At 32.8% G+C, this 230,686-nt stretch carries 204 protein-coding genes, 25 pseudogenes, 2 riboswitches and 2 other annotated features (2 of these 233 running past the window's edge); of the genes and pseudogenes, 67 read left to right on the plus strand and 162 right to left on the minus strand.

Annotated features, from left to right (window positions below):
- Positions 1-693 carry the beginning of a MocR-like pyridoxine biosynthesis transcription factor PdxR gene (gene pdxR / locus ACVWY7_RS11520; RefSeq protein ID WP_000706764.1) on the minus strand. Its footprint begins 741 nt before the window's first position, so only the first 693 of its 1,434 coding nucleotides appear in the window; its start codon is at positions 691-693; its stop codon lies off the left edge, out of view.
- Between the two features lie 146 nt (positions 694-839).
- Here pdxR (ACVWY7_RS11520) and ACVWY7_RS11525 point away from each other — a divergent pair.
- Together ACVWY7_RS11525 and ACVWY7_RS11530 are read left to right on the plus strand one after the other, a co-directional pair.
- Positions 840-1,757, plus strand: a pseudogene (locus ACVWY7_RS11525) (DMT family transporter).
- 155 nt (positions 1,758-1,912) lie between these two features.
- Positions 1,913-2,347 (plus strand): annotated as a pseudogene (locus tag ACVWY7_RS11530) (DnaA N-terminal domain-containing protein); the annotation flags it as partial.
- Between the two features lie 18 nt (positions 2,348-2,365).
- Here the strand turns inward: ACVWY7_RS11530 and secY are convergent.
- Positions 2,366-3,670, minus strand: coding sequence for a preprotein translocase subunit SecY (secY, locus tag ACVWY7_RS11535; RefSeq protein ID WP_000490143.1), 1,305 nt, complete (start codon positions 3,668-3,670; stop codon positions 2,366-2,368).
- A gap of 448 nt (positions 3,671-4,118) precedes the next feature.
- On the opposite strand from secY, the gene ACVWY7_RS11540 reads away from it, so the two are divergent.
- The 6 genes from ACVWY7_RS11540 to ACVWY7_RS11565 all read left to right on the plus strand — a co-directional run bounded on the left by ACVWY7_RS11540 (position 4,119) and on the right by ACVWY7_RS11565 (position 12,584).
- The gene (locus ACVWY7_RS11540; RefSeq protein WP_000864419.1) at positions 4,119-4,598 is read left to right on the plus strand and encodes an AraC family transcriptional regulator; all 480 of its coding nucleotides are present in this window, start codon (positions 4,119-4,121) and stop codon (positions 4,596-4,598) included.
- Positions 4,599-4,847: 249 nt separating this feature from the next.
- Positions 4,848-5,378, plus strand: coding sequence for an RNA polymerase sigma factor SigX (locus tag ACVWY7_RS11545; protein ID WP_001193471.1), 531 nt, complete (start codon positions 4,848-4,850; stop codon positions 5,376-5,378).
- Positions 5,379-6,356, plus strand: a complete 978-nt coding sequence (locus ACVWY7_RS11550) for a DUF4179 domain-containing protein (protein ID WP_000564181.1) — start codon at positions 5,379-5,381, stop codon at positions 6,354-6,356.
- A gap of 459 nt (positions 6,357-6,815) precedes the next feature.
- Positions 6,816-8,519 (plus strand): M4 family metallopeptidase, encoded by a 1,704-nt coding sequence (locus tag ACVWY7_RS11555; RefSeq protein ID WP_002080239.1) that lies wholly within the window; start codon positions 6,816-6,818, stop codon positions 8,517-8,519.
- Between the two features lie 483 nt (positions 8,520-9,002).
- The gene (pulA, locus tag ACVWY7_RS11560; RefSeq protein ID WP_456523805.1) at positions 9,003-11,561 is read left to right on the plus strand and encodes a type I pullulanase; all 2,559 of its coding nucleotides are present in this window, start codon (positions 9,003-9,005) and stop codon (positions 11,559-11,561) included.
- A gap of 423 nt (positions 11,562-11,984) precedes the next feature.
- Positions 11,985-12,584 (plus strand): undecaprenyl-diphosphatase, encoded by a 600-nt coding sequence (locus tag ACVWY7_RS11565; protein ID WP_000010599.1) that lies wholly within the window; start codon positions 11,985-11,987, stop codon positions 12,582-12,584.
- 443 nt (positions 12,585-13,027) lie between these two features.
- Here ACVWY7_RS11565 and ACVWY7_RS11570 read toward each other — a convergent pair whose 3' ends face one another.
- Together ACVWY7_RS11570 and ACVWY7_RS11575 are read right to left on the minus strand one after the other, a co-directional pair.
- On the minus strand, positions 13,028-13,360 hold the full coding sequence (locus ACVWY7_RS11570; RefSeq protein WP_001120955.1) for a DUF1904 family protein: 333 nt from the start codon (positions 13,358-13,360) through the stop codon (positions 13,028-13,030).
- Positions 13,361-13,865: 505 nt separating this feature from the next.
- Positions 13,866-14,402: a DinB family protein gene (locus ACVWY7_RS11575; protein WP_001167108.1), complete on the minus strand. Its 537-nt coding sequence runs from the start codon at positions 14,400-14,402 to the stop codon at positions 13,866-13,868.
- Between the two features lie 261 nt (positions 14,403-14,663).
- On the opposite strand from ACVWY7_RS11575, the pseudogene ACVWY7_RS11580 reads away from it, so the two are divergent.
- The 9 genes and pseudogenes from ACVWY7_RS11580 to ACVWY7_RS11620 all read left to right on the plus strand — a co-directional run bounded on the left by ACVWY7_RS11580 (position 14,664) and on the right by ACVWY7_RS11620 (position 21,076).
- A pseudogene (locus ACVWY7_RS11580) lies at positions 14,664-15,397 on the plus strand (HAD family hydrolase).
- Between the two features lie 136 nt (positions 15,398-15,533).
- Complete coding sequence (locus ACVWY7_RS11585) at positions 15,534-15,902, plus strand: DUF4180 domain-containing protein (protein WP_144508129.1); 369 nt, start codon at positions 15,534-15,536, stop codon at positions 15,900-15,902.
- Between the two features lie 109 nt (positions 15,903-16,011).
- Positions 16,012-16,515, plus strand: a complete 504-nt coding sequence (locus ACVWY7_RS11590; protein ID WP_144508131.1) for a MepB family protein — start codon at positions 16,012-16,014, stop codon at positions 16,513-16,515.
- Between the two features lie 139 nt (positions 16,516-16,654).
- Complete coding sequence (locus ACVWY7_RS11595) at positions 16,655-17,422, plus strand: arylamine N-acetyltransferase family protein (RefSeq protein ID WP_456523806.1); 768 nt, start codon at positions 16,655-16,657, stop codon at positions 17,420-17,422.
- Between the two features lie 148 nt (positions 17,423-17,570).
- On the plus strand, positions 17,571-18,224 hold the full coding sequence (locus tag ACVWY7_RS11600; RefSeq protein WP_000022227.1) for a YdeI/OmpD-associated family protein: 654 nt from the start codon (positions 17,571-17,573) through the stop codon (positions 18,222-18,224).
- 125 nt (positions 18,225-18,349) lie between these two features.
- Positions 18,350-19,465, plus strand: a complete 1,116-nt coding sequence (locus tag ACVWY7_RS11605) for an NAD(P)/FAD-dependent oxidoreductase (RefSeq protein WP_431174555.1) — start codon at positions 18,350-18,352, stop codon at positions 19,463-19,465.
- A gap of 202 nt (positions 19,466-19,667) precedes the next feature.
- Positions 19,668-20,105, plus strand: coding sequence for an NUDIX hydrolase (locus ACVWY7_RS11610; RefSeq protein WP_062921314.1), 438 nt, complete (start codon positions 19,668-19,670; stop codon positions 20,103-20,105).
- Positions 20,106-20,255: 150 nt separating this feature from the next.
- Positions 20,256-20,417: a hypothetical protein gene (locus ACVWY7_RS11615; RefSeq protein ID WP_001059004.1), complete on the plus strand. Its 162-nt coding sequence runs from the start codon at positions 20,256-20,258 to the stop codon at positions 20,415-20,417.
- Positions 20,414-21,076 carry a protein kinase family protein gene (locus ACVWY7_RS11620; protein WP_001982402.1) on the plus strand — a complete coding sequence of 221 codons (663 nt, stop codon included), beginning with the start codon at positions 20,414-20,416 and terminating at the stop codon, positions 21,074-21,076. The genes ACVWY7_RS11615 and ACVWY7_RS11620 overlap by 4 nt, the downstream gene beginning before the upstream one ends.
- Before the next feature lie 120 nt (positions 21,077-21,196).
- Here ACVWY7_RS11620 and ACVWY7_RS11625 read toward each other — a convergent pair whose 3' ends face one another.
- Positions 21,197-21,376, minus strand: coding sequence for a hypothetical protein (locus ACVWY7_RS11625; protein ID WP_000026323.1), 180 nt, complete (start codon positions 21,374-21,376; stop codon positions 21,197-21,199).
- 91 nt (positions 21,377-21,467) lie between these two features.
- Complete coding sequence (locus ACVWY7_RS11630) at positions 21,468-21,725, minus strand: hypothetical protein (RefSeq protein ID WP_000173566.1); 258 nt, start codon at positions 21,723-21,725, stop codon at positions 21,468-21,470.
- 136 nt (positions 21,726-21,861) lie between these two features.
- On the opposite strand from ACVWY7_RS11630, the gene ACVWY7_RS11635 reads away from it, so the two are divergent.
- The 4 genes from ACVWY7_RS11635 to ACVWY7_RS11650 all read left to right on the plus strand — a co-directional run bounded on the left by ACVWY7_RS11635 (position 21,862) and on the right by ACVWY7_RS11650 (position 25,094).
- On the plus strand, positions 21,862-23,292 hold the full coding sequence (locus tag ACVWY7_RS11635; protein WP_456523807.1) for a PQQ-dependent sugar dehydrogenase: 1,431 nt from the start codon (positions 21,862-21,864) through the stop codon (positions 23,290-23,292).
- Between the two features lie 180 nt (positions 23,293-23,472).
- Positions 23,473-24,045 carry a hypothetical protein gene (locus ACVWY7_RS11640; protein WP_001079217.1) on the plus strand — a complete coding sequence of 191 codons (573 nt, stop codon included), beginning with the start codon at positions 23,473-23,475 and terminating at the stop codon, positions 24,043-24,045.
- Positions 24,046-24,072: 27 nt separating this feature from the next.
- On the plus strand, positions 24,073-24,636 hold the full coding sequence (locus ACVWY7_RS11645; protein WP_000282934.1) for a GNAT family N-acetyltransferase: 564 nt from the start codon (positions 24,073-24,075) through the stop codon (positions 24,634-24,636).
- 77 nt (positions 24,637-24,713) lie between these two features.
- Complete coding sequence (locus ACVWY7_RS11650) at positions 24,714-25,094, plus strand: nucleotide excision repair endonuclease (protein WP_001048949.1); 381 nt, start codon at positions 24,714-24,716, stop codon at positions 25,092-25,094.
- Positions 25,095-25,145: 51 nt separating this feature from the next.
- On the opposite strand, the gene ACVWY7_RS11655 is transcribed toward ACVWY7_RS11650, so the two are convergent.
- Positions 25,146-25,352 carry a hypothetical protein gene (locus ACVWY7_RS11655; protein WP_000265466.1) on the minus strand — a complete coding sequence of 69 codons (207 nt, stop codon included), beginning with the start codon at positions 25,350-25,352 and terminating at the stop codon, positions 25,146-25,148.
- Between the two features lie 132 nt (positions 25,353-25,484).
- Between ACVWY7_RS11655 and ACVWY7_RS11660 the strand changes: the two genes are divergently transcribed.
- The 5 genes from ACVWY7_RS11660 to ACVWY7_RS11680 all read left to right on the plus strand — a co-directional run bounded on the left by ACVWY7_RS11660 (position 25,485) and on the right by ACVWY7_RS11680 (position 29,273).
- Positions 25,485-26,264, plus strand: coding sequence for an undecaprenyl-diphosphate phosphatase (locus tag ACVWY7_RS11660; protein WP_046199129.1), 780 nt, complete (start codon positions 25,485-25,487; stop codon positions 26,262-26,264).
- An 82-nt stretch (positions 26,265-26,346) separates the two neighbouring features.
- A complete protein-coding gene (locus ACVWY7_RS11665) occupies positions 26,347-27,669 on the plus strand; it encodes an NAD(P)/FAD-dependent oxidoreductase (protein ID WP_456523808.1) in 1,323 nt (440 codons plus the stop codon).
- A 63-nt stretch (positions 27,670-27,732) separates the two neighbouring features.
- Positions 27,733-28,260: a GNAT family N-acetyltransferase gene (locus ACVWY7_RS11670; protein ID WP_000708329.1), complete on the plus strand. Its 528-nt coding sequence runs from the start codon at positions 27,733-27,735 to the stop codon at positions 28,258-28,260.
- Between the two features lie 16 nt (positions 28,261-28,276).
- Positions 28,277-28,798, plus strand: coding sequence for a YfiT family bacillithiol transferase (locus ACVWY7_RS11675; RefSeq protein ID WP_000999072.1), 522 nt, complete (start codon positions 28,277-28,279; stop codon positions 28,796-28,798).
- Between the two features lies 1 nt (position 28,799).
- Entirely contained in the window at positions 28,800-29,273 is a 474-nt protein-coding gene (locus tag ACVWY7_RS11680) for a GNAT family N-acetyltransferase (RefSeq protein WP_000691558.1), read from the plus strand.
- A 121-nt stretch (positions 29,274-29,394) separates the two neighbouring features.
- Here ACVWY7_RS11680 and ACVWY7_RS11685 read toward each other — a convergent pair whose 3' ends face one another.
- Positions 29,395-29,772: a PH domain-containing protein gene (locus ACVWY7_RS11685; RefSeq protein ID WP_000522465.1), complete on the minus strand. Its 378-nt coding sequence runs from the start codon at positions 29,770-29,772 to the stop codon at positions 29,395-29,397.
- 179 nt (positions 29,773-29,951) lie between these two features.
- Here ACVWY7_RS11685 and ACVWY7_RS11690 point away from each other — a divergent pair, with 179 nt between their 5' ends.
- From ACVWY7_RS11690 to ACVWY7_RS11710, 5 genes are all read left to right on the plus strand, one after another.
- Positions 29,952-30,803, plus strand: coding sequence for a patatin-like phospholipase family protein (locus ACVWY7_RS11690; protein WP_000789257.1), 852 nt, complete (start codon positions 29,952-29,954; stop codon positions 30,801-30,803).
- 12 nt (positions 30,804-30,815) lie between these two features.
- Complete coding sequence (locus ACVWY7_RS11695; RefSeq protein ID WP_000765919.1) at positions 30,816-31,187, plus strand: YxiJ-like family protein; 372 nt, start codon at positions 30,816-30,818, stop codon at positions 31,185-31,187.
- 253 nt (positions 31,188-31,440) lie between these two features.
- Positions 31,441-31,806: a hypothetical protein gene (locus ACVWY7_RS11700; protein WP_000432675.1), complete on the plus strand. Its 366-nt coding sequence runs from the start codon at positions 31,441-31,443 to the stop codon at positions 31,804-31,806.
- An 88-nt stretch (positions 31,807-31,894) separates the two neighbouring features.
- Positions 31,895-33,520, plus strand: coding sequence for a DnaJ family domain-containing protein (locus ACVWY7_RS11705; protein ID WP_181188846.1), 1,626 nt, complete (start codon positions 31,895-31,897; stop codon positions 33,518-33,520).
- Between the two features lie 78 nt (positions 33,521-33,598).
- Positions 33,599-34,414: a YwqG family protein gene (locus tag ACVWY7_RS11710; protein WP_105989851.1), complete on the plus strand. Its 816-nt coding sequence runs from the start codon at positions 33,599-33,601 to the stop codon at positions 34,412-34,414.
- 698 nt (positions 34,415-35,112) lie between these two features.
- On the opposite strand, the gene ACVWY7_RS11715 is transcribed toward ACVWY7_RS11710, so the two are convergent.
- From ACVWY7_RS11715 to ACVWY7_RS11730, 4 genes and pseudogenes are all read right to left on the minus strand, one after another.
- A complete protein-coding gene (locus tag ACVWY7_RS11715; RefSeq protein ID WP_001169724.1) occupies positions 35,113-35,508 on the minus strand; it encodes a RidA family protein in 396 nt (131 codons plus the stop codon).
- A gap of 135 nt (positions 35,509-35,643) precedes the next feature.
- Positions 35,644-35,841: pseudogene (locus ACVWY7_RS11720) on the minus strand (hypothetical protein); the annotation flags it as partial.
- Entirely contained in the window at positions 35,813-35,938 is a 126-nt protein-coding gene (locus ACVWY7_RS11725; RefSeq protein ID WP_261723248.1) for a hypothetical protein, read from the minus strand. The gene ACVWY7_RS11725 and the pseudogene ACVWY7_RS11720, both read right to left, overlap by 29 nt.
- Positions 35,939-36,073: 135 nt before the next feature.
- Positions 36,074-37,051: an LAGLIDADG family homing endonuclease gene (locus ACVWY7_RS11730; protein WP_001165404.1), complete on the minus strand. Its 978-nt coding sequence runs from the start codon at positions 37,049-37,051 to the stop codon at positions 36,074-36,076.
- 293 nt (positions 37,052-37,344) lie between these two features.
- Here ACVWY7_RS11730 and ACVWY7_RS11735 point away from each other — a divergent pair, with 293 nt between their 5' ends.
- Positions 37,345-38,307, plus strand: coding sequence for an MBL fold metallo-hydrolase (locus ACVWY7_RS11735; protein ID WP_073523780.1), 963 nt, complete (start codon positions 37,345-37,347; stop codon positions 38,305-38,307).
- Between the two features lie 54 nt (positions 38,308-38,361).
- Here ACVWY7_RS11735 and ACVWY7_RS11740 read toward each other — a convergent pair.
- From ACVWY7_RS11740 to ACVWY7_RS11785, 10 genes and pseudogenes are all read right to left on the minus strand, one after another.
- Positions 38,362-39,196: pseudogene (locus tag ACVWY7_RS11740) on the minus strand (alpha/beta fold hydrolase).
- Between the two features lie 45 nt (positions 39,197-39,241).
- Positions 39,242-39,760: an NUDIX hydrolase gene (locus ACVWY7_RS11745; RefSeq protein ID WP_073523782.1), complete on the minus strand. Its 519-nt coding sequence runs from the start codon at positions 39,758-39,760 to the stop codon at positions 39,242-39,244.
- Between the two features lie 22 nt (positions 39,761-39,782).
- Complete coding sequence (dnaN, locus tag ACVWY7_RS11750) at positions 39,783-40,913, minus strand: DNA polymerase III subunit beta (RefSeq protein WP_073523783.1); 1,131 nt, start codon at positions 40,911-40,913, stop codon at positions 39,783-39,785.
- A gap of 29 nt (positions 40,914-40,942) precedes the next feature.
- Positions 40,943-41,386, minus strand: a complete 444-nt coding sequence (locus tag ACVWY7_RS11755; protein ID WP_000757640.1) for an NUDIX hydrolase — start codon at positions 41,384-41,386, stop codon at positions 40,943-40,945.
- A gap of 177 nt (positions 41,387-41,563) precedes the next feature.
- The gene (locus ACVWY7_RS11760) at positions 41,564-42,772 is read right to left on the minus strand and encodes an L-lactate MFS transporter (RefSeq protein WP_001994379.1); all 1,209 of its coding nucleotides are present in this window, start codon (positions 42,770-42,772) and stop codon (positions 41,564-41,566) included.
- Positions 42,773-43,055: 283 nt separating this feature from the next.
- A complete protein-coding gene (locus tag ACVWY7_RS11765) occupies positions 43,056-43,199 on the minus strand; it encodes a hypothetical protein (RefSeq protein ID WP_000653324.1) in 144 nt (47 codons plus the stop codon).
- 31 nt (positions 43,200-43,230) lie between these two features.
- Positions 43,231-44,248 (minus strand): annotated as a pseudogene (locus ACVWY7_RS11770) (serine hydrolase domain-containing protein).
- Between the two features lie 101 nt (positions 44,249-44,349).
- Complete coding sequence (locus tag ACVWY7_RS11775) at positions 44,350-44,625, minus strand: heterocycloanthracin/sonorensin family bacteriocin (RefSeq protein ID WP_073523785.1); 276 nt, start codon at positions 44,623-44,625, stop codon at positions 44,350-44,352.
- A gap of 203 nt (positions 44,626-44,828) precedes the next feature.
- Complete coding sequence (locus ACVWY7_RS11780) at positions 44,829-45,281, minus strand: NUDIX domain-containing protein (RefSeq protein ID WP_073523787.1); 453 nt, start codon at positions 45,279-45,281, stop codon at positions 44,829-44,831.
- Positions 45,282-46,193: a DMT family transporter gene (locus tag ACVWY7_RS11785; protein ID WP_073523788.1), complete on the minus strand. Its 912-nt coding sequence runs from the start codon at positions 46,191-46,193 to the stop codon at positions 45,282-45,284. It abuts the gene before it with no gap.
- A 145-nt stretch (positions 46,194-46,338) separates the two neighbouring features.
- Here ACVWY7_RS11785 and norG point away from each other — a divergent pair, with 145 nt between their 5' ends.
- Positions 46,339-47,775, plus strand: a complete 1,437-nt coding sequence (norG, locus tag ACVWY7_RS11790; protein ID WP_456523809.1) for an efflux pump transcription regulator NorG — start codon at positions 46,339-46,341, stop codon at positions 47,773-47,775.
- Positions 47,776-47,819: 44 nt separating this feature from the next.
- Here the strand turns inward: norG and ACVWY7_RS11795 are convergent, their stop codons facing one another.
- The gene (locus ACVWY7_RS11795; protein ID WP_000495182.1) at positions 47,820-48,350 is read right to left on the minus strand and encodes a DUF4269 domain-containing protein; all 531 of its coding nucleotides are present in this window, start codon (positions 48,348-48,350) and stop codon (positions 47,820-47,822) included.
- A gap of 102 nt (positions 48,351-48,452) precedes the next feature.
- Here ACVWY7_RS11795 and ACVWY7_RS11800 point away from each other — a divergent pair, with 102 nt between their 5' ends.
- Positions 48,453-48,914, plus strand: a complete 462-nt coding sequence (locus ACVWY7_RS11800; protein WP_000021733.1) for a hypothetical protein — start codon at positions 48,453-48,455, stop codon at positions 48,912-48,914.
- Between the two features lie 185 nt (positions 48,915-49,099).
- On the opposite strand, the gene ACVWY7_RS11805 is transcribed toward ACVWY7_RS11800, so the two are convergent.
- Both ACVWY7_RS11805 and ACVWY7_RS11810 read right to left on the minus strand, forming a co-directional pair.
- Positions 49,100-49,963 carry a glycerophosphodiester phosphodiesterase gene (locus tag ACVWY7_RS11805; protein WP_073523792.1) on the minus strand — a complete coding sequence of 288 codons (864 nt, stop codon included), beginning with the start codon at positions 49,961-49,963 and terminating at the stop codon, positions 49,100-49,102.
- Between the two features lie 45 nt (positions 49,964-50,008).
- Positions 50,009-50,809, minus strand: coding sequence for a GNAT family N-acetyltransferase (locus ACVWY7_RS11810; protein ID WP_073523793.1), 801 nt, complete (start codon positions 50,807-50,809; stop codon positions 50,009-50,011).
- A gap of 495 nt (positions 50,810-51,304) precedes the next feature.
- Here ACVWY7_RS11810 and ACVWY7_RS11815 point away from each other — a divergent pair, with 495 nt between their 5' ends.
- Positions 51,305-52,021, plus strand: coding sequence for a hypothetical protein (locus ACVWY7_RS11815; RefSeq protein ID WP_139242263.1), 717 nt, complete (start codon positions 51,305-51,307; stop codon positions 52,019-52,021).
- Between the two features lie 49 nt (positions 52,022-52,070).
- Here the strand turns inward: ACVWY7_RS11815 and ACVWY7_RS11820 are convergent, their stop codons facing one another.
- The 6 genes and pseudogenes from ACVWY7_RS11820 to ACVWY7_RS11845 form a co-directional block, all read right to left on the minus strand.
- Entirely contained in the window at positions 52,071-52,715 is a 645-nt protein-coding gene (locus tag ACVWY7_RS11820; protein ID WP_000274237.1) for a methyltransferase family protein, read from the minus strand.
- A gap of 22 nt (positions 52,716-52,737) precedes the next feature.
- The gene (locus tag ACVWY7_RS11825) at positions 52,738-53,535 is read right to left on the minus strand and encodes a MerR family transcriptional regulator (RefSeq protein ID WP_000948772.1); all 798 of its coding nucleotides are present in this window, start codon (positions 53,533-53,535) and stop codon (positions 52,738-52,740) included.
- A gap of 258 nt (positions 53,536-53,793) precedes the next feature.
- A complete protein-coding gene (locus tag ACVWY7_RS11830) occupies positions 53,794-55,089 on the minus strand; it encodes an MFS transporter (protein ID WP_000157719.1) in 1,296 nt (431 codons plus the stop codon).
- A 112-nt stretch (positions 55,090-55,201) separates the two neighbouring features.
- A complete protein-coding gene (locus ACVWY7_RS11835; protein ID WP_000690090.1) occupies positions 55,202-56,425 on the minus strand; it encodes a methyltransferase domain-containing protein in 1,224 nt (407 codons plus the stop codon).
- 194 nt (positions 56,426-56,619) lie between these two features.
- Positions 56,620-56,818: pseudogene (locus ACVWY7_RS11840) on the minus strand (IS4 family transposase); the annotation flags it as partial.
- A gap of 300 nt (positions 56,819-57,118) precedes the next feature.
- On the minus strand, positions 57,119-58,285 hold the full coding sequence (locus ACVWY7_RS11845; protein ID WP_000845162.1) for a serine hydrolase domain-containing protein: 1,167 nt from the start codon (positions 58,283-58,285) through the stop codon (positions 57,119-57,121).
- A gap of 789 nt (positions 58,286-59,074) precedes the next feature.
- Here ACVWY7_RS11845 and ACVWY7_RS11850 point away from each other — a divergent pair.
- A complete protein-coding gene (locus tag ACVWY7_RS11850; RefSeq protein ID WP_000836242.1) occupies positions 59,075-59,380 on the plus strand; it encodes a hypothetical protein in 306 nt (101 codons plus the stop codon).
- A 358-nt stretch (positions 59,381-59,738) separates the two neighbouring features.
- Here the strand turns inward: ACVWY7_RS11850 and ACVWY7_RS11855 are convergent, their stop codons facing one another.
- Positions 59,739-60,332: a type 1 glutamine amidotransferase family protein gene (locus ACVWY7_RS11855; protein WP_033682469.1), complete on the minus strand. Its 594-nt coding sequence runs from the start codon at positions 60,330-60,332 to the stop codon at positions 59,739-59,741.
- Here ACVWY7_RS11855 and ACVWY7_RS11860 point away from each other — a divergent pair.
- Positions 60,328-60,462, plus strand: a pseudogene (locus ACVWY7_RS11860) (DJ-1/PfpI family protein); the annotation flags it as partial. The gene ACVWY7_RS11855 and the pseudogene ACVWY7_RS11860 sit on opposite strands and share 5 nt — an antisense overlap.
- A gap of 118 nt (positions 60,463-60,580) precedes the next feature.
- Here ACVWY7_RS11860 and ACVWY7_RS11865 read toward each other — a convergent pair.
- The 9 genes and pseudogenes from ACVWY7_RS11865 to ACVWY7_RS11905 all read right to left on the minus strand — a co-directional run bounded on the left by ACVWY7_RS11865 (position 60,581) and on the right by ACVWY7_RS11905 (position 70,054).
- On the minus strand, positions 60,581-61,387 hold the full coding sequence (locus ACVWY7_RS11865; protein ID WP_073523801.1) for a DegV family protein: 807 nt from the start codon (positions 61,385-61,387) through the stop codon (positions 60,581-60,583).
- A 199-nt stretch (positions 61,388-61,586) separates the two neighbouring features.
- Positions 61,587-62,093, minus strand: coding sequence for a DUF3189 family protein (locus tag ACVWY7_RS11870; protein ID WP_000576327.1), 507 nt, complete (start codon positions 62,091-62,093; stop codon positions 61,587-61,589).
- A gap of 254 nt (positions 62,094-62,347) precedes the next feature.
- Complete coding sequence (locus ACVWY7_RS11875) at positions 62,348-62,941, minus strand: GNAT family N-acetyltransferase (protein WP_033682471.1); 594 nt, start codon at positions 62,939-62,941, stop codon at positions 62,348-62,350.
- A gap of 4 nt (positions 62,942-62,945) precedes the next feature.
- Positions 62,946-63,968 (minus strand): serine hydrolase domain-containing protein, encoded by a 1,023-nt coding sequence (locus ACVWY7_RS11880; RefSeq protein WP_000849932.1) that lies wholly within the window; start codon positions 63,966-63,968, stop codon positions 62,946-62,948.
- Positions 63,969-64,078: 110 nt separating this feature from the next.
- Positions 64,079-65,317: an MFS transporter gene (locus ACVWY7_RS11885; RefSeq protein WP_000793331.1), complete on the minus strand. Its 1,239-nt coding sequence runs from the start codon at positions 65,315-65,317 to the stop codon at positions 64,079-64,081.
- 65 nt (positions 65,318-65,382) lie between these two features.
- Positions 65,383-65,641, minus strand: a binding site (T-box leader).
- A 55-nt stretch (positions 65,642-65,696) separates the two neighbouring features.
- A pseudogene (locus ACVWY7_RS11890) lies at positions 65,697-65,825 on the minus strand (oxidoreductase); the annotation flags it as partial.
- Between the two features lie 132 nt (positions 65,826-65,957).
- Positions 65,958-68,096: a penicillin-binding protein gene (locus ACVWY7_RS11895; protein ID WP_000549349.1), complete on the minus strand. Its 2,139-nt coding sequence runs from the start codon at positions 68,094-68,096 to the stop codon at positions 65,958-65,960.
- A gap of 284 nt (positions 68,097-68,380) precedes the next feature.
- On the minus strand, positions 68,381-69,370 hold the full coding sequence (locus tag ACVWY7_RS11900; protein ID WP_000644545.1) for a zinc-binding dehydrogenase: 990 nt from the start codon (positions 69,368-69,370) through the stop codon (positions 68,381-68,383).
- Between the two features lie 171 nt (positions 69,371-69,541).
- Positions 69,542-70,054 carry a GrpB family protein gene (locus ACVWY7_RS11905; protein ID WP_073523806.1) on the minus strand — a complete coding sequence of 171 codons (513 nt, stop codon included), beginning with the start codon at positions 70,052-70,054 and terminating at the stop codon, positions 69,542-69,544.
- 127 nt (positions 70,055-70,181) lie between these two features.
- Between ACVWY7_RS11905 and ACVWY7_RS11910 the strand changes: the two genes are divergently transcribed.
- Both ACVWY7_RS11910 and ACVWY7_RS11915 read left to right on the plus strand, forming a co-directional pair.
- Entirely contained in the window at positions 70,182-71,063 is an 882-nt protein-coding gene (locus ACVWY7_RS11910; protein ID WP_001990677.1) for a serine/threonine protein kinase, read from the plus strand.
- Positions 71,064-71,150: 87 nt separating this feature from the next.
- The gene (locus ACVWY7_RS11915) at positions 71,151-72,419 is read left to right on the plus strand and encodes a sensor histidine kinase (RefSeq protein ID WP_073523808.1); all 1,269 of its coding nucleotides are present in this window, start codon (positions 71,151-71,153) and stop codon (positions 72,417-72,419) included.
- 92 nt (positions 72,420-72,511) lie between these two features.
- Here ACVWY7_RS11915 and ACVWY7_RS11920 read toward each other — a convergent pair whose 3' ends face one another.
- The 4 genes from ACVWY7_RS11920 to ACVWY7_RS11935 form a co-directional block, all read right to left on the minus strand.
- The gene (locus ACVWY7_RS11920; RefSeq protein WP_000120182.1) at positions 72,512-72,619 is read right to left on the minus strand and encodes a YjcZ family sporulation protein; all 108 of its coding nucleotides are present in this window, start codon (positions 72,617-72,619) and stop codon (positions 72,512-72,514) included.
- Positions 72,620-72,754: 135 nt separating this feature from the next.
- The gene (locus tag ACVWY7_RS11925) at positions 72,755-73,555 is read right to left on the minus strand and encodes an energy-coupling factor transporter transmembrane component T family protein (RefSeq protein ID WP_000282897.1); all 801 of its coding nucleotides are present in this window, start codon (positions 73,553-73,555) and stop codon (positions 72,755-72,757) included.
- A complete protein-coding gene (locus tag ACVWY7_RS11930; protein WP_001182482.1) occupies positions 73,548-75,248 on the minus strand; it encodes an ABC transporter ATP-binding protein in 1,701 nt (566 codons plus the stop codon). The genes ACVWY7_RS11925 and ACVWY7_RS11930 overlap by 8 nt, the downstream gene beginning before the upstream one ends.
- Before the next feature lie 10 nt (positions 75,249-75,258).
- Complete coding sequence (locus ACVWY7_RS11935) at positions 75,259-75,807, minus strand: ECF-type riboflavin transporter substrate-binding protein (protein ID WP_001038222.1); 549 nt, start codon at positions 75,805-75,807, stop codon at positions 75,259-75,261.
- Between the two features lie 139 nt (positions 75,808-75,946).
- A riboswitch (SAM riboswitch) is annotated at positions 75,947-76,061 on the minus strand.
- A gap of 153 nt (positions 76,062-76,214) precedes the next feature.
- Between ACVWY7_RS11935 and ACVWY7_RS11940 the strand changes: the two genes are divergently transcribed.
- Positions 76,215-76,895, plus strand: a complete 681-nt coding sequence (locus ACVWY7_RS11940; protein WP_105989523.1) for an aspartate/glutamate racemase family protein — start codon at positions 76,215-76,217, stop codon at positions 76,893-76,895.
- Between the two features lie 49 nt (positions 76,896-76,944).
- Here ACVWY7_RS11940 and ACVWY7_RS11945 read toward each other — a convergent pair whose 3' ends face one another.
- The 6 genes from ACVWY7_RS11945 to ACVWY7_RS11970 all read right to left on the minus strand — a co-directional run bounded on the left by ACVWY7_RS11945 (position 76,945) and on the right by ACVWY7_RS11970 (position 86,009).
- Positions 76,945-78,123, minus strand: a complete 1,179-nt coding sequence (locus ACVWY7_RS11945) for a macrolide family glycosyltransferase (protein WP_000932136.1) — start codon at positions 78,121-78,123, stop codon at positions 76,945-76,947.
- A gap of 338 nt (positions 78,124-78,461) precedes the next feature.
- On the minus strand, positions 78,462-80,588 hold the full coding sequence (locus ACVWY7_RS11950; RefSeq protein WP_000743757.1) for a peptidoglycan D,D-transpeptidase FtsI family protein: 2,127 nt from the start codon (positions 80,586-80,588) through the stop codon (positions 78,462-78,464).
- Between the two features lie 222 nt (positions 80,589-80,810).
- The gene (locus tag ACVWY7_RS11955) at positions 80,811-82,598 is read right to left on the minus strand and encodes an ATP-binding protein (RefSeq protein ID WP_000994075.1); all 1,788 of its coding nucleotides are present in this window, start codon (positions 82,596-82,598) and stop codon (positions 80,811-80,813) included.
- A 476-nt stretch (positions 82,599-83,074) separates the two neighbouring features.
- Positions 83,075-83,926, minus strand: a complete 852-nt coding sequence (locus ACVWY7_RS11960; RefSeq protein ID WP_073523811.1) for a Cof-type HAD-IIB family hydrolase — start codon at positions 83,924-83,926, stop codon at positions 83,075-83,077.
- Between the two features lie 177 nt (positions 83,927-84,103).
- Positions 84,104-84,682: a cysteine dioxygenase family protein gene (locus ACVWY7_RS11965; protein WP_105989524.1), complete on the minus strand. Its 579-nt coding sequence runs from the start codon at positions 84,680-84,682 to the stop codon at positions 84,104-84,106.
- A gap of 112 nt (positions 84,683-84,794) precedes the next feature.
- The gene (locus ACVWY7_RS11970) at positions 84,795-86,009 is read right to left on the minus strand and encodes a cytochrome P450 (protein WP_105989525.1); all 1,215 of its coding nucleotides are present in this window, start codon (positions 86,007-86,009) and stop codon (positions 84,795-84,797) included.
- A 140-nt stretch (positions 86,010-86,149) separates the two neighbouring features.
- On the opposite strand from ACVWY7_RS11970, the gene ACVWY7_RS11975 reads away from it, so the two are divergent.
- Positions 86,150-86,647, plus strand: coding sequence for a PadR family transcriptional regulator (locus ACVWY7_RS11975; RefSeq protein WP_000289112.1), 498 nt, complete (start codon positions 86,150-86,152; stop codon positions 86,645-86,647).
- 101 nt (positions 86,648-86,748) lie between these two features.
- On the opposite strand, the gene ACVWY7_RS11980 is transcribed toward ACVWY7_RS11975, so the two are convergent.
- The 6 genes from ACVWY7_RS11980 to ACVWY7_RS12005 form a co-directional block, all read right to left on the minus strand.
- Positions 86,749-86,904, minus strand: coding sequence for a DUF1540 domain-containing protein (locus ACVWY7_RS11980; protein WP_000046091.1), 156 nt, complete (start codon positions 86,902-86,904; stop codon positions 86,749-86,751).
- Positions 86,905-86,974: 70 nt separating this feature from the next.
- A complete protein-coding gene (locus ACVWY7_RS11985; RefSeq protein WP_105989526.1) occupies positions 86,975-87,607 on the minus strand; it encodes a Vat family streptogramin A O-acetyltransferase in 633 nt (210 codons plus the stop codon).
- Positions 87,597-88,880 (minus strand): MFS transporter, encoded by a 1,284-nt coding sequence (locus ACVWY7_RS11990; protein WP_000026601.1) that lies wholly within the window; start codon positions 88,878-88,880, stop codon positions 87,597-87,599. Before ACVWY7_RS11990 ends, ACVWY7_RS11985 begins: the two co-directional genes overlap by 11 nt.
- 268 nt (positions 88,881-89,148) lie before the next feature.
- The gene (gene cypA, locus ACVWY7_RS11995; protein WP_001240954.1) at positions 89,149-90,384 is read right to left on the minus strand and encodes a cytochrome P450; all 1,236 of its coding nucleotides are present in this window, start codon (positions 90,382-90,384) and stop codon (positions 89,149-89,151) included.
- A gap of 159 nt (positions 90,385-90,543) precedes the next feature.
- Entirely contained in the window at positions 90,544-90,948 is a 405-nt protein-coding gene (locus ACVWY7_RS12000) for a hypothetical protein (protein ID WP_000282684.1), read from the minus strand.
- A gap of 147 nt (positions 90,949-91,095) precedes the next feature.
- Positions 91,096-92,100, minus strand: a complete 1,005-nt coding sequence (locus ACVWY7_RS12005; protein WP_105989527.1) for a DUF1835 domain-containing protein — start codon at positions 92,098-92,100, stop codon at positions 91,096-91,098.
- Positions 92,101-92,395: 295 nt separating this feature from the next.
- On the opposite strand from ACVWY7_RS12005, the gene ACVWY7_RS12010 reads away from it, so the two are divergent.
- Positions 92,396-92,608, plus strand: coding sequence for a hypothetical protein (locus tag ACVWY7_RS12010; protein ID WP_062921367.1), 213 nt, complete (start codon positions 92,396-92,398; stop codon positions 92,606-92,608).
- Between the two features lie 298 nt (positions 92,609-92,906).
- Here the strand turns inward: ACVWY7_RS12010 and ACVWY7_RS12015 are convergent, their stop codons facing one another.
- From ACVWY7_RS12015 to ACVWY7_RS12030, 4 genes are all read right to left on the minus strand, one after another.
- The gene (locus tag ACVWY7_RS12015) at positions 92,907-93,110 is read right to left on the minus strand and encodes a hypothetical protein (protein ID WP_000878365.1); all 204 of its coding nucleotides are present in this window, start codon (positions 93,108-93,110) and stop codon (positions 92,907-92,909) included.
- Positions 93,111-93,250: 140 nt separating this feature from the next.
- Positions 93,251-93,667, minus strand: coding sequence for a DUF3995 domain-containing protein (locus ACVWY7_RS12020; RefSeq protein ID WP_073523824.1), 417 nt, complete (start codon positions 93,665-93,667; stop codon positions 93,251-93,253).
- A 126-nt stretch (positions 93,668-93,793) separates the two neighbouring features.
- A complete protein-coding gene (locus ACVWY7_RS12025; RefSeq protein ID WP_105989528.1) occupies positions 93,794-94,567 on the minus strand; it encodes a DUF3959 family protein in 774 nt (257 codons plus the stop codon).
- Between the two features lie 208 nt (positions 94,568-94,775).
- Positions 94,776-97,163, minus strand: coding sequence for an RNaseH domain-containing protein (locus ACVWY7_RS12030; RefSeq protein ID WP_142395556.1), 2,388 nt, complete (start codon positions 97,161-97,163; stop codon positions 94,776-94,778).
- Positions 97,164-97,462: 299 nt separating this feature from the next.
- Here ACVWY7_RS12030 and ACVWY7_RS12035 point away from each other — a divergent pair, with 299 nt between their 5' ends.
- The 3 genes from ACVWY7_RS12035 to ACVWY7_RS12045 all read left to right on the plus strand — a co-directional run bounded on the left by ACVWY7_RS12035 (position 97,463) and on the right by ACVWY7_RS12045 (position 99,023).
- Positions 97,463-97,597, plus strand: a complete 135-nt coding sequence (locus ACVWY7_RS12035) for a hypothetical protein (RefSeq protein WP_001051664.1) — start codon at positions 97,463-97,465, stop codon at positions 97,595-97,597.
- A 108-nt stretch (positions 97,598-97,705) separates the two neighbouring features.
- On the plus strand, positions 97,706-98,170 hold the full coding sequence (locus ACVWY7_RS12040; protein ID WP_000796386.1) for a hypothetical protein: 465 nt from the start codon (positions 97,706-97,708) through the stop codon (positions 98,168-98,170).
- A gap of 646 nt (positions 98,171-98,816) precedes the next feature.
- Positions 98,817-99,023 (plus strand): hypothetical protein, encoded by a 207-nt coding sequence (locus ACVWY7_RS12045; protein WP_105989531.1) that lies wholly within the window; start codon positions 98,817-98,819, stop codon positions 99,021-99,023.
- 172 nt (positions 99,024-99,195) lie between these two features.
- Here the strand turns inward: ACVWY7_RS12045 and ACVWY7_RS12050 are convergent, their stop codons facing one another.
- From ACVWY7_RS12050 to ACVWY7_RS12090, 9 genes are all read right to left on the minus strand, one after another.
- Entirely contained in the window at positions 99,196-99,408 is a 213-nt protein-coding gene (locus ACVWY7_RS12050) for a hypothetical protein (protein WP_001148159.1), read from the minus strand.
- Positions 99,409-99,491: 83 nt separating this feature from the next.
- Positions 99,492-99,656 carry a hypothetical protein gene (locus ACVWY7_RS12055; RefSeq protein ID WP_105989532.1) on the minus strand — a complete coding sequence of 55 codons (165 nt, stop codon included), beginning with the start codon at positions 99,654-99,656 and terminating at the stop codon, positions 99,492-99,494.
- A gap of 352 nt (positions 99,657-100,008) precedes the next feature.
- Positions 100,009-100,401 (minus strand): hypothetical protein, encoded by a 393-nt coding sequence (locus ACVWY7_RS12060; RefSeq protein ID WP_258177358.1) that lies wholly within the window; start codon positions 100,399-100,401, stop codon positions 100,009-100,011.
- Positions 100,308-100,670: a hypothetical protein gene (locus tag ACVWY7_RS12065; protein WP_249211568.1), complete on the minus strand. Its 363-nt coding sequence runs from the start codon at positions 100,668-100,670 to the stop codon at positions 100,308-100,310. Before ACVWY7_RS12065 ends, ACVWY7_RS12060 begins: the two co-directional genes overlap by 94 nt.
- Before the next feature lie 274 nt (positions 100,671-100,944).
- A complete protein-coding gene (gene tenA, locus ACVWY7_RS12070) occupies positions 100,945-101,634 on the minus strand; it encodes a thiaminase II (protein ID WP_105989533.1) in 690 nt (229 codons plus the stop codon).
- Between the two features lie 123 nt (positions 101,635-101,757).
- Positions 101,758-101,863, minus strand: a riboswitch (TPP riboswitch).
- 72 nt (positions 101,864-101,935) lie between these two features.
- Positions 101,936-102,850 carry a D-alanine--D-alanine ligase gene (ddlB, locus tag ACVWY7_RS12075; protein ID WP_105989571.1) on the minus strand — a complete coding sequence of 305 codons (915 nt, stop codon included), beginning with the start codon at positions 102,848-102,850 and terminating at the stop codon, positions 101,936-101,938.
- 4 nt (positions 102,851-102,854) lie between these two features.
- Entirely contained in the window at positions 102,855-104,303 is a 1,449-nt protein-coding gene (gene pdxR, locus ACVWY7_RS12080; RefSeq protein ID WP_105989534.1) for a MocR-like pyridoxine biosynthesis transcription factor PdxR, read from the minus strand.
- A 121-nt stretch (positions 104,304-104,424) separates the two neighbouring features.
- Positions 104,425-105,468 carry a homoserine dehydrogenase gene (locus tag ACVWY7_RS12085; protein WP_105989535.1) on the minus strand — a complete coding sequence of 348 codons (1,044 nt, stop codon included), beginning with the start codon at positions 105,466-105,468 and terminating at the stop codon, positions 104,425-104,427.
- Between the two features lie 87 nt (positions 105,469-105,555).
- Positions 105,556-106,797 (minus strand): esterase/lipase family protein, encoded by a 1,242-nt coding sequence (locus ACVWY7_RS12090; protein WP_105989536.1) that lies wholly within the window; start codon positions 106,795-106,797, stop codon positions 105,556-105,558.
- A gap of 253 nt (positions 106,798-107,050) precedes the next feature.
- On the opposite strand from ACVWY7_RS12090, the gene ACVWY7_RS12095 reads away from it, so the two are divergent.
- The gene (locus tag ACVWY7_RS12095; RefSeq protein ID WP_001165506.1) at positions 107,051-107,377 is read left to right on the plus strand and encodes a DUF3914 domain-containing protein; all 327 of its coding nucleotides are present in this window, start codon (positions 107,051-107,053) and stop codon (positions 107,375-107,377) included.
- A gap of 76 nt (positions 107,378-107,453) precedes the next feature.
- Here ACVWY7_RS12095 and ACVWY7_RS12100 read toward each other — a convergent pair whose 3' ends face one another.
- From ACVWY7_RS12100 to abc-f (ACVWY7_RS12120), 5 genes are all read right to left on the minus strand, one after another.
- On the minus strand, positions 107,454-108,137 hold the full coding sequence (locus tag ACVWY7_RS12100; protein ID WP_242262599.1) for a lipoprotein BA_5634 family protein: 684 nt from the start codon (positions 108,135-108,137) through the stop codon (positions 107,454-107,456).
- A 52-nt stretch (positions 108,138-108,189) separates the two neighbouring features.
- Positions 108,190-110,121, minus strand: coding sequence for an ABC transporter permease (locus ACVWY7_RS12105; RefSeq protein ID WP_105989538.1), 1,932 nt, complete (start codon positions 110,119-110,121; stop codon positions 108,190-108,192).
- Complete coding sequence (locus ACVWY7_RS12110) at positions 110,096-110,866, minus strand: ABC transporter ATP-binding protein (RefSeq protein WP_073523852.1); 771 nt, start codon at positions 110,864-110,866, stop codon at positions 110,096-110,098. Before ACVWY7_RS12110 ends, ACVWY7_RS12105 begins: the two co-directional genes overlap by 26 nt.
- 258 nt (positions 110,867-111,124) lie before the next feature.
- The gene (locus ACVWY7_RS12115; protein WP_456523810.1) at positions 111,125-111,709 is read right to left on the minus strand and encodes a GNAT family N-acetyltransferase; all 585 of its coding nucleotides are present in this window, start codon (positions 111,707-111,709) and stop codon (positions 111,125-111,127) included.
- A gap of 9 nt (positions 111,710-111,718) precedes the next feature.
- Positions 111,719-113,347 carry a ribosomal protection-like ABC-F family protein gene (gene abc-f, locus ACVWY7_RS12120; RefSeq protein ID WP_033682511.1) on the minus strand — a complete coding sequence of 543 codons (1,629 nt, stop codon included), beginning with the start codon at positions 113,345-113,347 and terminating at the stop codon, positions 111,719-111,721.
- Between the two features lie 543 nt (positions 113,348-113,890).
- Here abc-f (ACVWY7_RS12120) and ACVWY7_RS12125 point away from each other — a divergent pair.
- Positions 113,891-114,517: a DUF6518 family protein gene (locus ACVWY7_RS12125; protein ID WP_000376274.1), complete on the plus strand. Its 627-nt coding sequence runs from the start codon at positions 113,891-113,893 to the stop codon at positions 114,515-114,517.
- Positions 114,518-114,818: 301 nt separating this feature from the next.
- On the opposite strand, the gene ACVWY7_RS12130 is transcribed toward ACVWY7_RS12125, so the two are convergent.
- The 3 genes from ACVWY7_RS12130 to ACVWY7_RS12140 form a co-directional block, all read right to left on the minus strand.
- Entirely contained in the window at positions 114,819-115,802 is a 984-nt protein-coding gene (locus ACVWY7_RS12130; RefSeq protein ID WP_000620166.1) for a sensor histidine kinase, read from the minus strand.
- Positions 115,799-116,506, minus strand: coding sequence for a response regulator transcription factor (locus tag ACVWY7_RS12135; protein WP_000238980.1), 708 nt, complete (start codon positions 116,504-116,506; stop codon positions 115,799-115,801). Before ACVWY7_RS12135 ends, ACVWY7_RS12130 begins: the two co-directional genes overlap by 4 nt.
- A 125-nt stretch (positions 116,507-116,631) precedes the next feature.
- A complete protein-coding gene (locus ACVWY7_RS12140) occupies positions 116,632-117,546 on the minus strand; it encodes an acetamidase/formamidase family protein (protein ID WP_000285689.1) in 915 nt (304 codons plus the stop codon).
- A gap of 145 nt (positions 117,547-117,691) precedes the next feature.
- Between ACVWY7_RS12140 and ACVWY7_RS12145 the strand changes: the two genes are divergently transcribed.
- A complete protein-coding gene (locus ACVWY7_RS12145; RefSeq protein WP_001128411.1) occupies positions 117,692-118,120 on the plus strand; it encodes a cell wall hydrolase in 429 nt (142 codons plus the stop codon).
- Between the two features lie 59 nt (positions 118,121-118,179).
- Here ACVWY7_RS12145 and lysS read toward each other — a convergent pair.
- Together lysS and ACVWY7_RS12155 are read right to left on the minus strand one after the other, a co-directional pair.
- A pseudogene (gene lysS / locus ACVWY7_RS12150) lies at positions 118,180-119,728 on the minus strand (lysine--tRNA ligase).
- 82 nt (positions 119,729-119,810) lie between these two features.
- Positions 119,811-120,067: a binding site (T-box leader), on the minus strand.
- A 72-nt stretch (positions 120,068-120,139) separates the two neighbouring features.
- Positions 120,140-120,310: a DUF2197 domain-containing protein gene (locus ACVWY7_RS12155; protein WP_000551046.1), complete on the minus strand. Its 171-nt coding sequence runs from the start codon at positions 120,308-120,310 to the stop codon at positions 120,140-120,142.
- Between the two features lie 143 nt (positions 120,311-120,453).
- On the opposite strand from ACVWY7_RS12155, the gene ACVWY7_RS12160 reads away from it, so the two are divergent.
- Positions 120,454-121,356: an SMP-30/gluconolactonase/LRE family protein gene (locus ACVWY7_RS12160; RefSeq protein WP_142395557.1), complete on the plus strand. Its 903-nt coding sequence runs from the start codon at positions 120,454-120,456 to the stop codon at positions 121,354-121,356.
- Complete coding sequence (locus ACVWY7_RS12165; RefSeq protein WP_001079951.1) at positions 121,353-122,054, plus strand: class I SAM-dependent methyltransferase; 702 nt, start codon at positions 121,353-121,355, stop codon at positions 122,052-122,054. The genes ACVWY7_RS12160 and ACVWY7_RS12165 overlap by 4 nt, the downstream gene beginning before the upstream one ends.
- 252 nt (positions 122,055-122,306) lie before the next feature.
- Here the strand turns inward: ACVWY7_RS12165 and ACVWY7_RS12170 are convergent, their stop codons facing one another.
- The 3 genes from ACVWY7_RS12170 to ACVWY7_RS12180 form a co-directional block, all read right to left on the minus strand.
- Positions 122,307-122,936 (minus strand): class I SAM-dependent methyltransferase, encoded by a 630-nt coding sequence (locus ACVWY7_RS12170; protein ID WP_000397588.1) that lies wholly within the window; start codon positions 122,934-122,936, stop codon positions 122,307-122,309.
- Between the two features lie 391 nt (positions 122,937-123,327).
- Positions 123,328-123,495, minus strand: coding sequence for a hypothetical protein (locus ACVWY7_RS12175; RefSeq protein ID WP_000344135.1), 168 nt, complete (start codon positions 123,493-123,495; stop codon positions 123,328-123,330).
- A 224-nt stretch (positions 123,496-123,719) separates the two neighbouring features.
- Positions 123,720-124,646: an alcohol dehydrogenase catalytic domain-containing protein gene (locus ACVWY7_RS12180; RefSeq protein WP_326969570.1), complete on the minus strand. Its 927-nt coding sequence runs from the start codon at positions 124,644-124,646 to the stop codon at positions 123,720-123,722.
- 111 nt (positions 124,647-124,757) lie between these two features.
- On the opposite strand from ACVWY7_RS12180, the gene ACVWY7_RS12185 reads away from it, so the two are divergent.
- Positions 124,758-125,000 carry a hypothetical protein gene (locus tag ACVWY7_RS12185; RefSeq protein WP_000582704.1) on the plus strand — a complete coding sequence of 81 codons (243 nt, stop codon included), beginning with the start codon at positions 124,758-124,760 and terminating at the stop codon, positions 124,998-125,000.
- Positions 125,001-125,027: 27 nt separating this feature from the next.
- On the opposite strand, the gene ACVWY7_RS12190 is transcribed toward ACVWY7_RS12185, so the two are convergent.
- On the minus strand, positions 125,028-125,231 hold the full coding sequence (locus ACVWY7_RS12190; protein WP_000290885.1) for a hypothetical protein: 204 nt from the start codon (positions 125,229-125,231) through the stop codon (positions 125,028-125,030).
- A gap of 703 nt (positions 125,232-125,934) precedes the next feature.
- Between ACVWY7_RS12190 and ACVWY7_RS12195 the strand changes: the two genes are divergently transcribed.
- The gene (locus ACVWY7_RS12195) at positions 125,935-127,614 is read left to right on the plus strand and encodes a DUF6044 family protein (protein ID WP_105989548.1); all 1,680 of its coding nucleotides are present in this window, start codon (positions 125,935-125,937) and stop codon (positions 127,612-127,614) included.
- Between the two features lie 274 nt (positions 127,615-127,888).
- Here ACVWY7_RS12195 and ACVWY7_RS12200 read toward each other — a convergent pair.
- The 4 genes and pseudogenes from ACVWY7_RS12200 to ACVWY7_RS12215 form a co-directional block, all read right to left on the minus strand.
- Positions 127,889-128,041 (minus strand): annotated as a pseudogene (locus ACVWY7_RS12200) (short-chain dehydrogenase); the annotation flags it as partial.
- Position 128,042: 1 nt separating this feature from the next.
- Positions 128,043-128,399 carry a hypothetical protein gene (locus tag ACVWY7_RS12205; protein WP_001253111.1) on the minus strand — a complete coding sequence of 119 codons (357 nt, stop codon included), beginning with the start codon at positions 128,397-128,399 and terminating at the stop codon, positions 128,043-128,045.
- 20 nt (positions 128,400-128,419) lie between these two features.
- Positions 128,420-129,790 (minus strand): aminotransferase-like domain-containing protein, encoded by a 1,371-nt coding sequence (locus ACVWY7_RS12210; protein ID WP_000280104.1) that lies wholly within the window; start codon positions 129,788-129,790, stop codon positions 128,420-128,422.
- A gap of 70 nt (positions 129,791-129,860) precedes the next feature.
- A complete protein-coding gene (locus ACVWY7_RS12215) occupies positions 129,861-130,454 on the minus strand; it encodes a DUF4030 domain-containing protein (protein ID WP_326969569.1) in 594 nt (197 codons plus the stop codon).
- Positions 130,455-130,623: 169 nt separating this feature from the next.
- Between ACVWY7_RS12215 and ACVWY7_RS12220 the strand changes: the two genes are divergently transcribed.
- The gene (locus ACVWY7_RS12220) at positions 130,624-132,315 is read left to right on the plus strand and encodes a M3 family oligoendopeptidase (protein WP_001189368.1); all 1,692 of its coding nucleotides are present in this window, start codon (positions 130,624-130,626) and stop codon (positions 132,313-132,315) included.
- A 14-nt stretch (positions 132,316-132,329) separates the two neighbouring features.
- Here the strand turns inward: ACVWY7_RS12220 and ACVWY7_RS12225 are convergent.
- Positions 132,330-133,143: pseudogene (locus ACVWY7_RS12225) on the minus strand (AraC family transcriptional regulator).
- Between ACVWY7_RS12225 and ACVWY7_RS12230 the strand changes: the two are divergent.
- On the plus strand, positions 133,134-133,460 hold the full coding sequence (locus tag ACVWY7_RS12230; RefSeq protein ID WP_033682508.1) for an aminoglycoside phosphotransferase: 327 nt from the start codon (positions 133,134-133,136) through the stop codon (positions 133,458-133,460). The pseudogene ACVWY7_RS12225 and the gene ACVWY7_RS12230 overlap by 10 nt on opposite strands.
- A gap of 81 nt (positions 133,461-133,541) precedes the next feature.
- On the opposite strand, the pseudogene ACVWY7_RS12235 reads toward ACVWY7_RS12230, so the two are convergent.
- The 3 genes and pseudogenes from ACVWY7_RS12235 to ACVWY7_RS12245 form a co-directional block, all read right to left on the minus strand.
- A pseudogene (locus tag ACVWY7_RS12235) lies at positions 133,542-133,799 on the minus strand (aminoglycoside phosphotransferase); the annotation flags it as partial.
- A gap of 67 nt (positions 133,800-133,866) precedes the next feature.
- Positions 133,867-134,661, minus strand: coding sequence for a VOC family protein (locus ACVWY7_RS12240; RefSeq protein ID WP_000628016.1), 795 nt, complete (start codon positions 134,659-134,661; stop codon positions 133,867-133,869).
- Positions 134,662-134,842: 181 nt separating this feature from the next.
- Entirely contained in the window at positions 134,843-135,418 is a 576-nt protein-coding gene (locus tag ACVWY7_RS12245) for an NUDIX hydrolase (protein ID WP_000612226.1), read from the minus strand.
- Between the two features lie 221 nt (positions 135,419-135,639).
- On the opposite strand from ACVWY7_RS12245, the gene ACVWY7_RS12250 reads away from it, so the two are divergent.
- Positions 135,640-136,866: an MFS transporter gene (locus ACVWY7_RS12250; protein ID WP_456523811.1), complete on the plus strand. Its 1,227-nt coding sequence runs from the start codon at positions 135,640-135,642 to the stop codon at positions 136,864-136,866.
- 96 nt (positions 136,867-136,962) lie between these two features.
- Here the strand turns inward: ACVWY7_RS12250 and ACVWY7_RS12255 are convergent, their stop codons facing one another.
- The 15 genes and pseudogenes from ACVWY7_RS12255 to yqeK all read right to left on the minus strand — a co-directional run bounded on the left by ACVWY7_RS12255 (position 136,963) and on the right by yqeK (position 152,898).
- Complete coding sequence (locus tag ACVWY7_RS12255; RefSeq protein WP_047956959.1) at positions 136,963-137,772, minus strand: MerR family transcriptional regulator; 810 nt, start codon at positions 137,770-137,772, stop codon at positions 136,963-136,965.
- A 121-nt stretch (positions 137,773-137,893) separates the two neighbouring features.
- Positions 137,894-139,339, minus strand: coding sequence for a serine hydrolase domain-containing protein (locus ACVWY7_RS12260; protein WP_105989555.1), 1,446 nt, complete (start codon positions 139,337-139,339; stop codon positions 137,894-137,896).
- Positions 139,320-139,850: a DUF1700 domain-containing protein gene (locus tag ACVWY7_RS12265; RefSeq protein ID WP_105989556.1), complete on the minus strand. Its 531-nt coding sequence runs from the start codon at positions 139,848-139,850 to the stop codon at positions 139,320-139,322. Before ACVWY7_RS12265 ends, ACVWY7_RS12260 begins: the two co-directional genes overlap by 20 nt.
- Positions 139,847-140,188 carry a PadR family transcriptional regulator gene (locus ACVWY7_RS12270; protein WP_016087774.1) on the minus strand — a complete coding sequence of 114 codons (342 nt, stop codon included), beginning with the start codon at positions 140,186-140,188 and terminating at the stop codon, positions 139,847-139,849. Before ACVWY7_RS12270 ends, ACVWY7_RS12265 begins: the two co-directional genes overlap by 4 nt.
- Positions 140,189-140,576: 388 nt before the next feature.
- Positions 140,577-143,747, minus strand: a complete 3,171-nt coding sequence (locus ACVWY7_RS12275; protein WP_105989557.1) for an ATP-binding cassette domain-containing protein — start codon at positions 143,745-143,747, stop codon at positions 140,577-140,579.
- A 76-nt stretch (positions 143,748-143,823) separates the two neighbouring features.
- The gene (locus tag ACVWY7_RS12280) at positions 143,824-144,306 is read right to left on the minus strand and encodes an SRPBCC family protein (protein ID WP_456523812.1); all 483 of its coding nucleotides are present in this window, start codon (positions 144,304-144,306) and stop codon (positions 143,824-143,826) included.
- 89 nt (positions 144,307-144,395) lie between these two features.
- The gene (locus tag ACVWY7_RS12285; RefSeq protein WP_431174526.1) at positions 144,396-145,133 is read right to left on the minus strand and encodes a hypothetical protein; all 738 of its coding nucleotides are present in this window, start codon (positions 145,131-145,133) and stop codon (positions 144,396-144,398) included.
- A gap of 136 nt (positions 145,134-145,269) precedes the next feature.
- Entirely contained in the window at positions 145,270-145,830 is a 561-nt protein-coding gene (locus ACVWY7_RS12290; protein WP_000985667.1) for a class I SAM-dependent methyltransferase, read from the minus strand.
- A 272-nt stretch (positions 145,831-146,102) separates the two neighbouring features.
- A complete protein-coding gene (locus tag ACVWY7_RS12295) occupies positions 146,103-148,775 on the minus strand; it encodes a M4 family metallopeptidase (RefSeq protein WP_456523813.1) in 2,673 nt (890 codons plus the stop codon).
- A gap of 170 nt (positions 148,776-148,945) precedes the next feature.
- Complete coding sequence (locus ACVWY7_RS12300) at positions 148,946-149,320, minus strand: hypothetical protein (protein ID WP_001059018.1); 375 nt, start codon at positions 149,318-149,320, stop codon at positions 148,946-148,948.
- 107 nt (positions 149,321-149,427) lie between these two features.
- The gene (locus tag ACVWY7_RS12305) at positions 149,428-150,276 is read right to left on the minus strand and encodes a GNAT family N-acetyltransferase (protein WP_212114084.1); all 849 of its coding nucleotides are present in this window, start codon (positions 150,274-150,276) and stop codon (positions 149,428-149,430) included.
- Between the two features lie 93 nt (positions 150,277-150,369).
- Positions 150,370-151,005 (minus strand): SDR family oxidoreductase, encoded by a 636-nt coding sequence (locus tag ACVWY7_RS12310; RefSeq protein WP_000446324.1) that lies wholly within the window; start codon positions 151,003-151,005, stop codon positions 150,370-150,372.
- 16 nt (positions 151,006-151,021) lie between these two features.
- The gene (gene mtnN, locus ACVWY7_RS12315) at positions 151,022-151,759 is read right to left on the minus strand and encodes a 5'-methylthioadenosine/S-adenosylhomocysteine nucleosidase (protein WP_000218298.1); all 738 of its coding nucleotides are present in this window, start codon (positions 151,757-151,759) and stop codon (positions 151,022-151,024) included.
- Positions 151,756-152,264 (minus strand): annotated as a pseudogene (locus tag ACVWY7_RS12320) (DUF3885 domain-containing protein); the annotation flags it as partial. The gene mtnN and the pseudogene ACVWY7_RS12320, both read right to left, overlap by 4 nt.
- Positions 152,254-152,898, minus strand: a complete 645-nt coding sequence (gene yqeK / locus ACVWY7_RS12325) for a bis(5'-nucleosyl)-tetraphosphatase (symmetrical) YqeK (protein ID WP_456523814.1) — start codon at positions 152,896-152,898, stop codon at positions 152,254-152,256. The pseudogene ACVWY7_RS12320 and the gene yqeK, both read right to left, overlap by 11 nt.
- A 192-nt stretch (positions 152,899-153,090) precedes the next feature.
- Here yqeK and ACVWY7_RS12330 point away from each other — a divergent pair, with 192 nt between their 5' ends.
- The 3 genes from ACVWY7_RS12330 to ACVWY7_RS12340 all read left to right on the plus strand — a co-directional run bounded on the left by ACVWY7_RS12330 (position 153,091) and on the right by ACVWY7_RS12340 (position 156,131).
- Positions 153,091-153,786 carry a response regulator transcription factor gene (locus ACVWY7_RS12330; RefSeq protein WP_001038814.1) on the plus strand — a complete coding sequence of 232 codons (696 nt, stop codon included), beginning with the start codon at positions 153,091-153,093 and terminating at the stop codon, positions 153,784-153,786.
- Entirely contained in the window at positions 153,776-154,933 is a 1,158-nt protein-coding gene (locus ACVWY7_RS12335) for a sensor histidine kinase (RefSeq protein ID WP_001243303.1), read from the plus strand. Before ACVWY7_RS12330 ends, ACVWY7_RS12335 begins: the two co-directional genes overlap by 11 nt.
- Positions 154,934-155,114: 181 nt before the next feature.
- Positions 155,115-156,131 (plus strand): D-alanyl-D-alanine carboxypeptidase family protein, encoded by a 1,017-nt coding sequence (locus ACVWY7_RS12340; RefSeq protein ID WP_001160088.1) that lies wholly within the window; start codon positions 155,115-155,117, stop codon positions 156,129-156,131.
- Between the two features lie 64 nt (positions 156,132-156,195).
- Here the strand turns inward: ACVWY7_RS12340 and ACVWY7_RS12345 are convergent.
- The 12 genes and pseudogenes from ACVWY7_RS12345 to ACVWY7_RS12400 all read right to left on the minus strand — a co-directional run.
- Positions 156,196-156,306: pseudogene (locus ACVWY7_RS12345) on the minus strand (hydrolase); the annotation flags it as partial.
- Positions 156,299-156,859, minus strand: coding sequence for a nucleoside/nucleotide kinase family protein (locus ACVWY7_RS12350; RefSeq protein ID WP_001060866.1), 561 nt, complete (start codon positions 156,857-156,859; stop codon positions 156,299-156,301). The gene ACVWY7_RS12350 and the pseudogene ACVWY7_RS12345, both read right to left, overlap by 8 nt.
- Positions 156,860-156,910: 51 nt before the next feature.
- Positions 156,911-157,450 carry a GNAT family N-acetyltransferase gene (locus ACVWY7_RS12355; protein ID WP_033682646.1) on the minus strand — a complete coding sequence of 180 codons (540 nt, stop codon included), beginning with the start codon at positions 157,448-157,450 and terminating at the stop codon, positions 156,911-156,913.
- A 120-nt stretch (positions 157,451-157,570) separates the two neighbouring features.
- Positions 157,571-157,900 carry an exosporium protein ExsK gene (gene exsK / locus ACVWY7_RS12360; protein ID WP_000535707.1) on the minus strand — a complete coding sequence of 110 codons (330 nt, stop codon included), beginning with the start codon at positions 157,898-157,900 and terminating at the stop codon, positions 157,571-157,573.
- Between the two features lie 170 nt (positions 157,901-158,070).
- Positions 158,071-160,011, minus strand: a complete 1,941-nt coding sequence (locus tag ACVWY7_RS12365; protein WP_000806495.1) for an AMP-binding protein — start codon at positions 160,009-160,011, stop codon at positions 158,071-158,073.
- 49 nt (positions 160,012-160,060) lie between these two features.
- Entirely contained in the window at positions 160,061-161,602 is a 1,542-nt protein-coding gene (locus ACVWY7_RS12370) for an acyl-CoA carboxylase subunit beta (protein WP_105989564.1), read from the minus strand.
- A 2-nt stretch (positions 161,603-161,604) separates the two neighbouring features.
- Positions 161,605-162,393 carry an enoyl-CoA hydratase gene (locus ACVWY7_RS12375; RefSeq protein WP_000939804.1) on the minus strand — a complete coding sequence of 263 codons (789 nt, stop codon included), beginning with the start codon at positions 162,391-162,393 and terminating at the stop codon, positions 161,605-161,607.
- A gap of 4 nt (positions 162,394-162,397) precedes the next feature.
- On the minus strand, positions 162,398-163,309 hold the full coding sequence (mvaB, locus tag ACVWY7_RS12380) for a hydroxymethylglutaryl-CoA lyase (protein ID WP_000775444.1): 912 nt from the start codon (positions 163,307-163,309) through the stop codon (positions 162,398-162,400).
- Positions 163,310-163,330: 21 nt separating this feature from the next.
- Positions 163,331-163,546, minus strand: coding sequence for an acetyl-CoA carboxylase biotin carboxyl carrier protein subunit (locus ACVWY7_RS12385; protein WP_001985297.1), 216 nt, complete (start codon positions 163,544-163,546; stop codon positions 163,331-163,333).
- Positions 163,547-163,572: 26 nt separating this feature from the next.
- Positions 163,573-164,910: an acetyl-CoA carboxylase biotin carboxylase subunit gene (locus ACVWY7_RS12390; protein ID WP_000486746.1), complete on the minus strand. Its 1,338-nt coding sequence runs from the start codon at positions 164,908-164,910 to the stop codon at positions 163,573-163,575.
- Between the two features lie 15 nt (positions 164,911-164,925).
- A complete protein-coding gene (locus ACVWY7_RS12395; protein WP_000397256.1) occupies positions 164,926-166,071 on the minus strand; it encodes an acyl-CoA dehydrogenase in 1,146 nt (381 codons plus the stop codon).
- Positions 166,072-166,287: 216 nt separating this feature from the next.
- Positions 166,288-167,256: a YbgA family protein gene (locus ACVWY7_RS12400; RefSeq protein WP_001248617.1), complete on the minus strand. Its 969-nt coding sequence runs from the start codon at positions 167,254-167,256 to the stop codon at positions 166,288-166,290.
- Between the two features lie 232 nt (positions 167,257-167,488).
- On the opposite strand from ACVWY7_RS12400, the gene ACVWY7_RS12405 reads away from it, so the two are divergent.
- Entirely contained in the window at positions 167,489-167,788 is a 300-nt protein-coding gene (locus ACVWY7_RS12405) for a WGxxGxxG family protein (protein WP_000728147.1), read from the plus strand.
- Positions 167,789-168,061: 273 nt separating this feature from the next.
- Here the strand turns inward: ACVWY7_RS12405 and ACVWY7_RS12410 are convergent, their stop codons facing one another.
- The 7 genes and pseudogenes from ACVWY7_RS12410 to ACVWY7_RS12440 all read right to left on the minus strand — a co-directional run.
- Positions 168,062-168,313: a hypothetical protein gene (locus ACVWY7_RS12410; protein WP_000548623.1), complete on the minus strand. Its 252-nt coding sequence runs from the start codon at positions 168,311-168,313 to the stop codon at positions 168,062-168,064.
- Between the two features lie 209 nt (positions 168,314-168,522).
- Positions 168,523-168,786 (minus strand): annotated as a pseudogene (locus tag ACVWY7_RS12415) (metallophosphoesterase); the annotation flags it as partial.
- An 83-nt stretch (positions 168,787-168,869) separates the two neighbouring features.
- Entirely contained in the window at positions 168,870-170,306 is a 1,437-nt protein-coding gene (locus tag ACVWY7_RS12420; protein ID WP_073523945.1) for an MBL fold metallo-hydrolase, read from the minus strand.
- A gap of 66 nt (positions 170,307-170,372) precedes the next feature.
- On the minus strand, positions 170,373-171,572 hold the full coding sequence (locus tag ACVWY7_RS12425; protein ID WP_000857336.1) for an FAD/NAD(P)-binding oxidoreductase: 1,200 nt from the start codon (positions 171,570-171,572) through the stop codon (positions 170,373-170,375).
- Positions 171,573-171,820: 248 nt separating this feature from the next.
- Positions 171,821-172,003 (minus strand): helix-turn-helix domain-containing protein, encoded by a 183-nt coding sequence (locus tag ACVWY7_RS12430; protein ID WP_000877664.1) that lies wholly within the window; start codon positions 172,001-172,003, stop codon positions 171,821-171,823.
- Between the two features lie 138 nt (positions 172,004-172,141).
- A pseudogene (locus ACVWY7_RS12435) lies at positions 172,142-172,267 on the minus strand (M4 family metallopeptidase); the annotation flags it as partial.
- 138 nt (positions 172,268-172,405) lie between these two features.
- Positions 172,406-172,588, minus strand: a pseudogene (locus tag ACVWY7_RS12440) (Gfo/Idh/MocA family oxidoreductase); the annotation flags it as partial.
- On the opposite strand from ACVWY7_RS12440, the pseudogene ACVWY7_RS12445 reads away from it, so the two are divergent.
- Together ACVWY7_RS12445 and ACVWY7_RS12450 are read left to right on the plus strand one after the other, a co-directional pair.
- A pseudogene (locus ACVWY7_RS12445) lies at positions 172,588-172,710 on the plus strand (YolD-like family protein); the annotation flags it as partial. The pseudogenes ACVWY7_RS12440 and ACVWY7_RS12445 overlap by 1 nt on opposite strands.
- Positions 172,711-172,753: 43 nt before the next feature.
- Positions 172,754-173,128 (plus strand): hypothetical protein, encoded by a 375-nt coding sequence (locus ACVWY7_RS12450; protein ID WP_001161892.1) that lies wholly within the window; start codon positions 172,754-172,756, stop codon positions 173,126-173,128.
- 95 nt (positions 173,129-173,223) lie between these two features.
- Here the strand turns inward: ACVWY7_RS12450 and ACVWY7_RS12455 are convergent, their stop codons facing one another.
- Positions 173,224-175,206, minus strand: a complete 1,983-nt coding sequence (locus tag ACVWY7_RS12455; RefSeq protein WP_000472749.1) for a methyl-accepting chemotaxis protein — start codon at positions 175,204-175,206, stop codon at positions 173,224-173,226.
- 891 nt (positions 175,207-176,097) lie between these two features.
- Here ACVWY7_RS12455 and ACVWY7_RS12460 point away from each other — a divergent pair.
- Positions 176,098-176,417 (plus strand): annotated as a pseudogene (locus tag ACVWY7_RS12460) (IS4 family transposase); the annotation flags it as partial.
- A 233-nt stretch (positions 176,418-176,650) separates the two neighbouring features.
- Here the strand turns inward: ACVWY7_RS12460 and ACVWY7_RS12465 are convergent.
- The gene (locus tag ACVWY7_RS12465; RefSeq protein ID WP_000469437.1) at positions 176,651-177,157 is read right to left on the minus strand and encodes a GNAT family N-acetyltransferase; all 507 of its coding nucleotides are present in this window, start codon (positions 177,155-177,157) and stop codon (positions 176,651-176,653) included.
- A 284-nt stretch (positions 177,158-177,441) separates the two neighbouring features.
- Positions 177,442-177,641 (minus strand): annotated as a pseudogene (locus ACVWY7_RS12470) (ABC transporter ATP-binding protein); the annotation flags it as partial.
- 229 nt (positions 177,642-177,870) lie between these two features.
- Between ACVWY7_RS12470 and hfq the strand changes: the two are divergent.
- Positions 177,871-178,056: an RNA chaperone Hfq gene (hfq, locus tag ACVWY7_RS12475; RefSeq protein WP_073523950.1), complete on the plus strand. Its 186-nt coding sequence runs from the start codon at positions 177,871-177,873 to the stop codon at positions 178,054-178,056.
- A 481-nt stretch (positions 178,057-178,537) separates the two neighbouring features.
- Here the strand turns inward: hfq and ACVWY7_RS12480 are convergent, their stop codons facing one another.
- The 16 genes from ACVWY7_RS12480 to ACVWY7_RS12555 all read right to left on the minus strand — a co-directional run bounded on the left by ACVWY7_RS12480 (position 178,538) and on the right by ACVWY7_RS12555 (position 211,218).
- Positions 178,538-178,831, minus strand: a complete 294-nt coding sequence (locus tag ACVWY7_RS12480; protein WP_000207874.1) for an ArsR/SmtB family transcription factor — start codon at positions 178,829-178,831, stop codon at positions 178,538-178,540.
- Between the two features lie 84 nt (positions 178,832-178,915).
- On the minus strand, positions 178,916-179,347 hold the full coding sequence (locus ACVWY7_RS12485; protein WP_000022652.1) for a disulfide bond formation protein B: 432 nt from the start codon (positions 179,345-179,347) through the stop codon (positions 178,916-178,918).
- A gap of 43 nt (positions 179,348-179,390) precedes the next feature.
- Positions 179,391-179,678, minus strand: a complete 288-nt coding sequence (locus ACVWY7_RS12490) for a hypothetical protein (protein ID WP_000084568.1) — start codon at positions 179,676-179,678, stop codon at positions 179,391-179,393.
- A 75-nt stretch (positions 179,679-179,753) separates the two neighbouring features.
- Entirely contained in the window at positions 179,754-179,954 is a 201-nt protein-coding gene (locus ACVWY7_RS12495; protein WP_001004895.1) for a hypothetical protein, read from the minus strand.
- 55 nt (positions 179,955-180,009) lie between these two features.
- The gene (locus ACVWY7_RS12500; protein WP_000816029.1) at positions 180,010-180,645 is read right to left on the minus strand and encodes a thermonuclease family protein; all 636 of its coding nucleotides are present in this window, start codon (positions 180,643-180,645) and stop codon (positions 180,010-180,012) included.
- Between the two features lie 454 nt (positions 180,646-181,099).
- Complete coding sequence (locus tag ACVWY7_RS12505) at positions 181,100-181,807, minus strand: 4'-phosphopantetheinyl transferase family protein (protein ID WP_000573883.1); 708 nt, start codon at positions 181,805-181,807, stop codon at positions 181,100-181,102.
- Between the two features lie 166 nt (positions 181,808-181,973).
- Positions 181,974-182,702 carry a thioesterase II family protein gene (locus ACVWY7_RS12510; RefSeq protein WP_000253752.1) on the minus strand — a complete coding sequence of 243 codons (729 nt, stop codon included), beginning with the start codon at positions 182,700-182,702 and terminating at the stop codon, positions 181,974-181,976.
- A 97-nt stretch (positions 182,703-182,799) separates the two neighbouring features.
- A complete protein-coding gene (gene abc-f, locus ACVWY7_RS12515; protein WP_073523951.1) occupies positions 182,800-184,653 on the minus strand; it encodes a ribosomal protection-like ABC-F family protein in 1,854 nt (617 codons plus the stop codon).
- A gap of 67 nt (positions 184,654-184,720) precedes the next feature.
- Complete coding sequence (locus tag ACVWY7_RS12520; protein WP_456523815.1) at positions 184,721-195,175, minus strand: amino acid adenylation domain-containing protein; 10,455 nt, start codon at positions 195,173-195,175, stop codon at positions 184,721-184,723.
- A 43-nt stretch (positions 195,176-195,218) separates the two neighbouring features.
- Complete coding sequence (locus tag ACVWY7_RS12525) at positions 195,219-202,841, minus strand: amino acid adenylation domain-containing protein (protein ID WP_456523816.1); 7,623 nt, start codon at positions 202,839-202,841, stop codon at positions 195,219-195,221.
- A gap of 14 nt (positions 202,842-202,855) precedes the next feature.
- Positions 202,856-204,793, minus strand: a complete 1,938-nt coding sequence (locus ACVWY7_RS12530; RefSeq protein WP_073523957.1) for a cyclic peptide export ABC transporter — start codon at positions 204,791-204,793, stop codon at positions 202,856-202,858.
- A 321-nt stretch (positions 204,794-205,114) separates the two neighbouring features.
- Positions 205,115-206,269, minus strand: coding sequence for a beta-ketoacyl-[acyl-carrier-protein] synthase family protein (locus tag ACVWY7_RS12535; protein WP_073523960.1), 1,155 nt, complete (start codon positions 206,267-206,269; stop codon positions 205,115-205,117).
- 23 nt (positions 206,270-206,292) lie between these two features.
- Entirely contained in the window at positions 206,293-206,997 is a 705-nt protein-coding gene (locus tag ACVWY7_RS12540) for a hypothetical protein (protein WP_000712077.1), read from the minus strand.
- Entirely contained in the window at positions 206,994-208,361 is a 1,368-nt protein-coding gene (locus ACVWY7_RS12545; RefSeq protein WP_073523963.1) for a class I adenylate-forming enzyme family protein, read from the minus strand. Before ACVWY7_RS12545 ends, ACVWY7_RS12540 begins: the two co-directional genes overlap by 4 nt.
- Before the next feature lie 3 nt (positions 208,362-208,364).
- Positions 208,365-210,017 (minus strand): thiamine pyrophosphate-binding protein, encoded by a 1,653-nt coding sequence (locus ACVWY7_RS12550; protein ID WP_000495215.1) that lies wholly within the window; start codon positions 210,015-210,017, stop codon positions 208,365-208,367.
- A gap of 19 nt (positions 210,018-210,036) precedes the next feature.
- Positions 210,037-211,218 carry an aldehyde dehydrogenase family protein gene (locus tag ACVWY7_RS12555; protein WP_073523967.1) on the minus strand — a complete coding sequence of 394 codons (1,182 nt, stop codon included), beginning with the start codon at positions 211,216-211,218 and terminating at the stop codon, positions 210,037-210,039.
- A gap of 712 nt (positions 211,219-211,930) precedes the next feature.
- On the opposite strand from ACVWY7_RS12555, the gene ACVWY7_RS12560 reads away from it, so the two are divergent.
- Entirely contained in the window at positions 211,931-212,104 is a 174-nt protein-coding gene (locus ACVWY7_RS12560; RefSeq protein ID WP_368087196.1) for an IS3 family transposase, read from the plus strand.
- A 1,074-nt stretch (positions 212,105-213,178) separates the two neighbouring features.
- Here ACVWY7_RS12560 and ACVWY7_RS12565 read toward each other — a convergent pair.
- The 4 genes and pseudogenes from ACVWY7_RS12565 to ACVWY7_RS12580 form a co-directional block, all read right to left on the minus strand.
- Positions 213,179-213,613: a MarR family winged helix-turn-helix transcriptional regulator gene (locus ACVWY7_RS12565; protein WP_000061086.1), complete on the minus strand. Its 435-nt coding sequence runs from the start codon at positions 213,611-213,613 to the stop codon at positions 213,179-213,181.
- A gap of 263 nt (positions 213,614-213,876) precedes the next feature.
- On the minus strand, positions 213,877-215,073 hold the full coding sequence (locus ACVWY7_RS12570; protein ID WP_001214683.1) for a serine hydrolase domain-containing protein: 1,197 nt from the start codon (positions 215,071-215,073) through the stop codon (positions 213,877-213,879).
- 54 nt (positions 215,074-215,127) lie between these two features.
- On the minus strand, positions 215,128-215,562 hold the full coding sequence (locus ACVWY7_RS12575; RefSeq protein WP_000061083.1) for a MarR family winged helix-turn-helix transcriptional regulator: 435 nt from the start codon (positions 215,560-215,562) through the stop codon (positions 215,128-215,130).
- Between the two features lie 63 nt (positions 215,563-215,625).
- Positions 215,626-215,781: pseudogene (locus tag ACVWY7_RS12580) on the minus strand (helix-turn-helix domain-containing protein); the annotation flags it as partial.
- A gap of 170 nt (positions 215,782-215,951) precedes the next feature.
- Here ACVWY7_RS12580 and ACVWY7_RS12585 point away from each other — a divergent pair.
- The gene (locus ACVWY7_RS12585) at positions 215,952-216,140 is read left to right on the plus strand and encodes a hypothetical protein (RefSeq protein ID WP_139242268.1); all 189 of its coding nucleotides are present in this window, start codon (positions 215,952-215,954) and stop codon (positions 216,138-216,140) included.
- A 151-nt stretch (positions 216,141-216,291) separates the two neighbouring features.
- Here ACVWY7_RS12585 and ACVWY7_RS12590 read toward each other — a convergent pair whose 3' ends face one another.
- From ACVWY7_RS12590 to ACVWY7_RS12600, 3 genes are all read right to left on the minus strand, one after another.
- Positions 216,292-217,032, minus strand: a complete 741-nt coding sequence (locus tag ACVWY7_RS12590; protein ID WP_073524243.1) for an epoxyqueuosine reductase QueH — start codon at positions 217,030-217,032, stop codon at positions 216,292-216,294.
- A gap of 308 nt (positions 217,033-217,340) precedes the next feature.
- On the minus strand, positions 217,341-217,973 hold the full coding sequence (locus ACVWY7_RS12595; RefSeq protein WP_000866018.1) for a nuclease-related domain-containing protein: 633 nt from the start codon (positions 217,971-217,973) through the stop codon (positions 217,341-217,343).
- Between the two features lie 16 nt (positions 217,974-217,989).
- Positions 217,990-218,373, minus strand: a complete 384-nt coding sequence (locus ACVWY7_RS12600; RefSeq protein WP_000828167.1) for a hypothetical protein — start codon at positions 218,371-218,373, stop codon at positions 217,990-217,992.
- Positions 218,374-218,500: 127 nt separating this feature from the next.
- Here ACVWY7_RS12600 and ACVWY7_RS12605 point away from each other — a divergent pair, with 127 nt between their 5' ends.
- Complete coding sequence (locus ACVWY7_RS12605; protein ID WP_175556156.1) at positions 218,501-218,668, plus strand: hypothetical protein; 168 nt, start codon at positions 218,501-218,503, stop codon at positions 218,666-218,668.
- A gap of 49 nt (positions 218,669-218,717) precedes the next feature.
- On the opposite strand, the gene ACVWY7_RS12610 is transcribed toward ACVWY7_RS12605, so the two are convergent.
- The 3 genes and pseudogenes from ACVWY7_RS12610 to ACVWY7_RS12620 form a co-directional block, all read right to left on the minus strand.
- Positions 218,718-219,353: a hypothetical protein gene (locus tag ACVWY7_RS12610; RefSeq protein WP_000806956.1), complete on the minus strand. Its 636-nt coding sequence runs from the start codon at positions 219,351-219,353 to the stop codon at positions 218,718-218,720.
- Positions 219,353-219,982 carry a hypothetical protein gene (locus ACVWY7_RS12615; RefSeq protein WP_456523817.1) on the minus strand — a complete coding sequence of 210 codons (630 nt, stop codon included), beginning with the start codon at positions 219,980-219,982 and terminating at the stop codon, positions 219,353-219,355. The genes ACVWY7_RS12610 and ACVWY7_RS12615 overlap by 1 nt, the downstream gene beginning before the upstream one ends.
- Positions 219,983-220,299: 317 nt before the next feature.
- A pseudogene (locus tag ACVWY7_RS12620) lies at positions 220,300-221,039 on the minus strand (hypothetical protein).
- A 723-nt stretch (positions 221,040-221,762) separates the two neighbouring features.
- On the opposite strand from ACVWY7_RS12620, the pseudogene ACVWY7_RS12625 reads away from it, so the two are divergent.
- Positions 221,763-221,921 (plus strand): annotated as a pseudogene (locus tag ACVWY7_RS12625) (helix-turn-helix domain-containing protein); the annotation flags it as partial.
- Positions 221,922-222,629: 708 nt separating this feature from the next.
- Here ACVWY7_RS12625 and ACVWY7_RS12630 read toward each other — a convergent pair.
- The 7 genes and pseudogenes from ACVWY7_RS12630 to ACVWY7_RS12660 all read right to left on the minus strand — a co-directional run.
- Positions 222,630-223,088 (minus strand): GNAT family N-acetyltransferase, encoded by a 459-nt coding sequence (locus tag ACVWY7_RS12630; RefSeq protein WP_073523971.1) that lies wholly within the window; start codon positions 223,086-223,088, stop codon positions 222,630-222,632.
- Between the two features lie 224 nt (positions 223,089-223,312).
- On the minus strand, positions 223,313-224,131 hold the full coding sequence (locus tag ACVWY7_RS12635) for a glycosyltransferase (protein ID WP_073524246.1): 819 nt from the start codon (positions 224,129-224,131) through the stop codon (positions 223,313-223,315).
- A gap of 585 nt (positions 224,132-224,716) precedes the next feature.
- On the minus strand, positions 224,717-225,283 hold the full coding sequence (locus ACVWY7_RS12640; protein WP_073523973.1) for an acyltransferase: 567 nt from the start codon (positions 225,281-225,283) through the stop codon (positions 224,717-224,719).
- Positions 225,276-226,406: an aminotransferase class I/II-fold pyridoxal phosphate-dependent enzyme gene (locus ACVWY7_RS12645; protein ID WP_073523975.1), complete on the minus strand. Its 1,131-nt coding sequence runs from the start codon at positions 226,404-226,406 to the stop codon at positions 225,276-225,278. Before ACVWY7_RS12645 ends, ACVWY7_RS12640 begins: the two co-directional genes overlap by 8 nt.
- Before the next feature lie 19 nt (positions 226,407-226,425).
- Positions 226,426-228,981: pseudogene (locus tag ACVWY7_RS12650) on the minus strand (glycosyltransferase).
- Positions 228,982-229,157: 176 nt separating this feature from the next.
- Positions 229,158-229,949, minus strand: a complete 792-nt coding sequence (locus ACVWY7_RS12655; RefSeq protein ID WP_073523977.1) for an enoyl-CoA hydratase — start codon at positions 229,947-229,949, stop codon at positions 229,158-229,160.
- Between the two features lie 502 nt (positions 229,950-230,451).
- Positions 230,452-230,686: the 3' portion of a hypothetical protein gene (locus ACVWY7_RS12660; RefSeq protein ID WP_073523978.1), read on the minus strand. 119 nt of this gene lie beyond the right edge of the window; the window shows 235 of its 354 coding nt (coding positions 120-354); the start codon falls outside the window, past its right edge — the gene reads right to left on this strand; its stop codon occupies positions 230,452-230,454.

Here is a 230,686-nt window from a genome sequence, read left to right on the forward strand (position 1 = left end):
ATGATTATCTAGAGAAACAGGTATAATTTGAGCCCCTTTATTGATGAAAATATCAAGCGCAGCACTGTAACATGGACTTTCCACTAACACAATATCACCAGGTTTTAATAGTGTTTGAGCAATTAAATCAATTCCTTGTTGTGCGCCGCTTGTAATTAATAACTGGGATGGGTCTGTCACTAATTTTTGATGTTCATGTAAGTAATTTGCTATTTCAACTCGTAGTTCATAATCTCCTTGAACTGGCCCATAGGTTGCTAGGATCATCTGGTCTTTATTAAGTATTTTATGCATTTCGTCTGCCAAGAATGGATTTGGCAATAGACGTGGATATAAAATCGCTTGTGAAAAATCGTAATATTTCCGGTGCTGATTCATTGCATATTGAGATCGCATAACATTAATCGTTTTCGTTTGTTGCCATTTATACGGAATTGGTTTGGAATCTTTCTTTACATGTTTATGTATATAAGCACCTTTACCTTGTTCAATGCGTATATATTCTTTCTTTTCTAGCTGTTTATACGCCTTACGAACAGTTAATAGGCTAATCTGTAAATCTTCGGCCATAGAGCGTAAAGATGGAAGTGAGTCACCATGTGAAAGCATGCCACTTTGTACTCTTTCAACGATTTGCATATATATTTGCTTGTAATACGGTATGTTGGATTCTTTACGCAGTACAATCTTCATGGTTTCACCTTTTTCGTTTTTATTTAATTTAAGCGAAAAATATATATAGAATCAACTACTATTTTAGGCAACTGTTATATACATAGATACACTGTTATACACCATACCTTCTATACTCGTGTTAAGAGTAAAAAGGAGGAAGAGTAATGGTTATTTTCAATTATATTTTAGTATGTATTATTTTCGGAACAACATTTTTAACGATAAAAATCGGAATTGAAGCAGGAGCGCCCCCATTATTTTCAGCAGGAATTCGTTTCTTTTTAGCAGGAGTAATCTTAATGATTATATTTAAGCTAAAGCGAAAAGAAATTATGCCACACATATTTTCAAAACGTATTATATATGCTGGTTTTTGCTTAACATTTATGACATTCGCAACATTATATTGGGCAGAACAATATATTTCTTCCGGGTTAGCTGCTGTGCTATCTGCTACAGGGCCTATGATGATTTTATTGTTACAGGCAAAGAGAAATAAGACAAAATTAAAAAAGGAACAACTGCTAGCTTTAATTGTTGCACTAATAGGTGTTGTTTTTGTTTCTTTACCTGGAATTCACCAAGAAATAAGTTTCATATGGAGTATCGCTTGTTTTGTATTAATAATAGGAGAGTTATTTTACGGAATAGGCTCTATTCGCTCAAAAGAAATACTTTCGGATTTACAAAGTGTATCGCCATTTCTCATTAATGGTATTCAAATGTTTTACGGAGGAGTTTTACTACTAATCGTATCCTTCATAGTAGAACAACCGAATGTAACTGTATTAGCTTCATGGAGTGTACAGTGGCCTATTTTATATCTCATATTTATCGGATCAATTGGTGGGCACTGATTATATTACTGGCTCTTATCAAAAACAAATCCTGTATTCCCGTCAACTTGGTTATACGTCTCACCATTAATTGCTATTATAGTTGGATACATCATATTAGGAGAACCTTTAAACCCTACAATGGGAATAGGTGCTTGTTTCATTTTAGTTGGTGTATTTTTAGCTAATCGATCCACACTCCGTACTTATTTCAAACAAGGGAGATTATTTGAGAAGGAAATGTAGTTGTATAAAGAAGCAGCCTTGTATAAAAGAGGGCTGCTTTCATTTTATTCATGATAGGGTTTGACTTTATTTATTGGAAAGGCGTAATATTATTAAGCTATATGAAAGAGATCTGTAAGAAGAGGGGAGTTATTATGAAAATAAATTGGACTGAAGTAAAGGAAAAAATTCGGCCGCAAATTTCAAAACCATCATATGAAACTTGGATCAAAGAAACGACAGCTAGAATAAATGAAGATTCATTGATCATTTATTTTGAAAACGAATTCCAACAAGAGTGGGTTAAAAAGTCTTATAAAGATTTAATTTCGCAAATAGCTAAAAAATTAACTGGAAATACATATGAAATTCAATTTGAATTAAAATCAAATACAACCAGTAATAATGAAAAATCAACAATTGAAGATATCACTTCCGAATTAGGAGAGCAGTTCAAAGTCTCTAATAACAGTTTAAAATATAATGATGTAGATGAGAGCAATAAACGTATTCGAGCGTTAGAAGAAAAAATAATGAACTTGGAAAAGGTCATTGGTACATTAGTAGAAAAATTAGATGCAGTAGAATTAAAAACACAGTTGGAAAAATAACCAACTGTGTTTTTTTACTTAATTCGCTTTTTTTATAAACCCTTTATAATGACGTTTTACAAGCTGACTTTCTAACGTTTTCATTGTTTCAAGTGCCACACCGACAATGATCAGTAAGCTTGTACCACCAATTTGTGCAGAAGGTGGTAATGTAGCAATCTTTGTGAATACAAGCGGTAAAATTGAAATTGCACCTAAGAAAATTGCACCGATAAATGTTAAACGGTATAAAATTTTCGTTACATATTGTTCTGTTGATTTACCAGGACGAATACCAGGTACATATCCATTTTGCTTTTTCAAATTCTCTGCCATTTGTTCAGGATTCACTTGAATAAATGCATAGAAGTATGTAAAAGCAACGATAAGACCTACATATAGTGTCATCCCAATTGGATGTGCGAAATCAAGATTTGCAACTAACCATTTTGATACGCCTGAATCAGGGAAGAGCTGCGCAATTGTACGCGGCGTCATTAAAAATGCGGAAGCAAAGATGACTGGAATTACACCAGCACTATTTACTTTTAGAGGTAAATGAGTGTTTTTTGCTCCTTGATATTGATTGTTTCCTGAAACAGCTTTTGCATATTGAATCGGTATTTTACGCACAGCTTGTTGAATGTAAATAACCCCAACGACGATCGCTAAAATTACGAGACCAATTAAGAGCATTTTTATGATGTGCATGAATAATTGATCGCCTGCATTTTGAAATTGTTGTAAATAAATTTGATTCGCAACATTTGGAATCGCTGCTACAAGTCCTGCGAAGATAAGCATCGAAATACCATTACCTACTCCATTAGCGGTAATTTGTTCACCTAACCAAAGTAAAAATGCAGTACCTGCAGTTAAAACTGTTGCAATAAATAAGTATGTAGTCCAGCTTTGATCTGTTATTAATTGTCCACCTGCTATATTATTAAAGCCATAAGACATCCCAATGGCTTGTATGAATGCGAGAATGATTGTAAAGTATCGAGTAAATTGAGCTGATTTCTTACGGCCCATTTCTCCTTGCTTTGCCCATTCCGAAAATTTTGGTATGACGTCCATTTGTAGTAATTGTACTATGATGGAAGCTGTAATATATGGTGTAATACCTACAGCAAAGATTGAGAAGTGTTGCAATGCTCCTCCGCCAAATACGTTTAGCATACCTAAAACATTAGCTTGATCTTGTACTTTTAATACCTCTGCGTTAGTATGAGGAACTGGAATAAACGTGCCAATTCGAAAAACGATTAACATCGCTAATGTAAAAAGGATTTTCCTTCTTATCTCAGCTACTCTCATGAAATTTGAAATCGTACGAAACATTATGTCGCCTCCTATATTTTTATCAGTTTAAAACTGATTATTATATCCCGATGAAGTAACCACAAACCTCCTTCCGCATTAAATTCATTTGACAAATGGAATTTTATACATTTTGTAGTTTTCACGGATATAAAAATATAAGGTGTTTTTAGCGACCTATAAACTTTTCGTAATCATTCAATACACATAATATATCGAATAAATTAACAAATGTACATACATACGCATGAAAAATGAATAAATAGGGGCATTTTTTACATTTATTTAATGATAATCGAAAGAAGGATGCTTTTAATTATTGTATTTCAAGAAATTTGCTAGGGCGATGAAAGGAATTCTATTATGTTATTTAGTATAAAAGTGGCAGGGTATTTTTTATTTATGAAGGAATATATGAAAATAAAGGCTAAATAATTTGAGTAGAGATTTGTTAAGGGGAGTGATGTATATGAAAGTGATTATAAAAAATTTACCATCATTAGAAGTGGCATATATAAGACGAACGGGCAGTTACTTTGAACCACAAGATCATTGGGGGAAGTTATTGAACTGGTCTATTGAAAATAAGCTTTATCCACCTGAGCAATCATTTATCGGAATTTCATTAGATAACCCTGAACTTGTTGCAAGTCATATGTGCCGACATGATGCTTGCGTTACCATACCTAAAAACTTTGAAAAAGAACAACATGAGGATGTGCAATTTAAAAGTGTAGATGGAGGTCTATACGCTCTATATCAATTCTATGATGAACCTCATAAATTAAGTGAAGTGTATCGATATATGTACGCAGTGTGGTTACCAAATAGTGAATATAGTGCAGATTATGATAGGGATAATTTAGAGTTTTGTATGAACAATGTTGCAGAAGACCTAGAAGGAAAATTAAAGGTTGATTTATTTGTGCCAATAAAAAAGAACAAATAATAAGTAGTATAAATTATAAGCGGTATTAAAAAATTGTTTTTTAATAGTATTAAACCCACTCTTAAAAATAGTTGAGAGTGGGTTTTATGTTGTTATTGAGAAAAAAGTTTACTTTAATTAATATGAATATTTGTTTATATGATGAATGTACGTAATAGTACATAATAAAAATATTATTTTTTGTCACAAAAATGAGCATTCTGGTTTCTCTATAATGCAGGCATCAAAAGAGAGAGAGGTTTTATTCACATGCAAACAATAAAAAGTGAAGAGAGGAATGTTTCACATATAACATTTGAAGCGTTGTTTAAACAAAACTATGCGTATGTTGTTAAACAAATAATATGGATCATTAAAGAACAGACGGTTGCTGAGGAATTAGCGCAAGAGGTGTTTTTGCAACTGTATCATTCAGATTGGAAATCAATAGAAAATTTACGTGCTTGGCTTATAAAGTCTTCTACTTATGTCGCCTATAACTACATTCGTTCTGAAAAGAGACATCAGGCAAGAATCGATAAAGAAACCCAGTATCAAGAAGTTCAAATTGATTCGTCACTAGATGATGAATGGATTAGAAAAGAAGAAATTACAAAAGTACAAATGGTGTTGCGAAAAATGAAAGAACAAGATCGAACAATATTATTAATGAAATTTTCAGGGTTTCGATATAAAGAAATCGCGCAAGTACTTCAGATTGACGATTCGTCTATTGGAACAATGTTGGCAAGAGCTAAACTAAAATTCCGGAAAGTTTTTGAACAAATGGAGGGTAAATAAATGATTTGTTATGAAATGGGATCCATTCAATCATATATTGATGGTGAACTTTCCCGTGAGGAAAGAAAACAATTTATAAAGCACTTAGACAAATGTAAGGAGTGTCAAAATTTATTAATTGAGCTAACAGAATTAAATCAATGGGAACATTCAACACTAGCCGAGGAGAAGCTTCATGAGATTCCGGAAATAAATATTGATGTCGAAAAAGCATGGCAAACATTTAATAGTTATAACCATACTAATAATGTATTTAGTACAAATCAAACGATAGAAAGGAAGCAGGGAGTATTTTCAAATATGAATAAAAAATCAAAACGTTTCATGTATACGGCGGTTGCTGCGATAGGTATTTTTACTATAGCTATGATTCCGCAAGTTCAAGTTGCAGCAACTAATATTGCTTCTTACTTTGCTAATGTGGTGTTAAATGATACGGTTGTGAATGAAGGAAGTAAAGATGAAAACGGTGTACAACAAGAAGGTATATTGAACGGGCAGTTTATACCTATTGATGAAAAGATAACTGATCAAGGGATAACTGTACATTTTAAAGAATTATATGTGGCAGATGCACGTATATCTGTTCATTATAGAGTGGAGAAAGCCGATGGAACTCTAATGCCATTTGAATTTGATACAAATGGATTAGATATAAAAAGCGATGGAAAAGTAAATGGACAACAAGAAGAAAATCCTGAATATAAAACAGGAAAGGGTATGTTTTCACAATTATCATTTATTCAAGGTGAAGACAATTTACCATTCGAATTATTATCAGAAGGGAAAAAGCTAGAGCATGTAGGCATTCGCGATAAAGACAGACCGGAAGGTGTCATTACATTTGTTGAAGGTCCTGAAGGAAAAGATTCCTTTAAACAACCTTTAACATTAGATGTAAATATAAATAAAATAGGAAAAATAGTTGGATCTTGGAAAGGGCAATTTCAAATTAACCCTGGAAAAGTTAATAAGTAAAACAAATTTGTATGAAAAAAAGAATAACACAATACATGTCGAGTGCTATCTTTATCTATTGGTTTGCTTTTATCATGTTTGTTTCTTACATTATCTTAACTATCTCTTTCATTTACTAATCAAATAGTAACGAAGAATTTCAATGTATTAGATAACAGATTTTTAATGGTTAATGTGCAGAAGAATTATCAAGTAAACAATTAAATGAGACGAGCATATACTAATAAATGACACAATGCATATATGATTTATAATCGTATGTATAGAGCGCCTTAGGGGGCTCTTTTTTTATTGAAATTCATGCACTTATATAAGTTGTTCTTAATTTGTATCATGGTCCTTATATTATGTAATTTTGCATAATGTTACATAAATTGTGTATTTTCCCTTTTTTTCGACAGAAACAGCAAGTATACTTTGTACAAGCTTTCTATTTCAAAAATTATACGAGGTGAAAAAATGAAAAACAAAAAGACGTTAACTAAGGTAGCATTAACAACGGGTTTAGCTTTAACAGCAGTAGCACCATACGGAGTAGGTCATGCAGAGGAAACAGATCAACTACAAGTTCAAATTCAGGAGGAATCGTTCCGTTCGGGTGAACTTACACAACCGTCACAAAAGGCACCAGAGAATGTAGTAAAAGATGCTCTGAAGGAGAAAACAGAACAAGCTCTTTCTCCAAAGCAAGTCAATGGAGAAACAGGAGTAGATTATAAAGTTCTTCAAAAACGCGGTTCATATGATGGGACTACACTTGTACGTATTCAGCAAACATACGAAGGGAAAGAAGTATATGGCCATCAATTAACTGCACACGTAGATAATAGCGGTGTTATTAAAAGTGTTTCAGGTGATAGTGCGCAAAATTTAAAACAAGAAGAATTGAAAAAACCTATCAATCTATCAAAAGATGAAGCAACACAATATATTTATACGAAGTACGGGAACGACATCAATTTTATTTCTGAGCCAGAAGTTAAAGAAGTTATTTTTGTTGATGAAAATAACGGACAAGCTAGTAATGCATACCAGGTTACATTTGAAGCTGCAACACCAAACTATGTTTCCGGAACTTATTTAATAAATGCACAAAATGGTGATATGTTAAAAAATATGGTACAAGAATCTAACTTAAAAGCAAGTGAAAAACTAGTTGGAGCCTTAAAGAAAAGTAAAAAAAGCAGTCTTACATCATTAACGGGCACTGGAAAAGATGATTTAGGTATTTCTCGTTCATTTGGTATCTCTAAACAAAGTAATGGCAAATTTGCTCTGGCTGATTATACAAGAGGGCAAGGGATTGAAACATATGATGTGAATTACAGAGATATTACTAAAGAAGAAAGCTATTATCCTGGTACATTAGCAACTAGTACTTCAACAACATTTAACGATCCAAAAGCAGTAAGTGCTCATTACTTAGCAACAAAAGTTTTTGATTTTTATAAAGATAAATACAATCGTAATAGCTTTGATAATCAGGGACAAAAGGTAGTTTCAGTTGTACATGCTTGGGATTCTGGAGATACGAATGATCCGAAAAATTGGCAGAATGCGTTAAGTGCTAATAATGGTAGTATGCTTGTATATGGAGATCCTATCGTCAAAGCATATGACGTAGCTGGGCATGAATTTACACATGCTGTTACTTCTAGTGAATCTAATCTTGAATATTACGGTGAATCTGGTGCGATTAATGAGGCACTATCTGATATTATGGGAACATCTATTGAGAAATACGTAAATAATGGAAGCTTTAACTGGACGATGGGAGAACAAACTGGATCTGTCTTCCGTGATATGGAAAACCCAGCTTCTGTTCCATCTTCACTTGGAGTACCTTATCCAGATGATTACAGTGAATTTAATGATTTTAACGGATGGGATCAAGGTGGCGTTCACTTTAATTCAAGCATTATTAATAAAGTTGCGTATCTCATTGCAAAAGGCGGAACTCATAACGGTGTAACTGTTAAAGGAATTGGTGAAGATAAAATGTTTGATATCTTCTATTACGCCAATACAGATGAGTTAAACATGACTTCTAATTTCAAAGAATTGAGATCAGCATGTATTCGAGTGGCGACTAATAAATATGGTGCGAATTCAGCTGAAGTTCAAGCGGTACAAAAGGCATTTGATGCAGCAAAAATTAAGTAAGTTAGAAATATAGGTATCATTCGTATATTATTACATTATGAAAAACAGCTAATGTCCTTTTAAGGATATTAGCTGTTTTTTTCATACCAATGTATTTGAAAAATAAACTTACTAAGCAATAATTAGGCACTCTACCTTTAAGAAGTTGCGACAAAGATTTAAGGTTTATAGTATATAAAAACAGAAAATTAATAATATATTGACCTCTTGATGGAAAGTGCTATAAAATGAAAGCGATAACAAACGGTTGCTTTAAAATAATTTCCCTGATCTTTTCGTATTTACAAATATATGAAGACATAAATAAACTATTTTTTTAAACATTAATGCAAACGTTTTCGTATCGAAAAGATCATTGAAATACATATGTGAAAATAACCAATACGGGGGTGAAGCAAAAGAGATTTCTAGATTAATTTAAATTGTGTAATGTAGTACAGGCATAATAAATCGTTCGTACTATTTAAAGAAAGGGTGTATGTAGTGCAAATTACAAAAAGATTAATTAACAAAACAGTTTTATTACTTACTTTAATCGTTATGTTATCATCTGTTTTCTCCTTTCAGAATGTGAAGGCAGTTTCAAATTCGAAAACAACTGAAGTTATCATTCATTACAAAGAGCAGTCTGGAAATACAAAAGACTGGAACCTTTGGATATGGGGAGAAAATTCAAATGGAAAATCATATGAATTTACTGGTGAAGATGAATTTGGAAAGTACGTAAAGATTAATATAGATGGTGATTATAACCGTTTAGGATTTATCATTCGTACAAATGAGTGGGAAAAAGATGGTGGGGATCGTTGGATTGAAAATATAAAAGACGGTCGTGCTGAAGTATGGATTCTTTCGGGTGATGAAAAAGTGTATAATTCTAAGCCGTCATCGGATCTCTCAATTCAAAAAGCAACTATTGATAGTTTCCATGAAATTACTGTAACGACGAATGTCCCGTTTCATATTAAGGAAAAGAAAATTGAAATGGAAGGCATTAAAATTAAGAGTATTAGTCCTTATGATATAAACAGTGGAGATATTACGAATAAGGTTAAAATAATTACGGAACAGAAAATTGATTTAAAACAAACATACAAAGTTAAAATAGAAAACTTAGCTGATACGAATACTGAAATCGGTAAAGTAATTCGTACTGAGGAGTTTGATAAATTATTTTATTACGGTGGCGACGATTTAGGTAATATATATACACCACAACATACAAAATTCCGTGTATGGGCCCCTACTGCGAGTGAAGCGAAGTTAGTTACATATAAAAAATGGAACGATAAAATAGGTACTGAAATAAATATGCAACAAGGTGAAAAGGGCACCTGGAAAGCAGAACTTAAAGGAAATCAAAAAGGTCTCTATTATACGTATAAGGTGAAAATTGGTGATAAGTGGACAGAAGCCGTTGATCCGTATGCACGTGCTGCTTCTGTAAATGGAGATAAAGGTGCGGTTGTTGATTTAGAAGAAACAAATCCGAAAAGATGGAACACTAACAAAAAGCCTAAATTAAAAAATCCGGAAGATGCTATTATTTATGAATTGCATGTACGCGATCTTTCCATCCAACCTGAAAGTGGGATTAAGCAGAAAGGGAAATATTTAGGAGTAACAGAAAAAGGAACAAAAGGGCCTGAAGGTGTGAAAACGGGACTTGATCATATGAAAGATCTTGGTGTTACACACGTTCAGCTTTTACCGATATTTGATTATGCTTCAGTAAATGAAGAGAAGGTAAACGAACCACAATATAACTGGGGATATGACCCAAAAAACTTTAACGTTCCAGAGGGGTCCTATTCTACAAATCCATATGAGCCAACTGTTCGAATAACTGAATTAAAACAAATGATTCAAACACTACATGATAATAATCTTCGAGTGGTGATGGATGTAGTATATAACCATATGTATAACGCTGCTGAATCTAATTTCCATAAGTTGGTTTCAGGTTATTATTATCGTTACAATGAAGATGGAACATTTGCAAATGGAACTGGAGTAGGAAATGATACGGCTTCAGAAAGAAAAATGATGAGGAAATTTATGATAGATTCCGTCACATATTGGGCAAAAGAATACAATTTAGATGGATTCCGTTTTGATTTAATGGGTATTCATGATTATGAAACGATGAATGAAATACGTAAAGCTGTTAATCAAATTGATCCTTCTATTATACTGCATGGAGAAGGTTGGGATTTAAATACACCCCTTGCAGCTGAGTTGAAAGCAAATCAAAAAAATGCGGAGAAAATGAAAGGAATTGCCCATTTTAACGATAATATACGTGATGGATTGAAAGGTAGTGTGTTTGAAGAGAAAGAAAATGGATTTGTAAATGGAAAGGAAAACATGGAAGACCGTATTAAAAAAGGCATTACAGCAGGCATTGACTACGATACAAATTCGTCGACTTATCTAGATCCAGAGCAGGTATTAACTTATGTGGAAGCGCATGATAATCATACATTATGGGATAAACTTGAGTTGACTAATCCAGGTGACAGTGAAGAAGTGCGAAAACAAATGCATAAATTATCTTCTTCGATTTTATTAACATCACAAGGTATTCCATTCTTACATGCGGGACAAGAGTTTATGCGCACGAAATATGGTGATCATAACAGTTATAAATCTCCAGATTCAATTAACCAGATGGACTGGTTGCGCCGTGCAGCGTTTAATAATGAAGTAGATTATATGAAGGGATTAATAGAATTACGAAAAAAGTACCCAGCTTTTCGAATGACATCTGCAGAGCAAATAAAAACACATGTATCATTTATTGATGCTCCGAAAAATACTGTAGCTTATACAATAGAGGGGAATAAAAATGAATACTTTACGGTGGCTCACAATGCAAATAAAGAAGCTGTTGAAATAACACTTCCATCGAAAGGTCCTTGGAAAGTACTAGTAGACGGGAAGCAGGCGGGAAGTAAACCACTTTATGTTGTCCATGACAATAAAATTAAAGTTCCTGCATTAAGTTCATTTGTTTTAAAAACAGAGAAACTGATTAAATAAATGCCAAAAGCGAACGAAAGATTGTTTTCACTTCGTTTTTAAAGTTAAAATAATATAATTTCACATACTGTAATTATATTACAATTTAATAAATAAAAAGAGAAGAACTCACCAAGGTTCTTCTCTTTTTTATATGTAATTATCATTTCCGTGGTTGTGAATATAAGAGTTTATGAATATAGCAAAAGGCAAGACGATGAACCTATTTACAAAGTGACGAAAAAATGACAAAACTGTAAGAATGTACGAATGTTTGTAAGAAAGTTCGATGTTTTCCTTTTTCTTTTTTTATTAAAGTGGAAAAGAAGAAAGCGGTGTCATAAAAGGTTGATATTTTAGATGGTGGACAATAACCAACACTATTCATGTAATGCAAGTATATGGCATTCAGTAAAGCACCTTACTAAAAAGGAGAGATTTAAAATGTCTTTTTCTCAATTCAATATTGATATTTTTCGAGTAATTAATGATTTAGGTAAACAATATTCATTCCTAAACCCGGCCATCGTATTTTTGGCAGAATATATGGTATATATTTTTGCTTTAATTATTTTAGCTTATTGGTTTACTGGGTCCAGAAAAAGTAGAATGATGGTTATTCAAGCGATGGTTGCTTTTGTAATTGCTGAGGTAATCGGGAAAATAGCAGGGAAATTCCATCTAAATTATCAACCGTTTGCAGTATTGCCTGATGTTAATAAACTTGTCGACCATGCTGTAGATAATTCATTTCCGAGTGACCATACAATTCTCTTTTTTTCAATTTGTTTTTCGTTTTGGCTTGTTCGTAAAAAAGCTGGATGGCTATGGCTTATACTTGCATTTTGTGTAGCGATTTCTCGTATTTGGGTAGGGGTTCATTATCCTTTTGATATTGCAGTAGGGGCTTTAATAGGATGTATTTCAGCGGTATTTTCGTATTGGTTAGTACCAAAATTATCTTTTATTAGGCAATTACTTACTCAATATGAAAGAGTAGAGAAACATGTTTTATCATCCAAAAACAAATCAAAAGGATTGTGAGTACAATCCTTTATCATCCTCATTACTATTCTTCACAAGCTGAATAGGCCAAGACATTCAATACACTTATTTACATCCATGAAGACGAAAGGGAATGGGTAGTACATCTAGGTAATAAAATAGCTTATTACTTACTATTTAGATAACAATGAAGGCCATATCGCAAAACATTTAGTTAGCACCGAAGTTTATTTTTATCGTTTTTGGGGGTAACTTATTTTCTTAAGTTGATGGACATGTGGCGTGACCCCAATATATAAATTTGGAACGATGTTAATTTTATCATATAGGATACCATCATATTGATATAAAGGCGTTATCCTTTCCTATGATTTCTCAGAAAGAATAACGCCTTTTTCTTTTTAGGGGGGATTTTGTCTTATTACCTTGATAGTGATGTGGTTCTCCCCCTTATAAAGGTTACAAAAATCTTTCGAATTGATCTAACTTGCACAATGCTTCCCGTTAATATAATACGCTGATTCTGTGAAAACCGTAAAAACAACCTCTACTTCTGAAAGTCCAAAATCCATTACATATGTAGTAATGGCCTTGGCAAATCGATCACGAATTTCCTGTCCACGCTCGAACCATTTTACTTCAATAAGAGGAAACGCTTCTATTTCTTCTCCATTAAATACAAACGTAGAACTTGGTAGTTCCAACGTGAAATTATCCGTACCACACTCACAAATTTCTGCGAGCTCTTCTACTAATGGTTTGCTTATGTGTTTTAATTGTTCAGTAGTAATTCCACGAAATACAACATGCGGCATGTGAATCCCTCCGTTAGATAGCTTTATATTTGTTCACATCATAGCACAATTTATTTTGCTGCACTAGAATCTATTGATACATTTCAATGACATTCTTAAGAATGGGGGCCCGTCCCGAAAATGCGGATTAAATTTTGAAATAAGTCATATGAGACATTCAAAAGTGTTATTCCATGTTATATTAGCCTTGTCTCAATAGGCTTTACTCTATTGGAACGAACAAAAAAACATTGATACACAAGACTTTTTATCCTTAACGTTGTAAAAGCGTAAAATCCTGCCGCTACCCGATCACTATCAAGCTAAATTCTTTAGTACCACCAGAACGAAATTTTGTGTTAACTTGTAACAAAAAGTGTATTTTTTCGTTTTGGGGTAATTCTGAATTCTTAAGTTGGTGGACAAGTGACGGTACCCTTATTAGGGCTAGTTTGCATCAGATATGGTAAATTTTATAAATAGTGAAAAAGAGTCCTACATAAATGGGACTCTTTTTCTTCAAGTATTACCTTACTGGATATGCATTAGAACCTAGATAACGTTCTTTTATAATTTGTAGATGATGAAGCTCATGCCCAGCTATGATGTATGCTAATGCACGAACTGTAACTTCAGATTTGTTCGCATTTCCTTTTTGTAACCAAGTGTCTTTATCTAAGCTTTTCAGTAAATTCACAGTAGATTGGCGAACAACTATTAAATTATCAAGAAGATCTTGCATAGATTGTTTATCAAAAGCAGCTTTAAGAACATACATATCATCGTTATAGCCTGGAAGTTCCGCTGTCTCGCCTCGAGCAATAGATAACAAACGATACGCCATAATACGTTCTGTATCCGCTATATGACCAATTACTTCTTTTATACTCCATTTAGTAGGAGCATATCGAAAAAGTCCTTCACTATCAGAAATCTCTTTTAATAAAAGATTCGTTTCCTCTATTTGTTGTTCTAAAATTTGTATGATATTTCCGTCTGATACTAAGTTAATATACGTTGCATAATAGGAGTTATATTCACTTGCCTTTGGTCTAATTTGCATACGAATCATCCTTTATATTTAATCTTTAAGTACAGCTTATCATAAAAGGGGTTCGGATTAATCTGAAAGTTCGAAATTAAAATAAAAAATCATATACTACCTTAGTCGAAATCATATACTTTTACATCATTTAACAAACTGAAAAAGGATTTTTAATTTAACTCTTAGAATATCATTCTATTACGAGTTCTTTGACATGAATTGTGTTTTGATTACTTTTGATGATAACTAGGAAATATAGAAAGGTTGTGAAGTTATTTGATGGGTTATAAAGCTATGCTGTTTGATTTAGATGATACGTTACTTAATAGGGATAAAGCAGTAGATAATCTGTTTTTATTACTTTTTGAAAAGTGTTATGAGGATGTTAGTGATACAATCAAAAACAATATGCTACGGAAATTCAAAGAATATGATAAAAGAGAATACGGCATGAGTGAAAAAACGATAGTTTTAGAATCATTGTTTGATGAATTCCCGCCGAAGTATAGATTGCCACGCAATTATATCCAAGATTTTTGGAATGAAAACTTCCCAAAATGTTTTTCAATAGACCAGAATACTATCCATTTCTTAAATCATATAAAGAAGCACTTTGAAGTTGGAATTATAACAAATGGCTCAACGCAGAGGTAAAAGGCTAAAATAATTAACACAAATTTAAACAATTACTTTGATACGATCATTATTTCTGAAGAAGTGGGATTTAGTAAACCGGATAAACGTATATTTCTGAAGAAGTGGGATTTAGTAAACCGGATAAACGTATATTCGAACTAGCATTAAATAAGCTAAATGTACAGCCGGAAAATACTTTATTTGTTGGGGATGACTTAGAAAAGGATATTGCTGGTCCTCAAAATGCAAATATAAAAGGTGTGTGGTTTAACCCTCAGAAAATCAAGAATACTACCAAAATACAACCATATGCTGAGATTAACACTTTGGATAGCTTGTTAAGTTACGTTACGCCACAATATTTTTTTAACAAGTAAAATTAATTTCATTGACCGTATTAGTAATAAAAAATAGAGGCGATTTTAATAGCTGCGGCTAATTTAATCTATGATTAATACGAAGTTTTGTAAAACAATTTTACTTATACTGTGTAAATTATAAAGGGGTGAGACTATGGAAATAAAGAAAGTAGTAATCGATGGAATCAATATTGCGGTCATTAGAAATGATAAGGTATTAATATCCGATGTTCAATCTGCATTAGATACTATGGCAACTGTTCAATATGAGGTAGATGCGAAGCATATTATTATCCATAAATCTTTAATAAGTGAAGATTTCTTTGATCTAAAAACACAGCTTGCGGGCGATATTCTTCAAAAGTTTATAAACTACAAGGTGAAATTTGCTATTGTTGGAGATTTCTCTATGTATACTAGTAAAAGCTTAAAGGATTTTATTTATGAATGTAATAAAGGGAATGATATTTTTTACTTAGCAACTGAACAACAAGCAATTGATAAACTAAGTACATTAAAGTAATAATTATATCCTGCTAAATTCCCCCCATTTCAATTAGTTCATGATTATATACGATATAGAAGAACTAATGTTTGTGGTAAACTAAGAGATGAATAAAGGGGGAGTTTTTTTGAACAATTTTAATGATACGATCCGACATTTAAACAATATAGTTTACAAACCTAACAATTTAATGATTACGAATCTGAAAGAAGAACAGCAAAACGCAGAATATGCAGGATGTTTATTTCACTTAAATAACAAAACCATTCGTTTTAGAAAATCAAAAATTACTCCTAATAAAATTGGTCAATTTGTTTCTTTTTGGGAGAAAGATGACGATATGCAAAATCAAGCATTCTCTTATGACGCTGCTCCTGACTTATTAGTTATTACTTGTATAGATGATAACAAACTAGGACAATTTATTTTCCCTAAAGATATTCTTCTTAAAGAAAAAATCTTGAGAACACAAAATCAAAAAGGCAAGATGGCTATGAGGATTTATCCGATATGGGATAACCCTGTCAGCAACCAAGCTAAAAAGAGCCAAATGTGGCAACTTCAGTATTTTGTTGATTTAAGCGATCATAATAATTTACCTATAGACAAACTATTACATTTGTATTCGTAGCTTCTTATCTTAAGTAATCTTGTTGGTTAGACTTTTTGTACCGGTACAGTTAAATGAAATGTACGTTGTTACAGTGCCCCTTAAAATTTACAATCAGCATATATTATTTAAACTTATAAATTTTTAAAGGGGGCTAAATATGACAAGTTTACAAGATCAGCTTTTCACAAGATTAAATCTAAAAAAACGTAATAAAGTAACGTTTGAAGAATTACCTACTATACTCTTTGCATTTGCACACACTATACCATTTGAGAATTTAGATGTTATAGCAAGTAACACGAATACAATTACTATGGAAAATTTACAGAATAAAATTTTAAGTAGATCCCGCGGCGGACTTTGTTATGAATTAAATACGCTTTTTTATTACTTTTTAAAAGATTGTGGTTATGATGTACAACTCGCATTAGGTACCGTATATAAAAATGATATAAACGCATGGGCACTTGAGAATGGACATATAACGATTATTCTAAATTATGATAAAGTACGATACGTAATTGATGTAGGTATTGCTTCACTAGTACCTCTAGTCCCTGTACCTTTTACTGGTGAGTCTGTTTCTTCTAAAAATGGTACGTATCGAGTGAGACAAAAAGATACGAGTAAAGGGAATTACGTTCTAGAAAGAAAAGATACGAACGGTGAGTGGAAAGTATGTCATGCTTTTTATAATCGTATCATTGATGAGGCAGTAGTGAATGATGTTCAAAAAAGAGTAGTAGAAGATGAGAAATCTATTTTCAATAAGGGCCCAATTGCAGTCAAATTGACGGACTCTGGCCATGTCTCTTTAACAAATACTAGTCTAACTGAAATAATTCATGGTGAAAAAGCGAAACGTGAAATTACAGAAGATCAATATAAAGAGCTTTTATATACTTTATTTGCTATTGAGTTATGATAAAACAAATAGCTAGCCGGTTCTTATGAAGAATCGGTTATTTTAATTTAAAACAATTATTAAAGTTTGATTTTCTTAATAGATATAATACACTAGAACAGTATAAAAAAGTATAAACAATGAATTTTAAATGTAAAGGAAGATTTTTATGTCAATAATCGATAAATTAAAGCTTAATAAGTATACAAATATGGTCGTAATTAATGAACCAAGTGATTATGACATTTTTACCGGGAAAGAAACTGCATTTTCAAAAGAACACGATGCTATTTTTATTTTTGTAGAAACACTAGATGAAATGGTAAAACAAACAAATTTTATTATTAGTAATGAAGAATTACTAATTGAAAAAGGATACATATTCTTCGCATATCCGAAAAAGGGTAATTCTCGTTACAGTACTTTTATTCACCGTGATGAGATGTTTCCAGCATTAAACGTTGGAGAAGATGGATATGTGGGCGAAAGCGAAATTAAATTTGCTCGAATGGTAAGTATGGATGACATCTTTACCGTTGTAGGTTTAAAGCGTGAGAAGAAAAAGGCGACGAAAACGCCCGCAATGAGCCAATGTGTAGCTGATTATGCAGATCGAATTCAAGATGTCGAAGCATTGCTAGCAAATCATCCAAATGAACTTAAGTTTTATCAAAGTTTAACACCTGGATATCAAAAAGATTGGGCACGTAATTTATTTTCTGTAAAACAAGAAAAAACACGTGAAAAACGTCTTGAGAAAATGATTGAAATTCTTTCACAAGGATATAAAACAATTGAATTATTTCGTAAAAAGAAAAAGTAAAACTAGGTAATTCACAATGATGCAACAATTAATTGAGCTTGGCACATTGTAAAAAGGATTCCTTTCAGTATACTAAAGTATGTTCTTATATTTAAATAATTAGCAAAAGAGAAAAGGTGTTTGAAATGAAATCGTATATTGTAGTTGGAGCTGGAATTTTAGGAGCGTCTACTGCTTATCATCTTGCTAAGGCTGGCGTGAACGTTACTATCGTGGATCGTCAACAAGTAGGTCAAGCAACAGATGCAGCAGCAGGTATTGTCTGTCCATGGCTTTCGCAACGTCGTAATAAAGCATGGTATAAAATCGTTAAAGGCGGTGCACGTTACTATTCTTCGTTAATTCAGCAATTAGAAGAAGACGGTGAAACGGATACAGGTTATAACCGTGTAGGTGCAATTAGTTTACATACTGATGAGAAAAAACTAGATCAAATGGAAGAGCGAGCTTACAAGCGTCGTGAAGATGCACCAGAGATTGGTGAAATTACGCGTTTATCAGCTGAAGAAACGAAAAAATTATTCCCAGCATTATCAGAAGAATATAGTTGTGTTCATATTAGTGGTGCTGCACGAGTAAATGGAAGATTATTACGCAACGCATTAATAAGCGCTGCGAAAAAACATGGTGCAACTTTTATAAAAGGCGATGCAGTATTAGTCCGTGAAGGTAATCATATTACGGGTGTTAAAGTAAACGGTGAAACAATTTTAGCAGAAAAGGTTATTGTAACGACAGGTGCATGGGCGAACGAAATCTTAAACCCATTAGGAATTAATTTTTTAGTTACGTTCCAAAAAGGACAAATTGTTCACCTGCAAATGGAAAATACAGCAACAGAAAATATGCCAGTTGTTATGCCGCCAAATGATCAATACATTTTAACATTTGATAATGGCCATGTCGTAATTGGTGCAACACATGAGAATGATACTGGTTTCGATCATCGTGTAACGGCTGGTGGTTTACATGAAGTATTCCATAAAGCAATAACAGTTGCACCTGGCTTAGAAAATGCTACTATGCTTGAAACGAGAGTTGGATTCAGACCATTCACGCCAGGATTCTTACCTGTTATTGGATCACTTCCTAACTTTGAAGGCATTCTCGTTGCGAACGGATTAGGTGCTTCAGGTTTAACTGCAGGTCCATATTTAGGTTCAGAACTTGCTAAATTAGCGCTGGGACAACCAATTGAGTTAGATTTAAATGATTATGACGTTGCGGGCGCAATTGAATAATATCGGGTATGAAAAAAACACGCTAAGCAAATTCGAAGGAAATAAGCAGTTTTTTCTCCGTTAAGAGTAAGACTGTTTATGAAAAATAAAATTTTTTAAAAATAAAGAGCCGACACCATAAACTTGCATTATTAATGTAGAATTGTGATGTTTGCTCTTTATTTCTATTTATTTAAAGCTTTTTTTGAGAGGAGTTTAAGTAATGAGAGCACCATATCAAGTATTAATATTTCCTTATATAAAAACTGACGATTCTATTCAATATGCGATTTTCAACCGAAGTGATTATGGTTATTGGCAAGGAATAGCTGGTGGTGGGGAAGATGGTGAAATTCCTATTGAATCAGCAAAACGGGAAGCATTTGAAGAAGCTGGTATTTCAAGAGAATGTCCATATATACAATTAGATTCTGTGTCTTCACTACCAGTAGAGGATGTAGTCGGAGGATTCCTTTGGGGAGATGAGGTTTATGTAATAAAAGAATTTTCTTTTGGAGTTAAAGTACCTACCAAAAACATCTCATTATCTAAAGAACACTTACATTATAAATGGTTATGCTTTGAGGAGGCAGTAAAGTTTTTGAAATGGGATAGCAACAAAACAGCATTGTGGGAATTAAACAAAAGACTATTAAAATAGTAAAAGTATTAGCAAAGATGTTAGTGGAATAAGAATTGAACAATTAAAAAAACATGCTGTTCTTCATATGTAGCAAGTTTTTTTCTATACAGTTGCCTCTGGAAAAATGAAAATAGTTAGAAATATTTTTATGTTGCACGGTTGTTGACTATGAATAACGGAATACATATTAAGTATTCAACAGTTCAAATAGAACGAGTCATTTTTTATTTTAAGAAGAAAGATGACCCGTTTTATGCTAAAATTCGCTTAGTGTATATTTTCGTTAAAATGTGGGCAGGCCCACTTTTAGCAAAACCGGAGTGGAAATGATGAGTATAAATTGTTTTGTGGGATTGATAAAGAATGAATTATTAAAAGAGGTAAGCATAAGAAGCGAGGATGAATCCGAGCCTGTAGTAGTTAAAGATATTCCTAGACTTTGGAAGTGTTTAGGGAAAGGTAATTATGCCGCAGTATTCATGCACAAAGAATACAAAGATTGGGTAGTGAAAGTTTATGCACGAGAAGGAGAAGGAATTGAAAAAGAGTCAGAAGTATACCGCAGAATCGGAAATCATCCTTCTTATTCAAAGCTTATTTATAAAGGGGAAAATTTCATAGTATTGAAACGTTTAAAAGAAATTACCTTATACGATGCTGTTCATAAAGGGATTAAAATTCCTAAGCAGGTGATCCTTGATATCAATAAAGCTTTAGAGTATGCAAGAGAACAAGGATTAACCCCCTGTGATGTTCACGGGAAAAATGTGATGATGGAAAAAGGAAGGGGATATGTAGTCGATGTATCTGATTTCTTAAAAACAAAAGAAGATAGTAAGTGGAAAGATTTAGAAAAGGCATATTTTACATTTTATTTGCCTTTCATTTATAACTTTCCTTTCCCTGTTAAAATACCGTATTTTATGTTAAACATTGTTAGACGTTCGTATAGAAAATATAAGAAGCTTAAAAAGAAATTCAAATTGTAAAAGGATTACATACTAATAACTGAACCAATAGCAAACAAAAGGACCGTACATTTTAGATATGTCTAATATGTACGGTCCTAATCTTTTTATGTATACATATTTTTATTAGTTAGATCACTATCAATTCCAAAACGAGATATTTTGAATAAATGAAACTGTTAAAATAAATGTTGATGCACAACCAGTAGTTAATAACATTACTATTTTTCGTCCATTCTGTTCTTTTGAAGGTTTTATCAGTTCTGTAATCAACACAATCCAAATTATTATAGATACTATCGAGATAATATTTATGGACATATGTAACACCTTCCTTTTTGTTTTTACATAAGCATTTCTTATTTTGTAAAATGGAAGCAATTTAACTAGAAAATATGTACAGTATTACAAATCAGGTTTCTCCTGTTAAACCACCTTTTTTAAATAGAAATACGACTGATAAAACGATAATAACTGCCTTTAAACTGCTCCAATATGGATAAATAACATGATCTGTTAGATGAGCATGCTGAAAAATGTTCTCTAATCCATAAATCCCAATAATGACTGCTAAAAGAAAAGCGGCTTTTCCAATAGCTGTATTACGATAGAGGGTAAATAAATATAGTGCAACTATAAGTGGTAAGATGATTTGTAGTAATAGTGTCATAAGTAGCCCCCTAGTTTATTTATAATTATATTATATACAAAATTGTAATAAAAAGGAATGTGACTTATTTGATACTAATAAGATTACTCTAATCATATTCTTCTATTAAAAAGAATATAAAGGGGTGTAAAGTTAATTGACAAAAGTTAAAGTTCGTTTACGACCCATTGTTCATAACATAAATTTACCCACAGTAATAAAAACAGCAATTCTTCCAGGTGAATCGGCTGAAAGGCTATTTATCGCAACGCAATTAGGAGAGGTTTTTTACATAGGAGATGGCGTCATAAAAACATTTTTAAATATTCGTCAACGAATTATAAATTTAGGTGCATCTGAAGAAGGTGTTTCTAGTAGTGGTTATGATGAACGAGGATTGCTTGGACTAGCATTTCATCCACAATTTTATCAAAACGGTTTATTTTATCTTCATTATTCAGTCGCTGGAACCCAAGGACCAGGTGCACTTTCTGAACAATTTAAACCGAATCCTTGTGATCCGAAAACTTTAAACTTAAAATGGCTGAATAGAGATACGCAATATGATCATATCGATACAATTGAAGAATGGATTTTACAATCAAACGGGCACCCTCAAAAACGTAGAACATTACTTAATATAAAACGCCCATTTTTTAATCATAATGGAGTAAATACTTTAAACTTTTCTCCAGAGACGGAGAAACTTGTTTTTACAAATGGAGATGGTGGCTCGGGTTATGATCCGTTCAATTTAAGCCAAGATGATTTAGAAATAGCAGGTAAAATTATTGAAATCGATGTAAGTAAAAATACATTCATAAATAATCCTCCAGTCGTTACACGCTTTAATGAAATTCCTCTATCTATACAAGAAACACTTACAGTAATTGCGAAAGGTGTTCGTAATATAAGCGGTATTTCATTCCAAAGATTTTATAATCAATATATCAAATACGCTGGTAATGTCGGGCAAGATATTGTAGAGTCTATTTTTTCATTTGTTCAATATAAACCAATACCGGTTAACGAACTTGTTCAAATGCATGTAATGAGACTCACCCCCAATCAAGATGGATTTATTAATTTTGGTTGGAGAGGATGGGAAGGAGAATTGCCTACTTCTTTTATAAAACACTGTTCTGAAAATCCTACTTTGGATGAGAGAACAATGGCTTATTATAATGAAACAATAGAAACATCAACGAAGCGAATTCAGCCACTCATTAGTTATTTTCATAAGGACCCTAGACCAGATAAGTTTGGCGGGACTTCTCTAACAGGAGTTCAGCCATATATGGGAACTGCAATCCCGAATTTAAATGGTAGCGTTGTGTTTACCGACCTTGCTAGAAAAGAAAAGTCTCGGCCGCCAGTTAAAGGTGTATTAGCATATACTAGAGCAGATACAGATGGTAAACACACTGATTTTCATGTTATTGAAACTGATTATGATTTTGGTACGCAAGCAGCTTATTATATGAGTTTAGGAACAAATTTGGATCAAACTAGGTTATATTTAGGAGTTTACGGTTCTATGAAAGTAACTGATTTTAACAAAGGTACCATTTTTGAAATTATTCCTTAATACGATATACACTCCCAGTTTTATCATACAAGGAATTCATTTTATTTTAAAACGTACAATTTCTCCCCCTAAAAGTCTTTATTGTATAGTAACTCATTACAAGTAGAAAGCAGCTCATAAACCACTAGTGTATGAATAAGATAGAAAGTGATGAATGAGATATCTTTAGGGGGTATTTTGATGAATCGATTTGTACGTTATTGGTGTCAACTTATGATAGAGAATAATGGGGACTTTGTTCATAATAGAAAATTATCCCTAGCAAATAAAGTAGTCATTACAGCTTTAATGAGTGCTTTGGCCACCATGTTTCAAGCAGCAGGTAACTTAATTCCTGGTATAGGGTTATTTATTAGCCCTTTTGCGACGTTACCAATTTTTTTGGCTATTTGCTACTCTATTCGTGAGGGAATACTTTCTTATCTCCTTACTATCCTCCTATTATTTATTATTGAGCCAAGTGAACTAATTGTTTTTCCCTTTACTACAGGCTTATTAGGTATAGCCTTAGGGCTTTCCTTTATACAATTCAAGAGGAGAATTTGGGTAATTTCCTTTTCTGCGATTTGTCTACTTATAGGAATTACGATTGTTCTAGATATTTTTCGCTTTCCCGTACTTGGTCCTACTATTCATACAACTATGGATATAAAAATTATTTTATCAATATTTATACTGAGCTTTCTATACTGCTGGATCTATGCAGGGCTTTGTAGAATATTGTTGAATAGGTTATATAAAGTATTGTTTTAACATTTGCATAGAATGGAGATTTAAAACATGTATAACGTTGAAATTAGGAGACCAAATTCGGATGATTTAGAGGAACTTCACTCATTTTTTCGTATAGTTATTACGAATACCTTTAAAGACGAAGGTTTATCACAATTATCGGATGACATAGAAAATGAAATTAACACGAAAAAGCAATATTTAAAAAATGATTTTGATAGTAATGGAGAAAAACGTTACTTTTTATTAGCAATAGATACAAATAACGATAAAATTATTGGAACAATTGAAGTTGGTCCAGCAAGTACGTTGATTAATAGTTGTACAGGCGGTGTACTGAAAGGGTTGTATGAAATAGGAACTGTATTTATACTGCCGGAGTATCAAAAAAAGGGTATCGGGAGTTTCCTACTACATGCAATGTTTCTTACGTTACTTAGCAGAGGAATAACAGAATACTGTTTAGATAGTGGCTACAAAAAAGCGCAAAGTATATGGACGAAGAAGTTTGGAGAGCCTAGTTATGTACTGAAGGATTATTGGGGAGAATCAAGTGATCATATGATTTGGAAGAAGAGTTTATATGATACACCTATAATATTTAAATTATAAAATGAAATATGGCTCTGAACGTAGCTTTTCTTACATATGTATGCTATTATTTATCTTTATAATAAAAGAGGACGTGAATGAACTTGATTAAAATTAGTATCCCTGAAGTTGATGTTACAATCACTGAACGTAAACAAGTTATTAGAGGAGACGAGCCAAGAATTACGCCAATCAATGGTTTTATCGACTTCCACTTGTTCCCTAGAGATAAAGGCGGCATTTTTATGTTTTACAATATTAATGACGAACTACTTTTCGTAGGTAAAGCTCGTAAAATTAGACAACGTATTAAGAAGCATTTCGAAGACAATGTTTCACCAATTAAAAATCACCGTGATGAAGTATACCGCATTGATGCATGTATCGTAGAAGATCCAACAGAAAGAGAAATTTACGAAACATATATCATTAACGAATACAAAGCAAAATATAACGTTGATAAAGTATTCTATAAATAAGTAATAAAAAATAATCCTAGTACATATACTGGGATTGTTTTTTATTTAGAATTATCCCTCATATTTTTCTCCTTTTTTTAAATGATTAGCAGCAATAAAACAAACTACACCTATACATATAAGTACAATTCCAATTGTTTTATGTTTTCCAAAAAAGAAAGGAATATCAGAAATAACATTTGTCATACATAACCCTACAAATACAAGGATAGGTCCTATCCACAGTAATACATTGCCGAATTTTGTATGTTTCCACATAGTAAGCCTCCTCACCCCTTTTTACATATATATCCATGAATTGAAAGTAAATTCATAGAGAAATATAGTTTTTTTCATATCGAAAATTTAACTTTCATATATTGGTACAAGCAAACAAGAAAGGGGACCATCATGAATTGGTTAGAAGCTTTTATATTAGGGATCATACAAGGTTTAACAGAGTTTTTACCGATAAGTAGTACAGGTCATCTTTATTTAGGAAGGCATTTGTTTCAATTAGATGAAGCAGGCTTATTTTTAGATACGATGCTACATATTGGGACTTTACTTGCGGTGTTTATTTATTACAAAAAAGAATTTATATATTTAATCAAAAATCCGTTTTCAAAGCTCATGTTATTACTTATCGTTGGGACAGTACCCGCAGTTGTAATTGGTTTATTGTTTAAAGACTTCTTTGAAGATATTTCAAAAACAGGTATTACGATTGGTTGGGAGTTTTTAGTGACAGGATTCTTTCTCTACATGGCAGATAAACAAAAGAATGGTCGTAAAAAAATGGACGACATTACATATAAAGACGCATTTATCATCGGTTCATTTCAAGCGGCAGCTATTTTTCCGGCAATTTCTCGTTCTGGTATGACAATCGTCGCTGCATTATGGAGGAAGTTAGACCGCGAAACTGCGGCTTACTTTTCTTTTTTATTATCAACTCCAGCCATTGTCGGAGCAATCATTTTGCAATTTGCAGACGTTTTTCAAGGGAAAGCAGAATCTATTTCTAGTACATCTTTAATTGTCGGGACTTTATCAGCAGCGTTTTTCGGTTACATAGCTGTTTCGTGGATGATTCAATATTTAAAGCGGCATTCCTTAAAAGTATTCGCGTATTACGTCTGGGGATTAGGTATTTTAATTTTAACGTTGCAATTTACTGATGTATTTTAAGTATAATGATAAAGAAGTTAATTCGTTTAAGATCCTGTTTTATTCATACAAGGCAGGATCTCTTTTTATTAAGGGGGAAAACATGTTTAATAAGGCTATCGTTATTGGTGGAAGTATGGCAGGAAAGTTCGCAGCAAAAGCATTATCAACTTCTTTTAAAGAAGTAATCATTATAGAAGCTGGTGAAAGATGGGATGGAAAGTCTTCGAGAAAAAGAGTTCCACAAAGTAATCATCCTCATGTGTTATTAAAAGGTGGAGAAAACGCAATTGAAGAATTGTTTCCTAATATTACGAATGAATTAATAGAAGCAGGTAGTATCGTAAATAACTTTACTCGTGATTTAAAATGGCATCAATTTGTTTTATGGAAACAGCCATTCATAGGGGAAGTACATATGATTCAACAAAGTCGTCCTTTGCTAGAATGGAATATCCAAAAACGAATACATCAAATTTCAAATATTACTATTAACTATGAAACATTGGTTAAAGGGTTATTGGTAGATGAAAAGCTTAACAAAGTGTGTGGAGTAAAAGTTAAACATTTAGAGACAGACGCACAAGAAGAAGTTTATGCAGATATTGTAGTTGATGCAAGTGGATTTAGTTCAAAAAGTATAGAGTGGTTACGAGAATATGAAATTGAAGTACAAGAAGAGAAAGTGCGTATTAATTTATTTTACGCAACGAAAATGTTCAAACTTAAAGAAAATGAGGAGTTAGACTGCTGTAATATGCTAATGTCTCCGAGTTTCCCTGATAATCCTTATGGCGTTCTTATTCAAACGATAGAAGATAATCGTTATTTTGTTACTTTCAGTGGATACGCAAATGAGAAAGCACCACAAACAGATGAGGATTTTTATCATTTTGCTGAAAATCTATCAATTTCTAATGTTACAGATTTTCTTAACAAAGCTGTGGCAATTTCAGATATCAAAACGTATAAAATTCCTTATCAAGTACGTCGGAGATTTGATCTCACTACAAATATGCCAGAAGGATTATTAGTCGTTGGAGATGCACATTGTCGTTTTGATCCTGTTTTCGGTCAAGGTGTTTCCGTTGCTGCTATGGAAGCTCACCAGTTGCAATTACTTCTGCAAGGTAGAAAACAACTTGATAAAACATTTACACAACAATTTTATAAAAAGGCAGCTACTATAATAGAAACCCCTTGGGATATGACAACAACGGAAATATCACGTCACCCGCAGCTACAGAGAGAATTAACTACAAAACAAAAATTTCAGCTATGGTATACGAAACAAATATATCAACTATCCGCAAGTAATTCTGATGTTTATATTCGGTTAGTACGAGTGATGAATTTAATTCGTAGTCCATTTCACCTATTTCATCCAAAAGTACTACTTGCTGTGTTACTAAAACAAAAGAAATAGCAGGAAATTAATCGATTTAAAAAGAATATATAACAGTTAGTAGATATAGAAGGGGTAATCGAAATGAAAATATACATAGAACAATTAAAGAAACACGATGCTAAAGATTTATTTACGTTTGAACTTACGAATAAATCTTTTTTTGAAACAATGGTGCCAAATCGTGGCTCAAAATATTTTGAATTTGAATATTTTCAAAAACTACTAGACGATTTATTAATAGAACAGGTAGATGGAAATTCTTATTTTTATTTAATTCGTAATGAAGAAAAAGAAATTGTAGGACGAATAAATTTAGTAGATATAGATACAGAAACTCGAATTAGTTCGCTAGGGTATCGGGTCGGAGAAAAATTTACTAAAAAAGGAGTTGCAACAGCAGCCGTAAAATTAATTTTAGGCGTAGCGAAAAATAATAAAATTAATGAGGTTCATGCTAAAACAACTTCTAATAATCTCGCATCACAAATTGTACTAGAAAAAAGCGGATTTTCTTCTTATCAAAACGAAGCAGATACAACATCTGTACAATTAAATGGGGAACATGTGAATTTTGTACATTATATTTGGAGAAATACTTCGCGCTTATAATAAGGGGGACTTATTCATGAATGATTTACGTTATCCAATTGGGCAATTTACATACAAACGTCCTATAACGGAAGAAATGATAGATACATGGATTCAAGAAATTGAAGATTTACCTAATGAATTAACGAAGGCAATTAAAGATTTAGATCAGAAGCAGTTAGACACACCGTATCGCGTTGGTGGATGGACAGTTCGTCAAGTAGTCCATCACGTCGTTGACAGCCATATGAATAGCTACATACGTTTTAAATTAGCACTAACAGAAAAGAATCCAACGATTAAACCCTATAAAGAAGAGAAGTGGGCAGAATTACCTGATTCTAAATTACCAGTAGATGTTTCATTAGTAATGTTAGACTCATTACATAAAAGATGGGTTAACCTTTTATATTCTTTAGAACTTGAAGATCTAGAAAAGACATTTAACCATCCAGATACTGGTGAAACAAAACTTGCTGCTGCAATAGGACTATACGCATGGCACGGACGTCATCATACAGCTCATATAACTTCATTAAGAAAACGACTAAATTGGTGACATGAAAATTATATTAGAGAAGGCAACAGAAAGTGATGTAGCAGTTTTATTTCAAATGCAAATAGACTCATTTCACCCTTTATTAAATAAATATAAAGACTATGAAACAAACCCAGCAAATGAATCTATTGAAAAAACTATATTTAGAATAAATAATCCCAGCAGTAATTTTTATAAAATGATAATAGACTCAAGACTTGTTGGAGCGATATGTATATCTCAAAAAGAACTACCTTATAAATTTTGGATCAGTCCAATGTTTATTCATCCAATCTATCAAGGGATAGGAATTGCTCAGAAGGTACTTATTTTAATTGAAGAGATGTTTCCAGAAGCACAAAGTTTTGAACTTGCTACGATTTTAGAAGAAGAAAGAAATTGTTTTCTATACGAAAAAATGGGGTATAAAAGAACAGAAGTAATAAAGAAATTAAATGATAAAACTACACTTATTCATTACAAAAAAGAAAGGTAAAGCATTTAAAATACACTTTACCTTTTTATGTCATTTTAGATTAAATATACAATTTTAATGTATATTCTTCCAAGATACTCGGATTAGTAATTTTTAAAATGAATAAACATGCAAAAACCAACTATTTCGTCGTATATGTTACCAACGCTTTTTGAATGCTTAAAACACTATCGTCACCTTTAAATTCTTTCGTAATTGGCGTGCTCAAACTAGATACCCAAATTTTAAGTTCAGCGTCTAAATCAAAATGCCCAGCTGTTTCAATGCTGAATTGTGTAATACTTTTATAAGGGATAGAATGGTATTCTGTTTTTTTACCTGATATCCCTTGTTTATCTACTAAAATAAGACGACGATTTGTGAATACAATTAAATCACGAATTAATTTATAAGCATGTTCTACTTTCTCGTCGTCTAACATAATCTTCTCTAAATCACGTTCTACACTTTCTGTACTCGCATTTGATGCATTTCCTAAAATACCGCTAAATAAACCCATAGGAAATTCCTCCTCCATTATTTGTGGAATGTGTTAATTATATTGTACCATGCTATTTACTAAGAAATTATGATATTACTTTAGTAGTTTCTGGTTATTATTGCAATTCATTTATATAACCTTATCTTAATATCTTATGCTAATATGTAAGTAAGAAAAAAGAAGCAGAGGGATATAGCATGAAAAATATCGGTTTAGTATTAGAAGGCGGAGGAATGAAAGGTTTATATACGGCAGGCGTACTCGAATATTTTATGGAAAAGAACTTATTCTTCCCTTATGTAGTTGGCGTATCCGCTGGAGCTTGTATGGGAGCAACTTATTTGTCACGTCAAAAAGGGAGAAATAAAAAAGTAAATACAGAGTTAGTTGCAGATCACCGTTATATATCCTATAGAAATTTAATTCGAAAACGCGAATTATTTGGAATGGACTTTTTATTTGATGAAGTACCTAAGAAAATTGTTCCATTTGATTTTCAAACTTTCTTAAACTCAAATGAACAGTTTGTTATAGGGACAACTGATTGCGAAACAGGTCAAGCTATTTATTATAATAAAGCAGAACACGGAAATGATATTTTAAAAATCATTCGTGCATCTAGCTCAGTGCCGTTTATAGCGCCTGCTGTAGAATATGATAATCGCAAATTACTAGATGGAGGGATTATAGATCCTATACCGGTTTTAAAAGCGCAAACTGATGGTTATGAAAAGAACGTTGTAATTATGACAAAACCAGAAGGATATGAGAAGCAACGAAATAAATTTTCTGGCCTAGCTAAAATTTTATATAGGAAATATCCGAATATCGCACAATCTTTAGTAGAACATTATCGTTTTTATAATGAGACGATATCTTATATGCATCAAATAAAACAAAAAGACAACTTTTATATTATTCAGCCTAGCGTACAGCTTCCAATAAGCGGAATAGAAAGAAGTAAAGAAAAGCTCGTTAATTTATATAATCTTGGTTATACAGATGCTCAATATCATTATGAAAACTTATTAAATTGGATAGAGAAATAAAGGGGTGGAAAGTTGAAGTTAGGAAAACAAATTATTTTTAAGGAATTGCAGAAAATGCATAGTCCACTGTATAAACCGTTTCCGAATTGTGACATTCGAAAAATACGAAAAGATTTTAATAATATGTTTACAGAAGATGATTGTATAAGTGCTGATTTAAATTATTATTGGATGCATACAGCAGGTACTTTAAGTTACGTGCTTAATAATAATGAACAGGAGATTATGTTCAATCAAATAAAGTGGCTAAGGATATCGTTTTTCGAGTGGTTTCCGCAATATCGTTTTCTAGAAACAGAAATTGTTAAGTATCCCATTTTGTATAGAGATTTCTTGAATTATGAAAAGACCCGAAAGCTATTACTTTATTATCTTACTATTTAAAAACGTACAAGTTATGCTGCTTGTACGTTTTTTGTTCATAAAATATACAATATTAACAACTTGTCCATGTAGGTATTTTAACGAGAAAAAAGAAGTACATATAGAGAATGTGTGGGGGAAGAGATAGAAGTTTGTTAGCCGTTTCCCTTTCAATTCATGTCCAACTCAAATATTTCGAGTAAAATTCATTTCTTAATGGTATTATCAAATATCAAGAAAACTAATTTAGAAATGAAGAAGGGACAGGTTTAATATGGAAAACGTATCAAATGTAGATAAACTAGAATCAATTAAATCTTTACAGTCAACAATCCGTAAACTTGAAAATGCCTTATCACAGATGACTCAAAAAGGCTCAAACACTACTTTAGTGAAAAAAAGACTCAAAGCAGCTAGTATCGGCTTAGCTATGTTAGAAAGTATTTGGAATCAAGAAACCCATCATTACACGCAAGAGGATTTAGCAGACGCTCGAAATGTTCTAATTGGTTTGCTTCCATCAATTGAAAAGATTTATGTTAAGTCAAAGCTCGGGAGTCCTCAAAGAACTCTTTTAGATAGAAGAATAAAATCATTGGAACTTTCTATTCAAGCAATCGATCATTTTTCTAATCAATAACTTCTCTAAACACATAACTTACGACTACTTCTATATAGGGATTCTAATGAAAAAATTACATATAGAATACTACAAAGGAGGAGGAGAGGTGACTACAATAATCAGTCCTACGTTAGAGAAGCTTAAAAATCAATTAAAGAATGGAAACGAAAAAGCTCTTTATACTTTTTTGGATGAAATCAAGTCAAATCATACACCACTAGTAGAACAATGTCCTATAGATAATCAGTATAAACTTATAACGTATATATGGTTAGGTGATCAAAATACTGAAAATGTTTATGTAGTCGGTAGTTTTCCTGGTTGGGATCTGTCTGTAAATCAATTACAACGATTGCTACAGACAGATATTTGGCATGTTACGTTTAGGACGAATAAGAGTTTTATTTCAACTTATTATTTTACAGTAAATGATTTTTTTGAAAATGATTGGATAAAGCGTAGTGAACAGTACCAACTAGACCAATTTAATGAAAATGTATTTGGAGAAGGTGCCAATAAAGCGTCTGTGTTAAAAATAGGTATGGACGTGCAGTATAGCAGTCGTTTTCCTTCAAATGATTATCCATCCGGAAAGATTGAAACATATTCTTTTTATAGTTCGATTTTAAATAACACACGCAAAATTCATATTTATACGCCTCATGATTATTCTCACAATTCATATCTTCAAGAACTTCTCATTGTATTTGATGGGAATTCATTCATTAATGACCTTTCAATCACAAAAACACTTAATTATTTAATTTACGAAAAAGAAATCCCATCTTGTATTGCTGTTGCTATAGATCCTGTTGATCGATTAGAAGAGCTAACTTATAACGATAAAATGAATACATTTTTAACGAAGGAATTACTTCCATGGATTCAAACTAAATATCATGTGTATCAAAAAGCAAAACATACAACAATTGCTGGTTTCAGCCTTGGTGGCTTAGCCGCTTTTTATGCAGCGCTTCAAAATCCACATATTTTCGGAAATGTGTTGTCAATGTCTGGATCCGCACATTGGAAAAAGGATGATTATGAAAATACAATTCCTTGGATTGAAAATCAAATTTCATCAATAAATTCTAATATGACTCATCTATATTCTTACATAGCAGTAGGTGAACTTGAAAACAAACCTCTTTTAACGGCTGATAGACGGCTATATAAAGCTTTAGAAGAAAAGAAATACCAAAGCACTTATGAAGAGTTTCAAGGCGGACATGATAGCGTGTGGTGGCGAGAAAAGCTATTCAATGGATTAAGGGCATTAGAACTTACAAAAACGACACTAAAAAATAAAAAGGAGAGAGAATCTATGAATCAAGAAGAACTAGATAAAAAACTAAAAAAGCAAGAGATTTTAGTAAAAGATGAGAAAGCTTGGTCCTATACGTATGAGGATCATATTAGTTCTATCGTTAAAGAGGCAGAAAAGAAAGGGGCTTTCGATCATTTACCTGGTAAAGGGAAACCTCTTAATCTTGATAAAGACCTTTCGTACAATCCTGAAAAGCAACTGTATAGAACTTTGAAAAATAATCATGTTTTACCTAGGTGGATTGAGCTTTCAAAGGAAATTGATGACTTAAAAGAAAAACTAAAAGAAAATACAAATACTGCAGAAGCAGCGGATTTAATTCGAACTATTAATAAAAAGGTTTTAGAACATAACCTACTTTGTCCACCAAGTGCGCAAAAAACGAGGGTGAAAACGGACTTTTAACAATTTTTAATGAAGCTATCTCTTGCTATATAATTAAGTAAGGCATTTTCAATTCATTATTAAAGGGAGGCAAACGTGATGAAAAATACGTATCAACTTCAAATTCCGAAAGAACTAGAACAGTATCGTAGTATTTTAGAAGAAAGTGTGAAACCGTATATTAAAGTGGTTGGAACGAAAGCAGAGACAACTCTTTTTGAGAGTAAGTTTGGTGGTTATCCGTATTTACCTATAGATCAAGAGCATCCTAAAGATTCAAATGGACAACCTATGATGTTACTTGCACAGTTAAACTTTGAAGAAATTCCGCATGTTGAATATATGCCTCAAAAGGGAATGTTACAGTTTTTCGTAAGTGCTAGTGATGAGCTTTATGGAGCAGATTTTGATCATCCAACAATCCAAAAAGATTTTAAAATTATTTATCATTCTACAATTATAGAAGATTTAAATAAGGTAATTACTGATTTTAGTTATTTAAACTCTTTAGAATTAGAAGACTTTATCATACCTGAAGCAGCAAAATTACAATTTGAATTAGATTATCAACCTATAACATCTAGAGATTATCGATTTGAAAAGATGTTTAGTGAGGAGATTGATTGGGAAGAAATTGTTGATGAAGAAAATAATATAGAATTAGGCGAACTGTATGATGATTTATGTAAAGATTTCGGACATAAAATTGGTGGTTATCCATTTTTCACACAGACAGATCCAAGGGAATGGGAAGAAAAATACCAACAACATGATATATTATTACTGCAAATCGATACAGACGACTCATTAAATATTATGTGGGGAGATTCTGGTGTTGCTAATTTCTTTATTAAAAAAGAAGATTTGTTAAATCTAGATTTTTCCAATGTTATTTACAACTGGGATTGCTACTAAAAAGATATAAATGAAATACTAGCAAGCTAAAAAATCTTCCTGAAGGTGAGGGAGATTTTTTTATGTTAAAAATAAACGTTATGTTAACTAGAGTGTAAAATAATAGGAATAATAAAAGTCAAGCGTAAATAACAGAAATAACAAGAAATAATGTAAAGTTGTAAAACGTGTGTAAATAGCAATAAATTTATAAAGTAAAACATAAAATAAAATTATTAATTTATATTTTGTAAAAAAGATTTTTCCGCATAAAAATTATTACTGATCAAAAATATTTTTGATTCGTTAAATCTTAATCAATAATCGATTAAGATTTGCTGTGATAAATTTATAACTAAAAAACGATTAAAAACTGTATAAATGCGTTTAAATAAGATTTTATGTGAATCTCACTAAAAATCTCTGTTTCGTCTCATTAAGTATAGTTTACTTGGGTTTTGATACCTGATATTGCTTTGTTTCTATAACTGCCTATAATATATATTATGTTAACTTACTAAAAATAATAAACTTATTAAACGTTAGCTATAGGTGTTATGCTCCCCTTTTTCACCGAATTAGTAATGTGTGACTGATTGTGTAGTTATTCGCTTTATCCGCTATATAAATTAGATTTTAAATAATAAAAAATACAATTCGTTTAATGTGTTCCATTTTAAACGAATTGTATTGATATGATTGCGAATACGTTTTTAAAATTAGTTTGCTACAGCAATTGCTTCGATTTCAATTAATAAGTTGTCGTTAATTAACTTTCTAACTTCGACAGCTGAACTTGCTGGTGGATTATTAGTGTCAATGTATTGATCTCGAATATCTCTAACAATGGCCATTTGAGAAATGTCTGTTAGGAAAAATGTTAATTTTACTACATCATTAAATCTTAATTCCGAAGTTTCTAATGCACTTTTAATATTTTCGAAAACTTGTCGCGTTTGTGTAGCTAAATCACCAATGCCAACTATTTGACCATCAGTGTTAATCGCTACTTGTCCAGATATGTAAATTGTTCGTTTAGCGTTACTAACTTCCACTACATGTGAGTATCCAAAAGTTGGTGGCATCGTTTCTGGACTGATAAATTTCTTTTGCATGGCTCTTCTCCTCTTTAAATATCTTATTTTCTTTATATTAGATTTTAAATTCAGATTATCCCTTATTTACTAATAATTATTTACCATTCAGCTGCTACATTTGTAAAAATATATTAGCACTTTAATTTAAAGTTATTAATGGATTATGTACGTTTGATTTTTTTGTGTGCTTGTTATAATTACACCTTGTTTTATTAATTCTTCAGTTACTTTTGTATAGAAAAAGTGATACCACCAGATAAAAAACTCTTCATAAGTAATTTCTTTTGAGTATCTGCTGCTGGCAAAGTATTGTTTTAAAGGCTTATCGTTTTCGTTGAACAATAAGACTAAACTTTATTTTTATAGATGGCGAATTATCTCCAGACGAAATCATTTTTGCTTCATAAGCTGTATGTAATATATTCTCCGGACTATTATTAGTGAGCATTTCATATTCCCTCCCTTACTAATAAATTCATTGTAAAATCTATGTATTTATTAAGTTCTATAAACGAAAATGAGTGTCCTCTAATAATCCCAAATTAAAAACCTTAGCATAGAGATACTAAGGTTTCTTGCATTTTTATAATGAATGAATTCTTTCATAGTCTTTTTTAAATTGATTATCATTTTTTAACCAACGTTTAAAAGTGGATTCGCTTATTTTTAAATTAGAGCAAGCTGTAGCACTACATTTATTTTTCATATATTCTTTAAGAAAATTTTGTTTTCTTTGTTTAACGGCAGTTTGAGTTTGTTTTAATTTTCGATCTTGTAATTGGTCTAAACTCAGACTCTCTTTCTGAAACACTTCATATTTTCTATGCAAATAAATATCTTTGTCTTTATAAATCCAATTTGAAAATAGTTGTATTGATTTTCTTCCAGATAAAATAACGCGATAATGTTTGTTTTGATTTAGTAAATCGGCTCGTAAATTGCGATTTTGAAGGATTTGATGTAAAGAATTCATAAAATTATATGATCCACCTACGAAACTAACTGTATAAGTTTCATAATTGACGTAACCATCCCCATCAAAATATCCACGAACAAAGTGATGTAAATATTCTTCAGGCACGAAAGGAAATTCAATGTTAAAAGATTTACATGGCTTAATTCCGTGAATGTTCATAAGATCGTCTTTTATTGTTTTGCTATTAATATTTAGCATATATACACCTGTTTTTTTGTTTTGGTAGAGCGGCTGAGTTGTTTTTAGTTCGTTTTTTATATCTTCTAAAATATAACTTTCTTTTTGTGATACACTAACGCATTGATTTTCTTTTTGTATAACACCATCTGCTGCTATAAACCCTAAAATATAAACCATGTTATTTGACCACGTTTTAAAATAATCTTCTGTTATGTCATACTTTCTCTTCCAGCTCCCTATAGCGCGCCTTGGAACGTTATTGTCTGTTAAAACCATACGAATATACCTAGCAGACACATTGGCAAGCGTAGCTATTTCTGAGGTACTCTTCCCTTCTGTATATAGCTGAGTTATTTCAGATTTTGATAGTTTACATTTTGATTTCTTTTTTCTCTCTATTTGCACTTACATCCTCTCCTTCCTTTTAATAATTAGGGACATATTTTCTTCTATAACATATAACAAAACGTATGTTCTTTGTTGTTTACAAGAAATCATTTACCAAATTAAAACAATTTACATTTACTTTATATTCGTTTTAACTGCTGCATGATTTATTTTTTGTATATAAGAATAATGATTTCGACAAATTTATGAAAGGTACATCATTAAAGATGAAAGGTAAATTAATTTCGTTTACACTACAAATAGCCACAATAACAACATACGTATATTGTTAAACGTAAAAAGGAGAACGAATGAAAAAGAAATATGTAAATCAAATTCATACTGATGTAAATTTTAAACCGAAAGATATTATAGGTTTAATGACTGATTACTTTAAAATGAAAACAAAGTTGCGTCCTATAAAGAATTTACCTATTGTTTTATCAAATAAGGATAATAAATCTTTAGAAAGTGTTACATGGTTTGGCCATTCTGCTTCTCTTTTAAAAATAGAAGGTAAAACATTGTTATTAGACCCGATGTTTGGAGATGCCTCTTCCCCGTTTCCAGTGTTTAATAGTAAACGTTATAGTGGTTCTTTTTCTTTAGAACGTGAAGACCTGCAAGAAATTGATGCAATTATCATTTCTCATAATCACTATGATCATTTAAATTATAAAAGTATTATGCAATTAAAAGATCGTGTAAAGCATTTCTATGTTCCAACTGGAGTTGCGCAATATTTAATGAAATGGGGTGTTTCACCTAGTAAAATTAGTGAGCATAATTGGTGGGATGAAATTATGCTTGATACAATTAAGTTAGTATGTGCCCCTGCAAGGCATTTCTCTGGACGAGGTATGACAGATAGAGATTGTTCGTTATGGTGTTCATGGGCTATCCTTGGTCAAGAAACTAAAGTTTTCTTTAGTGGTGATAGTGGTTATGCGCCTCATTTTAAGGAGATTGGTAATAAATACGGTCCATTCGATCTTACGTTAATGGAATGCGGGCAATATGATCCAAGGTGGTCTGCAATTCATATGTTACCTGAAGAAACAGTACAAGCTCATATTGATGTAAAAGGAGAATTACTTCTTCCGATTCATTGGGGTGCTTTTACATTAGCATTACACGAATGGAGTGACCCGATAGAACGTATTACGAAGGAAGCGAACCGTTTAGGAGTTAAAATTACAACGCCTCAAATTGGCGAATCTATTACGTTAAAATCTACAGACTATCCTAGGTATGCTTGGTGGCAAAAAGTCTAATTATAATAAAAAGCGAATCTGTCTTATATAAAAGATTCGCTTTTTACTTATTGATTATAATGTATCGTTGACAAACTGATTAAACTTGTCTATTTCTTCAACGAATGGATTATGATTACTTTCTTCAAATTTAGTTAGTGTTGCGTTCGGGATTAAATTTGCTATTTCACGAGAAAATATGTAGGGGCATTGTGCATCATGCTTACCACAGTATATAAAACTTGGGATTTTTACGAATTTAAGTTTCTGACGAACATCATAATCTTTATATTCAACTTGTCTAAAATAATTTAGCCGATTGCCAACTGTCTTTCCGCTATTCGGCAGTTTTAACGCTTCTTCAAGCTTTTCTTCAGAATAAAAAGACATAAGTGCCCACTCTCTACTTAATGCTTTTCTTTCTTCTTGTAATGTACTATCATCATTTAATGCATTCATAATTGATAGGATTTTATTAAAATTTTCATTTTCACTACAGTATATACTATCTTTATGAGATGCATATTCCTTACTCGCCGCTGCGCCACCAACAATTATTTTCGTTAAACTTTCTTGTGCTTCAGTCGCATATACAAGAGCTAACATCCCTCCTGTCGAATGACCTGCAAACCCCCATTTATTAATATATAAAGTTTCTCGAATCGCTTCTAAATCTTTAAATCGTTTCGGTCATACTATATTCAGAGTCATTTTTTGCTGAATCTGAATTGCCACATCCCTTTAAGTTAACTAAATATACGCTGTAATGGTCAGTAAATGGGTTTGCAAAAGTATTTCCATTATCATTATACTCACTATACAAATGAGTAACGCAAAGTGGAGGTCCTTCTCCCTTTAGAAAATATTCAAACTTTCCTCTTGGAGTTTTGATAATATTTGTTTTCCACATATCGAATCTCCTATTTAAAATTTTCATTTTCTCTTAGTTTGTTATTTATAAGCGAATAGTATTATATAAAGAAGTAAGTAACCTGTCCTGCACCAATTCCTTATTCCTATAATTTATTAATTTATGATTAGATAAAACAAAATTGTGCTCTAATATTAATTCATTGTGGAGCACTTCAACTAAAAAATTAGGTATCATCTCTCCTACGCCGTAATTATAATCACTTAGAATCCAAGAAATCTCTTTCCAATCTAGAATTCCTTCTGAGACTTTTTTTGGAGTGTGATATGTAAATTCATGAAGTAGCTCTACTAGATAAACATACATTCCGCCAGAATATGAAGAATCCTCCCATTTAATAATGCCTTTAAATTGAATTTGGTCATGCGTAACTCCTATATTAGTCTCTTCTTTTATTTCACGAATTGCATTTTCTAGAGGTGTTTCTCCTTTTTCTATCTTTCCTCCTACACCATTCCACAACCCTTTTACAGGGTCATATTTTCTATTTAGCATAAGTATCTCTTCATTTCTTTTTATAAAACATAAAGTGTGCTTGTACATTATGTGATTCCTTCCTCTGTTTTTAATAAGCTCTTACTGGAGATATAAGATGGATTGCTGCAGATTGTGTCCCTGCTTCAATTAATATTGGTCTCATAGAACCGCTGAAACTTAAAGTAACCGTTTCTTCTTTTATTGCCCTTAAAGCATCCAACATAAATCGTCCATCGAAAGATATATTGAATTGTTTTTCACCTTGAATTGCATCTATCTGTTGTGTCTCAGATATTTTTCCAATCTGAGAAGCATTAGAAGAAACTTTAATTGTAGATTCATTTACAATTTCTAAGTTAACATTGTTATTTGCCCATTCACTTGCTAATAAGCTTGATCGATCTACCCCTTGTAACATTCTTTGTCTATCTATGTTAATGACTGTTTGAAATTCATTTGGAATTAAACTAGATATATTAGGATATTTCCCTTCAATTAATCTTGAATATAATGTAGTTGTGCCGAATGTAAAAATAATGTGGCTTTCTGATAAATAAATAGAAACGAATTCTAAATTGATGTTCATTAATTTTAAAAGTTCATTAATGGTTGCACTTGGTACAATACAATTCGCTTTCACATTAGTAGAAATTAATGTTTCACGTATAGCTAGTCTATGAGAGTCAGTTGCAGCGCATATTAATTTGTTGTGGTCTAACTCGATATGTACGCCGGTAAGAACGGGTCTAGATTCATTTTTCGCTACTGCAAAGACTGTTTGTTTAAACGCATCCATCAATTGTTTTGTTTCTATTTGTATTTCTGCATGATCGTCTATTTGTGGTACGTTAGGAAATTCATTCGCTGGAAAGCCATTTAAGTTTAATGTGATTTCTTCTGATTGTATGGTAATTGTTTGCTCATTCTTACTTTTTATTACTATATCGCTTGGCATTTTCTTTATAATTTCAATGAAGTATTTTGCAGGTACAACAATTGTTCCTGCTTTTAAGGTAGTCGTAATTTGTTCGTCATCCATGGAACTAGGGATGAATTTTTCGATGAAAATATTTGAATTACTTGCGATTAAAGTAATTCCAGATTGATCTGCAGTTATTTTTATACCGGATAGTATAGGAATTATAGCTTTGGTAGATATTGCTTTACTTACTTCTGAAAGTGCTTGAGTGAAATGTTTATGATTAACGATAAACTCCATTTTTTCCCGCCTTACATGAAATGATAGTTTTATGAAGATTGATGAATGATTGTTCCGTTAAAAAAGTAAGGTACTGTTTCTTTCCTTTGTAATATATTTAATAAGTGTTCTGGTATACGTAAATGCGGTTCTGCTCTATGTAATTCCATCCAAGTAATCTCTTCAATTTCTTTTGGCCTTGTTATATTTGTTTCCCCTCCGATTATTTCACCTAAAAAATTAAAGAATATTGCATGGTGTCCTCTCTCTTCGAAAAAAGCTTCGCTAATGTAACAAATACCATTTACAGTTATATGTAGACCGGTTTCTTCTTTCACTTCTCGAATGACTGCCTCCTCTAACGTTTCTCCTAATTTAACTGCACCACCTGGTAGTGTGTAATAAGAACCATTCTTCCCTTTGTTTTTTACCATTAAGATCTTTTCATTTGTTTTATCGTATAAAAGCGCATATGTAACATTTACTTTTTTCATCTAATTCCACCTTCAATAACGAGAATTTTCTGTCTTTGTTACATTCTACCATTTATTCGTTTTAAAATATAAAAAAGTTAATTGAGTATTTCATTTATCTGCTCTTAGCAAAGTTAATAATCGTTAACCTTTCATTACTATATAAAAAAGAGCCCTATATGAGGACTCTTTTTAGTATTAAGCTACTTTCCGGTGTAAATGTTTTAATTCCTTTTTCTTCTCTGTTTTTGGTGGACGAATTACTATCGAAATAATAAAGGAAATAACGCTTAAAACGCCGATTGTAATAAAGGTCGGTTGAAATCCACCAAGTAGTGCTCCAATGAATGATCCTGCAAGCGCACCGAATCCGAAACCTTGGTATACAATCCCGTAATTTGTACTATGATTTTTTAACCCGAAGTAATCTCCAACAATAGCTGGGAATATTGTAATATTACCGCCAAAGCAAAAGGCGACACTTGCTACACAAGCAAAATAAATTCCGTAATTTAGAGGGATGTAACTTAGAGTGAATACTGATAAGCCTATAATTATAAACGTTGCAGAGACAATTTTCATTCGACCAATTTTATCTGATAACGTTCCAAGAACGATTCTACCTACAGTGTTAAAAATCGCAATCATGGCGACGGCATTAGCAGCGGTTGCTGCGCTAAGTCCAACTAGTTGGACCCCAATATCTTTTACCATACCGATTAAATACAAACCGCCCATACACGATGTAAATAACATAAAAAACAAAAGATATACTTGTTTCGTTCGCATCATTTCACGAGGCGTATAATCATTGTGTAATGTTTCAGTTACAGTGTTACTTACTATTGCTTCACGTAAGAAGAACGATCCGATTAATACTAAAAGTAAAACAATGATACCCCAATATAAAAATGCTTGTGATACACCAAGGCTATCGATAAGACTTCCGTTTATATATCTAAAGATTAAGCTACCCATTCCATATGCTGATACAGATATACCTGAAATAAGCCCTTTCCGATTTGGAAACCATTTAATTAAATTAGATAATGATGTAATATAAGCAGTTCCATCTGCATAACCAACTACGACTCCAGCTAATAAATATAGTAATGGTAAGGAAGAAACTTGCGAACTAAGTATTAAACCGAGTCCCAGAACAATCCCTGCAGTAGCGATAAGTTTACGAAGTCCTAATTTTTGCTGTAACTTTCCTGCAAATAAGGTTGAAAATGATAAAGAAAAGCTTGTAATGGAGAAAGTTATAGCAACGGAATTAAGGTTCCATCCAAACTTACTTACAAGGGGCTGATTAAATAAACTCCATGTATAAATTGTTCCAAGCCCAATTTGAACAATGATTGTACCTAGAACAATTAGTAACGGATTTATAGAAGTTTGTTTCATACTAACTGTCCCCTTCTTTTATTTTGACATAGATTTTCACAGTTAGTATATCCATCATAAATTGCAAGATACTGTACTGAAAATGGTAATTAAGTTCATATACACAAAAAGACACTTCATAAAGAAGTGCCTTTTTGCAGGTTATATCAGATATTTCTAAGAAAGCTTGGTTAAGATAAGACATTTTCAAATGCTTATGTATATAGAATACCAAAAGATTTCTGTCATGAGATGGGACTTAAGATGTATTTTTCATTCATCATATAGTCGGATAAATGAAAAATTAATATTCAATTTCATCAAAATCCTTCGGCTGCGGTACCGTTTGCATATTAGCTGCATCTTTTGGATCGCTATAAATTGCATTTTGTTCTGTATTTACATCCTTAATGTTTTGCTTTTTATTTTTATTTATTTTATCTTTCATTTTCTTTCACTCCTTTTCGATATAGGAGTAATTATGCCCTATTACTGTTACGAAATGTATGAGCGACTAAATTACTAAATTCACGTAAATAATATAAATAATTATCACCGCCGTAGTTGTATCTTTTATTATACATTTTTGCAACAACTACATTATATGCAGGTATTACTAATATAGTTGGTCCCGTAATTCCTAATATTTGATACGATCCTTTTGGTACGCGTTCACCTAGTTCACTTAATTGTGCAGGTTCATTTTGAACGAACCAAAACAATCCATTTTGCGGTAGCTCTTTATTTACATATGTTGGACTCTGCAAACTCGTAGCGATTTTTATAACTTCTTTTGGAACAATTTGTTTATCATGTATCATACCTTGATTTAGATGAAGATTGCCCCACTGTGCAAATTCTCTAGCGGAGACAAACAGATTTTTTTCAGTACCGTCATCTACTGTACCAATTTCACGAATTGCGTCTTTATTTGGATCATCAACAACTGCAACTAAATTGTCATCTTGCTGTATTCTCCATCCTGTTTCTTGGAAATTAGCAGGTTTAAACACACGCTCTTTTAACAATTCAGGAAAACTTTTTCTATATAGCTGATAAATAAGATGTGTCATCATTCTTACATTAATATCTCTATAATCCCAAGATTGTCCCGGTTCAAATTCACGAAAAATTTTTCCGTCATTCGTTTCTCCTAAACCGTGCGAATGTGTTACTAAATGCCTTATTGTTGTTTTACCAAGCAATGCATGATCAAAATCTTTAAAATATTTTATCGCTTCATCATCAATAGAGTTTATTTTCCCCTCGTAAAGCGCATACGCTATGCATTAATCCTAAATAACTTTTTCTAGCAGAAGCAACGTTAAATTGTGAAGATGCTGTTACTTTCTTGCTTGTAGATGTATTTGAGTGATAGCCACTATAATGCTCCAGTACAATTTTGTTATCTTTCATTATGCAAAGCGCTGCTGCAGAGCTATGGTTTTGTTCTTTTATATTCTCTACCCAAGAAATCAACTTATCATATGTATACAAATAAATCCCCCTTGATATACACAAAAATTACAGCTCGAAAGAAAAGTGCAAAATAGTATTCACACCTTTCTTTCAAGCAAATTAGCTTTGATGTTCTATACTTAAATGATCCACCAGTTCCAGCAATTAAAGCAACCGAAACATCCTGCGCAGCCTATGCATCCGCCGCAACGACCTGCACAACCACCGCATCTGCCGCCACATCCGCCACAGCGTCCACCACAACCTCCGCATCCGCCGCATCCGCCGCAACGACGTGCATCGTCTTGAATGTAGTAGTATGGATATTGACTTTGTTGTGGATCCCAATACACAACATTACCAGTTTGATACTCATTAAGGTTTAACGATTGTAGTTCTTGTTGAAACTGATTCATTATGAAATCCCTCCATTTATAAATATAAATTCTGTCCAAATATTAAAGTTAATAAATTTTAATAAACAAAGTAGAAACAAATGGCTATATACTTGAATGCGTACATCAACAAAATATGAACTTACACTAGGTGATGTACCTTGTTTTTTAGCCTATTTTCTTAATCTCTTTTTGCTGGACGAATTTACTATCAATAGAGGTTTTTAAAAATTAAGTGATGAACTACTAATCCAACAGTTTAGTAGTTCATCACTTAATTTTCTTTCTAGTAATTCTTTAACGGAAGGTGCTGGCATGATTTTATAAGTATGTAAAGCTTCTTGATTATAATCTATCCAGTGAAACGCCAAATGAGATTCTTTAGATTTTGGTATGAAATCAATATGTAACTCTTCTGAATCTATCTCAAAAACATGATTGATTTCATGATGAAGCATTTCTTTATCTTGCCATTGGTTTTCTATGACTCCTAAAAATTGTTTTATACTACAATTTACTCCAAGTTCTTCTTGTAGTTCTCTTATTAATGCACTCTCAGCTGATTCGCCAACTTCAACATGACCACCTGGTAGAAAATAATGATGGCCAATATATTCAGCTACAATTCCCTGTTTCTTAATTATAAAAAACAAGGAATTATCACTTCTAAATAGAATTTATCCAGTTATATCGTTGTACTTTTCACTTCGAATATCTTTCTTTAATGATACATGCGCTATTAAAACTCCAAGTATAGTAATTACTCCACCAACTACCGAAATAAAAGTAGGTACTTCACCTAACCATACCCAAGCTATAAAACAAGCGATTACTGGCGTTAAATATAGAGAACTTGTTGCCTCAGAAGCACCAGTATGAGATATAATATAGGCCAATGTAATATACGGGAGTACTGTTGGAAATAAACCTAAATATATAACGCTCAAATTCACTTCAAGAGGAGCTACTAGTATTTCTTGATACATTCCGGGTAAGAAAATAAGCATACATATCGTACTAGATAAAATTGTATATATGGTAAATGGCAAGAAGCCGTACTTTTTTAAGTAAGATGTTTGAAAAACGAAAAATAGGCTTTCTGAAACGGCTGCTAATAATATAAATAATCCCCCGCTATTAAATTGAATAGCCCCCCCTTGACTAAATGATATGAAAGCAATTCCTATAAAGCTAATTACACCACCGATCCATCCATTTGCTTTCATTTTTTCATTCAAAAAAACAAAAGCAAGAATTGCCGTTACTATAGGAGTAACTGAAACGATTAAACTTGCCGATCCAGCATTTACTGTTTTTTCACCATAGTTTAATGCAATGTGGTAAAAAGTAAATCTTAAAGCACCAAATAAAAAAATCGCTGGAATATCTTTTAGATCAGGTAATCGTAGTTTGTATATAAACGAAAACAAAAGAAGTATGAATGAAGCGATTAACAAACGAAGTAAAGTAAGATGTTCAGGTGTGTAAGATTCAAGACCCATACGAATTGCCGGAAAGGCCGTTCCCCAAATTAAAATTGTAAAAGAATGAGCACATATAATGCGATAATCCCATTTTTTATAATTCATGTTTTCTCTCCCCCTTCAAACCAACCACTTTATAATTACCAATTATTTCTTTTCATCATATTTAATAGTTGATACAATGTCTTCAACCAGTTTTTTATCGTAAAAACCAACCACTTGGCATTTTTTGAGTGAACGAAGGAGTTTTTTGATGACAACTAGTAAAAAAACGCCTAAGTATCGGCAAATAGTAGACTATATGAAAGAAAAAATTGAAAATGGAGAATGGCCAATTGGAAGTAAGACTCCTAGTCAAAGGCAGTTAGCGAAATTATTTCAAGTAAATCGTAGCACTGTAATAACTGCACTAGATGAACTTATGGCTGATGGATTGATTCAAGGGAAAATTGGAGCAGGAACAATTGTAACGAATAATACATGGTCATTATTAGCGACGAATCCCCCGCCCGATTGGAGTGAATATGTAAAAGCCGGTATTCATAAACCAAGCAAGTTAATGGTACGAGAAATAAATAAAGCAGAAGCAAATAACAAACTTATCCATCTTAGTAAAGGCGAACTTGCTCCTCATCTTTTTCCATTAGAAACGATGCAGTCCATTATGAAAAAAGTAAGTGAGGAATTAGATTATTTTGGATATGAGGAACAAAAAGGGTTTTATCCGTTACGTGAAGCAATAAGTAAATACGTAAAATCATTTGGAATACATGCATCACCAAGTTCCATATTAATCGTCTCGGGTGCATTACAAGCATTGCAATTAATATCAATTGGTCTTTTACATAGAGAGTCTACCGTTTTACTTGAACAACCTTCTTACTTATATTCACTTCATGTATTTCAATCAGCAAATATAAATCTATCTGGTATATCTATGGATCCTCACGGTATATTACCTAACGAGTTATTAAAACGAATTAAATACAGTCAGAAGAAAAACATTTTATATTCAATTCCTTGTTTTCAAAATCCAACAGGCATATTAATGTCTAAAGAGCGGAGAAAAGAAATATTAAAAATATGTGAAAAGGAACAGTTACCTATTATTGAAGATGATATTTACCGCGAGTTATGGATTGATGCACCGCCCCCAGCTCCTTTAAAATCAAGGGATAAACATGGACATATATTATATATCGGTAGTCTCTCTAAGACACTTACCCCAGGACTTAGAATTGGATGGGTTATCGGTCCAGAACCTGTTATTGATAGATTATCAGATATAAAAATGCAAACAGATTATGGATCAAGCTCTTTATCCCAAAGAGTTGCTGCTGAATGGATAAATAAAGGATTTTATGAGGAACATGTAGCGAACGTAAGAATTAAACTAAAAGAACGAAGACAAATAATGATACGAGCTTTACATAAGTATTGTGCAGATATTGCCACCTGGGATATACCTAGTGGTGGATTTTTTATATGGCTAAAGGTAATACCTAGCATTCCGATGAAGAAATTATTTTCAGAGGCACTATCAAAAGGAGTTCTTTTAAACCCAGGACGTATATATGAAGAAGAATCAGACCGGTATATTCGTTTATCATATGGATATGCTTCTTCAGAGCAAATGACTAACGGAATTAAATTGTTGAGTGAATTAATTCGTAAGCTAACGGCATAACAAAAACTCCTCTTTTTCTATAGAGGAGTTTTTATATATCTTATTTACCACAATCTCATTTCCTGCCCTAATAAAATAAGTTCTTCATAAGGATCCCCGTTAATGTTTAATACTTGAGCAAAAGCAGGTTCTGTTTTTAAACCGTTCTCTTTTAAGCGAAGAATTTCTTCCCTTATATGGGGATGCTGCATTAATAACATGTGCTCTACTATCATATGTCTATATGCATTTTGGTTACGAACTGGCTTAGGCTGAGCAAATAATTCAAATTCAAAACCTTCAAATTCAAAATTTACTTTTATCGATTCGGTATTTTTAATTTTTTTCTTTTTTATATTGAATCCTTCATAAGAGCCATATAAAGATCTCATTTCTTGTTCAAAAACATCAAAGTTATGTACTTCCATTACTATATCTAAGTCAGATTGAAGCGTATCAATTCTTATAGGAATTGTCCCGCAAAGAACGGGGCTATACAAAGCTAAATCCTCCATTATGTTTAGTTTATTTAAAACATCATATACTTTTTGTTGCTTGTCATTCCCTGATTGTAAATATGTAATAGATGTAAACATGGAAGTCTCTCCTTCATTTCAACATATTAACGTGAATAAACAATACGTTTCAACTTTTCTCCTATACTGCAATACTATAAAAATAAAAAAGGAGGAATTATTATGAGCATTTTTAACATTCTTTTAACCATCCACATATTATTTGGAACAATATGCTTAATTACCGGTATTTTAGCGATGGTTGCACAAAAGAAGAAAGGAAAACATACGGAATGGGGTGAAATATATCATGCATCCTATGTGGTCATCACCCTTACTGCAATTATATTATCCATTATAAACTGGGATAAAATCGCATATTTATTTTATGTAGCAATTTTCTCTTATGCTTTTGCGATTTATGGCTACCTTGCACGAAAAAAACGTTGGAAAAATTGGCTTCACCACCATATTAGAGGTATGTTAGGCTCTTACATTGGTGCAGTTACAGCACTATTAGTAAACGTAGGTATTCATATTCCCATAATTAATTTATTGCCGGCTATATGGTTTTGGTTTTTACCTACATTAATCGGTATTCCTCTCGTAGCCAGTGTATCAAAAAAATATAAAAAGCGTAGTTAAAATTCATTACATTTTCATTACTTTCTGATGATTATTATAAAAGATTATACTCAATGTAATATTTTATTAATAAATTCAAAATTGTACTGCTTTAAGTTAGTCACTTACAGCTAAATAAAAAGAATCCAATAAAAGTATTGGATTCTTCTTCTATAAACTATTACGTTAAAAATAGTATCTTTTAATTAAGACTTTAATAATGAATATAATCGATCCGGATAATTCGTAAACATCCCGTCCACTCCCCATAAAATTAGCTTTTTCATGTCTGTTTCATTATCTACAGTAAATGGATGAACTTCTAATCCATGTTTCTTTATTTTCTTTACATAAGCTGCATCAATATATTTGTAGTTCATACCAAGGCCTATGCAATATGTACTATACTTCTCTATCCCTGATTCAGTTAATTGAACTGCCTTTTTGTAAGATAATAATTGTACCAGGGGTATATTAACATTTAAACTATGAACCTTTTGCAGACTTTCTTCACTAAAGGATTGAATAATAACTTTATCCTGTATTTCATAGTGATTGATAATTTCTAATAACTTTTCTTCCATTCCTGGATATTCATCAGGTGATTTGGTTTCAATATAATATTTCGCGTCATGCCCAAACATTTCAATTATTTCTTCTAGTGTTGGAACTTTAGCATTCCCATATTCTTTCTTTGCTAAAGTTGGATGTTTTTCATTAAAAAAAGAACCTGCATTTAATTGCTTTAATTCTTCTAATGTATGTTCCTTAACTAGCCCTGTACCGTTTGTAGTACGGTTTACTGTTTCATCATGCATAGCTACTAAATGTCCATCTTTTGTCATTTGAAGATCAATTTCTATATAATCGCCCTTCAATTGTTGTCCTAATTTATATGCTGCTATTGTATGTTCAGGCGCATACGCAGAAGCCCCTCTATGTGCAATGTTTTTTATATGATTCGATTGATTAATAACTTTCGTATACTTAAGTTCATTTACTTTATGAAAAACAAAAGTACCTATTACTATAAATGTGCAAATGATTGTAACGATATATATCTTTTTCATAATGATGTATTAACCCCTACATGAAAGCAATTTGGCTTGGATAATTTATTCAAATAAATGTCGATTTTCAAATACCGTCATTTGTCCAACAGATTGAAAACCAGCCTTTTTATAAATATTAATCCCATCAGGTGAAGCTTGTAATACGCATTGAGCAACGTTTAATTCCTTTGCTTCTTGCAGCAAGTAATTAAACATAGTAGAACCAAATCCTTTTCCTCTCATTTCTTCTTTTGTTGCTATATCATAAATACCAACACTATCTTTTGTATATACTAATGAACCGACTGATACGACTTCATCTTTATAAAGTCCTAAGTATAGTTTCATATTTCCACTATTCCATAAGTCGAAAGAAGCAGTTTGATTGTAGAATGCTTGAACATGTATACCTTCCTCTGATGTACCAAATAGACTAGCTAATGCTTCTCCAAAATTTTTAATTTGTCCTGGTGAAAAGGCTTTTTGTATCTTAAAATCTTTTGGCATATTTATTGTTGGATGTATTGTTTTTAAGTTTGCTACCATCGCGATATTTTGTTCTGCTTCTTTTAAGCCCAGTTTTATTAATTCGTTTTTTATATCTTGCTCTAGCCTATCATCCCAAAACCAAACACTCATTGGAAATTTCTTTTGATTATAGTTGTTTACTTCTTTATATAATTTCTCGATACATTCCGTTACATTATTGTTTAGTAAAGTAATAATATTAAATGTATCTGCCGGTAAACCACAGTCTACAGCAATGTAACCCTTCGTTTCTTTTACATTCATTCCCTGTGCCTGCCGCGCAATATATGAAGTTTTATATGTAAAATTATCTATTAGTAACTTTTTAAAATTCATTCATTTTGCCCCTTTCATAAAAATTCAAATTCGAATCTTTCAGTATTAAATATAACATATAAGAAATGTACCTATTTCTATAAAAATATCTCTATAAATTACTCTTCGTGCCTTAAAAGAATTAAATATGATATAACGTTGTCGGAATGAAAAAAGTGGTATATAATAAATATTAACATTACTAGTAATTATTTTAGGTATTCCTAGAATAAAGGAGCGATACATATGAAAATTACTATTTATTTTGGAAGTCATGAAGATCAAGATGTTCGTACAATGGACTGTCATTTAGATGTAGAAGATACGGAAGAGATTGTTTCTGTATCATAATATAAATAGTTGGGATGAACCCTCTTCCCTACAACGTTTAAGACACCTGTTACAGGTGTCTTTTTTGTTGTTTTTTCGTCAAAAACCCTTTACTTTAGAGCGTTTTAATAGTAAAATATAAATATACGAACAAATGTTCTTTTTATTTTAATTGTACATGAAGGGATGATTTTTACAATGGCTCAAGCAAAGCGCAGAGGAAGAAAAAAGCAAACACCTATTATTTCAAATACAGGCTTTATCGGCTCTGTCTTTATTGATACATTGGAGTTACAAAAGAAATCCTATTATTTCGCTCGTAAAAAACTTCAAATTGTTCATCACGTACTAGATGGCCTCTCTGGAGCAACGAGTTCTCTATTTAAAGAACATAATATTTCAGCATATATGTCATGTGTGTATTTATATAAACAAAAGAAAATCGGCTTTGTTCTTTCAACGAAACCATTTGAACAAAGTGACGGTGTTGCTTATTTTGTAAATTATTTAATCGAAAAGAATTTTTACGGTAATCAAGACGAAGATGTAGAATATCAAGAAGTATTTAATACAGGTTTTATTGGTGTAGTATTCGCCGACTTATGTAGTATAGATCGTTTTAATTTCGAGTTTGAAATGGGTATGTTAACGAAATTAATGAAAGATATGATTATACCGGTTAAAGAACTCTTTTTACGACACAATGTACCAGCATACATTTCCACTTCTCATTTAGAGGAACAAAACAAATTAGGTTTCGTTCTATCTGTAAAACCATATGATGAACGTGCAGAGGCAGATTTATATTTTGAGGCGTATTTAAAAGAACGCGGGTTATTTATTGGTGATGAAGAAGATGATATTGATAAGATTGTTATTAGAAAAACAGCTGAATTACGATAGAAAAGCGCAGGATATGGATTCTGCGCTTTTTATAATTTATGAAACTGATTTACCAAATAAACGGTATTAGTTTTTTTGTTTTCTGTTTATACACTGTAAATTGTTCACCGTACTTGTTCTGTAAATAATTATCAGATTTTGGAATATAGTCAAAAACAAATACAAAGAATAGACCTAGAGGGATAAACAAACTATAAATATTGTTAGAAATTAATGCTAAACCTAGCACCCAAAGGCAATCCCCAAGATAATTAATATGTATCGCATATTTAAATAAACCACCTGTATATAGCTTACCTTGATTTACAGGATTATCTTTAAAAGGTTTTCTAAGTAACTCTGAAACTGTGTTTAACAAACTTCCTACTAGAAACAATATCCAGCCTATTATAAGTAATGTTAAGTTTGGATCCTGACTACTAATAATCATTAAGATTGGAAAACCTAAATAGTATATTCCAAAAGCAATGCTGTTCATGATGGCTTCTTGCCATGCAATCCCTCTAGGCAACCATATAAACATCATAGCTGTTAATCGGAATGCAGTAATAATTAAAGCTATAAATAGCCCTATTGAAATGCCTGGTTTGAAATAAGTTATGAAAAGTAAGTAATATGCAATGATTAAATAGATAATCTCAGCAACTAAAATGAAGATTTTTTCTTTTATCGTTGGTCGGTCTATACCATACATTGTGATACACCCCTTCCTTTATTCATTTTATAGGAAAATATACTTCTATGATATTATTCTCCTTCGCTGTGCTATAAGGATTCGTTTTATAAATTTCAAACGGAGCACCATTCAGTTTATAGTTATTTTCTTTAATCCAAACATGTAGCTTTGTATGAATAGAAGGCAATTCATCGTAAGATCCATTAAGCATAGTCATTGCGCAAAGCCCGGGATGAAACACTTTTGTTTTATTTGTGGCCTTTGCAAGAGGAATCGCAATTTCTATATCATAATTTTCAGGTACATATTCTGAACTATGGAATATAGCAAGTGGTTTTGCTATAGGTAATAAATTTTCAAATGAAATTTTACTAAACAACTCATTAAAGTGTGTTAGGAAATCAGCGGTATTCATTTGTTTTCGCTGAGACAATATATTATAGGTTAAATGATTTACAAGATTAATCTCAATATGGTTTAAGTAACCCATGATACTTTCCTCTTCATCTAATTGTTGAATATCAAGCTTTAATTTTTTTAATAAAGAAGAATAAAATGTTATCTGTTGTGTTAAATTTTCTTGTTTGACTTTCATTTTAGATTTAAGCAACTCCGTATTCTCCCAATTTGCTAATATATCCTTAATTTCTTCCAGCGAAAATAAATAAGTTTTTAATCGTGTAATCAATAAAGCTGTTTCTAATTGGGAAATATTATAGTAGCGATAGCCATTCTTAGCGTCTATGAAAGCAGGCTTTAAAAGCCCAATTTCATCATAGTAGCGCAACGTCTTCATTGTGAGATATGATATTTTTGAAAACTCTCCAATTGAAAGCATAACACTCACCTCCTGTTATTAATTATGTTAAATATACCGCTTTCTGTAAGGGGAAGGTCAATCAATACAGTTAAATTTTTCTTATTGTATTTAGTAACCACATTCATCCCCATCAACATACAATTTTACAGTATCCCAATGTAATCTTTTTAAAATTGTCCATAGGAACTCCGCCCATTTTTTCGTTTTGAAGTACTTGCTTGTTTTATCTTGATGGTATGTGACAATATCCATTCTTATAAATAATCTAAGAATCTACTAAGCACTATAATCTTTCGAATGAACCTCTAATATGAAACGATTTGATGAAACTTTAATTACTATTAAATATAAGAATCCACCTACAATTGGAATGGTGTAGGCTGGGATATAATTTAATAATAGACCGGATAGTGCCATTGCTATAGGAAGCATCATTTTACCTATACTTAATCCAATGCTGAGAACCCTTCCCCTGTATTCATTGGGAACCTCATTTTGCATGAAATGAATTAAAGGAATATCAATTAGCGCTATAATAAGCCCTAAAAAGATCATAACAACACAATACGTAATAACGAATGCAAAATCATTCACTTCAAAACTTTTGAATAAAATTGGAATCCCTAAAATAATCATACAAACTGACAACATAGAACTTAGCTTTTTCAAAAGGTAAGAGTAAGAAAAACGATTAGTTATCTTTTTTACTACAATTGCACCAATTATTATCCCTACTGGAAAAGTCCCTTGAATGATACCAAATTGCTTAGAACCAAGATTGAGAACTGTATTAATGATGTATGGCAATGGAACAGTTACAGAAAATCCTAAGAAGAAATTAAACGACATTAAAATATAAAACGTATTCTTTAAGCTTTCCTTTTCAAGTAAGTAAGAAAATCCTTCTTTTATATCTTTAATAAAATGAATTCCTCTATTTGAACTTTCCTCATTTACATTACACTCGAACAGTTTAAAGTGAATAAAAAGTATCGATGTGCCTGATAAAATAAATGAAATACCGTTAATAATTATAAAAGTTTTCATATCAAAGACTGCAAAAACAATGCCCCCTAACATAGGCCCTAGAATTAAAGATATAGAATCGATAATTTTACTTATAGAGTTAAGACTCATTAGTCTCTCTTTAGAGACAATATTTGGTTTTGCGGCCTCTAATCCTATTCCAAAAAATGTTGTAAATACTGTCATAAGAAAGGTAGTAGTATAAATAATTAATAAGCTTAGTCCATAATAGCTGCTTAATATATAAACAGTTAATAATAAGCATCCACTTAGTAAATCCATACAAACAACCAGTTTCTTTTTATCAACCTTATCAGCAATTACACCGGCAAATGGATTCATAACAATCATTGGAATCGTTCCTAAAATAAGCGTAATCGCGAAATTTAAAGCCGATCCGGTTATTTGTAATACATACAATCCTAAGGCGAAACTATAAATAGAGCTACCAAATATTGATACGGTTTTTGCAATTGAATATAAACAAATATTTCTTAGTTCTTGGTTGCTTTTTTTATTTTCTATATGTAATCGTAAACTTGCCATAACTTTCCCCCCTGCCTAATTTTGTGTTACGTACATTGTAAGTTCTTGGGTCAACCCAATCGCAATATGTACGATTTGAAAAGTTTTAAGGGAAAATAAATAAAAGATGGGGTTAACCCCATCTTTTTCCGAAAAATGAATATGTATAAATTTCTTCTCCTTGAACAAAGAAATCCTCGTACTTTCCGCCTCGTTTCAAATAATTTGAAGTACTTTCATCAATGAATTGAAACTGTAGATTTTGGAGTTCTTTCTTTATTTTTGAAAGTGTAAAATTTGCTCGAAAGTTATTTGTAATTTGGCTATTTAAGCTGAAATTTTTAAATAAAATAAATAAACTTAATAAATAACAATCAGATTTAAAAAGTGGGTTTAATTCGTGAAGTAAAAAATCCTCATGCTCAAAACTATAATTGCTCGTACCAGAGTGATCAATTACAATATCTACTGACCGATTTTGAATAGGGATGTTTAAAAAATCCGCACAGATAAAGAGAATATTTCTTCTCGGATTTTTTCTCGCTAATACGTCTTTTAAAAATAAAAGTTTATTGAAATCTCTATCTACTGCGATGTATAGGCAATCTTCGGGTAGTTCTTCATAAATGCTCCTCAAAAAGAACCCAAGTCCTGATCCTATATCTAGTATTAATTTGTTATTTAAATCTAAATGTATTAGTTTCTTTTTCGCCCATTCCCCTTCTCTATGCATATTTTCCAAATATGCATTATCAGTTTCATGAATATAATCCGAAATAATATTTTCAAGTGACGTTTGCTCATTTGCTTTAAATAATTTACCAGCAGATATAATTCCTGAAGTAATAATGTATTCTTCTCCACAATTACAAATTAACTTTCCTTCAATAATTTGATTGTTATTAATAATTCCATCTTGAAGAATTAATTTTTTGCTACACTTAGAACATGTCAGTAAATGTAGTACACTTAAATCTATCCCTATAATTGAATTAGAAGTTTCATTTGTTAATAATAAATCATGTAACACTCTCTTTAATTTATCCCGTTTCTTCTCCAAAAGTTCTATTTCCTGTTCCATCTTGTCATATTTCAGTTTAAATAAAGATTGGTAAAAAGTATCTTTTTCGTAATTCATAGATTTCGCTAAATTTTTATAAAAAAATAGTTCTTTAATTTCATTCAAGCTAAATCCTAGGTCTTTGTAATGTAAAATAAGTTCTAAATCTGTTTGACAATACTCATCAAAAAAATAGTGTCCCCCCTTTTTTTCAGGAATAATGAGACTGAGATCCATATAATGTCTAATTGTATCAATACTTAAGTTATTTACTTCTCCAAACTTACCGATTTTCATAATATCCCTACCATTTAAATATTTTTTTATATAGATTTCTATTTTTATCTTTAAAAATCCTTTCCCCTTTTTTTATCAACATTATTTACGGAATGAACAAATGGTATTATTTATATTGTTGTGCCTAATAATATAACATGCAACTTTTGGTTTTATGTATGTCAAATTATGAGTATCAAAAATATTAAACCTCAATATTCACTCGGCTCCTGCTTTGTTTTTCAAGCAAAAACTGTCGCATTGAAACATCGTAGAAGAACAGAGGAGAATGCCGATGAGTTGTCCATATAAATGGTACTCTAGGCGTTTTCTTTTAATATTTTTACATTCATCAATTTCAAAAAATGATTTCCACGTTTTAAACAAAATTTCAATCTGGCAACGAAGTGAATAAAGAGGTTCATCTAATTTTCTAAAGAAAATGGAATCGTAACTTTGCCGTAAACAAAAAGAACCATAACCTTGCCAAAATGGCAAAGTTATAGTTCAAATCACAGGGTAGTACCACATGCCCATCCACTTAAGAAATTGGTAGTTCCCCAAAACGAAGAAAATTTTCGTTATGAGGATATTTTAAAATATTAGCTTGATAGCATTTACCACCTTAATTTCAAAAAAATTTTAAAAAGAGGTTATTTTTTTGAACCAAAAAGGTATATTTTTATCTATAAAAAGATTTACTTTCCTTTTTGACTACTTGCTAAATTCAGCAAGTAAAATATTTTTAAAAGGATCAGAAGGACTATAACTAGTTTCATGGCCATTCAAATTGATGGCCAATGTATGCTTGCCTCCAAGTGTGCCTCCAGCAAAAGTAGAAAACCCTGGAGAGGCACCTGCGTGTCCCCATATCGAGACACCGTTTGGAAGTTTAGTTTCATAGATTCCAAGACCATATCTGCCGATTTCAGCAATTCCTGTAGGAACTGTAGTAAGCATTTGTTTTAGTTGCTGTTCCTTCAGTAATTTGCCACTGAGTAAGTAAGAGAAGAATTTGTTTAAGTCGTCAGCAGTAGAAATCATATCTCCATCCGAGCTACCTGGGTAAGAATAAGTAACGTCTTTTAGCTCACTTTCTCCGTCATATCTTTCATATCCACGGGCATGTTTGGTACCTGGAATAACAGTTGAATTACCAGGTAGGAATGTATTCGACAATTCGAGCGGTTCAACAATCCGATTTTCAACCTCTTCCGCATAGCTGTTTCCAGTTACTTTTTCAATAAGGATACCCAGTATTACGTATCCTGTGTTTGAATAAGACCAGCCCTTACCTGGAGCAAAGTCTGGTGGAAGAGAAATTCCCATCTTTACTAATTCTTCAGCCATATACGATTTTTTTGTATCCATAATATCATAGTCTTTTGACTTTAAGTATTCAGCAATCCCACTTGTATGATTCAATATTTGCCGAATCGTAATCTGGTTAGCATCATATCCGTTTCCTTGAATAACGCCAGGCAACCATTTTTCGATGGAGTCATCTAGATTCAAGCGGTTCTCTCCAGCCAATTGAAGTAGAACTGTTGCAATGAATGTCTTCGTCGTACTGCCAATGCGAAAGCGAAAATCTGTTTTCATCGGCTTCTTGGTTCTCAGATCCGCTATCCCGGCGGCATAGCTCCAATTTTTACCACCCTTAGAAATTTGAGCGAGTATTCCAGGGTATCCAAGTTGGAGTGAATCCCGCATTGCTTTCTTAACGGAAGTACGATCTCGTTGGGTACTTGTTTGTAACGAACTAGATACATTTTGAGTGAGCTCTGCTTTTACAATTGAGGCTGGTGTTATGTATAACAGGGAACTTCCAGCTATTAAAAATGATAGACTTGCACATGTAATTTTACTGCATGTTTTCATAAAGCATCCTCTCCTTTATTTAAATTGTAAAGTTAGTTGCTTGCTGTTTCGTATTAATCACACAGCTATCATCTCCAACAATGACAAAAAAATCAGAATTAAATTCGTAATCATATTCATAATTATTATTTTTACAAAGGCTATTCTGTCTTAATAAACGGTAAATCCTTTTTCTTCCACATGTATGTTAACCCCAGAAATTACTTCTTTTCCTTGAAACACTCTTGTTACTGGTTTGTTTTTCATATATAAGTCATATCTGTTCCGCCTTTCACACCTCCTTATATTTTTATCTTACACAATGAAAATCTCTTTTTTCTTACCTATTCCTTACAAATTACTTACGTTCAAAATAGCTTCTATAATAGGACAGAAGGAGCATCTGTACCCGAAAGTTCAAAGTATTTTCCAATAAATATATTTATCAAAAAAGAAAAACAGGGGTTTTTCACTTCTATGTTTCTTTTTTTCGTTTTGGGGAACAATTAATTCTTAAGTTGATAGCGATGGGGTACAGCCACATTGCCATCAAGATAAGAAAAGCAAATACCCCCAAGATGAAAAATTAGTTGTTTTCTGTAAAAAATACACAAAATTTTCATCTTGAGGTTGTAAATTCTTAAGTTGATGGGCACATATGGTGACCCCTAATATGAAAAATAATATAAAGATTTTAATTTGATCCTATATATTCTTTATAAATTTTAAAAGTAGATTCCCTATTTTTGGTATGATAGACAGAGACTATATAATTTCTTATGGATATTCTTGAAAAGGGAGTAATGCTGTATGAAATCAATAAATGTAAATGGCAATATATATTATATTGAATCTGTTCCTTTTGAAGATAAGAGTGAGCAGGATGAAGAGGGATACTACGAATATTTTTACAAAGGAGTCAATTTATCGTTTCACTTGGACAAAGAAATAATTACAGCCCGAATCTATGACAAGGAAAAAATAATATATTTCTTAAAAAATCCATCGCTCGCTTTTGGTAAGGATTTTGAAGCGATAAAGGTATATATAATTAAAGAATTTGATGTAAATACATTCAAGATTCCAGGTGGAGAAAAAGCCTATATAGAATTATAGCCATAATCAATTTCTGTCTTTACTATGATATATTAAAAGCAAAAGGTAGGTAAGTATATGATTGATAAAGCTGAATTAAATACTCATAAATAATTGTAAAGGGATATTCTTTGTTCAGGAGGACTATATAACCGTAGCTTACAAGTGATGTAGTGCTACACCTATTCCATCTAACTTGCAACACGTTTGCGATATCCTAACTCAAATATTTTTCGTTTAGAGGGTACTTCAAAACCTTAGCTTGATGGGCATGGGGTAGCGTCAGGAAAATGCCGATTTACAACAATAAGGGAATTCCAAATTAAAAAGCCCAACTTCTCTGCAAACCAAAATAGAGAAATTGAGCTTTTTAGTTATTTCATTTATTTATTGAATTCATTAACTGGAAGAAGTATTCAGGTTTATGAGTCTTATTTAGGTTATACCATGAATGTAATGCATCTGGTGTAAATACATCTATTTTTTTCAGTACCTCCCTTGCAAATTCCAGAGGAGCTATTCCTGATGCAGTAACTAAATTCGCATCAGATACCGCAGATCCCAACTCATAGAACTTTTCTCCTTTATAGTTAGGACATACCATTTTAGTATATTCTAAGTTATTACTTGTATGCTTTCTAGTATCCAAGTATCCCATATTTGCGAGAGCATCAGTTGCACCACAAATCGCAGCAACAATAGTGCCACGCTTTAAAGCTTGGTCAATTTTTTCCAAGATAGGTTGATGAATTTCTTCACTCCAAGTAGTCCCTCCTGGTAAAATTAAAAGATCTTTACTCTCAAGAATACATTCATCAAGGGAAATATCTGGTTTTATGCTCAGTCCTCCCATAGTAGTTATCATTTCTTTATTAGCTCCTACTGTAATTACTTTTAAAGGTGCTAAATCTTTTTTGAAATATCTTCCTGAGTTTAGTTCAGCAACTAAATATCCATATTCCCAGTCTGACATTTCAACTGCTGCGGGTTGTTTTGCTGCTCAAGAACTCTCAGCTTGGATTATAAGAACTCTAATTAATGAAGAAATGGTTGAAATCGTACTAGAAACTGTTCAGCCAGTAGGCAAAGGTTTATATTTTTAATCAAGTCGAGTGATCGGTTAGTCCTCGAAACGATAAAATGAATTCTTTTGCTTAATGTAGACGTGGTGTGTCCACATTTTCAAATAAAAAACCCGCGAATTATTCACGGGTTTTCTTTTTAATAACTAATTGCTATTGTACCTTCACCTGCATGAACCGCAAATGAAATTGGTAATGGATACAGTTTGAAATCCATTTCAGGGAATGCTTGACTAATATCTGAAATCCATTCTTCAGCTCCATCTTTATCGTTAGCATGGAACATATGAAGTACTTTTGGTAATTCTTTTTCAAGCTCATTTTTAATGTATTCTCGACATTTTTGGATTTTTCGAACTTTCTTTTCAAGTAAAAGTTCTCCACCTTTTACTTCTAAGATTAAGTTAACACTCAATAAACTTCCAAGTAAAAATTGAACGCCTTTTACACGACCACTTGCATATAGACCTTTTAGACTCTTTGGAAACACATGAAAAGGTCTTCTTTTTTCATCTACTAATGTTTTGTGTATATCTTGTAAAGTCATACCATCATTGTATAACGATTTCGCTTTTCTAATTAGTTCATCCATTGGATAACTTGTTGTTTCACTATCTAGTACTGTTAAAGGGAAACCTGCCATTTCTGCAGCTAATTTCATGTTTTGATAGGTTCCACTTACTTTTCCGCTAATAGCAACTGCAAATCCCTCTTCATATTCTTCTTTGCATTTCGAAAATAATTCTACCATTTCCCCTATGTTAGGCTGTGATGTAGTGACAGTTTTACCTTCGTTTAAAGCATTATAAACGCGCTCACGCACACCTTCTTCACAATCTTTGTACGACACACCATCAATAATAACTTCAATTGGGATAACAAAGTTATCTCCTTCTGTTGTAAAACTCGCAGTTGTACTATCAGTAATCCAAGCAACACGCTTCATGTTGTTCCTCCCTTAATTCAATTCCTCTTTTCTAATTTTTCTATATATTTATGTTATGAAAAGAGAATATCCCTGTAATAGTAACAGGACTTTATTGTTTTGGCTATAGTAGATAGATGATAAATGTGAATATTTCTTGTCTTTTTCACAAATAAAAAAGAAAATCAAGAAATTTGCTCGATTTTCTTTTTATCTTACATTATTTAAAAGTTTCATTATCTAAAATCACAACATAATCATTTGTTAATCGCCCGGCTTCTTTCGTATAACTAACAAGTCTTTGTACGTTATCGCAGCTAAGTTTTGCACCCCATATAAGTAGTGGTACACCGATAAAGTCAATATGAAATCTTCTAGAAAACAGACCGCCAAAAGTCATTGGTAAAGGCACTGTTGGTGATGTATTAGAAAAAATAATCTTTTCATGACTTTGATGATGTTTTTGCAGGATCTCTCCTAAATGTTTCATCGCAGGTACAACGACTTTTGATGCGCCACATCCAATCGTATAAACCGGATTACTATTCTCATCTATTCCATGAAAAATAATTTTCCCCATATCTTCGGTTTTCAATTTATTAAAGTAATCTACATTTAATATTTCTTCTTTTGTAAGTTTACGATCTGTTGGTAATTTATTTAAATGATAAGCTGCAGCGAGTGCAGTTGAATGTGTTCCACCGAAATCCGTGTAAATGAATATCATATAATCATCCCTTGTTATAAAAGTTCAATGTTATTTAGTATTACCGTTCACAGCATTGATAAACAAGTAATGAATGTATTTACAGTTTTTGTTAATTCATTATATGTTTTTTGATTATACTATCGTCTTTTTATTACGGCATATCATGTAATAGCCATAAGCTTATTTATAAAAGTAAAAAGACGTACTTTTGACTCGTACGTCTTTTATCATCATTATTCAAAACAAATATATCTTTTAACCCGTATGAACAGTTAGTTAAAATACTTTTCAAAACAAAAACAATCATGAACTCGTTTAAATTGTTTTCTTATCTCTTCTATATTTTCACCTGTATAATGAGCAAATGTTTGAACTGGATATAACTGATCTATATTACTTTTCATTACACCTTTTATCTCGTCTGTATGATCGCTATATACGTGTAAATAGGAATCTACTTTTACAAATCCATTCTTTTCATACCAACCATGAACCCATAAATTGTCCCTAGTCCATGCTTCCAATCGATTTAGTTTACGTTCTTTCGCTAACTTTTCTGCCTCATTTAATAGTTGATTGCCAATTTTCATTCTACGAAAATCTGGATGAACTGCAATATCCCAAATCATGCCGCCAAGACCAGTTCCTCTTGAACAAACTGTACGTTCTTCTAATTCATATTCGATATCTAGTAAACCTACAATTTGATTTCCATATACAGCTACTAGTTCTATAGCCGGATGTTCATATCTTTCCTTTTCTCTAAATACATTATCGTAATAAGCTGTATCTAAAAAAGATAACACACGACAACGTATCCAACCGGTTTCATCCTCTTTTCTATACCCTCTTATTTTTATATCTATATAATCAAAAAGCCCCTTCTATTTCTGTTATTAATTTTTCGGGTCCTGCTCCTTTATTTGATGGAATAACTAATGTAATTCCTAAGTCTGGATATACGGCTGAGCGAAAACTAACGCCTGGATCATATCCCATTACATGATATTTGAATATCTTGTTTTCCCTTGTTTCAATCCATATTCCATAGCCGTAAGACTGTTTATTATTTATTTGAATATGAGGAGTTAAAAGTATTTTTGTATATTCTTGGCTTATGATTTCATAGTTAAATAACGCTTCCCAAAACTTCAGCATGTCTGGCGCAGTAATAAAAGCTCCACCATCAGAACCACCTTTTATCGGAATAGAGTAAGCGTTTGTTCTCCATGTCTGGCTAATTTCATCTTTTATATATCCGAGAGCTGTCTGTCTTGGTAATCTATCTAAAGAAAAATAGCCCGAATGATTCATACCAATTGGATTAAATATGTTTTTTTCTATATACTCCGTAAATTTAAGTCCTGTCTGTTCTTCGATTATTAATCCCAGTATGATAAAACCTGCATTGTTGTAGTGAAACTTACTTCCTGGTGCATACATCATATCTCTGTTTTGAAATAATGGTAAAAAGTCTTTTAAACTTTTTAATAAATACATAGGTGTTTGTTTCCAAAGATCTTCGAAGTTATCCATAATACTTTCATCAAAATAATCTGGAATACCCGAACTATGCGTCAAAAGGTGATGTATTGTAATATCTTCATTAAAGTTTGGAAAGTTAACACTTAAACACTCTTTTAACTTTGTTTGAAAAGTAATTACCCCACTTTCAACAAGTTGACAGATACCGATAGCTGTGAATATTTTACACCCAGAGGCAATGCCAAACCTAGTTTGTAGCGTATTGTTTATACACTCATTTCGATTTGCATAACCAAACGCCTCTTCATAGACTATGCCCTTTTTTTCTTTCACTAAAATTACTCCAGAGAAATCTATATGACGATATGTTTCTTTTACAATGTTATCTATTTGATCTTTAGTTTTCATTACAAAATCACCCTCGTTTATCAATATTGTTTTCCTTTCTTATATTTCCATATATAGGAGGGGTAACCCTCCTATTGAACATCGTAAGATTTAAATCAAAACTAAGAGAATTATTTCGAATGTATTGATTCAGAAGAATGCACTTTAGAATGTGATGGCAATAAAGTAAACACACACAAGATGATAGTAATAAATAACATTACTAAAGAACCTACAATAACCACAAGTTGTATAGAAATAAATTGAGTGGCAACTCCAAATAAAATTGTAATTAAAATGGTGATACCTGCAATAAATAATCCATATATGCTCCCAATCCGTCCCATTATATGGACAGGGACATTATTTTGATAAAAGGTATTAAACCCTGTATTTGCATATGCCATAGAGAAAGATAAAATAAAAAATCCGATAGCAGCTATTAAAAACCCATTTGAAAAAGCATAAATTATATAACCGATTGCGATGAATAATGATCCTATTCCAATTAACAATGAAGGTGTTAGTTTTTTTGATAAAATTGTATTTGTTATTGCCCCTAAAATAAATCCAGCTCCAGCAATACTAACTAAAAAGCCATATTCACTATCTGTTAACAATAAAACTTCTTTCGCAAATGACAATTCAAGTGAATCATTTGCGGCAGCTAACACCATCACCCCTTGGAATAAGAAGTACACGAAAACGATATACAAAGATTTTTTACTAAAATTTAAAACGATGTTCCAATCTTTTTTTAGTACAGCTAAAGATAATGTGTCATTTGATGTATGACTATCAGATTTTTTATCAAGATTAGGTAGCAGCAATGTAATTACTCCTGATAAGAGAAATGCTATAGCATTCATATATATAGCAAACTCTGGTGTACTTGCTATTAACAATGCTCCCGCTATCGATGGACCAATTACAGAAGCACCAGATCCTATTAAACTACGTAATGAGTTGAAACGTTGTCTTTGTTCTACTGGTATTAATTTCGTCATATACGTCATAGCAGTTGGCTCATACATTGCATTAGCCATACTAATAAAGAATACGAATATATAAACTATCCAAAGTGATGGAAGTAAAGGTAAAATAGCGATACATACCGCGCGATATATATCGAGGTGGATCATTAATTTTCGTTTATTTAAACGATCAATCATACTTCCTGACCAAGCGTTTGTAAATAAAACAGCCAATGGTTTAATTACATATAAAGTAGCAACAGCTAAAGCTGAACCGCCCATATGATAGACAAGTACATTCAGTGCTATTAAGTAAATCCATGCCCCTAAATTCGCAATACCAACTCCGGACAGTAGTAATAAAGGATATTTCCAATCTTTAAGTAAGTTTTTCATTTTTGGCCCCCGCTTTCCAAATTGTTTTAAACCAATAAAAAAATCCCACCCCCAAGACTTTTAATCTTAGGGACGAGATTTATCATCGCGGTGCCACCCTAGTTTGTTAATATGTCACCATATTAACCTTATCTGGTACTGCATTTTCATTCATGCTTATACCATAGCTCTATAACGGGAGCTCCCGTCACACCACCCTCTATTAATAGATTCCGATGCGCTGCTCAGAGGCTTGGTTCAATAAAGAATTTTTACTCCTTTTCAGCTAAATGGAGCTCTCTGTGAAAAATTCATCTTATTTACTCTTCTCTTCACTGTATTTGATTTTTTCCATATTATCACATTTTATTTTAACTGTAAATATAAAATAATCAGATATTTATGATTGCGTCATTTTTGCTTTTCGGCCAATTCGGCATACGAAACGCATTAGCTTTTTATGAAAATAAGGAAAAACAATGAAGAATACGTCCATTGTTTTTTTAAACGGCATTGGACATATCACTATTTATGTAAGTTTTTTTGTTTTAGTAACTGTTAAAAATCTTATTTATTATTTTTTCTAAAAATTACGGTGCGTGAAATTACTTAAACCATGAAAAAAAGAGTCTATTATATATAGACCCTTCACATATCCTAATTAATTTGTATTTGCCTCTGCTAATGGTTGTAACGGTGGCTCTAATTCTAGTTCTAATACATCGCCTTCTTGTATAGCTTGTCCTTTTTTGATACTTTGACTTGTTACATATCCCGTACCTGAAGTTTTTAAATCTAATTTTAATAATTTGGAAAAATACATCACATCACGCATGGACCAACCTTGTAAATTGGGCATTGTAGCGTTGTTTCCTAATAAAAATATTCGATCTCCTTCACTCATTACTTCGCCAGACTGCGGATATTGTTTTATTATTTTTCCTTCTCCTAAAGTTATTGGTTGGAGCTTCTCTTTTTTTACATTATTCTCTACCGTACCCATTGATTGATTCACATAGTTTTGTACTTTTAATTGGGATCTTTTCGTTGCATCGGCCATTTGTTTTTCTGTGTATGGTCTCACCTTTAAATATTCAAGGCTATTTTTCACAACTGGTTTAAATATTTCTGCAAGCGGCTGAGCTCCATACTCGTCTCCCTTTAACTTTGGTTGTTTAATTGCCAAGTATACAATTAACTCCGGGTCATCAATCGGGGCCATACCTAAAAATGAAAAAATATAATTTTCTTTTCCTTCCATGTATCGTCCATTTTCAGGATTCGGAATTTGAGCTGTTCCTGTCTTACCTCCTATTGGATAACCATCCACTTTATACATTGTACCAGTACCTTTTGAAGACGTAATAACACGTTCCATTAAGTCTCTTACCTTGTCCGCTGTCTCTTTTTTTATCGGATTCCCAATTTCTTTCGGTTGATTTTCCATAATAACTTGTTTGTTTGTTGGATTTACAACTTTGTCAACGATATATGGTTGCATCATTTTCCCGTCATTTGCTATAGCAGTAGCGGCTTGGATTAATTGAATTGGAGTTACTGTAGAACCTTGTCCGAAAGAAGTTGTTACTTGTTGAATTTGTGTATTTAATAGTAAAGTATTTTTACTTTCACCAGGTAAATCTATTCCAGTTTTTTGATTGAAACCAAATTTGTTCATATATTGCTTAAATTTATTTGGTTTTAATAACTGATCTTCTAAAATAGAAAAAGCTACGTTTGATGATCTTTCAAAACCTTCATCAAATGTAATAGATCCCCATCCAAATCCACCATTATGATCTTTTATATCAGATGAACCAACTGCATATTTTCCGGATTGGAAATATTCTTTTCCGTTATATACCCCTTCATTAATTGCTGCAGCTAACGTAAATACTTTCATCGTTGAACCTGGTTCATATGCATTGGCGATTGGATCATTTAAAAAGTATTCAATATCCCCTTTATTAGGGTTAAAACTAGGTTTACTAGACATAGCTAACACTTTCCCCGTCTTTGGATCCGCTATGATACCTAATAACATAGAAGGATCATAGTGATCTTGCGCCTTATTCATCGCTTCTTCTAAAAAACTATTAATTTGTTTATCAAGCGTAAGATATACGTTATTTCCATGTTTAGCAGGTTCTATTTTTCCTATATCATTTGTAAGCGGGATACCTCCTCGCCCTCCCACATACTCTATATTCCCGTTTGTCGAGCGCAAATATTTATCCAAACTTTTTTCAAGTCCAAATTTCCCTTCTGTATTTCCTTTATCGTCTGGTCTAGCAAAACCAAGTATATAAGATGCAAAATCTTCATTCGGATACACCCTTGCTTTCTCAGGCATAAAAGATACACCCGGGATTTTTAACTTTCTAATTTGTTCTTTCTTTTCTCTCGTTAAATTTCGACCAACTTTTCCGATTTCAACTTGCGTACGCCCTTCATGGAAATTCTTTAACACATCTTCTTTATTAATTTCAAGCGCATCAGCTAATTGCGCTGCGGTTTCATCTTTATTTTTCAATTTGCCATTACCTTTCAAATTCACAACAACACGATACGTTGTGGAATCTTGAACTAACACTTTTCCAGCTTGATCATATATTGTGCCACGATTTGCTTCCAAAATACCATTTTTATTATGTTGTTCAGTTGCAAGATCCTTTACATTCACATTATGCACGACCCCTACTGCTTGAATATAGAAAAAACGCAAAAGCATAATAAGAAACAAAACAATAAAAGCAATCATAAAATAGCGCGCGCCTTTATTCGTTTGAAGTTTATGCATATTTCGCTCCTTTCTTTTTTAATTGATACATGCAAAGATGCGCTTTAAAATATGTAATTTTTACCTTCAATACTATATGTTTCGAAGTTCTCGTATGAATTCCTTTAAAACAATGTGAAACTAGTGATAGTTATTGTCAGTTTATTTAAATACTTAAAATACAGTACGTGAAATTTAAGAATATTCATTCTTTTTTTGCATAACACTCAAATTGTTATTGCAAGTAATTTATTCACTTGTATACAACAAAAAATCCTCCTCTGAATTTCCAAAGGAGGATTTTTTTATTCCATACGTAGAGCGATATTACCGAATTGTTCTCCCTGCTCCATACGGCTCAACGCTTGAATTGCTTCTTCCAACGAATAAACTTTATCTATAATTGGTTTAATCTTATATTTCTCTATAAACCTAATCATTTCATTAAATTCCTCACGGCTACCCATAGATGTTCCCATAATATCAATTTGGTTATAAAATAACGCTCTTAAAGGTAATTCTATTTTATCTCCTGAACTTGCACCAAAATTAACAATTCTCCCATTTGGGTTTAATACATCAAAGTATTTTATGAATGTTGCTGGACCTATACTATCAATTATTAAATCTACTTTTCCTCCGCATAAACTCTCTTCCCAATTTCCAGAACTATTAAAAGAAAAATCTGCGCCATATGTTTCGGCAAATTTTCTTTTGTTCTCTACCCTTGAAGTAACACTTACTTTTGCGCCAATTGCTTTCGCAAATAACATGGCAAATGTCGCTACACCGCCGCCTATCCCCGGAATTAAAACATGTTCTCCACACTTCAATCTACCCTTTGTAAAAAGCGCTCTATATGCAGTCAGTGCCGATAAAGCCAACACGCCAGACTCTTCCCAAGTAAGATATGACGGTTTTCCCACTACATTTTCAGCGGGCACTATTACATATTCAGTAAACGTTCCATCTTTTGGTCCCCCTAACACCTCAGGTAACTCTGGTACTTCGGCAATATTCTCCCATCCAATACTAGGATTAATAATAACCTCGGCTTGTAATAAATCAGCTGAAACACCTTCTCCTATTTCTATAACAATACCTGCACCATCTGACCCTATTACTAACGGTAGTTCCATTTCTTTTCTATTGTTTATAATAAATAAATCCCTATGATTTAATCCTGCTGCTTTTAACTTTACTTTTACTTCACCGGCATTAGGATGTGTTTCAGATAAAAATTTATATTGTAATCCCTCTACCCCTTTTTTATATTGATGTACAATTGCTTTCATTGCTTAATTCCCCCTTAATATTTTCAATGTACTAGAAATATCGAAATAAATAAACTGATCTGTCTCCAATAATTAGAAATAATGTATAACGCTATGATAAAATAAAAACTCCCCTCCTAGAAATAACGTAGAAAGGGAGTTTTTAAATTTTTCAGATAATAATCTGTAATTTTAAATTTTTGGGGTTTTGGTCAATTCTAATATATTTTGAATAAACGGGGCTTTTGCACTTGTATATGAAACTCGATCAAAAGGATATGTAGCTGCAAGTTTCTCTTTTAATTCTCTATATTCATTACGTGCCCACTCATGTTTCGTTAGAAAGTCTCGAAATAAAAGATTGTTTTTCCATTCGTCACTATTATAAATATAAACGTGCAAATGATGGGTACCCGCTCTCCATTTTCCCTTTCTAAAAAAACGCCAATTAGATGTTTCTTTTGGAACATACTCATATCCAATTTTTAATAGATCATCAATCCACTTTTCGATAATTTGCAAATCTGTTACCCCAATCATCATATCAATTAAAGGTTTCGCTCCTAGCCCTTCTACAGATGTGCTCCCTATATGTTCAATAGCAATACAATCTTCCCCGAATAAAGAAATAAATTTCTCTTTTTCTATTAAATACTCTTCGTGCCACTCTTTTTCATATGGTTTAATAACGATTTGTTGTTCCATTTTATCCACCTTCTTATAATTATTTATTACTATATTTACAAAATTTCATGTGATTCACATAGGATTTTTACAAAATGTGTCGAATACTGAAAGATATAACTTAATTATAATAAATGCGAGGTATAATATGAAAGATATTCCAGTTGAAATTCAGTTGAATCAAGTTACATTCCAGTTAAAAGAACATCATAATTTTGATTGGCTATTGAAATTAGGAAACGTATTTGCGGTTTTTGACCAACAAGATTCAGGTAACCTATCTTTCGGTGTAGAAAGAGACGGACATAAGAAATTTATTAAATATGCAGGGGCACGAACAATTGCATATGAAGGAACAATGAAAGACGCTATTGAACGGTTAAAAAGTTCAGTTTCCCTATACGAGGAATTAATGCATGACTCACTTATAAAACTAATCGATCATTTTCCAGTTCAATCTGGATATGTATTAATTTTTGATTGGTTTGATGGTGAATGTCTTCATTCGCATTGGAGTTTCCCGCCTCCTGACAAATATAAAAATCCAAACTCTCCATTTTATAAATTTAAGCATTTACCTGTTATAAAACGGATTCAATCTTTAAATTCCATTTTTTCTTTCCATACATATGTCGAAAAGAAAAACTACGTAGCGATAGATTTTTATGACGGTAGTATTTTATATGATTTTCACACAAATGAGACAAAGATTTGTGATATTGATTTATATTCTAAAAAACCATTTGTGAATAGAATGGGAAGATTATGGGGTTCCTCGCGTTTTATGTCTCCTGAAGAATTTGAGCTAAACGCTATAATTGATTCGAGAACAAATGTATTTAATATGGGAGCAATGGCTTTCGCAATTTTAGGTGGTGGAAAAGAGCGCTCCTTTACAGAATGGGAAGCAAGTAGGGATTTATATGAAATAGCGTATCGCGCAGTAAATGAAAACCGAACCGAACGATATGCATCAGTTAAAGAATTTTATGAAGAGTGGGTAAGCGTGTCAAATACTAAAAAGATATAAACCTATATTATTCAAACAAATATATAGTTTATACTATTATCATGATAATATATATGAAAAGGAAATAAAAATAACGAGGCAGATATTATGAACTTTGTGTATATCAATCAACACGTGTTAAATAACCTTTTATACATTTTAAGTAGTATATTTATTTTTTATTTTATATATGATAGCGGGCACTATTTGAAGAAATATAAAAAACTACTTATTATACTTTGTACGAGTATCCCTCTTATTTTATGTATGCGTTATCCTATCTATATGGATGAAAGTTGTATTCATGATTTAAGACAAATACCGGTTATAATAGGTACGCTTTATGGTGGCTTTCCTGTCGGTATAACATTGTTTGCTATTTTATTAATTACAAGATTTTCATTTTATGGATTTAGTATGTTAACAATAGTAGTTTATGGCACCATGTTTATCATTACAGCATTCGCATCCGCAAAATTTAATACGTATAATAGAAAAATTAAAGTAACTTATGCAATGTTTTTAACATTTTTCTTAGCAATATTTACAACTGTAATTGTATTAACTTTATCAGATTTTGAAGTGAATAATTTGTACATCATTTATTTCATAATATTACCAACTATTTTAATGTTGTTTGTAGTTTATTTTAATGAAGTTTTAAAAGATGCAGTATGTATGCGATCGAAGTTAATTAAAATGGAAAAAATGGAGATTGTTAGCCAACTCGCTGCTAGTATATCGCACGAAGTAAGAAATCCCTTAACTGTCGTAAAAGGATTTACACAACTTTTAAAAACACCAAATTTAACTCCAGAATCAAGAGACGAGTATATTAAGCATATACTGGAAGAATTACATCATGCCCAAGGGATTATTGATGATTATTTAACGTTTGCTAAACCTGCTTCAGAAAAGTTAGATGAGATTTCAGTAGAACAAGAGTTAAATCGAGTTATTAATATGATCTTACCTTTATGTAATATGAATACAATACATATTACAAAAGATTTCTCTACGGCAACAATAGTTGGTAATAAACAGCACTTTCAGCAATGTTTTTTAAACTTATTAAAAAATGGTATTGAAGCAATGCCTAATGGCGGTACTTTAAATATCTCCTCTTCTATTAGTAATAATAAAGTTATCATACGAATTGAAGATAGCGGAATTGGTATGTCACAAGAGCAAATAAATCGATTTGGCGAACCGTATTTTAGTACAAAAACGAAAGGTACAGGTTTAGGTACAATGGTTGCTGTGAAAATCATTGAAACGATGCAAGGTAGTTTAAAAATCCGAAGCGTTATTAATAAAGGAACTACTTTGACAATTACATTCCCGAAATGTAATAAAAACTCATCTAACAACAAATAAAAAAGGAGCATAATTGCTCCTTTTTTATTTGTTTCGATACATAAGTATCTTCTATGTTTTTTTAGTTTACATTTGTGGAGACTAATTAGAAATTAGTACCCTCCGCCCCAGCAGCTGCATCCAACGATAATTAATAAAATAAATAACACAACTAATAAAGCGAAACCTCCACCAAAACCACAAGAACCACCGTAACTCATATTTTCTCCTCCTTTTGGTTTGAAAACTAATAGGTAGTTGATCATTTTAACTGGTTCGTATTATACAGTATGTAAATATCCCTTTTTTGAGCATGTCTATATAAAAATAAGTAAAAGCACTCATTTGAGAGTGCTTTAAAATGGATACCAGAAATTTTGAAATACATGTAACTTTAAATATACTGCAGCAATTAAAATAAAAACACCTATAAATAAAGCAATGAAATCCCCGCTGTTCGCTTTATTTGTATAAAACCACGTACGTGTATTCTTCTTTCCAAATCCTCTTAAATCCATTGCATTTGAAACTGTATCGATTCTCTCTAGAGAATGAATAATTAAAGGCCAAAAAATTAAGATACGGTTTTTCATACGAATCCATAAACTTGCTTCTCCTTTTTCAAAAGCTACTCCTCTCGCCTCTTGGGCATGTTTAATAACTTTATATTCAGATTGAATATCAGGTATATAACGTAATGCAATATTTATTGCATAAATAATCTTATAATGAACTCGAAATTTACTTAAGCTACTCACAAATTCGCTTGGATTAGTCGTATAAATTAAAATAAGTGTAAATGGTAATAACGTAAAATACTTTAACGAAAGTGTAGCTGTATAAAATAATGTTTCGTATGTAATTGTTGCATATCCAATATACATAAATGAAGTATACGATCCGGTTAATTCAGATCCATGGATTGGTGTAATAAATAAAATCATGACAGAATTTAATAAACTAAATGTAAATATAACACTAAAAACAATAAAAATTTTACGAAATGGAATTTTAGCAACTACAAGTCCGATACATCCAATGAAAAATAAAAATAACAATACGCGAAAATCAAAAAATAAAAAAGTAAGCGTCATACAAAAAATAAATAAGAACAATTTCACTGCTCCATCCATGCGATGAAAATATGTATTATACACCTTCCTCCCTCCTAATATCATCAAAATAAAGTTCCATAAATTTTTCAGGGTTTGCAATACCACTAAATTTAACGAGTTTGAATAAAGAGCTCTCCTTTAAGTTCGCTCTTTGTAACGTTTCTGGATGTCCTAATACAATGGACGCGGTATGATTCGCAATAATTCTCCCTTCGTGTAAAACTATTGCCCTGTCTGCATATTCCAATGCGAGATTCATATCGTGTGTGATAAAAATAAACGATATTCCCTTTTTAGCTAATTTTCTAATAAACGACATAAACTGTTTATAATGATAATAATCTTGTCCCGCTGTCGGTTCATCTAATATGATAAGTTTTGGATTTGCTGTTAGTACAGATGCAATCGTTAATCTCTTTTTTTGTCCATAACTTAACGCCTGAATTGGCCAATTTCGAAATGGATACAAACCACAAATTTTTAACGCTTCCTCCGCTCTAAACTTAATTTCTTCCTTTGAAACCTTTTTTAATTTTAATGTGAATGAAACCTCTTCTATAACAGTAGGTTGTGCAATCATATGATTTGGATTTTGCATGACATAAGATATAATCTCACCGCGTTTACGTATAGACCAAGAATTGATATTTACTCCATCAATTAAAATCCTGCTATTTTTTGTTTTGTTTATTCCTATAAGACTATGAGCTAATGTTGATTTTCCAGCTCCGTTATGGCCCAAAAGTGCTACAATTTCTCCTTCATATATGGATAAATTTACATTCTCTAATACTTTTTGTTTATTAGGATATGAAAATGATAAATTCTCTACTTTCAATAATTCTATTTTTGTAGGAGTATCTTTACAAAAAGCTTTTTTCTCCATCCACTCTTTTATTACGCCACTAATACTTTCCTTATGAAGATTTTCAAGTGGATATATTACGTCATTATTACTATCAAAATGTAATCTTTTTAATCCTTCTATGTACATAGGTTCTCTTAATCCGATTGAGGGTAATATATTTGACGCTAAAATTCTTTCTGGTGTGTCGATCGCAACAATTTCCCCTTCATCAATTAAAATGATCTTATCTAAATCCAGATTTAACATTTCTTCTATTCGATGTTCAATAATTACAATTGTTTTATTATATTGCTTATGTATATTTTTAATAAGTTCAATTGTATGTAAGCTGCTAGCTGGATCTAAATTTGCTAACGGTTCATCGAACAATAATATAGGAGCATTTGTTGTTAACAAACCCGCTAAAGAAACAGTTTGTTTTTGCCCTCCAGATAATTCATGCGGACTTTGTTTATGAAAAGTATGCATCCCTACCTTTTTTAATGACTCCGAGACAATCTTTTTCATTTCATCCTGATTTACACATTCATTTTCTAAATAAAAGGCTACATCTTCTTCTACTGTAAGACCAATAAATTGTGCATCTTGATCTTGCAAAATTGTGCCTACATGTTTACTCAGTTCAAAAACACTCTTTTTCCTCGGGTCTTTTCCAGCAATTGAAATATTACCAGTACTAGTCCCTTCATAAGAAAATGGGATTAGCCCATTCATACAATGAGCTAACGTTGATTTCCCTGAACCACTTCGTCCAGCAATTAGCACTTTTTCCCCAGGATATATATGAAATGTAATGTCTTTAACAGTAGGCTGCGCTGCATGCTTATATTGAAAGTTGAATTGTTCAAAAGAAATAATTGGTTGCATTTTAATATCCCTACTTTTCAATTTTTAAATGTGTATGTTTCTTATTCGATTTAGCTAGGCCTATTGTAATTGGCAATCCAAGAACTAAAAATACAATAACGTCAGCAATTGTTGCTCCTAATACTTGTATAACAATTTTGTCAAACGGTTCTCCCATTACAATAATATCGAATGCCCCAGCAAATATAATAGCAATGACAATTCCAATTAAGCCAGTAATGGCTAAATAAGAAATATCTCCCTTATTATATGTCCCGTTTTTCACACTAAAGCCAACTCTTTTTTGAATGAACCCCATCGCAAAGCCAATAATGCCTGAACTAATAACCCATCCCCACCAAATACCCCAGCCGGCGATTGTATCTGTAACGGTATGACCAATAAGTCCTATTAACAGCCCTGCTACTGGACCAAATAAAGCTCCAAAAACAGTTAAAATAGCTAATGCAGGTTTAATAAATGTATTTGGTGCAATAGAAAATCCCCAAAGTCCTAATATCCCGTATAATGCTGATCCAATTCCGATTGCTACTACTAATTTTGTTGATAATTTGTTCATTATAATTCCCCTCTCTTAATAGTCAACTTTTATTACTCTATATTTATTTTGAAAATGAATTATGCATCGACACTCCCTTTCTATACAACAAAAAATGACCTCTTACATAAGAGGTCATTTTCTTTCACGTTCAAGAATCCTCTTATCTTCCAAAAAACACATCGTGTTCTCTGCGGAATTAGCACCTTCCTATAATTTACATAGGGGTTGCTGAGGTTTCATAGGGCCGTTCCCTCCACCTCTCTGGATAAGTATTAATTTGTAATTCGTATTATGGCATTAAGAAGTATAAATTTCAACACTTTTCTAATTATTTTTATTTTTTGTTCAACGGTACATTTAAATCATTGTATTCTTATCGGCATTGTGAAATAATAAATTTAAAATAGTTACGGGAGGCATGTACGATGAAAGTAATTGGTTTAATTGGCGGACTAAGTTGGGAATCTACATCATTATATTATAAACATATTAATACACTTACACTCTCTCAATATGATCAAAATGCAAAGCTTGTTTTATATAGCATGGACTTTGGTGAAGTAACTACTTTATTACAAAATCATCAATATGAAGAAGTGAAAAATGCATTAGTCACAGTTGCAAAAAAAGTTGAAAAATCTGGAGCTGACTGTTTATTAATGTGTTCTAATACTGTCCATTTATTTGCTGAAGAGGTAGAAAGTGCAATATCCATCCCGCTTCTTCATATTGGTGATGTAAGTGCTAAAGAAATGGTAGAACAGAATATTAAGCGTATCGGACTATTGGGTACGAAACAAACGATGGAACAAAACTTCTATAAATCACGACTAGCAAACTATAACATTGAGACAATCATCCCAAATGAAGAGGACAGAAATTTTATTCATCATGTAATTTTAAATGAATTAAGTAAAGGGATTATTTCAGAAACATCAAAAGAAAAGCTATTACAAATTACAAAATCATTAATTCAAAATGGCGCAGAAGGTATACTACTAGGCTGCACCGAAATACCACTGCTTATTTCCAAAAACGATCTTACTGTTCCTGTGTTTGATACTGCTTTTTTACATGCAAATACTGCTGTGCAGTTTGCAGGATAATCATATAAAAGCATAAAGGTTGAGCCTCTATGCTTTTATATGATTTACACTATTTATTTAACAGAGATTTAATAACTGAGATTGCTTCTTTTGCACCACCACATTCTAAAAAGCTATCTTTTAGTTTTCGTATACCATGCCTATACTTTTTATTTGAAAGAACGTCTGTTACCGCTTCTTTTAAAGTTTGTACATTAACATGCTCTTTCAATAACCTATGTGCGGCTTCAAGCTCAGTTAATCTTTGTGCTATCATCGGTTGATCTTTATCATGTGGAATGATGACAAATGGGACATTAAAATAAATAGCGTCGTGTACACTGTTCATGCCGCCATGTGTAATAAAAACATCTGCTTCACTTAATATTTCTGATTGGGGTACGTATGAAGCAATTATAAAATTGTCTGGCGCTTTCTTAATTTTAGAACGATCATTTCTATCACCAATTGCCATTACAACTACCCCTTTAAAATCTGAGAAAGTATCAATACAAGTATTAAAGAATGGTTCAAGTCCTTCAAGCAGTGTCCCCATTGAAATATAAATAACTTTCTTACCTTTAAGCAATTCAAGTGGAAACTCTACATTTGTTTTACGCTTTGAAATACTTGGTCCAATAAAAATGTTATTTTCTCCAAACAAATCGCTATTAGGTTGGAAGTAACGACTTGTGTACACAAGAGTAATATCTCCCTTGTTATGCATAAATTGAAGATTGTTTTTAGGCTTTACTCCAAATTCATGTTCCATTCGATATAGTAACTGTTCAGAAATTTCATCAGGTTGGAATGGTATTTCTGCATTAGGATGAAAAGGTAAAGTCTCCAAAAATTCAGTAGGAATTAAAAATATAGGAGAAGAAACTATGCCTGGAATTTGTAAATACTCCTTTACTAACTCTCCAGCACCAAATATATCATAAATTACGAAATCAAAATTAATGCTTTCACATAATTGTTTCGTAATTTCTAATATATATAAAGAAGTTTGAACATGTACATGAAAGAAAGAGTTCAATCCATATGAAGTTTCAGTATCAATAGAAATATCCTTTAATAAATCTGGATGGGTATATACAGTAGCTCCCAAATCTTCAATTCTGCCTTTAAAGTGTTCTGTTGTAATATAGTGTACGTGATCCCCCCGTTCAGTAAAGGCTTTGACTAAACTTAATGTCGGATTTACATGTCCCTCTGCTGGAAAATTAACCATTAAAATATTTAGCATTTCTTTCTCACTCCTTACATTTCAAAACTCTTATTAATCATACTGTAATGATTACCGTCAATCTTCCCCTAATAGTCCTAATATACTTGCTACTTTAGATTGATAAATAATTATCAGTTATTTAATTAAAAAAGGCATCTACATAAGTAGATGCCTAACCGTGATAAGGAGTGTTCTGTGAGGTTAGAATAAGCTTTTCAGCTTGTCCTATGCTATCAATATATGATTTATTTTATAAAACGTGAATAATTGATAGAATGATTTTATCCCTCTTTATCACCCATATTGAATCCATTCCTAAATAAGACGACTCTAGTTTTTATAACATTTCATATGTTTTAATCTTCTTTAGAGCTATCTATTTTTACAGTCTCTCCAGTCAATCGCTTATTTTTCAATTCAAAATAAGCATCTAAAACTTCTTTTCCAATATCAGAGTTAATACCAGATTTATCATTCATAACCCACGGCACAACTACGGAAAACGCTACTTCTGGATTATCATATGGCGCATACCCTGCTAGCGTTAAGTTATAACATTCTCTTCTCTCACCCTTTTCATTTCTTCCAATATCACTTTCTCCACCGTAAACTGTCTGTGCTGTTCCTGTTTTACCTGCTGGTTTATAAGATGCTTTTTGGAACGCCCTTACTCCTGTTCCATCCCCTTCTTGGAATACCCTTCTAAATCCTTCTTTTACTTGATTTATATATTCCTCTTTCATATCTATTTTATTTAAAACAATTGGTTCTACTGCATGCACAACTTTACCAATCTCATCTTTTTGCGACGTTTGCTCTCTTACCTCTTGTACAATTTGTGGCTTCATTCGATATCCACCATTTGCAATTGTTGAAATATACTGTACAAGCTGAAGTGGTGTATACGTGTCATACTGGCCAATTGAGTAATCTAATAAGAAACCAGGTTGATTGTCTTTTTTACCAATTTGTCCAGCTGTTTCATTCGGTAAATCAATCCCCGTTGGAACACCTAATCCGAATTGTCTGAAATAGTACCTCATTTTATCAAAGTATTCCTGTTTTATATTTAATGAACTATTTTTCACATAATCCACACCTGCAATCTTTAATGCTGTATGAAACATATAAACGTTTGAAGAGACTTGTAACGCTCTTAAATCATCAATATTTCCAAACTCTTTCCAAGACTTCTTCTCCCTAGTACCTTTAAACTTCATAGGTGCATCATAAAAATAAGTACCTGGTGTTATAGCTTTCGTTTCAAATCCAGTTAAAACTGTCGCACCTTTAACTGTTGATCCCAGCTCATATGAACTAGTCATCGTGCCTAATGCATAGTCTTCAACTTCTGTTCTCCCGTCTTTTTCTACAAGTCTTTTCCCAGCCATTGATAATACTTGTCCGTTTTTCGGATTCATCATTACAACGAAAGCACGGTCCAACATGGATTCTGATCCTTTATATGCCTTTAATATTTTTTCTATACTTTCTTCTACTTTTTTCTGTAATTCCATATCTATTGTTAAAGTTAAGTTCTTACCGCTCTTTCCCTCCGAAATTGTTTCCGTTCTAATTGTAGTACCTTGTTTATCTGCAACGCTTCTTACTTCTTTTTTTGTACCATGAAGTACATCTTCATATTGCTGCTCGATATAACTTTTTCCAACCCTATCATTTCGGCTATAATCACGTACTAAGTAATAATCTAATCGTTCACTTGGTAATCCTTCATCAGAATTAGAAACATTTCCAAGAACGGATCGGAATAATCCATCATTCACATACACTCTCTCCCAATCAACCGACACGTCTACACCTGGGAGATTTGCTAAACCTTCACTAATTATAGTAAATTCCTTTTCACTAACGTCTTTTTTAATAATTTGTGGAGCCATTTGATAACCAGAAGTCATTTTACTTTTAATAGCTAACACTTTTATATCTTTATCTGTTAAATCCTGAAGATTTTTATCCGTAACTCGTTTTCTTTTTAACTCTTCAATTTTTTTATCTAAATTTTTCCCGGTAATATCTTTATCTCTGAACTTATTTATTTCTTTTTTAGATACTAATTTTTCGGTTAGTGTCGGATTTAATTGCATCCAAAAATCTTTCTTATCCGTCTCAGTTAGTTTATCTATATCTTCTTGTGGTATTTCAATTATGTCTGCAAGTTGTTTTGCTGTTTTTAATATTTCTTCTGATTTTACACCTTTCATCTTTGTATATGTAATTGTACGTAAAGACTTATTATCAACTACTGGATTCCCTTCTCGATCAAATATTTTTCCACGCGGGACAGAAAGGCTTACCGTTGCATTTTCTCTCTTCTCTACTTCATTTTTATACGTCTCACCATCGATAATTTGTACTTTACCTAATTGTATGATCATGGCAGAAAATAATATAAATACACAAAAAAATAGAATGTTTAACCGCATTGTTACTGCTCTACCACTTTTTTTCTCTTGTTTTTTCACCTTGTCATAATCTCCTCCTCACTGTATTTCTATTAATAATTGAATCTATATATTAAAAGTAATGCACATTTTCTATACATTACCTTGCACAAATACTAATATATTGATAAAAACTTAATAGAAATTAAAGCAAATCTAAAGAAAAGGTAAAGTTTTCTAAATTAAATACAAAAATACCCAATAACGAAAAGCTTAACTTTTCGTTATTGGGTATTTAATAATTTAAGAGTTAATAATTGAACGTATTGATTCTAATCTATCACCATAATTTGATAAAGGCTTTTTACGCTGAATTTTTGGCAAGTAAATCGTTACTGTTGTCCCGACACCAACCTCACTCATAATACTTATATTCCCTTGATGACTTTCAATAATTTTATAACTTAACATCAATCCAATACCGGTACCTTTTTCTTTCGTACTATAGAACGGTTCACCTAATCTTTTAATTCTTTCTTCGGGTATTCCTATTCCTTTATCAATTACACTAATAATGATACCATCTTTACCTATTTCTTTTATGTGAATTGAAATTCTTCCACCATCTGGCATAGCTTCGATCGAATTTTGCAAAATGTTAATAAATACTTGTTTCAGTTGATTTTCTGAGCATTCAATGATTATATCTTTGGAATCTGTATATAATTCAACTTGAATATTTGTCATAATTGCTTTTGTATTTATTAATGAGACGACATTTTTAAATATTTGATAAATATTTTTCTTTTCGGTACTTATTTCGTCTGTTTTAGCAATCGACAAAAACTCTTGAAGAATCGCTTCTATTCTTTCAATTTCAGAAAGCATTAGATCAAAATATTTTTCTTGATCTTCTTTATTAATTTGGAATAACTGTATAAACCCTTTAATGACTGTTAATGGATTCCTAACTTCGTGAGCTACACCAGCTGCTAATTGACCGATTGCTGCAAGTGTATCTGATTTATTTAGCAATTCTTCTGTCTTTTTTCGCTCTGTAATATCCCGTACAATAATCATAATTTTATCATGCAATAAAGGTAAACATCTAGCTTCAAAGAAATCGATACTTTCATTAATTGTAAGTGGATATTCAACAATTACATTTGTTCCTTTTTCTTTTACTTGACAAATTGCTTCTTGAAGTTTTTGTGCTACTGAAGATGGTAATACTTCGTAAAACTTTTTTCCCATAAAAGCTTCTGCGGGTACGTAAAATTTTGTGGGGGATCCTGCTTTATAATCAATAATTGTTCCATCATCTTCTGTTAAGAAACATAAATCTGGTAAAGCTTGAAAAATTAATTCCAATTCAGACGTTTGTTGTTTTAATTTCTCTTCTATTGCTTTTAAATGTGTAATATCTACACCAACAGCCCAATAGCTAAATCCACTTACAGGAAACTGTTCTGATATATTGGACCACATTATCGTTTTAATTTCACCATTTTTACATGTTAAGCGCATTTCCCAATCTCTAAAATTCTTTCCACGAGTCAAAAATTTCTTTTGTATCTCATGACGATAATTATGATCAGGATACAGTAATTGAAGTGCGTCTGGATTTCCAATTACCTCTTCCGCAGTATATCCCGTTACAATTTCACATTCGCGATTCCACAAAACAAAGTCTCCATTATAATCAAGCGCATCAACCATAACAGGCATGTTTTGTAGGATTGTATGTAGTTCCTCCTCTTTTCGAGTAAGTAATGTTGTATTTTTACTTTGAAAGCATTTCATTGCTCCATCTATAATTAGATTTGAAAGCATTTCAAAGTATTTTTGGCAATTGAAAATTTCGCTTTTCTGAGACCATACAACAAAAGATCCTAAATATTGATTGTATAAAAAAATGGGGATTTCAATTTTGGGAAGTTTACATATTTTCTTTTCATTTATTCCAAATGAAAATATACATTCTTTTTCAGCATCAAGAAGTTGATGTGATATGTTGGTTAATTGATAAAATTGTTCTGCCATGGTTTCTATTGTACTCACATCAATAAGTTCCATTAGCCGCGCATTCATTCCTTTTTCACCTCAATATGTAAAATTCATACAAATTTAAAATTCATACTTCTCCATTATACGAAGAATGTGCCTATAGGTATATAGCTGAAGAATAATTATTCGAATAAATTTTATTTTTCAATTAAAATCAGAAAAGAATATCCGTCCAATTTGAAACTCTAATTAGTAAGTTTTATTCATCTCCGATTGACTATTATCCGATCCAATCATGATCTTCTTTGTTGCAAAAACTCTCCTTAACGTCCTTTCATTCGTTAAGTTTTGACATGGATTCATACGCACTAGTAGCAGTATAAAAATACATTAAATATAAAGTTCATAAAATTTTCACAATTAGTATGAAAAATTTAAACATTTATTCCAATATATTCTATATAATAAAATGTAATAAGGCTTCTATGAATCTCATAGAATACCTTACCCCTAATAAAAAGAAAAAAAGAATCTATTTAGATTCTTTTTTTCTTTTTATATTACATTACATATTTATATAAAGCATGTGCGACACCGTGTTCTTCATTAGTCAATGTTTCGTATTGACACATCGCTTTTATTTCTTCAACTGCATTTCCCATTGCAATTGATATATTTGCTTTTTCCATCATAGATACATCGTTCAGCCCATCACCTATTGCTACAGTATTTTTAACTGGAATATTTAGATGTTCTGCTAAAGTATATAATCCATTTCCTTTTTGAGCATCTCGATGATTAATCTCTAAATTATGCCAATATGAAGATGTAATTGCTAAATCCGTATTATGCAGAAACGTTTCTTTTAACTTTTTTAATTTTTCTATGTCATAAGAAAATGGTAAAAGCTTATGCACGTGTATATCAGTTTCTACAATTGGTTTACAACTTTCTGCACTAAGAAATGCTGTATGTTCAAGGTATAATGCTGCAATCGTTTCTAATTCTTTCAAGTCGAAATTTTCTTTTGAATTCTTCACATATTCTATTTCATTACGTACACTCTCTACTCCATAATCTGGTACGTACACACCTTTATCAGTATAAAGCTGATAATATAAACCATTCTCTTCAAGATAATTCACAATCTCAAGTGCTTGCATATTTTGAATTGGATATCGTTTCATCATTTTTTTATCTTTATATATAAGCGCACCATTTTCAGCAATAATTGGACACTCTAAATTCACTTCTAGCAACAATCGTTCAATGTCGACTATAGAACGTCCTGTACAAATTGCCACAACATGGCCCGCTTCCTGGCATTTTCGAATCGCTTCTGCATTCTCTTTACTAATCATTTTATTCCCCGAAAGAAGGGTTCCATCTAAATCAATTGCGATTAATTTCATTATTTCTTCACCACTTTCTATATATACACGAATTTATATTAAACGAAAGGTATCGTTTTCATACTGATTTCGTGAAGTACTCCTTATTTATAATTTATGAAAAGCGTTTCAGGTCAAGAAATAATTAAAAATAAAATCAGAAGCTTTTCTTTTTAAAGAAAAGCTTCTGATTTTAAACTATGAACTATAACTAATATATTTCGTCTCACACATGTACACATTCTTTTCTTCAGTTGGGGCATATATTTTAAACTTTTCTAAACGTTTTCCATAAATATGAATAGTGACAACGCTTTCATTTTCTGCTATTTCAAGAATATGACAATCAGCTGGTGGAATGACTTTATCTGTTTCTCCTTCTCCCAAATAAAGATTTCCTGTATGAGTTAAATAAACAAGTGAATTTTCAAGCTGCTTCGTTTGTATAAAGTTCTGCACCATTATTCTTCCTGTAAATACGCCTTCTACTCCCCATGTGCCATCATGATCATGTAAAGGAGTCGATTGTCCATCTTTCCATACAAGAGCTAATACTTCAAAACGATTTAAAGGATCTTCATATAGCAAGTGTCGTGCATATTGAGCTGAATTCGCCTTCTGTTTTTCTAACGGAAGCCATGTTTTCTTTTCTAAAAGTTTTTCTAATAATTTTTCAATCCTACAAACAATTTGACCTTCTAATAAATTGCTATTTACTAAATCCGTTACATCTTTAATAAACGTTTGGAACGTCTTACTTCCATTACATGTTAACATAAGCATCCTCCTCTACTCCTATTCACACACTTCCATACTAAATAACTAACTAAAATTTTACAATTGAGAAATAAAAAACAAGGTACAGTAAATTTGCACCTTGCTGAACAGTTTATTGAGCTTTTAAGCGGATAGGTAAGAATTTTAAAGTTTGTTCATTTTCCAATATACATTGTTCTATATTGAATGATGGAGATAATGCTATCTTTTCAAAAGCATTTATAAAGGTAGTTAATGCAATCTCAGCTTCTAAACGCGCAAGTGGTGCCCCTAAGCAAAAGTGAGGGCCCTTACCAAAGGTTAAATGCTTTTCGTTTCCTATTCGGTGTATATTAAACTTAGATGCTTGTGAAAACTTTTTCTCATCTAAATTTGCTGCACTAACCCACGCAACAACCATCTGATCCTTTTTCATTAAAGGTCCAAATATATTGGTGTCCTTTGTAATTCTCCTAGCTAATGTAATCGGAAAGCGATAGCGTAATACTTCCTCAACCGCTTTCGAAATTAATTTAGGTTTTTCTCTTACTTCTTTATATGTTGCAGGTGAGTCCACTAAAAAGCAGTAAAAACTATTAATGATTAAATTTGTAGTTGTTTCATTACCCGCGGCTAATAAGCCTAAAGAAAAAGTCACAATTTCTTCATCAGTTAATCTTTCACCTTCATATTCAGCTCGTATTAAATCAGAGATAATATCATCGGTTAAATGATATCTCTTTTCCTGAACGATCGGTAGAAGATATGCTTTAAATTCATTTAGTGCTATCCCCTTTTCTGCATCCAGATCATTAAACTTTTCTTTACTATACGGCATAAATAGAATATCAGACCATGCTTTAATCTTTTTACGGTCAGTTGTTGGCACTCCTAATAAATCGGATATGACGGTAACAGGTAAAGGAGCAGCAAACTGTTCAACGATATCAACTTCACTACACTTTTCAATATCTTTTACAAGTTCATTTGCGATAGACTGTATTCGGGGTTTCCATTGTTCTAAACTTCTTGGAGTAAATGCTTTAGAAACGATAGAACGTACGTTGCGATGTTCTGGTGGATCAGTAGAGTTAATATTTATCCTAGTTTCTAAAGGTGGGATTGCAAATTGTCTTCGTTCCCTTCTACTTGAAAATAAGCTATAATCCGATAAGACTCGATTTACATCATCATATAAAAAAACATTCCAAACATCTTGCTCATCATCATAATGTACTGGGTGATTATCCCTCATAAATTGATACCACTCATACGGATTCCACAATTCTTCTTTCGTTTTCAGCTTTGAAATTTCATGAACTAAAATCACATTTTCAGGCGAAGCCATAGTCCTTTCCTCCCTTTTCTTTTACAATAAAAGTGATAGGTCGGTAGTTCAAAGTTGTATAATCTAACATATGTTATTTTAACATATACTAAAGGGGATTTTTCGTAGGAGAACTTGAGAAATAAATAAGGGGGATTTTTATGTATGTTGATATTTTATTGCTCGCAGAATTGACGTCAGGGCCAAAATATGGGTATGAAATAAAGAAAAATATTCAAAATCGGTTAGGAGAGAATTTTGAATTAAATCATAATATGCTTTATCCTTCTCTTCGACGTTTTGAGAATATGGGGGCTATAACGAAAAAAGTACATACACAAGTCGGTAAGCCAAATCGAAATATGTACGACATAACTGAAACAGGAGAAGAAATCTTTTCTGAAATGTTGCGCGAGTTTCCCGAAAAACTCGCGACAAACAATATAGAATTTCTTGTTCGTATCGCGCTTTTTGAAAAGCTTGATTATGAAGCTAGAAAAGAAGTTTTAACAATACGCCAAGACATACTACATAAACAACTTACCGCTATTCAATCTCTAGATACTAACTCACCTTTTATTACAGAAGTCATTGAATTTAGTAAATCACGTATCGAACATGAATTGCTCTGGATTACATCACTTATGAAGAAAGTATGAAAAAATAAAAGAAAAGTTAAAAACAATGAATGAAAATGAGATTTATTATCAATACTATAATTAATAAAAGGGCAACCACGATTTGGTTACCCTTCAAAAATTTATACTTCTGGATCAAAAGTTTTGCAATCTGTTTCTTCTGTAGTCGATGCTTGTTTTCCTTTATGACTTACTACATAAATTGCGTCTGCGCTACATTTATTGCCGTTAGCCCAAAATTTACAGTTGTTTACTTCACATAAAACGTCTTGTGCCATAGTATCACACCTCCTTGTTCTATTATCATTAACAAAATTCGGAGGTATGATACTCTTTGTTATGCATTTTTTATTCCCTTTTTAGCTTTCTTAATGGCTCTATATCTCCTTGTACAATAGCACCTATATTTTCAGTTATTTTTTCAATATGAAAATGCCACCATTGAATTTGCAATAATTCTTCTATTATCGCATTTGAAAATCTCTCCCTTATTTTATGTGCAGGGTTTCCGCCAACAATTGTATATGGTGCGACGTCTCTCGTCACAACAGATTTAGCTGCTATTATTGCACCATCCCCTATTTTTATTCCAGGCATAATCGTTGCATCCATACCGATCCAAACGTCATTTCCTATAACTGTATCACCTTTGTAAGGTAAATCAGACAAATTAGGTGTATACTTCTCCCACCCATTTCCAAATATGTTAAATGGATATGCCGAAAATCCATCCATCCGATGATTCGCTCCGTTCATTATAAAGGTAACTCCATTTGCAATACAACAAAACTTTCCAATAAAAAGGCGATCTCCAAGAAATTCATAATGATGTAATACGCGATCCTCAAATGTTTCTCCATCTTTCGCATCATAATATGAATAGTCTCCAACGAGTATATTAGCTTTTGTTATTGTATTTTTTATAAATTGGACATTTTCATTTCCTTCAATAGGATACTTAACATTGGGATTAGGATTCATTTTGTATAGCACTTCCTTTACCACTTATTTCACTTTCTATTGCTATCGTTGGCTTTAAATTGTATATAGGTAAAATAAACAATAAACCAATTATAAATAGGAAAGCCGTTCCTTCATACATCATACTTAATGAAAACATCTCCTTTAATGAGCCAGCAATACTCATCGTTACTACCATTGAACCGGTGAATAGTGGACTTAAAATGCCATTTACACGACCAATAAAATCTGTATCGCTATTTTGAATAATGAGCGTATTAATACCTATTTGGATACAGGGAAGAGCTAACCCACTAAAAAGTTGTGCTGTGAGTGTTATCCATAAATTTGTCGAATAACCTATAATACCAATGCCAATCGCCTGACCGAGCATACCGATAATTAACATCTTTTGCGGCGCAACGTTTTTTGCAAATACCATCGCTAAAGCACCGCCAACAATCATTCCTGCACCATTGACTGTTAGTAACCATTGTAAACTCTCTTTTGACAGTCCTAACTGCTCAGTTACGATAAATATGCCTAATGGCTGAATTAAACCTATCCCTAGTCCTGCTGCCATAAAGCAAAGCCCTAGCAAAGTTAATGCTTTTTTCTTTTTGACATACTTAATACCATCCACCATTTCCTGTAATAGCGTAATTTCTTTCTTCTCATTATCATTCTCACGATCTTTCGGAAGAAATAACAACACAGCTGCTGCAAGTAAAAAAGCGATACCTGTAATAATAATTGAAATATAAATTCCAAAACTATGAAAAATAAATGTTCCAAGAATCGGTCCTAAAACCATAAATATCGCAAATATTGTTTGATAAATAGACATTGCTAATTGAATTTGTTCTGCCGATAAATGTTGTTTAAATAATTTCATTCCAGATGGTTGAGAAAACTGCGAAAGGATTGCAGAAATAAGTGTTACAAAAAATACGATTTTCCACGTTCCAAACATAAGAGTAATTAATACAGCAAATACTGAAATAGAACTTAACGTTTCACACCATATCATTGTCTTCTTCGGCTTCCACCTATCGGCAAACGTTCCACCAATAAAGGAAAAGATGAAAATTGGAGCAAACTCCGCAACTGAAATCATCGAGATAGCAAAAGCATCACCTTTTGTCATTTCCATTACGTATAGTAATACCGCAAAGTTCCGAACCCATATTCCAATTTGTAAAAATAATGCTGATGCTAAAATTCCTTGTACAAACCTGTTTTTTAATACTTGTGATACCCCATTATCTTGTTTCATTTCTACATTTATCGACATAAAAAAGCCTCCTATTTCATGTTCTGAACAGGAGGCAGCACAAATCATATGAAAAGACTATATTTTTCGCAGAGCGAAATACATCCCTTTTCTATAAATGTACAGACTAATCCTATTCAGAAGAATATTTCGTTTTTTAACGAAGATCTCTTACAAATAGAATTAGTTGATCATTGGGATGTTTTCACCCTTCCGTTTCGAATTTAAATAACACATACATACTCTATGTAAATCATTTTCTATGTATGCATGTCTTACAATAAATATTCTAGAATGTTAATGGTAATTCCTCTAAAGAACGCATTAAATAATTACCTTGCCATTTAATGTCTTCACGATTCCCTTTTATTTGTAGTTCAGGCATTCTCTCAAACAAAGTAGTAATAGCAATTTTTGCTTCCAACCTAGCAAGTGGAGCGCCTAGGCAGAAATGGCTACCATGACCAAAGGCAATGTGACGATTGTTCTCGCGAGTAATATCGAATACTTCCGGATTCTCAAATACTGTTTCATCACGGTTTGCAGAAGCTAATGCAATGACGACCATATCTCCTTTTTCAATTGTTTGGTCGTGAATTTGAAAAGGTTCATCTGCCCATCTTGAAGTTGTTACCTCAACAGGAGAATAATATCGTAATCCTTCCTCAATAGCTGCATCAATTAATTTTGGATTTTCTTTTAATAACTGTAATTGATTCGGATTTTCAAGAAGCGCTAATACTGTATTTGTTATTAAATTTACCGTTGTTTCGTGTCCCGCCACAATTAATAACATTATCATTGAATATAGTTCTCGAGCGCTAAGTTTATGTCCTTCACTTTCTGCAAGTATTAAAGCACTAACCAAATCTTCTTTCGGCTCTTTTCGTTTCATATCAACTAAATATTGAAGGTATGTAATAAACTCAGATAGTTGCTTTTCAGTTTCTTTTATTTCTTCTGGTGTTTCTGGGTAAGCAATGACAGCATGAGACCAAATTCTAAATTTCGCTTGATCTTCTTTTGGAATGCCGAGCATTTCACTTATTACAATGATTGGTAATGGGAATGAATAATCATCCACAAGGTTTAATGAACCTTTTCGTTCAACTTCGTTTAATAAATCATCTGTGATATCCTGAATTCTACCTTCCAATTGTGCGATCATCTTCGGTGTGAAAACTTTTTGTACAAGTGATCGCAGACGATTATGGTTAGGTGGATCTGAATTTAACATGTGCGTCGTTAAATGGTCACCATTGTCAACAGTAAGAAACACATTTAATGTATCTTGAGAAAATACATTGGCCGGATCTTTTTTTAGGCGACTGTCTTTTAAAAGCGGCAAAGCATCTTCATATCTTGTAATAAGCCATTCCGCCCCTAGTTCAGTTTTATTCACAAATAAAACAGGTTGCACTTTTCTAGACTCTTTATAGATTTCATACGCATCTTCTTTAAACTGAGCTGAAGCTAAATTAATGCCATCCTCTATTCTTAGTCCAACTTTATTTTTCATTGCCATTGTATTCCCTCACTCTCATTTGTTTTTGAAAATCAACCAACAAATGAATTATACTCTAATAAAAACGCGAAAATTGTAAATTTTTACACAAAATCTTACTTCATATATTGAAAAATATAAAAGTGAGAGAGTAAAATACTTCTACTCTCTCACTTTTCTTTATGCAAAGCACATAAAATTACTAATTTGTTGATAGCGGTAACTTACTTTACGACGACGACCACCTTGCCAAGTGTAACCTGATACTCCGTTTCTTCTCACTTCAGTCGGAAAGAACCATAAGTCTCTTCCGAAAGGCCCAGGACGATGTAAACGTAAATATCCCCATCTTCCTAAACAGTTACACATCCATGATTTCATATTACCTGCTTGTGCTGGAGAAGCAAATGTAGATGGTAATGATGGAGCTTGTGACGGTGGTGGTGACGTTGGAGCATCTTCCGCATCATCTGGTCTATAATCTTCTTGTTCCACATCTCTCACTTCATTTGTAGCTTCATATCCGTAGTTTTGTGGATTATAATACATCGCTTGATCATATGGATAATTTTGTTGGTTATACATGATTAACAAATCACCTTCTTTTCATTTAGTACCTTTAACATTCATATGTGATATGCCCTCTAAAGGAAGCTTATGTTATAGCCCAACTTCAATTTAAAAACCTCGTATTTTTAAAAATACGAGGTTTTTAAACATAAAATGTATTTATTATTTCCTTAACTTCACACTATAAAAGCGCATTTCTTCTAGTGAACCTACAAATTCAAATACTTCTTTTTTAATTAATTGTTTCAAGCGATACTCTAAAAAAGTATCTCCAACCAATTGTTCCACAAGACCAAGTGCTTCACCAATCACTATAGGAGCTTTAATAAATTCTTTATCAGCACTTACTCTTTTCGCACATTCAATTATAAATTGATCAAAATAATCTTCTTGTACAGAATGCACTTCATTGTCTGTCCAAACTCTTAAAAATTCCGTACTTTTCGATAGACTATCCCACTCATGTTCAAACTGCATACGTTTCTCCACAGTTAAATACGGCAGTTCTACAAAACTTTTTTGAATTAGGGCTAAACTTTCAGGCGCTAATTCTCCAGTTCCACGAATATCATACTCTTGTTTTAATATTTCTTTACTCGTTTCAGACGTATTTATAAATCGAATGTTTTTCTTATCTTTTAATTGCGCAATTACAAAACTTAAGCCTACATGTTCATGCGCGTTATTTGCCTTCCAAATGGTAATTGGTGTTTCATGCGGAATTGAATGTAGAACTTCTACCGTTTTCTTAAATCTTGGTAAATACTCATCTTCAAAATAACTATCATAAGCGGTTAAGTTGTTTACTAACCATTCTTTTCTTGCTAATTGACCTTCATTTGTATGTAATTGATGTATTGGCCCAATTGAAAAGAATTCAGAGAATGAAACCACACTCTCCTCGAGTAACCCTTCCTGTTTCAACATATATTTTAAACAACCGGCTGTTGAATCATCAAAAGCGATATGAATGTGTATACTTTCTCTTGCGTTCTTTTCCTGAGTCGCATGATTCGTCAATTGCTTAGGAATACTCGTTAAATTTTTTATCATATCTTCGTTATAATTCCCGTCTAATACATCTAACTGTATTAGAATACTTTGAAGTAAATGTTTTGCTTCATCTTCATACATATCTTCAACAACGTTTTTAATTTTATCTATCACGTAAATCCCTCTATTCATTTCAAAAATAACGTAGAGTATAGTGTATCATTTTACCATCGTTCTTTAAAAGCTTTTTAGTCAAATCATTTCTTACATTGATTAATGCAGCTATCTAAGTTTTTAATGAAATCTTTCTCCATCTCCTCCTCAACTTATAGACCTAAAATATTTTTTGCTTCCCCGTTATCAATCACACAAAATCACAATAGTTGTTAAATAAATTTTAAACACTTGTTAAATCTTTTTATTTAAATGTATAATTATATAGAAAATAAAAACTACAGGAGCAATATTAATGGAAAAAGTACTTACTAATTATAAACATTATTTAAAAAATTGGAGATTTATATTTATTTGTATATTACCTGCTGTCGCTTTATTGTATACACTTGATGTTACCTTTGAACTACTGTTTCACCAAAATTTCTACCTGTCTAATTTAATTATTGCTGTCATTTTATTCTTAATTTTTATTAACGTAAAAGATAAGTTTAAAATTAAAGATTAAAGAAAACTATAATTGAAACGAAGCCATTGTAGAGCTACATTTTTCATAAAAAATAAGAGCACCCTGCTATTGGATGCCCTAATGTGATTAGAGGTTTTTTCTGAGTATTGATTCGGACACGAAAATCTTGTCCTACTATTTAATATATGCTTGTACTTATTTTATTGTGCATATATTAAATATCATATCTAGCTACTTCATACATGCATAGGTATCGTTAAAAAATTTGTTCAAATATCCATTGTACAATTATCATATAAAAAAAACATCCCCCTGGATGTTTTTTATGTACACATTTTTAAGCTTCCATAAATTTAGCCGGTACACCGATTTTTTCAACTACAGAAGATATATTAGTAGGATTAATCATTACATTTTCAATGCTAACTAATTTATTTTCTAATAGCCCATTCTCTGTTGTAATAAGTTCTTCAAACCGAGCTAAAGTCATCGAAAATTTGTGTTCACTTCCACCATTCATACTGACTTTTACGTACTTCATAGTGTCACCCGCCTTTCATAATAATCTATAATTCGGTAAAAAGGCGCTTACATCCTTTTTATTTACTCCTAGATTTTTCACTTTTACATTTGCCAATTCACGTTTATATTATTTTGAAGAAAACAGCCACTATTTTATGTTCAAGTTATAATTGCTAATAAGAATGATAAAGATAAAAATGCACAAAGTGGTATATATAAAACAGTATCCATTCTAGCAAATTGGGTATCTTTTTTTTGCTTAAAAATACCAAAATAATGAAACTCACCAATTACTCTTATGAGAAATACAATCATACACACCCAGGATGCCACTTGAACAATAATATTAGGAAATGCAAAATGAACAATATTAGTTTGTTGTAATAAAATTATTGCTGCCATACTTAATAATAACGCAATGATCAATGTCATTCCTGCACCTGGTGTAAACGCCTTTTCTCCAGCTTTAGTTGGAATAACACTATTTGTCGCCCACTTACCTCCGAAAGCCCAGTAAACATGTAAAAAGCTAACTAAAAATAATATACTGACGGCAATATATATAATAATAAGCATTTTATCCTCCCATTATTTTATTGGAGTCCTCAGCTTTAGATTATGCTATAAATTTCTCATTAGCAATCTATATGTAATTACAAAAAAACCTTTAATGATAAATCATTAAAGGTTTACTAAAATCTCTTATGCATTATACCTATTTCTACGACGTTCCATCCTTGTTTGTCCTTGAGCCGTACCTTCTTTATGTTGATGTATTTGCTCTTTCATTTCATATGTTGCAGCTGGAGCTGATTCTTCGTAATTATGCTCACGTATTTTTTCTGGCGTTTTTCGTTTAGATACTTTTCCACCAAACTTAAATAATTTCATCCTAAATTTCGGTAATCTTGGAAGTGGAATCTTAAAGGATAATTTTTTACGTTTCTTTTTTTGTTTAAATAGATTTATATTTTCTTTATTATCATCTTTCTCTTTGCGGTAAATTAACATTGCAAGTAATCCACCAAATATAAGTCCACCAACTAAAAGCATGATATATTTGAAATTGCTTGTCATTGAGCTAGACATACGTTCAAGTATGACTAATGACTGTACTTCTTTCATATCCCAAAGTAAAGCGGACCATAATGCAAATAAACCGAAAGTAAGTCCATATGTACGAAAACGGAATAAACATGGGACTAAAGCGATACAAGCGGCAATTTTCGCATTCGCTATTATTGAACTAGTTGAAATATCTTGATGCCAAATGATTAACAATAATGTAATAAATGGCGCATACGCTATCCAACTACATATACGTGAATATATTTTTTTCGCAAAATAACTACCGAAACTAGTAAAAAATAAAAGGCCTCCAATATATAAAGATTGTTCTAGTGGGATTCGCTTTAAAATTCCTGCAACTGGAAAGAGGCCGCTCAATAGCATTAATAGCACATCTAATTTCTTCACAATTCCTCATTCCTTTCAAATTTCTTTTGAATCAATTCATATAGCTTTTCCGTATGATGTAGTTTTTTATTTCTAAAAAACATCTTAATCCTGTATGGAAATAAAGTAAATATGTAAAAGAAAAGATACATGACAAAAGATATCCTTATTTACATGAAAAAATGACAAATCCTGACCTATATAATGAACAGGATTTGTCTACTATTATTTAAATCCGAATAATCGAATCTTTCTTTTCTATTTTTATAATATCTACATCCAATTCATCATCAAACTCTTTAAACTCTCTTGCATCTATATCCGTCATATAGCTCTTTATTACTTTCGCCATATGCATGGGATATGGCATGTGTATATTCTTTTCCAAAAGCATACTTGAATTACAGCACATGTAATGTACCATTTTGGCAATATAGTTCCTTTCAACAGCTTTTACACCTAGCGGGAATATTTCAAGTATATATCGATGTAAGGTTTCACTACCATTAGACGAATGCTCACCAGTGCTATAATACATTCCTTTTTGATCTATATATAAACTTGTACTATCCAGTACATCATCACATTCTATCACACCGTATTTTGGCACATCAAAAGATGCATTTATTCTTACAGCATTTAAGTTTGGAACCTTTAGCACATCTGGAACAATGTCAGGGAAAGTATCTATATCAATTTTTTCATTTTGTAACTCTTTTATCCAATGTTTTCTTACATTCGCATCTATTATGAAGTATACTTGCTCATTTTGTTCTTTTGCATGTTGTAAAACTTCCGTTAATGTTTCAGAAACAAATTGTTTAAATTGAATACCCATATCATTTCTTTTTGAAGGCTGTGGTAAAAAGGCATTATGTTTATTTACATTTAACAATAAATAATCAATCGTTTGCCACTCTGTATTCCCATATAATTTATATGAAATTTCTTTTCCTTTTATTTGTGAAAAAATGGGTAAGAAATCAAATTTCGAGATTCGTTCAATTGATAAATTAACATATGTACAAGGTAAATTTATCTTATTCCAACTACGTTTTAAAAATCCTCTTTGTTCTAATAAACTAAAAATACCATTTATAATCGTTTTACGAGATACACTTTGGCCTATAAATAAATTAATAAATGCTGAAATACGGTTTGTTCGTGCAAATCCTTCTCTAACAATTTGCTTTGGATCAATTTTTTCACGTCCATCATAATTTTTCATTGCAATTAACGCCAATGTCGCATCATTGCGCTTACCTGCAGTAGCATAAACCGCTTTCATAACATCCTCTACTAAATTCGTTTTATACTTCTGGCAATATTGCATCTTATATGGATTTTGCAATACTTTTTCAATATTACATCTTACTATTTTTAACAATACTGGAGAATCTGCATGTAATACATATGATGACTCACTGATTTGAGCTAACACCATTTCACTTTCAAATAACGCTTGTTCTACTTCCAACGATATTTTTTCAGACCATATTTCTAACGTTATAGTCTCTAATCCTTTCGGAGCAATTAAAGGGAATATTTCGTTTTCATTATTTGTTTCTAGTTTCTTACATTCTGGTATTAATGTGAAATAAGCGAATTTTTGCTGAAACGCTTTAAATAGATACTCTCTTTCCTTTACTTTTATACCTGGTTTTATTTTAGTACCTTGAACTTTATATATTCTCTCATTGTATGGAAGCAATACTCTAAGATTTGTTCCTAGCATATAATCTTTCGGATATTGAAGAATATGCTCCAATTCAACTTCTCCACCTATATGAAAATCATCTTTTAAATTCCTAAATATCTTAATCCATTTTATACCGTTTGTAGCTTGTTGTACTTTTAGTTTTACAAACCGTAATTTGTTATTATTCGATGCAAATTCCGGAGTAGAAATTAAAATCATGCCCCGTTTTCGTTTCAAAAGCAAAGAAATATCTGGATGATTATATTCTTGATAAAATCTCCGAATTCCAATTGAAACATTTAATAATGGAATATTCTCTCCTCCGCGTGTTATATATTCGAACCGAAATACGTAGGCAAAATAGTCTTGTGTTTTTTCATCTTTAATAGGCTCTGACATCGCCTCACAAATATTTTGTGTTCTAAGGGGAGAAAAAAATATATCTTCTTCGTTTATATTTTCTAATTGTATAGGACGTTCACAAAAAATATGTGAAATTAAAGCGGGCACCCACTTAGAATATACTTCTTTATCATGTAATACGGTTAAATTAGAAATTAAATCGTAATGCCATTCATATTTTGGCGATTCTATTAATTTATTAGGTTTCCAATCATGAATAATCTCATACCAACTTTGAAAAATATAATCGAGTTGTTCTTTTCTAATAGGTTCTTTCGATACAATCCATGGTGTATTTTCATTTAATACATACGGATTATGCTGAATAAATAATATATCAGAAAACATATCATATAATCTTTCATTTAATCGTTTCAACTTACTCGTTAATAAAAATGTCTTATAGTGTATCTCTACAATATCAAGCCATTCAATAGGAAAATATATAAATGATACTCTTTCGTTTAAAAGGGGTTCTACTATATTTTCAAATGTTAACAACTTTAATTTTCCCATAAAATGATTACTTCCTTTCTTCATTTTTCTTGACCATCAACAAACTAGAAAAATAATTACTTAATCTAATCAATTTAAATCAAGTATTTAAAAGAAAAGTAAAAACTATTTATTCAAATAAAACATTATCAAGACGACTCTTTTAAAAATTAAAAGTAGTTACCATATACAGCACCTCCGAAATCATGCGTTTCTATACATTTGAATTATACAATATACATAATGTATTGTATTTATCATTTACAATAACTTTACAATAAAATTAAAAAGAACACCTTAATTGGAGGTGCAGTTTTTCTATGGCTAAATTTACAGCTGATGAAAAAATACAAATCGTTCTACGTTATTTGAACGAAAATGAAAGTTATCGAGAAATCGATAAAGCAATCGGTATAAGGAGCGCCCTTAATTGGCGCTCTTTAATTTTTAAATAACATTTTCGGGTAATTTACGAGAGCGGATTTTATTATGTTGTACAAGCACTACTTCGCTTTATTAAATAGACTATATAGATATCTAATAGAAGGGAGCTTTAAATTCATATGGCTGATTACTTTTATAAAGATGGTAAAAAATATTATAAAAACCAATCGCATTCGAACGATCAAAAAAACAACTGTTTTACTGAAACTCATACGATAGCTGGTTCTGCAGAAAATGCAAATGGAAATATACCTGTGTCTGTTTTCCTTGAAACCACCGCTCCACAAACTGTATTTGAGGATTTTACAAACAATCATAACAAAACATTAATTCAGTTATTCGTTGTCGGTATGAGTGCACCCGTTCAAGTAACTATTCTAACAAGAAGGTCTAGCATACCAATTACTACTACATTACAACCTGTTCAAACAAAAATATTTCAAGTTGAAGATTTTCAAAGTCTTACTCTTACCAAACAGGAAGGTCCTACTAGTATAGTTAGTTTATTTGTACAAAAAACATTTTGTATCTGCTGTAACGATAGTAACGATTCATGTGATGAATATTATCACGACTGCAATTAATAGATTAAATCGCCAAAAGGACCTTTATATAAAGTTTTTTTCCTTACACTCCCTCACCCCCTTTTTTATTAAGAATCCTAAAATATGTTAATATTATAGATACACCAAAGTTGAATACGAATGACTATTGTGTTCTTCTTATTCACGGAGCAGTTAGCTTTTGCTAGCTGCTTTTATATTTCGTTTCAGTTCTTGCTTCTTAAAGTACTCTTTAACTGCGTTTTCCCCATAAGTACACATATCCATTCCCCTGTTCTACAAAATGAAATTTTTACCATGAAGATAATTGTTAACCATTTCATACTTATACATTATAATGGAATGGTTATTTTATATTGGCATTAAGAGGAGCGACCTAATTAAGGGCTTCTCTTTTTTTAAGCATTGTTTCTGTAATCTTCCTTTGTATATTTTCTTAATCTGCCGCTTTAGTGAATCCCTCGTATACTGCAAACACTTCAAGAAACTCACTTAAACACATATCAATAATTGCTCCATTTCACTCCCTCGTTTCCTATTAGAATAGCGTTTTTGTTCAAATTCACTTTCCAATCCTATAACTTCATACATTTGGAACTTTATAGAAAAAAACCTTTACTTTCAATTTAATTATATTAATATATTAAATAAGGGGTGTGATCAACTAATGGAACAACTTAACTTTAGTGCTTTAGAACAGCCACTATTTCTATTAGCACTTCAATTAATTGCATTTGTATTAATCATTTGTATCGTATATGGAATCTTATACAACACCATATTAAAATTAAATATGCCTAAATGGACTGCCCATGCGGTAGCTACGGTATTTTCCCTCGGTAGTACCTATCAAACTTTTATGAATTTCATTTAAAAACATTTTTCTTTATTTCTCTCTTTTATTGAGAAATCTATCATTTACCATTCAAGAACGTAGTAGGCAACTTAATTGGTTGCCTGACGTTTTTACGGTTATTTACTTTCAAATAGCGTTTTTATTGAAAAATCAATTTGATTCATTTTCTCTATGGTATAATCTGTATTATTTACTTTTCGAGAAGGGATAACGTAATGAGAGAATACTTTGGTTTCATTTCAATATTTTTAACTGCATTCTTATTTTTCAATCTGTATTTTGCCGGTCCTCCTTTAATTTTGATACCTATCTCAATTGTTTTGGCTATTTTGGCTCCGAAAGGTACAGCCAAAACATTTGCTTTTATTAGTTTAATAATTCTAGGTATTGTCTTCGCTTGCATATACATTCTCCTTTCTATGATTGGTTCGGGATTAGCTGAAACTCATCTCAGATAATCCCTTTCTCTCAAATAACGATTTTGTACTAATTTTGCTTAATATTTCCTGATTTAGTTTCAATAAAAGTATCTTCATCAGCCTCAATGCTTACCATATCCATTTCACTATCAAAACCTACAAATCTTCTGGAACCCCCTGTTAACGCTCCTTTAATAATTGTTGCTTGAATATTAACTGTTATTGTATTCATTTCTTCCTCTCGCTTTCTTTAAAATAAAGATTTTGTTACAAACTTACATGTACATGTATTTCGTAATATAATTAAGTTATCAATATATTAGGAGTGTTAATTATGTCAGGAACAATAATGATTTATATATATATTTGTTTCGGAATGAGTGCAGTTTTTAGCTTGGTAAAGGAACTTCGAAAGCCACAGAAAAATCAGTTCTTAATTTTAGTGGATTCTCTAATTCTGCTAGGAGCTTTATTCCTAGTAGGTAGTATCTTCATCTAAATTACATAACAAGACTACATTAGGGAGCAAAGCAGTCTAGCGAAAGCTAACTGCTTTTTATTAATTTAACTATTTTATGAAACTTTTAAGTATCCGCCATCCCTTTCACATCAACTACTTCTACCATTCGCTCTACCCTTTTTATTTCTCTCATATCAGTTGGACCTTTCCAAATCCCCACTCGTTTCCAATGTTTTTTCTTTTTTCCGACATACGAGGGGCTAGGATCATACATAATACCAATATTCTTATCCGGTATTCCTTGTATATTTAAATTCCTGACAACCTCAGGTGTTAAACCACTCGATTTTTCTATTCTCGGTCCACTATTCTTTTTAGGCTGTGTATCCAAATATCTGCCCAACTGGCGTAACTCATCACCAGTCAGGCATACTTTACATTCATTAACACTAAAATTCTCGTTGGATGAGCGATTATAATGACAACGTCTACATTTCTGTTCGATAATTTCGCCAATCTGGTATGTAGCTCTTTTCGTACTCCTTTTGTCAGTTCTTTCATACCATCCAACACAAAACTGCCTTGAGCGCTATAACGAGCGCTTGTAATTGACTTTGTAACTACAAGCCGGGTGTGCACGTTTTTTCGCGGTTGTTCTTCTGCAACACGCACATTGACATGCATAAAGGGGGCATTCTTTAATTCATGATTCTTTTCCATAATTGCTTTAACTTCATTAAATAATGTATTGTAATCCTCATCACGATATTGAAACTGAGCTTGCATGAGTTTGAGTGCACTTCCGCCTCCAAGCGTAACTTTGTTTCTGCGATACTTCTCTCAATTCTTGTTGAAGTGAATCTTTTTCATCAAGAACGCCAATAACCTTTATAAAAGTTAAAAGTAATTACAATATAAAGCACTCCTTTATATCTAAAATGCCATACATTAGAGATATTAAATATGTATTATGTGTTTTATTTATGATTTTTACAATAATTTTACAAAAAACTAAAAAAGAGGTATTGCCCATACATACGTATAGCAATACCTCTTTTCTTTATCCTATTACATCTTTTACTTCTGTATCTACCGGCCACTTTTCTAAAGTATAAGCCATTTCCCAAAATGAATATTCATATTGACTGCTAATAATAAAATGTTGTTTCATTCGTTTACGGTCTGCCTCTGTTACTTGTTCAGCGATAGTATCTAACCTTGTAATTTGCTCTTCGACTAATGTTCGGAACCAATCAGATCCATAAGCAGAAATCCATTCGTTATAAATCGGCTCTTCTGGCTGACACTCTTTTAAACGCTCACCAATTTCATAATACAACCAATAGCAAGGTAAAATTGCTGCAATGATATCGCCTAAATGTCCTTCATACGCAGCACGATACATATGTGAAGTATATGCGTATGCAGTTGGAGCAGGGATAAAATTATCTTTTTCTTCTTGTGTAATCCCTAGTTTCTTCGCAAAGTTCTCATGTAAAGATAATTCCGCCTCATATGTATTTTGAGCATGATGTGCCATGCGAGCAGTCGTTTCTAATTCAAGCGCTTTTGCAGCTCCTAATGTTTGTACTCTAGCGAAGTGACTCAAATAATAGGAATCTTGAAGCACATAATAGCGAAAATTAGCTAAATCTAACGTTCCTTCACCGAGTTTTTTTACAAAAGGATGATGAAAACTAGCTTCCCAAATTGAATCTACTTCTTTACGTAATGATTGTGAAAAAGTCATTTTATTCCCTCCAATAATCCATTTCATATAAGTATTTATCCACAGCAATTAACGCTTTATAATAAAAAAACTTTCTTTACAGGCGTAAAGAAAGTGAAATTGACAGTATTTATACATGAAATAGCAATGTCTTTCCCACTTCCCTACGCTGGCATTAACCAGATCAGGTACTAAGAGTCTCAAATTCCAATTTGATCTCAGCCTATAATAGGCCCCCCTAGTGGATAAATATTTTATTTTCGTATCGTATTCATCATAACATACTTCTTGTTACTGTCAAAAGTATTCATGATACCATTGCTTAAAACCCTTCTTCTTTTCTTACTCTCAATGAAGTTTCAATAATCATATCTAATAGTTTACTATAATCAATTCCCTCTGCTTCTGCACTTTTTGGTAGTAAACTTGCTTGTGTCATCCCTGGTAATGTATTAACCTCCATTACATATGGAATACCGTCCTTCACCATCATATCAACCCTTGCATAAACACTACATTTTAATGCTTTATAGCACGCCAGTGACGCTTTGTTTACACGTTCCTTAAGTTCAGCTGGAAGTTCGATAACTTCTTCAATAGTACCTGCATCATCATATTTCGCATTGTAATCAAAGAACTCAGCCGCATGTCGAATTGAAATGATAGGTAACTGTTTTCCATCAAAAATGGAACATGTAATCTCATCACCTTTAATATACTTTTCTATTACTACTTCAGAATCCCATTCGAACACAGTTTCCAGCATTGAAATTAATTCGTCTTTATCATAGACAATCTTTACCCCAACACTTGAACCACCAGAGTTTGGTTTTACCACTAATGGAAATCCTAACTTATCTAACTCATCAAAATTCAAATCCTCCATTTTTGTAAGTTCAATCCAATCTGGTGTTTCTATTCCTTCATAACGTAAAATCTTTTTTGACATGTTTTTGTCCATACATATACCGCTAGATAACATATTGCTCCCGCTATAAGGAATACCTAAACTTTCAAGCGTTCCTTGAACTGTCCCATCTTCTCCGTATTTTCCATGTAATGCGAGCAGTGCAAAATCAATGTCTTTCGCTTTTTCGATTAAATCCATTTTTTCATTTAACGTAATTGGTACGATTTCATATTTATTTTTATCTAAATGTGCAATCATTTCATTTCCAGTCATAATTGATACTTGTTTTTCAGAGGATACTCCTCCCATAATAACGCCAATTCTCATTTCCTCAACTCCAAATTTCATTTTTTATTGTATCACCGATTATTTTGATTCCCCGAACTATTTCTTCTTCTTTCAGACGGGAAAATCCTAATCGAAATGTGTTTATTCCTTCTCCATTAGAATAAAAAACATCTCCAGGAGAAAATGTAACCCCTTGCTCATAACACTTTTGTAAAAGCGTACGAGCATGAATTTTTTCTTCTAACTCTATAAATAAATGAAGTCCACCGTCACCGGTCATTCTTTGAAACGGAATGTACTCGTTACACATCCCAACAGCTAACTCATATTTTTTCTTATAAACAGACCTTGCCTTTTTTAAATATTTTTCAAAATACCCTTCATGTAAATATTGAAATAGAACAGCTTGATCTAAAGTAGATGTGTGAATAGTTCTTGCTCTTTTTACACTTTCTAAATGATGAATCAGCTCTTTATCTGCAATAATCCATCCTACACGTAAACCAGGGAAAAGTACCTTCGAAAAGCTACTAATATAAATCACATTATTACCAGCGCCAGCAAAAGTTAATAATGGTGCTAAATGTGAACCTGAATAACGTAGTTCCTCATTAAATCCATCTTCTATAATAGGAATCTTATATTTTGAAAATAATCTCATCAGTTCCGTTCTTTTCTCTGAACTCGTCACAATGCCGGTTGGATTATGATAGGAAGGAATTAAATACGCAAAATCAAACTCTTTTTCACGCAAGCTTTTTTCAACTTCGTTCGTATCAATACCATCTTCATTCATATCAATACCATGAACTTCAAGGCCATGTAAGCGGAATAGCTTCAACGCAGCATGATGAGTCGGATTCTCACAAATAACCCGCCCTGATTTCTTTGATAACGAGGATAGAACAATATCTAACCCTTCAGTAAATCCATTTGTAATTAAAATATCTTTGTTCGAAATATCTACACCTTTCATTTCCATATAATGAAGTAGATATTTCATTAATGGTCTATAACCTTTTGCGTATCCGTAATTTAATACGACATCACCTTCAATGGACATACGAGTAAGAAAAGCTCTTTTGAAATTTTCCACATCAAATAGCTTTTCATCCGGAGCGATGCTGTTAAAAACAATCATTCCTTTTTCCCAGCGAACACCATGTTTCATTAAATCTAATTCATCAGCTAATAAGGTAACTGTATTAAGTTTATTTTTCCAATCTATTTCAACAGACGAAGTGTTCGATATATCAACCTTCGCAACAAAATTTCCTTTTCCTTTAACTGCATAAATGAGCCCTTCTTGCTCTAAATCTGCATAAGCAGCGAGTACAGTATTTCTGCTTACACTAAGTAATTCACTTAGTTCCCTTGTTGAAGGAATTTTTTGATCCCCGAGCAAATGCCCTTTCATAATCATCTTCTTTAAATAATCTTTTAATTGAATATAAACGGGACGATCTTTCACAACTTTAAAATCTTTAAACAAATTCTTACCCCCTGCAATTATTTTTGCATATTTATTTCATTCTCAAAAGGTCCACTGCATATGTATTTTTTATAAAGGGCGGTACGGTTTTATAAAATACAACTTTAATCAATTAGTAACTTTATTCCCTGTTAATACGTGACAAATCTTTACGATATAAATTAATTATATCTTTTAAAGCTGCTGCTGCGGCTCCGCGTGGATTTGACGCACCACCAATTGTAGTAACTTGGCCCATCGTATCTGTAAAAAACGTAATTCCTTTTTCTGTTCCATTTACATTTGCTAGCGGATGATTTTTATGTAATTTGTACGGTTCAACATTTAGATTCACATTACCTTCATTATCTTTATAGGCTGATGCTATCAATTTAATAATTTTATTTTGTTCCTTCGCATTTCGAATTTGTTGTTTTGTAACATGTTCGATTCCTTTAATATGTATATCTGTAAGCTTATTCTCTGTTCCCATTAAACTGTTTGTCAAAAGTAACAATTTACACGCACTATCAGAACCACTTACATCTAATATTGGGTTCGTTTCAGCAATTCCTTTACTTTGCGCTTCTTTCAGTGCTTCTTCAAATGTAATATCTTCCTCATTCATTTTCGAAAGAATATAATTTGTTGTCCCGTTTAATATTCCTTCTATTTTTTCAATATGGCAACCAGCTAAACTAAATTGACCAATATCAAGTGTTGGTAATGCCGCAGCAGTTGCCCCACTGTATCGAATTCGTACATTTGCGATTTTTGCAGCTTCATTTATTTCTCTCCAGTTTGTAACTAGCGCACCTTTTGAAATTGCTACTATATCCATTTTTTTCTCAATCGCTTGTTTTATATATTGTTTCCCTGGATTTCCATCTTTAAGGTTTGTAACTGTTGATTCTACCAGCACTGTACCACTTATGTTATCTGTTGCACGTTCCTCTGGATGATGTTCAATATATTTTTCAATTGCACAGCTACCGCCACCATATCTTAATAAATGATGAATAGATAATCCATCTTCATTATGTATTGCAACATTTCTGCCTAATACACCGCTTACCACTAAATCTATTTCATACGTTTCATTTATATATAAATATTTTTCATTTAATAATTTTATAAACTCTCTTCCTACTGTTCCATATCCTGATAGTACAACTTTAATTTTCATAATATCCCCCCATATTTTTCTATCCAATCCCTCTTTTAATATATAATAAAGCGCCCCCGAATTCTATCGAGAGCGCTTTATTATTATCTATTTCGGTAAACGTGATAGCTTTTCAGCAATTGCTCTATAAAACTCTTGAATGCTAGAAAAACCTAACGTGTCTGAAACACTAAGTCCTACCATGTCGAGATGATCCCAATTTGCTTTCGTTTCGATATGATTCCATTTCCCAATCTGCAATGACTCATTATTATTTACAGTAGCATTAGAAGAAGGTGCAATCATAGAACTTGTATTTACTACACCATCATTTTGCCACCAAGTAGTATCAATTAATGGACGATTTTCTTCATACCTTGCATAGGAACCTAAGAAAAATGCATTCCCCATTAACACTTTATTCATCGTTATATGAGGCAAATGTAAACCCGTTATAGGTGCCGCTTGTGATGCATGTCCACTATAGGATAAGTAATACACATTCGGTTGCGTCTTTACCCAATTATTTAACTCCTTTGCACCATCTGTACTTAAATCCCATTGACTTATATCTTTTGTATTTTTCCAAATTGAACTATTTAGAATACGATTACTGTATTGGAAAAAGGACTCTCCAGTATTCTTTTTTAACCCCCATTGATCCAATTTAAAATCATATAGTGATAAATTATCGTTTCCTCCAAAACTTGCAGCTGTAATGAGTAAATCTTTAACGAACGGTAGTAGAAGACTACCATCCGCAAGTGTTGTACCGTTGTGAGGAGTTGCTAATGTTGTAACACTATGAACATATGATTTCTCGCCCTCAAATAGTGGTGATATTTTGGTGTTTGGGTGATTTTTTACATAATTTTTTTCTTCATAACTGCCTTCTTTTAATAGCTGTACTAATGTTCTAATTGTTTGTCCACCCATGCTATGCCCAACTAAATGTACTTTATTTGTTTCACTCCAATTCGGCGCAAAACCACTATAAGTTCTGCCAAAACGCTTATGTCCATGTTTCTCAGCATGTGCGGCACCGTAGTCTACTGTTCCACCGTTAATTTGGGCGTATAATTCACATGCACGGTCCCAGTTACTAGAAACTGGTCCAACAGCTGCGGTATGAACTGTATAACCATTGCGTTTTAAATCTTCTTGTATATCATGAACACCACCCCAATATTTAACCCCTAGCATTTCCTCTCTACCCCATCCGGCAAAACCATTTACTAAAATGATCGGATAATTATTTTGTTGTCTCTCTTCAGCATATGTTATTTTCGCTACCAATGAACAAACAGCCACTAATGCAAAAAAACATATTTTTAAAAATAACTTCCCCATACTTTCTCCCCCTAATAAAACGTTTACATTTTTTGCTATACAGCATGCTTTAATAACTTAAACATAATGTAAAGTATTTTATATACGTTGTATATATAGAAAACATATACAAATGTTGATAAATATTTACTTTTTACAGTACAACTTGTAAATCTGTTTATTTGAATTTATAATTAGATATAGTTTCCTCATGTTAAAAAGATTTAAAAACCATAAGAAAACTAATCTCATTGCTTCAAAAGGAGGAAAAATCATGCAAATCGGATCAAATATTCATACATTGTCTCAACCTACTAAAATAACTCCATCTAATCTTGAGCATAATACTATCTCTTCTACTAAACTTGAAAGTAAGAAAGTAAATGATCCTATCAAGTTCGATATTCGTTCATCCGAAAAAGAAATGAAACAGCCAGAGCATAAATTTAACGAATTAGATTTATGGAAGATGTTAAAAGATAAAGGTGTTCCTTTATGGATCATCCTTGAAATGCTACAAAAAGTTCGTAAAGAAAAAGAAGCTCAAAATACAAATGCGATTGAGGAAACAAACGAGACTCGATTAAATGAAGTAATGTAATCTTTTTTATATGAATAGTCTATAAACTAAAAAGAGTTCGAGCTGGATAAATTTTCTATCAAGCTCGAACTCTTTTTTAAGATTCTTCTCCAATTGTTACAAACTGAAAAGATACTTCTCCTTCCAAACCTTTAATTAATTTTTTCACTTTGACATTTTCATTAATCAATGTATTATCTGTTGACATTTTAGGTTTTTTGTCACCTAGAGATTTTTCCAAATGAAGAAGATGCATGTTCATTTCATTTGCCTTTATTTCTTTATACACATTATTTTTTGCTACAATCATATACCATTCCGTTGAATAGTTACGATTGTTACCTATCCAAGCATCACTATCATATGTAACAGGAATCTCTTCCCCTCCTATTTTAATACTTTTCATAGTCTTACCGTCTTCATTTGTAAATAATAGCGATCCTTCTTTCGGGAACTTCGGTAACGTATCTATAATATGATCAGAGCCATTATCTTGTTTTCGAAAAAGTTTTTCTTTAATCAATGCTTGTGCTGTAGATTCATTTAAAATTAAGACTTTGCCATTTCCAAATTCTCCTTTTTTTACAGAAAATACTTCATTTTCTTTCGTAATTTCCTGATAACGATTAATAATTGGTGAAACATTATTTTCATTTCCAATAATTAATACACCGTTTGCAGGAAATGAGTTATCCTTTTTAGAGCATGCACTAAAACTTATTAAAAGTATTATAGTTAACATAAAAATCGTTACTGTTCTTTTCATTGCGATTCCCTTCATAATTCATATTATTATTCACATGTTTTTCTATAATCTTATTAGTTAGTATTCTTTATTGCTCCATAGTCTTATAAAGCTTTTGTAGGTAACGCCAACGAGTGATAAAGAAATATAAAACTTGTATACATATAAATGAAATTAAAATAAAAATCGAGCTGTTTAAAATAGAAAAACTAACTAATTGTTGCAATGCTGTATACGCAACTACAGTATGGATCACTGCAATGATAATTGGTAAGAAGAACATTAATACTAACTGTCTCGTTACAATTTTTTTTAACTCTCGTTTACTTAATCCCATTTTCGAAATCATTTTATATTGTTGTTGATCACGGTTCAAATCAGTATATAATCGGAAATAAATAAAACTAGCAGCAAATGTAAAGAAAACGATTCCGACTAAAACACTTACCATAAGTAATAAACCATTCTTTTGCTTTGCTTCCAACAAGTTTAATGTTAAAGCTTCAAAGCGGAACTCTCTGCCCCTAAGATCTGTATCGAATATACTCTTTAATTGATTTGAAATCTCTTTCGTTCTTATCCAATCATCTACAACAAATCCGTAAGTACGATGTTGAATATCTTCATCCTCTGAATTACTCGTCAGAGGAATTTCATCATACACATGATCTTGAACAGCAATATAAATACTACTAGAATCATGTGGTAAAACTAAATTCTCTACAGTTTTCTTCACACGAAATGTGTTTGTCCAATCTCCTTGAATGACTTCAATATTTTTTTTATAGTCACCATTTTTAAATTCTTGTTTTTGTGACACTCTTCCAGGGATTAATAAGATTTCATCGTCTTTTTCAATCGTTTCTTGTTTATACCCGAGTGCTCTCGCAAGCTCGTTATATTCACTTAACTTCAATACATTTACGTTACTTTCTGTAAATTTATTTGAAGATGAAGCCATCCGGTACGGAATATTTGCATCCGCGAGATGTTTTTTTATCATCGAGAGATGTTTATCTACCAATTTGTTATTTTCAGGGCTTTCATACAGAAATGTATATGGATTTGTCATCCATACTAATTCCCTATTTCCAATGGCAGCTGTTGTACCGATTGCTGTAAATGCCACTGCTGAAATAATAGATACTATAAAAAACATCATTGCATTATCTTTCATACGGTAAATTAATTCAGAAAATGTTAATATATTTGTTCTCTTTAAAAAGAAAGATTCTCTCCTTTTAGCAAGATGCAGTATATACACGCTACACTGTGTATATAAAAAATACGTTCCTATAATTACGAGGAGCACACCTATTCCAAGCGTAATAAAATTAGTACTTGGGATAAAACGAAATACTGAAATATATCCATAACCTATACAAATTAAAGAAAGTAGCGATAATAAAACTGAAGATTTCGGTTCAGGTTTTGGCTTTTCCTCTGCTCGAATAAGTTCCACAAGTTCCGTTACTTTTATCATTTTAAATGTAAATAATGAAACAATTAAAAACAAGAAAAGAAATGTGATAACTGTTAATAATACAGCCTTCACTGGTGTATAAAAAGGTAAACCATTATTAATCATTAATACACTTGCACTTATCAATAAGACTAGTTTAGAAAATATGAGTCCAATGAAAATCCCTATGCAAATTGAACCAAGTCCAATCAACATATTTTCAATTAGTAATAATTTCTTAAGCTGCCTCATTGACATACCTTGCATCATTAAAATGCCAAATTCTTTCTTACGTGTTTTTAAAAACGAACTAACTGAGTATAATATGAAGAAAAATGAAAATACAAAAATCAATCCTTGCGAAACTGAAAATCCCAATGTACCAAATGCACTTATTGTTGCACTTGTCGATTTCAACTCACCTTGTAGATCAGGATGAAATAATAAAAGAGCATACGTAAAGAAAATCATAATAGAAAATGCACTACTTAAAAAATGGGCAGCATATGTACGCTTATTACGAATAATATTATTAAATGCGAACTGACGAAAAGTCATGCCTTTTCCCTCCTAACAAAGAAAGGACATCCATAATCTTTTGATAAAAAGTTTGCCTACTTTCACCACAATAAATTTCGTTATATAGTTGACCATCTTTAATAAAGATTACTCTACTGCAAAAACTCGCAGCATACGGATCATGTGTAACTAACATCATCGTTGCTTTTTCTTCTTTATTTAGAGAATTAAGCATCTCCATTACATCATTTGAAGATTTAGAGTCTAAGTTCCCTGTTGGTTCATCTGCAAGTAATAATTGCGGCTTATGAACGATCGCACGAGCGATTGCTGTTCTTTGAGCTTGCCCCCCTGATATTTCAAACGTTCTTTTATTCAAGATATCTGTAATATGTAACTTCTCTGCAATCTCTTCCACTCGTTTGTTCATTTCTTGCACAGAAACACCATCTAAAGTCATCGGCAATACGATGTTTTCTTTTACAGTAAGTGTGCTAAGAAGATTAAATGATTGAAAAACAAATCCTAATTGTTTTCTGCGGAATAACGCTAAATCTTCTGATGATAATTGGAAAGGATTTGTGCCATTTATTAAAATTTCTCCCGACGATGGAGAATCAATAGTAGATACCATATTTAATAACGTTGTTTTCCCACTACCAGATGGTCCCATAATCCCTACAAATTCACCTTCTTGAATTGATAAATCAATATCAACTAATGCTTTATAAGGTACTTTCCCTTTATATACTTTACTAATACTTTTTGCATGTAAAATTTCCATGTATATTCTCCCTTCATTTGCACGTCTCATAACAGAGTGTAAATGAATTGTCTTACAGCTCATATTGATTCATCTTTCATTTATCTTACACGCTTGTAAGATTTCTAAAAAAACTGATAATAAAACTATTTTTAAACTAAAATTAACGCATACCTATCTTATAATAATTGTATAGTAGCAGGAATTACAATGTATATGAAATCTTTATTATATACTGAGAAAAGACCGATTGCTTTATCGGTCTTTTACTACTCAACGTTATATTTTTATCCACTCAGATCTTCTCAATATATAGTGATTATATATTTGATTTTCTATCTTCTGTTGGCGCTTATAAATAAACCCACATTTTTCAATAACTTTATTTGATGCTACATTGTTAATTAAAGCAATTGCGTTAAGGACATCTACTTTCGTTTTTTCGAACAAATAGTCAACCAGTCCTTTTGTCGCTTTCGTTGCATAACCATTATTATGATATTCGCTTGAAACAGCATACATAATCTCTCTATTCGGTGCAGGGAGTTCATCTTTTATACCTGTGCAGCACCATCCAATAAATTCATTTGTGGTTTTCTTACATATTCCTAGTTTTAATATGTGATCATCTATGTTAGTCGTAATTCTCACTGCATGAAGAAACGCTTTATTTTCTGGTATCTCATAATTTACAACCCAATTAACCCTTTGTTCTTTTGTTGATTTCCAGTCTGGCAAAAATTTTTCTATTTCCGGTTGATTGGATATGTTATAAATACTCTCTGCATCTTCGACTGTAAACTCTTGTAGGTATATTTCTCCACAATCTATTCTAAATAACGTAGTCAATTTCTCTTCTCCCATGTTAATACATTAAAGTGCCTTAATCTGCTTCGTAAGTTCCATAAATCGTTCATCCAGTGCTTTATATTCTTTGTCTTTAGAAGTTAAAAAGCTTAATTTACCTAATACTTCTTGCCTCTCTGTTTCTAACGTTAAACGTAGCTCTTCAATTTCGTCTCTTGTTTTCGTAGGTTCTTCGAGCTGCTTTTGTATTGTATTGTTTACAAACACAAGTTTTGTATTAGTTGTTTTCTCCAGAAAATATCGATCATGAGAAACGATAACGAGCGTTCCATTATACTCAGCTAATGTATTTTCAAGCTGTTCACGTGAAGGAAGATCAAGGTGATTCGTAGGTTCATCTAAAATAAGTACATCTTTTTCATCTAAAATATAAGTCATTAGCTTACATTTTACTCGTTCACCCATACTCATATATCGAATCGGCTCTTTCCATTGGGAAGATTCAAACCCTAAATGTTTCATTAAATTTTGGACTTTTCCTCTTTCTTCAAACGTCTCTTTGAAAAATAAATCTTCTGGTGTTTTTTCCAGCGGTAAATCAAATACTTCTTGTGTTAAATAACCGATTTTTGCTGATGGTGAAATCCATACTTCTCCTTCAGCAGTTTCGTTTCCCATAATCATCTTCAATAAAGTTGTTTTCCCGCTACCGTTTGGTCCAACAATCGCAATCTTCTCACCGTGTTGAATTGTAAAATTAACGTTTTCAAATAATATTCGATTATTAAATTCTTTCCGCAATTGTTTTACTTCTAAGAAACGTTTTCCTACTTTTTTACTCGCTTGAATAGAGAATTCAACTGAATACTCCTCTTTCACACGTTCTACTTTCGTTTTCTCTAGCTCTTTTTCGAGACGTTTTCGTTTTGACTTCACTTGTGCATCCATGCGCTTCGCTTTTACACGATAAAATTCTTTAACTCCTTCTTGTTTTGTAGACTGCGCATGTGCCTTTTGTGACCATGAACTTAATTCTTTTATATGAGTTTCTACTTGTTCTATCTTTTTTTGTTGTTTTTCATATTCACGCTGCTGCGTCTTTCTTTTATGCTCACGCGCTGTCATATAACTCGTATAATTACCGCTATGGTCAATTAATTTCTTATCCTCAATTGACCATATTCTAGTCGCGACAACATCTAAAAAATATCGATCATGCGATACGACGATAACTGTACCTTTCATATTTTTAATTTGCTTAATGAGAAATTCTGTACTCATCTCATCTAAATGATTTGTCGGTTCGTCTAATATTAAGACATTAGGATTTTTAGCAAATCCTTTTGCTAATCGTACTTTCAGCTTTTCACCACCACTTAAAGTATGAAAGTCGTTCGTTGGCACGCCCCATTTCGCAAGCAATTCTGCTTCTTTTGCAATTATATCTTTATTAACGAAAGTTTCTTTTTCTTGTTCAACATATGCTGTTGTCATATTCATCTGCATCCATTCAACAGTACCTTTTGAAGGTTCAATCTTCCCATTTACTAATTGAAGTAACGTTGATTTACCAGCACCGTTTTTACCGATTAATCCGATAACATCCCCTTGTTTTACTGTCACATTCATTTTCTCTAACAACATATTTTCTTTTATTTCAACATAAACATCATTTAATTTTAATAGTTCTTTCATAATACCGATCCCTTTCATTAAGGGAGAATAAAAAATCCTCCCAAATAAATTTGGCAGGATTAGTCGTTAAAATATTTATACCCAAATAAGCTATTGCGCAACATAAATAGCAATACCGTTGTATGGAAATTGGGCAGACTAATCCTATTTTTTAGAAATTGAAATTTATTGAATTTCAACATTTAAAAATAAGATTAGTTAATCATCGTCCACCCATCATTCCTTTCCGTCATTAATAACCATATTGTACCATACTAATACTGTATGAGTAAATGCAATTATTTGTGCTGTTAAAAAGATTGCTTTCTTTTAGGCTTATTTATCATTCTTTAACTTCATATTGAACAAGCACAAATTACATTGATTGTAATACGTCCTTTAGAATTCCCCAGTAAAAAACTTCTAAACTCTCTATTATATAAAAATAAAATGTTATTCGTTATCCAATAATAACTTATTGTTTTTCAATAAATTATCATTGATTACTACCCTTTAATAAGCTATTATATAGTTGCAGAAAATATTAATATAAGGATTGAATTTATGGACAGGACATTAAAAAACACAAAATTAAATATGTTTTTAAGAATCGTTCTCCTCCCGATTGTAGTAGGGATAATTGTTGGTATACTAACTAAATTAGGTCAAGGTATACTTCCAGGAAATTGGCATTCATTAGCTAACTTAGGAAGCGTTTGGTTAGTTCCATCCTTTTTCGTGGCTAGCCTTAGTTATTCTAAGCGTACAGCTATGCTTTCTGGTATCCTTGCACTACTCGGTATGGTATTAGGCTATTATGGTTATGCAATAGTTATTAAAAATGTAGCTCACTCTATTTATTTTATATCTGTATGGATTGTATGTGCATGTATAGGAGGAACTATCTTTGGAATTGCAGGTTTTCTATGGAAAGATACTACAACTCCACTTCATAAATTCGGAAGCGCACTTTTAAGTGGAGTTTTTGTAACGGACGGACTTCACATTCTATTAAACTTTGAAGATTACAGTCACATGTTACCTGTTGGATATACGGAAGTGATAGTCGGAATTATCTTGATTCTTGTATTAGAACGCTCTAATGCTTATCGTGTGTCTTCTTTCTTAATGATGATTCCTATCACTATTTTGGGATTAATTGGTTATAAATTATTAAGTTTGTTTACTTAATTACAATACTGTATCATGAAAAAACAAAAGACTAATTGTATTATAGTCCACAAAACATATCACTTATTCGAACATTATACTTATACATAGGATAGATTCATGAAGCTATCTCTTTCAAAGGGGTGGCTTTTTTCTTACAAAAATATTTATCAGCTTTTTATTAAATCCTTCAAATTTAACAATCGTATTTATTAGTGTGTCATTATACATACTAATATGACGTTTTACCATTTCATATAACCGCTATACAAAAAGGCTAAAAAACTTATCTCCAAAGTTCTTTAGCCTAGATTACTTATTTTTACACATTAAAAAATTTAATACGTACAACGGTACCTTTACCAACTTCTGAATGGATTTCTACATTATGTCCTAATTGTTTCGTAATTTCATATACAAGATATAGCCCCATTCCAGTTGATTCTTTAAAATCTCTGCCATTTTCTCCTGTAAAGAAAGGTTTAAATATTCTTGGTAAATCTTGCTTCGGTATGCCTACACCGTTATCAATAATTTCAAGTATGACTGTATTACCTTCCTTACAAGCTTTCACTTTAATCTTCTCTCTACTACCAGATGAATACTTAATCGCATTCGATAGTATTTGTCCAATTAAAAATTGTAACCATTTCGCATCACTTTCTACAGTAATATCTTTCTCAACTTTAAGCTCTGGATACACAAAATTCCGGATAAAGAAACGTTTATGTTCATGCACAGAATCGTTCACTATTTTATGTAGTTGTACTCTTTCTACATAAAAATCTTGTGTAAATGCTTCTAAACGTGCAACATATAATGCCATCTCCAATCCCTTTTTTAACCGGTCTGTTTCCTCATTTATACTTTCAAAACGCGAGTCAACTTCATCTTGTGTAATTAATTCTATGACAGATAAAGGGGTTTTCATTTGATGAATCCATTGATTCATAAAAGTTAAATGATCATTATTTTTTCTCTCTTGTATTTGAAGCTGATTTTGATAATGGCGATATTGTACCTCAAGCAAGTCTTGAAGAGCAGCAGATATAGCTGCAAAATCCGATTTTTGAACAGATTCATCTAAAGATTGCATCGGGTTTGCTAAACGCTCATAAAAAGAACGATGTGTAAAGTAACGAAATATTAAATAACCTACCATAAAAAAGGCACCTAAAAACATTGCATATAATGCCGTTGCAATATGGTTATACCCATCAAACCAATATACGAGAAATATGGATAGTAGTTGAATTGCTGTAAAACAAATAAGTGGTATATGATCACGTATAAACAGCCTTATCATTTTTCCATACCCGTATCCCAAGTAATATGCAATCTATATCCAACACTACGAATTGTTTCAATCGCATCCTCAATCTGTAACGTTTTTAACTTCTTTCGCACACGTGTCGTATTTACACTTAATGTATTATCATCAACATAGGATTCGCTATCCCATAATTTATTTAATAACACCTCTCTACTCACTACACGCGGATAATTTTTCATTAATATTTCTAATAAAATAGCTTCGTTTCTCGTTATATCAATCTCTTGGTTCCTAAGCTTCAATACAAGCCTTTCAGGATATAAACAAAGTCCCTGTTGCTCAACCATCCGATCTTCTACTTTCGGTGCATAATCTCCGTAAGCACGTCTTAAATGACTTCGAATTTTAGCCATTACCACTTCGTAATGGAATGGCTTTGAAATGAAATCATCACCACCGTTTTCTAACGCCATAACTTGATCCATCGTACCTTCACGAGCTGAAATAAATAATATCGGACACGTGGAAACTCCCCGAATTTGACGACACCAATAGTACCCATCAAAACTCGGTAAATTAATATCTAATAAAACTAACTCTGGTTGTTCTTCTAAAAAAATATTTAATACATTTTGAAAATCAGATACAATAATTCCTTCATACCCGTATTTCGCAACATGTGTTGATAATAATTCTGCTATTTTCATATCATCTTCTACAATCATAATTTTAACCATTATTTACTCCTTTATCGATCCGCAATCGTATATACAATTATACAAAATAAATAATACCTTTTTTTACTTAATCCGTAAATTTAAAAAGGATACTTTTATACAAAAGCATCCTTTTTCTATTATTCTTACTTAATATGACATTTACTGTAATTAAAACCTAGCTTCTCCACATAATCCATACTTAGTTCCATTCGTGCCGTTTTAAGTGGATCCACAACTTGACAAACTTTTAAATCGCCGGCAGCTGATAATAAAAGCGTGGCATCAGCTTTAGACATTTGTAATTCTTCATGTAAAAATGTTACCATATTACGTACAGCACGATTCGCTGCATCATCTAGCAATTTCTCTGAAGCAAGCGTCATTATTTTTTCTTTTTGAATAGCCATTGGTAATGGCCATTTCTTTCCTTTTATAATATGAACTGTTGCCGTCACCTCACCAGCAACCTCTACTCCACTAACACCAATTTCACCGTCACCCATCGCTGCGTGTAAATCACCTAATGCTAATAGAGCACCAGGAACATTTACAGGTAATAATAATGTTGTCCCTTCTTTTATCTCTTTACAGTCCATATTCCCGCCGTGATCATGCGGTGTGCCACATGAAATACTCTCTTCTTTTGGAGCAGTACCAATTACACCGATCATTGGATTAATTGGGATTTGCAGTTCATTCGAAAACAAAACATGTTTATTATGTATTGGGACAATTTTCACTGTATTTTCATGTAGCTCTTCACCCATTACACCAAGATTCGTACCTGTAGTTAAAACACCTTGCTCTGCAATTTGAATCTTTTCAATCGTTACGGCTAATATGTCACCAGGCTCTGCATCACTGATATATACAGGTCCAGTCGCCGGATTAATTCGGTTCCAATCTAATTCTTGAAACGCAACATCTTCAGAATCAATTTGATTTCCAAAGCAATCATATGTTTCAAATATAAGGCGACTCCCAATTTCTACTTCCATGCATGGTTTATTTTCTGATGACATTGCGTAAATGATATGTTCTTTATGAATTCGATACATAATACCTCTCCCTTTTATATTTATCTACTATTACTAATTAGCTTTTTTCAGACAAGCTCCTCTTGAAATGTTAATTTTATGTAAAAAAGCACCAAGCTTATTTAAAAACATACACTCTTTACTATAACAGAAAGGTGGTATCACTATGCCCCTTATTCCATATAACGAAAGCGATGTTGACTTACTTGCTCGATTAATACGTGCTGAAGCTGAAGGCGAAGGTCGACAAGGTGAACAACTTGTTGGTTGCGTAGTAGTAAACCGTGTATTTTGTGATTGCTTAGATTTTAAACAACTTCGTTCTGTACGTGATGCTGTATATCAAAGCCCTGGTGGATTCGAAGCAGTGCAATACGGATATTTTTATCAACGTGCTCGTGAATCAGAAAAAGAAATCGCACGAAAAGTTTTACAAGGTGAGTGGCGCTGGCCAGCAAGATGGGCTCTTTGGTATTTCCGTCCAGTTGGAGCTTGTCCGCCCGAATGGTATAACCAGCCGTTTGTAGGACAGTTTAAAAGCCATTGTTTTTATGAACCTAGTGGTAATGAATGTCCGAAATTGTATTCACGGTAGTAAAATTTGCAACGCAAGTACCTAGAAAATTCGGTACTTGTGTTGCTTTTAACTGTGTATTAGAAATCTAATAATGCGATGCTTTTTTCTATACCTACCACATGTATTAATAATGGTATACGAGGACCATTTGATTGATTTATAATGAGCATATATATAATAGTGAATAACTGTTTTTGATTTTCTTTCATTATTTTTTTATTTTCATGATGACAAATCGAATATAATTGTTCCATTATGTTTGAATAATCTTTATTTGAACGCAATATTTCACAAACTTCTACTAGCCATTCTTTCTGACTTTTATCTAACGTGTTGTAAAACTCTGTATTTTTCTCCTGATTTACCTCAATTAATTTTTCAGATTGAAATTTTCTTGTCCAATATTCTGCACGATTACTTATCGATCTCATTTCATCTAATCCATAACTCCTATCTATTTTCTCTAATATCCCCTGTAAAATAAATGAGTCAAAATGTAATAACGGCAACGTTCCAGCTACTTGATTAAATTTTGGATATTCTTTAAATCCGCTCTCAGCTCTAGAAAGTTTAATTGCATCAAACAAATCTTCATTTTTGAGCGTTTTATTTTCATAACTATCTTTCAGTCGTTCATACTCCGTATAATTGCGAATCACATCTTCATCAAGACCGATATGGAAAGCTGCATTGGGTCTATATTTAGCAAACATAAATAGAATTACTTCTGGTAAATACACTTTTAACAACTCGCTAGGTGTAATACTATTCCCTGAGGAACTAGACATTTTTTCATGATTCCCTTTAATACCAATGAAATCATAAGCAACGTAATGCGGAGCTTCACGATTAAATATTTTCCTTGCAATTTCCTTTGATACATTATAACTACCTGTTTCTGATGAATGGTCTCTTCCGCCCGGCTCAAAAATAACATCCTCTATCATCCATCTCATCGGCCAATCAATTTTCCAATTCAGTTTCATTTTATTTGTATTTAGTATCGATAATTCATTTTGATTTCCACATTCACATTCATATCGAACTGTTTTTAATGCTTCATCAAAATGTGTAATTGTAGTTGTATCTTTCCCGCATCTCTCACAATACAATGTAACTGGATAAAAACGCTCTCGCTCTTCTTCACTACACTCCCCAGTTTTAAAATCCATTAAAACATCATATATTTCTTTTATACAAAGCTTCTAATATGCTTTTGTTATACCTTCCATTTCTATATTCATCATGTTGATAAATAAATTCTACTTCAATTCCAAATGCTTGAAGCGATTTTTCAAACTCTTTTTCAAAATGCTCTGCATATGAATTATGGCACCCATACGGATCTGGTATATCACAGTATGGCATCCCGATATACTTTACAAAAGATGGATCAACATTTTTAGGGACTTTTCTAAACCTGTCATAATCATCCCATGAAAATATAAAACGAGTCTTTTTTCCTAACTCTTGAAGCGCCCTTACAACAAAATAAGTCGTTACGATTTCACGAAAGTTCCCAATATGAACAGAACCTGATGGACTAATTCCAGATGCGCAAACAAAAGTTTCTTTGTTTGGATGTTTTCTAATTAATTCATGTGCTACTTCATACGCCCAATGCATATGTTACTCACCTCTATCTTTTTTTGTTTTCATATTTTCAGTTTTATGCAATAAAAAAACTCCCACCCCCAAGATTATTCATCTTGAGGACGAGAGTTGTTAGCTTCGCGGTACCACCTCAGTTTGTTAATATGTCGCCATATTAACCTCTTCAGGTACGGCAAAATATACTTATACCCTATCTCTATAACGGGAGAACCCGTCGCATCATCCCTAAATAAATTAGTTCCTTGCGCAGCTCCAAGTCTTTTTTCATTAAGATGTATACCGCTCTTTCTCAGCTACCAGAGCTCTCTGTGCGTATTCTTTCTTAACTACTCTTCTCTTCCATGCCATTTTACATATTAGTTTTTTTATATGATAATTTAAAATAATTTTATTGTCAAACTTTTCCGAAACAAAATTATATAATTATCTAAAAAAATTCTTTATCGCTTCTAATTGAATTTTATGACTACACTCATCACAACAATATACCCCTTTTGGTTTCTCTTTAAATCGCTTATATTTTTCACTACCTTCATAAACACGAAATATATTTTTACAAGAAAAGCAAACAATTTCATAAAACATCATATGCATTTTCCTCTCCATATTTATACATTTTTTTAATCACTCGAGAAAATCAATTTTTCCATAGTACAAATCTTAATATTTTCTGATTAAAAGGTATACCCCTATTCTTATCGAATTATATAAATATCTTATAAATCGAGGTGAACATCTTGGTAAGTAATATAGAATTAGTTTTAGATGCGAAAGCAAGTTTAGCTGAAGGACCATCTTGGAATGAAAAAAAGCAACTTTTATACTGGGTTGATATTGTGGAGAAACAATTATGCATCTTTAGTCCTACCTCTAATACAAACCGAGTAATTGCTCTCAATCAACAAATTGGTTGTGTTGTTCCGTATTTAGATGACGTACTACTCCTTGCTATGGAAAACGGCTTTTATTCTATTAATGTAGAAACAGAAAAACTGACACATATTTTTGACCCTGAACCACATTTATTTAAAAATCGTTTTAATGATGGAAAATGCGATCCGGCAGGACGTTTTTGGGCAGGTACTACAGATACATACGGTATTAATGCTGCTGGCTCCTTGTATTGTTTAAATAATAATTTAAAGGTAGAGAAAAAAGTTTCACATGTAAATACATCAAATGGCATAGCTTGGTCACCTGACCATACATACCTTTACTATATCGATACACCTACTAAAAAAGTAGTTCGTTTTCATTATGATATATGCTCTGGAGTAATTCGTAATCCAAGTGATATAATCATTTTCCCCGAAAATGACGGTCTACCTGATGGTATGACAATTGACGAGGAAGGTTGCTTATGGATTGCTCATTGGGGAGGTTCAAAGATTACTAGATGGAACCCTTCAACTGGAGAACAAATATTAAGTATCCCGATTCCAGCGCTATATGTAACATCTTGTACATTTGGAGGGCCCAATTTAACCGACCTATATGTTACAACAGCCAGAACAAGAATGACGGATGACGAATTAAAGCAATATCCACATGCTGGTGGTATTTTTCGAATTCAAACAAATGTAAAAGGTTGTCCTACCCATTCATTTTGCAATAATAATATTGGAGCTGAAACACTATGAATCGTATTAATTACATAAGACAAGCAGAAAAGAAATATCACGACCTTTGTTATGAACAATATAAACTATTTGAAACTGGCTCTTGGCTGTACAAACCAGTTAAAACAGTTATGGACTTGATGGATTACTTTGAAGGACAAAACAACTTGCAAGTACTTGATCTCGGCTCTGGCGTTGGAAGAAATAGCATTCCCATTGCACAACAGATACAAAATACTAGTGGCACTGTTACATGTGTAGATTTACTTGATTCTGCTTTAACAAAATTAAAAACTTATAGCAAAGAACATGGCGTATTTGAAGTTATAAAAACAGAACAAGCAGCAATTGAAAACTATTATATCGTCCCTAACACTTATGATTATATCGTTGCAGTATCTAGTTTAGAGCATGTTCAATCAAAAGAAGATTTAACAAATGTGCTCCATTCTATAAAAGAAGGTACAAAGACTGGTGGTATCAATTGTTTAATTATTAACTCGAACATACAAGAAATTGACTTACATACGAAAGAAGAATTAGATGCTTTAATTGAAATTAACCTTCCTACTGAAGATATGATACATCTATTAAAAAGTATTTATAAGGAATGGAAAGAAATTAAAGTTGAAATAAAAGAATTAGTCTATGATATCGTTCGCGATGAAAAGCAGATTCAATTAAAAACAAATGCTATAACGTTTATTGTTCAGAAATGATCGTATAATAAAGATGTGACCCTTTCTCCCATGGTCATTTTTTTGTAAAAAATTTGTAACTTTAAATATTTATGAAACAAAAAAATAAAAGAGCACTTGTTTCCGCAAGTGCCCTTTTGGGGATTTTGAGATACCCTCTTAACGAAAGCTAAGGTTACTTAAAGTTAAAAGGTATTTATATTATATGCTTGTCCTCTTTATTTGTGCATAATTAATATATAAACATATTTAATCATTCTTAATAACTTTTAGTTATCGTTCTTTTTTACATGTTATCTTTAAGAAATTGATTGAAGGTTTATTGACCATATTCTTATTTGGTTCATCAATTTCCAAAACTTCTACTAGTCCATATTTTTTAAAATCTTGTTTTATAGATTCAGAATCATAGAAGAACATTTTTACACCTTCCATTATCTCATAATAATCTTTATCCAACTGTTTTCCTTTGCCATACATTGGAGCCTTTTTAGAAACAGTTGTAAAAACCATATATCCACCAGGTTTTAAATGATTATAACAATCTTTAATAAATTTCTCTCTTTCCTGCTCATTCAACAAATGCAGAAGTGCATGACTAAATATCCCATCATAAGATTTATTATCAAAAGGCATTTCGTTTACCGAACCGTGATATATACTAATATCTTCTAATCCGTTTTGTTTCGCTAAATCAATAGCTGTTTTTGAAATTTCAATTCCTGTTACATTTATATCATTATCGATAAACACCTTTGCGTTTCTGCCATATCCAATACCCGGAACTAATACGTCCTTAACGTTCTTTTCTATAAAAAAATCCTTTGTCAAAATTGCAGATTCTGTAGGTTCAAATCCCCACATCGTTTGTTTTTCAATAAAGCTTGATTCCCAAAATTCCATTATGTTTCTATCTCCTTATTTTCAATCCATTTTAGTATTAAATTAAAGGTAAGTTTTTTGTATTGTTGTTATATGGTGTTGTTGTTATATGGTGTTGTTGCTATATAGTTTTTTCTTCTATTCATACCACTTACCTTATTCATCTTGGCTCCATTGAATATAGCATAATAATAAGCATATATCTAATATAAAGATTGGTGTAAAAGCCACTCTTTTTATTAACTCTTTATCATTCTAAATGAATTTTAATTAAACTTTTTTATGAAAATCAAAACTTACATATACTGAAAATAGATCTATTTAGCTCAATCTTTTTTCAATAAGGATTTGATGATCTATCTTCTATTTTCAAAAAATAAAAAGCACCCGAATGGATGCGTATAGATTAAACTTATTCATTATTACTGTTTCCACTTTCATCATCAACTGATTTGGAGTCTAACATGCTGCCTATATCCGGCGGTAAAGTTAACTCTATACCAGCTACTGGTTGATTATCTTCATTAAACCATTGTTTCTTAAATTTAATCAATTCTTCATTTTTCTTATTTTCATCCATATTATCCCCCCTTTTATGTATGATATTAAACACTTTACTTAATATGTACATTGAGAAAGATAATATACTATTTGTACATAATGAAAGAGTAAAAACCATTCTCTGTTTACACAAGCCATTGTACCTATTAAAAAAATCCCCGTACATGTTACTCCGCGCTCTGTTATCATATTAGTGTCGAAACATACGTGGCCTATGCGATAAGTACCTGGTCATTTTGTTCATTATTCATATGAGACAAATACTTTTAAAGGGATAATTATTCCTTGACTTAATTCCTCAAAACATTGAATGAGTTCTGTATATTGTATTTCATGTTGAAAAATCTCTTCTAACAATGGTATTTGTTCTATTTGACTAAAAAACCAATCTGCATGTTTTTGATAATCATACCCATCACTTGAACCAATGATTTGCAATTCTTTCTGATAAAAATCGGCGGTTAATGTTAATTCTTCAATATTACCATCAGAAAGTATACATATTTGTCCATTAGTTTTAAGTGTTTTTTGTAATGTATGAAATCCGCTATTTGTAGCAGAACATTCGAAACCGTAATTATATGTTTCTATTATTTGTTCTTCTGAATCATATATGTTTTTCGCACAAAACTTCTTTGCAAAATCTCTTCTATTTTTATTAGGTTCAACAACATCTACATGCTTAACACCTACATAGTATTTTAAGAAATAACAAGCAAGTAAACCGATAACTCCCATTCCAGTTATAAGTACCTTTTCATCCTGTCGCGGGTTTAGTTTCAATATGCCTTTAGCAGCATCGCACGAAAGAATAGATAATAAAGCAACTTTAGGTTTTATATAATTAGGTACTTGAATTACTTTATACCACTTAACTATTCCTATCGTTTCATGTCCATAAAAAGAAACTACTTTATCGCCTATTTTTAAATTCGTTACTTTATCACCAACCTGAATCACTTCACCATAACTTTCATATCCAGTTTTTCTTGGATAAAAAGGATGTGTATCTGTAACATCGGATCCATTATACTGTGGTAACTCTGCACCAATACTTATTGCCCCTGCAATTGTTTTAACAATAATTTCATCATCCTGTATAGACTTTATTTTACACGTTTTCCACTTAAGGTATTTTGGTCCTTCTAAAACTAATTTATTTTGTTCCATTTATGACCCTCTCATTTTATAAAAATATATTCTCACTAAATTTAAAACAATGTATAATAAATTCATCTAAAATTTAAGCTATAACGTTGACTAGCACCCAACAGGGATAAAATGATAATTGAATTTGATGGATATGGTATAAATGAGTATGTTTTTGGCCGTAACCGTTCTCTTAACGAGTTAATAATAATGTATTTAAATGTAAAAAATGAAGAGATATCTAATGAAGAACTTCTAAACTTATTTTGTGTACGGTATCATTATGAAAAAATTCAAAAGTTATTACAAGAAGACGTCTTGAGCGATGTTGTCATTGATTTAGATACAGACTATATTTATATCTCTACTAGATAACAGTAAACTAGATCGAGTGAATAGAAATTATGATTCAGCTAAGTGTTTAATAAAATAAGTCATTGCCCAAATTAATGTCGCAAATTGAGTGACAAAATACATTGTCCATTCAAAACCAGTCAATTTTCTATCTCGTTTAACCTTCTTTAAGTATCTGTAAAATATAAATGTACTTAAAAACATAAGTAACAACGATAATTGTTGTAAATCATCGACTATACGTACTGCCATAAACTTCATCATCCTCCTATTTACAATATAAAGTGAAAAGATCATCAAAAGGGGCCTCTCCCCTCTGATTATTAGTTGAACCAACTAAGCTTTTACGAGCAGTTAATATGGAATATTCTACAATCTAACAATACCATTAATTGGTAAGGAATAATACCTTTTCAACAAATACAAAAAATCTAAATAAACATATGTATAAATATAGTGTGTTATTCTTGTTCCTTATTAGTTTTAATCAGGAGCGCCTTGACAAACGCTCTTTCATTTAAAAATAAGAACTATTTCGAAATTTTTATAATCTAAATTAAATGATGACTGCTATTTAGCCTTTGAACCCCTTAAATGTTAACTCCCTTTTTAATTTTTGGAGATTGTTGCATAGTATCAATATTCACAACTGTTATATTTCTTTCCACACGAAAAAACTGCAACTAAAAAAGTAGGGGCTATACAAATTGTTAGGTTTATTGTTTTCTTATAAAAAAATCTTCCCCGTAATATATAGATCCTTTCTTTAACAATAAGGGTAGACTTTTCTTTTTTATAAAATGAATCAGGATTATAAAACAATACCATTCCCATCTGTTGTTTTCCCCTCCTATCCACCACTTAAATTTATAGCACCTTGATCAACCAGGGATAATTTCTTCTATTTTGGAAATTTTATAAGTAAACTTTTTGAGAATCCTTTGAGGTGCGAACAATGTTTTTAAACCAAAATCAAAAAGAAAGAAAGTTGTTTGTTTTTGCAACAATTATACTCATTCTCTATTTGTCTCCTTTATTTATTCTTGGAGAAAATGCGCATATTCGCATTCATGATAATCTTGATTCCAATTTGTCCTGGTATAAGGTTTTGACATGTAGTGGAGAGATACAAGGTCCGATTAATAGTACAATTCCACAGGTGATAAATAATCAATTGTCAAGAAACGCCTTTAACACAGAATTTAGTGGTATTGTATGGTTGTATGCTTTTTTTCCAAATATGGTTGCTTATGTATTAAGTCAGACGATTACAAGAGTGATCGCTTTTATAGGCATGTATGTACTTTTAAAACATCATTTTTTACCAAAAGAGGAATGGACGGTCATTTCAATAGGAGTTTCATTAGCTTTTGCTCTTACCCCTTTTTGGCCATCAGGAATGCTTAGTACTCTGGGAATGCCTCTTGCACTTTGGGCATTTTTAAATATTCGAAAAGGGGAAAAATTGTGGAAGAACTATTTCGTACTTACTCTAATCCCTCTATATTCGAGTATTGTTTTAGGTTTTTTCTTTTTTTTAAGTAGCATAGGGATACTCTGGTTAGTTGACTTAGTAGTAAAAAAAGAATGGAACTTTCGTTTTCTTTTTTCAATTATTTATATGACGCTCATTTACATGATTGTAGAATATCGCTTAGTAACTTCCTTCTTTTTATCAACTGCACCTAACAGTAGAGATGAATATTTTCATGCAAGATTATCGTTATGGCGGTCTCTCCGACTTACAGTGAAAAATTTTCTTTTAGGACATACCCATGTCATGACAGTCCATACATTTGTTATTTTACCTACAATACTTATTGCGTTGTATTTTATCATTACTACAAAACGATGGAAGCAAGAAAAAGTCTTTATTTTTTTGTTCTGGTTTAACATAGTTTTATCAATTTGGTATGCTTTTTGGTTTTATAAAGGTTGGCTTCCATTAACAAAACGATTTCACATTTTAGATACATTTAATTTTGCACGTTATCATTTTTTGCGCCCGTTAGTTATTTATGTTCTATTCGCTCTTGGATTAAAAGTTTTATGGTTACAAGGGAAAGTATGGAGACATGCTGCAACAAGTATTATAATAGCCCAAATTATTTTGTTATGCTTTTATAATGAAGAAATTGTTTATCAAAATAAACCTTCAGTAAAAGAATTTTTTGCAGAAAAACAATTTAAGGAGATAAAAGAGTATATAGGTTTATCTGTGGAACAGTACCGTATCGCTAATATCGGTTTACATCCAGCTATCGCTCAGTACAATGGGTTCTATACACTTGACACATACAACAATTTTTATCCTCTATCTTACAAATATGAATTCCGAAAAATAATTGAGAAGGAACTAGCGAAAAATAAAATGATTCGTACGTATTTTGACGAATGGGGTGGCCGTTGTTATATTTTCACCGATGAGCTTGGAAAACACTATATGTTTAAGAAAAATTCGAAAAAACGGTTAAAAAATGTAGAACTAAATATAGATCACTTTAAAAAAATGGGTGGCCGTTACATATTTTCTGCTGTCCCTATTGAAAATGCAGTAAAAAACAATTTATCCCTTGAGAAAATATTCATATCAAAGACATCCGCTTGGAAAATTTATTTGTATAAGGCAATATAAGTATGTATATTAGATTGGCTCTCTCAATATAAATTCATAAAAAACCAAACTAATATTTAGCTGCAATATTAGTTTGGTTTTTACTATATTGTATTAAATTAAATTACACACCACATTCCAAGCTACACTTAAACTCTTTTTAACAATTTTTAATCACTATATCCCCTGTGCTACTGTCCTTGAAAAACTTGATTTTGCCCCTGGCCTTTATGGGCAACACTCATTGAGATTACTGTTGGTTTTATCCCTGTTCGCAAGAATCTCCCACTTCCAAAATACGAACTGCAATTTCGATATCATCTTGCTTTGTAACAACCTCTGTAGTTTCTTCAATCGTTTCGGCTCTTCCCATACAAGACAATACTTCTCCCTGTTATATATACAGTAGTCCAGCTACAACTACTATTTTTCCTTGTAATAATTTCATTTTATTTATCTTCATTTTTATAATTCAATTTTATAACTTCTGGTATATGATTACTATCATATTTCCTTGTATAGATTTCTCCATTTGGAGTAACTAATTGTAATACAATCTCACCACAAACACCATGTGGTATCTCAAATTTACCTTCTGCATTTGAAATACTGCGTTCCTTATTTTCAATTGAATCTTCATAAAATTTCACATTAGATATAGGTTCGTTATTTTGATCTACAATAATGCCTCTTGAATACTTACCAATCGCGATACATTGATCATCTTTTTTATAATAATTAATTAGAACGACAGCTCCAATTATAATAGCGATACACACAAACAAGAGAATTATTTTGCGTCTCACAACAAACCTCCTTTTCCATCTTATTCTTTTTTAAATTGAAAGTTTATACGTTCCACTTGTTTGATTTCATCAATTACTTTACGAATTCCTTTTTCAATCCTATCTTCCTTCACATTCGATACGTTTAACTTTAATAGTCTTTCTTTCGGAAAACCTCTCACATAATTTTTATCAATCGTATCAATACATATTTGCATTTCATTTAATCTTTGGAATAACATTTCAGAAATACTCGTTTTGTGTAATTCTAAACAAGTGTGAATTCCAATTGTATTATGTTTTTTATATGTGACTAAAAGCGGGTTTTCACTATGAATCCTTTCTAATGTTTCTGCAAGTTTTTTAGATCTATCATGATAGGAAGATTTAATTTTATTTTTATGACGTTCAAACATTCCACTCTTTATATAAATTTCTAAAGCAGCTTGGGATATCATCGGGCTATCAATATCTAAAACCTTTTTATATGTATGGAAAGCACTCGAAATAACCGATGGAATAACTGCTACACCAACTCGTAAACCGGGAAAAATAATTTTCGAATAACTTTTCAAATATATGACATGATTATCATGATCCAAGCTGTATAACGGATCGGCTTTTGAATCTGTTTCTAAATCTGCTAAATAATCATCTTCCACTATAAATACATTATATTTCTTAGCCAATAGTACGACTTTTTCTTTCTCACCTTTAGAATAAGAAGTTCCAAGTGGATGATGATATCTTGGTATTGTATAAAAGAATTTTATTTTACCCGTTCGAAAAATACGCTCCAATTCATTTAAATCAATACCTTCACTCGTACGTTTAATACCGATTACTGGAACTTTATTTATTTCTAGATATTCTATATATAAATGATACGTTGGTTGTTCAACTAATATTGTTTCATTTTTATTTGGAAATGGTATAGAAGTTAATATTGCAAGTGCCTGCTGCACACCTGAAGTTATAAAAATATTGTCTTCTTTCGTGAACACTTGATAATTTGCCAACTGTTTTTGAATGACTGGAATTAAAGATGGTAATCCTTTTGGCGTTCCATATACGAACAAATCATTTTTATAAGTATCAATAGCCTTATTAATGCAATGCTGAAAATCTAAATATGGGAAAACATCTGGATCTGGTGCTGAAGAAGCGAAATCAATTATCTCGTCATTTTCTATAGTACTCCTTGATTTTTTAACAACGTAGTATCCACTTTGAGGGACAGAATATATAATATGACGCTTTTCCAATTCATAAAGCGCACGTATAACTGTCGCCTTATTACATTCATATTGCGTAACAAGTGACCGTATTGATGGTAATTTCTGTCCTTCATTTATCGCTCCATTTTGAATCATTTTTTCTATATCGTTTAAAATATGTAAATACTTATACATATTACACCTCCTTCAGCAATTCTATATTTAATTACACCGACTTTTTATTTATATACCATCCATTCCTCAATTAGTTAATTTTCCGATCTTCTATATCGTAAATCCCAATAGCATATGAATCATTTTCAATCCATTTCTTTACTGCTTCTGTTTTAAGTACACCTTCAACTTCTTTTTCTATTTTCTGTCCAAATTCTCTTGCCCCTACTTCATCATCTCTAATCTTAGTTTTTATATCAATGGTAACAGGTTGATTCTTTTTATAATTTATTTGCTGAATCCCAACCCCTTCATATCCATTCTTTCTGAATACGTCATCAAATATCTGTCCAAAAACTAACTCCCATCTATGTTCTGCATTTACAATCTCTTTGTTTCTTTGAGATATATTTACTTTATAGGACATAATGCCTTGAATTTGCAATCTTTTATTAATTTCTTTTTTTATTTCGTTAGCATTTTCGCTATCAGCAATCTCTAAATCTACTTTTCTTGCCTTATCATCCCATATAGCAGCACTAAAAAAAGATTCCTCCTTTACCGCTGCTGTAGCAATATCCATAACTATAGAATCTTCACTTTTGGATTCTTCCATTTCAGGCTCACAAGCACACAATAAAGCAATTGAAAATAAAAATACAATCAACTTCTTTCCACTTTTCATTGAACTTCCCTCCGTAAATTTTCATTTACGATAAACTTTTACTTTCACATATAAATACCTTCTATAATTTTAAAATTTAACATTATTTCACATTTCCTCCTCTTAAAAAGGAAATTACAATTAATAAGTAGAATATTTTCATGAATAAATAAAAAGTGAGGGATATATCATGCAGCGCTTAAATACGATTGATATTAGTAACGTTCTAGAATTAGAAAATACTCTTTCTACTTTATTGAATGAAATGATTTCTTCAAAGCTAGAACTTGAAAACTGGTTAAAAAAACAATCTACTTTCATTTGGGAAATTGAAGAACAATTAAGGTCGCACTATATCGCTTTTCAATGTAATACAGATAATAAAGAAATAAAAGATACTTTTGAATATGATCAAAAATATGTACGACCTCTTTTGAAACGTTATCAAAATTCATTTGATACTAAATATTTAGAGTCCCCTTTTCGAATGGAACTTGATCCAAAAACGTACAGCTTACTAGATAAAAAAATTAAGAATGCGCAAACATTGTTTTGTGAAAAGAATATTGATTTAGAAGTGAACGAAGACAAATTAGTAACCGAATACTTCGAAATCACAGGTGGTTTAACTGCATTATGGAACGGTGAAGAAAAAACAATTACTGAACTACAATCTTACTTACAAGATTCGGATCGTCATATACGAAAAAAAGCAAAAACGCTCATTTCTGAAACATTCTTATCTGTTGAAGATAAATTACAACATATATTAAATGAATTAATCGTAATCCGTGACCAAAAAGCAAAAAACATTCAATTACATAATTATCGCGATTATATGTTTAAAAAACATGAACGTTTTGATTATACACCTGAAGACTGCTATGAGCTTGCCGAATCTATTCGTAAATACGTAGTACCACTTATCGATAAAATATATAACAAGAAAAAATCTGAACTTCAAGTAGAAAGTCTTCGTCCATGGGATTTAAAAGCAACCGCACCAAATCAAAAAGTATTAAAACCTATTGAAAAAGCGAGTGATTTAATCGAAAAAAGTTCTCATATTTTACACAAACTTGACCATGAATTTTCCGCATTACTGGAACGTATGCATAAAAATAATTGCTTAGATTTAGAAAGTCGTAAAGGAAAAGGACCAGGAGGATTTTGCGAATATTTACCTGCTTCTCAATTATCTTTTATTTTCATGAATCTCAATCATACACATTATGATGTTACTACTTTCCTCCATGAAATGGGCCATAGTATTCATAACGATTGTATGAAGCAGTTAGAACTTCAAAAGTATTTAGAAATCCCTTCAGAATCAGCTGAACTAGCTAGTATGACAATGGAATTGTTTTCGATGGAGTATTGGGATACTTTTTATGAAAATAAAGAAGAATTTATAAAAGCAAAATTAGATTTCTTTAAAGGTATTGTTAAATATTTACCACAAATGCTTATAGTTGATCAATTCCAGCATTGGATGTATGAAAATCCTAATCATACAGCTAAAGAAAGAAATGAAAAATATTTAGAATTACATAACACTTACCAATCGAATATAGTAAATATTGAGGGGTATGAAAATTGGGTTGCAACTGGCTGGTTACCTGTGCTACATATATTCGAAATACCATTCTATTACATCGAATATGCAATTGCACAATTTGGTGCGCTGCAAATGTATAAACAATATAAAGAAAATCCTAAACAAGCACTTGAAAATTATAAAAAAGCCTTATCATTAGGTAGCTCTAAATCTTTAACGGAAGTATATGAAGCAGCTGGAATTCGTTTTGATTTTTCTGGCGAAATAATTAAAGAACTAATGTTATTTGTAGAGGGAGAATTAGAGTTACTTGAACAATTGTAAAAAGAAAGCTGTTCCTATATTTTAGGTTCAGCTTTCTTCTTTATTTTATTAATCAGCTCTATGTACTGAGAATCCCCATATCCGATTGTTGGAAATAGCTGAAACAACTTTTTTAATAATTCTTGAGTTGATAAATCTTTATTTTTAGAGATAAATTTCATTACAGTAGTATCTTCTGTTAGCATTTCTAAATATAAATCTATAGCCTGATACATTACAGGTGGTACCTTATAGAAAGTCTTTTTATGATTTACTAATACTTCATTGTATACCGAAGAATATTTTCCTAATTCAAGTTCAATTTGATTTACTTTAAATTCATCTTCTCTGAAGCTATTTAAGTATACCTTCCCCTCATAACGAGAATGTTCAAGGTATGAAAGTATGGTAAGTAAGTTCATTTGGCAGAACATATCTTCACCAAACCATAAAACAATACATTTATACTCTTTCGTAAAAAGTTTCTTTAATGGATCTATAACCTTATTTGTGTAACTTTCTACTGAACTGTTATGTCCTGCTGCCCTTGTCTTAATAAATTCTTCATCAAAAACTAGTGTAGTAACTCGGTTTACACACATCGCTTCATTAAATGGTGCATAATCAGAATCACCCATTAGCTTTTCGTTTTTAAATTCTTCATACATAAGTTGACCATTTAATATGTTAAGTACCTCTTTATCAAATAGCTCACTCTTCCTATTTCGCAACTGTTCAACCTCTATTTTTTCTAGAAATATTCATATTAAACGCCCCTTCATTATTTAAATTGAGTTTAACAAATGATTGAATAGGCATTTTGCTAAGTTGGTATTCTCTTGGATTCATTCCAAAAACATTTTTACCTATTCGATTTAGCAGTTCCTATTTATAGTGCGATAGAATATTCATTTACTGGAAATGGGAATATCGTTGACTATGAGCATTCTATTACAAAAGCACTATTTGAAGGGTATCAAGAAGAAAATGAACTACCTAAAGAGATGATCGAGAAGTTTCCATTGTTTATTAAATTAAAAGAGATTTTTGAATATAGCTTAATGCATATGTATTGGGATAAAGAAGAAGTTACTGAGGAACAAGTACGGATAATGAACCTTTATAGAATGAAGATTGAAAATAAATATACGTATATCAATATTTAAAAACACTGTTGTTTAACTACAAGGAAACTTTAGTTAAACAACAGTGTTTATTAATTAGCTACTAGACAACCTTTTTATAACTTATAAATACTGATTCAATAATCTGCTCAAATCCACTTCATTTTGCGAGGATACTTTCTCAGAAAATCTAGCTGCACTAATAATAGGAGCCCATTGAAAGATCTCACCTCTTGTTAAATCGGTATTATTACAATATATTTGCAAATACATTTCCGCTAATTCTATATGAGACTGCGCATATAATAAATATGTTCGAAACACATCTGCACGAATGTCACCTGAACTAGCATCTACCCAATCTATAATATTCACATTCTTTACATTCACTGTAAACTTAACAAAAACCTTCTTCACGAAGATACAAAAAATCTACCACTTTCCATCCTTAAATAGAAAGCGGTAAGTTTAATTTACTTGGAATATCAGCATGGAGATTTGGTGTATGCAAGATAGTAAATGAATATCCTTGCTGAATAAATGATACTTCATCATGTTTACCTTCATATGGAACACTATTTTTCTTCAAGTTATTTTGTATGCGTTGTAAAAATGCTTGATCTGGTGTTCCGAAAGAAACATGTACTTTCGGTGGTAAAGCTTTCATTGCGATTGGAATCCACGGTCGCTGCCACCAAGTTGCAACAATATATGCAGTGCCACCTATAACAAAGTTAAAAATATCCCCATCTTCCATCGTTTTCATATTTAGATTTAATTTCAACCATTCCGTAAATACAGGTACACTTTTAACGGGAAGACCGATTTCCCTTATATATAAAATGTTTAAAGGGGATTGCGGTACTAATACATCTTCTTTAACATAACTATGTGCGATAATTTCGAGTAGATTTCCATCACCATCTCTGAAATATAAGTTGAATCGGCCGCTCTCTTCATCAATTGTATGACCATCTTTCCATTTCACAATGAGTAATCCAGACTTTTCAAGCCATCTTGCAGTTTCATGAAATTTTGAATATGGAATCTCAAAAGCAAAGTGCGCAGATGCAATTGGTTCATATACTTCTTGAAAACTAATTGTAGTGTACGGTGTTACTTCAAATTGAATAAATGATGTCGTTTCTTTTTTTATGGGGAAACATAATATGTCCTTATAAACTTGTTTTACCCCTTCTATGGAAATCGTTTGTAGTTTTATATCTGTAATATGTGTAATCACATTACATTCCCCCTTGTTTCTTATTATCTATTCGTATTGTATTACAATTATAAATAGATAAAATCAAACGGAAGGATGGATTTTTCATATAAAAACTACAACTTTAGTATGAATATGTTAGCTTCAAAAGTCTTTTTGTTTGATACACACCATCAATAAAGATACATTTTTAAGTTTTTTTCTAATTTAGAAACTGCTGAAGTAATACAGGATCCTCTTTTAAAAGTTCTGATAAAAACATAAGTTGTGGAAAAGGTTGTAAAATTAACTCTTTATCCATTTTTTCTTTCAATATAGCAACTCCGCCTTGATTTATATAATTATTTAATGTTATTTTCCCAGTGCAAATTAATTCAATATCATTCAATGAAAGTAATAGTAGTCCATTCGTTTCAGAAGATGGTTTAGGTGGAATCCTTGAATAGGCGACATACATGATAGATAAACTTTCATCTGGACTATCAATAATTAATATTGGATTGACTTCATTTTCTACTTTTATTTTCTTTGATTGTGCATTCCAATTTTCTTTATAAAATGTAGTTGGTGAATTCAATATAGTAATATCGATAGAAGCTTCTTCTTTCACTTCTCTTTTAGCAGTTTCTACTGCTGTTTCATCCGCCTCTTTATGTCCTCCAAGTCTTACTACACCTAATGTATCCCCTTTACTCGTTGGTCCAACTTGAAAAACAAATAAATTCTTATACATTACATATGCACCAGATGTTCGTACATTCTTATCTATAGGTATCACTATTTTCCCTCCTAAATTAACCATCTCACAAACCAGTTTACTATAATTTTATTATGTTTTTAAGTAATCTTCAATCCAAAGCCTTCATTTTTATTTCCGCCTTAAAATTTTAAAATACATCTAAAAAGTAGGATTCACAAAAAAATCATAGAATTCTATATATAACAAATATTGGACGGATTATTTTCAAATTCCTCTATAATAAAGGTGGTATAAACAGTGTGAAACTTATACAAGAACGTAGCCTTACCGTAAAGACAACTTTTTCTAAAGAATACAAGATTTTTATTTTTGGTTTACTCATTTCACGAATTGGAGACTCATTGTATACTTTTGCGTTACCTTGGATTGCCTATCAATTAACCGGTTCAGCTGTAATTATGAGTTCTTTATTTGCTATTAACGTATTACCAATCGTTTTATTTGGCCCTTTAGTTGGTGTAATAATTGATCGTTATGATCGAAAAAAGTTACTTTTGGTAGCGGATATTACCAATATTATTTTAGTAAGCTTTGTACCAATACTACATTCATTACACCTATTAGAAATCTGGCATTTATACATAATTACTTTTATGTTAGCAGTTATGTCCATGCTTTTTGATGTAACAACCGTTACAGTCATCCCGAAAATTGCCGGAGCATCCTTAACGAAAGCCAATTCTTTCTATCAAATGGTCAATCAATTAGCCAGTTTATTTGGTCCAATGATAGCTGGGGTTTTCATTTCTTTTATTGGCGGCTTTCAGTTGCTTTGGATTAATGTTCTTTCATTTATTGCTACATTAGTTGCTGTGATGTTATTACCGTCTATGAAAACCACAAATAAAAAATGCGAAGATAAAAATACACTTCAAAATGTACTATCTGATTTGGTTAATGGATTTACATGGCTCAAAAATGACCGCTTAAATTTAGCTTTATCTTTTCAAGCTATGATAGGAAACTTTGGAGCAAGTGCGGTTTTAGGTGTATTCATGTATTATTTATTATCCACATTACAACTTACCCCAGAACAAAGTGGGGTTAATTATTCATTAATTGGAATAGGTGGTCTTTTAGGAAGCTTGATTGCAATTCCTTTAGAAAAAAGGTTGCAGCGCGGCATACTAATTCCTTTACTCCTATTTGTTGGAGCAATTGGCTTAACTTTCGCGCTTTGGAATACATATTGGGTCGCTCCTGGAATTGCTTTCGGTATCGCAATGACTTGCAATATTGCATGGAATACAATTGTAGCCACAGTTCGCCAGGAAACAGTTCCATCAAATATGCAAGGGAGAGTTTTAGGGTTTTCACGTGTACTTACACGATTAGCTATGCCACTCGGGGCATTAGTAGGAGGCATTATTTCAGCTTATAATCCAGTGTATGTATTTGCTTTAGCTGCCTTTACGAAGTTACTTGAAGTTTTTATTGCACTATGTAGTCCGATACGAAAGCTATGATGGAAGGAAAGATAATTATGTATGATTGGTTAATTAAAATTTATGGATAAGTTTATAAAGAAAAAAGGCATATTATAATGCCTTTTTTCTTTATCATCATTTAACTGGATAACAAACTTCTGTAACCCACTTATTAGGATCCGATTCCATTGCTGGGCTCACATGATAAATATTAAACATCGGGCCTGCTAATTCGTAACCTTCTGTCTCAATCCATTTTGCGGCAGCTTCATTTACGTTTGTCATTTGTTCATAACTTCCGCTTACTGTTACAGAAGCTACTTTGATTGGCTCTATTTTTTGAAAATAAACATCTTTTGTATTTTCATGCTTTCCTAAGATATTTAGCTGTATTTCTACATCTACATCATTTTCTTTGTATTCTTGATCATGGAAGACAGCGATACTATAACTCGGATGGGCCATATTAATATTTTTTATATGAATTTCTTGCATTAACATGGTCCATAAATCGCCTTCACAATTATATGATGGAATAACCTTTCTAACACTGGCTACATATCTTTCTGGAATTTCTTTTATTGAAACGTGGTAATTCATCTCAACAACTTCCTCTCTCATCGTTTTCATTGAATCTTCGAGGAGACGTAATTGTTTTTTGAGGTTAGTCATGTCTTCTTTAATTTGAGCACTACGATTTAAAAATTGCTCCTTAATACCATCTATATTATCGCATTCTATTATTTCTTTAATGGTAGCGATATTAAATCCCATATTTTTTAACGTTTGAATTTGATTTACTTTCTTTAATTGGGCTGCTGAATAGTATCGGTATCCACTCTGCTCATCAACTTTTATTGGTTGTAATAATTCCACTTTATCGTAATGTCTCAACATCCGAATACTAATGGAAGATAGTTTTGAAAAGTCTCCTATTTTAAACATGATTTCCTCCTATAAGTTACATCTACTTCGAAGCTCAACTTCATCTTAAACAATGACATTGTGTGAGAGTCAACTATTTCTAACACTTAACTTATATTTCTTTCATTCTTTCCCCTTATACTTACTTCCTTCTTAAAGCTATAAGAATTGATATTAATCCGTTAACAGCTAATAAAGTTACACTAATACTTGTAAATAAAGCTACGTCTGGCGCAAATATTTTAATCGTACGCCAAGGTGAACTCGTACTATAAGTAAGCAGTGGGATAAAAATAATAGATAATAGTAGGGATAGACTCCCTATGAATAACCAAATTACCTTTTTTACAGTTTTCATATGTTTATACTTTTTAATTAACATAATTGATATTATGAAAAGTATTAGTGTAACTATCAACAAAATAATTTGTGTTAATGGTATTTTTTTAGGGATATCAACCGGTTCTTCTCCATTCAAAATACTAATAATACCCTTTTTCAATACTGATAGTGCTGTTTCTTCTAATACATGATTTTTATTTGTTAAAATTACTCCACTCCAGCCACTTTCGTTTAAAGTAAATAATTCTGCACGAGCATCGGGCGTTGATCCTGAATGCCAAATCATCGTTTCACTTTCATTTATATTTGTTGTTCTTAATCCAAAACCATAACTTTTTTCTGAATTTATTTTATAAAGTGGTGATAGATAAAGATGCATATTTTCTTGCTTTAATAATTGAGCATCCTCTGGACGATTCAAAAACATAATATATTGAATCATATCTTCTAAATTTGCAGTAATATAGCCATACGGTGCCCCGGCATTATCATAGGACACTACACTTTTTCTTGGAATGCCAAACCAAGACTGATAACCTGTTAAATACCCTTTTTTATATGCAGTTTCTTTACTTGCTGCCGCGCCATTCATATTTAACGGCTGAAAAATATACTTTTCCATATATGATGAATATGTTTCATTTGTGACTTCTTCAATCAGTGCACCTAAAACAATATAATTTGCATTACTATATTGATATTTTTCACCTGGTGGAGCAGTTACTTTTACATTTGAAAGCTTCATTACATTTTCTTTTAATGCTGTAGAACTTTTGGATTGCTTATCTGATAATGCTAAGCCCTCATATGTGTTGATTCCGCTTGTATGAGTTAGTAGATGTTGGATTGTTATAGTTGAGGATATTTGAGGATTTTTTAGTTTAAACCAGGGGAGATATCGTTGAACTGGATCCTCTAATTTTATTTTTTTATCTTCTATTAATTTCACTATAGCTAAAGCTGTTAAAGATTTACTTATTGAGCCGATTGCAAATGGCGTTTTACTAGTTACCTTTTTTTCAGATTCTCCAGTAACCCCCATCGTTTTTGTGAAGAATACTTCTTTATTATGTACAATTGCAACAGCAGCTCCTGGAATATTCTGTTCCTTTATAAATTTTTCAATATACTTATCTAATGTAACTTTAACATTTTGCTCAGCGTAAACTTTTGGATGTGTGATACATAGCATAAATACATTACAAAGAATACAAATTAGAAAGACTTTATAGATCGCATTCTTCATTATACTTTAGATGCTTTCTTTTTTTATAACTTACTAAACTAATATATACTACTACAGAGAGTGTCAAACTAGTCATTATTAATAATGCGTTCCACCATTGATTCTCTGATATGCGATATAAAAGATTATACTGAAATGCATTTTTACTATTAGTTGGATTAAATGATTCAGTTAAAAATATTGAAAATATACTTTGCGAGCTGAGGTAAGTAATAACTGCGATGAATATGCCACGTAACATAAATGTGTTGAATTTGTCCTTTTCATTTTGAAGTTGTTTCATTTTAACTTGTAAATCAATTTCATTTATTTCTAAAAAATCTTTAACAAATAATTGAGGTGTACCTAAATCATCTATACTATCTTCACCGTGTTCACGACATTCTTGAATATGTTCTAATATTTGTCGCTTAATATTATCCCTTTCTTCTAAACTTATATCATATTTCTTTAATTCTTTTAGCACGTCTGTTAAAAATTGCTTTTCTTTACCTATCAATCTATTCCTCATTTCAGAAGGTCTCCTTTCAAACCGCTTTTTAATAATGTTTGAATATCCGATTGCAATTCTAACCACTCATTAATTTTCTTCTCAAGACGTATTTTACCGTTTTCATTAATTTCATAATAAATTCTAACTTTACCACTGTCTGTTACTTCTTGATAAGTATTAACCCACTCTTGATTTTTCAACTTAGTTAGAATTGGATAAATACTTCCTACTCCTTTCAACTTTAAATTGTGTACTTCTAGCTCTTTCATAATCTCATAACCATAACTTTTCTTTTTTGACAAAATAGATAATACACACATTTCTAAATGACCTTTAATTAAACTTGTTCTATCCATAAGATAAATTTAACAGAAATATATACTTCATTCAAGTATATATTTCTGTTAAATTTTAAAAAATCATATAATAAAAATAAATGATTACTAAACAAACACATTCTCACTTATGAACTATTTTCATCCGTAATTATCACTTTTATAATATAATAATTACATAATATATCAAGCGATTATTCTTTTTAATTTCTCACCTCTTCTCCCTTAATACTTTTTTCCTTAATAAAAAATTTCGTATGTGGGACATAAAATACTAAAAGATCCAATTTCTTAATTTAGATATTAGGAAATTGGATCTTCTTTCATTACCTTGTATTAATCATACTGCGTTAATATATACATTATAAAGAATATAAATTATGTTAATAACACATAAGCTAATAAAACTTTACTGATTACGCTCAAGACACTCATAAACCGCCATCATATCTCGTTTATCCAATTCACGAATACGATTAAAAATTGGTATTTGCGCAACTGCCTCTGTTAATAAGTTCTCATCCACAACATCACTAACTTTTCCAGTTAACCATGTTTTTACATCCACACCCTCAACAACTTCTTTTAGCCCTTCGTCATTAATACCACTTGCATTACAAATTACACATGGAATTGTTAGTTTAAAAACACCGTCATGCAAATTATCTTCAGTAATAACTTTCTTTCCTTTACAGAATGGACATGGATCACTTTTTTTAATTTTATTAATTTGGGTAACTATTTTTTTGTATCCAAACGCTTCGTATACATACGTAAGTTTTTTATATTTACCATTTGTGAAATGCTGATCTATTATGTTTTCTCTCGTTTCATAAACATTAGGGAAATCACAAACAGTTACTTGATTATTAACACTAATGGATTCGATATTCCCTTTAATTTCGTCCCAGAATGGTAAGACATTTTGTAACACCATTTCATAGTTTGAAAAGCTTGCCTGTTCTAACTCAAACATTTTTAGTGCAACTTGTGCTTTTCTTGGCAATAAAGAAACATCTTCTGTCAATCTCATATCGCCACCAACAATAGATTTCAATTTATGAAGTTCAGGTAAATCACCGACTAATTTCAACACTTCATTAACTGGTTGATTGATAATCTCACGAATATCTGAGTTGCCAAATTTAAGTGGTTTATGATGGTTTAAAACCGTCCCTTCGCAAATTGGACATGTTACCATTTCTTTAGAAGCCTTAATTTCTTCTTTAATAGGTGCTTTTGAAATAACAATATATCCACCAATAATCGTATTAAATCCTACCCATGTTCTGCGCGTCTTTCCTTTTTTATCATAAAATGATTTTTCAAAATATCCATACCAAAACGTATGCTTTTCTTCTTCTGACATATCATTATAGCTCTTTGAAAAATCGTGACCAAGTTCATTTTTAATTTCTTCGAATAGAAACTCTATTTTCTCATATTGATAAAACTTTAATACTTTCATGATTTCTGGATCGAATAAACCGTCCCAAAATGGAACGTTTTTATTTTGGATTGTAATATCTTTATCGAAAACTTCAATTTGAAGACGTCCAGAACAAGATGGACAATGATTGTCCTGTGAATAGAAATCAAAACTTCTCGTATCTTTATTAGCTGGATGAGCAGCTACAATATGATTAATTATTCCACCAAGCTCATATAAAAAACTATATTGACTGTATAAATGTCTTTCAAGATCAATAGCAATAACCGGTGCAATTGTATTAGATTCATACTCACCATAAATTAAACGCGCCATTGATGATAAACTTTTTAAAATACCACCCTTATAAACATTTTCAGCATTTTTAAAATAGTTAATATGATTTCCTTCTAAATAGTGAACGCCTTCTTTATGCTTAAGTGCTGAAGTAATATGGATTTGCTCAACATTATTCACACTGGTTCTCTGACGATAATAATCATCATGACTTACTACTTCAAGATGATTGATAGCTTCAATCTGTCTTTTCCCAAAGTCTACAATATAATCAGAGCTTTCTAACATGTAACTATTATGCTCAATCATAATGATAGAGACTGATTCATCTTGCAATATTCCTCTAACACTGTCTATAAATTGATTTAAAATATTTTGTGATAAACCTTTTGAAGGCTCATCAAAGATAAATAACGTATGTGGATTTCTTGTGTTTGCAAATAGTTCCGAAACTAAATGAACACATTGAAACTCACCTGTTGATAATGTTTGTGTTTTTCGTTCTAATGTTAAATAGCCAAGACCTAATTTAATTAATAGGCTCAAGCGTTTATAAGCAATATCTTCATTTGGAAGTTCATCAATAATATCTTCAATCGAACGCTCAAAAATATCATCAATCTCTTCACTATACTTTGTTAGTTTCTTTTTAATATCTAGAAAAGTTGCTACAGTTGATCGACTTGTAATGGATTGATTGCGATCTTGCCCTACCATAACTAGTCTATCTTTTGGATATCGTTTCAAGAAATCTGTAGCTAAACATTCATTGACAAGGGTAGATTTCCCGCAACCAGATTCTCCTGTAACTGTTACAAGCCTATTTTTAGGGATCTGAAACTCCGCCATTTGGATATTACGGCAATATAATTCTCGAAATGTATAATATTCTGTTGGAAATTCTTTATTTAAATCCCACAGTATTGATTTTGGCCTTGGTGATTCTTTCACAATTTGTCCACCATATTTTCCGCTACCAGGTCCAAAGAACAATTGCTCATCTGTTGTATCCAGTACTGTATCTGAGTGATCAATGAGCCAAATTTGATTTTTACATCCTAATTGCTTAATCTCCGCTAATATTTGTAATAATGTTTCATGATCAAGTCCAACTGAAATCTCATCAATAATAATTACGGCATTTTCACTTACTGCCATAAATTCAGCCAAATACAGTCGTGTTAACTCTCCACCTGACAACGTACCCATTATTCGATTTAATGTTAAATAACCAATGTTCATATTAATTATATTTTGCAGTATATGTTGCTTCGCTTCACTAATATTTAACTCTTCCGCTAACGAAAGAATAGACTCAACACTTAAATCATTAATATTTGAAATGGTATGTGGTTTAGCAAATAAATCTATAGTATGTTGTTCAATTTCTTCACTATAACGTTTTCCCTTACATTTTTTACACTCAATATTTTTAGTAGTACCTCGACCTTTACAACCAGAACACCAACCTAACTGATTATTAAATGAAAAAACCTCAGGAGAAAGATGAAATACGTCAGCAAGTTTTTCGCGAATTTCAGTGAAAACACCAGTATGTGTACCTATCGTTGAACGTGGATTGGAAGAAATCGATGATTTTCCTAGAAAAAGTACTAAAGGCATATCCTCCATCTTAATCGCACTAAAATTCGTTTCCATAATATTAGGAAATAAATATTGATATTCAGCCTTTGGCAATAAAGAAACTAATCGTTTTTTTGATTCTTCACCAATCGTTTGACAAAAAGTTGTTTTCCCCGATCCTGATAAACCAGCGATTCCAAACGACTTATTAAATGGAATGAATGTATCTAATTTATTTATATTATTAGCAATTAATTGATTTACCTTCATATGAACCTCTATTCTTATTTTTCATTAAAAGCATATTTACAATATAATAATTACACAATGAATATAACCTTTAAGGTTATATTCTTCTTACTTCAAGAACCTTATCTTTATATATTACAAACCATTGTTGCCATTTATCTTTAGAAAATTCTTTTTCTTCTCCTTTTAGAACAGCAGAAAAAAGATCTAAACAAATATGCCAACCTGCTATATCTTTCGGTGTATGATCAGTTAATTCATGAATGTATTCTTTAAGAAGTAAAAGAGAACCATTTTCCTCTTTATGTATTTCAAATCGGACACGATCTTTATCCCAAGTAAATTCAAGTACTGAGTTTAATTGACATTCTAAAATATCAATATTTATGAATGAACCATCCATCATATCAAACTTTATGACTCCATCTGTTTTTAAGCTTTCAATCTGTAAATTAGACATCCATTTTTTCAACTTACTGTTTTCAGTTAAAACAGACCAAACTTCTTCTATTGAATATGAAAAATGACGATCAAATTGTACTACGTATTCATTATTTTGTTTATCTATTACAGCTAACATTATTAATTACCCCCCTTCCAATAACGAATATACGTTCTATTTTACATGGTTTCATTAAAAAAAGAAATATCTATTCCACCCCACTTAGTTTAAGTGGTTTTTGTTATATTCATAATTGATTGACTTATTATATATGAAAGTTCTAATCTGGTTGACCATGCTTTTATTGGATCAATAATATTATCTTGATTAAGACTATTGACATATTTTAAACCATCTACTGCAATATACCCGATTTTAAAATCGGTAAATTCTTTTATAATCATCGGCCATTCACCATCAGTCATTCTGCATTTAGAATATTTTATTATGTAATCAGCTACTTGTTTTGAAAACCCACATGAACCTGCTGTAATATCTACTTGTTTCCCTAATTGTAATGACATAATTTTATTTGATACTGTTTCTGTAGCTTGCCATTCTTCAGGATGTGTCTGAAAAGCTCGATCCGTTCTGCCAATGATTAGGTAATCTACATCCGCTATATTCTGAATGAACGAATTAAGCTCAGCTGGATATTCTTTCATCCAAGTTAGCAAACGATCAAAATCACAATAATGATAGTAATCATGTTCATAGTTACTAACATACTTCAAACAATCCCTACGTGCGTTCCCTACCCCTGATTTTTCTACTATATTTATATGGAAGTTACATTGCTCTAGTTCTTTTACAATTTCTTTAGGTGTTACATTACTGATTGTTATATATTTGTTATCATAACTTAAATTTATTAATTTCTCTTTTAGCTCTTTTATTGTAGATAATAAGCTCCCTGCTGGATCATGAGTAATGCATGTTAATGCCACTTGTTTTATAGGTTGCATAGTATATTCATCCCCTTTGCAAAATAAAAAGCAGAAAGAATACTTTCTGCGATTTTTATAATAAAATAGTATAAACAAATAAACTCCACTACAATTCATAAATTTATATTATAAGCACGTAATTTAGTTTAATGATTTACCGCTTAATCGCATCAACAATTAACGATGGAAAACCAAGTTTATCACCTTTATTTCTAGAATCATACCTTTTCGAACGGAAAATAACACCGTCGTTTGCATCCCATTCATTGTAATAAAACTGACCATTTTCATCACAATATTCAAGCAAAACTACCTCAAATCCAGCAGTTTCAAACATTTTCGTTAAAGTTTTATAATTATGAACAATTTTATGACTTGCTGCTGGGTGATCTTTCGGACCAGGGCCACCTATTTGAACTATGTTTTGGTACACCTCATCCCGGAAAAATGCATCAGGGACGCCGCACCGAATATGCCCTGTTGGCTTTAAAAATTCATAACAAATCCTAGCTGCTCTTACACCTTCTTCAAACGTAAGGTGTTCCCATACATGCTCAGCTAAAATAGCTGAAATAGAATTGTATTCAAATCTTTCTTTCCACGTAGCTTTATTTAGTAAGTTAAGTTCATCTTCTTGTGTTTGAATCCAACCTGGATTATTATTAAACGCTCCAGCTCCGACAACTACTTTAATTTCATCTTGTTTTATTGCCATCATTTTCACCTCGTAAACATTTTAATTTATTAATATATTCTATGTTTACTAATATCCTTCCTTCTTCAATAAATTAAGAAAAATATAATGATTGCTATAACGAAAAACGAATTAAGGAAGAAATTCAGTACCATGAGTCCAGAACAATACTGAATTCAAGCACAAAAAACTTCTTAATACAACAATCTGACTACCTTTATGGAATCAGTTCATAATGCATAACTCTTTTATTTCTCCTAGATAATGAACTTTTTTAAAACGAATAATCCTTATTATTTTTGTATCTTTCTAAATTTACGAGCCAAAGTGAGTACTGTACCTACAATAACCATCCATAATCCCATTGTTGTACTGTTAGTTGTACTGCCCCCCGTATTGGGAAGCTCTTTATATGTAGATTCATTTTTATCAGAATTACTGTTGTTTGGGGTATTACTGTTGTTAGCAAGGCTATTAGCTTTTCCAGTGTCTTTATCTTTCACAAATACTTCTTGTATTGTATGTACCTCATTACCTACAGAATCTCTGACACTATATTTTATTTCAAAAGTACCAGTTCTAGAGGTATCTACAGTTCCTTCATACATGACTTTAGAAGTAAGATTACCGTCCTCTTTATCAGTAGCTGATACTCCTACCATTAGATCAAATTTATCTCCCTTAGTAATTGTAGTAGTAGCAGGTACTTGTAGTATTGGTATTTCATTCTTAACTTCTTCTCTAACTTTAACCGTTACAGTTTGTTTCGCAGTTCCTTCATTACCTTTTGAATCTGTAACTTTGTACGTTAATACATATGTACCGGCTTTAGAGGTATCTACTTCACCATCAATTTTTACTTTAGAAGTAAGATCGCCTTCTTCTTTATCAATAGCTTTTACTTTTGCCATTGGATCGAATGAATCTCCTACAGTAATTGTCGTTGCAACAGGAACTGTTAATGTAGGGTTTAAATCTGATGTTTCCCCATTTCCCTTTACAATTACAGTCTGTGTTGCCGTTGCTTTCCCACCTTGAGAATCAACGACAGAGTAATCCACAATGTATTTGCCTGGTTTAGAAGTATCTACATCACCTTTATGTTTTACTCGAGTTGTTAAATCACCATCTTCTTTATCAATAGCTTTTACATTGCTTATCGGGTCAAACGTATCACCTACACGTAGTGTAATTGTAAGTGGTACAGTTAACTCTGGGACTTGGTTTACCTCAGTTTTTTCGTCTTCTTTCACTGTTCCTTTAATTTTTGCTGCATCAAAAGCTTTTTGAACCGTTTCAACCTCAATTGAATTTGCTCCATATTTATTTGTTGCAACTTTAAGACACGCTAATCTTAATTCAGAGAAATTAGAAGTCATGTTCAATTCATCAGTATTTGCATAATAGAAAATATCAAACATTTTATCTTCACCAATACCATTTACAGTTACACCGTTATGAGTGCCGCCTTGTGCAATTAAATACGCGACTTTATTAATAATACTTGAGTTAAAATGAACGCCCTCATTATCTTCTCCGTTTAAATCACTGTATTTACTATAATCATCTGGGTACGGTACTCCATCAAAAAATTTGACTGAAGATGGATTTTTCATATCACGGAGAACGGATCCGCTTTGTTCTCCTATTGTCCAATTAAATTTCCCATTATTTATATATTTCTCAATAGCTGTTCCCATAATATCAGATAATGCCTCGTTAATTGCCCCAGACTCCCCAAAGAATTCAAGATTAGATTCGCTAGATGTAACCGCATGTGTAAATTCATGGCCCGCTATGTCAAACGCTCTAACCATTGGATCACCATATATAAGCATACTCACATTGTTAATATTAGCACTAAATGCATTCCCCCAATTTTTAGGGTCATCTGTTTCTCCTGAATGCCATGCATGTACAACTGATACTATTTTTTTCCCCTTATTATCAAAACTATTACGCTTATATTTGTCTTTATAAAAATCATATACCTTTGTTGCTAAGAAATGAGCACTGACCGCCTTTGGATCATCAAAGGTTGTTGAAGTGCTAGTTGCTAATATACCAGGATAATATCTTTCTTCAAAATTAATATCTCTATAATTTACATCGTACGTTTCAATTCCTTGCCCTCTTGTATAATCAGCAAGCGCATATTTTCCGTTACTCTGTTCAGAAATACCAAATATGCGAGTTATCCCTAAATCATCTTTTCCTGTTCCAGTTAATGATATGGAATTGCTTTTTTTATTCTCCTTTAAAGATTCAACTTGCTCTTCACTTACTTTTAAATCGGATTCTTGTAACGTATTTTTCAACATAACACCATTATGGGCATCCACTAAATAAGTTCCAGATACATAGTTTGGTGTGGCAGCCGCAAATGTAACTTGATATGCATTGCTAGCCTGTCCATTATTTTCATCAACAAAAATAACTTCCCTAACTTCTGGCTCAGAAATAAATCTAATATCATTTCCGTACTTCTTATAAATATATTGTTTTGCCTCTTCTTTTGATAAATTAATAGGATTCTTTAAATCTTCTTTTTCTAAATTTTGTGCGCTGTCTCCTGAAACACTTTTAATAACACCTTTTTTATCTACATGAGCAGTCAATTGGTGTCCATATACTTCTTTTCCTTCATATATTTGTTGCAAACGTACAAGTGTAGTCCCATCATATGAACCGCGTTTTTGAAGAACCTTGTAATCTACCCCTTTGTCTCCACTAACTTGTTTTGGTGACAAAACATGCTCCGCCTTTTCCTTAAGTGCATCTTTCACTACATTCTCTGGCGTTTTTTGTGATGGTTGTGTCAGTTCTCCTGTGCGGAACGAATCTTCTTGAATATCAACTTGCATTTGACCCGTTTCCTCTGCATAACCTATCCCGTATGGTACTATGCTTGTTAAAGCCAATCCTGTTGTTAATGTAACTATAGCTATTTCTTTTTTATTTTTCATGTTATTTTCCTCTTATAATTTTCTAAAATATGAAATTACTAAAATTTATACAATCTATTTCTAATGTAAAAAGATGACCTCTGTATTCAACAAAAGTCACCTCTTCAATATGTAATATACCTAATATGTTTTTAATATATAATTTCTATATAAAACAGAAAAAGCATTCATTAGCGAGCATTTTGCAATACTTTTATTAGGTCATTTATATTTTCAACTTTCTGCTGAAACCGATCAAATCTACTATGTAATACTGAAGGATTCTTATCTTCAGTTGAAATAACTTTTTTTAATTCCTGTTCTAATATATCATATGTATCAAAGAAATTATCAAATTCTACACTTACAAGTTCTTCATTTTCACGATAATATCTTTTTGCTTCTATATAAGTCATGTATGATTTATTTAAAAACCCTAATGAAATTAAATATTTAGAAGTGTTTTCTTGATAAATAGCAATATCACATGCTATTTTCATATCAGAATAAGTCTTTTGAACGAAACAATGCAATTCAAAAATCTTAAACTTTAATCCATTATTCATTTCATCCCCTCCATCCTATCTATTTTACATAAAAAAAGAATATTATACAAAGTAAAATATCAATATAGTACAAAAATAAAAAGCGAAAGAATAATTCCTTCCGCTTTTTACAACAATACATACATTTCATATTGTGCTAAAGAATTCTTTTCAAATCCAGTTTTCTTTACAAACCCTTCCAGTAAACTGTTGTTTGGAAAACTAATTAATAAGCTTTCTAAATTCAACTCATCTCTTGCTACCTGTAATAATTTTGATCCAATACCACGATTTCTATACTCTTTGTCTATGAAAATAAAACTGATTTTACCTTGTTCATTTATACATATAGAACCTTTTAAATCATTACCGATATATGCACCATAAAAGGTATGATTTGTTTTTTCGATATAATCCATATCATTTTGCCAGTTTATATGGAAGTGTAACCATTTCTGAATTTCAACTTTAAAAGCAGGGAATTCTAATTGTTTTACTTCAATTCCCTTACATTCTCTATGTATTATTTTAGTCATATCTTTTAAATTATAATAAGATAGATCGTACACTTTTTCATAGCCTAATTTATTATAAAAACGAATCGCTCGGTCATTACCTACAATGACTTCAAGAAAAAGTTGCTTACACTCATTTTGAAGCGCCTCTTCTTTATGCAGTTCAAATAACTTTTGACTCACACCAACACCACGATAATTCGGATGAACCGCTAATGTACCGCAGCGCATTGTTTTTATATTTTCATAATCCTTTATCCCACCAAGTATTACACCAACTGGCTTGTCACCATCTAAAGCAAGAAACGAGTGTTCTAACGAATTCCCTTCAAGACCAAAAAATCTTTTTATAAAATCTCCCTTTGAAACTTCCATCTTAATAATATAATCTGAAAACCCATCCTTAAAAGCTTCGTACACTAAATCTATATTTATTTCACTGCATCTTTTATATTGAATCATATAAAATTATCCCCCACTTACTCGTGTTAAACTTAACGTTCAAATACATAAGATCTACTAGTCACATCATACTTTAATTTTGAATTCTACTGCTTAATTTGAAATGAACGGACACTTCCCTACATATCTATCACTATTAATTTGTTTTATAACAAACGGTGCAATATCGCCATTTTGTATTTTAATTCCTGGCATATCAACTAAACTCTCTTTTATACTTCCAATACCATTTCCCTCTATAACAAATGGTAATCTAACAATTGTCCAATCTACCTCACTATTTTGGATAATTTGTAATTCTTTATATTTATCTTGCATCATTTTTGGTAAAAACAATTTAAACAAAGTAGCTCCTATTTTATTTATAATTCCCTTCTGATCTCCCGTAACATTTAAAGAACCTCCGGAAATTAGAATATATCTTTTTATTTTAGACTCTTTCATCGCTTCTAAAATATGCTTCGTTACTGTACTAAAAATGTAAGATTCATTTTTCGGTTGGCCTACTGCATTAATTACAGCACTACAACCTTGAAGTAAGTCTTGTATCGTTGAAAAGTTACGTGCGTCCCCAATAATAGTCTCTATATTTTTATTTATTTTCTCTGTATTTGTAGAATTTCTCGTTAATATTTTTACTTGATATCCCTTTTCTAACGCTTCATTTACAAGAATTTTTCCGGCTTTTCCGTTCGCACCCAAAATAGCTATTTTATTTGTACTTTCCAATATTAAGCCCCTCTTACTATCTATGATTTACTACATTGATTTCATACACACGTAAAAAAGCAATTAAATGCTCGCAAGCTCGTTCACATGCTAACATTTTAAATATTTTTTGTTCCTCTTTCGTTTTATCATTTGCTTGATCTGAAGCAGCTTTTAAACATAAAAAAGGCTTCTTATTGATTTGACATACATAAGCAAAAGCTGCGACTTCTTGATCAACAGCCAATGCTCCATATACAGTATGGAGTAAATACCTCATTTCTGAACTACGGATACGTTGATCTCCAGATAAAAATGTCCCGAAATGAATCGGATCATAAGATCGTATTTTTTTTATTCTTCTTACAAGCGATTTTGTTGTTTCAATAGGTGCTGTTCTACCATTATATAAGTTAAAAACATCTTCGCCCGAACCAGCAGCAGTGACATCGTGTTGTATGGCGTTGAGTGCCACTACAATATGACCATTTTTCACCTTATTTGATAAACTCCCGCATATCCCTGTCATAAACAACTCATCTGGCTGAAACTCACTAATTAATAATTGTGCACAACTAGCACAACTTACCTTCCCAACACCAGTTATAACTGAAATAATTTCCAGATCATTTATAGTATGAAAATGAAATTCCCAAGCGGCTCTTTTTTCAATGCGTTCACTTGGATAAGATTGATGCAAATACGTAAGTTCAGGTTCCCAAGCGGCTACGATTGCAATACGTTTCATTACAAACTTCACTTCCCTCACTGTCATTTAAATAATTTATCTATGCTTTCTCTTTTATAATCTGGAATCCACTCTTTATATTTCTCATATAAATTTCGTATTGTTTCTTTATTCTTCGAAATTACTTTACTTCCTCTATCATCATACATAAACATGATAATATCTTTTGTTGCATTTATGAGAAATACATCTGGATAAGAAATTTCTTTTTTTGCGTCCTAAACGAGGATAAAGACCTGGTAAATCTTCATGATTCGCTGCTTGAATAAATCGTTTATACTTTATATCACCAGCGAAATATTTTAATGAAAATTGATATGTACAATACAAGTCAGTTTCTTCATCTTCAAATAAAAAAGTATTGTTTCTTGTCTTGTATGATACTTTAAATCTCTTTTTGAATAAATCGACTATATATTTATTTTCTGTGGATTTTTTACATTTCCTTTTTAAGTCAATAAACATTTGCTATTAAAAACACTTTATCTTCTTTTAAAAATATATCTTCAAATAAGTGTTTATTATTTGTATGGTACTAATGTAACCCTAGTAAATATTTCATTCATATATTCTTTTAACTGCCAATATGCATCTTCTAGCCAAGGGTGTAAAACTTTCAACGTGTCTTTTCTATCCCACAAATATGAAATATATGCAAAAGCCGCATGTTCTAAAGATTTTTCTACCCCCTTTTTTACCTCTACTAAGTATGGTGGTGTCCCATTTTGATCCCATTCTATTTTATCAGCAACAAATAACACTAAATCCATCTTCGTTGCATGTTTACGCAGTGTGGTATGGCAACAAATTGCATTTAAAATCTCTTCATCATGCACTTTAAATATCTCTTTTGCGATTACTCTCGAAAGTTTTTGATGAATAATCATTGGGAATTTTCGTTCTTCTTCTAATATCTCTATTCCGAATTCTTCAGCAACTACAATCCGTACTTCATTTGGAAAAATTGCACTAATATCATGTAAATATCCCGCAATCGCTGCTTTTTCTTCATCTTCATAAAACATTTTTGCAATTTTCCTCGCCTCATTTGCTACACGAATTGAATGTTTATATGTAGGCTTCTGATTGTATTTTAATAAAAAATCTTTAATATCATTTTCTATTTTTCCAGTTGGAGAAAATGAATATATCTCCTTATATAACATAGTAAATCCTCCTTAAAACTAACTTTCAATATAATATATAATCTTAATATCCTTGTGTTTTGTATTCGTTATAAATGTTGTAATCCCTTTTTTAATACGTTACATGAAATTTTATAAAGAATCATCGCTACAAGTACATAAATGTTTGATATTATAGTAATGTTAATGATTTGTAAGGAAAGGAACTACATAATGAATAAAAATATATTAATTATTGATGATGATAAAGAAATTGTCGAATTACTTGCTGTTTATTTGCGAAATGAAGGCTATAACATTTATAAAGCATATGATGGTGATGAAGCATTACAAATGATTTCTACATATGAAGTTGACCTTATGATTTTGGATATTATGATGCCAAAACGAAATGGATTAGAAGTTTGCCAAGAAGTTCGTGAAAATAATACTGTACCTATTCTTATGCTGAGTGCAAAAGCAGAAGATATGGATAAAATATTAGGACTTATGACAGGCGCCGATGATTATATGATTAAACCATTTAATCCATTAGAATTAGTAGCTAGAGTGAAAGCTTTGCTTCGACGATCATCTTTCCAAAATGCTTCTTCGCCCAAAAATGAAGATGGTATGATTCGCATTCGTTCTGCTGAAATACACAAACATAATCATACTGTGAAAGTAAATGGAGAATATATTAAGCTTACATCTATTGAATTTGATATTTTATATTTACTTGCGAGTAATACAGGAAGAGTATTTAGTTCTGAAGAAATATTTGAGCGTGTTTGGAATGAAGATGGTTATGGTTCAAATAAAACTGTAATGGTCCACATTAGTAATTTACGGGATAAACTAGAAACAGTAATGAATGGAGAAAAATTTATTCATACTGTTTGGGGAGTAGGCTATAAAATTGAGAAATGAAGCATTTGATATATTAAAAGATATCCCTAAATGGAAACTAATTTTTTGGCTCTTATTAGCTATCACACTCACTCCTATTACTGAATTAATTATATATCGCCTCGTTACGAGTGTAATTGAGAGTTCACTTACGTTAAGTGAACTTAGCAAAGAATTTATTAGAATTTTTGGTTATGAAAAATATAAAGGAATAAAAGAATCTCTATGGATGATGATTGTCTCTTATTTATTTTTATTTTCTATTTTCTCATCCTACCTATACATTTTTTATCGTCATGAAAGAAAGCTTTACTATGAAACTTGTATTAAAAAAATGATAGAAGAGATTCGTTATATTGCAAATGGAAACTTCAATCATAAAGTTTCTATCGTAAACCATAATTATCTAGAAGAGTTAGCAAGCGGGGTTAATCAAATTGTTGAACAATTGAAAGTCTCGATTGATGAAGAAAGACAGGCAGAACAAGCAAAAAGCGAACTTATTACAAATGTATCGCATGATTTACGTACTCCTCTTACCTCTATAGTTGGATACGTAAATTTAATCCACCATGATAATTATAGAGATGAAGTGGAATTACGGCATTATATACAAGTCATTTACGACAAAGTAACTCGTCTTAATGCATTAATGAATGATTTGTTTGAATATACACGTGTTCAAAATAAAGAATTAAGTTTATATTCTGTCCCTATTGATATTGTAGAACTTCTTGGACAATTAACCGTTCAATTTCGAATACAGCTTCAAGAGACTAATATTGATTGTCGCCCCTTTTTCCCATCAAAGAAGTTAATGGTATTAGCTGATGGGGACAAATTAGTGCGCGTATTTGAAAATCTAATTATTAACGCTATCGCTTACGGTAACGATGGTGATTATATTGATATTACTGCTTATGAAAGTAATAATATGATCGCAATCGATATAACCAATTACGGCCAACCTATTCCAAGTACCGATTTACCTCATATTTTTGAACGTTTTTATCGCGTTGAGAAATCGCGCTCTACAAACACTGGTGGTTCTGGACTCGGATTGGCAATTGCAAAAAGTATTGTCGAATTGCATAAAGGAACCATTGAAGTGTATAGTGATGACAAAAAAACAACATTCACTGTAAAACTACAACCATATAAATGTTAATACAGTTTAATTTTAGGTCCAATTTCTTATAATATATGAAATTGGACCTTTCATTTCCCATTAAATTACAATTTTAAATAATCCTTTATAATTCTTTAGAAATTCTTTACCTTTTCTTTCTTCCTAATTAAGCATTCCTTTTTACAATATTATTATCGATGTCATAATAGGAGGATCGCTTATGCAATTCTTAAAAAAAATTACAATTTTATTATTATCTTTTGTTATTACCACACTTATCGTTTTATATTTTTATCTTTATGTAAATGGTCCCATTATTCAAGCTAAATCAGCTATTTTAATAGATGCCAATTCAGGTGAAGTTGTTTATAAAAAAAATGAAGAAACTTCTATACAATCAGATACTTTATCTAAATTAATGACAGAATATATCGTACTAGAACAACTGAATAAAGGAAATATACAGTTAGATGAAGTAGTACAAATAAGTAACGAAGTTTTCCGAGCAGAAACGAGTCCTATACAAGTAACTTCGAAAGATAAAACAACGGTTCGTGATTTACTTCATGCATTGTTATTGACAGGGAATAATCGTTCTACACTTGCCCTTGCAGAACACATTGCTGGAAACGAAGATAATTTCACTCAGCTAATGAATGAAAAAGCAAAACAACTAAAGTTACCACAACCATCTCCGTTTCTAAACGCTACTGGAATGAATAACGGTACAAATAAACTTTCAACTACAACAGCAATTGAAGTTGGTAAACTAGCAACAAGATTAGTAACAGACTTTCCAGATGTACTGAACGTTACAAAACTAACCTCTTACCAGTTCACCTTCAAAGATACCAAAGTTTTCAATACCAATAAAATGATTTATTCCCTAAATAAAAACATTAAACTCCAAGGTGTTGATGGCTTACAAACTAGTTTTTCAACTAATAGTAATTATAGTTTTGTCAGTACAGCAAAACGAGGAGATACTAGACTTATTTCAGTAATATTAGACGCCGATAATGAAAACAGTACTTTTATTGAAACAAAAAAATTACTACAGTACGGCTTTGATCCCTCCTCATACTCTGCACTTCAAGCATTTAAAGATGCTGTTACATCTTGGGCAGTTTTGCTTCAGTTTAAAAATTTGATCATACAAACATTGTTGATTTTCTTTATTATTACAATTTTAATGTTTTTACATATACGTCAGAAAAAATCCGAGGATTTCAACTAGGAAATCTTCTTATATATAAAAAACGGCTTGCATTTACAGTGCAAGCCGTTTTCTAAATTTATAGTCCTCTCCCAATTAAATTTGCTGAAACAGGCTGCAACTTCTTTCCTTGAAATACTTTTGAATACATTTTAAAATCATCAACTTGTACATATTTTTCTATACTTTTAACCATTGGCGATCACTTCTCTCCGATAAAGTTCTTCTTCAATTTGATTAATTATTTCATCTACAGATAAAGCTCCATCCAACACAATATCTGAATTTGGCTTTACAGTACGAAGCGCCTCCAAATAGGCTTTTCTAGCATAGTTTATATAATGCATTAAATCATTATGTATTTCACTCTTTGTATCTTCTTTAAAATCTCGCAAAATTCTTCTAGCCATTGCAATATCTAAAGGCGTATCGATAAATATAGTTACATCAATGAATTGTCGCATTTCACTATTTAAGTATGCAAAAGGATAATCTACAATAATATAATCTACATTACTATCTCGTATAAGATGCTGAATATCCTTAATTAATGGTGTGAGTACCCATTCATCATAATTTGCTCCATCATCAATCCATTTACAAATATCAGTAGGACAGTTTTCAAAGTGATAGCTATCAAAATATAGTGCTTTTGAATTTGTTAGCTTTTCAGTTAATCTTTCTGTAACAGTCGTTTTACCTCCTCCTGAAACAGCTGCAATTGTAATGATTTTCGTTTTATTATTCATAATTCCACACCATACCCCTTTTAATTAACATAATATAGTTATAGATAATTATTATTTTTTATCACTCCATTCATATTCTAACATACTCATTTCCCATAAATTCCAATACGTTTCGCCCACTTTTTTTGACTCTCTTAATAAACCTTCTTTTATAAATCCTATTTTTTCATAACATAAAATAGCCGATGTATTAAAATCATAAACACCAAGCGTTACTCTATGTAGTTTTAATTCATCAAATGCAATATGAAGTACTGCTTTCATCATATGCTTCCCTATGGAACGTCCTCTCATTCTCGTATCACCAACTAGTACTTTACCAATCCTTGCAGATTTATTTATATGGTCTATTTGCCCAAGTGAAATATGACCAACTACTTCTTTATTCTCTTCATCTATTACCTTGAATGCAAGTGTATTTTCACTTTCTATATATTTTTCTAATTGTTGTTCATGTAGGGGATATGTAAATGCATTTCCAGACCATTGTATTAAAAATTCTTCGGAATCAATCCAGTTTATTAATCGTTTGAAATCGGATCGTTTAAAGGGTTCTAATTTAATCAACTTCATTCTCCTTTCATACACCATTCTATATATCCTCAAACTTATTTCTATATATAGAATATATTCTCCTTTTATACGAAATGAAAATAAAGCCATTCATAAGAATGGCTTTACAAAAAACATAGCCCAATTATGCCATGTTTCTTATGTTAATAATGGTTCAATCGCTTCAATTTTACAAACTGAAATAATTACTGTAACTACCCCAGCACTATTAGCAAGTTTTACAACATCACAAGTGACTGAAGAAACAGTTCCTGCATAATTATTACTTCCTGTTGTAATACGCACTGACCTGTTTACTAACTTTCTCAGCTCATCTCTAATTCCTTGTACACAGCAACAGTCACATGCCTTGTTTTGCTCTTCATGTTCTTTTTTACACTCTTCAAAAACATCCCAACAATCATCCTGTTTACATGAACACTGTTTACATGAACACTTTTTTCTAGAATTACTATAACGAGATCCCAAAATCTCACCCCCCTAGTCATTTCTATTAATATAGTATGTCCACTAGCTTCAAAGTGTACGAGGCAAAAACATAGAAAGGAAAAAACAAACACATGTACTAAACTATCCTGTATACATAAAAACTGACCTCTAATTGTTAGAGGTCAGTTCACATTATACATGCTTTAATTTTATAATTTACTAGACTGCAATCCCTGAATAAATGGCACTACTTCAGGGTTTACAAGTGATGATAAATCACCTAATTCTTTCCCTAAATAAGCAGCTTTAATGACACGTCGCATTACTTTAGAATTACGCGTTTTCGGTAAATCTTCTACAACGTGAATATCTTTTGGACATAATGCTTTTCCAATATGAGAGTTTACTAAACTCATTAATTCTTTCCTTAATTCGCCTGTAAATGTTACATTATCTCTTAATACTACAAAACAATGACAAACTTCACCTTTTACATCATCTGGTACACCAATCGCGGCAGCTTCTATGACATCATTATGCTTCACAAGAATAGATTCATATTCAGCAGGTCCAATGCGTTTTCCAGCAATGTTTAGCGTATCATCTGAGCGTCCTGTAATAATATATTGCTCACCATCATAAACCACCCAGTCACCGTGAACCCATTTATTTTCAAAACGTGACCAATATGTGTTCACATAACGCTCATCGTCTTCCCAGAAACTTTTCGTCATACCAACCCAAGGTTTCTCTAAACATAATTCTCCCACTTCATCGCGAATTGGATTACCTTGATCATCGAGCACAACCGCTGCCATTCCTGGTAAAGAAGCGTTAAAGCTAATCGGTGCAATTGGTTTAATAAGGACATTTCCGAAAATCCCACCTGAAATTTCAGTTCCGCCTGAATAGTTACAAATTGGCACATTACTTTTTCCAACCGTTTCAAATAGCCACATCCAAGGATCTGGATTCCAAGGCTCACCTGTTGAGGCAAATACTTCTAAACTCTTAAGCGAATGTTTATTTACATACTCATCACCTTTTGCCATTAATGCACGAATTAATGTTGGTGATATACCGAGATGTGTAATTTCATATTTATCAACTGTCTCCCATAAACGATCTGCTTCTGGGAAGTCCGGAACACCTTCATACATAACCATCGTTGCTCCATTAATGAGAGAGCCGAATAGTAAAAATGGTCCCATCATCCAGCCCATATCAGTTACCCATAATACGCGGTCGCCTTGTTTTATATTCATCCCAAACCCTGCATCAAATGCTGCTTTCAAAGGGAAGCCAGCATGAGTGTGTACGGTCCCTTTCGGTTTTCCAGTTGTACCTGATGTATAAATGAGCATTAACGGATCGTCACTCTGCATTTCTTCAGCATGTACAAATGGCTTTTCTTTTTCTAACGTACTCCATGAGAAATCATAATTATGCGGTGTAAAATCATTTCCTGCGTGGCGCACGATAACGACTTTTTCAACAGTTGGAGAATGCTCACAAGCTTTATCTACTTCATCTTTTAATGAAACAATCTTACCTCGGCGTGAAAAACCATCTGCAGTAATGATCATCTTTGATCCTGCTGCTTGCACGCGTGTCATGACTGCATCAGACGCAAATCCTGAGAATATTGGTGAAATAATTGCTCCGATTTTCATTACAGCTAGCATCGCAACAACTGTTTCTGGAATCATTGGCATATAAATTGTGACTCGGTCGCCTTTTTCAATACCCGCATGTTTCAAACCATTTGCAACGCGACTTACCCAGCTATCCAGTTCTTCATATGTAAATGATTTTGAAGTTCCATTTTCTCCTTCATACTGAAGTGCTGGTTGCGTTCTTGTTTCATCATCTGCAAGCCAGCGTGATAAAACTGATTCTACAACGTTACATGTTCCGCCATTATACCACTGTGCAAACGGCGTACCATTTTGCAGGTCTAATACTTCTGTATAAGGTTTCATCCATTGATAGCCAACCGCTTTCTCAGCTTCTCCCCAAAACCAAGCTGTTTCTTCAATAGATTTATTATAAAACGTTTCATAATCTTCATACCCCAATGATTTCATCCAACCATATAAGCGTGTTTTTTCTTTATACTCTTCTGTTGGAAACCAAACTGCTTGTTTCAATGTTTTCCCCTCCTTGACTTTTTGAGCAAGAAAGCCCTAAACAGGGCTTTTAAACTGGATAAACAGGATGTTTACGATCCGTAAATATTTGATATTTACTCATATACATTTCGAATCGTCCTTTTAACTCTTCTCTTAAATTATTTGGATGAACAATACCATCAATGACCATCTCTGATGCTAAATGGTAAATATCAATATCTTTCTTATACTCTTCTCGTTTTTCAGCAATGAAGCTATCACGCTCTTCTTCAGGTAAAGCTGCAATCTTATTTGCATATACAGCATTGACCGCGGCTTCTGGACCCATTACCGCAATAGAAGCTGTCGGTAATGCTAGGCAGCAATCTGGTTCAAAGGCTGGACCTGCCATCGCATATAAACCAGCACCATATGCTTTACGAACAACGATAGAAATTTTCGGTACAGTTGCTTCACTCATTGCGGAAATCATTTTTGCACCGTGACGAATAATACCAGCACGTTCTACTTTTGTACCAATCATAAATCCAGGTACATCTGCAAGGAATAATAACGGAATATGATATGCATCGCATAAATTAATGAACTTTGCTGCTTTATCAGCTGAATCGTGGAATAATACGCCGCCTTTCATTCGCGGTTGATTTGCAATAATACCTACTGGCTTACCATCAATACGTGCTAAACCTGTAATGAGTTCTTGAGCAAATAATTTTTTCACTTCATAGAAAGAACCTTCATCAATAACTCTATTAATAAGATCTTTCATATTGAAAGGAGCATTTTGATTTTCTGGAATGATTTGTTCTAACGTTTTATCGAATTGTTTCGGTTCTTGAGGTGTAACCAATGGAGTTTTTTCTAAGTAGTTGTTTGGAAAATATGAAATGTATTGTCTTGCTTGTGTAATCGCATCTTCTTCTGTTTTACATAAAACATCTCCGCATCCTGATACAGAGCAATGCATACGAGCTCCGCCCATCTCTTCTAAAGTTACCTTTTCACCGATAACCATCTCAGCCATACGAGGAGATCCTAAATACATAGAAGCATTCCCTTCTACCATCATAACAACGTCACAAAAGGCTGGAATATATGCGCCACCAGCTGCAGAAGGTCCAAATAATAAGCATACTTGCGGAACTTTACCTGATAATTTCACTTGATTATAGAAGATTCTTCCTGCACCGCGGCGCCCTGGGAACATTTCAACTTGATCCGTAATACGCGCCCCAGCAGAGTCAACTAAATAAAATAACGGAACACGTAATTTTTCTGCCGTTTCTTGAATACGTAAAATCTTTTCAACTGTACGTGCGCCCCATGATCCAGCCTTTACCGTAGAATCATTTGCCATTACGCATGCAGTACGACCATGTATTTTTCCCGTTGCCGTTATAACACCATCAGCAGGTAATCCCGTTTCTTCACAATTTGCAAATAATGCATCTTCTACATATTCACCATTATCAAATAAAAGAGCTAAGCGATCTCGAACGAATAGTTTACCTTTCGCTTTGTTTTGTTCATGATATTTTGGTGCGCCGCCTTGTTTAATCGTTTCAACTCGTTCTTCAAATGTATTCGATTGTTGTTTTTGATCTATCATATTTACTCCCCCTTATACATTGGTGTGCGTTTTTCCTTGAATGCCTGTAATCCTTCTAATCTATCTTTCGTATGGATTACACCTTCATACGCTTGTTTTTCCATTTGTAATCCGGTATGTAAATCAACTTGAATACCGTTTGAAATTGCTTCTTTCGCTAATCGAACAGCAATAGGGCCATTACTAGCAATTTTCTCTGCTATTTCAATCGCTTTTTCTTCAAGTAAATGAGCTGGTACAACAAATTCTACTAGACCATATTCTTTCGCTTCTTGTGCCGAAATACGTCTTCCTGTATAAATTAATTCTTTCGCTCTACCAACACCAATTAACCTTGGCAAACGCTGCGTACCACCTGCTCCTGGTATAATTGCTAGTGTAGTTTCAGTCAGACCAAGACTTGCAGATTCAGCCGCAATTCTAAAATCACAAGCTAAACTTAATTCCGTACCACCACCAAGTGCGATTCCATTTATAGCAGCAATAACTGGCTGTGGTAATTGTTCAACCATTTCCATAGTAGTACGAATCATACTAACAGCATGGCGAACTTGTTCTTCATTCATGCCAGCACGTTCTTTTAAATCAGCACCAGCACAAAACGCTTTTTCACCAGCACCTGTTAGAATAACTACACGAGTATTTGCCTCTTCATTTATTTGAGTTAATATGTTTTGTAACTCTTCTAATAACGCTAAAGATAATGAGTTTGCTTGTCTTTCACGATTTAATGAAATCTTTACAACGTGCGGTGTTACATAATCAACTGAAATATTTTGTAATTGTAGCATCTTCTCACCTACTTATCGTTTTATGTTGAAGCGCTCTATACACATGACTCGGTAATTGGATATTTAATTTACTTTGAATAAATTGACTCGCTCTTAATAACTTCTCTTCATCAATATTCGTTTGGACTCCTAACTTATGGAGCATATGAACTAAGTCATCAGTTGCAACATTGCCTGATGCTCCTGGTGCATATGGACAGCCGCCAAGACCACCACAAGAACTATCAAATGTTGTAATACCATATTCTAAAGACTTTACTACATTCGCAAGAGCCATCCCGTACGTATTATGGAAGTGCATTGCAAACTGCGAAGCATCATATTTCTTTAATAAATGCTCTAATACTCGCTCTACTTGTAACGGATTCGCTACTCCGATTGTGTCGCCAAGAGACACTTCATAAATGCCGTATGAAAATAGTTGATCACATAATTCGTCAACTGCTATGACGCTTATATCCCCTTCATAAGGACATCCAAATACAGTAGAAACATAGCCTCTTACCTTTTTACCTTCAAATAACGCCTGTTTTGTTATATCTTCAACTACAACTAATGCTTCTTTAATGGATTTATTAATATTACTTTTATTATGAGATTCACTTGCTGATAAAAAAACATTCACCTCATCTACATTTTGCAAAAAAGCTCGTTCCAAACCATTTTGATTTGGAACAAGCGCTGCATATGTAACATTTGGGTCCCTTTTCAGCTCTGAAAACACATCATTTGCATCTGCTAATGCAGGGACCCATTTAGGGTGAACGAATGAGGAAACTTCAACGTACGATAATCCCGCCTCTGTAAGTAGTTGGATCCATTTTACTTTATCTTTTGTGCCAACAATCTTTTTTTCATTTTGTAAGCCATCACGTGGGCCGACTTCTTTAATGACAGCAAAATTAGGTAGTTTCAATTCGCTTCCCCCTATATCTCCCTATTCAATTTCTAGTAATACATCTCCTTCATTTACAAAATCGCCTTCTTGCACATTAATTTTCATAACTGTGCCAGCTTCTTCTGAAACGATTGGAATTTCCATTTTCATAGATTCCAAAATGACGACATCCTGCTCTTCCTCTACTGTATCTCCTACTCCTACAACAATCTTCCATACATTTCCTGCCATCGATGCATATACTTTCGTCATCATTTTTTCCCCCTTAGTATTTTTAAATCTTATTTTTTAACAAGTTGTTTCGTTACAAAACCCGTTGTATAAATACCACTTTTGAACACATCATCTTCCAATACTTGAAGTAGCATTGGCGTGTTCGTTTTAATACCTTCTACTTTTAATTCTTCTAAAGCATCATGTAATTTTGAAATTGCTTCTTCACGAGTCTCACCATGAGCAATGACTTTCGCAATCATTGGATCATAGAAAGGTGTAATCGTTACTTGATTCTCCAAAAAGTGATCAATACGTACGTTTGTTGGAAGCGTTAAATCTGTAATTTTCCCGGGTGATGGGAAGAAAGTTTTCGGATCTTCTGCATAAATACGTGCCTCAATGGCATGACCACTACGTTTTATATCATCTTGTGTAAACGATAATTTCTCACCATATGCAATTAAAAGTTGTTGTTCTACAAGATCTAAACCCGTAATTTCTTCTGTCACTGGATGCTCTACTTGTAATCTCGTATTCATCTCTAAGAAATAAAAGTTCTTTTGATCATCTACAAGAAACTCAACTGTACCTGCATTTGTATAACCTAAAGCTTTAGCAGCTTGTACAGCAACTTCACCCATTGCTTTTCGCGTACCTTCATCTAAAAATGGTGAAGGGGCTTCTTCAATCACTTTTTGATTTCGGCGCTGCACTGAACATTCACGCTCCCATAAATACACCGTGTTACCATGTGTATCTGCTAAAAGCTGAATTTCAATATGATGCGCGTCTGCTATATAGCGCTCTAAATACATTTCTCCGTTACCGAAGAAGTTTTGTGCTCTTGTTTTGTTGCTTTCAAATGCTTTGGTGAGCGTTTGCTCAGTTTCCATCAACTGCATTCCAATGCCTCCGCCTCCTGCGGATGCCTTCAACATTAATGGATAACCAATTTGTTTCGCAATTTCAATCGCTTCTTCAGCAGTTTCAATATTTGTAGTAATACCTGGAACTACTGGGACATCTGCAGCTTGCATTGCAATACGTGATTCAATTTTACTTCCCATCTTCGTAATGATTTCTTCTGATGGACCGATAAATACGATTCCTTCTTCTTTACAACGTACTGGAAAAGATGGATTCTCAGATAATAATCCATATCCCGGATGGATTGCTTCGGCATTTGTCTTCTTCGCTATTTCAATTATTTTTTCAAGGTTTAAATAGCTTTCTTGGACACGCGGCCCACCCACTAAGTAAGCTTCATTTGCCATTTTTACATGTAAGGCATTTTCATCTGCCTCAGAATAAATAGCAACAGTACGAATGCCAAGTTTTTGACAAGTTTTCATAATACGAACTGCGATTTCCCCGCGATTAGCAATTAATATTTTTTGAAACATAGTGATTCCTCCTTTTTATCTACATCCTAAATGTCTAGCAATTACGAGACGTTGAATTTCAGAAGTTCCTTCACCAATTTCTAATAGTTTTGCATCACGAATATGTCGTTCTACTTCATATTCACGCATATAGCCGTATCCACCGTGAATTTGTACCGCTTGATTTGCAATACGACTAGCAGCCTCAGATGCGAAAAGTTTTGCCATAGCCGCTTCTTTACCGAAAGGTTTATCGTTATCTTTTAACCAAGCTGCTTTATGTACTAAATTACGTGCTAGCTCTACTTCAGTCGCCATATCAGCTAATTTAAATTGAATCGCTTGGAAATTAGAAATTGCCTTTCCAAATTGTTGACGTTCTTTCGCATATTGCAATGCACGTTCAAATGCAGATTGCGCAATACCAACAGCTAATGCTGCGATTGAAATACGCCCTCCATCAAGTGTATATAAGAATTGTTTAAACCCTTTATTTACATCACCAAGAATATTTTCTTTCGGTACACGTACACCATCAAGTACGATTTCACATGTATTAGAAGCACGTACGCCCATCTTATCGTAAGGGCTTGAAATCGTTAACCCTTCACTAGTAGTCGGTACGATAAATGCAGAAATACGTTTTCTACCATTCTCTTCAACACCGTTGACAGCGGTTACAATAATTGTATTTGCATACTCAGCATTTGTAATCCAACACTTTTCACCACTAATCACATACTCATCACCATCTAGAATCGCTTTCGTTTGTGTGCCACCTGCATCAGATCCAGCATTCGGCTCCGTTAATCCGAAAGCACCTAATGTTTTACCTGACGCCATTGGAACTAAATACTTTTGTTTCTGCTCTTCTGTACCGAAATAATAAATTGGAGAAGCACCTAATGAAATTGTTGCAGCGTAGCTTAAGCCTGTCCCACCACAAGCACGACCAATTTCTTCAACTGCTAACGCGTACGATACTGTATCGCCACCTGAACCTCCATACTCTTCTGGGAATGGGATGCCTAATAATCCTAGTTCGCCCATTTTTTGAAATGTTTCATATGGAAACTCTGCAGTCTTATCATAATACACAGCTTTTGGCGCGATTTCCTTTTCAGCAAAGTCACATACCATTTCTTTAATCATTTGTTTTTCGCGAGTTAGAGTAAATTCCATTCCGCTACACACCCCTTATCGAATATTGAGTTTCGACAGCGTGCTAGTTTCTACTACAAACATTACGAATGAAAAGACAAGAATATTAGTTAGATAATTGTTATAATTCTGTCATAATTTAATTTTAAAACAGATTCTGTACTAATGCACAAAAAAATTCCTACATTGTTCTACAACAACATAGGAGTTTTCTTGTCGAATTATGTAATTTTATGTTTAATAATCTCTACCTTTTCCCGAATCTGAAATCTCTACTAAAGCTTCAGGATATGGTTCGAAATATGTTTGTCTTAATAAATACTTTTCATCAAATCGAAGAGCCCATGATTTTAAAATTGCAAGTAAGCTACTAAGCGGAATTTTCTTTTCTATATACTTTTGTATTAAATTTAAAAAATGATCTTTTTCTTGCTTCTTCAGCTTTGTTTTAAAGTATCCAAAAATATGCTCACATACATTTACATTCGATGTATAGCGGGGTGTGCGCAGAAATAATTCATGTAAAGTCTTCTCATAGTTTTCAAATACAACTTCAATCTTTTCATTTTTGTGATTTGCAATAATACGCCCTAATTCCTTTTGTTTCATCTGATTATATGCCATAAATAAATATTTATTATCCGACTGAAACGATACGAGGTCTTTCATATTTTTATTACGTTTAATCATCTTGTAATATGCGATTGTAAATAACCTTGTAAAGAAATGTTCTCTAATAATAAAATTCGACAATCTACCTTCTTCTTCAATTGGAAGATGCGAAAATTTTTTTAGTACTGCACCACCAAATAAGCCTGGTCCCTTCCCTTTTGCTGGTGCTTTTTCAAAACCAGAATAAATTTTCACATCACGCGTACCACAACTTGGCGAACGATTCTTTAAAATAAAACCATCCACATCTGATATCGTATGTAAAAAATCATTTGAAAATCGCTCCATTTTTTCAGTTACATCTTCCCGTGTCGATGGTTGCACAAGTTTATTCACACCATTTCCTTCTACAATTCGTATCGTTTCACGAGGAGTCCCCAATCCGATCTCGACTTCTGGGCAAACAGGTATAAATGTAACAAATGGCTGCAAATTTCTTATTGTTGCATCCGGAATCATCTCTCCATTATAACGACAAGCATCAAATTCTAAACATTTACTTACGATGATTGTAGGTTTTGCAAATTGTCGCATTTCATTACCTCCTTAGTGCTAGTCCATATAATATAAATTGTACTAAGATTAACATTTTAAGCAAAGTTTGATTCCTTTAATTTTATGATAAATATATATCAAATAATATATTTGCAATCATTCAACTCTATTTTCTATAAATGTGCGCTCTATAACGATGGTTTAGATACTGTGAAACGAATAATATACACATGCTCTGGAGAATTTAATACGTAAGAAAGGAGGGAGCTTTATGAAGAAGAAATTATCATCTATTTTAAGTGTTTTAGCGCTATCTATTATGTTTTTAGGTACATCTGCGCAAGCTGAACACGATGGAAATAATATGAATAGAGTTAATAACACTGACATTTCAACTCGAGTTAATGACAATAACTTAGACAGAGTTAATAATGATGTAAGAACTAGAAATGTAAATACGACAAATGATTTAAACGATAATCGTGATAGAAATAATAATTGGGCTTGGCTCGGTTTATTAGGACTAGCAGGATTATTAGGTCTTAGAAGAAGAGACAAAGAAACACGCTGATTTAGAATGTTTTTAGTAAGCAAGTACTTATTTATCAAAAATATATAATGAATATAAATCGCCTTTTTAAAGGCGATTTATTATTTGTTTAAAAGTAATATATGTATTTACACTTCAACATATTTTTACTTATGATTAAATTCGTGGTGTTAGTCCATACAGTATAAATTGAATCGTATTTTCCATCAATAACATGAAACAATGAAACAGAGTCGACATTAGAATAACATTTCTTAAAGTCGACTCTGTTTCATTTAAACTATAAATTTTACTTTACGTTTTTAAATTCATATACTTCCTAATTCTAGCAACATCTAAAGAATATTGGATAACTAATTGCTGTAACGGTAAAATAACTGTATCGGGATATAAATGTGCATATTGTAATGTTTCTGCATATTTTTCTAACCTTTTTTCTAAATATTTTATAATTTGATCAGGATGACTTACTAATAAACATTTACAATAATAATGTATTTGTTCCTCAATCGCCGTATACTCTTCAATTTCATATTCTTTATGCATGTGTACACCCCTTTAAGTTTTTATATAAATTCCTTATCACACTTTTCACTCGACTAATTTTTAATTTTTTTGATTATTTACACTATAACAAACTCTTCGGGTCAAATTTTGTTACTTTATGTAACGTAGAAAATTTTTAACAAAATTGTAATGTTAATTTGTATAAATTGCATATAACCTATTTTTTCTGCACAAAAAAATCGTACAGTTCAATTTAACTGTACGACTACAAGTTCTGGCCTATTAAAAATTATTTGCTGACTGATACTATTGCCTAATCCTCGACTAACTACCATCGATGTTTTTTGTTCTTCATAAAAACCAGCTGTATATTTAGGTAAAACACCTTGATTTGGAGCCACTAATTTGCTGATAAATGGTAACCTAAATTGTCCACCATGAACGTGTCCTGATAAAGCTATATCTATTTGCTAATCAGCATAATTCTGAATAAATTCAGGTCTATAGAATAAATCATCTATTTCTCCTATATATAGATATCCTCCTATGTAATCTGCAATTTTCCTTATCGGATAAATTAATAAAAATTATTTCCCTACACATTGAGATTGCATGTTGTATAAGGAAGCTCTTCTTTTTTCCATGCAAGAAATCCTCCCTTTAAATTAATTACTTCTTTTATATTAGCTTTTTGTATAATACTAGCTGCTATAGCGGAACGCAATCCGGTTCGACATTGTAAAACGATTGGGCAATCTTTTGGTATACAATCTAACTGCTTAAATAGACTTCCTAAAGGGATATGTATTGCCTCATGAAGGTGTCCTTCCTCCCACTCTTTTTTACTACGAACATCGATTACCTTAACCCTTCCATCTTTTATATGCGGATATAATTCAATCGATGTTTTTTCTTTGTAACTTTCTAATCTATTAAATCTTTGTATTACCTTTACAGGTACAAAAGCAATAATATTATCTAGCCCAATAGATTCAAAGTCTCTAATAACCTCCTCTACTCTAACCTTTTCCTCATCTAGAATGATTAAAGTTTCTGTTTTATAATCTAGTAACCATCCACACCACGTTGTAAAGGAATTGTTATAAGGTATGTTAATTGATTTCTCTATGTGACCAGAAGCAAAACTCTCTACATCCCTTATATCAACTATTTGCTGAACGTTTCTCATAGCTTCTTGAAGTTTTTCTACTGTATTGATAGCAATAACTTCTCTCTTCTTACGAATTGGAGGACCATACTTATTTAAATTCTTCATTAATGAAAAATATTTTGGAGGCTCTGGCTGTCCCGTCAATAAAGTCGATACAAAATCACCTTGTTCATTACACTGAAATGCCCAATTGAACATCTTTTCATAACCTAATGTAGAAGTTGGGATTGCTCCTAATGCTTTTCCACATGCACTTCCTGCACCATGTGATGGCCATATTTGCAAATAATCAGGGAGTATTTTTATTTTTTGTATAGAATCAAATAATTGTTTCGCTCCAATTTTTGCAGTATCTTTCATACCTACAGCAGTTTCTAATAAATCGGGTCTTCCTATATCTCCAACAAATATAAAATCACCTGTGAATATTCCTATTGGCTTATCATTCGTATAGTTATTTTGACTTGTATCAGTTACTAAAAAAGAAATACTTTCAGGTGTATGCCCTGGTGTGTGAATTACATTAAATTTTATATGACCTACTTTAAACTCTGTGCCCTCTCTAACCAAATTGTATTGACCTTCGTTAAGATATTGATATTTCCAATCACAATCACCTTCATCAGATACATATAAATTGGCATGATAAAGAGTAGAAAGTTCTCTAGACCCAGAAAGAAAATCTGCATGAATGTGAGTTTCAGCCGCAGCAATTACTTCCATCCCCTCTTTCTTAGCAAATTCTATATATTGTTCTATATAGCGACCTGGATCAATTACAATTGCTACGCCTTCCTTCTGACAACCGACTAAATAAGAAGCGTGTGCTAATTTTTCATCATAAAAATATTTTAAAAGCATAGCTATTCCCTCCAAATAGTTATTTCAAATTACTTTTCAATATTTGTAACCGTTTTCTCCCTTCCCCTATAGCATCCCTTTCAACATAAAATTCCAATACATATACGGCAACATATATCTTTTAAGTAAAAACATACTATATCGTTCTTTTGCTTGATTAAACGGAAACGTTTCTTGAGGCTCATGTTCATAGTTAAATTCAGCGAGTATAAGACTTTTATAACCTGTAACAATGGGGCAGGATGTATATCCATCATATTTAGCATGCAAGTCTCTTCCGTTAAGTACGTCCATAATATTTTGTTTTAATACAGGTATTTGTTTTCGAATTGCCGCTCCAGTTTTAGAGGTGGGTAAATTGGTACAATCTCCGAGTCCGAAAATATTCTTATACTGTACATGTTGCAAAGTATAAGGGTTTATATCTACCCACCCCTGAGAATCACTTATTTCACTCTCTTTAATAAAATTAGGTGGCCCCATTGGTGGAACAACATGGATCATACTGTATGGTACGGTTTCTCTTTTCAGTGTTTGCGTATCTTCAAAAATTGCTTCTCTCTTTTCGGCAATAATTTCTACTAAGTTTTTATTATAATTCGTTATAATTTGCTTTCTTTCTAGTACTTGTTCTAATGTATTAGCATATCGTGGAACCTGAAATATGTTAGCATTCGCAGTATAAAACATTACTTCACTTTTGTTTCTTACACCGTTATTAGAAAAATACTCTTCTGCTAAATACATAATCTTTTGTGGAGCACCACCGCATTTAATAGGAGTATTTGGGTGGGTAAAAACCGCATTTCCTCCTTTAAATTTTTCAATTTCTCTCCAAGTAGAATCAACATATTTATAAGAGTAATTGCTACAAACCCCGTTAGTTCCAATAGGCTCTTTTAAACCTTTAATACCGTCCCAATTTATTTGTATACCGGCTGCTACAATAAGAATTTCATACTCAAGCAGCAGTCCATCATCTAAAATTAGCTTATTTTCATCCGGAAACAACTTAACAACACTTTTAGGGATCCACGTTGCCCCTTTTGGAATAAGCAATTCTTGATCACGCACTGTACTTTCCTTTGATACAATTCCTCCCCCCACTAAACTCCATAGTGGTTGAAAGTAATGTTTTTTTGATGGATCAATAATTGCTATACTTTCTTTCAATAGGGGTACATTTCGTAACAAATGTGCAGTAGAAGATATTCCAGCAGTCCCAGCACCAATTACAACAATTTTATAACTATCTCTGGTCTTCATTATCCTCTTCCTATCTAAAATTGATTTTTAAAATAACTAATTAGTAGCCGTATTTTCATCGTAGTAACATTATTATAAGTTAAAAACACTATGTATTTTTTGATTAAAATGAAAATTTTGTTAATTTAATCGTCAATATTAATTTATGCGTAAATCCCCTATGTTACTTCCATCTTTTATATTTCTCAACGCTAGTCTTTGTCCTATCTTACTTTAATTACAGTTTCTCTCTACGCTCAAATTTATCTTTATCTCCTTTTCCAAGAAAGTGCTTTTTCTAGGCCGTCTACACCATTCACTTCATAGCTTATTTTCCAAGCTCTAATCGTTCCAGGATTAACAGAAAACTTTGCCGTAATGTCAGCTATTGAATGATAACCATCTTTATAAAGAGCTAAAATCGCCAATTTTTCAGTTTTAGAATATTTCATTCTATCAATAAAAAATACTCCCCTTAGATAAACAGATTTTTCCTTTTTATCTGTCTACCTAATGGGGAGCATATCATTATACAAGTGTGTTCTTTTTTTAGTTTTAATAGATAAAATTCTTCGCCTATAGTAGCTAGGTTATTTTACACCGATCTGATTCCAAGCATTTTCTATGGCTTTATACGTTACACTATCATAACCATCATAATCAGCCGCAGATTGTAATAAAGCAGTACGAGCTTATTTAAAATCGCTAGAATGAGTTTCTATAAAATAAAGTTAAAATAATATTTCAGGTCAAAACATGCTCTTAGATATTTTGAAGATATTATTTTACTCATATCTGTTTTCTTTTCAGGCGCTCCTAATAACTAAGTTCTATTGAAACCTGAACTGAAATAATTCTTCCATAACATTTGTTTTAATTTTAGTACGAACGGTAGCCTTTCTAAAATCACTCTCGAACAAAAACCATAATAAGTCTATTAGATGGATTCCCAAATCTCCCAAGGCCCCACTAGTTTTATTACTTTGAAAATCATCTCGCCAAGTAAACGAAGTTCTCCTAAAAGCGCTATTCTTTTTATTTACTCACCAACTATATGACCGTTATCAATATAGATCCATTACATAGCTCTATCATATGTACTGATGCTTTCTATAATAAGATGACAATACAATTTCCTAATATAATAGACGTAAAATAGATTTAGGTGATTATCTTTGGAGTATTATAAAGGAGAATATAAAATGCAAGGGAATCAGATAAGAAAGAATACAGCGAGAACAATTACTCATAATGATATAGATAACTATCCCTATTTAAATATACCTATGATTATCAACGAGAAAGATGGAATAATTTACGAGGTTTTAAGCACTGGTTTTCATAATAATAATGCAGTAGCGCTGATAACGACAGATGGTTTCACTACAACTAGGGTAAATACACCGATTGTAACAGTAAAAAACAGTGATGGTAGTATTCAAGTATTCCGCTTACCTTTAGAATTGGAATATTGGGTACTTTCATGTATGTACGCTGCTTCAACAGGGAGAAATCCGTTCCCATGTAAAGTTGCTTTTGGAATCATTGATACTAAATTTCATGTAGAATACAAGTGAAAAAGGAGCAAATTAATTTGCTCCTTTTATCGTAATAAGATTTTTAACTTCTATCCTTAAACACACTATCTAGGATTCTATCTTAGAATCTGAACTTATATGTTAAATCCACCAATTAATTCTTGAAGTTCTTCGGCCATCTGTGCTAATTGTACTGCTGAAGAATTTATCTCTTCCATAGAAGCATGTTGCTCCTCAGATGAGCCGGCTATCGTTTGCATACTTGAAGAATTCTCTTTCACAGCCATAGATATTTGATTAATTGATGTATCGACTTTCATTGCATCACTTGTCATTTTATTTGATAATTCCACCATACCGTGTACTTTTGACACAATATCATTTGCAGATTTTGAAATTTCATAAAAACTTTGTTTTGTATCATTCGCAACCTGAAGCCCCGACTGCACTTCAACTCCTACTTCATTCATAGCTTTTACAGTCTCATGTACATCTGCTTGTATTTCATTAATTAAACTTCCAATTTCCATTGAAGATTCGGATGATTGCTCCGCTAACTTCCTGACTTCATCGGCAACAATGGCAAATCCACGCCCCTGTTCTCCTGCTCTAGCCGCTTCTATTGCTGCATTTAATGCTAATAAATTTGTTTGTTCTGCAATAGTTTGAATTGCTTCTAGTATACTTCCAATTTGCTGCGATTTCTTATCTAATAATTTAATTACATTATCGGATTGAGAAACAGAATGATGTATAGACTGCATTTGCGTTACAGTTTGTTCTACTAATTGTTCACCCTCATTCGCTTTTTGTTTTGTGTATAAGGATGAGGCCGATACTTCAGAAGCATTATCAGCTACGCATTGAATGTTACGCGTTACCTCACCAATTAATTCCGCTCCAGACGCCACTTCATTATTTTGAACTTCTGCACTATTCGATATTTCTTCCATTTCTTTTGTAATTTGTTCTGTCGCAACACTTGCTTGCTCTACGCTAGCAGTTAATTCCTCAGACGAAGCAGCCACATGTCCTGCAGATGTGTTAATTTGAGAAATTATATTACGTAATGACTCTGCCATTGTGTTGAAACTACCACCTAATTGACCAAGTTCATCCTTTGAACGAATATCTATTTTCTCAGTTAAATCTCCCTGACTAATTCTTTGAGCTGAAATAACTAATCGTTTTAGTGGATTAATAATAGATTTAAGAATGAAGAAAATTACAATTCCACCTAACAATAATGAAGCCCCTATTATAGTGAGCGTTTTATAAAAAATAGGATTGGTAGCCTCTTCAATTTCTTTCGTAGGCATTATACCAGCTATTTTCCAACCTGTTTTTTTGTTTGTCTTAAAGCTTATGTTTCGATCCTCACCATTAAGGCTATAAGTAATTACTCCATCTTCTTTCTTATATAGATCATCTGCTAATGATTTCTCTAATTTCTCACCTGGCTTACGTGTAGGATGAACAACGATAGTCTTATCTTGACTTACTATAGATACAAAGCCCTGTTTTCCTATTTTTATCATTTTAGAAGTTTTTACGATATCATCAATATTTAAGTCCACACCAATGACACCACTTTTATCTGCATTTTGCTTTGCAATTGCTATTACCATATTTCCTGTAGACTTTGATTTATAAGGAGAGGAAACAATAATTTCTCCATTGGCTTTTACTGCATCCTTATACCAACTACTTTCTAATGGATTAAATCCTTCTGGTATTTTTCCAACAGGTGCTTGAATAAATTGATTATTACTGGATGTAGTATAAATTGTTTCTATCTCTGGATGTAACTGTTTATATTGTTCAAATTTACTTTGTACATTTTGCAATTGGTCAGCGTTATAATCACTTTGTGTAAGTATCTTTGCAAAATAAGTTACATCTACATGTTTATTTTCTAATTCATCATCAACTATCTTATTTAAAATACTCACATTATCTTTCGCAGTTTGTAGAATTGTATCATTAAGATCTGTTTTCGACTCATTATAAGATGTTATTCCCACAATAAGACTTGGTATAATTAATATTGTAATAAATGCCATAGACAACTTCGTTTTAAGCTTCATTTGTTCTAATCTTTCTTTTATTTTAAACACTTTCTACTTCTCCCTTTCATTCTAACAGCTGATATAGTTTATTTAATCGTTTGCTCCTTTATTTTTTCTACATTCATTTATGGTATCATTCGATATAAAATCACCGTTATATCCTTTTAAATATATCTTCACATATAACAATTTAATTTTTACAAGCGGAGTTTTATCTATCCACCTTTCGAATATGTTATTTTCTATATTAAGTAATGTTAAGACTACAAATTATTCTAAATTACCTAGATGAAACATGGAATTCATTTAAATAATGACTTTTGACTTTGATGGAATCACAAGTTTAATCTAGAACAATTCAACTTTGATGAAATCCTTACCATAATAAATTTTCTAAAACTTAACTAAGTGAATTTATTTTTGGATAATTATACTTAATAGCCTTTTAACCACTCTAACCGCTTCACTTCATTTGTTTATTCATTTATTTACTACAACCACTTTTGTATTATTGGATACTAAACCATAAATTCTAAATAGGAGAATAAAATAAATTGGAGAACTTCATTGTAACACGTGTCCATAAGTTTTAAATATTAAAATTAAAAAATATTTTTTCATTATCTTCTCTTCTTGAATTACTAATAATAGATTGCGAGCTTTTTTGGGCTAGCATCTATATCAGGGTATTACAAAGATTAAAATGAATAACAGCATCAATCCATATGTATTTTGCGAAATAAACTGTTTTGAACTACCTCACTGCTGAATTACACTTGGATGAACCTTTATAGATTTTACACATCTCTTCGCTCCATCATTTCCATCTAAATACCTTCTTACTACCATTACTTTTTCCTCTCGTAAAAATTTAGCTATAAAAAAGTACACCCCAATTGTTGTTAGTGTCTAACATTTGGGGTGTACTTCAATTAAGGAAAACTTGAATGTCATTTATACGGACAATTAATCAGTACCTTTCTTGATTCCTCCACCATGTTTCAAATGCGCCAATTAATCCTCAGCAAAAAGGAGTGAGAATTAAGCGAATATAAAGCGATTTATATCATAAAAGATTATTTTTCACTTCTTTATCAATCTTTACAGAAGACACCTAAGAATTAACAAAGATATTGTTTCCTCTGTTTAATCTCTTACAGAAAAACGGACGAAAATCCCATAGGTATAAGAAGAAAACAGTCATTGATATCTTAGGCATCGTATATAATTTTTCCATGTTCCACAATCAGGTAGTTTAATCCCAAAAAATGAAGCCCGATAGGGTTTATTTAGTATGCAAATTTTTAAAGAACTTACACTGGATCTTTAGAAAAAAGAAAAAATCTTACATGAAATTAAACTTGTATAATGTTAGCTTGATGGGCATAGAGCACCACCCACATTTTAATTATTTTATAGACCAAGCAATTCCCCAAAAAATGGTAGCACAATTTTAATTATGATTTTGATTTTAATAATGCGTTCTGAGACACTACTCTTCTTCTAAAATAGCGTAATAATATTCATCCCACCATTCATTTCCATGGGGTATACACTTCTTGAAATAGCCTTCTCTCCTCATTCCAATTTTCTCCATCACTCGATACGATGGGGTATTTTCTGGCTGACATGTAGCTATAATTCTATGTAATTTCATTTCCTTAAACCCATATTTCAATGTAGCTTGTGCTGCTTCAGAAGCATATCCTTTATTGAAATATTTAGGATTGAATACCCAACCAATTTCATAAGTATGCTCGCCAAAATATTTATGAAAAACAATATGACCAATCAGAATATTTTCATCTATCAGTATTACAGGAAAGTTCTCAGCATTTTCACCCATATTTTTATTTACAAAGTTTCTTGTATCTTCTTCAGTAAAAACCCCTTCAGGTATGTATTTCATAACATTGCTATCTGATGTATACTCATGAACAGCTTCCCAATCCTTGAATTCAAATTTCCGTATTAGTAATCTTTCTGCTTCTATAAACATTTACTTTTCTCCCCTCAAAAAATCGTTACTTTATTTCAGATTCACATTTAATCCTTAAAAAAAGAACTTGCAGGAATCTCTACAAGTTTTTTTGTATCAGGTGAATATATGGGACAAACAAACTATCTTACCGATTCATCATAGAAACTACAGAGGTAGTACTTTGACAACTATATTATATAACAAATATTAACATCCGTAGATTTTATTTTTGAAAATTATGTTAATTAAGAACGAAAGTATCCTTTTCCTTAACTATTCTAGCTTCTATTCACTTAAATAAACTACTCAGTTTGATTTTTTAAAACTTCTTGAGAATGCGTAACAACAATTACACAATTAACTTCTTTATGCGTGAGTTCCGGGAACACTCAATAATTTTATTTGCTGTTGGTTCATCAGCAATAAATAAAACAACATAGGAAGATAGTGCTCTAGCAATTACTGCACGTTGTCGGTATTTGCCACTTAATTGAATTAAATTAAATGAACGTTGCTAAGTATAAAGAATATGTTTACTTTTATTCTAAAAATCCCTATTATTTGGGGTTTTTAATTGTCCATGATTCAGGGTACAGTTCATTACTTCATTGTAAGGGCTTTTATTTTTTATAAAAATCCATCCTAGAAATGTTATAATTACTCCATTCCTCTTATATTCATAAGAAGAATTTAAAAAGATTAGAATATTTAAAGAGAGGAGGTAACTATTAATGTATACACAAGACAATTTTTATAAAAAATTAATTGAGGAACAAAGAATAGTAAATATTATCCTAATCAACGGAGTTAGAATACCTGGAATCATTATTGCTGTGGATAAATTTTCAGTGCTGATCTCCAGCAATGGAAAGCAACAATTCCTATATAAGCAAGCAATTTCAACGGTCGCTTTATAAAATACCGTAAATTTTGATGTTTCATTATTAATATTCTCCACTTTAAAATTAAATTTGAATTATATTATATTGTATGAAACAATAAAAAAGGAATCCTTATTAAAAGGATTCACCCCAGGAAAATATAGAGAGATACATAATTAAAAAAAATTACGTATATTATAATATAAAAACAAACAAAACATATTGAGAAACAAATAATTAGATTGAATATTCTAAGTATTAACCATAAAATGAGTATGAGTCGAATAGCAACTAATCTCTAACCCTTGTATGAAAAAGAAATCGAGTATCATGATCTCTTTTTCATACGTAATTTTAGCCTGTGCATACAGGCTCTTTTTATTTGATAGAAAAGAAAAATGTTTGCTATACTAAATGCGCACAAATATATGCAAAATCACAAATGAAAGAAGGGCAGCCTGGCATATCTGCCCTTCTTTCATTTTTATTAACATAATCTTCTATTTAGCTTAAATTTTTACAAACCTAGTACACTGACAATCTGGCATGCCTTTAAATTATCAATATGATAGTACATCTCTAATCCCCTTCTTTCTGAACGCAGGATCTTCCCACGCATTTTAGATAGATGCTGTGAAACAGTAGATTGAGGTACCTCTAATAGCTCTGTTAACTGTGTTACATTACAAACTTTGCGATATTCTAGTTCTTTCACGATTTGTAATCTAACTGGATGAGCCATAATCTTTAATAATTCTACATCCGCTTCTGGAATTTTGCACATTTCATTACTTACTTGTATTGTTGTCATTTTTTATTTCTCCTTTTGCATTTCTTTTTGTTTTTATTATCAATTTATGAGCATTTTTAGTTTGTTTAAATATATATTTCACAATTACTTTGTTGCTCGATCTTTTGTCTCTCTATCAGGTTTAATACATAGAAGGATTATTATGGCTAAAAATCCAACAAAAGATAGCATAGGAATCGAGATGAAGCCAAACAAATTCAAGTAATCTTCCGTACAAGAAACGCCTACTGAACACATCTTCAATTCACTTGTAGGAAAAGCCTGAATCGTGATTTGATAAACGGCTACTAATAGGCCAATACAGGCAAATGGAAATGCATATGTACTTACATGTGCATCTTTTCTATACATACCTATACCTAATATGAATACTAATGGATACATGGCCATCCTTTGATACCAGCACAAATCACATGGAGGCAGCTTCATCCATTCACTAAAAACCAAACTTATGAGCATTGCACTAGTAGCTATCATCCAAGCAATTGCGATGTGATACTTTCGAATGATTGACATCCCATATTCCCCTCACCTGTCTTATTAGAATGTAAAACGTTTGCTAATATATGACTAGTTTATTTCCGTGTTTGGAGTACCCTGTTTCAATAGAAAGTATCCAATCGTTGATATCTTCCCAATCATAACCCTTCTCTTTTAATTCTAAAGGGAAAAGATTCTCAAAATCATCACGTATTACATATATGGTTTCTAATGCTTTTTCTAGCTGACCAAATCTATATACAATATGTGTATGTACTCTTTTGTTTTTCTTTTCTGCTACAGCTAAATATACATACCGTCTTTCTCTCGCTAAAACAAACTTCAAAAACCCAGGTACTTGACTCACCTTTCGCACTCCTTTTTTGTTTTCCATACCCTAATTAAAAGGAAAAGGGTATGGAAACTATTAAGTCTTACTTTACTAATTTAATAAATGCCCCGTTTTTTTGATTTGAAAATACAAGAAGACGCTCATCATTACAATATTTATTACACCAGCTGCAGCACCAATTTTGAAGATAACATACACACATTCATTACTACTAAAAGGTAATAAACTCGCGAAAATAAATAAAATTGAAATGATAAAGGATAAGAGCATATTTCTTTTGTTTTCATTCATTCATAAAACCTCCATTTTGTATGAATATTTGTATTTATTGCAATGGATTATGGTGCTAAGCTGCATCATTACGGTTATAATGATGTTTCTCTTCATCCACATACCCTTTTATGCTCCACACACCAGTTTTTGACGCCTTTGCCTCTTTTTCGCTTTCTAGCATTTGTGGAAGCAGTGAAGTGTTAGGTTTTGAAATGTAAGCTACAATACCATATCCTGATTTGACCATTAATTCGTTGATAAGTATTCCTTCACAAAATACATATGCCAATTTCCTGCCATACTTGTCCTCTTTTGGTCCATGATCATAGACCAATGTTACGCTTTTTCCTTTTAATTGTTTCTTTAAAAATAACGACGCTTCCTTTCCCATCTTTTGTGGTGGAATCTTCTGTGATACGGACTCGGGGGTATCCAATAACAGCAACCTTACCGTCTGTTTCTGCCCCTTTACGTTCACGTCTATCGTATCTCCATGTAATACCTTCCCTTTAACAGTCTCTAAGCCTTTTAATTTCCCCTTATAAGCTTCTGTAATATCAACAATACTTTTCCCTTCTACGTGCTGTTGTATCCCGTTTTGTACTGCTTGGGCAGGTCTCGAATCATTTTTTGTTTGAGTGGAATTGCTACATGCTGTCATTTGAAATACGAATGATGTTATACAAATAACCTTAATCCATTGTTTCATGCTGTTATATCCTCCCTAATCAAATAAAAAAATCACTTTATCTATACAACAGAATGCATGCTTCTATTATGTTAAAAAACGTCAATTCAAAAAGTAAGTACTCATCTCCCTACAATAGCTCCTCCTATAATAAATGCCACTAAAATCTCTAATAAATGATTTCATATAAATTCTTTCATCAATTCATCCCATTTCTTTTTAATTTATTAATTGTTGCTAATATCATCTGATAAATTCTGTATGCTATTTTTATTAAAACAAACAAAAAAGGACACACCTACGCTATGGTTCTGCGTAGGTGTGTCCTTTTGCAAGATAGATTTAGAAGTATTTTGATACTTTCATCATATCATAAATCTTATTAATTTTATATACAAAATTAATAATTATAAAACAGCTGTAGGTGAGGATGGTTTGATACTTACATTCATATAATCCAATTGATCACCTGTTACTAAAATAATACCTTTTTACCCAGTATTTTTTTCACTATACTAAAAAAATTAACATGTTGAGGATTAGCAGAAAAGCTATTATGCATAGCGCAAACTGATAACTTATACTGATCATCAATATCATATTGTCTAACAAAATATGGGGTTTTTTTATTGTTTTTTATTATTTTAATTTGTTTAAAATCCTGTTTTTTAACTAAAAAGGAATTCAGAGGAATTGTTAATCCTTCTCCTAAAGCTTTTACATAACTTTCCTTTATGGTCCAAAGATCATAAAAATAATCTAGTTGTCTTAGTGGATCTATAGAAAGCAAATCATTATATTCTACCTCTGCAAAAAAGCTTTTTGCTATATCGAATTCAATTGGCTTTATCAATTCAACATCTATACCAATTGAAAATTTATCTACAGCACAAACAACCCAATCACCCGAATGAGAAACATTAAATTCGAAATTAGAAAAATTATGTAAATACGGCTTTCCGTAAAGATTATTTTTGAATTCAATTTCTTCATTTGAAATACTATATTTTCGTATAATCAAACTTCTAACAAGAAGGTCCGCGATAAGCCCCCTATAACTATCTTCTTTCCTATGGAAGTTTTCAATCTTTTTTCGCTTTTCATTAGAAACATAACCTAGTAATTGTTTAAATAATCTAGTTTCTATTTTATTAGGAATTCTTACAATATATACTTCTATCATTTAAATTCCACCACCTTTATAAACCTTTTAAGTTTCTTTAATAGATGTGCAGGTACCAACGTGTAAAACTACGAGAAAATTGGAGAAGAAACAAGAGAAGTCATTCGCTTTTTGGTGTTTTTCTGATAATGCCCCTATAAAAAACATAGAAATATTAAAGTCTCATTTATAATATTTTACTTTGAAAATCGGATGAACTTAATGTTTTATTTATTATTTTAACAACTTCTTCTGTAAAATCATTAATAAAAAAGTGCCCTCCCTGATATCCATAAAAATAGCATTGTTTACTAGTATAATCAGCCCACTCTATCAATCTTTGATTATCTACTAGCTTATCATCGTAACCGTATAGAATAGAAATATTAAATGTAAAAGGACTTATTTTTCCTTTAAGCTCATAAGTTTCAACTAGTTTAAAGTCTGCTCTAATGATTGGGAGAAACATATCTAATATTTCATCATAAGATTGTAATTCTAATGGGATTCCTCCTAAGTCTACTATGTATTTCTTTAGTTCTTGATCTGGTAAAGTGTAACACTTTTGCTGATCTATAGTATGAACAGGTAGTCGCCCTGAGAAAAATGCATGTATTGGACTTATTCCTTTGACATCACGGATTTTCTGAATCATTTCATATACTAATAAAGCTCCCATACTATGGCCAAACATCGCAAATGGAGAACCATCTAAATTAGGTTTCATCAAATCGTAAATATCTAATACTGCTTCTTCCATACTTGTATATACGGGCTCCTTTAAACGTTTCCCTCTTCCAGCTAATTCAATAGGGATAATCTCGATATCCTTGTTTAAATAATCCTTCCAATTGTAGTAGGCTGACGAAGACCCACCTGCATGATGAAAACAAAAAAGCTTAATTTTTGAAACCATGTGTCATTCTCCTATTATCATTTATCTTTAAATATATTAGATTTATCAACATTAATTCATTTGAAAATTTTATACCTGAAATATACATGTACATAACTTAAAATTGCTTATAAGCCTGCTTTTTAATTTTGTCGATTTTTTGGTTAATTTCGTAAATTTTTGCTAAAAGCTCCTCTTGCTCTTCTTCATTTACAGGACTATCTGCCAAGTAATTCTGCCTCTTGATTTCCAAATAGAAAAGTTCATTCTGCATTTCTACTGTTAATTTTAATTCTCTATTTTTTTTCTCCTGCTCATAATCAGAATAAGAGCCTTCAAATACTCTTTTGTTTGTGCTTCCTAAATCTAGTATTCTATCTGCAATTTTTCTCAAAAAATATTTGTCATGTGAAACAGCAATTATCGTACCTGGAAATTCTTGAAGCGCCTCTTCAATCGTCTCTCTCGTCTCAATATCTAAATAATTATTCGGTTCATCGAGAATAAGTAAGTCGGCGCCGGAGAAATATAATTTTACAAAGGCGACCCTACATTTTTCACCCATGCTTAAATGAGATATTTTTTTGAGCACATTATCTCTTTTAAAAAGAAAACAGCCGAGAATTGTCCTTGCCTCTGTCTGAGTTAAATTAGGGATTTTCATAATATGCTCCAATATTGTATCACTTCCGTCCAGATCACTAAGCTCTTGTGAAAAATAACCAACCTTACATCTAGGATGAAGCTGTACCATTCCTTCTTCCGGCTGCTTCCGTCCTAAAATAAGCTGAAGTAGAGTAGTTTTCCCGGAACCATTTGGCCCAATTACAGCCAATCTCTCGGAGCGTTTCACATCTAAGTTAAAATCCTTAAAAAGAGTAATACCATCATATCCAAATGTCATTTGACGTATTTGCAAAAGACGTGAGGCTCCAAAAGCTGTTTCATGAAAATCAAGCTTCACTCGATCTGCTTCTTTGTACTTTTCTATTTTATTTTTCTCAAGGCGATCTAATGCTTTTTCAAGCGCCTTAAATCGTGAGGCGCTTTTCGTTGCCCTCGATGAGAAATTGTTTTTTTGCGCAGCAGAATCATCTTTTCCAGATGATTTTTGGGCTTGCTGAAACCATTGCTTATAACGGATAATTGACTCTAATAACTCTTTCTTTTTTTGTTCCTGTTTGGCGTAAAGTTTCTGATGAGTTAATATTTCGTGATCCTTCTGTTTTTTATATGCTGAATAACCGCCTTTATACTTTTTTGTTCCTTCTGCTGTCAACTCATACGTTACATCAGCCACCTGATCAATAAAATGTCTATCATGAGAAACAAACAATACGGTTGTATCACTAGCTTTAATCCAATTCGTAAGCCATTCAATTGCATCTTTGTCCAAATGATTGGTTGGTTCATCTAAAATTAAAAATTTTGGATTTTTGAGCATCGTCCTAGCTAATTGCGCCCTGGTTTTTTCTCCACCACTTAATTGACTATAAGGCATGTACCAGCTTGCTGGAGGCAACTGTAATTGACTCAGGTGCTTTTCAATTTCCGTTTGAAATTGAAAACCATCCATTGCCATAAAACGCTCATAAAATGTCGTGTATTCCTCCATCAAGCCCTCTAGCTCTTCTTTTGTTACAATCGACATCTTTTTTTGAAGCTCATCAATCTTCTTTTGATAAGTTGCCAGCTCAGGACGAACCAAACTAACATATTCATAAAGAGTCACATCCGCTAGTTCCTCCATCTGTTCAACCCATCCCCAAGCATCTGCAGGATACTTTCTCATAATTTTTCCCTTTTCTAATTGCACCTTACCAAATAGTGCTTTAAGCAATGTCGTTTTACCAACACCATTACTGCCAATAATGGCTACTCTCTGCTTTTCTTCTATATCTAAATGAACGTTTTCAAAAATCACCTTTTCATTTCTAGTAGCTTTACACCCTTCTGCTTTTAACATAAGCATTTTATCGTTCCCCCTTAAAACAATCCCCTCACCTTTCATAAGAAAAGTGAGGGTAATACCTATCCTATTAAATGTTTTTTATATGCATTTCTAAAAAATATCCTTTTTCCCTCATCATTGAAAATAGTTTCTTTATATAATCAACTGAAGGCTCTGGCCATTCAAAACCGCATTGTTTTAAATAGTGAACTGTTACATCACATTTACTTTTTACTACGGCACGATACGCCTCATTCTCCTTCACAATATAATAAGTAAATCCTAAAATCTTTTGATAGTTTTTTTCATTAGCATAGGATTCTACTAGCAATTCATACTCATGATCTGGCACCTTATTTATTTCAAATCCTCCTAAATTAAACATTTTCTGTATATTAATTTTATACGGATTATAAATATGAAAAACAGGCTTATTACTATAAGAGGAGGCAAGTTTTAAAATTGCTTCACTACATAAATCCACTGGTGAAACATCTAATAACTGGCCAACAATTTCCTCTGAAACAGCTCCTAGATGATAGATAGTTTCAAGTGTATTTGCGAATGCATTCTTCCTCAAATTCAATTGTACGCATCCATCTACGTGTCGCCCTGTAATCAATCCTATGCGATAAATAGTTGCATTCACCTCTTTACGAGCAACGGCCTGCATGACTTCATGCTCAGCTAAAAATTTACTTTTCACATAAACATTGTCATCTATCTCCTGCTCAATGAAAAAGTCTTCTTCAGTAAAAACTCTTTCCTCTTCACCTTTTGCGACATGACCTGCTACACTCATAGTCGAAATATAATGAAGTTTTTTATTGTCGCCTGCAAATTCCAATATTCTTTTTGTACCATTTATATTGAACTCTTTGAATTCGTTAAACTGTCCAAAGTGGTCCGTTTTAGCCGCGGCATGGAAAATATGCTCTGTCCGTTTTTTAATATCTTCGTACATGTCATAGGTTAAGCCGAATCGTTCTTTTGTTAAATCTCCAGCAACAATACTTAATCTGTCTGATGCTCGTTCTATCAAGTCAACACCCTTCGGAAAGTATTGTAAAAAGACTTGTTTGAGCCATTCTTCTGCTGTATATTGCTTATTTCCCCTTACTAAGCAGAAAATATGCCCCTGTGTTGTACGTAGTAACCTTTCCAGCAAATGAATGCCTAAAAATCCTGTTGCCCCGGTCAAAAATACGCCACTTTTACTATGCAACCTTTTATCATCAATCAAACAAAGCTCTGCTGGACGGACATATACACTATCATCGATTTGGTTTTCTTCTCTTTCCGTTTGATCACAGATAGCAGCTATCGTTTTTCCGTCAAAAAAGTCTTGAATCGATATATCCCAGTCCTTATCCATCGTTAAGGCAAGAATCTTTAAAATATTGATAGAATTTCCGCCAAGTTCAAAGAAATCATCATGAATCCCTATAGAAGTAGAAGGTATATTTAGAACTTCTCCCCAGATCTCTCTCATTTCGGTTTCAAGTTTCGTTCTAGGCTCTATTTGCTGCTCTGCATCATTTTTTGCTTGTATCGGTTTTGGCAGTGCTATTTTATCTACCTTTCCGTTTTCAGTTAAAGGAAAGTAGCCAAGCTTTATAAATTGTGAAGGAACCATATAATCTGGAAGCCTTTCTGAAAGCTGGCTTTTTATTTCGTCAACGAAAAATGGCTGATCACATATAATGTAGGCAATTAATCTTGCAGCTGTCGTACCCATATTATTTTGTAAAAGATAGACATCCTTTATGCCCGGCAACATTTTTATAGCATGGATAATTTCCTGCAATTCGACTCGATATCCACGTATGTTGATTTGCTCATCCGCTCTTCCAATGTATTCAATTTTCCCATCTGATGTCCATCGCCCATAATCTCCGGTTCTATATAAACGTTCTTTTGTAACCGGATGATGTATGAAACGTTCTTTCGTCTCTTCACGACGATTCCAGTACCCTTTTGCTAGGCCAGCTCCTGCAAGACAAATTTCTCCCGTTACTCCTATTGGTTGCTCTTGAAATTGATCATTGACAATGTATACCCGGCAATTATCAATTGGCATTCCAATAGTTATGTTAGAATCGCTGTCAATTACACTACTTGTGGAAACGACTGTATTTTCTGTTGGTCCATAATTATTGACAAGTTTATAAGAATGGGATTTACAGGTTTTCAACGCTTCACCGCCAGTTAAAAGGATGCGAAGTGAGCTGTTTGTCAAATAAGAAAATTGTTCGTAATAGGCCGTAGGCATAAATGCAATCGTAACTTGGTGACGTTCAATAAAATCATTTAGCTGATATATGTCCTGCCGTACATGAGCATCGACGATGTAAAGAGATGCCCCATAAGATAGACAAGGGAATATTTCCCATACAGAGGCATCAAATCCAAAGCCAGCAAATTTCAAACAACGATCGGCCTCTGTTAATTGGAATCTCCTTTGATGCCATTGAACCAAATTCATTAATGAACGATGCTCAATCATGACACCTTTTGGATTTCCTGTAGAGCCGGAAGTGTAAATCATATAAGCTACATCATACCCTTGTACTGTTATAGAATTGGACATTCCATTTTTCTCAAAATGATGGACATCCAAAAAAACCACTTCCTGTTCAAACCCTGTTAGCAAACTCTTATACTCAGATTCGGTCAGCAAGAAGGCAACTTCACTATCTTTCAAGATATAGTCGATCCGTTTTTTAGGATACGCTGGGTCTATAGGTACATAAACTGCTCCAGCCTGTAAAATACCGAAAATTCCTGCCAGCATATTGAATGATGGAGTTGTCATAATTCCAATCATCTCACCTTTTTTGATCCCTTGCTGCACAAGCCAATCAGCAATTGCATCAGCCTTTTCGTTTAATTCCTTATAGGTTAAAATATTATCCTGATGCACCGCTGCTACGCTATCTGGGTGATGTTCAGCCCATAATTTCATCATGGTGCACACCGTCTGATCAACCGACAATGGATAAGCAGTATCATTTACACGCTTAATTAATTGCTTTTCTTCATCTAAACGAAAATCAATTTCATACAAGTACTGTTCCGTTCCCATCAGATATTGCTTAATGAGCTCCACGTAGTGTCTAGCCATCCTATCAATGTTCTCTACACGGAATAGGTTTGTACTGTATTCAATATTGATGTGAAATTCACCGTTTAACTGAGTGACCTCAAATGTCAAATCAAATTTTGCTGTCTTTTGATCTGTTTGAAGCGGTGTCCATAAAGAAACTTCCTCTTCTGTATGAAACGAAAAGACTGTGTCAAATAATAAATTCCGATTAAGATTTCTTTTAATCTGTTTACGTTCAATGAATTCATCGAGTGGATAATCAGCATATTTCATCATACTATATACCTGATTTTTCACCTGCTCTAAAAAGCTAGCTATAGACATCTGTGGTGTTGTAACTGTTCTAATGGGCAGTGTATTCATTAATAGACCTATCGTATTTTCTAGGCCCATTTGACCTCTCCCTGAAACCGGCGTTCCTGTTAGAATGTCCGTCTGACCTGAATATCGATGAAGAAGTATCTGATACAATCCCAGGAACAAAACATAAGGTGTCATTTCCTGCTCTTGCAGCTTCTCTAGAAGACCACGTCCCATTTCTCGATCAATTGAAATCGATATATAATCTCCTTCAAACTGTTGAACCTTTGGCCTGCTAAAGTCAGTCGGTAGATTCAAAACAGGTAGCTGACCATCCAGAATAGATTCCCAATGATTATTCGACTGGCTGTAATCTTGTTTTTGTTTCCATACTGCATAGTCCTTATATTGCACCTGTACAACAGGAAGTTCGTTTTTTTCATCAATATACAGCGAGGAGAATTCATTTAGTAATATATCTATTGATACACCATCGCAAATTATGTGATGTATATCCAAAAACAGCAAATGCTCTCCATTGTCTATCTTCGCTATTTTTACTCTCATGAGAGGTGCTTTTTTCAAATTAAAAGGCTTAGTCCACGTAGAAATCCGTGAAGGCACCTCATCTGCATTCAGTATTTCTTCTTCTATATTTAAATCAGAGTTTGCATGAACTATCTGTACTGCTTCACCATTTTTCACCTGGAAAGAGGTTCGTAAACTATCATGACGTTCTATTATTCTTTTAATCACTTTTTCTGTCTTTTGTTTTTCTAGCTTAAATGGCACTTTTAGAACAATAGGCATATTATAGGTTGTGTCAGCGCCTATTAAATGACTAACTGCATAAATGCGTTTTTGTGCAGAGGTCATCGGATACTCTTCGGCCTCTTTAGCCACTGATATGATTTCTCTTTTTGCTTGGCCCGTTTTGTCAATTTTATTAGCAAGCTCTTTTAAGAGCGGATATTCAAAAATATCCTGTAAAGAAATTTTTGTAAATAGTTGCTTTCTGATTTTGTTCATTAAATCTATAGCTTTTAAGGAATGTCCACCAGCTTTAATGAAGTGACTATTTCTCCCAATTAGATTTGTCTCCAGCACCTCCTGCCAAATGGAAACGAGCGTCTTTTCAGTCTCTGTGCAAGGCGGTACATATGCTTCCTCTGTTTCTTTTTCAGGTATTGGAAGCAGCTGTTCATTTACTTTTCCGTTTGGCGTTAAAGGCAACTCATCTATTGTCATGAAATGCATAGGAATCATATATTCTGGTAGAGTTTGCGCCAGCTTTCGTCTTATTTTCTCTGGCTCACTCTCTTTCTTCCACACGATATACGCACATAGATTTACTTGTCCTTCCTCATCATGATGAGCCACCACATAGCCATTCTCGATCTCATCCAACTCCACCAGCTTCGCTGTAATTTCACCCGGCTCAATCCTCATACCTCGGATTTTGATCTGTTTGTCCAGTCTACCAAGATATTCGATTGTCTGATCTCTATGCCATTTGACAAGGTCACCTGTTTTATAGAGGCGCCCGTTTTGTTCGAATGGATCGGGCACAAAAGTACGATCCGTCTGATCTGGACGGTTCAAATAGCCCCTTGCAATACCTGCACCACCAATATACAGTTCACCAGGAATGCCTGATGGTACAGGGTTTCCTTCTTCATCGAGCACATAGACTTTTGTATTGTCAATGGGCGCTCCCAATTTAATTACCCCTCTGTCCGGTGGACAGGACCATACGAGTGTATCGACCGTCGCTTCGGTTGGACCATAATGATTGTATAAATGGTACCCTTGCGATGTAATTTGGTTAGCCAATTGAGGATCCAACTTTTCTCCACCGCAGATGACCACTTCTAAATTCTTAGCTTTTTTCGTTTGTCCAGCTAAAAGTGCACGTAAGGTTGCTGGAACAAATTGAGCTATGCGGATTTTGTGCTCATTCAAGAAATCGATTAGCGTTTCCTTTTGGAACACTACTTGTTCTTCCGCAATAACGACAACAGCTCCCGACATGAGCGGAATCAACGTTTCCTCCACACTAACATCAAAGGCAGAATTGGTCATATGGAGAATGGCATCTCCAGGAGCCACATGATATGTCCTTTCAAACCATTGCCATAAATTCAGTACACTGTGCTGTTCAATCAAGACGCCTTTTGGCTCCCCAGTTGATCCAGAAGTATAAATCATATAGGCTAGATGATGCCCTTCTGCCACTGAAGGTGGATTCGTTGTACGCTCTCCTTCCATCCCCTCATCCAAATAAATCACTTTGCCTGAGTATGAATCTGTTCTTTCCTTCAGCACCGACTGTGTAAGCAAAAGAGAGACAGCGCTGTCTTTCAGCATGTACTCAATACGGCTATCTGGATATTGAGGGTCAATTGGTACATAGGCTCCCCCCGCCTTTAAAATTCCCAGCATCCCGATGAGTAGATCAAATGATGGGCGAACCATGATGCCTACCAACATATCCGTTCCAACACCTTGTTGAATGAGGGCATGTGCTAGCTGATTGGCACGGCTGTTCAATTCTCCGTAGGAGAGGGATCTTCCTCTAAAAACAGCCGCTGTTTCCTCCGGACGCACCTCAGCCTGCTTTTCAAATTGAGCCGAGATAGATTGGTAGGAAGACATCGGTACAAAAGTATCATTCATGCTGGCCAATAGCGCTTGTTCCTCCTGGGAAAGCAACCCGATTTCGCCAATCAATTGATGTGGATCGGCCAACACCGTCTGGATAAGATGTTCAAAATTTTGGGCCATCTGTTCAATAGTCTCTTTTCTGAATAAACTTGTACTATATTCAAAATAGATGTCTAAATGGGAACTGTGTTCAAACACATCCAATGATAGATCAAATTGTACATTGGGATTGAAAACGTTTTGTATCTCCCATTGTGCAGCAATTTCTTCCTGTTCATGATGAAAAGAAAACATGGTTTGAATAAGAGGAGTACCATTTGTCTTCCGTGTCATACTAGTTCGATTCATAATCCATTCTACAGGATCCATATCACATTCGAAGGCTGCAAAACAATGCTCCTGTACTTTTGAGAAAAATTCATTTACTGGCTGTGCAGACTGTAAATGAGTCCTAATAGGTAATGTCTTGACAAACATCCCAACAGTTTTATCAAAAATCGCATGATTTCTCCCAGCAGAAGGAGTACCGACTACTAAATCTTTCTGCCCTGTATATTTAGAGAGCAAAAGCTGATACATTCCCAATAATAGTGAAAAGAGAGTTTGATTCTGTTGCAGAGCATACTTTTTCAATTGATTTGTTATTTCCTGATTAAGCGTTCTGATATAAAAGCCACCCTCTGGCTGTGTTCCACTCGTCTGCTTCTCATCAAAAGGCAATGTCAAAACTGGGATATCATCCTTAAACTGCTGCTCCCAATAGGAAACATCCGCATCCATCTCATGCTGCTTTTCCCAAACAGCATACTCCTTATATTGGAGCGCAAGAGGAGGCAGTGGCTGATTGTGTTTATACAATTCAATAAATTCCCGTATAAAAATCTCAATTGATTGACCATCTGATATGATGTGATGCATATCAATAAACAGCAGATGATCTCCTTGATACTCAAAAACACCCGCTCTTAACAGTGGCGCCTGATGAAGGTCGAATGGTTTTACCAATTTAGGCATAAGTTTGTCTAGCCCGCCTTCACATACTTTTTCTCTCATCACTTCTACATTGGCAGAAGAGTGGATTCGCTGTACCAGCTCATCCCCAACCATATCAAAGGAAGTTCTTAGGCTTTCGTGGCGTTCAACAAGCATATTAAGTGTGTTCTGAACACGCTCAATGTGTAAAGTATGAGGAGCCTTTAAAAGGAATGGCATATTATAGCTCTGCTCCCCGCCCTGTAAGTGACTGACTGCATATATCCGTTGTTGATTTGCAGAAGCTGGATAATGGTCCTGAGGTGGAGCTGGGAGAATACCAAGCACTTCTCTATTTTTTTCCTGTTCAATCATTATTGCCATTTCCTCTAAATAAGGATGTTCAAAAATCTTTTTAATCGACAATTTAACCGATAACTCTCTCTCAATGGCCGCTATCAGAGAAACCGCTTTGAGTGAATGACCTCCCACTTCAAAGAAATGGGTACTAATACTAACAGGAGTTACCCCTAGAATCTGCTCCCACAATTCTGCTAGTTTTTTTTCTACGATTGTTCGAGGTGCAATATATTCCTCCTCTTGATCTAACATTAGTTCAGGAGCTGGCAGTTCTTTTTCATTGGTTTTTCCGTTCAGCGTGATTGGAAGGTCGTTTAATGGAATGAAAAAGGAAGGCAGCATGTAATCAGGTAGCCGTTTAGCCAAAGCGTCCCTTATCTCCTTTGACTCTTTCTTGGTATCAGACACATAATAAGCGCATAGATATGTTTCATCTTGCTCGTTTTTTCTTTCCATAACATACGATTTTTTTATGTTAGGGACGAGTAATAATTGAGCCGCTACTTCTTCTGGTTCAATACGGAAACCTCGGATTTTCACCTGACGATCAATTCGCCCCATAAATTCAATAGCTCCATCAGGAAGCCACCTTACCAAATCACCAGTTTTATACATTCTCTCCTGTTCTTTAAACGGATGTGTGACAAACTTCTCGTCGGTTAAGTCAGGCCGATTCAGATATCCTTTGGCAAGAGCTTTTCCAGCTATGCATAGTTCACCAGGCAGGCCGATTGCTTGAAGTTGCCCATATTGGTTTAAAATTATGAGCTCTGTATCATTCAGCGGCTTTCCAATTGGAATAGTCCCTAATCTTTTATCAATAGATTGAATCTGATAAAAAGCGGCAAAAACAGTGCTTTCTGTCGGCCCATACACATGAATGAATTTGTTAGATCCAGATTCCTTTAAGGCTTGCTCGACAAAAGAAACCGTTACCTTTTCACCGCCGAACAAAACGGTATGAAGTCCATTAAAAGCGGCTGGATTTTCAGCAATGATTGCATTGAATAAAGCAGTAGTTAAAAACATGGTCGTAATCTTTTGTTCTACTAAGAATGTAGAAAGTTCTCTTGGCGACAGAATGATGTTTGGGTCAATAAGGATTAATTCTGCTCCGTTCAATAATGCTGCGAAAATGTCAAATACCGAGCCATCAAAAGATGGGTTAGATAATTGTAGAATACGATCCTCATGTGTCACATCTACATAATTCGTATTTACAGCCACTCTCATTACATTTTCATGTTTGGTGAGAATTCCTTTTGGCTTTCCTGTCGATCCTGATGTATAAATGACATAGGCAAGGTCTTGTACAGAGGATATAGAAGGAAGATTTTCACAATAGTCACCGTTATACATGTCATCTATAATCAGTACTTTTCCTGTATATATAATAGAAGGAAATATATCCGCATGCTTTTTTTGATCCGTGATAAGAATGGATATTCTCGAATCTTGAATCATATAATCTATTCGTTCCAGCGGATAATTTGGATCAATTGGGACATATGCTGCTCCTGCTTTTAAAATACCAAGAATGCCTATGATAAATGAGTGAGAGCGTTCCAGCATAACACCTACTAAGTCATTTGCTTGTACTCCAAGTCCTCGAAGCTTTTTAGCAAGCTCATTAGCGCGACTGTTTAGTGTTTCATATGTAAGCGATTCTCCATTGAATGAAACAGCTGTTTTATTAGGAAACCAAGCTGCCTGCTGTTCAAAGCGTTCATGAAGGGTGAGATTGTCTTCACCCCTATTGTAATTAGACGTTTGAAATGTTTCAGTTATAAGCCTTTTTTCTTTTTCATCAATTAGCTCTATTTCACACATCCTCATATCAGGAGCCTCAATAATCTGTTCTAATATACGGAAAAATCGTCTGCTTATGTTACGGATTTCATCATTTTCATATACGTTTTGATTAAAATGAAAAATGATGTATTGTTCCTTTGGAGCAACAGTTAAATGAAAATCATAATTTGTTTGCTCGGTATCATGGAATTCTTCTATGCGAAAACCAAAAAGTTCTTCTTCCTCTTCTGTTGAAGCATCATTAGACGGATAATTCTGAAAAACAAGCAAATGACTGAACAGATCTGTCTTAAATTCTGTCATTTTCTGAAGCTCAGCCAGAGAGCAATATGAATAGCGCTCAGACTCCAAGTTTGATTCTTGTACATTCTGTAGGAGCTGTGCAAAAGACATTTCAGGCTCCATCTTTATTCTGACCGGAATGGTATTGATAAACAATCCCACAGCATGCTCAATGCCTTCTAATTCAGGTGGTCTTCCAGATACTACTGATCCAAATACAACATCTTTCGATTGATTGTAATGACTGAGCAACAAAGCCCAAGTTGTCTGACATATAGTATGGACAGTGACTTTGTATTGCTTTGATAGATGTTCAAGACCTTGAAGCAAGTCATCATTTATTTTTTGATAAAACTCCCCTTTTTGAAAGCTTTTTTTTGTTGCTTTCTTGTAGAATTTCGGCATCTCTGTATTTGTCTCAAGTCCTTTTAAATATTCCCTCCAGTAGGCATGAGCCTTATCTTTGTCCTGATTTTCAATCCATTGAATATATTTACTAAAAGAAAATGATTTCTTCTCTCTCACCGGCTCCTGGTGCAATAACGTAGCATATATCTCAAAGAATTCCTCTAAAACCGCTCTAGAGCACCAGCCATCCAAAATAATATGATGATTCGTAAAAACAAGTATATGCTCAAGCTCGCTTAATCTCAGTACCTGTACCCGAAATAGAGGGCCAGTTACCAAATCAAACCCTTCCTTTAAATCAGACGCCAAGAACTGTTCGATAGCTTTCTCTTTATGAATCCCTTGTAAATGAGTATAGTCATGCATTTGGATGAACATCTCTCTATTTTTGAATACAACTTGTCGAGGACGGCTTAGCTTAGAATGAATAAAAACTGTTCGTAACAAATCATGACGCCTTACAAGAATATTTAGGCTATTTTCTGCAATTTCAAAATTAAACGTACCGGAAATTTTCAGAGCCGATTGGACACAGTACGCTTGAAAATCTTGATCTTTATCGCTTAAATGATGAAACAACATACCTTCTTGCATAGGCGATAGCGGGTAAATGTTTTGGAAATTTTGTTTATTTTTCATTTTTCCACTCCTTTTTCAATCATAGAGAGAGGATGCCCTCTCTCTACATGTCTTCAAGCAGCTCATAAATATGATCCAGTTCTTCGTCTGTCAATCGTTGATCATCAAAATCACTTAACGTTTTTTCTCCGTCATCTTCCTTCTCTATACAATGATCGACCATTTTTTCAAGTGTTTCCGTGTAAGCATTCAAAATTTGTTCGATTTCATTTCTATCAAACTCACGCTCATGATATTCCAAATTGATTTCTAACACGCCATTTATGACTGCAAGATTCAAATCAAGCATGTGCGTTCTTTCATTTTCCAAGCTGTTTGAATTACCTAAGTGCAAAGATCGGCCCTCATTTTCATGTAACTCAAACTGACCCAAATAGTTAAAACTCACTGGAGGAGATGGTCTTTCTTCAATAGTTTGCAGTTCCTTACAATAAAGCAATCCATATCCCATTCCCTTTTGAGGAATACGGCGAAGCAGGTCTTTAACCGATTTTATTGCAGCTCCTAGTTTTTCTTCTCTTCCCGCCTCTAGTACAACTGGAAATACAGATGTAAACCACCCAATCGTTCTTGAAACGTCGACATCTTCCGAAAACGTCTCTCTTCCATGCCCTTCTAAATCAAGTGGTAGTTCTTCTATTCCAAATTGTTCCTTCATAGCCAACGCAAAAGCCGCCAACAGAATTTCATTTATTTCTGTGTTATATGCACGATGCGCCTGTTTTAAAAGCAAATCCGTTTTTTCTTTGTTAAGTTGCCGAACAAGCTGTTTACTGTACCATCCCTTTTGATTGATCGATTGACGTACGGCTAAAGAAGAAGGTACTACCAGCCTGTTTTCAACATCTTCCCAATAAGCTTTTTCATTTACTACTTCCTCTTTGGCGTAATTCCACAATTCTGTTGTCCAGTCTTTATAAGAAGTCGTTTTCTCAGGTAATTTTATTTTTTCTCCAGAAACAGCTTGTTCGTAAGCTGTTTCTAGATCCTCAAGCAAGATCCCCCAAGAAACACCGTCTATGATGAGATGATGTATAACTATAACAAGGTGGTCCCCTTTATTGGTTTGAAAGATACTTGCTTTGATAAGAGGTCCATTTTCTATATCGAGCTCACCTTGAATACTATCAATATGGTTTTCTGCAAGCTCTCGCCAGTTATTTTTATTTCTAAGATTCATCACTTCCAATGTATAAAAATCAGCTGTATACGCTTTTCGGTTGATTTGAACCATCTGTTTCAGATTCTTTACAAAAACAGCTCTTAGTACATCATGGTGCTCAATGAGTTTGTCCAACGCCAATTCAACCGCTTCAGGATCAAATCCTTCTGCTTTGTAGAGTGTCTCAGCCTGATTATAGTGGTGCGGATTAACAAAGTTTTTTGAAAAAAACCAATTTTGTATAGGAGAAAGTAGAATTTCCCCAGATATCTGCCGTTGATCAATTTGTTTCTTTAAAGGCTCGATATAGATAGCCACTTCTTGAATTGTTGCATGTGTAAATAAATACTTTGTTTCAAGTTTCAATCGATACTTTCTTAATTGAGAAGAAATTTGAATGGCTTTGATCGAATCTCCTCCATAGTCAAAAAAGCTTCCTTTTATGCTAACACGTTCTATACCAAGCACCTCCTGCCAAATGTCAGTGAGCAACTTTTCAATCTCTGTACAAGGCGGCACATACGCTTCTTCTGTTTCTGTTTCTTTTTCAGGTATTGGAAGCAACTGTTCATTCACTTTTCCATTTGGCGTTAAAGGCAACTCATCTATTGTCATGAAATGCACAGGAATCATATATTCTGGTAGAGTTTGCGCCAGCTTTCGTCTTACTTTCTCCGGCGCACTCTCTTTCTTCCACACGATATACGCACATAGATTTACTTGTCCTTCCTCATCATGATGAGCCACCACATAGCCATTCTCGATCTCATCCAACTCCACCAGCTTCGCTGTAATTTCACCCGGCTCAATCCTCATACCTCGGATTTTGATCTGTTTGTCCAGTCTGCCAAGATATTCGATTGTCTGATCTCTATGCCATTTGACAAGGTCACCTGTTTTATAGAGGCGCCCGTTTTGTTCGAATGGATCGGGCACAAAAGCACGATCCGTCTGATCTGGACGGTTCAAATAGCCCCTTGCAATACCTGCACCACCAATATACAGTTCACCAGGAATGCCTGATGGTACAGGGTTTCCTTCTTCATCAAGCACATAGACTTTTGTATTGTCAATGGGCGCTCCCAATTTAATTACCCCTCTGTCCGGTGGACAGGACCATACAAGTGTATCGACCGTCGCTTCGGTTGGACCATAATGATTATATAAACGGTACCCTTGCGATGTAATTTGGTTAGCCAATTGAGGATCCAACTTTTCTCCACCACAGATGACCACTTCTAAATTCTTAGCTTTTTTCGTTTGTCCAGCTAAAAGTGCACGTAAGGTTGCCGGAACGAATTGAGCAATGCGGACTTTGTGCTCATTCAAGAAGTCAATTAGCATTTCCTTTTGGAACACCACTTGTTTTTCCGCAATAACGACAACAGCTCCCGACATGAGTGGAATCAACGTTTCCTCCACACTAACATCAAAGGCAGAATTGGTCATATGAAGAATGGCATCTCCAGGAGCCACATGATACGTCCTTTCAAACCATTGCCATAAATTCAGTACACTGTGCTGTTCAATCAAGACGCCTTTCGGCTCCCCAGTTGATCCAGAAGTATAAATCATATAGGCTAGATGATGCCCTTCTGCCACTGAAGGTGGATTCGTTGTACGCTCTTCTTCCATCCCCTCATCCAAATAAATCACTTTGCCTGAGTATGAGTCTGTTCTTTCTTTCAGCACCGACTGTGTAAGCAAAAGAGGGACAGCACTATCTTTCAGCATGTACTCAATACGGCTATCTGGATATTGAGGGTCAATTGGTACATAGGCTCCCCCCGCCTTTAAAATTCCCAGCATCCCGATGAGTAGATCAAATGATGGGCGAACCATGATGCCTACCAACATATCCGTTCCAACACCTTGTTGAATAAGAGCATGTGCTAGCTGATTGGCACGACTGTTCAATTCTCCGTAGGAGATGGAGCTTCCTCTAAAGACAGCCGCTGTTTCCTCCGGACACATCTCAGCCTGCTTTTCAAATTGAGCTGAGATAGATTGGTAGGAAGGTATCGGTACAAAAGTATCATTCATATCGGCCAATAGCTCTTGTTCCTCCTGGGAAAGCAACCCGATTTCACTGATTATTTGATGTGGATCGGCCACCATCGTCTCGATAAGATGTTCAAAATGTTTTGCCATCTGTTCGATAGTTTCTTTTCTGAATAAACTTGTACTATATTCAAACCGGCACCCAAGGCAATCATTAAGAACTGCAGCCTCCAATGTTAAATCAACTTTAGAAGTGTTATAGTCTGTATCGACAATAGACATTTTGACACCTTCAGACAGCTCATAACTCTCTTTGACATCTTGTAGAGCAAATACAGTCTGATAAATAGGATTTCTGCTTGGATCACGATTGAGTTTCAGTTGCTTGGCTAGTTCATCAATAGGGTATTGCTGATGATTCAGCATACCAAGCATATCGCGTTTGACTTCTTGGCAAAATTGAGCGAAACTAACTGTTCTGCCAACTGCCTTCCTAATAGGAAGAGTGTTGACAAATAATCCTGTAATCCTTTCTATATTTGAATGAATACGTCCTGATATAGGCGTACCAACGATCAAGTCATCTTGACCCGTGTATTTTGACAACAAGACAAAATATACTGATAAGAGACTCATATAAAGCGTCAAGCCGTGCTTCATAGAATAATCTTTTAGTTTGTTTAATAGATTTATATTCAATTCAAATTCAAATGTTTTTCCATCAAAAGATTGCACATCTGGCCTTGGGAAATCAGCAGGCAAATTGAGCTGTTCTGCATGGTCAACAAGAATGTCCCTCCAAAAATCTCGGTGTGCAGAAAACCGATCTGCTTCTAATTGGCGCTTCTCCCATACAGCGTAATCTTTGTACCCAAGATCCAATTGTGGCAAAGTTTTCCCCTGATATATCAATGCCAATTCTTCCATAAATACTTGGAGAGACATACCATCGAAAATAATATGATGAAAGTCTAATAATAAAACATGTTTTTGAAGAGATTGTATTTTAATCAACCGTGCCTGCATCAAGGGAGGCTTGTCCAATGAAAACGGCTGAGGCGAAGCGCAAATAATCTCCTCTATTTTAGATTCATTGTATACATCATAATCCACATGCAAGGAAACGTTTGTATGAACTTTCTGCTTAATGACGCCATCTTCTTTTATAAAAAAGGTTCTAAGCGATTCATGTCGATTGACTAACTTTTGCATTGCATCTATCAACGCACCCGCGTCAAGTGGCCCATCTATTTGGAATACACAAGGTATGTTAAACAGATTAGCGTCTGTAATTAATGATCTTGTGTATACCCCTTCTTGTGCAGCTGTCACAGGATAAGAATCACTCTTCTTAGCAGGTAGCAGCTGTTCAAAATTGCCAATCTTCATTTTTTCTTCAATGACATCTGCCATTGCAAACAAAAGTGTATTAGAAAAAATATCCCCTAGCGTCAGTCGAATCCCGAACTCATTCTCAATTTCATTCAAAAGTTTTAATGCTTGCAATGAATGAAAACCTAGCTGGATAAAATCAGAAGTTGCATGTAAATCGTCTACCTTTAGCGTTTTCTTCCAAACTTCGGCTAATTTCGCCTCAACTGCTTTATGAAACAAACCTGTCTCTTCCTTTTCCTTGAAAAAGACTTCAGGCTCTGGCAGCTCTCTCCGATTGACTTTGTGGTTTTCAGTTAAAGGCAATCGGTCTAATTGAATAAAATATGTCGGGACCATATAGTCCGGCAGCTCTCTAAATAAAAAGGCTTTTATTTGATTTGTGATATCTAATTCATCTGATTCAAAGTAAGCAGCCAATACGGTTTGATGGGAGTTAGGTTTAACAGTCTTTACAACCGCTCTCCTCACCAAAGGGTGCTGAATCATTTTTGCCTCAATCTCTCCAATTTCAATTCGATGCCCTCTAATTTTGACTTGAAAGTCATTGCGCCCAAGAAACTGAATATTTCCATCAGGCAGCATTTTCGCTTGATCCCCTGTCTTATACAGTCTTTCAGAGGGATCATAAGGGTTTAAGATAAATTTTTCCTCTGTCAGCTCTGCATTGTTCAAATAGCCCCTGGCGACGCCTTTTCCACCAATGTACAACTCCCCTATATAATGAGGTGGAAGAAGCTCCATGTTTTCACTAAAAATGTACATTGACATATTTGATAACGGTTTACCGATTGGCGTAATACCCTCATAATCTGCAAATGCCTGCTCAGAACAATAAATGCTCGATTCAATTGTCGCTTCAGTGACACCATACGTGTTAAAAATTCGTATACTCTCACCATAACGTTCTAAGAGACGTTCATAGTCTTCTTTCAAACAAGAATCAGCACCCAGCACAACCAATTCAAGAGAAGTATGATTAATCCCTTTTTCATACATGTCATCTAAAAGAGGAACAATTAAAGCTGGTGTTGATTCCAGCATTGTAATCTGATGTGTCTCAATCAAATTTTGAATACGTACTAAATCACGCTTTGCTTCTGACGAACAAATGACAAGGGTTCCTTGATTCAATAAAGCTCTTGTCATATCCCCAGCAAACACATCAAACGAAAAGCTGGCCATCTGTAAGATACAAGGCTTCATTTCTTGAAAACCGTATGCTTCGTTATAGGCCCTCCACATATTTAGATAATTCCGATGTTCAATCATGACACCCTTTGGCGTGCCTGTTGTTCCAGACGTATATATGATATAGCATAAATCTTCAGGCTTCATCAGGCTTTCAATAGACGATATCGGCTGTTGCTGAATTGCTTCATCTTGAAAGTGGATGCATTCAATAGAAGCATCTTGTTCTACTCTATTTACTTGATCCGTCAGCAAAATCATAGAACTACTGTCTTTTAGAATGAATTGGACTCTTTGCTCTGGAAATTCGGCATCGATTGGGACATAAGCTCCACCTGCTTTCATCACCGCTATCGATCCAACGATCATATCTTCTGTACGATCAGTAAGAATAGCAACTGTTTTTTCTCGTGTTATACCCTTTTGTCGAAGGAGTCGTGCAAGCTGATTCGACCGCTCATCCAGTTCCTTATACGTCAGTGTGCGCTCCTCACAAATAACCGCTATCTTTTCAGGCGTTTTTTTTGCAATTCTTTGAAAAATCTGTTGGAAATATTCCTCCGGTTCATGACAGACTATTTCCATTTGCTCCCTAAAATATAAGGATTGATCAGTAACTGTTAATAAATCTAAATTTCCAATCTCCTGCTGCGGATCCGATAATGCTTTAGAAAGTAAAAGCATTATTCTATTAAACATGTCGCGGATCTCTGTCTCTTCAAATAAATCAACCCTATAGTCGATTTCAAATGCAATGTCTTCCCCACTTTTTACAATATGAAAGGCGAGATCATTGATTTCATAACTGTTATATAAAAAATCTACATTATATCTAATCCCATCTGTCTTAGGGAAATCTACCTCCAAATATTGTAAGGAAGTTGTATACAAATAATCATGCGTGCTGTGCTTTTTTCGCCAATCATTTAAAATACGATTATATGGATATTTTTGATGCCTCATTGTTCTAATCTGCTGCTGATTTAAATTTCTTGCGAATGAAGAAAAAGTGAGAGTTGGATCAACCTCTACGCGAAAAGGAACAGTGCTAACAAGCATGCCAAACAGTTCCTTTTCACGAAGCGTTGTCCGGTTGGAAAACATTGTACCGATTACAATATCCTTTTTCTGACTCTTTTTGGATATATACAAGAAAACGCCTGACAAGAACAAATTAAATAAACTAATATGATTCTTAGTCGAATATTCTTTCAACTTTTCCGCAAGAGATTTCGGAACTGCTTTTGATAGCCGTATCGCTTTCGCACTGCTGCAATAATCATTGCTAGGCTTAAGAGATGTTAATTCTGGTCTACTTTGGAAAATCTGTTCCCAATAAAGACGATCCTTTTCATAACGCGAGCTTTTCTCGTATGTCTGCTCCGCTTCAATTTGCTCGATAAACGATGGACTTTTCACCATATCGATGACCGCACCACTTGCTAAATCAGTGTAAATAGAAATAATGGTCTCTATGCAACTCATGACAGACACAGCATCCGAAATAATATGATGAATATTCACATAAAGAAAGCACTGATGCCTGCTTTCTTTAAACACTTTAAAATCAAAAAGCTCCTCGTCCTCTAGTGGTAAAGGTTGCTGAAAGTGGGCAAGTGCAGCCTCTTTTATACTTTCAGTGCTTGCATCTTGTAACTCGATAATTTCTATTTCTTTTTCAATATATTCAGCTACATACTGAACTGGTTCGCCTTCTTTTCTAGAAATCATACGTAAACGGATATTGTCTGTTCGTTTTATATACTCATTTATAGCAATCGAAATTAGATTATAACGAAGGGGCTGCTCTGTAGCCAATTGTATAAGAGCCCCGTTGTTTGAAATACTTGTATTAGGATACATTTTTTCAACATACCAAATGCCCAGCTGTCCATTACTTAATGGAAAATAACGACTCATCTACATGTACCTCCTCATATATCCTTATTTTCTACAAACTGACCTTGCTCCATTTTGATAAGATGATCAGCCTTATGGAAGTATTGATCGTCATGTGTAATCGCAATGACACACTTCCCTTCATCTCTTAACATAGGAAGCAAATTGTAGTAGAAGAATTTGCGATATTCTGGATCTTGATCTGCCGCCCATTCATCAAATAAACAAATAGGTCGATCCTCTAAATATGAAACTAGCAAAGCCAAACGCTTCTTTTGACCTGTCGACAGTTTAGTCGTGCTGAATTCACCATCTTTGATTGTGACCTTATCCTGAATTCTAAGAAGCTCAAGCAAGCTTTGAATTTCCTGCTCTCTTCCATCAATATCTATACCGTAGAGACGGTCAAAAAGATAAAAGTCACTAAAAATTGCAGAATAGTATTCTTGGATTTGTTCTGGTGTTTTAGAAACGCCGTTAATGAGAGTTTCTCCTCGATCAGCCGGATAAAGGCCGGTAACGAGCTTAGCAAAGGTTGATTTCCCACTTCCATTCCCTCCGGTAATAAAGGTAATTTCTCCAGCCTTAAATTCATAATCAATTGGTCCAACTGAAAAATCTTCGCCGCTTGTACCTTTATATTGGAACTGGACTCCCTTTAAAGTGAGAATCACTTTCTTTTCAGGCGACGCTTCTACAGAAACTCGGTCTTCTTTTTCTAATTCAGCGACCTCTTCCATTAAACTATTAATACGTTTCCAGCTTACTTGAATCTGCATAATTTGCGGAAAAGAATGCAGTAGGTAGGTAACAGGGCCAATCATATAAAGGAAAATAAACACATAATTATACAGCAATTCACCTTGCATTTTGAAAATCAGTGGAAAGAGAAACGCCACAAATCCAACAACCGACAATAGAATCATGTCTTCCAAAATAAAGGCATTCGCGAACTTCAGGTCAACCTTTGTTCCCTTTTTACGATAGTCGCTGCATGCTTCTTCAAAATTTTGTTGGAATGCCAGTTTTCTTGCTCTATTTAGCTTCAACTCTTTGAATCCTGCCAACATATCATTAATAAAACCAAAAAACTTATTTTGAATGTCCCTTGTCTCTTCATACAGTCTAGTTGCTTCCCCTGCGACAAATAGATTGATTAGAATAGTGACTACAACAACGCCCAAAGATAAAACAAGGCCCCAAAAGCTCAACATGCCCAAATAAATTAGACAGAAAAACAAAGTGATTAAATTGGTCGCACCAGTAACTGCTAAATGCATGCCCTCACTAATTTTTTCTGTATCATTATTTAAACAAGCACTGATTTTTCCTTTCTCAAAACGCTCCATTCGTTCAAATGGAATTTGCAACGTTTTATCAATCAGCTTAACCCTTTTTTCATAAACCACTCGATTGGTAATTACAGCAATCCTTGTACGAATGTATCGTTCTGCAATGATATGAACAACCAACCCAATTAAAAAGGCATAGAATAAACCATTCGTAAAGTTGTCTTTCGTATTTAACGATTGATTAATGATGTATATGACAAACGTATTGCTCAGCCCACTTACAGCCCCGCTGATAATCATTAGCAGAAACTGTTCCTGCCCTTCTTTTTTATAAAATAAAGTAAACGCATAGTAGAGAATATACAGACCTATCAATAAAATCGATAGCCAATATACAATCGACATTTGTATACTAACTGCTTGTAAATCAACAAACTCAGATTTTAGCCACTTATAAGATTCATGAAGAACGTAAATTAAGGCTCCATATATAACAACTGCCACACCCAAAAGCAATCTATTCTTTGCCGATACAACAAGTGAACGCTCTTTTCTCAGAGCCTGTACAATGACTCTGTATAAAATAAATAAATTGATGCAAATAAACACACCTATGACAAACGAAGCCCCTGTCAAGGCACGTCCAATATCTGCTAGTGATTGCTCACTGCTAAAATTCAACGTTATTCCCCCTTCAAAAACTCTAACTCTTTGTTTTTTATTTCCTCTTCATTTCTCTCTACATATACAATGGAGGTTCCTTTTATTAATGCAAACACGCGTTGCTTTCTCACCACTTCCACCATTCAAAATGACATGATCACCTGCTTAGATAATTTGACAAATTGTATATATTGTAACAAGCAAAAAACAAGTGGATTCTGATCGTTTTTGCAATTTTCATTTCAAAAATGGCTTAACTATACAAAATCCTCTACAACGGGTAAACTCCAAGATTATTTTTCTCTATCTATAGTAATTAAATAAACAATTTTTCATAGTTCACTTGATATTCCCTTTCCATTCAGTCGTAGGGTGTTGAATCAAATAGGACGCATAATTCCCACAAAACCCAAAGTTATTGACAAGCACGCTAGATATGTTCGCAAATACCTTTTCTTTTATAATATTTGCGGTAATTTTCGGATCAAGCTGATCTAAACCTGTTGTCGGTGGAATACATTGCAGCTTCAAGGCCAGTAAAGCAGCTGCTGTACCCAAAAAACCTGAACAACGTAACAAATGCCCACATGCTCCTTTATGAGAACTAACCGGTATACTGCTTCCAGCTTCAATGGTTTCCACCAATGCTTCTGATTCGATCACATCTCCTTGCGGCGTTCCAGTTGCATGAGCATGTATATAATCTGGCTTATTGACCCCTGCCAGTTGGAGAGCTGTTTGAATAGATTTGACTACCTTTCCCTTATCTAGCTCAATCATATTTTGCTTTTCTCCACCTAATACACAACTGGCACCGTCAAGCCATGCCAACGGCTTATGTTTACGTTCTTTCAAACTATCCGCCGACTCTAATATAATGACTCCTGCCCCCTCACCGATCGTAATGCCATTTCTCTTAAGATCAAAGGGCTTCGCTTCAGTTTTTGTAATGGCTCTGACAATATCAAGTGAAGCAAAGTCATACTTATTAAATACTTCTGCACGTGCGATAAAGACCATATCCAACTGGCCATGTCGAATCATGCTGTAGCCAATTGAAAGTGCTGTACCAATTGACGCACAAGCTGACGTCGGTCTAATGATGTTTCTTGTCTGAAATAAAGGAGTTGGAAGATCATGTTCAGGATCCATGATCCATTCATTAGCTTCATTTTCCATTGTGTCATTGCCCGGCCCTGTTACAACCGGAAGAATCAATCCCGCCCTGTGATGTTCTATCTTTTTTTTATTTAAACCAGCGATTTCTAAAGCCTCTTTCATGGCAAATGATAAAAATTGTTTAGCGATACTTTCCTTAGAATGAAGAACATTCCCCTTTATCTGGCCAGCTATCTGACTCCTAAAACCACTTGCATCAAAACGGGTAATAGGCGACATAGCACATTCCCCTGAATATAACCCTTCTTCAAATGAATTCATTCCAAGCCCAAATGGAGAAACAAGCCCCATTCCACTAATGCCAATCCTATTCATATTTACAGCTCCTTCCACTGCCTTTATGTTAAACGCCTTACACCTTGTCCTTTATTACCCTCGACGCAATGGTGAATCCATTGACTAAAACCTAAGTGTTCATCATGTTCGTTTTCCCATTCCCAATTCCGTATTTCAAACAGAGGTTGATAGTTTTGAAGACGACATGCATTTGTTAAAGCAGCAATTGTAATCCGACCGGTGAAATTTTCATAGTCAGTTTCAGGTGCTCGATAAATTTCTGCCACTAACATTAGACCGGCCAGTCGGTCTACTAAAGCGTTATGTGCTAATCCAATTCCATACATTTTGCCACAGTAATCTGCAAACGTTGTAGAGGGTCCATTGAGACCAAGTTGTATGGCTGCTTGAGCAGTTGGAAGACTATTTTCAAAAGATATCGTCATGTGAGGCCTAACAGCCTTTTTCCCTTTTTCCAAAGCTTCTACGTATCGTTCAATATCAGGCCAAATCGCATTTGAAACATTGACAAACAGGCCAATATCGTCATCAAAATGGACAAATCCTTGATGTGATAATTCAGTAATAATTTTATACAGTCCTTCACATAACGGTTCTACAGTCTCATCGTTAAATTTACTTTTTTGATATGGAAAGGGTTCTCTTTCAATTGGTATCTCATTTTTTGTGATCCATTGATAGCTCGGAACACCGTTTATAACGTCGACTTCAATGCCAATAAGAACAACTGAAGGTTCCTTCTTCACTCAATCACACCCTTTGCTTGTTTTGTAAAACACATTTCCCTTAAAGCATTCCGGTCAATTTTTCCATTTGCCAGCATCGGAAATTCATCCAGTTGTTTGTAATAAAAAGGAACTTGTTCTTTTTCTAAATGCTTTTGTGCATAGCATTTTACATTTTTTGAGTTGATTTCACTTTTGTTTTTGCTAATGTATATGGCAGCGAGACGCATACCGTTGTTTTCATGATGAACACCAATAACGACAACGTCTTGAATTGCTTGAAAGTGGCGCAGCTTATTCTCAATATATTCAGGACTAATATTTTTTTCTTTAATCACAATGATATTTTTCGTCCGGCCTATAATTTTTAAATAACCATCCTCATTGATCTCTGCTAAATCTCCAGTATTAAGCCATCCTTCAGAATCGAGTGGATTTTCCTGTGAATTTGGACCAAAATAGCCCATCATATTGCTAGGGCTCCTAACAAGTAGCTCTCCCTTTTCGTTCAGTTTTAATTCCGTCCCTTTCAGTGGCCTTCCCACCGTTCCTATGCAAAAATCATTCCATGCATTCAACGCCACATTGGGTCCAGCTTCTGAAAGCCCATATCCATCGAGGATAGGACGTTTTATTAGTTCAAACCATTTTTCCGCGACAGTTTCAGGCAAGATTTCTCCTCCACATCCCCAGCTCCGCATGTTGGACACGGCCTTTCGTTCATCCACTTCCTTACTAAAATGCTCAAGCATGATTTTGTAAAATGAAGGTGTTCCCTCAAACAAAGTAGCTCCGCTTTCTTTCATTAATTGCAAAACATACCGAGGCCGCAAATGTTCTGGAATAACCAAGTTCATTTTGCATGTTTCAATGATATTAATTAGAGTCAAGCCATAAGCTCCCCACAAAGGAACAGCTGCAAACATGATATCGTTTTCGGTAAAGCCCATTCTTGTGATTGTTTGTTCACTTTGATATTTGATTCCCTTTTTAGACCAGATGACAAATTTAGGCATACCAGTAACTGATCCTGTTGTTCTGATAATAGCCCCGACTCCTTCTGGAAGAAGTGCCTTTTCAATGTCATCATAGCGTTCAACACAAAAACCATGATCCGCCTCGTAGCAGAAAAGTGGCACTTGAATCCGCGCAAGCTCTTTTTGAGGATTTTTCATTGCACCTGTCACGACTGGAATAATTCCCAGTTCACTACACCCTTTATAGGCTGCGTAAAATAGCAGCGGATCTCTTATTGAAAGAGCGACAGCCTCTTTCGACTGTATATGGTTAGCCTTCATTAAGAGGATAAATTTATTTGTTAAATATTGAATTTTATCTGTTTGATCTTGATGGCCGACACTCACTTTGTTTTTTAATCCTATCATGCCCTACACCCCATACTCTTGTTGTACTGTATATGGAATATCCGTTTTCCAGTCTATGCATATTTCAATTAAGGACAGTTTCCCCTGTTTACATTGCTCTTTTGCTTCACAAATAGCACTTTTGAATTCTTCTTCATTAGTTGGAGAGTAAAAATCTCCTTGAAGAGATTGAATTGCATGAGCCCATTGATGCTCTCTAAAATCACATCCAATGGAAATATTCTTTTTTTGTTGATTAAATCGCGGCCACGAATAGCCCCCATTATTAATAACGATATAAATCATACCCAATCCCAGCTCGTATGCAGCATCTAATGCCCCTTTTCCCATTTCAAATGAGCCATCTCCAATAAACGTAACAATAGTGGATTCAGGCTGAGCTAATTTAGCTCCGATGCTTGCCCCCATTGGCACACCAAGGGCAGTTTGTTCGCCAGGTACAAGGGTTCTTCCTAATTGATTAATAAAAATAGGATAGGAATAGCCCCATATATCATGAAGCCCGTTATCCTGAACCAAAATGTTATTTCCTTCCATTTGTTGTGACAATATATGATAAGCAGCTCTGACAGGGTGTTTTGAAAAATCAGATTTAGTCCACTCGCTAGTGAGCTGATATTTGACCAGTCTCTGTCTCTCTAGCCATGGTTGTCGCTTCGATCCTTCATTCTCCCCATGTTCCAGCAGCTGCTGCACAGTTAATGAAACATCACCTAAGATGCTCACATCTTCATCAACGGACTTTCTCAAACTTTGGTAATCACAATCGATATGTATAAACAAATTTTCATCTGCAATATCTTTCCACCCCATTAAAGCTGTTTCTTCAAGTTGCGTGCCAAAAGCCAGAAAGACATCCCCTTCCCTCAGCAGTTCCTTTGCTTCTGGCAAAGCATAAAGACCTATATTGCCAAATACATGTGGATGCTGCTCATTCACACCCCCCCTACCAGAAGCAGTGGTAAACACGGCGGCCTGAAATTTTTCAGCCAGGGTCAAAAGAGATTGACCTAGCATGGAATTATTTTGACAACCGCCTCCTGCGATAAACACCGGTCGTTTTGACCTCGCTAAAATCTCTGCTGTCAAGCTTATCTGCCTTGGATGTGGGCACATGACAATTGGCTCTTTTGGAATCAATGAAGAGGGCTGATCATACTGCTGTTGCTCCAGGTCATTTGGTATTTCTAAATAAACCGGTCCTGGCCTTCCATTTATAGCCATATGTACCGCTCTTTTTAGCGCCCACTCTGCTTGATCTTCGTGTTCAACCCTATACTGCCATTTTGTAATAGCTTTCATCAATTCGATACTGTTGAGTTCTTGAAAAGCTCCTGTTCCAATGGACGTTCTCGATGTCCCTGCAGAAATGATAATCAGAGGAACACACGCAGAATAAGACTCCAACACTGCCGTTAATCCATTCACAAGTCCTGGACCGGGGCTTGTCGCGTAAACAACTGGTTCACCTGAGGCTTGAGAATATCCCATAGCCATACTTGCTGCAATTCTTTGGTCTTTCGATGTATACACATCCATATTGGCTAAATGTGCAGATTCTAGAAGACCTTCGCCTTCTCCCACCATAGCAAAGACCTTTCTAACATTTGAATTTTTTAATAAATATGCATAAAAATCCCATATAGAAGTGAACAAAAACAACTCCCCCTAATTTTTAATTAACCTGCATTATATATTGATTAAATACTCGGTTGACTTCTTTAGAAATTAAAATTGGCCTGCTTTCCATGCAGTCTTTGTATTTCACATAACTTGCCTTTGGACCATAACCACCAAAAGGCTGATGGCCACATTCCATATCAAATAGTGTTTGGTTAACGGCAACTGTATAATGTTTTTTTAATGGTTCGGTTAAGTCTGTATTTCCAAAAATAGACACGCCAAACGACGATTCCAAACGTTCTGTCTCCATAAGCCAATTGAGTACCTCAGACGCATCATGATAGGAAACAACATTAAAAATCGGGGTAAAGTGCTCCTCATATCGCGGCATATCATCCATATCGGAAACCAAAACAGTAGGTTCAATCCAATTCTTATCTATATCCACTTGGCCTCCATAAACAATTTTTTCTTGATAATCACTAAGAAATATTTCAGCCTGCAGCACTAGCTCTTTATAATTACTGTTTTTGACCTTGTCACTCATTCGCCCAGAGATTTTCATCTCATTTAACTGCTGCAGCAAGCATTTGACAAACCTTTTTTTTTGACTCCTGTGGATAAAAAATAAATCCGGACACATGCAATCCTGACCAGAATTGAACACTCGAGCCTCTACAGCTTTTCCAGCAGTATATTCGATATCAGCTTCAGCACCTATGAAAAAAGGATTTAAGCCGGAACCAAAAAATAGAAAGAGAGCACTAGGATAGTCCTTTTGAACAGATATGCTATTATGATAATTACCTGTAAATACCACCACTTCTGCATCAGATGTTTTCTTTTTAAATTCTGCATATCCAATAGGTTCAATTTTTATATTCAAATTAGAATGTTCATTAAAAAAATTATGAATTTTTAACGTAGTAGAATGAGATAATGTAGACGGTCTTAAGAAAATATTTTTACAGTAATAGCTTGGAATAATTGCATATAAAATATAAGAATATAGAATTGAGTTAGTTGGATAGAAGATTGCTACTTTTTCAACTATATCTCTTTTCATATATTTCAGTTCCTTTGTTGCTTGCTCCAGAACATTAATGCTAGAACTAATTTCATACTCAGCACTTTCAACCGTGCTGACTTCCATAAGAATTGATCTAAGTTCATTTTTATACTTTTTCATGTTACATATAATAAAGCTCAGCTCTTCAAAAAACACATGATCCATAAGTATTTATACCTGCCCCTCGTTAGATTTTATAAGAATATACAGACATTAAATAGTAATAAATTCATGCTTTTAGACTTAATACTAGACTAAAAGGCAGCCCTATATTGTTTTACTAAAAAATATAACAATGATGTGGTGTGTATATGCAAAAAGCAAATGGAAAATGTCATAATGCAACATAAAAAAGAAACGGTAAAGTATATTCTAGAGAACAATAAACCCGTGGCACAAATAATTTGAGAAACTAGATTAAATGTAAATGCCTATAATTGAATTAAAAAGAATAGCGAACAACTAAAAGTAAATTTCTACCTCAGGTGCTGAACTAAGAGCATTACAAAAGTAATTAAGTAATCTCGAAGAGGAAAATAGAATTCTAAAAAAGACGATGCACTAATTCTCGAATAGTACTCGATTAAGTTAAAATTTATTCAACATCATCTCTCCCAATATTGAGTGAAGAATATCTGTGAAGTCTGAGAATTTCTAAATGGCTATACCAACCAAAAACTTATGCGAAAAACACTTCAAGCCCCCAGAATTCAACCAAATATATAGAAATATAAAAATTGAAAAAATAACAAGTTGGTATGGTATTCGGTATGCTTCCAGTGAGTATCAAAACCATTAAAACAATATAAATTGATAGGCAACTTGAACCGTAAAAGAAACTATTACAATTAATGCTTGTATCAAATCCCTTAACCGCATTCTTAATAATGAACTTGTTTATCTAACGAAGTATAAAACAATGAGTAAAGTAAGAAAATCACTTTTTGAGCATATTGTATTCTTCTATAATTCAAAGAGAATCAACTTAGCATTTGGTAATCAAACACCAAGTGAATATGAAAAAATGCATAGTCAAATATTCATAATATAGAATTTCCCTCCATAAAAAAGTTTAAAAATGACATTTCTTTAAACTTTTTTATAAATGCCGTTAAGCGAAAAAACGGTAGAATATCTGTGTTATCTTATTTTTGCTATAACTAACTATAGAACCACCTTCCTCTAATTCAATAGATTCTCCTTTTCGAAAACCAACTTACATCCTATTAATCCACATTAGCGTTTAATAATTCAATTTCTACAGTTTTCTCTATCTATTTTCTACTTTTGTAATTTTTGGTACTAATTCTATTTGCTTTGAGAAACTGTTAAATTATAGATTTTCATTTTAAGAATTAAATTTTGAATTTCATCAATTCTGATAATTCATCTTTCAATAGCAGAAAATTCTGCCCAGAATATATACCTTGACTCAATACATTTTTATATTGAGGATTATTCAATGTATCGTTTGATTATACAGATACACTATTCGTGACACCAACGATAGTTTCTAACACAGTTCCCAAATAATTTACTTCATTTTTCAATTCAGAGTTACTACATCACTATTTTTCCATATTATTACTTCAACTCCATTAAATTAGCATATATAGTTAATTTTGTAAACGGATTAGTTGGAAATGAAGATTGAGAAATTTTTTTTAAAACTAGATTTATGACACTATACAATTTTTTATAATGTAATTTAAATAATATTAGCAATCGTGTATCCCATTTATAATAGAAAACTACAAGACTATTAAATTATTTAAAACTTATTATCAAATCTTTTGCAATATACTCTAAAATACTGGATATATGAGTAATTCTGCCACTGTCACCTCTGTACAATGCTGTACGTTAAACCAACTTATAATTTTATCTTTAACCGTAGCTGTCCTTTTTCGATTAGCTAGAATGCCCCACTGTAGATATTGAATGATGCTAGATTAAATCGTGTATTTTCCTTAATAAGATGCTGCTTTGTAATTTCTTGATAACATGATTTGTCTATTACTTTCATGATACACATCACCAGTAAACGCAATATTCTCAAGTAAACCCCTACCTGTTAATAACCTAAAAGAATTAGACACCTAACAAATTAAACATAAAAAGACCATTATAATTCCTTCATCGCAATCTCCTTTAATTTTTCAACAATACGCTCTAATTGATTTACATCTTTTGATGTAAGTTTGCTGTAAATTTTATCTGAGATTTGCTGTTTTACATAATCTTGCTTCGAAAAATACTCCACCCCTTTCTCATCTAACGTTATAAATATTTCACGTCGATTTTGTAGATTAATTTCTCGTTTGATATACTGATTCTTTTCTAGTTTTGCAATCAGTTGGCTAACTGCACTAGAGCTTATATTCATTTCCATCGCAATTTCGCCGACCGTACTGCGTTTTGCCACGTACACAATATCTAATACAACCACCTGTTGTGTTGTAATACCAATATTTAAATATTGTTTATAATGTTTAAATATCAGACGGTCTATTGTATATGTAGCTTCATTAATACGCTTAACTTGTTCATATAAAGACAAAAAATCACCCGCTAATACGTTAGATAACTAATATATTAGGTAACTAATATGTTAGATATCTAATATGTTAGCAGGTGACTTATAAACCGTCAATCTTTATTATTGTCCTTAAAAGAGTTTGATCATTTTTGTACCATATTCACTTATAATAATGGATTTTGGTGCAAATACATGAAAAAGATTACAAATGCTAGTAGATTCTTAAGGGTATCGAAATCTATACTGTAAGTTCAAATTTTTAAAACAAATCCTTCCTGACCATATCAATTGACTTTTTGATATGGTATTTCAACACCTTCATCGATAAATAGATGCTTCGCATCATTTACATAACTCATCGTATTACGTATCCAATAATATGATTCATCTATTTTAAAAAGCGGCACAGACAACTGGTGTTCAAATGAAATCATAAATTGTACATCCTTTTTAATTGTAAACCTTGTGCCAATTCCATCTGATAATTCATAGCAACCCGTAATATCATCTTTAATTGTGAGCGGTAAAGTCATCACATATTTTGGTGCTTCTACAGCATATTGTACTCCCATTAAGTAATGCATAATTTCTTGTTCATATTGAGGAAACACTTCTTGATTCGTCGCTAACACAATCACTTCCCCTGTAGGTATATTCATAAAGGCTTGTGCTGAGCAACCAAGCCATCCACCTGTATGGCCAACCCACTCATTCTGAATGATAAAACCATAACTATAATTATTATTAACTTCTGTCGGTGTTAACATAAATTGAACAATCTCTTTGCTAATGTACTGCCCTTGCCAAAATGCTTTTAAAAACTTCGCTACCTCTGCGACTGTTGCATAAATACCACCGTCACCATATTGATCATTATATTTTTCGATTTCGTGTAAATATGGGTCATCAAGCACATTTTTATATTGTTGCTCCTCATAATTAAACGTTTGACCTTGCGCTACAGATTGCTTTATGGGTTGCGTGGTCATATGAGTAAGATTTAATGGTTGTGCAATATATTGTTGCAAATACGTTTCATACGATAAACCACTCACTTTTTCAATTATTTTGGCAAGTAAAACATAATTCGTATTACTATAAGACCAATGCTCATTTGATGTATATTGTGGTAGCACTCCTTCGATAAATGTTTCAATACTTATTGTTAAATCTTCCGTGATATACTCTGGAATACCAGATGTGTGTGTAAGTAATTCTGCAACTGTTACTTCTGTAAAATATGGTACGTTAAACCAACATGTAATTTTATCTTCTAACTGTAGCTGTCCTTTTTCGATTAGCTGAAACGTCATTACCGCTGTAATCATTTTACTTAATGATGCTAGATTAAATTGTGTATTTTTGTTAATAAGGTGCTTCTTTTCGAGTTCTTGATAACCATGAAAATACTGCTTGATTTGACCGTTTTTTTCATAATAAACTGCACCGTTAAAAGCGATATTTTCAAGTAAACCCCTCATATTTTAGCCCCCTAAACAAATTAGATATCTAACATATTAGACGTGAAGGGATTTTTATAATTCCTTCATCACAATCCCCCTTAATTTATCAACAATTCTTTCAAATTCATCTAGCTCTTCTGATGAAAGTTTACTGTAAATTTTATCTGCAATTTGCTGTTCCACATAATCTTGCTTCGAAAAATACTCCAATCCATTTTCATCTAACGTTATATATATTTCACGTCGATTTTGAAGATTAATTTCTCGTTTGATATATTTATTCTTTTCTAATTTCGCTATTAATTGGCTAACCGCGCTAGAGCTTATATTCATTTCAATCGCAATTTCGCCGACCGTAATACGTTTCGCTAAATATACAATATCTAATACAACAGCTTGTTGTGTTGTAATACCACTATTTAAATATTGCTTGTAATGTTTATATATCAAGCGGTTTATAGTATATTCAGCTTCATTAATGCGTTTAACTTGTTCATATAAAGACAAAAAATCACCCGCTAACATGTTAGATATCTAATATATTATCAAGTGATTTGTTAAACGTCAATCATATGTCAAACCTTTCCCTGTTTCTTTGTATGCGTGATCCCATAGGGAAAGGAAATGATTGAATACAAAGCGCGAACAACCAATCGTTTTGTTGATTAGAATTGCTTGTGCTTGATTTGGATAGATATGAAACTTATAGGCTTTATTAATCATCATTTCATTCACATCCCTTTCGGTATATGACTATTACAAAAACGTATATTCTTTATATAGTAGATTTACACTTTATATGTGTCGAACAATTAAGATGCCTTCCTACCTTATACTTTACATGAAACATGTTCAATTCATCGAGAATATCGAGTATATTTTTGTAAATAATAATGTTGTTAAACGTTAAATCGAGGAGAATTTGTATACAAGGTCATAAAAAATCTATAAAAAGCACTGGTTCTGTTATGAAACCAGATTTTGCTGAAACTGATGCACAAAAAGTGAAACAAGAAATTCAGAACGATGTAAGAGCGGGACAAGGAGCAATGACTTCCCGAGAAGCAGGGGCAATGCGAGATTAAGAAAACACTCCTTATTGGTTTTTTCTTTTCTAGAAATTTAACCAGTAAGGAGTTATTGCAGAACTATTTTAGCTTTTTATATTTATCATTTAAAAACATAATGCATTTCTTTTGTAGATCATAGGTTAATTTCACATCAAATTTTTCACGATTAAATCTCTTTTTTCAAACTAAGATTATTTTCTTTCAGATAATTTATTGCATCTTTGTTCACCGCTCGTAAATCTATACCTTGTTTTTCCGCTGCAAATGAACATCCACAATAACATTGACGGAAAACATCATATTCATTACACATTTCAATTGAGCGTTGATATCCATTACTTTTTTTAAAATCACTTGGTAAATAACGTGAATCATAATTTTGTTGCACACCAATCCCAAGTTCATTTATTAATTGACTATTTTTATTTTTAGAAAGAGTAATTGCACTACCGAAGTAGTCAAATCCCCTTTCCTGTGCTACCTCAGCTGAACGATCCAATCTCATATCAAAACAAGCTGAACAACGAAGCCCGCCTTCTGGCTCTTCTGCCAAACCTTCTTCTTTTACCATTTTAAAAAATACATTTGAACGATAGTCATCTTCAATAAATCCAACTGTGTGCCCTGTACGATCATTGAACTTGTCTACAAAAATCTTTTGTTCATTAGAGCGTCGCATGTATTCACTTTTCGGATGGATATTTGAATTTGAGAAGAAGATTGTAACATCTGCATGTTCTGCAAGAAATTCCAATGAAGAAGTACTACAAGGAGCACAACACGAATGAAGTAACACTTTTGGTCTTTCATTTCTTACTTCCCAATCTTTTATCATTTTTCTTAATACTTTGTCATAATTTATTTTCTGATTCTTCATTTTTTGTACATACGTTTCAACATCTAACACTTCTTTCACAACTAAACCTCCTATTTATTTTTATGTATCTATTTTATCATCTGTATTTATAAATAAATATATAGTTATATACATCTGTTCAACAGTCTTAAAACGGTTCTTATGGACTTTTAATAACCGTCCAAATAATGTACGTAGTCTATTACCTCTATTTCTAAAATATATCCTTAATCATTCTTTTTCATCACAAAGTCTTTTGGGTTACCTTTTAACTGATAATACTTCACGTTAAGACGAATAATTACTACGATGATTACCAAAAATCCTATTAAATATAACATTGTTCCTTTCTCCGTTTCTTATTGTTTAGCGAACTTATTCTGTAAATACTTCACATGTTTCTTATCAATGCCCTTATCGGTAATATTAGCTTGTAATATAGTTTGATAGATATGTTGGACTTCATCGATTGTTAGTTGCGGTTCAATATATGATTCAATACATTTTTTTAGATCGTAATAATATAGGACATGTTTATCTTTAGAATGAACATTTACCCTTTTTAGACTGCATTTTGGATGAAACGCGGCAATAGAGATACACGGCAACTGTTGTTCCATCACCCATTCAATTGCCTTTATATGTTTATAGTTTTGTCGAAATGGGTTTTGAAAAGAGGATTTCTTACTAAAAATACCCTGTGTCCACCTGGCTGATTTCTCACTTCCATAAATCCAGCCCTCGTAGTTCTTTGTCTCTATAACAAATACACCTGTTTCCGAGATAACAATATGATCAATTTGCGTTGTATCACCATACTCTGTATGAACCGTCACATCATGTAACACATAATAACTTGTGGGATCCAATTTTCCCAATATACGTTTCACTAGTCTTTCCCCGGCTTTCCATTTCGGTACATATTTTTTTAAAACGATGTTCAAAGGAATCAGAATCACAATGAGAATCAATTCGAATATCAATACTTTCATAATAGAAGCCTCCTTTTCACACTCTTGCATTTCTACGCATCAAACGATATACATACGTTTCTAATCCTAAAATAAAATATGAGATACATAAGCCTTTTATCACCATTTCTACGAATCCTAACGCTAAAGATACAAGGAGCCCACCCCGAAACTGAAAGGGTCTAGTTACCCTTCTATTTACTGGCTTTTCAATGACACCAAAGTTAGCCCATGTAGGTAAACGTTTTTCTACATTCTTTATTGTGCCCATTAATCCGTATTTTAGGGACAGAATGAAACAACCGATTAATAAATACGCAATGGAAGAAAAATAGACAGATAGGCTCATAACAATAATTGTGAGCAGCCAACCAATTAAAATGGAATTTCGCAAAACAATATATTCTCGATTTCTTTTCAAAACAAACAGTCCTTTCAATATAAATAAAGTTATTTTTCATTAAGAAATATTTACGTTTAATTGTAAGCATGATGTGATACGCGTCTCTATTAATTTACGAACCAGCCTAAAAAGGATTGTGATAGATATGTTAAAGCTTATAGTAGATCATACAGTAACAGAACAAGAAACAGATTCAGCTTTTTCAAGCCTTTTCACCTGCAAAAATACAACTGTATTTCTAAGTGGCATATTATCTCCTATATCGCTGGAATTACTTGAAGAATATGAAAGAAGAAACCAAATAGATAGATAAAAGGTACTGAATGTAGATTCAGTACCTTTTATTCTTTATATATAGTTTTTTAAATATTATCAAATAGCCATGGAGCGAGTACAGCTAACACACACAGCAAACAAGAGCCCGTTATAACACGGTTGGACCAACGGTAATACTCAGGCTGTTTTGTACTCTCATGAATTCTTCTTAGACGAATACCCGTGGTTAACATAAATGGTGTGAAAATAAGTGCTGTTGCTTTAAACAGGTCTAAAAAATCTGTAAAGATGTTCATAAACGAAAATTCATCAGAACTGAACAAAAAGTACACACTTAGTCTCATGGACATCATACTAATAAATGAGAAAATCATACTTCCAGTTGCCCACTTCATCCATTGACCATTCTTTGTAATTAACGCCATAACCATGACAATAATGCCTAATACGAATGAAATAGACAAGATATTTACTCCTACCTTAAAAGCCGGTGCATACAAACCTTCAATCTTTTGTATGATTGATGAGCCAAATGAATCATCTTTCTCTTTTGTTTTCGTTCGATTGTTTAATCCCTCTTTAAAGGATGACGAAACATCGTTTCCCTTCAATTCATTAAAATCAATTTTTGCAGAGGCCTGAGCTGCTTGTAAGGGGATAAATAGTAAAGCGATTAAAACAAGCATACTTAAGACTCCTATCATCCATTTTTCTTGTTTCATCATACATCCCCCGCTAATTTGGGTTTAACGCTCTTTAATTTGATTTGATTTCCTTCTGCAACATAATAGAGGTCTGCTGCATAATAGATATTTGCTTTTGTATATGCTCCCATAATTGCATTCGCGATTTCTTCCTTCTCTACTGCCATATGCGTTTCATTTTCATTGTAAAATTCAATTTCAATTCGATTAATATTATTATTTAATACTGTAAGATGTAACTCTTTTAAACTATCTAAACGATTGCCTAATCCACACACTAGCTTAAATACTTTATTTGCAATTGTCGGTGGTTTGACATAAGTCGTATTGAAATGAATAGTTTCATCATCTATCAATCCATCCTCCTCAACTGCGCATGTCATAATGAAAGAATGATTTTGTTTTTCTATTTCTTGTTGACTCAACTTGCGATCAATGACATATTTCAAGCTTATTGATAGATTTTCTATATATTCATCCAGTTCGGTATTGGGAATTTTAACCTCTGAGAATTCTGGAAAAATCATGTAAGCGTGTATATTAGAACTACTTTTACTTACACATAATAACTGAACTTGTTTCTTTTCATAGCGCACCGCTTGTTCTAATTTTTCTACTACGTTGTTGTTTATATGATCGATTGCCATATACTATCACTCCTATTTACTTTGATAAAATAATTTTTCATACAATACTCATGTTTTGATGCTATCTATTTAAAGTATTGGAATATTACGAAGAGTTCTCAATTCTCCTGTTGTAAGACTGTTAATCACCTAAATCTTAAAACATTTTAATATTACAATGACGTACAGCGTTCCATTATAGTCGAATATTCTAATGTATTGAATCATTCTATCTCACTCATTTGTACAAAAATAAAAAAATTTATCCTTGTACAAATGAGTGAGATAATGCTGCTTTTCATGCTATTTAACTAAGAAAATACAACTAGGAAATACATTCAGATATTTCCTAGTTGTCTATCACTCCATCTAACTAATGTATAGGAATACGATGAATCAATTTTTAATTCTAAATACAGCAGTTGATTTTCTGGTAATATTTCTCCCCTGTATGAACCCAATAGCGCTTGTTATTAAATATGTTTATTACGCAGGTGATTTCTTGCTCTCGTTCTACTACTTTAGCCGTCCATATCACAACCTGAAATTCTTCCTCTTTTAACACTCAATTTTGAACAGAAGTAGCATGTGCTGTTTCTTGTGGGATTTTCAGCTGTTCTAGTTCAGGAAATGTATCTTCATATCCTAATAATCCCTCTAGTTTATCCATATTGCTGGAAAATGGTATGTCCTCATCACTCGGAAATGAGGTATCATATACTGTTTTAGAAGCAGGAGTATAGTGAAAACTCTTAACATGCTCCACTACTTCAGCATCAATTTCCTGTTCTAACTTGTTACTGAATTCTTCATCCAAATTCTTTTGAACAGTAATAGCAACTAAATCATATATACCTGCTACCTCTTTTTCTAAGGTGATTTCTTTTGTTAGGACAGTAATACGCTCTTGTTCCCTACCAATAGGTCTATTTTCTCTCGGGCACCAATAAACGGGACGTTCTATCGGTGTATTTTCTCTTTCTTCCCTCTTGGCTTCTTCTATTAGAAATTTTTTTCTTGAATTACGAACTACAAAAAATACATAACAAAATAGACCGATAAAAATGTTTGTAAACATGGTATTCCCCTCTCGATTATGCAAATAAATCGAATTCAAATTGCCCATCAATTACTTTTCTTTTTCGTTCCCTTTCTTTTGAGAAGTATCTACTTCAACAATCCATTTATCCTAGAATGCAAAATCTTGTTTATGTACAAGCATACACTTATCCGCATTCAATATTTTCCCTACTGTTGGTGAGGGGGATAAAATCTCACCGCTAAAACATTTCCTACACGCATAATAATTGCCCCCCAGTTCTTTTTTGCAATAAAAAAGGAAGATCCAAGTATATACATCACTCAGTTCTTCCTTTTCCCCTCTGTAAACTACCTAGATTTGATTAAAATGGTAGTTCTTCACCTGTAATTTTAGATAGCGCATCCTTACCAGCAAATATATCATCCGGCTCTTTGGATCATCTAATACTGTCCAAATGTTATCTTTTTTCATTTTCATATCTCCTCTTTCTTGTAATTTGTTAAGGTTCATAACCCAGCCTGCGAACTTGAAAACAGTACAAAAAAGGCCTCTTCAAGTCGATTAATAATGTGCATAGCAAAATAAGCTATATATACACTAAATGGAGTATAAAAATCGGCATTCTTTTGATCAAAATGTTCTTAATTTGTATTTTGTGTCATTTTGTTGTTTTTTCAAGTATTCACCCGACTATGAAACGAGTATGTAATTAGAATAGCTATAGGATTAAATCGGTTTGAACCAGGGGAAAAAAGTTAAGTATCTACTGATTTTCTTCTAGGAAGAGCTTTTGATGCCGAGGGGGAAAGAAATGATTCAGAACTAGATCAATGGTTAAATGATATAAAACTTGCTCCATCCCAAAAGCGTGGAGAATTAAAACGTTTTTGGAATTTTATAATGCAAGAAGAAAAGTAATAAATTACCCCCTCTTTACAGTGTGGAGGTCTTGAGTTCAAGCCCTTTCTTGACCATATACTACGGTAAAATGGCGTTCTATCCAAAGTTAGAGAGCTTATTTTTGTCGGATAATTTATTCATTAGTTTAGCCGAAATATTTGCGTTACGCGCCAAACTGTATGAAACGGAAGCCTCCTATTTCATACATACAACGTAAATCAGAGATTTCATGATATTGGCGTTTAGTCTGCCTTTAGACATGGGAGTGTTAATTAGTGATTATCAATACACATGAGCATTTAGTCCGTAATATCTACTGGAAAAGAACGCCTTACACCACTTCGCATAACTATCTTCTCCATAATATTTGATTTTTTTCAAAGTATAATCGGTAAAAACTACTTTTATTTGCATGTATTCGACTCTTTTTAGTTATAAATACGAGGGCATTGTAAAGTTTGCTTTCCCATCTCATTTATTTCTCTATTTCCTATAAATAAACATAAGAGAAAAAAAGTAATAATAGATTAAAATGCAAAGTGATAATAAAGTTATTTAATTTTAATATAAAAAATATAAGAGCCTTGCTACATTTTATTGTAGTAAGGCTCTTTAAAGTTGTTTAATTTCTATTCATTTAAATACATTTAAACTTAAAGTTCAATAACATAGTTATTTAATCTTATTCAACTAAAGCACCTGCTTGTTAAACAAGGGACGCTTTAATTATAGAGCCGTTGACTTTTTAAACAAAGGTATGTTACCTCCACTAGGTCCATACGCAACCCCAATCTTTTCCCATCCATATTTTTCATAATATTCTTTAAGATCTGAAGTAAGATAAAGAAATTTGTATCCTCTTTTTGCCGCTTCTAGAAGTCCATGATTCAACATTTTTTCTCCTAGAGCGTTGCCCCTAAATTTTTCATCTACAAACAAACATGCTAGCCAAGGGCTCAGATCCTGACGACTATTTAAATCATTACGAATTAATGCATAAATTCCGATAATCTTATCATCTACTTTTGCAACGTAAAAACTGGGTATGTCATTTGGATTATTTAAAGCATTAATCATACAATCTTCATAAAAAGCACGCCCTCCTTCTTCACCCCATTCTTTCCAAAAAACATCTATAGCCTTATTAAATAAGTAATCCTTCTTTAGTAATTGAATTATTTCCATAAAGCTATCATCCCCAGAAAATTATTTAATAATTGTAGAACAAAACAAAATCAATATTTTTCAATTATCTATATTTTATCTATGTAATCAGGTATGATTTCCTCACCTTAGAATATAGAGTTTTAAATATTTATTCTCTTAATTTATAAAAATTCCTTCTTAACCGAACCTGCCTCTTTAGTGACATAGAGAATGTTTTTCATTTTTAAACAACTTTATTGTCATTAAACATAAAATATGTGAGATAGCTTGAAATTTACATTTGTTTTATAGTTAAAATATTTATCCATTTTAAATGAAGCACTTTTTCCAATCCCTAATGCTTTTTCAAAATTCATCTTAATCCATAATAAGTTGTTTAATATGGAATTGCTATCTTCTTCTATCTTCAGATAGTCTTCACCATGTTTAAGTATACGATCATCGTTTCGGTGATTCGTTGAAACTAAGATACACCCTGTCGCCATTGCATCAGCTGCAGCAGTAGTTGGAAATCCATCAATAGCAAAGTTATCTTTTGTACTACAACAGATAACTATATGAGATTTTACATATAAGTGTTTTAGTTTTTCGAAATCTAATATGCCCCAAAAAGTATAATTCGTGTTTGTTAATAGATGTAAGCTACCTTCCCAGTTTCCTACAATATGTAAATGAAATTGATCATCAAGTTTATTAAATGCTTGCGCTAATAAAGGAAATCCTTTTCTTTCTGCATTGTGAGCCACAAATATTATCTGTATTGGCTTAGAAATAACCTTTTGATTATAATGATAAAAATCTGTATTAATCACTCCTGGAACATAAATACTATTTGGGATAGTATTTAATACTTCATTTGCATTAGAGAATACTGTTTTACAATGCTTAGATACTATATTTAAAAATTCAACAGAAGTATAAGGATCTAATCCCCCTCCTGGATATACTGTAGTGTGAAGGTCAATATGATTTTCCTTTAAAAAAGTAGCTATATCAAGTTTGGGATTTGCTCCCGGCATTTGTGTCCTGTCTGGAAGATAACAAGTGCCTAATAAACTCAACACGAAATTAAAAAAAACACAATATATATCGGTAATTCCTTCTTCTTTCGCTATCTTATTGAATAATTGAAAATCATGTACTTTGGTTGGGAAATCATCTGTATATACCTCAGTAGCAAAGTAAAGAGTATCGGGTCGTTCTTTATAAATTTGGTAATTCTCCCAATAACGAAATCCACTTAACTTCCAAGGGAATTTGGTATCAATTACCGCAAGACGTCTTTGAGATTTATCCTTCATTTTTAACCACTCACTTCCATCTTCTCTCTTGCAACCGCAAATAGAATGGTTTCTTGAGCATTGATTGTTTATTACTTGAATGATATAAAGTGATTCAATCGAGAAATTCATAAAAAAAAACGCCCTCCTTTCCTATTTAGCTTATTTAGAAAGAATAACGTTTTTTTACTTTAGGATAGTGGAAATGTTTAAGGGGATAGCAATGTGTTACAACCCTTTTTACTACAAAAAGACAACATATAAAGATAGCCCCATAAATAATACAGTAATCACATAATATCCCCTCATACATACATGTCTTTTTTTATTTTTTTGAGAAATGCTGCAACAAAATCTTTTAAACACTCAGGAATTAATGCTTTTTAAGAATTCATTTTCTAACTCTAATATCTTTTTTTTACGAGCTTTTATTTTTCTTACAGGCACCCCAGCATACATATACCAATCATCTAAACTTTCTTTTACCATACTCATCGCGCCAACTGCCGCTCCTTCTCCTATTACTACATTTGGAAAGATAATAGAATGCGCACCAACAATGGCATGCTTTTTTAAGATAACTTTTCCAGCTTTCACATTTTTATATTGATGTGGAACAGTCGGTCCCATTAATGTATTTCCGCTAAAATCATCAATTGCTGCATATACAATTGTTTTTGATGAAACATTTGCAAAATCATGCATTTCAATCCCCATTTCTCCTCCATATAACGCTGTATATGCCGCTATGTGCGAATAACTTCCAATTGTAATTTTGCCACTTAAAATGCAAAAGTCATCGATTCTTACATTATTTCCAACAGATATAGCACCTGGATTATATACGCTGGTTTTTTTACTTATTAATACATTTTCCCCGACAGATAGAAAGCCAATTTCGCTCAACTCTTCTTGACTATAAAAACTATTCATCTCTGGACACCACCTTCTGCATTAAACACATTATAATTTGCTCCACGATTTCTTTCGTCATTCCTTCCCATAAAGGTAGACTAATTATTCGTTTTGCTATTTTATTTGTATTTGTTAAATCTGTAGACTTGTAGTTTTTAAAGAAATCTTGTTGGTGACAAGATGGTGAAAAATATGATCTAGCTTCTATCTTTTGCTTTTTCAACACTTCTATTACTTGCATATTGTTAATTTTTTCTGGACAGAGAATAGGCATAAATTGATGAATAACTGCTTCTGTCTTTTGAACTTGCCAACCTTTTTTCATTAATCCCGTACTTTGTAATAACTGTTTATACCATTCAGAGATACGATTTCGTTCTTGCATTTTTTGATTCCATGTATTTATCGTTGTAATCCCAATAGCTGCTGCATATTCAGTCATTTTACAGTTAAACCCCATCATCGTACATTCACGATTATGATCAAATCCAAAATTACCCATTCTTTTAATTTGATTTATCTCTTCCTCATTATGGCTATATATCATACCACCTTCACCAATTCCGAAAGGCTTTGTTGCATGAAAACTATATACAATCATACCACTAAAATTCTGACCGTAATGTATACCCTCATGCATTAATCCAAACCCTGGTGCTGCATCTACAACAACCGGAACACCCTTTTTCTCTAATTCTGCATAGTCTTTCAAGTCCATCCATGATCCGAATGTTGCATATGGAACAACAACTGCAACCTCTTCTTTTAATTCATCAATCTTATCCAAAAGTACCGTTTTATCCATACACCAATCATCTAATGAAATATCAATAAAATAAGGCTCCAAGCCACACCAAATAGCTGCCAATGGAGTAGCAGGGAATGTAAAACTAGGCATAAGAGCATACTTTCCTTTTTTTCTTTTCTTACATTGAATTGCCGCCATTAACCCTAGCGTTGCGTTTGCTACTGTTGTAACAGCTCCCCTGTTCTGAAAAAATTCCGACATAATCGTTTCTTCAAAACGTTGATTTATAGGTCCATAATTTGTATATATGTGGGATATATCAATTCGCTCTAATTCATCTAAGTACTCGTTTGCAGGTACAATTGACGCACGTAAAAAAGGAATATTATCCATATTCATCTATTCCTTTCTATCATTTTCGGACAATATAGAGCATATCCGTTTCAGATAATCCAAATTTCCTAGCAATTTCTATTCCTTGTTTCTCAGCTATGTTATACAATTCCACCTTAAAGCCTGCATCTGTTAATCGTTGAATAAATCCCGATCGATTATAAATCCTTACATGATCTTCTTGACCAAAGGCTATTTTCCTCAATAATGGCGTTACAATAGATTTATCCTCTATAATAAAATCTACATTCATTACGATTGGCACCTGAATAATTCCCCATCCATTTGGCTTTAGTACCCTATATAATTCTCGCATTGCTTTTTCATCGTCAGGCACGTGTTCTAATACATGACTACATAAAATAACATCAAAGGTATTATTTTCGTATGCAATTCTCGTAATATCAATTTCCTCCATTAAAGAATCCTTTGGTTCTAAATCCCCACATATATAAGTAATGTTTTTAAACTGGTTAAGCCATCCTCTTACCTTCACTTCAGGTGCAATATGAAGCATAGTATAATTCCTACTTAACAAATCCGTTTCCGCTTCAATGTACGCACGATACAACCTGTCACGATCCATCGAATAGCAAACTGGACAGATACCTGTATCTTTATTCCACATCTCAAATTCATATTTTAGAAAATCATAATGTGCTGGCCAAGGAGAAAAACTTTTAAATTCTTGATTGCAATATTGGCAATAACAAATATTTTCCTCGAATATATGAGTAACTAGTTTATTTAACCCGCTTTTTATCTTTTCATTATAAATTTGATTTAGTTCTCCACTTCTTACTGCATCCTTAAGTATAAATCCCGCATTCTCCAAACAATAAGATAAGCTCTCTTTATAATCTTGTTCAGCATTTAAAAACCCACTATTATGTGCATCTGTAATTAATTCAATCCATTCTTCAATTGTCATTAATATAAAGTGCATTTGTTTTTGATTTTGTCCACTATGTTGTCTAAAGTAGCTTAGAGGTTCCTGTATATAAACTACTTTCCCTTTCCTCATCATATCTAACCAAGTTGCAATGTCATTAATGGAAGAATACGCTTTTCCCTTAAAATAACCAAATTTCCCTCCAAAAAAATTACGATTAAACAAAACCGTTGTAGGTTCTCCAACTACGTTTTTCAAGTTTTTCAACATATAATTCCCTAGTGTTTCCCCTTCAAAAATTGTAGTTTCTGTGGCAATTTTCACATTCAATGTTGAGGGTGGTAATACGTCTCCATTCTCATCAATCAGTTCACGGTACGACGTCACAAATGCAATGTTTTCTAATTCAAAAAAGTATTTCATCATTCTCTCAATCTTTTCATAATGAAATAAATCATCATCTAATAAGAAATTTATATATTCACCAGTAGCAAGCTCTATACATTGATTAAAATTTTCAGCCACCAATGGATTTTCATTTTTAACATATGTTATATATTCATATTCTTTTAAGTATGGTTGGATCATTGCTTTTACTTCATCATTTGTACTATCGTCAGAAATTATAATTTCAATATTTTCATAGGTTTGATTCAAAGCACTTTTGAGGGCTAATTCTAAGTAATGAGGTCTATTGTAGGCAGGAATTAGTATACTGACTTTTGGGAGATGCGAGTTGATATTCATCCGCTGTTTTTTCTTTTCTATATTTATTTTCTTTAGCTTGATTTGTTGATAGTAGTCCAATGAATATAATATGGATGATGGGACGATTCTTCTTGCATAGTCTAGAAAATTAGTAATAGCTTTGTCTAACTCCTCTTCGGAAGATAAGAAACCATATTTTTCTCCAGCAATAATACTATGCGAAAAATCTTCTACCCCATCCATCATTTTATTAGATTCATTTAACTGCTGATTTGAATGTAATCGAAAGTAACTGAGTGTCTCCGCTATATATACTGCTTTCCCTTTACTCAGTAAGGATAACCATGAAGCTATATCTACGTTGCAAAGATACCGCCTTTTATCAAACACACCATACGGTTCTGTTAAATCATTTTTACGAAATAACACCGTTGTAGGTTCTCCTATATAATTCTTTTGATTCATAATCACAATATTTCCTAATTGTGGCCCATCTATAATCGTATCTGTATAAAATAAACGCATCGTTGAATAAACATCTGGCAATAGGTTTCCTTCTGCATCCATTACTTGGCGATGGGATGTTACAAGCTTAATTTCATTATCTAGGTCATTTAAAAAGTATTTCATCATTTTTTCAATTTTATTTACATGAAATAAATCATCATCCATTAAGAAGTTTACATACTCACCTTTCGCTTTATGAAATAACATAAGTGAGTTCTCAAATTGTCCAAGAGTTGACCTATTCTTTATATAAATAATATTTGAATGATCATACAAGTACTTTTGTAACACTTTCTCTGTTTCGTCGTTTGTACTATCATCCCCTATTATAATTTCTATATTAGGATATGTTTGTTCTAATACACTACATAAAGCTTTTTCAAATTAGTGTGGACGATTATACGTAGGAATTAATACACTTACTAAAGGCGTTTGATTTATTTCCTTTTCATTTGTACCATTTTCCATTCTATTCCTCCGCTTTTTTATTTATTTTCACTTTTGAAATATACATGCTACTACAAATGTACTTATTAAGATGAACTAGATCTGAAAGGTGTTTCGAAAACTAAATAAATAGCTTTAAAAATAGCATCTATATTGGCATAGTGTAGACTAAACCTTGATACTTTTTTCGTCCCATTCTATTTATTTGTAAAATGGGGCATTCTTTTTTCAATAAATGCCTTTACCCCCTCCTTCACATCTTCTGTTTGAAATACTTTTCCAAAATAACGCGATTCAATCTCAAGCCCTTCTTGTAAAGGTACTGTTGCACCTTCGCGAATTGCCAACTTCATATAGGCGAGAGCTGGAAGAGAAAATTTACTTATATCCCTTGCAATCTCTTTTGCTTTATTTAACGCCTCTCCTCGAGGTGTAATGTAGTTAACTAAACCTATTTCTTTTGCTTCTTTTGCTGTAATCGATTTCCCTGTGAACATCATCTCTTTTGCTTTCCCTTCTCCAATTAATCTAGGTAAGCGTTGGGTTCCTCCAGCACCAGGAAATAAACCTAACGTAATTTCTGGTAATCCAATTAAAACTTGTTCTTCTATTACCCTTAAGTCACAAGCAAGTACTAATTCACATCCACCACCTAGTGCTAACCCATTAACAGCAGCTATAGTCGGTTTAGACAGATTCTCTAGTTGATTAAGTGGCTGTTGCAATTCTAATGATTTCATCTCAGCATATTTTTCACCTTTGCCCATCCAATCTGGAAATTCTTTTATATTCCCTCCTGCTACAAAGGCCTTTTCTCCACTTCCAGTTATAATTACGACTGAGATATCATTATCAATTTCTATTTCCTCTAATACATCTACTAATTGTTGAACTACTTCTAAACTTAAAGTGTTGACTGGTGGATTTTGAATTGTAACGACTGCAATACTTCCTTTTTTATTACAAGTTACTACTCGTTCATTCTTCATAAAAGGTCCCCTTTTAAACTCTCTAATTTTTCACAACACCAAGCATCTTCACTCACTATCAGCCTAAATTTCCGAATATGGTTCCGCTTTTAGAAATTCATCAATTTATTGTATGAACTGTAGAAGCATAAAATGAGCAATCCTTTCTTAGCACCTTTTTATAATCTCAACATATTTTCAAATTGTTCTTTTACTATATTAATTAGCTTCATGTTTCTTTTATTTCCGTTACACAGTTTCTGAAGCTGAGATGAATCGTAGGAAAAATGAGATAAGGAGACTGGTACATAAGATACATTAAAGAAGGACAATTTAAGGCCGAGATAGCATGAAATATAGCCATAAAAAACTATATAAAAATATATAATGATAATTTGTAGTTTTTTGTATAAATCGGTGATTACTTTAAGGATTTATTGGGGATCACCATTTCAAAAAAGAAGATTGTACGTTTAGATATAAATTAACCGGTTCCCTGCAAGATAAAGAACCGGCTATCTATTTACTGTTGTTTTGATGGAATTTTTGTTTTGTAATGGTGGTGATTATTAGTTTGGTTACCATGTCTCTCTTGGTTGTTAGGCGTAATTTCATCAGCAAATTCCATATTTGCTGAATTTACTTTGGATGGAATAAATGATCTTGTTTTATTTTGAAAACCTTGGAACGTATGTTTTATAGGTTTCATCATGCTTGAATTACGTGTTGCTAATACACCTAAAATGGTTCCTAATCCT

Source organism: Bacillus sp. TE9106W (genome assembly GCF_054062215.1).

Excerpts from the sequence above, each read along its gene's own strand:
- secY (WP_000490143.1), bottom strand. The coding sequence starts at position 3,670 with ATGTTTCGTACGATTTCAAATTTCATGAGAGTAGCTGAGATAAGAAGG.
- ACVWY7_RS11540 (WP_000864419.1), top strand. The coding sequence starts at position 4,119 with ATGAAAGTGATTATAAAAAATTTACCATCATTAGAAGTGGCATATATA.
- ACVWY7_RS11545 (WP_001193471.1), top strand. The coding sequence starts at position 4,848 with ATGCAAACAATAAAAAGTGAAGAGAGGAATGTTTCACATATAACATTT.
- ACVWY7_RS11550 (WP_000564181.1), top strand. The coding sequence starts at position 5,379 with ATGATTTGTTATGAAATGGGATCCATTCAATCATATATTGATGGTGAA.
- ACVWY7_RS11555 (WP_002080239.1), top strand. The coding sequence starts at position 6,816 with ATGAAAAACAAAAAGACGTTAACTAAGGTAGCATTAACAACGGGTTTA.
- ACVWY7_RS11565 (WP_000010599.1), top strand. The coding sequence starts at position 11,985 with ATGTCTTTTTCTCAATTCAATATTGATATTTTTCGAGTAATTAATGAT.
- ACVWY7_RS11570 (WP_001120955.1), bottom strand. The coding sequence starts at position 13,360 with ATGCCGCATGTTGTATTTCGTGGAATTACTACTGAACAATTAAAACAC.
- ACVWY7_RS11575 (WP_001167108.1), bottom strand. The coding sequence starts at position 14,402 with ATGCAAATTAGACCAAAGGCAAGTGAATATAACTCCTATTATGCAACG.
- ACVWY7_RS11585 (WP_144508129.1), top strand. The coding sequence starts at position 15,534 with ATGGAAATAAAGAAAGTAGTAATCGATGGAATCAATATTGCGGTCATT.
- ACVWY7_RS11595 (WP_456523806.1), top strand. The coding sequence starts at position 16,655 with ATGACAAGTTTACAAGATCAGCTTTTCACAAGATTAAATCTAAAAAAA.
- ACVWY7_RS11600 (WP_000022227.1), top strand. The coding sequence starts at position 17,571 with ATGTCAATAATCGATAAATTAAAGCTTAATAAGTATACAAATATGGTC.
- ACVWY7_RS11605 (WP_431174555.1), top strand. The coding sequence starts at position 18,350 with ATGAAATCGTATATTGTAGTTGGAGCTGGAATTTTAGGAGCGTCTACT.
- ACVWY7_RS11610 (WP_062921314.1), top strand. The coding sequence starts at position 19,668 with ATGAGAGCACCATATCAAGTATTAATATTTCCTTATATAAAAACTGAC.
- ACVWY7_RS11615 (WP_001059004.1), top strand. The coding sequence starts at position 20,256 with ATGAATAACGGAATACATATTAAGTATTCAACAGTTCAAATAGAACGA.
- ACVWY7_RS11620 (WP_001982402.1), top strand. The coding sequence starts at position 20,414 with ATGATGAGTATAAATTGTTTTGTGGGATTGATAAAGAATGAATTATTA.
- ACVWY7_RS11625 (WP_000026323.1), bottom strand. The coding sequence starts at position 21,376 with ATGTCCATAAATATTATCTCGATAGTATCTATAATAATTTGGATTGTG.
- ACVWY7_RS11630 (WP_000173566.1), bottom strand. The coding sequence starts at position 21,725 with ATGACACTATTACTACAAATCATCTTACCACTTATAGTTGCACTATAT.
- ACVWY7_RS11640 (WP_001079217.1), top strand. The coding sequence starts at position 23,473 with ATGAATCGATTTGTACGTTATTGGTGTCAACTTATGATAGAGAATAAT.
- ACVWY7_RS11645 (WP_000282934.1), top strand. The coding sequence starts at position 24,073 with ATGTATAACGTTGAAATTAGGAGACCAAATTCGGATGATTTAGAGGAA.
- ACVWY7_RS11650 (WP_001048949.1), top strand. The coding sequence starts at position 24,714 with ATGAACTTGATTAAAATTAGTATCCCTGAAGTTGATGTTACAATCACT.
- ACVWY7_RS11655 (WP_000265466.1), bottom strand. The coding sequence starts at position 25,352 with ATGTGGAAACATACAAAATTCGGCAATGTATTACTGTGGATAGGACCT.
- ACVWY7_RS11660 (WP_046199129.1), top strand. The coding sequence starts at position 25,485 with ATGAATTGGTTAGAAGCTTTTATATTAGGGATCATACAAGGTTTAACA.
- ACVWY7_RS11665 (WP_456523808.1), top strand. The coding sequence starts at position 26,347 with ATGTTTAATAAGGCTATCGTTATTGGTGGAAGTATGGCAGGAAAGTTC.
- ACVWY7_RS11670 (WP_000708329.1), top strand. The coding sequence starts at position 27,733 with ATGAAAATATACATAGAACAATTAAAGAAACACGATGCTAAAGATTTA.
- ACVWY7_RS11675 (WP_000999072.1), top strand. The coding sequence starts at position 28,277 with ATGAATGATTTACGTTATCCAATTGGGCAATTTACATACAAACGTCCT.
- ACVWY7_RS11680 (WP_000691558.1), top strand. The coding sequence starts at position 28,800 with ATGAAAATTATATTAGAGAAGGCAACAGAAAGTGATGTAGCAGTTTTA.
- ACVWY7_RS11685 (WP_000522465.1), bottom strand. The coding sequence starts at position 29,772 with ATGGGTTTATTTAGCGGTATTTTAGGAAATGCATCAAATGCGAGTACA.
- ACVWY7_RS11690 (WP_000789257.1), top strand. The coding sequence starts at position 29,952 with ATGAAAAATATCGGTTTAGTATTAGAAGGCGGAGGAATGAAAGGTTTA.
- ACVWY7_RS11700 (WP_000432675.1), top strand. The coding sequence starts at position 31,441 with ATGGAAAACGTATCAAATGTAGATAAACTAGAATCAATTAAATCTTTA.
- ACVWY7_RS11710 (WP_105989851.1), top strand. The coding sequence starts at position 33,599 with ATGAAAAATACGTATCAACTTCAAATTCCGAAAGAACTAGAACAGTAT.
- ACVWY7_RS11715 (WP_001169724.1), bottom strand. The coding sequence starts at position 35,508 with ATGCAAAAGAAATTTATCAGTCCAGAAACGATGCCACCAACTTTTGGA.
- ACVWY7_RS11725 (WP_261723248.1), bottom strand. The coding sequence starts at position 35,938 with ATGCTCACTAATAATAGTCCGGAGAATATATTACATACAGCTTATGAA.
- ACVWY7_RS11735 (WP_073523780.1), top strand. The coding sequence starts at position 37,345 with ATGAAAAAGAAATATGTAAATCAAATTCATACTGATGTAAATTTTAAA.
- ACVWY7_RS11745 (WP_073523782.1), bottom strand. The coding sequence starts at position 39,760 with ATGTACAAGCACACTTTATGTTTTATAAAAAGAAATGAAGAGATACTT.
- dnaN (WP_073523783.1), bottom strand. The coding sequence starts at position 40,913 with ATGGAGTTTATCGTTAATCATAAACATTTCACTCAAGCACTTTCAGAA.
- ACVWY7_RS11755 (WP_000757640.1), bottom strand. The coding sequence starts at position 41,386 with ATGAAAAAAGTAAATGTTACATATGCGCTTTTATACGATAAAACAAAT.
- ACVWY7_RS11760 (WP_001994379.1), bottom strand. The coding sequence starts at position 42,772 with ATGAAACAAACTTCTATAAATCCGTTACTAATTGTTCTAGGTACAATC.
- ACVWY7_RS11765 (WP_000653324.1), bottom strand. The coding sequence starts at position 43,199 with ATGAAAGATAAAATAAATAAAAATAAAAAGCAAAACATTAAGGATGTA.
- ACVWY7_RS11775 (WP_073523785.1), bottom strand. The coding sequence starts at position 44,625 with ATGAATCAGTTTCAACAAGAACTACAATCGTTAAACCTTAATGAGTAT.
- ACVWY7_RS11785 (WP_073523788.1), bottom strand. The coding sequence starts at position 46,193 with ATGAATTATAAAAAATGGGATTATCGCATTATATGTGCTCATTCTTTT.
- ACVWY7_RS11795 (WP_000495182.1), bottom strand. The coding sequence starts at position 48,350 with ATGTTTACATCTATTACATATTTACAATCAGGGAATGACAAGCAACAA.
- ACVWY7_RS11800 (WP_000021733.1), top strand. The coding sequence starts at position 48,453 with ATGAGCATTTTTAACATTCTTTTAACCATCCACATATTATTTGGAACA.
- ACVWY7_RS11805 (WP_073523792.1), bottom strand. The coding sequence starts at position 49,963 with ATGAAAAAGATATATATCGTTACAATCATTTGCACATTTATAGTAATA.
- ACVWY7_RS11810 (WP_073523793.1), bottom strand. The coding sequence starts at position 50,809 with ATGAATTTTAAAAAGTTACTAATAGATAATTTTACATATAAAACTTCA.
- ACVWY7_RS11815 (WP_139242263.1), top strand. The coding sequence starts at position 51,305 with ATGATTTTTACAATGGCTCAAGCAAAGCGCAGAGGAAGAAAAAAGCAA.
- ACVWY7_RS11820 (WP_000274237.1), bottom strand. The coding sequence starts at position 52,715 with ATGTATGGTATAGACCGACCAACGATAAAAGAAAAAATCTTCATTTTA.
- ACVWY7_RS11825 (WP_000948772.1), bottom strand. The coding sequence starts at position 53,535 with ATGCTTTCAATTGGAGAGTTTTCAAAAATATCATATCTCACAATGAAG.
- ACVWY7_RS11830 (WP_000157719.1), bottom strand. The coding sequence starts at position 55,089 with ATGGCAAGTTTACGATTACATATAGAAAATAAAAAAAGCAACCAAGAA.
- ACVWY7_RS11835 (WP_000690090.1), bottom strand. The coding sequence starts at position 56,425 with ATGAAAATCGGTAAGTTTGGAGAAGTAAATAACTTAAGTATTGATACA.
- ACVWY7_RS11845 (WP_000845162.1), bottom strand. The coding sequence starts at position 58,285 with ATGAAAACATGCAGTAAAATTACATGTGCAAGTCTATCATTTTTAATA.
- ACVWY7_RS11850 (WP_000836242.1), top strand. The coding sequence starts at position 59,075 with ATGAAATCAATAAATGTAAATGGCAATATATATTATATTGAATCTGTT.
- ACVWY7_RS11855 (WP_033682469.1), bottom strand. The coding sequence starts at position 60,332 with ATGTCAGACTGGGAATATGGATATTTAGTTGCTGAACTAAACTCAGGA.
- ACVWY7_RS11865 (WP_073523801.1), bottom strand. The coding sequence starts at position 61,387 with ATGAAGCGTGTTGCTTGGATTACTGATAGTACAACTGCGAGTTTTACA.
- ACVWY7_RS11870 (WP_000576327.1), bottom strand. The coding sequence starts at position 62,093 with ATGATATTCATTTACACGGATTTCGGTGGAACACATTCAACTGCACTC.
- ACVWY7_RS11880 (WP_000849932.1), bottom strand. The coding sequence starts at position 63,968 with ATGAAAACTAAAGATCAAATAGATAACATTGTAAAAGAAACATATCGT.
- ACVWY7_RS11885 (WP_000793331.1), bottom strand. The coding sequence starts at position 65,317 with ATGAAAAACTTACTTAAAGATTGGAAATATCCTTTATTACTACTGTCC.
- ACVWY7_RS11895 (WP_000549349.1), bottom strand. The coding sequence starts at position 68,096 with ATGCATAAACTTCAAACGAATAAAGGCGCGCGCTATTTTATGATTGCT.
- ACVWY7_RS11900 (WP_000644545.1), bottom strand. The coding sequence starts at position 69,370 with ATGAAAGCAATTGTACATCAATATAAAAAAGGGGTAGAGGGATTACAA.
- ACVWY7_RS11905 (WP_073523806.1), bottom strand. The coding sequence starts at position 70,054 with ATGGAACAACAAATCGTTATTAAACCATATGAAAAAGAGTGGCACGAA.
- ACVWY7_RS11910 (WP_001990677.1), top strand. The coding sequence starts at position 70,182 with ATGAAAGATATTCCAGTTGAAATTCAGTTGAATCAAGTTACATTCCAG.
- ACVWY7_RS11915 (WP_073523808.1), top strand. The coding sequence starts at position 71,151 with ATGAACTTTGTGTATATCAATCAACACGTGTTAAATAACCTTTTATAC.
- ACVWY7_RS11920 (WP_000120182.1), bottom strand. The coding sequence starts at position 72,619 with ATGAGTTACGGTGGTTCTTGTGGTTTTGGTGGAGGTTTCGCTTTATTA.
- ACVWY7_RS11930 (WP_001182482.1), bottom strand. The coding sequence starts at position 75,248 with ATGCAACCAATTATTTCTTTTGAACAATTCAACTTTCAATATAAGCAT.
- ACVWY7_RS11935 (WP_001038222.1), bottom strand. The coding sequence starts at position 75,807 with ATGAACAAATTATCAACAAAATTAGTAGTAGCAATCGGAATTGGATCA.
- ACVWY7_RS11940 (WP_105989523.1), top strand. The coding sequence starts at position 76,215 with ATGAAAGTAATTGGTTTAATTGGCGGACTAAGTTGGGAATCTACATCA.
- ACVWY7_RS11945 (WP_000932136.1), bottom strand. The coding sequence starts at position 78,123 with ATGCTAAATATTTTAATGGTTAATTTTCCAGCAGAGGGACATGTAAAT.
- ACVWY7_RS11955 (WP_000994075.1), bottom strand. The coding sequence starts at position 82,598 with ATGAATGCGCGGCTAATGGAACTTATTGATGTGAGTACAATAGAAACC.
- ACVWY7_RS11960 (WP_073523811.1), bottom strand. The coding sequence starts at position 83,926 with ATGAAATTAATCGCAATTGATTTAGATGGAACCCTTCTTTCGGGGAAT.
- ACVWY7_RS11965 (WP_105989524.1), bottom strand. The coding sequence starts at position 84,682 with ATGTTAACATGTAATGGAAGTAAGACGTTCCAAACGTTTATTAAAGAT.
- ACVWY7_RS11970 (WP_105989525.1), bottom strand. The coding sequence starts at position 86,009 with ATGGCTTCGCCTGAAAATGTGATTTTAGTTCATGAAATTTCAAAGCTG.
- ACVWY7_RS11975 (WP_000289112.1), top strand. The coding sequence starts at position 86,150 with ATGTATGTTGATATTTTATTGCTCGCAGAATTGACGTCAGGGCCAAAA.
- ACVWY7_RS11980 (WP_000046091.1), bottom strand. The coding sequence starts at position 86,904 with ATGGCACAAGACGTTTTATGTGAAGTAAACAACTGTAAATTTTGGGCT.
- ACVWY7_RS11985 (WP_105989526.1), bottom strand. The coding sequence starts at position 87,607 with ATGAATCCTAATCCCAATGTTAAGTATCCTATTGAAGGAAATGAAAAT.
- ACVWY7_RS11990 (WP_000026601.1), bottom strand. The coding sequence starts at position 88,880 with ATGTCGATAAATGTAGAAATGAAACAAGATAATGGGGTATCACAAGTA.
- cypA (WP_001240954.1), bottom strand. The coding sequence starts at position 90,384 with ATGGCAATGAAAAATAAAGTTGGACTAAGAATAGAGGATGGCATTAAT.
- ACVWY7_RS12000 (WP_000282684.1), bottom strand. The coding sequence starts at position 90,948 with ATGTATAACCAACAAAATTATCCATATGATCAAGCGATGTATTATAAT.
- ACVWY7_RS12010 (WP_062921367.1), top strand. The coding sequence starts at position 92,396 with ATGGAAAAAGTACTTACTAATTATAAACATTATTTAAAAAATTGGAGA.
- ACVWY7_RS12015 (WP_000878365.1), bottom strand. The coding sequence starts at position 93,110 with ATGAAGTACGTAAAAGTCAGTATGAATGGTGGAAGTGAACACAAATTT.
- ACVWY7_RS12020 (WP_073523824.1), bottom strand. The coding sequence starts at position 93,667 with ATGCTTATTATTATATATATTGCCGTCAGTATATTATTTTTAGTTAGC.
- ACVWY7_RS12030 (WP_142395556.1), bottom strand. The coding sequence starts at position 97,163 with ATGGGAAAATTAAAGTTGTTAACATTTGAAAATATAGTAGAACCCCTT.
- ACVWY7_RS12035 (WP_001051664.1), top strand. The coding sequence starts at position 97,463 with ATGGCTAAATTTACAGCTGATGAAAAAATACAAATCGTTCTACGTTAT.
- ACVWY7_RS12040 (WP_000796386.1), top strand. The coding sequence starts at position 97,706 with ATGGCTGATTACTTTTATAAAGATGGTAAAAAATATTATAAAAACCAA.
- ACVWY7_RS12045 (WP_105989531.1), top strand. The coding sequence starts at position 98,817 with ATGGAACAACTTAACTTTAGTGCTTTAGAACAGCCACTATTTCTATTA.
- ACVWY7_RS12050 (WP_001148159.1), bottom strand. The coding sequence starts at position 99,408 with ATGCAAGCGAAGACAATACCTAGAATTATTAAACTAATAAAAGCAAAT.
- ACVWY7_RS12055 (WP_105989532.1), bottom strand. The coding sequence starts at position 99,656 with ATGAATACAATAACAGTTAATATTCAAGCAACAATTATTAAAGGAGCG.
- ACVWY7_RS12065 (WP_249211568.1), bottom strand. The coding sequence starts at position 100,670 with ATGCAAGCTCAGTTTCAATATCGTGATGAGGATTACAATACATTATTT.
- tenA (WP_105989533.1), bottom strand. The coding sequence starts at position 101,634 with ATGACTTTTTCACAATCATTACGTAAAGAAGTAGATTCAATTTGGGAA.
- ddlB (WP_105989571.1), bottom strand. The coding sequence starts at position 102,850 with ATGAGAATTGGCGTTATTATGGGAGGAGTATCCTCTGAAAAACAAGTA.
- ACVWY7_RS12085 (WP_105989535.1), bottom strand. The coding sequence starts at position 105,468 with ATGAAAATTAAAGTTGTACTATCAGGATATGGAACAGTAGGAAGAGAG.
- ACVWY7_RS12090 (WP_105989536.1), bottom strand. The coding sequence starts at position 106,797 with ATGGGGAAGTTATTTTTAAAAATATGTTTTTTTGCATTAGTGGCTGTT.
- ACVWY7_RS12095 (WP_001165506.1), top strand. The coding sequence starts at position 107,051 with ATGCAAATCGGATCAAATATTCATACATTGTCTCAACCTACTAAAATA.
- ACVWY7_RS12100 (WP_242262599.1), bottom strand. The coding sequence starts at position 108,137 with ATGAAGGGAATCGCAATGAAAAGAACAGTAACGATTTTTATGTTAACT.
- ACVWY7_RS12105 (WP_105989538.1), bottom strand. The coding sequence starts at position 110,121 with ATGACTTTTCGTCAGTTCGCATTTAATAATATTATTCGTAATAAGCGT.
- ACVWY7_RS12110 (WP_073523852.1), bottom strand. The coding sequence starts at position 110,866 with ATGGAAATTTTACATGCAAAAAGTATTAGTAAAGTATATAAAGGGAAA.
- ACVWY7_RS12115 (WP_456523810.1), bottom strand. The coding sequence starts at position 111,709 with ATGGGAGAAGAGAAATTGACTACGTTATTTAGAATAGATTGTGGAGAA.
- abc-f (WP_033682511.1), bottom strand. The coding sequence starts at position 113,347 with ATGAAAGAACTATTAAAATTAAATGATGTTTATGTTGAAATAAAAGAA.
- ACVWY7_RS12125 (WP_000376274.1), top strand. The coding sequence starts at position 113,891 with ATGGACAGGACATTAAAAAACACAAAATTAAATATGTTTTTAAGAATC.
- ACVWY7_RS12130 (WP_000620166.1), bottom strand. The coding sequence starts at position 115,802 with ATGATAAGGCTGTTTATACGTGATCATATACCACTTATTTGTTTTACA.
- ACVWY7_RS12135 (WP_000238980.1), bottom strand. The coding sequence starts at position 116,506 with ATGGTTAAAATTATGATTGTAGAAGATGATATGAAAATAGCAGAATTA.
- ACVWY7_RS12140 (WP_000285689.1), bottom strand. The coding sequence starts at position 117,546 with ATGTATCGAATTCATAAAGAACATATCATTTACGCAATGTCATCAGAA.
- ACVWY7_RS12145 (WP_001128411.1), top strand. The coding sequence starts at position 117,692 with ATGCCCCTTATTCCATATAACGAAAGCGATGTTGACTTACTTGCTCGA.
- ACVWY7_RS12155 (WP_000551046.1), bottom strand. The coding sequence starts at position 120,310 with ATGCATATGATGTTTTATGAAATTGTTTGCTTTTCTTGTAAAAATATA.
- ACVWY7_RS12165 (WP_001079951.1), top strand. The coding sequence starts at position 121,353 with ATGAATCGTATTAATTACATAAGACAAGCAGAAAAGAAATATCACGAC.
- ACVWY7_RS12170 (WP_000397588.1), bottom strand. The coding sequence starts at position 122,936 with ATGGAATTTTGGGAATCAAGCTTTATTGAAAAACAAACGATGTGGGGA.
- ACVWY7_RS12175 (WP_000344135.1), bottom strand. The coding sequence starts at position 123,495 with ATGGATGAAAATAAGAAAAATGAAGAATTGATTAAATTTAAGAAACAA.
- ACVWY7_RS12180 (WP_326969570.1), bottom strand. The coding sequence starts at position 124,646 with ATGGAACAAAATAAATTAGTTTTAGAAGGACCAAAATACCTTAAGTGG.
- ACVWY7_RS12185 (WP_000582704.1), top strand. The coding sequence starts at position 124,758 with ATGATAATTGAATTTGATGGATATGGTATAAATGAGTATGTTTTTGGC.
- ACVWY7_RS12190 (WP_000290885.1), bottom strand. The coding sequence starts at position 125,231 with ATGGCAGTACGTATAGTCGATGATTTACAACAATTATCGTTGTTACTT.
- ACVWY7_RS12195 (WP_105989548.1), top strand. The coding sequence starts at position 125,935 with ATGTTTTTAAACCAAAATCAAAAAGAAAGAAAGTTGTTTGTTTTTGCA.
- ACVWY7_RS12210 (WP_000280104.1), bottom strand. The coding sequence starts at position 129,790 with ATGTATAAGTATTTACATATTTTAAACGATATAGAAAAAATGATTCAA.
- ACVWY7_RS12215 (WP_326969569.1), bottom strand. The coding sequence starts at position 130,454 with ATGAAAAGTGGAAAGAAGTTGATTGTATTTTTATTTTCAATTGCTTTA.
- ACVWY7_RS12220 (WP_001189368.1), top strand. The coding sequence starts at position 130,624 with ATGCAGCGCTTAAATACGATTGATATTAGTAACGTTCTAGAATTAGAA.
- ACVWY7_RS12255 (WP_047956959.1), bottom strand. The coding sequence starts at position 137,772 with ATGTTTAAAATAGGAGACTTTTCAAAACTATCTTCCATTAGTATTCGG.
- ACVWY7_RS12260 (WP_105989555.1), bottom strand. The coding sequence starts at position 139,339 with ATGAAGAATGCGATCTATAAAGTCTTTCTAATTTGTATTCTTTGTAAT.
- ACVWY7_RS12265 (WP_105989556.1), bottom strand. The coding sequence starts at position 139,850 with ATGAGGAATAGATTGATAGGTAAAGAAAAGCAATTTTTAACAGACGTG.
- ACVWY7_RS12270 (WP_016087774.1), bottom strand. The coding sequence starts at position 140,188 with ATGGATAGAACAAGTTTAATTAAAGGTCATTTAGAAATGTGTGTATTA.
- ACVWY7_RS12275 (WP_105989557.1), bottom strand. The coding sequence starts at position 143,747 with ATGAAGGTAAATCAATTAATTGCTAATAATATAAATAAATTAGATACA.
- ACVWY7_RS12280 (WP_456523812.1), bottom strand. The coding sequence starts at position 144,306 with ATGTTAGCTGTAATAGATAAACAAAATAATGAATACGTAGTACAATTT.
- ACVWY7_RS12285 (WP_431174526.1), bottom strand. The coding sequence starts at position 145,133 with ATGCAACCTATAAAACAAGTGGCATTAACATGCATTACTCATGATCCA.
- ACVWY7_RS12290 (WP_000985667.1), bottom strand. The coding sequence starts at position 145,830 with ATGGCAATAAAACAAGATGAAATTAAAGTAGTTGTCGGAGCTGGAGCG.
- ACVWY7_RS12295 (WP_456523813.1), bottom strand. The coding sequence starts at position 148,775 with ATGAAAAATAAAAAAGAAATAGCTATAGTTACATTAACAACAGGATTG.
- ACVWY7_RS12300 (WP_001059018.1), bottom strand. The coding sequence starts at position 149,320 with ATGAATAATGGATTAAAGTTTAAGATTTTTGAATTGCATTGTTTCGTT.
- ACVWY7_RS12305 (WP_212114084.1), bottom strand. The coding sequence starts at position 150,276 with ATGATTCAATATAAAAGATGCAGTGAAATAAATATAGATTTAGTGTAC.
- mtnN (WP_000218298.1), bottom strand. The coding sequence starts at position 151,759 with ATGACAGTGAGGGAAGTGAAGTTTGTAATGAAACGTATTGCAATCGTA.
- yqeK (WP_456523814.1), bottom strand. The coding sequence starts at position 152,898 with ATGTTATATAAGGAGATATATTCATTTTCTCCAACTGGAAAAATAGAA.
- ACVWY7_RS12330 (WP_001038814.1), top strand. The coding sequence starts at position 153,091 with ATGAATAAAAATATATTAATTATTGATGATGATAAAGAAATTGTCGAA.
- ACVWY7_RS12340 (WP_001160088.1), top strand. The coding sequence starts at position 155,115 with ATGCAATTCTTAAAAAAAATTACAATTTTATTATTATCTTTTGTTATT.
- ACVWY7_RS12350 (WP_001060866.1), bottom strand. The coding sequence starts at position 156,859 with ATGAATAATAAAACGAAAATCATTACAATTGCAGCTGTTTCAGGAGGA.
- ACVWY7_RS12355 (WP_033682646.1), bottom strand. The coding sequence starts at position 157,450 with ATGGTGTATGAAAGGAGAATGAAGTTGATTAAATTAGAACCCTTTAAA.
- ACVWY7_RS12370 (WP_105989564.1), bottom strand. The coding sequence starts at position 161,602 with ATGATAGATCAAAAACAACAATCGAATACATTTGAAGAACGAGTTGAA.
- ACVWY7_RS12375 (WP_000939804.1), bottom strand. The coding sequence starts at position 162,393 with ATGCTACAATTACAAAATATTTCAGTTGATTATGTAACACCGCACGTT.
- ACVWY7_RS12385 (WP_001985297.1), bottom strand. The coding sequence starts at position 163,546 with ATGATGACGAAAGTATATGCATCGATGGCAGGAAATGTATGGAAGATT.
- ACVWY7_RS12390 (WP_000486746.1), bottom strand. The coding sequence starts at position 164,910 with ATGTTTCAAAAAATATTAATTGCTAATCGCGGGGAAATCGCAGTTCGT.
- ACVWY7_RS12395 (WP_000397256.1), bottom strand. The coding sequence starts at position 166,071 with ATGGAATTTACTCTAACTCGCGAAAAACAAATGATTAAAGAAATGGTA.
- ACVWY7_RS12400 (WP_001248617.1), bottom strand. The coding sequence starts at position 167,256 with ATGCGACAATTTGCAAAACCTACAATCATCGTAAGTAAATGTTTAGAA.
- ACVWY7_RS12405 (WP_000728147.1), top strand. The coding sequence starts at position 167,489 with ATGAAGAAGAAATTATCATCTATTTTAAGTGTTTTAGCGCTATCTATT.
- ACVWY7_RS12410 (WP_000548623.1), bottom strand. The coding sequence starts at position 168,313 with ATGCATAAAGAATATGAAATTGAAGAGTATACGGCGATTGAGGAACAA.
- ACVWY7_RS12420 (WP_073523945.1), bottom strand. The coding sequence starts at position 170,306 with ATGCTTTTAAAATATTTTTATGATGAAAAATTAGCACACGCTTCTTAT.
- ACVWY7_RS12425 (WP_000857336.1), bottom strand. The coding sequence starts at position 171,572 with ATGAAGACCAGAGATAGTTATAAAATTGTTGTAATTGGTGCTGGGACT.
- ACVWY7_RS12430 (WP_000877664.1), bottom strand. The coding sequence starts at position 172,003 with ATGAAATATTCTAAAACTGAAAAATTGGCGATTTTAGCTCTTTATAAA.
- ACVWY7_RS12450 (WP_001161892.1), top strand. The coding sequence starts at position 172,754 with ATGCAAGGGAATCAGATAAGAAAGAATACAGCGAGAACAATTACTCAT.
- ACVWY7_RS12465 (WP_000469437.1), bottom strand. The coding sequence starts at position 177,157 with ATGTTTATAGAAGCAGAAAGATTACTAATACGGAAATTTGAATTCAAG.
- hfq (WP_073523950.1), top strand. The coding sequence starts at position 177,871 with ATGTATACACAAGACAATTTTTATAAAAAATTAATTGAGGAACAAAGA.
- ACVWY7_RS12480 (WP_000207874.1), bottom strand. The coding sequence starts at position 178,831 with ATGACAACAATACAAGTAAGTAATGAAATGTGCAAAATTCCAGAAGCG.
- ACVWY7_RS12485 (WP_000022652.1), bottom strand. The coding sequence starts at position 179,347 with ATGTCAATCATTCGAAAGTATCACATCGCAATTGCTTGGATGATAGCT.
- ACVWY7_RS12495 (WP_001004895.1), bottom strand. The coding sequence starts at position 179,954 with ATGAATGAAAACAAAAGAAATATGCTCTTATCCTTTATCATTTCAATT.
- ACVWY7_RS12500 (WP_000816029.1), bottom strand. The coding sequence starts at position 180,645 with ATGAAACAATGGATTAAGGTTATTTGTATAACATCATTCGTATTTCAA.
- ACVWY7_RS12505 (WP_000573883.1), bottom strand. The coding sequence starts at position 181,807 with ATGATAGAAGTATATATTGTAAGAATTCCTAATAAAATAGAAACTAGA.
- ACVWY7_RS12510 (WP_000253752.1), bottom strand. The coding sequence starts at position 182,702 with ATGGTTTCAAAAATTAAGCTTTTTTGTTTTCATCATGCAGGTGGGTCT.
- abc-f (WP_073523951.1), bottom strand. The coding sequence starts at position 184,653 with ATGCTTATGTTAAAAGCAGAAGGGTGTAAAGCTACTAGAAATGAAAAG.
- ACVWY7_RS12520 (WP_456523815.1), bottom strand. The coding sequence starts at position 195,175 with ATGAAAAATAAACAAAATTTCCAAAACATTTACCCGCTATCGCCTATG.
- ACVWY7_RS12525 (WP_456523816.1), bottom strand. The coding sequence starts at position 202,841 with ATGAGTCGTTATTTTCCATTAAGTAATGGACAGCTGGGCATTTGGTAT.
- ACVWY7_RS12535 (WP_073523960.1), bottom strand. The coding sequence starts at position 206,269 with ATGAATAGGATTGGCATTAGTGGAATGGGGCTTGTTTCTCCATTTGGG.
- ACVWY7_RS12545 (WP_073523963.1), bottom strand. The coding sequence starts at position 208,361 with ATGATAGGATTAAAAAACAAAGTGAGTGTCGGCCATCAAGATCAAACA.
- ACVWY7_RS12555 (WP_073523967.1), bottom strand. The coding sequence starts at position 211,218 with ATGGATCATGTGTTTTTTGAAGAGCTGAGCTTTATTATATGTAACATG.
- ACVWY7_RS12570 (WP_001214683.1), bottom strand. The coding sequence starts at position 215,073 with ATGAGGGGTTTACTTGAAAATATCGCTTTTAACGGTGCAGTTTATTAT.
- ACVWY7_RS12595 (WP_000866018.1), bottom strand. The coding sequence starts at position 217,973 with ATGAAAGTATTGATATTCGAATTGATTCTCATTGTGATTCTGATTCCT.
- ACVWY7_RS12605 (WP_175556156.1), top strand. The coding sequence starts at position 218,501 with ATGTTAAAGCTTATAGTAGATCATACAGTAACAGAACAAGAAACAGAT.
- ACVWY7_RS12610 (WP_000806956.1), bottom strand. The coding sequence starts at position 219,353 with ATGAAACAAGAAAAATGGATGATAGGAGTCTTAAGTATGCTTGTTTTA.
- ACVWY7_RS12615 (WP_456523817.1), bottom strand. The coding sequence starts at position 219,982 with ATGGCAATCGATCATATAAACAACAACGTAGTAGAAAAATTAGAACAA.
- ACVWY7_RS12630 (WP_073523971.1), bottom strand. The coding sequence starts at position 223,088 with ATGGAAATAATTCAATTACTAAAGAAGGATTACTTATTTAATAAGGCT.
- ACVWY7_RS12640 (WP_073523973.1), bottom strand. The coding sequence starts at position 225,283 with ATGAATAGTTTTTATAGTCAAGAAGAGTTGAGCGAAATTGGCTTTCTA.
- ACVWY7_RS12645 (WP_073523975.1), bottom strand. The coding sequence starts at position 226,406 with ATGGATAATATTCCTTTTTTACGTGCGTCAATTGTACCTGCAAACGAG.
- ACVWY7_RS12655 (WP_073523977.1), bottom strand. The coding sequence starts at position 229,949 with ATGAAGAATGAACGAGTAGTAACTTGTAATAAAAAAGGAAGTATTGCA.